Source organism: Ascidiaceihabitans donghaensis (assembly GCF_900302465.1).
GTDB classification, from domain to species: Bacteria; Pseudomonadota; Alphaproteobacteria; order Rhodobacterales; family Rhodobacteraceae; genus Ascidiaceihabitans; species Ascidiaceihabitans donghaensis.
Genome location: NZ_OMOR01000001.1, coordinates 3,246,152 through 3,470,380, shown reverse-complemented (window position 1 = coordinate 3,470,380; position 224,229 = coordinate 3,246,152). Strand labels below are relative to the sequence as shown.

Sequence of the window (224,229 nt, the reverse complement as noted above, 5' to 3'; positions counted from 1 at the left end):
GCATCAGGGAAGATGTCGGAAATTGGCATCATGGCAGAGCCGATGATCCCGAATGCGTTGTCGATGCCGTGCATTTGCAACGTTTTTACAAATGCTTCTTCTGTGGTCATTTTCATGAGAAAGACTCCGGTCGGTGGTTTGCAGGTGATTCACGAATTTTGGCGACAATACGGATTCGCATTGTGCAGGGTTAGGGCCAGTTTTCAAATCGGGTAAGTCCAAAGTGTCAACTGGACTTAATCTCTGATGCGACCAGCTTGATCCCTTCAGCGATACGTCCCGCGGGGATGGAAGAATATGCCAGTCGGTAGAAATGTTGTGGTTTGCCGTCCCCGCCGAAAAATGATTCTCCGGGTTCAATCAAAACGCCTTTGGCTTGCAGTGATTGTGCAAGGTGGCGGGTGTTGACGTGTTCGGGTGCGCGCATCCAATAAGACGATCCGCCATACGCGCCCTGACCGGCAATTTGCAGGCCGTTTTCTTCAATGGCAGCTTGCATGATCTCACGCCGTTCGTGCAGGGCAGTCCCCATGCGTCTGATTAGTGCATCGTAATGTCCAAGGGAGAGAAAATAGGCGGCTGTGCGTTGAATATGCCCGGGCGGGTGACGCAAAACGGATGCTCGCAAGGCGCGTGCTTCGCGAATAAACGGCTCTGATCCGACAAGGTAACCAAGGCGCAAACCGGGGAATAGCGACTTGGAAAAGCTGCCCACGTAAATGACACGCCCATCTGTATCGAGCGATTTTAGCGCAGGTGATGGGGGCTTCAGGAACGACATTTCGAACTCGTAGTCGTCTTCGACAATCAACGTATCCATTTCGCGGCATCGTTCCAAAAGGGCGCGGCGCCGGTCCATGGGCATTGTCCCGTTCGTGGGGCATTGGTGGCTGGGGGTTGTGAACACGACATCGGTGTCTGGTGGAATTGCTTCGGGGGGTAAGCCCGCCTGATCGACCCGCACAGGGGCCAAATGACATCTTGATTGAGACAAAATGTCTCGCAATGCGTGATAGCAGGGGTCTTCAAACGCAGCCTTGCGGCGCTGAGTCAGCAAGACCTGGGCGGTCAACCACAACGCGTTTTGTGCGCCAAGCGTGATCAGGATTTGTTCCGGCCGCGCCGAGATGCCGCGCCGGGGCAGTGTATGGCGGGCGATAAATTCGATCAGTTGTGGGTCATCCTGATCGTAGTAGTCCGTGGTCAGCGGTGTGAAATCGCGTTGGCCCAAGGCCTGCAAAGCGCAAAGACGCCAGTTGGCGTGATCAAACAAGGTTGGGTCAGCTTGACCGTAGATAAAGGGATAGCGGTATTTGGCCCAATCCTGTGGTTTGCTTGGGGTCTGGCCCCCAGAGAAACGCTGGCCGATGGCTTTGTTCCAATCCACGGCGTCAGGGCCGTTCGGGGTCGGTGTGAAAGATGGCGGGGCAGGCGCGTTGCGCGACACGTAGTAGCCGGATCGCCCGCGCGATGTCAGATAGTCGTTCGACAGCAATTCGGTATAGGCCAACGTGACTGTGATCCGGCTGACGCTAAGGTGCGTGGCGAGTTTGCGGGTGGATGGCAGCTTTTCCCCCGGCTGAAACCGACCCGACAGAATGCCTTGTGCGATCATCTGTTGGATCTGCGATTGCAGGGTGCCCTGATGGTCAGGGTTCAGGAAGAATGTTTCGACAGGTAAGGTCATATGAGGTGCATATACTGGATATAAGTGCAGATCAATCTGGACTTAAAATCTAATGAAAAGACTATTTGGGTTATCTTTATCAACACTGCATAACACACATTAATTGAGACTGCACGTCTCAATTTTGTAAAAATGGTATAATTACCTCCCGATTCAGAGCTTGAATGTTGTTCCGCTTTGGAAAGGTGTGCTCAAGGAATCGCACTTGGCGGGTAAAATGCGCATCTAGCCGTGAGATTGTTGGCGCCCTTGCAGTCACGTATCTGTTTATTGTTTTGCACTGCGCGCGCTCTATTTTGTCTGATGTCGCAACAGAAAGAGGATCTGAACCATGGATATTTCACGTCGCCAAGCTTTGCTGGCAGGGGCCGCGTTGCCTTTGGCCGCCGCTCCGACCCTTACTTTGGCGGATGGGCATTCTGCCACCTCCATGCCCACGCACCGCGATTTTTCGCTAGGCGACTTCAAGGTCACGACACTGCTGGTCGGAAGCCGCAGCGTCGAGAACCCGCAGAATATCTTTGGTATGAACGTCGACGCAGACACCTTTAACGAAGTCAGCGCGGCCAACTTCCTAGGTACTGACGCAGCACAATTCTTCTTCACACCGACGGTTGTGAACACCGGGTCTGAAGTGATCCTGTTCGACACGGGTTTGAATGCCGCTGGCACAACAAAAGCTTTAAACGCTGCAGGATACGATGCATCGGACATCAGCCATGTTGTGCTGACCCACATGCACGGCGATCACATCGGCGGTTTGACGGATGCGGACGGCGGTGAAACTTTCGCAGGTGCGGCCTATGTGACCGGTCAGGTGGAATACGATGCTTGGGCCAAGGCGGAAAACGAAGGTTTTGATGCCAAGGTAAAGCCGCTTGCAGAAAAGATGAGCTTTATCAAAGGAGGTGACGCAGTACGATCTGGCATCACGGCGGTCGAAGCCTTTGGTCACACGCCTGGTCACATGACGTATATGCTGGAAAGTGGCGGCAAGCAGTTGTTGTTGATGGCGGATGCGGCGAACCACTATGTCTGGTCGCTGGCCTATCCCGATTGGGAGGTCAAGTTTGACATGGACAAATCTGCAGCGGCGCAAACACGCAAAACGCTGATGGATATGGCATCAGCGGATCGCTTCCCATTGATTGGTTATCACATGCCATTCCCGGGTCTCGGATACGTGGAAACGCGTGGCGAGGGTGGCTATCGCTATGTGCCGCATAGCTATCAGTTGATCTGATCCAGTGTTTCAGGATGTGAAAAAGGCGGGCCATTTCGGACCCGCCTTTTTTGTTACGTCTATTGTGGTGTGCGCTTATCCGAACACGCGGCCCAATGCGCCGTCCACCGCGCCGACGATCTGGTCGATGTCATCTTTGGTGGCGATCAACGCAGGCGAGAAGCACAGCGTGTTGTTTTTGCCCGGAAGCGAACGGTTTGTCGCGCCGATGATTACGGCTTGTGACATGCAGTCTTTCACAACCGCTTGCACCATGGCCTCGGCTGCGGGTTCACGTGTGCCGCGATCCGCTACCAATTCCGCACCAACAAACAACCCTTTGCCACGCACGTCACCGATGATTTCGTGCTTGTCTTGCAGGGCCTTAAGTTGATCGACCATGTAGTGGCCCATATCAACCGTGTTCTGCAGCAGGTTCTCGTCTTCGATGATCCGCATGTTCTCGATCGCCGCCGCTGGACCGGCTGTGCAGCCGCCGAAGGTGGAAATGTCGCGGAAATAGCTGAGGTGATCCGACGTGTCTTCTTTGAACAGGTCGAACACTTCTTCTGTGGTCACAAGGCAAGAGATCGCCGCGTAGCCAGACGCCACGCCTTTGGCCATCGATACCATGTCGGGTTGGATGCCGTAGTGCTGGTAGCCGAACCATTCGCCTGTCCGGCCTACGCCACAAACCACTTCGTCGATGTGCAGCAAGATATCGTATTTCTTGCAGATCTCAGCAACGCGCGGCCAGTAGCCTTCGGGGGCTTCAATGACGCCGCCGCCGGCTGTGACGGGTTCAAGGCAAAGCGCACCAACGGTGTCGGGACCTTCGCGCAGGATGATTTCTTCGATCTGGTTGGCAGCCCATTCGCCGTAGTTTTCCTCGGGGGCGCCGTCTTGTTCGTGCTTGCGGTACTCAAGGCAGTGCGGCACGCGGATGAAACCGGGTGTGAACGGGCCGTATTGTGCGTTGCGTTCGTCCTGGCCACCGGCGGACAGGCAGGCGATGGTTGTGCCGTGATAGTCGCGGTCACGGTAAAGGATCTTGTGCTTTTTGCCACCGTAGCGGGCGTGTGCGATCTGGCGCACCATTTTGAAGGCCTTTTCGTTCGCCTCGGAACCGGAGTTCGCATAATACACGCGGCTCATGCCGGGCATTTTGCTGATCAGCTTTTCGGCAAACAATGCGCCGGGGATGGAACCAACCGTGCCGCCAAAGAAGTTCATTTTCACAATCGCGTCACGCACGGCATCGCCCATTGTTTCGCGGCCATAGCCCACGTTGACGGTCCAAACACCGCCGGACACCGCATCAATGTGTTCAATACCCTTTTGGTCCCAAACACGCAGGCCTTTGCCTTCGACGATAATTTTAGGATCAGCACCTGTGAAGAACGGTTGGTGTTGGGTCAAATGATGCCAAACATTTGCGCGATCGGCTTCGACAACGCGGCTGATATCGTTTTCGTTAAATGTACCGTCCATGATGGCGTGCTCCAAATTGTAGGGTGGTAGGCGAATTGAGCGCACACTGCGCCCGTCTACGCACTTAAAAACAGCGATTCCAGTATGATCAGTAGGGCCAGAATTGCAATCCATGTATATCCAGACTGTGGGCAAAAACTGGACAGGCCCGGGTCAAAACGTCCAAAAATCAAGCGATTCCAAGGCAATTCAAGGATTACCCACCGGATGGAAAGATGAATGTAGTGCGTTCGTTTTGTGAAATGTGACACGAAAAGCGTTGAAACCAAGCGGATAATCGGTTGGGATCACTCCAGCGCTGGGATGGCTGCACAAAGCTTTTTTAGCTCGACGTGTCAAAAGATCGGCACGTAATGACAAGAGTGTCGCAAAACGCGTCACCAAACGGGAGACTACTATGACTTTTAAAACAACTCTGAAAAGCGCAGTCGCGGGTCTGGCACTTGTTGCTGGCGCACAGGCAGCGTTCGCAGACGGCCACGGCGAAATTACCGTTGGCTATTTCCTCGAGTGGCCAATGCCATTCCAGTTTGCCAAAGAAACCGGCATGTATGACGAAGCGCTTGGCGTTAAAGTGAACTGGGTCAGCTTTGACACAGGGACAGCAATGTCCGCTGCAATGGCGTCCGGCGACGTGCAGATGTCCGTCAGCCAAGGCATCCCACCTTTCGTTGTGGCAACATCCGCGGGTCAAGATCTTCAGGTTCTGGACGTTGCTGTTTCCTATGCTGACAACGACAACTGCGTTGTTGCTGCCGCTTTGGAAATCGACAAGGATTCTGCTGGCGAACTGGCTGGCAAAAAAGTTGCCGTTCCTTTGGGCACAGCCGCACACTACGGCTTCCTGAAGCAAATGGAGCACTTCGGTGTATCCCTGGACAGCCTGGAAGTTGTCGACATGGCGCCAGCCGAAGGCGAAGCCGCTCTAAGCCAAGGTGCTGTTGACATGGCTTGCGGTTGGGGTGGTGCATTGCGCCGCATGACCAACTCAGGCAACGTTTTGCTGACAGGTGCGGAAAAAACAGAGCTGGGCATCCTGGTATTTGACGCGACAACCGCACCAACATCCTATGTTGCTGAAAACTCTGACCAGGTTGCAGCGTTCTTGAGCGTCACAGCATCCGCCAACGCGATGTGGGCTGACGAAGCCAACCAAGCAAAAATGTTGCCAGTGATCGCTAAAGACGCCGGTATGTCCGAAGATGATGCGGCCTCTACGCTGTCAACATTCGTCTTTCCAACAGTTGAAGAACAGCTGTCTGAGGCATGGTTGGGCGGCAACGCAGCAACATTCATGAAAGGCGTTGCAGACGTCTTTGTTGAAGCCAAGTCCATCGACGCGGCAAAAGCGTCGTATGAAGACAACGTAAACGCAGGCCCATTGGGTCAGTAAGCTTACGTCTTTTGGGGCGGGCACCTGTCACGGGTGCCCGCCCTTCTACGCCCGAGGTTGCGGGCAATCATCCTGGCAAGAGGGGGACACCTGTGACCGGGCTTCTCATGGAAAATATTTCAATGCGTTTTGACCTGCCCAATGGCGGGCATGTGCAAGCGCTTCAAGATGTCTCATTGGACATCAAATCCGGCGAATTGATGAGCGTGCTTGGCCCATCGGGCTGCGGCAAAACCACACTTTTGAACATCGTTGCGGGCTTTTTGGCCCCTACCGAAGGCAAAATCATTTTGAATGGCAACACCGTGACAGGCCCAAGCCCGGAACGTGGCATGGTCTTTCAACAAGGCGCTTTGTTCGAATGGATGACGGTACGTGAAAACGTGTCATTCGGCCCCGACATGAAGGGCATCAGCCGCGCCGAAAGCAAAGAGAATGTAGAACACCTTCTTGAAGTGGTCGGTTTGCAAGACTTCAAGGAAAAGGCGATTTACGAACTGTCCGGCGGGATGCAACAACGTGTGGCTTTGGCCCGTTGCCTTGCCAACGACCCTGACGTGATTTTGATGGACGAACCCTTGGGGGCTTTGGATGCTTTGACTCGCGAAAAGATGCAAAGCCTTGTGTTGGACCTGTGGAAAGACACCGGCAAGACCATCATCTTGATCACGCACTCCGTTGAAGAGGCATTGCTGCTGGGTGAACGCCTGTTGGTAATGGCCCCGCGCCCCGGTCGTGTGCACAAAGAATATCGCTTGCCGTTTGCCGGACTTGGTGTCGGAAACGATCTGCGTGAAGTCAAAAAACACAAGGATTACGCCAGCACGCGTGAGGAAATCCTGGAAATGATCTGGAGCATGGAAGAAGAAATCATGGGCCGGACGGAGGAAAGCGCATGACCGGTTTACTTGTACTTGCCCTATATGTTGCGGCGTTCTTTGGCTCTTTCTTGCTGGCTAAGAAAATTTTCGCCAGCGCCTTCGAAAAGAAGGGCTTCAATCGCCTAAAAACCGTGACTTTTGGCGATGAAAGCGCGATCACTGCAAACCGTGTTGCATCTATCGTGTCCGTGATCACTGTGTTTTGGCTTTGGGTGGCGTTTACCAACTCTGTCATTCCATTGCCAAAGTTTCCGGGTCCGTATTCCGGTGATATGACATTCACCTACACCGCGCAGCTTGAGGACGGATCGACCGACGATGCAACCGTGACCATGCGCGTCTATCGTGAAGACATTCAGCAAACGGTGGATGCCGAAGGCAACCCGGGGCGCGAACCATCCGCCGCAGAAGTCGAACCGGGCGACGGATTTGCCAAGAACGACACTTTGACCGTGGCACGTTACGGGTTCAAGGTGGTCAATGTCTGGGGCAACGACGAGGTTTCAAAGAAAGAGGGGTCCAAGATTGTCGCCCTGAATGGTGAACCCATCGCGCCGGGTGAAAAAGTATCGGTGCCCGAAGGCACCATTGGTCTGACAGACAAAGGCACTCCAACCTTTGCCCCTGCCACCGGTTTGCGTATGGCGCGCCTTTACCTGCCTGCGCCGGAACTGGTGTTCGCCCGCTTTATCGAGCTGAATGTGGAAGGCTATCAGGGCTACAAGCTGTGGGAACACACCGGCTATTCGCTGTTCCGCGTTTTGGTCGGCTTTTTGCTGGGTGCTTTGGTCGGTGTTCCTATTGGCTACGCTATGGGTCTGACGGGTTGGGCGCGTGGGTGGTTTGACCCTATCGTCGAATTCATGCGGCCTATCCCGCCATTGGCTTTGATTCCGCTGATCATCATCTGGTTCGGCATCGGAGAAAACGGTAAGATCGTTCTGCTGTTCCTGGCGTCTTTGTGGATCATGATCATTGCTGCGCGTTCTGGCGTGTCGGGGGTGGCCATTGCCAAGGTCCACGCCGCCTATTCGCTGGGCGCTTCCAAGTCGCAAATCCTGACTAAGGTCATTGTCCCCAATTCCCTGCCTGACATCTTTACAGGTGCCCGTGTTGCGATGGGGGTTTGTTGGGGTACGGTGGTTGCTGCTGAACTTGTTGCTGCGAACGTAGGTCTGGGTAAAATGATTGTCACAGCGTCCAAGTTCCAGCTGACTGACATCATCATTGTCGGGATCGTTGTGATCGGTCTTATCGGCTTTGCGATTGAGGTCGGCATGCGTAAACTGGAAAGCTGGCTGATCCCATGGAGAGGCAAAGTCTAACCTACTCCGCATTTCCAAAGAATAAAGCCGCGCCTTAGGGTGCGGCTTTTTTATGTCTGACAGTTGGGCATAAAAAAGGTGGGGTGAACCCCACCTTACTGACCTTTGGCGGTAAGGTGCACCTTGGTGCACCCGCCCCCGTTTAGGAATGGTCTTTGTAGTTGATTTCTGGGGTGTCCTTGCCTGATTTTTCGCGGCGCACCAGAAGACGGTTCAGCGCATGAACGTAGGCTTTGGCTGACGCCACAACGGTATCAGTGTCCGCAGATTCGCCAGTCACGATCCGCCCGTCTTCTTCCATGCGCACCGACACTGTGGCCTGAGCATCCGTGCCTTCGGTCACGGCATGCACCTGATACAGCTGCAACCGCGCGTCATGGGGGAACAGGGCTTTGACCGCGTTGAATGTTGCATCTACAGGGCCGTCGCCGGTCTGGGTGGATGTGGATTCAACGCCATCTATTTCCATGACCAGATCGGCCTGCTGTGGCCCTTCTGTGCCACATTGCACACGCAAAGATTTGACCTTGATCCGCTCAATCTCCGGATCATCAGAGGCCCGCATCAACGCCACGACATCATCGTCGTAAACTTCTTTTTTGCGGTCAGCCAGTTCCTTGAAGCGCACAAACACATCGCGCAATTGGTTGTCGCCGACCTCAAAACCAAGGTCTTCCAACTTGGCCCGCAAGGCCGCGCGGCCCGAGTGTTTGCCCAACGGCAAAGACGTGCCAGACAGGCCCACGTCCTCGGGGCGCATGATTTCGAAGGTTTCGGCATTTTTCAACATGCCGTCCTGGTGGATACCGCTTTCATGGGCAAAGGCGTTCTTGCCCACGATGGCTTTGTTGAACTGGACGGGAAAACCCGAAACCGTGGCTACGCGCCGCGAGATGTTCATCAGCTTGCGCGTATCAATGCCCGTCTGGAAGGGCATCAGATCGTTGCGGACCCTCAAAGCCATCACCACCTCTTCCAAGGCGGTGTTGCCCGCGCGTTCGCCCAAGCCATTGATCGTACATTCGATCTGGCGGGCACCGGCTTCTACGGCTGCCAAGCTGTTGGCCGTCGCCATGCCAAGGTCGTTGTGACAGTGGGTGGCAAAGATCACATCCTGTGCGCCGGGCACCTCTGCGATCAGCTTGCGGATCAGCTCGGCGCTTTCGCGCGGCGCGGTGTAGCCCACGGTGTCGGGGATGTTGATCGTCGTGGCCCCTGCCTTGATTGCGATTTCGATAACACGGCACAAATAGTCAAATTCTGTGCGGGTCGCGTCCATGGGCGACCATTGCACATTGTCACACAGGTTGCGGGCGTGGCTGACGGTTTCGTCGATGCGCACGGCCATTTCGTCCTTGGTCAGATTTGGAATGGCGCGGTGCAGGGGCGATGTGCCGATGAACGTATGAATGCGCGGTTTGGCTGCGTGTTTCACCGCCTCCCAGCAGCGGTCGATGTCACCGGTCTGGGCGCGGGCCAAGCCGCATATCACCGAATTGACGCTGCGCTCGGCAATTTCCGAGACCGCGTTGAAATCCCCTTCGGAGGCGATGGGGAAGCCCGCCTCGATGATATCGACGCCCATTTCGTCCAAAAGCCCGGCGATTTCGATTTTTTCTGCGTGGGTCATCGTGGCGCCCGGGGATTGTTCCCCGTCGCGCAAAGTTGTGTCGAAGATAACGACTTTATCTTGCGCATCGGTTTGCGCAGCTTGGTCTTGCGTGTTTGTCATTTGAATTCTCTTTTTTGTCCTGATCCGTGGCGCGCTATTCTGCCTTGTTATGGGCTACTCCTCTGAGCGGGCGCGCCGAAGGACACGCTCAGAGGCGGAATAGGATCAGTAGGCCGCATAGGGACGCTGCGCTGGATGCGCGGGCGTTCAGGGTATGTGCGGTCTGTGTCATGGCCTCCGTTATACCGAGGCTTTGGTAAATGAAAAGTATGTTTTTGCAGAGCACCTCGCCCCGTCTTGTTTTGAGGTCACTTCAGAAGGTACAATTTTTGCCACAAACTTCGTTGAATACCTGCATCTTTCGGCTAGTTCTCTGGGCATGAACAAGGTTTTAATTTTGGGCGCGTCTGGCGGCATTGGGGCTTCATTGGCGCATGCTTACACGGAACAGGGTGCGGATGTCGTCGGGCTTTCGCGGTCTGTTGACGGCTTTGATGTGACGGACCCGCACAGCGTCGCACTGCATCTGGGCGGTTTGCAGCATAGCTTTGATCGCGTTGTTGTGGCGACGGGTGCATTGGAAATTGCAGGAGCGGTACCAGAAAAAACCATAAAGGGATTGTCTGCCAAAGCCATGGCCGACCAATTTGCACTAAATACCATTGGTCCCGCCCTTGTTTTGTCGCACGCTCATCTTCTTTTGCCGCGTGATCGTCGCGCCGTATTCACGGTGCTGACCGCCCGCGTCGGATCAATTGGTGACAACCGTATAGGCGGATGGATCAGCTACCGCGCGGCTAAGGCAGCCGCCAATCAGGTCGTGCGCACAGCAGCCATTGAACTGGGCCGCAGCCACCCCCAAAGCTGCATTGCGGCGCTACATCCGGGCACGGTAGAAACACCCTTCACGCGTAAATACCTGGCCCGCCACCCGTCGGTTCCAGCAGATGAGGCCGCGCAGAATCTCATCACTGTGATGGATGGGCTAACACCGGATCAAAGCGGTGGATTTTATGACTATTCCGGCAAGCAGGTGGCATGGTGACACGATTGGTTTTGGTGCTGGGCGACCAGCTAAGCACGACCCTAAGCGCATTGACGCAAGCGGACCGCGACACGGATGTGGTCGTCATGGCCGAGGTCAAAGCCGAAGGCACCTATGTGCGGCACCACCCCAAGAAGATCGCGTTGATCCTGGCGGCGATGCGCAAATTTGCGGCCCAATTGCGGGCGGATGGCTGGCAGGTGGCCTATTCGGAACTGGACGACACCGACAACACCCAAAGCATCGTGGGCGAACTGCTGCGCCGTGCCGACCAATATGGTGCGTCCCAAGTGCTGGCGACCGAACCCGGCGAATGGCGTCTGATCGAGGCGCTGCGTGATGCGCCGTTGCAAGTCGGTGTTCTGCAAGACGATCGTTTTTTGGCGTCTCATGCGACATTCGAGGCATGGGCCGAGGGGCGCAAACAGTTGCGGATGGAGTATTTCTACCGCGACATGCGCCGGACCACAGGGCTGATGATGGAGGGCGACAAACCCGCCGGAGACAAGTGGAACTTTGACCACGACAACCGCAAACCCGCACCCAAAGATGTGACCATCGGCGGACCTTTGGTCTTTGAACCGGACGCAGAGGTCAACGCGGTGCTGGATCTGGTTGAAGCGGAATTTGGCGATCACTTTGGCCAGTTGCGCCCGTTTTCCTATGGCACCACGCGGGCAGAGGCGCTGCGGGCTTTGGATCATTTTGTGACCCATGCTTTGCCGCGTTTTGGTGACTTTCAGGATGCGATGCTAAGCGATCACCGCTTTTTGTATCACGCTGTTCTGTCGCCTTATCTGAACATTGGCCTGCTTGGCCCGCTTGAGATCTGCCAAGCTGTCGAACAGGCTTGGAAAGACGGTCACGCCCCGATCAATGCCGCCGAGGGGTTTATCCGCCAGATCATCGGCTGGCGCGAATATGTGCGGGGCATCTATTTTCTGGAAGGCCCCGACTACACGAAGCGTAACGTGCTTGAGCAAACAGCAGACCTGCCGGCCTTGTATTGGGGCAGCAAGACGAAGATGCGCTGCCTGTCCAAGGCTGTTAAGCAGACTGACGTGGAAGCCTACGCCCACCATATCCAGCGCCTCATGGTAACGGGTAATTTTGCGCTGCTGGCGGGGGTGGATCCGCGCCATGTGCATGAATGGTATCTGGCTGTTTATGTCGATGCGTTTGAATGGGTCGAAGCGCCGAACACCGTGGGCATGTCCCAGTTTGCTGATGGCGGGATCATCGCCTCCAAGCCCTATGTGTCGTCGGGGGCCTACATCAATCGCATGTCGGACTACTGCAAGGGGTGCCACTATAAGGTGGCCCAAAAGACCGGCGAAGGGGCGTGCCCGTTCAATCTGCTGTACTGGCACTTTCTGGACACCCACCGCCCGCGCTTTTCCAACAACGCGCGGATGGGGAATATGTACCGCACGTGGGACCGTATGGACGAAGACAAACGGGATGTGATCTTGCGTGAAGGGCAGGATTTTCTGGATCGTATGCGGGCCGGAGAGGTGGTCTAGGCGATCTAACCGTCTTGCTTTAGAGCGCCGTTTTCCCATGTGCCTTCGGCTTCTTCGCCGGTGGAGTAGCGCATGGTGCCTGTGCCTTGGCGCTTGCCCTGTTTGAAGGTGCCTTCATAGATGTCGCCATTGTCATAGGTTGCGGTGCCTTGGCCGTCGATTTCGCCAGCGTTCCATTCACCTTCATATTGAAAGCCGTTGGACATGATGATTTTGCCCGTGCCGTGGCGTTGCCCGTCTTTGAAGGCGCCCTCGTAAACTGTTCCATCGGGGTAGGACGCTTTGCCCGTGCCGTGGCGTTGGCCGTTCAACCAATCGCCTTCATAGCGGTAACCATCTGCGTAGGTCATCACGCCTTTGCCATGGTTGCGCGCGTTCTGGAAACCGCCTTCGTAAACGACCCCGTTGGTATAAGTGGCTTTGCCTTGGCCCTCGATCACACCCGCGACCCAGTCGCCTTCGTAGGTGTTGCCGCCCTTGTAGATAATTTTGCCCGTGCCTTCGGCCAGATCATCGCGGAATGTGCCCTCGTAGATAGAGCCATCGGGGTAGGTCACGCGGCCCTGACCTTCGATCTGACCTGCCACCCAATCACCTGAGTAGACATAGCCATCGTTGCCGGTGAAGGTGCCTGTTCCGTGGCGCTGATCATCTGCAAAATCGCCGACATACACATCACCGTTGGCGTAGGTGACTTTGCCATTGCCCTGACGGCGGCCTGCCACAAGATCGCCTTCATAAACGTCGCCATTGGGTTGGGTCAGTTTGCCTTGACCGTCGATTTGCCCGTCTTTCCAAAGGCCCACATAGACCAAGCCGTCAGGCATGGTCAGTGTGCCGGTGCCTGCGCGTTTGCCGGCAACGATCTGGCCGTCATACACAGCGCCATCAGGATAAGTGATTGTGCCAATGCCTTGTTTGACGCCGTCGATCCAGTCGCCTTTGTATTCGTAGCCGCCGGGGCTTTGCATGACGCCTTTGCCGTGGTGCTTGGCGTTGCGAAACGTGCCTTCGTAGCGCACGCCGTTGGCGTAAAGCGCCACACCTTGACCCATAATCGCACCGGACACCCAATCGCCTTCATAGGTGCCGCCATCAGCAAAGGTGATCTTGCCAAAGCCCTCTGGCTTGCCTTTGGAGAATTCTCCTTCATAGACAGAGCCATTGGGGAAACGCGCGACGCCTGCGCCTTTGATCTCGCCCTCTTCCCAAGTTCCGGAATACTCATAGCCGTTGGGCAAGCGGTAGGTGCCTTGCCCGTGCTGCAGGCCACCCTGAAAGGTGCCTTCATAGATGCCGCCATCGTCGTATTGTTTGGTCAAGACCTGACCGTCCTGCGCCAATGCAGGCGCAGACAGAAGGGCAAAAGCAAGAATCGCGTGTTTAAAGGTCATATGGCACCTGTCGTTTGAAGCTGAACCCTAAAAGATGGGCCGTGCTGCGGCAACGCCTTTTGCGCAATTGCGCCCTTGCCCTTCCACTTTGTGATGCATCTGCTAGATCAGGCATAAGTTTTGACGCAAGAGAGACCGGATATGGCAGATACGTTTCGCATCACGTTGGCGCAGTTGAACCCGACAGTTGGCGACATTGCAGGCAACGCGGCACTGGCACGGGACGCGTGGGATCAGGGCAAAGCGGCGGGGGCTGATCTGGTGGCGCTGCCTGAAATGTTCATCACGGGCTACAACGCTCAGGATCTGGTGATGAAGCCTGTGTTTCGGGATGCCGCTTTGGCGGCGATCGAGGCTTTGGCGGCAGACTGTGCCGACGGGCCAGCCTTGGCGATTGGCGGACCCTTGTTTGAAGACGGCAAGCTATACAACGCCTACTTCATTTGCCGCGGCGGCAAGATTGCTTCCAAATCCCTGAAACACCACTTGCCCAACGAAACCGTCTTTGACGAGGTGCGCGTGTTTGATGCGGGACCTTTGGGGGGGCCGTATTCCGTAGGCAACACACGGATCGGATCGCCCATTTGCGAAGACGCATGGCACGAAGATGTGGCGGAGACGCTGGCAGAAACGGGGGCCGAATTTTTGTTGGTGCCCAACGGTTCACCCTATTATCGCGGTAAGTTCGATACACGTATGAACCATATGGTGGCCCGTGTGATTGAGACGGAATTGCCGTTGATTTACCTGAATATGGTCGGTGGTCAGGACGATCAGGTCTTTGATGGGGCGTCTTTTGCATTGAACCCCGGCGGTGCGCTTGCGGTGCAACTTCCTGCTTTTGATAGCGTTGTGGCGCACATTGATTTGGAACGCGGGGCCGACGGGTGGCGCGTGGTCGAAGGCGACAAGGCCACCCATGCAGATGAATGGGAACAAGATTACCGCGTTATGGTGCAATCCTTGCGGGATTATATGCGCAAGACAGGTTTCAAAAAGGTTCTTTTGGGCATGTCGGGTGGCATTGATTCCGCGATTGTGGCCACAATTGCCGTAGATGCGCTGGGCGCTGAAAATGTGCGTTGTGTGATGCTGCCGTCGGAATACACATCGGAAGAGTCGCTGGAAGATGCTAAAGCCTGTGCCAACGCCATAGGGGCGCATTATGATTTTGTGCCGATCAGCGAAGGGCGGCAGGCCATCACAAACACGCTTGCGCCGTTGTTTGAGGATACCGAAACGGATGTCACCGAAGAAAACATCCAGTCCCGTTTGCGTGGACTTTTGTTGATGGCACTAAGCAACAAATTTGGTGAAATGCTACTGACCACAGGCAATAAATCCGAGGTCGCAGTGGGCTATGCCACGATTTATGGCGACATGTCTGGTGGCTATAATCCGATCAAGGACCTTTATAAAACGCGCGTGTTTGAAACCTGCCGTTGGCGGAATGAACACCACCGCGACTGGATGATGGGTCCCGCAGGCGAAGTGATCCCCGACCGGATCATCACCAAACCACCGACGGCGGAATTGCGGGAAGACCAAAAAGACAGCGACAGCTTGCCGGATTATCCCGAGCTGGACGCGTTGTTGGAACTGTTGGTGGACCGCGAAGCGTCCATTGCTGATTGTGTGGATGCAGGATTTGAAAAGGCCACGGCGGAACGGATCGAGCATCTGATTTATATTAGCGAATACAAACGCTTTCAGTCCGCGCCGGGTGCGCGTCTGACGCCACGCGCCTTTTGGCTGGACCGCCGCTATCCAATCGCAAACCGGTGGCGCGACCGCTGATGCCGGGTGGTGCGCCACAGGCACACCTTACGGATGACGCGTTGATCGTTCGCGTCAATCCAAAGCGATTTCGTACCATCATATGGACAAGCCTGATTCTGGGTATGTTCTTTGCAGGGGGCGGTTTTGTGCTTCTGGTGTGGGGGCAAGAAGGGCGTGGGTTTGGGTTGGCTGTGTTCTTGCTTGGCGCGCTGTTTTTGTATCTGGGTGCGATGAATTTCGGTATTTCCCGCGCACGCCCTGTTGCCTTGCGTTTGGATGCCAACGGGGCGTCCGGCTACTATGTTCCCTCTGTCACTTGGGACGAGGTTGCGATGATTGGTGTTGATGGTACGGACAGCGGTGCCAGTCTGGTGTTTCGGTTGCATGATGTTCAAGAACTGCGTGCCCGCCAGAAAACAGCGTGGGCACGGCTTGGAACAGTTGCCGCAGGCCCGCAAGGATGGCACCTGCGGGTGCCCCAGCTTGTCATGGATGTCCCGGTTTCAGACCTTTGCGCACATGCGCAGAAACTCCACGCAGCAGCAAAGTAAGGCGTGGCTTGCCGCGCCAAGGCGCAGCTTACGGTGTTGTGATTTGCTTTCGCCCCTCGGCTGTCAGACCGTATTCTCATGAAACGTATATTTTTTGCTATGACAGTGGCTTTTGTTGCAACATCTGCTGACGCATGCGGCCCTGACACAGATTGCGGGCTTGGGGACCGCCACTACCGTATCGCCATGCCCGAAGGTCATGACGGTGCCACACCTGTTGGGGCGATTGTGTTCGCGCATGGGTATCGTGGGTCGGCACATGGCGTGATGCGCAACATGTTTATGCGCCGTTTGGTGTCGGACATGGGACTTGCTTTGATTGCGGGCAAATCACTTGACGAAGACTGGGTGTTGCCCAACAGCCCGTCGCATTTTGACAGCGATGGCCAACAAGAGATCGCGTATTTTGAGGAAGTGTTGACGGATGCCACCAAGCGCTTTGCCATTGATCGGGACCGGGTGATGGTGTCGGGGTTTTCGGCAGGGGGAATGATGGTTTGGAACCTGGCCTGCGCAAAGCCTGATCTGTTTGCGGGCTTTGCTCCGATTTCCGGAACGTTTTGGTTGGAACCACCCGCCACCTGCGTAACCCCCGTGACCAGTGTGATCCATATCCACGGCGACGCGGATAAAACAGTGCCATTGGAGGGGCGCGCTATTCGGCACACCAGACAAGGCGCAGTGGATCAATCGTTAAGTATGTATGCGCAGCAGGGTGATTTCGCGGTGGCGGAACATGCGAATTTTGGCGATCTGCGGTGTAAGAATAGAACGAATGCGGCAGGGGAAGTGTTGGAGTTTTGCCTCTTTGAGGGCGGTCATTCCTTTCGGGTCGCGTTTTTGCAGCATGCTTGGGATCGACTGAAGGCTGCAGGGCAACTGTGACGGGGTAAGGTGCGCCTTGGCGCACCACGCGGCCCCTTCGGAACTGGACAATGCAGCGCCCGTATGACAAGCCTCGCGCCGATAGGAGACCTTGTCCATGACCACCACCCGTTTCGCCCCATCGCCCACAGGCTACCTGCACATCGGCAACCTGCGCACGGCTTTGATGAATTATCTGATTGCCCGCAAAGCAGGCGGCACATTCATTCTGCGCATTGATGATACGGATCCGGAGCGGTCTGAGGAAAAATATGTGGACGGCATCAAGCAGGACCTCGAATGGCTTGGGCTGCACTGGGACCGGGTAGAACGCCAGGGCGAACGGATGGACCGTTATGCCGAAGCTGCGGCCAAGCTGCGCGAAATGGATCGCTTCTACGAGGCGTTTGAGACGCCAACCGAGCTGGATCTGAAGCGCAAAAAACAACTGAACATGGGCAAACCGCCAGTCTATGACCGTGCGGCTTTGGCGCTTGGTGCAGCGGACCGTGACGCACTGCGGGCAGAACGCGGCGACGGGGTGTGGCGTTTCAAGCTGGACCATACACGGATCGAATGGGCCGATGGTGTCTTGGGCGATATTTCAATTGATGCGGCATCCGTGTCAGATCCTGTCCTGATCCGTGGTGACGGGCAGGTGCTATACACCATCGCCTCTGTTGTGGATGACATGGAGATGGGTGTCACAGATGTTGTGCGTGGTTCTGACCACGTCACGAACACAGCCACTCAAATCCAGATCATCGAAGCGTTGGGTGGCACGCCCCCGCGTTTTGCACACCATTCACTGTTGACCGGACCGCAGGGTGAGGCGTTGTCGAAACGCTTGGGAACACTGGCGTTGCGTGACTTGCGCGAGGCCGGTGTACAACCCATGGCGCTGTTGAGCCTTATGGCGCGTTTGGGGTCTTCTGATCCGGTTGAGTTGCGTATGGATATGGCTGAATTGGTGGATGGTTTCGATATCAGCCGTTTTGGCTCTGCCCCCACAAAATTCGATGTTGCAGATGTTTACCCTTTGACGGGGCGCTATTTGCAGGCGTTGCCGCTGGATGCTGTGGCCGACGACATTGCGGCGCTTGGTGTGCCTGATGATATGGCGGATCTGTTCTGGACCGTCACACGCGACAATATCTCGACTTTGAAAGATCTGTCGGGTTGGTGGACGCTGTTTTCCAAAGGTGCAGACCCTGTTATCGACGATGAGGATGCCGATTTTGTAGCGCAAGCCTTGGGGTTATTGCCCGAAGGTCCGTTTGATGCGAACACTTGGGGCACATGGACTGCCGCGGTCAAGGAAGCCACCGGCCGCAAGGGCCGTGGTTTGTTCATGCCACTACGTAAGGCACTGACTGGTCAGGCTCATGGCCCGGATATGTCCGCTGTCATGCCGCTTTTGCAGGTGGTGAAGGCACGTTCCTGATCCGGCTTGATCAGGTCCGACCTTATCTGGCGTTGTACGCGTGGCCCCTGTCGGATGCCTCCGGCGGAGGTTTATTTGGCGAGATGAAGTTGGATCGGATGGTGCATGGCGGGTGAACAGGCGAAGTTCTTAAGCGGAAATCTGTTTTCCCACGTGACTGTCATGTCATTGACGGCCTCCGTTGGTTTGATGGCTGTCTTTTTAGTCGATTTTGTCGACATGATTTTCATTTCGATGCTTGGCAAAGCGGAGCTTGCAGCGGCCGTTGGCTATGCTGGTGCAATTTTATTTTTTACCACGTCTTTTGGCATTGGAATGGCGATTGCTGTGGGTGCTTTGGTGGCCCGTGCACTTGGCGAAGGAAATGTGGAACTTGCCCGTGGGCGCACTGCCACCGGATTACTGTACGGCGTTGTTTTCGGGGTGTTTTTTGGTATCGTGGTGTGGCTCAATCTGCGCGGCCTTGTTACGCTCCTGGGCGCGACCGGAGACACTGTTGATCTTGCTGTAAGTTACCTGCGCATCATTGTGCCATCTATGCCTTTGCTGGTGATCGGTATGATGGGGGGCGCGGTGTTGCGCGCCTATGGCGATGCGCGGCGCGCCATGATGGCCACCATCTATGGCGGCCTTGTGAATGCCATTTTGGATCCCATCCTGATCTTTGGCCTGGACCTTGAATTGACGGGTGCTGCCGTTGCCTCTGTCATTGCGCGGGTTGCTATTGCAGGCACATCATTGTTGCCAATTATACGCCACCACGGCGGCATCACCTTGCCCCGTGCTGCAGACCTGTCACGGGATTTCAGCCCGATTTTGGCGATTGCGGCGCCTTCCATCATGACCCAGCTGGCCACCCCCATCGGTCAGGCCATCGTCACCCGCAACATGGCGCAGTTCGGCGAAGACGCGGTTGCAGGCATGGCCATTGTTTCGCGTATCGTGCCCGTGGCCTTTGGCGTGTTGTTTGCCTTGTCTGGTGCTGTGGGGCCAATCATTGGCCAGAACTTCGGCGCAAAAGACTATGGGCGTGTGCGTGGCGGCTACAATGCGGCTTTGCTGTTTGCGGCCATCTTTACGGTTTTGGTTTCAGCCCTTTTGTTCCTGCTGCGCGGGCCAATACTGGCTTTGTTCAATATGGACGGTGTCGGCGCTGACCTTGTTTTGGTGTTCTGTGGTCCCATCGCGCTGCTGTTTTACTTTAACGGGGTTCTCTTTGTCAGCAATGCAGCCTTCAACAATTTAGGGCACCCGTTTTATTCCACATGGATGAATTGGGGGCGCAATACCTTTGCGATGTTGCCCTTTGTTTGGTTGGGGGGATTATGGCTTGGACCCGAAGGCGTGTTGTGGGGCCAAGCAGCTGCAGGCGTGGTATTTGGGATCGTGTCGTGGCGCCTTGCGGTGAGTGTCATTGCCAAGGACAGCGGAGAACTGCCACCGCGCGGACCGTTCGCACGGCAACGCAGCCTGTTAGAGATTTTGCACTTGCGCCGATAAACCATGCAGATGGTGATCCACCAGCGCGGTTTCAGATGCGCTGAGCAACTGTGCGCGAGGGTACAGCGGCGACGCGCGATCGTTCAGGATCGGGGTGGACCAACCGTCTGTTGTGTCAAAGAAATCGGCGACGCCTTGCGTGCCGAACACACGTAGGTATCCTTGCACCACAACGTCCAGATAGCTCAGTAAAATGCGATGATCGCCGCTTGACCGCATGTCTTCCGGTGGAACGGCGTAGACGGCAATGTCATGCGGGGCCTGGTCGACAGTGACGGCGTCTGTTGCCGGTACGCGGGCGTATCCGCTTTCACGCAGGTCAAGCGCTGCCCAGTCGTTGTTGGGTACGGCCGCAATCAAACCGGCGATGCTGTGTCCCGGGGCCGGAACCCCCGTTAGAAACACGATGTCGCGCAGATCCGTCCGCACCCATGCCCGACGCCATCCATGTAGCGTCGCGGGGCGTGCGTGTGGGTAAGAGTGGGTGTCGGTGTTCACAAGGCTGCCATAGCCGAAAAAATGTGGATCGTTCATTCTTTGGCACGTAGCACTTGTGCAGGCCGCGCAGCAAGAGGCGCCCACGCAAAGGCCAAACCCGCCAAAAGCGTGGCGATAACGCCGCCCGCGATGATCGCAATGGCGTTGGGCCAGATCACGTTGAAATCGGTTTCCATCACAAAGCGGCTGACGGCCCATCCCCCTGCGATGCCCGCCGCCAACGCCACAGCCCCCGCTGCAAAACCCAAAAGGGCTGCACGCAACGCAAAGCTGCGCAAAATGCGCCCCCGTGAAGCACCAAGCGTCTTAAGCACGGCTGCCTCGTAAGTGCGGGCTTTGGTGCCAGCCGCCGCCGCGCCGATCAAAACCAGAAAGCCTGTGATCAATGTGGCTGCTGCCCCGTATGATGTGGCCGCTGCAAGTCCCGCCAAGACATCCGCCACGCGGTTGATGGCATCGCGTACCCGAATTGCAGTGATGTTGGGGTAAGCCGTCGCCAGATCGCGCAGAATTTGCGCTTCGGCCTCTTCCTCTGCGTAGACGGTTGAAATGAACGTATGCGGCGCACCTTGCAATGCGGCCGGGTTCATCGTCAGGACAAAGCCCATTTCAGCCGTTGAAAAATCAACATCGCGGAAGGAGGTGATGGTGCCCGTGATGTCACGGCCCAACACATTGATCGTCAGCGTATCGTTGAGCTTAAGGCCCATTTCTTCGGCCTCTTCAGCGGCGAAGCTGATTTGTGGTGGCCCAACATAGCCTTCATCCCACCATGCGCCTTCCGTAATCTTGGTGTTTTCCGAAGGGCGTTCGGCATAGGTCACGGCACGGTCACCCTGAATGACCCAATGTTCGCCGGAATATTCCCGTGCCGGTGTATCGTTGATTTCGGTGATAACCCCCCGCAGCATCGGTGCGCTGTCGACGCGACTGACGGCAGGGTCGCTTTCCAGTCTTTTGGTGTAGCCGGGCATTTGATCGCGTTGAATATCCACAAAGAAATACGATGGGGCCACGTCAGGCAGGTTGGTTGTGATGGCTCCGCGCAAGTTGCCGTCGATTTGCCCGACAGCAGCCAGCACAGACAGCCCAAGACCTAACGACAAGACCACGGATGCAGCCCCTTCGCGGGGACCCGATATAGAGGCAAGCGCCCACCGCAAAGCGGGCCGCCCCTTAGAGACCGCGGCGCCACGTCGGGATGTCCAGCGAATGATCACAGCCGTAACACTTAGCAGCAAAAGCGCCCCGGCGATTCCGCCAGCGGTCCAAAGCGTCAACCGCCATGTCCCGGAAAAGAATCCGGCCAATCCGATGAGGGCCGCAAGGCCAAGGCCCGTGAAAAAGATGTACTTGAGCGCTGGCAAAGCGCTTGAGGTGTCTACGCCGTCCCGAAACAAGGTCGCGGCCCGCACGTTTTCGGCGCGGGCCAATGGCCAAAGGGTAAAGACAAAGGCCGTTAGCAAGCCGTACAGCGCAGCTTCGGCCAAGGGGGCGGGATAAATGCCGATTTGGGACGGTATTGGCAAACGCGCTTCAATCAAAGGGGCAAGGGCGGCAGGCACCAACGCGCCCAGCGCCACACCGATGGCGATGCCCAGCAACGACAAGACCCCGATTTGGATGAAATACGTCTGGAATATTGTGCTGCGCTCTGCGCCAAGCGTGCGCAAAGTTGCGATGACACCGGTTTTATCACTCAGATAACTGCGCACTGCGGCAGAGACCCCGACGCCCCCGACGGCAAGGCCCGATAGCCCCACAAGCACCAGAAACGCGCCCAGACGGTTCACGAATTGCGCCACACCCGGCGCCCCGTTGCGTGCATCGGTCCAGCGCATGCCGGTGTTTTCAAACTGCGCTTTTGCTGCGGCTTCAAGCGCTTTAAGATCCGCCCCTTCTTCCAGCTTCAGGCGGTACTTTGTTTCGAACAAAGACCCCGACGTCAGAAGTTGTGCATCTTTCAAAGCCTCGGTGTAGACGATGGTGCGGGGTCCAAGTGAAAACCCGCTGGCGGCACCGTCAGGTTCGCGTGTCAGAACCGCACGTAGGGTGAAGTCTTGGGTACCTAACGCAAATGTATCGCCGACGCTTAGGCCAAGGCGATCGCTGAGCACACGTTCCATAACCGCGCCATAGTCTGCCAACGCCACATCCAGCGGCATCTCGGGCATCAATCCTACAGTTCCAACCAACGGGTAAGCATCATCGATGGCCTTGATCTGGGTCAGGGCGCGTTCATCGCCAACGACGGCCATAGACCGAAAGTCGGCTATTTCCGAAACGCGCGTCGCGGTGGTGTCCATCCATGCGCGTTCGTCTGCGGTGGCGAACCGGTATGTGAAGTCCAGTTCAGCATCGCCGCCCAAGATCGCGGCCCCTTCGCGGGCCAAACCGGCCTCGATCCCGGAACGAACCGATCCCACGGCTGCGATGGCAGCCACACCCAAAGCCAGACAGGCCAGAAAAATGCGAAATCCTTTTATGCCGCCACGCAGTTCGCGTTTGGCAAATTTGGCGGCCGTTGCAAGGCTCATTCTGCGGCCTGTGCCAGATCAGCAATGCGTCCGTCTTCCAGACGAATGACCCGATCGCAGCGTGTCGCCAAGGCATCGGCGTGTGTCACCAGAACCAGCGTCGCGCCATGTTTGTCGCGCAACCCGAATAGCAAATCCATAATGGCAGCCCCGTTGGAGCCGTCCAGATTGCCCGTAGGCTCATCTGCCAGCAGTATTTTGGGACGGGGTGCGGCTGCGCGTGCCAATGCAACGCGTTGTTGTTCGCCCCCTGACATTTGCGAAGGATAGTGGCCGGACCGGTGTGCCAGCCCGACGGCGTCAAGCTCTGCCTCGGCGCGCTCAAATGCATCGCGAACACCTGCCAGTTCCAACGGCGTTGCCACATTTTCCAATGCGGTCATCGTGGGTATCAAATGGAACGATTGAAAAACGACGCCCATATTGTCGCGGCGGAACCGTGCAAGGGCATCTTCGTTCATCGCCGTTAAGTCGTGACCCAAAGCGTGGATTGACCCGCCCGTTGCCATTTCCAAACCACCCATCAACATCAACAGCGATGATTTGCCAGACCCTGATGGTCCAATCAGCCCTACCGTTTCTCCAGATTGCACATCCATAGAGATCCCATGCAAAATATCCACCCGCCCGGCATTGCCATCCAGTGACAGGGCCGCATTATTTAACGATAGGACTGGATTGGACATGCATGTGCGCCTTTATAGAGGTGTACGATTGGATATGGAGGCTGGATCACGATGCGCAAGGCAATTGGTGGAATTGTAATGAGTTTTTGGGCGTTTCCTGCATTTGCAGAGGGCGTGGTGATTGCCGCTTTGGGCGACAGCCTGACGCAAGGCTACGGTTTGCAGCAGGCGGATGGCTTTGTGCCCCAGCTGGAAACGTGGCTGCAAGATCAAGGCGCCGAGGTCACGTTGATCAATGCGGGGGTGTCCGGCGACACGACTGCAGGGGGGGCAAGTCGCGTTGCCTGGACGCTTACCCCTGAAGTGGATGCGATGATTGTGGCCCTTGGTGGTAATGATTTGTTGCGCGGCATTGATCCTGCTGTTGGCCGCGCAAATCTGGAAGCAATTTTGCAAGCCGCTAAAGCCGCTGATGTCGCGGTGTTGCTGGTCGGGATGCAAGCACCGGGTAACTATGGGCCTGCATATAAGGACGCATTTGACGCAATGTATCCTGAGCTTGCGGCCCAATACGGGACTTTGTTTCAAGAGAGCTTTTTTGACGGTCTGGGTGGCGCAGGCTTGGACCCTGCACAGGCCCGTCCGTTCTTGCAAGCCGATGGTATCCACCCCAATGCAGAAGGGGTGAAGAAGATTGTTGAGGGCTTTGGCCCGAATGTTCTGGCACTGATCAATGCGGCGCAGCTGGCGGGTGGGTCCTAGGCTCAGGACCCATTAATCCCGTGGCGCCAGCGCCGCAGGATTGATGAGACCTGAGCCTAGTCCGGGCGTACACGCGCTGCGGTTTTGTTGGCGAAGGCTTCAAGGCGCTCACGGGACGCGGGTTGTGTGTTCACAATGCCCGCCAACACGCTCTCCGAATAGGCTGCGTCCAGTGCCGACATGTTTTGCATATGGCTGATGCCAGAACAGATGGCAAAGTTGGACAGGGCCGGGTTTTGGGCTGCCAGATGGGCCAGTTCCATCGCTTTGTCGTCGGTGTTTCCGTCGATCAGGTACTGGCATAGCCCCACGTCCATCGCTTCTTTTTGCTTGTAGACACGGCCTGTCAGCATCATGTCGATCATGCGCGCTTTACCCACAAGATCAGCAACGCGGATGGTCGCCCCACCGCCTGTGAACAACCCGCGCTGGCCTTCCGGCAGGGCGAAATAGGTGGATTGATCCGCGACGCGCACATGCGCGGAAGATGCCAATTCCAGCCCCCCGCCCACTACGGCGCCTTTCAGGGCTGCGATGATCGGCACGCCACCGTATTCCATCTTGTTGAACGCCTCGTGCCAGCGCAGGCACAGGTGCATGAAATCTTCGGGGCGGCGGTCCTCGACGTGGTGTTCTACCAGATCAAGACCGGCACAGAAATGATCGCCTTCGGCGCGCAACACCACGGCTCGCGCACCCATGCGCGGCAGTTTTGAAAAAACTTCGATCAGCTCTTCGATGGTATCGGCGTTCAAGGCGTTGCGTTTTGCAGGGCGTGACAGCACGACCTGGACAACGCCACTATCGTCTCCTGATACGGTTAGGTTTTCCAAAGTGAAGGCGTTGAAATCTTGCATCAGAGGTCTCCGGGGTCAGTGTGATCTATAGGGTGATTAATTGTCTGACATTTGGCGCGTGTCCATCGCTATTTGCACCTTTCGTGAATGTCGCGGCTGTGCCGTGGCGGCATTTTTGGTCAAACATCCATATGCAGGCATAAAATTGCCGCTTTTTAGTGGCAAAGGGACAAAGACCAGCTGGTGACACGCGACCAAAATGATCACCGCGGCATTGAGATGAAGGAGCTTGAGGCATGGACATTCTAACCTGGTTGGCACGCCCCACATGGCATTCGGAGCTTATCTTATGCGCCTTTGCGGTTCTTGTTTTGTACGTTGTGTTCCGGAAAAAAGGTGAGTTGTCGCGTCACGCTTTGGAAAACACAGTGGCGACCTTGCTGATCGGTGGCATCAATATTCTTGTGGCGATCGTGTTTTTGAAAGACGTGAACGCTTTCATGCAGTCGGCCTATGCCGCTTTGCATATTCCAACCCTTGATCCCTCTGTCTGGGATGCTTTGCCGCTTTGGGTCGTGTGTATCATGGGCATTATCGCCAAAGACTTTGTGGACTACTGGAACCACCGTTTGATGCATACCAAATGGGGGTGGCCCACACATGCGGCGCATCATTCAGACACACATGTGAATGCGTTTACCGCCAACCGTATCCACTTTTTGGAAGCGATGCTGATGACCGCCAGCTACATCATATTGTTGACGTGGTTGCAGATGCCAAAGGCGCTACCATTTGTGATCGCCTTTTACATCCTGCACACAAAATATGTGCATATGGATCTGCCGTTTGAACACGGGATCTTCAAATATCTGATTGCTTCGCCGGTCTATCACCGCTGGCATCATGCAGATGTGCCTGCGGCCTATGGCAAGAACCTTGCCAATGTCATGCCGATCTATGACGTGATTTTTGGCACCTACTACGAGGCTGGCAAATGCAACGCACCCATGGGGGCGTTGGGCACTGGGGTGCCGGACAAGAACGTCTGGCGCATTTTCACTTATCCATTTGAAGAATGGGGGCGTTTGATCCGTGCCAGTTTGGCGGAACGCCGCGCCAAGGCCAATGCAAGCGCGTCTGAAACGGTAACCCGCTAAGCCCGGGGCTTTAAGCCCCTGTGCGCCAAATAGACGTGCGCCAAACACAAAAACGGACGCCGCGGCGCCCGTTTCAAATCTTTTATCGTCGATCCGCTTACGCGAGGGCGATGTTTGTCGCACTTTCGCGGTTGTCGCGGCCAGCTTCGATATCGAAGGTGACTTTCTGGTTGTCGGCAAGTCCTGTCAGGCCTGCGCGCTCAACGGCAGAAATGTGACAGAACACGTCTTTGCCGCCGCCATCAGGTGCGATAAAGCCGTAGCCTTTTGTTGTATTGAACCATTTCACGGTGCCAGTAGCCATCGTGTTTCTCCTTAGTGTGTCTGCCCGCAACATGCGGCAGGTCGGCAAAGTCGTAGCTGATCGAGGGGGACTGAGCCGGATCGGAGCAGTGGTCGATAGGTTTAACGTCGCAACCCCAAGATGTGGACCCATGCGGCCTAAATCAAGAAAAAACCTTAAAAATAGGCGTTTTTGCGGAGTCTTGCCGATTAGTGATCGTTTTTGTCTCATTGTTTTTGATTTTTCACGGAATGCGGGCTTCAATAAATTTACCAGTTGATAAAATTTTTAGACCGTGCTTTGATTTTCTCTAAGTTCACTGCACACAGCCAAGACAGGGAGAGCCATGTCGCAGAATTCTTTCACGCCAGGTGTCGTCGCGGGACGATTGGCGCCAGATCAGTATCAAGAACAATTTTCAGACCTGCACCCGCCGTTGCAAGACCATGAAGCCCTTGTTGCAGCGGATCGGTGCTACTTTTGCCACGACGCACCGTGTATTACGGCCTGTCCCACAGACATCGACATACCGCTGTTCATTCGCCAGATTGCAACAGGCACGCCTGATGCGGCGGCAAAAACGATTTTGAGCCAAAATATTATGGGCGGGATGTGCGCCCGTGTGTGTCCCACGGAAGATTTGTGTGAACAGGCCTGCGTCCGTGAAGCCGCAGAAGGCAAACCGGTGCTTATCGGTCAATTGCAACGCTACGCCACGGATCATCTGCAAACCAAAGGTGTGCACCCGTTTGAGCGGGCAACAGAAACCGGCAAAACCATAGCAGTTGTCGGGGCCGGTCCGGCGGGATTGTCCTGCGCACACCGTTTGGCGATGATGGGGCACACCGTCACCGTCTATGATGCAAAATCCAAGGCGGGTGGGCTGAACGAATATGGCATCGCCAGTTACAAGACGCCCGGTGGATACGCGCAAGACGAAGTCGATTGGCTTTTGCAGATTGGCGGCATCACGGTTGAAACGGGCAAGGCGCTGGGCGATGGCCTTAGCCTTGAGGCGTTGCAGGGTGATCATGACGCTGTGTTTCTGGCCATCGGTTTGGGCGGCGTAAATGCGCTGGGGCTGGAGGGTGACGACAAAACGGGCGTTTTGGATGCTGTTGATTTCATCTCTGAACTGCGGCAGGCCAGCGATGTGGCACAGCTGCCTGTTGGTCGCGATGTGGTCGTGATTGGCGGGGGCATGACGGCGGTGGACGCCGCTGTGCAGGCCAAGTTGCTCGGTGCGTTGAACGTCACACTGGCCTATCGCCGCGGGCGCGACCGGATGAATGCAAGCGTCTATGAACAGGATCTTGCGGCCTCCAAAGGCGTTCGCATCATGACGCATGCGGTGCCGACAGCAGTGCATGGCAACGGCGCTGTGCGCGAGATCGAATTCGAATATGTAGACGACGCTATGGCGGGCACCGGTCAAACCATAAGACTGCAGGCCGACCAAGTGCTAACAGCCATCGGGCAGACGCTGAATGGAAGCGGGCTGCCGGATTTAGATGGCCGCAAAATTGCCGTGGACGGCACGGGGCGCACATCGCTTGATGGCGTTTGGGCTGGCGGTGACTGCGCAGCTGGAGGTGACGATCTGACCGTCACAGCGGTGGCCGAAGGGCGCAACGCTGCGATGGATATACACGCAACTCTGATGGGAGGCGCATAAGAATGGCAAACCTGCAAAGCAACTTTTTAGGTATTTCATCCCCCAATCCGTTCTGGCTGGCCTCTGCCCCGCCCACGGACAAAGAATACAATGTCCGCCGCGCCTTTGAAGCAGGCTGGGGTGGCGTGGTCTGGAAAACTCTGGGCTCAGAAGGCCCGCCTGTCGTTAACGTCAACGGGCCACGATATGGCGCGATTTATGGCGCGGATCGTCGGTTGTTGGGTCTGAACAACATCGAACTGATCACCGACCGCGACCTTTTCACCAACCTTGATGAAATCAAGCGCGTCAAAGCGGATTACCCGGACCGTGCGATCATCGTGTCGATCATGGTGCCGTGCGAGGAAGAGGCGTGGAAAGCGATCCTGCCGTTGGTCGAGGACACGGGCGCTGATGGGATTGAGCTTAACTTTGGCTGCCCGCATGGGATGTCGGAACGCGGCATGGGCGCGGCTGTGGGGCAGGTGCCCGAGTACATCGAAATGGTGACGCGCTGGTGCAAGCAGTATTATTCCAAGCCTGTCATCGTGAAGTTGACGCCGAACATCACAGACGTGCGCAAACCTGCGGCGGCGGCGAAACGCGGTGGCGCGGATGCGGTGTCGCTGATCAACACGATCAATTCGATCACCTCTGTGAACCTCGACACGATGGCACCGGAACCCAGCATCGACGGCAAAGGCACTCATGGGGGCTATTGCGGCCCTGCGGTGAAGCCTATCGCCATGTCGATGGTGTCAGAGATTGCGCGCAACCCTGAAACCCATGGTTTGCCTATTTCAGGCATCGGCGGGATCACCACATGGCGGGATGCGGCGGAATTCATGGCGCTGGGCTGCGGCAACGTGCAGGTCTGCACGGCGGCGATGACGTACGGGTTCAAGATCGTGCAGGAAATGATCAGTGGCCTGTCGCAATGGATGGACGAAAAAGGCCATGCGTCTTTGGACGATTTTGTCGGGATGGCGGTACCGAATACGACGGATTGGCAGTACCTGAACCTGAACTATGTGGCCAAGGCCGTGATTTCCCAGGATGACTGCATCAAATGCGGCCGTTGTTACGCGGCCTGCGAAGATACTTCGCACCAAGCAATCAGCATGTCAGAGGATCGCGTATTCGAAGTCATTGACGCAGAGTGCGTGGCATGCAACCTTTGCGTGAATGTTTGTCCGGTGGACGGGTGCATCACGATGGAGGCCATGGCCCCCGGTGCCACCGACCCACGGACAGACAAAGTGGTTGAGCCGGACTACGCAAACTGGACAACGCACCCGAACAATCCGGGAGCAGTTGCGGCTGAGTAATCTCCCGTCCGCGCGGGGTAAGTCATGTCACCCCGCGCGGATACCTTTCAGAAAGGGCGTTGCTCTAGGACCATTGTGAGAGGTCTTAGACTGGCATCTCTTCTGGTTCGGCGCTTGTTGCGGGTGGGCTGACGTCATTGCCTTCCGCGACAGGCGCTATTTTTTCAGCTTCTGCTGACAGGCTTGTCATACCTTCAAGAATTGACTGCAATTTGTAGGCCGCTTGTGCATCTTGTGCCGCTTTGCGCGCCGCAGCTTCGGCGTCCTCCGCGCTTAATTTTGCAGGGGCTTCAATCTGGGCTTGCACCGTGCTTTTTGCTTCGACCTCAACAGGCGCAGTGCCGAGATCCTTTGCGGTGGAATAGCTTTGTGCGGAGGCACTGGCCGCACCGTTTGATCCGGTGTTTGCCCCGCCATCGTCCGATGTCGTGGCCGTATCGGTTTGTGTTTCTTTGGCCTCTGTTGTGCCTGTGGTTGTTTCGTTTGCCTGCGCGGCATCCCCTTCATTCGAAGTTGTGTTTTCGGTTGTCGTCGTTCCAGACGGTTGTGCAAATGGACTGGCCACTGCCGAAATAATACTCATGCGGTTCTCCTGAAAAGGTCAGTTGAAACGCCCCATCACCCGCCTTCAGGTGTCGTTCACAAGTATGAACAACTCCTAAACGTGCGGATTAAGATTGGGTGAATGGTTAAGTCAGGTTAACAAACTGATTTAAGGGGCAAGCAACTTGGTAAACATGGTTTGCAGATACTGCGTCGCGCTGCCGCGATCTTCGCCATCCGGCAACAAAACGTCAATTTGCGCTTCAAAATCTGCATAGTGCTGCGTACTGGACCAAATCGAAAAAATCAGGTGCCGCACATCCACTTTCGCCAGCCGCCCTTCGGCCATCCAGCCTTCGATCACGGCGCATTTTTCATCAAAAAGTGGTTTTAGGCTGGCGTGCAAATGGGGCTTCATCCGCGGTGCGCCTTGTAGAATCTCGTTCGCAAATAAACGGCTTTCGCGGGGCAGGTCGCGCGCCATGTCCAGTTTCCGCTGCACGTAATCAAGCAGTTCTTGCAATGGCTCGCCATTTGCATCCATTTCGATCAAAGGGTCCAGCCATGTTTCCATCAACTGGTTCAGCAAGGTGACGTGAATTTCCTCCTTGCCGGCGAAGTAATACAGAATGTTGGGTTTGCTAAGCCCGGCTTCACGCGCGATTTGATCCAATGTGGCCCCGCGGTAGCCATGCTGCGAAAAAACTTCAAGCGCCGCTTCGATAATCCGGCTTCGATTGCGCAATTGAATCCGGCTTGGCTTTTTCGGGGCGCTTTCATTCATACGGCTGTCCTTGGTGCTTGAATTTACAGCATATGTTGCCTGTCTTGGTTGAATTTGGCAAACCAGTTCTTGACAGCTTCGGCCCCAGTCGCAATCGTGTATTTACCAATTGGTAAAAAACAAGCCAGCACAGAGTCCAGTACGGAGGTCGTTATGCCAGCGCCGGGAGAAAATCTAAGGATCAATGCCGATCGGCTGTGGGACAGCCTGATGGAAATGGCAAAAATTGGACCGGGGGTTGCGGGTGGAAACAACCGTCAGACCCTGACGGACGAAGACGGTGAAGGCCGCGCATTGTTTCAGTCGTGGTGCGAGGCGGCAGGATGTTCTATGGGGCTGGACCAGATGGGCAACATGTTTGCCCGCCGTGAAGGCGCTGATCCTGATGCTTTGCCGGTATATGTTGGTTCGCATTTGGACACGCAACCCACAGGCGGCAAGTATGATGGGGTTTTAGGCGTCCTTGCAGGGCTTGAAGTGATCCGCACCCTGAATGATTTGGATGTGCAGACAAAACACCCCATTGTAGTCACCAATTTCACCAATGAAGAAGGCACGCGTTACGCGCCCGCCATGCTTTCGTCTGGCGTTTTTGCGGGTATTCACACGCAGGATTGGGCGTACGATCGTGTTGACGCGGAAGGTAAAAAGTTCGGAGATGAGTTGTCGCGTATCGGCTGGCGCGGCGAAGAAGAGGTTGGCGCCCGCAAGATGCACGCTTTCTTTGAGCTGCACATCGAGCAGGGCCCAATTCTGGAAGCCGAAGGGCGCGACATCGGCGTTGTGACCCACGGGCAAGGTTTGTCGTGGACGCAAGTCACCGTGACGGGCAAGGATGCACACACAGGTTCCACCCCGATGCCGATGCGCAAAAATGCCGGGCTTGGTATGGCGCGTATTCTGGAAAAAGTGGATGAAATTGCGTGGTCCCACGCGCCCCATGCAGTGGGCGCGGCAGGGCATATCGACGTTTATCCGAACTCGCGCAACGTTATTCCGGGGCAGGTGGTGTTCACGGTGGATTTCAGGTCACCTGATCTGGCGGTGATCGAGGACATGGAAGCCCGTCTGCGCATCGAGGCGCAGGCAATCGCTGATGACATGGGTCTTGAGGTCGCGTTTGAAAAGGTTGGCGGATTTGATCCTGTGGCTTTTGATGAAGGCTGTGTTGGGGCCGTGCGGTCTGCGGCGGAGCGCCTTGGCTATACTCACATGGATTTGATTTCGGGGGCGGGGCATGATGCGTGCTGGATCAACCGTGTGGCCCCTACGGCGATGGTGATGTGTCCGTGCGTTGATGGGCTGTCACACAACGAGGCTGAAGAGATTTCCCGAGAGTGGGCGATGGCTGGCACAGATGTGTTGATGCATGCGGTTGTGGAGACTGCGGAGATAGTTGGGTGAAACTGCTGGACCCTGATCTAAGCGTTGCGGAACGGATTTCAGGTCTCGTGCAGGCGGAAATCGACACTGCACGCGTCGAAACGGATCGCGACCTGCGACATCTGGATGCATTTCGTGCGGCGTTGGTGAAACCCTTTGAAACCACTGTGAACTTCAGTGGTGGTGTGACGCAAACCTGTTGGACCGTGACGCGGACCGATGGCACGTATCGCGTGGTTTATATGCCGGTTGCGGGGTATTTTTCGCTGTGTGTGGAAAGCGATTTTGGTCCTTTGGATATTGGGGTGCATGGGCCGGCAATGGGCTGTTATGGATCAGTCTAAAGTGGGGCTTTGCCCCGAAGTTTTTGTTCTGTTGGGGCTCTGCCCCAAACCCCGAGGTTTTTCGGGCGAGATGAAATTGGATCGAAGGGAAGTCTGAGATGAGCAAGGTAATCAAAGGTGGTTTGGTCTGTACCGCGGATCGCACGTACAAGGCTGATGTTTTGATTGAGGGTGAGGTCATCAAGCAAATCGGGGAAGATTTGGTTGGAGATGAATACATTGATGCCGAGGGTGCTTATGTCATTCCAGGCGGTATTGATCCGCATACTCATCTGGAAATGCCTTTTATGGGCACGACTGCTGCCGAGACGTTTGAGACGGGCACTTGGGCGGCTGCTGTTGGTGGCACGACCATGGTTGTGGATTTCTGCCTGCCCGGTGCCGATGGCGATTTGAAGAACGCCATCAACGAATGGCACCGCAAGTCCGCCCCGCAGATTTGTTCGGATGTCGGCTATCACATGGCCATTACTGGCTGGGATGAGGGTGTCTTCAACGGCATGAAAGATGCGGTTGAGATGGGTGTGAATTCGTTCAAGCACTTCATGGCCTATAAGGGTGCCTTGATGATCGAGGATGATGAAATGTTCGCCTCTTTCAAGCGTTGCGCTGAATTGGGTGCTTTGCCCATGGTCCATGCCGAGAACGGTGATCTGGTCGCTGAATTGCAGGAGAAGTATTTCAACGAGGGCATTACCGGCCCAGAGGGTCATGCCTATTCCCGCCCGCCTGAGTTGGAGGGTGAGGCCGCAAACCGTGCCATTACGATTGCGGATACAGCGGGTGTGCCTTTGTACATTGTGCATGTTTCTTGTGAGCAGACCCATGAGGCAATCCGCCGTGCCCGTCAGAAGGGGATGCGCGTTTATGGTGAACCGCTTATCCAGTTTTTGACCCTGGACGAGAGCGAGTATTTCAACAAGGATTGGGACCATGCGGCGCGGCGTGTGATGTCGCCGCCTTTCCGTTCCACGGATCATCAGGACAGTTTGTGGGCGGGTTTGCAGGCGGGGTCTTTGCAGGTTGTGGCCACGGACCATGCTGCGTTCAACACGGAACAAAAACGCGCAGGCCGCGATGATTTCCGGATCATTCCGAATGGCTCGAATGGCTTGGAGGAACGCTTGGCCGTCTTGTGGACCGAAGGCGTTGAGACAGGCCGTTTGACGCCGAATGAGTTTGTCGCTGCGACCTCGACCAATGCGGCGAAGATATTGAACATTTACCCCAAGAAGGGTGCGATTGTGGAAGGGGCGGATGCGGATATCGTCGTTTGGGATCCGAAGATTACCAAGACCATTTCGCCTGCGAACCATCATTCGATCTTGGATTACAACGTGTTTGAAGGCTTTGAGGTCACGGCGCAGTCACGATTTACGCTGTCACGCGGTGAGGTGATCTGGGCGTGGGGGCAGAATTCGCAGCCCTCGCCCGGTCGTGGGAAATTCGTGCCGCGTCCGGCATTTCCGTCTGGGAATGTGGCACTGTCCAAGTGGAAAGAACTGACGAAACCAAAGATGATCAAACGTGATCCGTTGAATATTCCGGCGGGAATTTGAATGTTTGCGTTTTTACAGAGCTTGTTTTCAAACGATCACGGCGCCGATTGTGTGGCTCTTTTTTACGGTGAACTCGGAGGGCGCAATGCGGTGCCGCCGACGGCCGCAGCATTTGTGGATGTTGTACTAGAAGAAGAATTGCTTTGGAATTTCGATTGGCGTGAAACATCAGATGATGTCGTTGAAGCATTGGCGTTTTTCTTTGAGCAGAATGGATTGCGGGATCTGTCCAAGGCTGAAATAGGCCAAATCACACAAGATGCTGGTAGCAAAAAAGGTGTTGAACTACCTTTAGCTTTGAACAACGCCGATTTGGTTTCTCAGACGCGTCAATGGCGCCTGCTGTCGGTTGATACCACCTCGGATCAGTATTGTGTCGCGTTGGTGACGCCTAAGTTTTACGCGCGTTGGGTCAACGTCAAAATCTGTTCAGGTGTTTGCACACAAGATCACTACCGAGGTGGCGGAAAGCCTCCTAAGAACACAGGACCTAGAGCAATTCAATGAACGCTTCTGCAAGTTGTGTAATCTCTGCGCAAAATCTGGACCTGACCTTCCAGACCAATGATGGCCCTGTGCATGCCCTCAAAGGCGTGTCCTTAGACATCAATAAGGGTGATTTCGTATCCTTCATTGGCCCCTCTGGCTGTGGCAAAACCACATTTTTGCGCTGTATGGCTGACCTCGAACAACCCACCGGAGGCTCTATCACCGTCAATGGTGTGTCTGCCGCTGAGGCCCGCAAAGCCCGTGCTTATGGCTATGTGTTTCAGGCGGCGGGGCTTTATCCTTGGCGCACGATTGGGGGCAATATTCGTCTGCCTTTGGAGATTATGGGGTATTCCAAGGCGGATCAGAAAGAACGCGTCGAGCGTGTTTTGGAGCTGGTCGAATTAGCTGGGTTTGAGCGTAAGTTCCCTTGGCAATTGTCGGGGGGGATGCAGCAGCGTGCCTCCATTGCGCGGGCGTTGGCCTTTGACGCGGATATTTTGCTGATGGATGAGCCGTTTGGGGCGCTGGACGAGATTGTGCGTGACCATCTGAACGAGCAGCTTCTAAAACTGTGGGCGCGGACGGAAAAGACCATTGGTTTTGTGACGCACTCGATCCCTGAAGCGGTGTATCTGAGCACCAAGATCGTGGTGATGTCGCCGCGTCCCGGGCGGATTACAGACGTTATCGAAAGCCCTTTGCCCAAAGACCGGCCTTTGGATATCCGGGACAGTCCCGAGTTTTTGGAAATCGCTTACCGCGTGCGTGAAGGTTTGCGGGCAGGGCATGCTGATGACTGACGCTGCCCCCCGTTTGGCGACCAAGGGTGATGCACCGGCTTGTGCGCAGATTGTGCGCGATTGGCTGGATGCGACGCCGTGGATGACGGGCGGCCCAAGCCTTGAGGAATTGACAGAAATGTTGACCCAAGGCATTGGCATGCGCGAATTTTGGGTGATTGGTGAACCGGTCACAGGATACCTGGCTTTCGAGCGGGAAATATCCCAAATCAACGGCCTGTATACCGCAAACCCAGGCTCTGGTGATGGCAAAGCACTGTTGGAGGCTGTTAAGCACGACCGCGATTTTGTCCAGCTTTGGACGCATGCCCCCAATGAGGCTGCACAGCGATTTTACGCCCGTGAAGGGTTTGTCGAAGTCGAACGTAAAGAAGAGGGGCGCGGTGACGGGGTTCCTGAATTGCGGATGGAGTGGCATCCATGAGGTCTGTCTTGCCGGTTCTTACGGTAGTCGCTGCAATTCTTGGGTTTTGGTTGCTGTGTGTTGTCCCGATGAACATGCATCTGGTTGCGGATCAGGCGCAGCGCGATGGCCTTGTTGTGACACCCGATACGCCCGCCGCGCGTCAGGATGTAGGCGGTGTTGCACTGGCGTTGAAGAACACGCATTTGATTGCGCTGACCTATGAGTTCAAACGCCCCCGCTTGCCCAGCCCTCAGCAGGTTGGCCGCGAGATGTATGCGACGATCATCGACAAGAAGATCACCTCGAAACGGTCATTGGTCTATCATGGCTGGGTCACGTTGGCGCCGACGCTGTTGGGGTTTTTGATCGGCACCAGTCTGGGCATCTTGTTGGCGGTTGGTATCGTTTACAGTCGTGTGATGGATCGGTCCGTGATGCCGTGGGCCATCGTCAGTCAAACCATTCCGATCCTCGCACTTGCCCCGATGATCATTGTCGTTTTGGGGTCGATGGGCATCCAAGGCCTATTCCCCAAGTCAATTATCGCGGCCTATCTGTCGTTTTTCCCTGTTGTTGTCGGCATGGTCAAAGGGCTGCGCAGCCCGGATGCGATGCAGCTGGATTTGCTGCGCACCTACAATGCCAGCAAATCGCAAGGCTTCTGGTCGCTGCGGTTGCCTGCGTCTGCCCCTTACCTTTTTGCGTCTCTCAAGATCGGGATTTCCGCATCGTTGGTGGGCACCATCGTCGCAGAATTGCCAACCGGTGCGCGTGCGGGGTTCGGGGCCCGGATGCTGGTGGGTGATCAATATGGGCAACCTTTGGTGTCTTGGGCCGCACTTTTTGCAGCGGCATTGACGGCAGCGGCTTTGGTCGGGATCTTCAGCTTGATTGAGCGCGTGACCTTGAAGCGTATGGGGATGGCTGCGGCATGATTTGGGTATTGGTGGCCATAGTGATCTGGGCCTTGGGCTGGTGGATCAACATTCGTCTCAGCAACAGCGCACGGTCCGATGAGACTTTGGTGCGCGTGGCAATTCCAGTGATTTTTGGACTTACGGTTGTAATTGTATGGGAGATGCTGGTGCATGGGTTTGATGTGAATCCCGTAATCCTGCCCGCACCGTCGTCGATCATTGAACGCCTTGGCACTGAGGGCCCCCGTTTATGGGCGGACTTTAAGCAGACCATTTTGAAGGGTGCTGTGTCAGGCTACGTCATCGGCGGTGGGGCTGCGCTGGCGGTGGCTGTTCTGGCGGACCGTTCGGATTTTCTGACGCGAGGCATTTTGCCTGTTGGCAGCTTTATGGCAGCTTTGCCAATTGTCGGCACCGCGCCGATTTTTGTGAAATGGCTGGGCAGTGATTGGGAATCCAAGGCGGCGGTTGTTGCTGTTATGGTGTTCTTTCCGATCCTTGTGAACACAGTAGCCGGACTGCGTGATACCTCGTCGATGCAGCGTGATCTGATGCGGACCTATGGGGCGGGATATTGGCCTACTTTGTTTAAGCTGCGCTTGCCTGCCGCGATGCCTTTCATGTTCAATGGCTTGAAAATTGCGACGACATTGGCTTTGATTGGCGCGATTGTTGCTGAATTTTTCGGCTCTCCGACGGTTGGCATGGGGTTTCGTATCTCGACCAGCTTCGGGCAGCTTGCATTGGATATGGTCTGGGCCGAGATTGTGGTCGCGGCCATCGCAGGCAGCGCGTTTTACGGCGCCATGACATTGATCGAAAAACGGGTGACCTTTTGGCACCCGTCACAAAGATAACAAACGCACCCGCACAAGCGGGGCACATATAACAACCAACGACTTGGAGGTCACAACGATGAAACACTTTATGATGGCAGCAGCCCTTGCGGCAGGTATGGGCGGGACAACCGCCTTCGCGGACGGACACGCAAACACAGTTACTTTGCAGTTGCAGTGGGTCACGCAAGCGCAGTTTGCGGGCTACTATGTGGCCGCAGACAAAGGGTTTTACGAAGAAGAAGGTCTGGACGTCACGATCCTTGCCGGCGGTCCAGACATCGCGCCCCCACAGGTGCTTGCAGGTGGCGGCGCGGATGCAATGTTGAACTGGATGCCGTCTGCTTTGGCAGCACGTGAAAAAGGCCTGCCGGTTGTAAACATCGCGCAACCCTTCAAATCATCCGGTCTGATGTTGACCTGCTGGAAAGACACCGGGATCAGCTCAGTCGAAGACTTCAAAGGCAAAACCATCGGCGTGTGGTTCTTCGGCAATGAATACCCCTTCCTGTCATGGATGTCTCAAGCAGGCATTTCTACGGATGGCGGTGATGATGGCGTCACGGTTTTGAAGCAGGGCTTTAACGTAGATCCGCTATTGCAGCGCGAGGCAGATTGCATTTCGACCATGACCTATAACGAATACGGTCAGGTTTTGGATGCAGGGGTTAATCCGGATGAACTGGTGACGTTCAAGTACGAAGACCAGGGCGTGGCAACTTTGGAAGACGGTATTTATGTGCTGGAAGACAATCTGAAAGACCCTGTGTTCGAAGACAAAATGGTCCGCTTTGTGCGCGCTTCCATGAAGGGTTGGAAATACGCGGAAGCCAACGCAGAAGAAGCCGCTGGTATCGTTCTGGACAACGATGAAACAGGTGCGCAAACCGAAGCGGCTCAAGTGCGTATGATGGGCGAGATTGCCAAGCTGACGGCAGGGTCTGATGGCACGCTGGTTGAAGCGGACTTTGACCGCACAGTTGCGTCTTTGCTGGCGGGTGGTTCTGATCCGGTCATTACCAAAAAGCCTGAAGGGGCTTGGACGCATCAAATCACAGACAAAGCGCTGAAATAAGCAGCGTCTTGCGCGGATGATCAGGGGCTGGCTGAAAGGTCGGCCCTTTTTTCGTTGCAGGACTGGACTTCTGGCCGTGTGGCTCCATCTTTTGCCATGATCAATAGGAGCAAAAAGATGTCGAATATGGAAAACCTAGACAACAAACTGTCCGAGGCGGAACGCCAAAGCGTTGTTTATGAAACTGCCATGGCGTCTATCGCGGCAAAAAACCGTGCAGCACCCGCCGGCGGACATGCGATTATGGCAGCTGCCATGGGCTACGGTGAAAGTGCATCGGACGGCCCCGTCATGTCGAAGGTGGCACATGGGGCGAAACTGTTTTGCATTCTGTTCGCGATGCTCGCCCCAAGCTTGTTGATTTGGCAGGTTATGCTGTAACGCACCCTTTACAAAACGGTGACGACCGTCCCTTTGGGCACACGATTGTACAGATCTGTCACATGTTCATTTGTAAGACGAATACACCCGTTTGAGATAGACGACCCAATGGTCTGTGGCTGTGTCGTGCCGTGTATGCGGAAATACGTATCCACACCGTTTTGGAACAGGTAAAGCGCCCGCGCACCCAATGGATTGTCGGGACCGCCAGGCATAATGTATTTGTTTCCTTTGAAGCGCGAATAGGTCTTCGGGCTACGCTCGATCATGTCTTCGGTGGGCCGCCATGTGGGCCATTCTTTCTTAACGTCGATGGTGGCTTGGCCGGTGAATTCCAGCCCCGCACGCCCGACACCCACGCCGTAGCGGATCGCTTTGCGTTCTTCGGTCACCCAATACAAGTAATAGCTGCGTGGCAGCACAAGGATTTGCCCCGGCGCAAAGTCCTTCTTGATGCGCACCTCTTGCGGGGTGGGATCAAAGACGGTGGTTTGGGCTTCCAACGTGAAAGGTGTGAGTGCTGCGGCGGTGGAAAGGGCAAGGAATTGGCGACGGTCCATTTGGGGCTGCTCCGGTTACTGAAACTATGTGCGGAATCTTGCCAGACTTGCGCGAAAAAGCAATGTTGAGGAGACTTCTGACGCATTTGTGATGCGTTTTATGCACTAATTGGCCGCGTCGACTTGTTCGGGTGGGGTGCCATCGTTTGTCTCAGCCTCAATTTCGTCCCACTTGCGTTTCGCAAAGCGCTGAAGGCGGTTCTTCAGATCAAAAGAGCTTTCGAGCAACCTGCGTGCGGCTGTCGCTTCGTTCGTGACGCAATGGCTATTGAGCGGATTGGTCGCGCGGGCGATGCCATCAAGGCCCGAGGTGACGATGTTCTGGTTTTGCAGCGCTTGGTAAATATTCGTCGCGGTCTCGGTGTCGAGCTGCATGAGACGTTTGAACATCTCGGGGCTGGCACGATCATGGCATCGCGCGAGCATCTTTGCGGTGGCGAGGTGCTTGGCCGAGACGGAAGAGGCCGCTGCTGTGGGGAGGGCAGGGGATGCCAGGAGGGCTGTCGCGGTGGTGAGGAAGGTTCTGCGTTTCATAGTTTTGAGATGGTAACGCAGTTGGTGGGATTTGAGGGGAAATAACTGTATGGTTTTGCACATTCGCTGAAACGCCAAGAGCGATCGCTTGCAATCTCGGAACCGGCAGCATGTTGTGAAGCAACGTGCGAGAGGCCTACGACCCGCGGTCGGGGGCTTTGGGTTAGTCTGAAACGATTTCGCTTTCCATAATTGTAAAATTATTCAGCGCATTCTTGAGCCGTTCACGAACTTCATCCTGAATGCTCTCGTCAATGAAATCAATTCCTTGAGAGGAAATGAAAGCGTGTGCCGCCCGCGGATCCTTCTCTTCCCATAGTATTGAGTATAGACACCATACTTGTGCCAAGTCTGCATCCAAGAGCGCATGCAAAGATGAGCCATAATTTAGCGTTTCGTGCTTGGTTAAGAAATTTGACTGGGAAATCATGTAAAAAGCGGTAGTAAACAGTCGGCAAACTGAACAGCAATTGGCTATGTGATTTGAAACAGAAAGTCTCGACTGTGTTTTGTCATTTTCTACTAAACTCTTAATAGCAGTTTGCGCATTATTTCCCGCCTTGAATTTTATAGTTTGGTTTGTCCCATCTGTAATTGTTCTATCCAAAGCCTTTTTCTCTTCAGATATCAAGCGCAGTACAGCAAAAAAACTCTGTTCAAAACTCTGCTTTCGAAGCGCAATCCCTTGCTGCGTGTTTATTTTTTCTTGTCCCCGTAAGAGTGTTTTCGTGTCGTTGCGCTCTTCTTTTACGACTTCGAGTTCTTCTCTTTGGAGAATGATTGCATAGACCAGCATCAGCAGGGCCGTACCAGAGAACAGAGCGTTGGCTGCTCCGAAAGTGTCACCGAATGTGCCACCGGTTTGGTTGGAAAAAATAGCGTATACAAAGTTGACAAAGTAGGCGATTGGCACGAACCACAAGGCGCGTTGCAACCACTTTTTTAGGTTGTCTGTCCCAGACTTGTTCATCGTGACCTCACAACAACCGAGTGCGAACGGGCATGCTGCGCATACCCTGCCTCGCAACCGATGAATTTACTTCGTAAAGTTCATCTAGAGAACTTCTTATGCTTCAACCGCTTGGGCTCCATCGCATCCGCCCCTAAGCGGCGCTTTTTGTCTTCCTCATAGTCCTCGAAGTTGCCCTCGAACCACTCAACGTGTGAATCCCCTTCGAACGCCAGCATGTGTGTGCAGATGCGGTCGAGGAAGAAGCGGTCGTGTGAAATGACGACGGCGCAGCCTGCGAAATCGACCAAAGCGTCTTCCAAAGCGCGCAAAGTTTCGACGTCCAAATCGTTGGTCGGCTCATCGAGAAGCAGCACGTTGCCGCCATCTTTGAGCAGACGCGCCATGTGCACGCGGTTGCGTTCACCACCCGACAGCAGGCCGACTTTTTTCTGCTGGTCCGCGCCCTTGAAGTTGAAGGATGAACAATAGGCCCGTGAATTGACCTCTGCGTCGCCAAGCGCGATCAATTCGGCCCCGCCGGAAATCGCCTGCCAGACGTTGTCGTCGGGGTTCAGGTCGTCGCGGGACTGGTCGACATAGGACAGTTCAACCGTGTTGCCGATCTCGACGGTGCCTTCGTCGGGCTGTTCGTGGCCTGTCAGCATCTTGAACAGCGTGGATTTGCCAGCGCCGTTTGGTCCGATCACACCGACGATGCCGCCGGGGGGGATGGACAGGGACAGACCGTCAATCAACAGCTTGTCGCCCATGGCCTTCTTCAGGTTTGTGACCTCGATCACCTTGTTGCCAAGACGTTGGCCATTGGGGATGACGATCTGGGCATAGGTGAGCTTTTCGCGCTCTGATTTGTCGGCCAGTTCGTTATAGGCGCTGATCCGCGCCTTGGATTTCGCCTGCCTTGCCTTGGCCCCTTGGCGCATCCAGTCGAGTTCGCGTTGCAGGGTTTTCTGGCGCGATTTGTCTTCGCGGGCTTCTTGCAGAAGGCGTTTGGCCTTTTGGTCGACCCATGAGGAATAGTTGCCTTCCCATGGGATGCCGCGCCCACGTTCCAGTTCCAAAATCCATGTGGTGATGGAATCAAGGAAGTAACGGTCGTGGGTGACGATCAGGATTGTGCCTTTGTAATCGATGAGGTGCTGTTGCAGCCATGCGATTGTTTCAGCGTCGAGGTGGTTGGTTGGTTCGTCAAGCAACAGCATGTCGGGCGCGGACAATAGCAATTGGCACAGGGCGACGCGGCGCGCTTCACCCCCCGACAAGGTTGTGACGTCGGCGTCGTCGGCCGGGCAGCGCAAGGCCTCCATCGACACGTCGATTTGTGAATCGAGATCCCAGAGGTTTTCCGCGTCGATCTTGTCTTGCAGTTGGCCCATTTCCTCGGCGGTCTCATCCGAATAGTTCATCGCCAGTTCGTTGTAGCGGTCCAGAACGGCCTTCTTTTCAGCCACACCCAGCATCACGTTCTCACGAACATTAAGCGCCGGATCAAGCTGGGGTTCCTGCGGCAGATAGCCTACTTTGGCTCCTTCGGCGTGCCATGCTTCGCCGGTGAAATCCTTGTCCAGCCCCGCCATGATCTTCATCAGCGTGGACTTACCCGAGCCGTTCACGCCCACAACGCCGATTTTCACACCGGGCAGGAAGTTCAGGTGGATGTTTTCAAAGCATTTTTTGCCGCCGGGGTAGGCCTTGGATACACCGGACATGTGATAGACGTATTGATAGGCTGCCATTGGGACGACTCCGATTGGGGAATTTGGTTTGGGGTGTCATAATGCAGCGGGGCCAAGGGGGCAATGAAATGTATGCGTTGAAGGAATTGATTGCAGGGTATGCGCAATCGGGATCAATAACATGGATCGGTGTGCGCCCCACACGTCGCGCAGGCATGATTTCCGTCGGTGATGTGTTTATTGATGAAAGCGGCCTGACGGGTGATCACGGGCGGGCGGGAAAGCGCGCAGTTACCTTGATACAGGCAGAGCATTTGCCGGTAATTGGTGCGATGCTAGGGAAAGACGAAATCTTGCCTGCCGTGCTGCGGCGCAACTTGGTTGTGTCGGGGATCAACTTAAGTGCGCTGAAAGGGCGTCAAATCGCAATCGGGGACTCTGTTTTGCAGATCACCTCCATTTGCGCCCCATGTTCACGAATGGAAGAGGTTTTGGGGCGGGGTGGTTACTCTGCCGTGCGTGGGCACGGAGGGTGGTGCGCTTCGGTCTTGGGGTCAGGGTGTGTTCGGTTGGGTGATGCCGTTCGGCCAATTGATTGACAGGCCCGATATTTTGGGGCCAACAGTCGGCATGAATGGCGTTTTCCCATATGCTCGCCCCGGCCAAACCATCGGTCTTTTGGGTGGTTCTTTTGACCCCGCGCACGCGGGGCATGCGCATATCACGCGCGAGGCGTTAAAGCGCTTTGGGTTGGATCGCGTGTGGTGGATGGTAAGCCCCGGCAATCCGTTGAAAGTGCAAGGGCCTGCGCCGCTGGATCAACGGATGCAACGGGCGCGTGAGGTCATGCAGCACCCGCGTGTCGAGATCACGGATATCGAGGCGCATCTGGGCACGCGTTACACGGCCGAGACGCTGCAAGCTTTGCAAATGCAGTGCCGTGGTGTGCGGTTTGTGTGGTTGATGGGCGCGGACAATCTGGCGCAGATGCATTTGTGGAAGGATTGGCGCTGGATCATGGACAACGTTCCTGTTGGTGTCTTGGCCCGTCCCGGTGACCGGATTTCGGCGCGGATGAGCAGAGCTGCCAAGGTTTATGCACCGTACCGGATTGCGGGGCGCATGTCCCATGTGCTGGCGCAAGCGCAATCGCCCGCGTGGTGCTTTGTGAATGTTCCAATGGTGGCGCATTCGTCGACGGCCATTCGGAAAAGTGGTAAATGGTCAGGCTTTCAAACGTGCTGATGTAATGCCCGCGGTCATAACAATCAGCAACCCGATCCATGTCCACATTTGGGGCCATGTGTCGAAAACAAACCAACCGAATAGTACTGCTGCGAACAGTTGAAAATAGACCAACGGTGCCAGTCGTGTGGCAGGGGCAGCACTGTAGGCATATAGCAAAAGCAGGTTGCCCAACATGGAACCAAGCCCTGACAGGAAGGTGACTGTTGTGACATAAGGCGTGAACTGCGGCAAAGTGGCCAGACCGAAAGGCGTTAGGATCAAGCCTGCGATAAACAGCTGTGTAAAAGACAATGCAATGGGGCTTCCAAGGTGGGCAAGCCAGCGCGAAGACGTCAGAAACGCACCATAACACGTGCCAGCCGCAACAGCCCAAAAGAGCGCGGGCGATGTGTCAGATCCCGGCTGAACCACAACCAATACACCGGTAAATCCGATGAAAATCAATGCTGTACGTTGCCATGTAATGGGTTCGCGCAAAAAGACTGCCGCCATGCCGTAGCTGATCAACGGCCCGATGAAAAAGGCGGCGAAGACGTCTGCAATGGGTGCGCGGCTTAAAGCGATCTGGATGCAACTAATGCCGCAAGCGATCAGTATGCCACGTAACCATATCCGCCAGTCGCGCAACAATCTCCATGCGCTGCGGGGCGTAAAGGGCAAAATCAGAACCACCCCCACGATAAAGCGCGACCATGCCACAAAGGCGGGTGTGGCCAACCCTGACTGGGTTAGCAGTTTACCTGCAGTGTCCCCGGCAGGGATCAACGACATGGCGACAAACATGATCAGGACAGCGCGTTGCATACAGGCGCAGTATCACGGGGCACGGGCCGCGGAAAGGATACAAAAGTGATCGCTTGTTGCCTTGTTACTGTCACACCGCTTTGGTTAACTGCGCCGCATGACACATGGTATTTCTAAACGGTATTTTCTGGCAGGCGGTATTTCGGCGCTGGCTGCGGGTGTGGCTTTTGCGGATGCGCCTGGAAAGTCGTTGCGACCTCGTGCGCGGGGTGGTGATTTTCACAAACGTGCTGTGCGGGGTCCCAAGGATCTGATCCGTGAAGCCAAGCTAAATGGACATGTTGCCTACGCTGTGGCGGACGCCAAAACGGGTGCCCGCCTAGAAGCAAACACGCCCACGGCCCAAGTTGCGCCTGCGTCTGTCACCAAAGCAGTTACGGCGCTATATGCGTTGGACCGGTTGGGGGCAGGACATCGCTTTCAAACCCGTTTGATGGCGACAGGGTCTGTATCGAATGGTGTTGTTTCGGGTGATCTGGTTCTTGTGGGCGGTGGTGATCCGACGCTTGATACCAATGATTTGGCCGATATGGCCCGCCAATTGAAAGCGGCAGGCATACGCGAAGTCCGCGGTGCGTTCAAAGTCTATGAGGGCGCGTTGCCTTTTGTGAAGACCATCGACACGGACCAACCGGACCATGTGGGCTACAGTCCGGCGGTGTCCGGGATTGCCTTGAATTTCAACCGGGTACATTTCGAATGGCGGCGGGCTTCAGGAAAATATTCCGTGACTATGGATGCACGCTCTGATCGCTATCGCCCAGATGTGACGATGGCGCGGATGCGCATCGCGGAACGATCTATTCCGGTCTATTCTTACGCCGATCAAAAGGGTGTGGACACTTGGTCCGTTGCCCGTTCGGCTTTGGGCGGCGGCGGGTCGCGCTGGTTGCCCGTTCGCAAGCCAGGCGCTTACGCTGCCGATGTTTTTCGTACGATGGCAGGGGCGCAGGGCATACGCCTGAAACCAGCACAGAACATGAAACGTGCCCCGCAGGGCACTGTTCTGGTCACACATCAAAGTGAGGTTTTGCGCGAAATCCTGCGTGATATGTTGCGATTCTCGAACAATCTGATTGCCGAAATGGTCGGCATGGCGGCCACGGCACGCAGTGGGCGAAACCCATCCGGTTTGCGGGCTTCGGCATCTGCGATGAACGCTTGGGTCAAATCCAAACTGGGTGTGTCAGGGATGAAACTGCAGGACCATTCGGGCCTTGGCGCAGGCAACCGGATGACGGCAGATGCAATGGTTGATACTTTGGTAAAGGTCTATGCGTCCAACACCTTGCGTCCCTTGCTAAAACCCGTGGCGATGCGCGATGCCAAGGGCAAGGTCCTGAAAAATCATCCCATCGCAGTGAATGCCAAAACGGGGACGTTGAATTTTGTTTCTGGTTTGGGTGGGTACATGGAGGCCAAGGATGGATCTGTTCTGGCTTTTGCGATTTTCTCTGGCGACGAGGCCGTGCGCAAACGTATCAAAAAGGCGAACCGAGAGGCGCCGCAGGGCGCCCGCGGGTACAACAAACGGGCGAAGCGTTTACAGCAGCAATTGATTGAGCGCTGGGGCACGTTATACGGATCGTAACGGTACGCCTACCTTAGGTAGTTGTATGTGTGTTTTCGCCCTTTTTCGCTGTGTTTATGCAGGCTTATCCTTGCTAAAGCCGAATAGAAACATCACCCTGATGCGGACGACGATCCTCGGAGGCGATCATGATGCTTGGGCTTGAGCCTTTTGAACAAATGATCAGCGAGATCAACGCACGTTTTCAGAACACCGCAAGCGGCGAAAGCAATTTACAAACGGCCCACACCATCGTTCGAGACATCGGCGGGCTGGCCGTGAATGTCGGTGGCACCACACCGGCCGGAGATGCGGCCGCATGGGGTATGTCTTCGATGTCGGAGGCTTGGCTGGCACGGTATGAAAGTGAGAAATACCACCTTATTGACCCATTTATAGCGGCTCTCGTAGCAGGACATGCACAGGTTGCGGTTGATTGTGGCACTTTGCCCAAGATCGACCCAGCCTATCATTTGAACCATGATCTTAAAGCCTATGGGTACGGGTCATTGTACGGCAGCAGCGCCGGTGGTTTGGGGTCTGGATATCGTACTTTGGTGGTTTTCTGTTCTGGTGAAACTTTGGCAGAGGTTGATGCCCGTTTGGGGTTTGACCGATTGAAAATCATCCACGCCATCATTGCCGCAAACATCCCTAACCCGTCTTTGTCTGGCCCAGAAGATAAAGACATTTTACGGCGTTTCATTGTGCGCGAAAGATCTTTGTCGCCAAGAGAACACGATGTTTTAAGCTTCTTGGCATGTGGACTGCGCAACGACCAGATCGCGTTCAAAACGAAAATCGCCGAAGTGACGGTGCGCAAGCACTTGTTGTCTATTCGTCAAAAGCTTGGCGCCAGCACGCGTGAACAAGCCATTGCGATTGCTGTGCGCGATGGTTGGATCACCCTTTAAGGGGCTGATGTAGGGGCGCGATGCAGGACAAATATCGGAAACGATAACTTGTTCCGCGTGCGTTTTTCACCAAGGATATAGTTGGATTTTATCGATCCCCCGCCCGTTAAGGTCGGGCATTTTGACCTGTAAGTTTCTGATATTAAAGAGTGAAAATAATTTATGTTTAAGGCAATTCCAGTTATGAGTATCGCGGCGGCCATTGTTGTTGTTGCATCCTTTGCACAAGCGGATCCGAAGCCGCAAAATGCAAAGCGTGCAGACAATCAGGCCGTCGCAAATTTCTATGGTGGCACAGCCCGCGAATGGAGTTCTTGCAACGGTGGCGGTGTCTACTTCGGCGCAGGCTGGGAAGCGATTGCGTTTTGCGGCAAAGATCCAAAATCAGTTGGTATCGGTAAGTGGTCGGTGAAGAAGGGTGTGATCTGTCACGAGCTTGTTTGGTATTGGAAAGACAACGGCGAAATTAAGTCCAAGAAGAACGACGCCGATTGCATTGCGCATATTGTTGATACTGAAGGCACGATGTGGCGCCGTTGGAATGACGATGCGGACTGGTGGCGTGTTCAGGACGTCAAGTCGGACAAAAATGCGTCTAAGCGGTTCAAGCATCAATCAAAATTTAATCGTGCGAAAAAGAAAATCGGCCTTTAGCGCCTGCAATTATCGCAACCAACAAGGAACACTACATGCGTAAATCCACTATAGCTTTTTCTGTTTTTGCCCTTGTGGCAACGGCTGCAATCCCGGCACTTGCGGACAATTTCAAGCGGATCAAAACCTCTGAGGAGTTTAGTGCATTGGTGGTCGGCAAAAAGATCACTTGGGATGGCGGCTTTGCTGTGATCCGTGCCAATGGCAAAACCGACGGGCGACTTAAGAAACAGGGTAAATATGTTGGCAATTGGACATTCACCAAGGGGTTTTATTGTCGTAATTTGGTGATCAAAAAAGAAGAAACCGGAACCAATTGTCAGATTGTCGAAATTGATGGCAACAAGCTACGCATCACACGTGATCAAGGCAAAGGCGCCACGAATATTTTCAATCTGAAATAGGCCACATTTTGGGTTTCGTCAGCAGCCAATGCGCTGTTATCGCGAACTCTTATGCGTTTTGAGGTGCACAATTCAATTTGGCGGCCCGCAAGCATGTGGGCCGCCAATTGTCTGTTGCTGTGTAGGGTCATGACCCTAAGCGGCCCGTTCATTGCGCACCCGTGCGGCCTCAACACAATCGGCCACGGCTTCTGCTGTTGCCGCCGATAGTGTCCATCCCAGATGCCCGTGCCCTGTGTTGTAGAACACGCCAGTTTTTTTGCCGGGTCCAACTTTTGGCAGCATTGAAGGCATCATAGGGCGCAAGCCCGCCCATGGGACGCAGTGTTCGGTGGACACGTCCGGGAAGAAGTCTTCTACCCATTTGGTCAACGGTTTTACACGATTGTCCCGGATGTCCAGGTTGTAGCCGTTGAACTCTGCTGTTCCTGCGACACGGAAACGGTTTTTGCCCAGACGTGACGTGACCACTTTCGCTTCGTCATCCAGTAAAGACACCCAAGGGGCGGCGTTCTGGCTGGCCTCATCGTCCAGATTTACGGTGATGGAATACCCTTTGACGGGGTAGATGTTCACACGGTCGCCAAGGTCTGCAGCAATATCGCGGGACCCGACGCCAGCGCAGACGACGATGCCGTCAAAGTGTTGTGTGTCGCCTGTGTTTCCGCTTTGCCAAGATACATCGACGCCTTGGCCTGTGTGTTTGATCTCGTTTACGGCAGCGCGGTAGCAAAAAGTAACGCCATTGGCTTCGCAAGCTTTGGACAATTGGCGGGCATACAGGTGAATGTCGCCAGTGAAATCACTTTCGGTATAGAAGCCACCGATGACGTCCGTGCGCAGGGCCGGTTCAATGCTTTGCACTTCGCTGCTTGAGACTTCGTGACGCTCAAGGCCGGCTTTTTTCAGCAAGGTGTTGACGTGGCGGGCATGATCCAGTTCGGATTGCTTTTTGTAGACGTGCAAGATGCCGCGCTTTTCCATGTCGAATTTGAAACCTGCCTCGTCCGCGAAACCCAACAAGTGTTTGCGGGCTTCAATCGCCATCTTGGCCGTGGCGATGGTGTTCTTTTCATAGTCGGGAATGTTGCCCATGAATTCGGCCATCCACGACAGTTTGTGCCAGCTTGGCTTGGGGTTCACCAGCAAAGGCGCATCGGAGCGCAGCATCCACTTCAACCCCTTGAAGATAGTGCCCCAACGGGTCCAGACCTCTGCGTTGGATGCAGACAACTGTCCGCCATTGGCAAAAGACGTTTCCATCGCAGCGTAGCGGTTGCGGTCGAATACGGTAACCTGAAAGCCGCGCCGCGACAGGGCATAAGCGGTGGTGATGCCAGTGATTCCGGCGCCGATGATTGCGATTTGTGCCATGTGTTTGGCCTTTTTGGTCATGCGCAGATTGTAGGACACAGCCCAGCGGATTTGCTGGTGCGGCGTCCCCATCTGTCACGAGACCTGAGAGCTTCACCCTTCTTACGAACGGCTTCCTCCTTCGGTGGGCCTGCGGCGCTTGGCGCAAGCCACTCTCCAGATCGTTGATATCGTTTGCGCATTTGCGCAGCGGGCGGCCCACACGGTCCTTGGTGCCTGAGAGTTTCCGGGGCGTTGCTCCTTCGGCGGCAGGGTGTCCTGCGCTCTCCCATGGGGTCTTATCAACTTGGGTTTCGTATAGGAAACTTCACGATGTGGTGCAAAGGAAATTTACACATAATGTTATCAAATTTCGCTCACGGGTTTGGGATCACCTGAGGCCGCGTTTAGGCGGCCACAGGTTTTGTCTTAAAGCGCCTTGCGATAAATCACCTTGTCATCGCCTGCAGCCCAAAAATCCCGAATGCGGGCTTCTTCGCCATAGCCCTGTTTGGCGTAGAATGCGCGGGTTTGGGCAAAGTCGTCTGTACCTGAAGTATCCGCGATAAGGATGCGATTGCCATTTGCACGCAGCTGGTCCTCCAGCGCTTTGGTCAATTGTCCGCCAACGCCTGACCCTTGGGTGTCGGGGTGCACAGCGATGGCCAGCATGTTCCATGTCCCTTCAGTCAGCTGTTCTGGCATCGCGTAGCAAAAACCGACGGGTTGCTCGTTTTGCAGAAACGTCAGCCAGATTTCTTCACTGGTTTCATCTGATAAAAAGCCTGAAATCATGTCCGGTAGCATATCGCCAGGGAACAATTCAGTGGCATTTAGAACAGACTGAAGCTGTGGAATGTCTGTTGATGTCGTTTGTTTGATCGTCATTTGTGTGAAGTCTTTCACTTTGGCACGCTTGTGGTTGGTGCCGCACTTAGAGAAGCCGCTGAAATGACAGCGGCTGGATTATGTGTGAACTCTGTGCGCCAGAGTTTAGCGGTTGCCCGCAATCGTAGACATAAATTCTCCATCGCAGGCGCAAATGCCTGCAATTTTTAGGGGTAGAGGCTCCCCATTGCTGTGACAAGCTTTATGTTAAATGCCGCGCCCTTGCGCCGCGTTCGATGGCAGCCGCGTGCAGCCGGTCGATGTTCAGCTCATACCGCATTTCTTCAAGCAGGCGCAGCTCGGCTTCTTCTAGCGATCCGTCAGCGGCGGCAACATCGCAGGCCAAAGCATAGGCCGTTTCATACAAGCGCTCCGGTAGCGCTTCGCGGACCAGTCCGAACAGGGCATCAAGCCCGTCTTCCTGATCAAACAAGTCAAACACAGTTTGGCTGATTGTTGTCAGGCGGTCCAGATCGTAGTCCGCGAACACCGGCAGCATATTGATGGCAGATTGGATTTTTACCAGTTCGGCCGTCCCGATATCGGAATCAGATGCGGAAACGGCGATCATCAGTGCAACCAGTGCATCTTGGGCCGTCAAGGAATGTGGGGCATCGGTCACTGCAAGGCGTCCTTATAGGGTTATGTTGCGGTGCAGAATATTGACCTATGCCCCCCCGCGCAATAGGGAGTGGCAGGTTGGCGCCTATCGGGCGCGCTGTTTGACAAAGGATACTGACATGAGCGATCTGCGAGAGGCCGGACTGGCCAGCAAAGCGTGGCCTTTTGAAGAAGCGCGCCGGTTGTTGAAACGGTATTCCAAAAAACCGCCTGAAAAGGGGTATGTCCTGTTTGAAACAGGGTACGGCCCGTCAGGTCTGCCGCATATTGGCACATTTGGCGAAGTGTCACGGACCACGATGGTGCGCCGCGCTTTTGAGGTGATTTCTGACATTCCCACGCGGCTTGTGTGCTTTTCCGACGATCTGGACGGGATGCGCAAAGTGCCGGGGAATGTCCCCAATTCCGAAAGCCTTGTGGAACACTTGCAGCGCCCATTGACAGATGTTCCTGACCCCTTTGGCACCCATGACAGTTTTGGCGCCCACAACAATGCCAAGCTGAACAGCTTTCTGGACACATTTGGCTTTGAGTATGAATTTATAAGCTCGACCGAGTTCTACCGCTCTGGAAAATTTGACGATATCCTGCTGCGTGCTGTTGAAAAATATGACGAGGTCATGGCCGTCATGCTGAAATCGCTGCGTGAAGAACGCCGCGAAACCTATTCCATTTTCCTGCCCATCCATCCCGAAACCGGTCGCGTTTTGTACGTGCCGATGAAAAGTGTGAACAAGGCTGACGGCACCATCACCTTTGACGATGAAGAGGGCCGCGAATGGACATTGCCTGTCACAGGCGGAAACGTAAAATTGCAGTGGAAGCCAGACTTTGGCGCACGCTGGGCGGCTTTGGATGTCGATTTCGAGATGTACGGCAAGGACCATTCCACCAACACGCCGATTTATGACCGTATTTGCGAAATTCTTGGTGGCAAAAAGCCCGAACACTTCACATATGAGTTGTTTCTGGATGCTGACGGACACAAGATTTCCAAGACCTCTGGCAATGGTATTTCAATCGACGAATGGCTGACCTATGCGTCGACTGAATCCTTGTCGTATTTCATGTATCTCAAGCCAAAGACGGCCAAGCGCATGCATTTTGACGTGATCCCCAAAGCTGTGGACGAATATCACCAGCAATTGCGGGCCTATGCGGGACAGGATGCGAAGGGTCGATTGAACAACCCTGTCTTCCACATCCACGGCCACAACGTGCCAGCCAGCGATATGGTTGTGCCGTTCTCGATGTTGTTGAATCTGGCGTCTGTGTCCTCGGCTGAGGAAAAATCGCAGCTGTGGGGGTTCATGCAACGCTATGCGCCGGACGCGTCGCCAGAAACGCATCCGCAATTGGATCAGGCGGCAGGATTTGCGGTGCGCTACTACAACGACTTTGTGAAGCCGAAAAAGGTGTTCCGTGCGCCAACAGACCTTGAACGCGAAGCGTTGGAAGACCTGCGTGAACGGTTGAAGGTTTGGGACGGTGGATTGGATGCAGAAGCGTTGCAATCCGAGGTCTTTGCCTGCGGACGCGAACGGTTTGATCCGCTACGCGATTGGTTCACGGCGCTTTACGAGGTGCTGTTGGGCGCGTCCCAAGGTCCGCGTTTCGGCGGGTTTATAGCGCTATATGGCGTGGACGAAACCATTGCATTGATCGACAGCGCTTTGGCAGGTGAATTGGTCTAAACCCTGTCGCTGCCTTGTTTTGCATTTCTCTTGCACTACGATTCTTGGTGTAGCGCAGGAGAACACCGCATGTTGAAGACTTTGAAAATGACCGTGATCGCCGCCGTGATGGCGGGTGGTGCCTGGGCGCAGGACCTTGGCATCCAAAACACCATTCGTGGGCAAATCGAAGCTTTCAAGGTCGATGATTTTGATGCAGCGTTTGCATTTGCCAGCCCGAACATTCAACGTATTTTTGGGTCCGTTGCGCGATTTCAAAAGATGGTGACCACGGGGTATCCGATGGTTTGGCGACCATCCGATGTGCGCTATCTGGAGCAAGAAGAAATCGCCGGCGACATCTGGCAGAAGGTTTTGATCAAGGATCAGGACGGGGTAACCCACGTCTTGGGGTACCGGATGTTAGAAACCGAAGATGGCTGGAAAATCAATGGCGTACAGCTGTTGCCGCAGCCGGATGTCAACGCCTGAAACCTTGCCGGTCTTTCGCCTTTGCAAGGACCACCGTAACGGTGGTGTGAGGGCACCTTAACCATTCATTGATACTTCCTTTTCCCGCATGCGCTGCACCGAACCCGGTTGCAGTGCGCTGGTTCAATATGCGCTGCGTGCCCAACACGGCTTGCACCGCCCGCGAAAGGGATTTTGATGAACAAGGCAATTACCGACGGCGTGGTGCTGATGCCACCATCATTTGCGAATGGTTTGAATGTATGGTCCAGCGGCGATGGAACGCCGGGATCTGATACCTATGCCAATGCGGCCAACGCGGCGTTTGTGCCAGCGGATCAGGATTTTGGCAGCTGCCTGGAAGTGCAAAAAATCGCAAACACAACGCGTTTGCGTTACATGGGCGAAACCCCATTGTTGCCGGGGTGTTACTTGCAGATAACGGCACGGATCAAAGTGATCTCTGGCAGTTTGCCTAACGTACGTGTCGCAGCCTTTGCAGGCCGTTCGGGGGGCAATGCGGTAACAGGTATTCCTTTGAATGCCGCAAGTACGACGCTGACAGATTACGGAGAGGTCTATGAGATCAAGGCAATTGTCGGGGCAGGGGACCGTACCGGCGTCGACATGATCTGGGGAAGTGAGCCTATTTATGGCCACTTCGGCATTGATCTGACGGGGCCGAATGGTGGCATCGTGCGTATTGATGACATCGAAATCGAAGACGTCACATCGTTCTTTTTGCGTGATCTCATTTCTGTGGTGGATGTGCGCGATTACGGTGCGATCGGTGACGGTACCACCGACAACAGTGCCGCCTTTGACCGTGCTAATGCGGCTGCCAACGGACGTTTGATTTTGGTTCCTCCGGGGGTTTACCGTCTGAACAGCGATGTCACTTTGGAAGGCCCTGTGCGTTTTGAGGGAACCGTGACCATGCCGACCGACAAGGTGCTGTTGCTTACGACCGAATTTCATCTGCCTGCCTACATCGATGCTTTTGGTGACGAAGAGCTGGCCTTTAAAAAGGGGTTTCAGGCACTGCTGAACAATTCTGACCACGAAGCCCTGGACTTGCGGGGGCGCAAGGTCTTTATCACCGAACCCATCGACATGCAGGCCGCCGTGCCGGACCGCACCAGCTATGCTACCCGCCGCGTGATCCGCAACGGTCAGCTTGAAGCTGCCAGTGGCGGTGATTGGGCCACAACGGTTGTGAACTCTCAAGCCACTTACGACCCTGCGGATTCGCGTACACTGACATCAGTCAGCAACATTGCGTCGGTTGAAGTGGGGTCCTTGGTCGAGGGGGCCGGTGTTGGCCGTGAGATTTATGTGCGTTCCAAAAATATCAGCACCGGTGAAATCACGTTGAACAAACCGCTGTATGATGCGGAGGGTCGACAGAATTTCAAATTCAGCCGCTTCAAATATCTGGTGGATTTTTCCGGGTTCAGCTCGCTGAGCAAATTTGTTTTTGACGACATCGAATTCCAATGCAACGGCGTGTGCAGTGGCATCCTGCTGTCACCGGGTGGATCAATTTTCCACATTCGCGATTGCTTTGTCACCCGCCCATTGAACCGCGGTGTCACATCCCATGGCAGCGGGTGTCAGGGGATCTTTATTGACCGATGCCAGTTCCTGTCCAATGAAGATGCGGAAGATGTCAGTGACCGTCAGAGCATCGGGTTCAACATCAACGCCAACGACCCTAAAATCCGTGACAACCGCGCCACGCGCTTTCGCCACTTTGGACTGTTTGGCGGATCCAATAACGTCATCAGCGGCAATCACTTCTTCCAAGGGGACAGCGTTGCAAATGGTGTCCGGTCTGCTGGTTTTGTATTTGCCAGCGGATACACAAGCAGCGTTGTGTCGGCCAACTACATCGACAATTGCTTTATTGAATGGACCAACGAACATGATTCCACCCCGGATTTCACGGCTGGCTTTTCATTCAGTTCAATGACCATTTCCAGCAATGTGTTTCTGTCCGGTGATGTCGCCCCGTGGTTCAGTTACATTGTGGTCAAACCCTTTGGAACAGGCCATTTTCTGAATGGTTTGGCGGTCACGGGCAATAAGTTCCGGTCAATTCAAGGCAACATCGACCGTGTCGATCGTGTGGACACCAGTTTTGCCGATCTGGATCGCAGCCGTTTTAAATTGGTGGATTTCACGGGCAATTCTTACAATGGCGTAGAATATCAGGTGTCCAATCCGCTGCGTATCAAACACCAGCAGAACACCGCAGCCTCGACCTGGGTCATTGAAACGGAAGGGCGTTTGCCTTTTGAAGGGTATGCCGTGGGTGTGGACAGTGTCACTTTCCTTGAGCGTACACGTAACGCCAACAACGTTGCCAAGTATCAAATGCCGCATGTGGAGCTGCGTGAAGGTCCCAATCAGGACCGTGCCCATGTTGTGTGGGGAGAGGACCAAAAAGGTGAGGTCCAGATCGCTTTGCGCATTGATGACTAAGCGTCATAGCCTGACTGACGTCTAGGATGAGGCCCATGTGATGCGTCGCGTGGGCCTTTTGCCATTTTTCTGTTTCAAAACTTTTGCCAGACCCCAAGCTTAATTCCGAAGTCGTTTCTGTTGCTTGTCGGGGCCTCCAGTCCAATCACGTAGCTTATTTTCTTGGCCTTCGGGGTGAAGATATATGATGGGGCCAAGGTTATCCGTGCCTCATACTGAGTGACATTGGTGTAGACCTGAAGCATCGCCTTGCTGCGCGGAGAAATATTCAACCCGACTGTCAAATCGACCTTCATCACATGGTTGGCGGATCCCAGTGCCCACTCAATCCCCGCATCGACACTGACCCAACCACCTTTCTCGCGCCATGTGATACCTTTGCCAAAATGCAGTGATGTCTTGGTAAAGGGGTGTTTTCCAAGGGCGTCGATCCGGGTGCCCAAGCCCAGCTGATACGCCCAAATCCCCTTGCCACGTTTCCATTTCAGGGGTTTGCGCATAAACACGTGGCCCATGCCACTGGTTGCGTATCCGCCTTCAAGGTTCACATCGATAGACGCACCAAATGTAAGGCGATCGGTTATGCCATATTCAAAGTATCCCGACTGTGTGGTTGTTAACCCGTAGGTCATCTTGGTTGCTGTGGAAAAGAACCCTTTCCCTTTTTCACGCATCCACGGTCCTGCCTGCGCGGGCAAGCCGAGGGACACGCAGATGCCAAACGCCATGACAGCGTAAAAAAGGGAACGAAGCCGATGCATAGTGCTTCATTTGCGTTCATTATGGTTAACAAGGGGTTACGCCGCACATGGGACGTTTACTTTGTCTTTGATTTTACGCGGATGCAGGGGATGCAAAACGCGTAAAGACGCACCATATTAAAATCGTAACAAATAGGAGCCTACCCCATGATCTGCCCAATCGACGGAACCCCGCTTGTAATTTCGGACCGCAGCGGCGTTGAAATCGACTATTGCCCAAGTTGCCGTGGGGTGTGGCTGGATCGCGGTGAATTGGACAAGATCATTGACCGCTCTGTCGGGCAAGCCACGCCGGCCCCGTCACGCGATGACGGATACCGCGGTGAAAAGCGCAAGAAACGCGGTGGGTTTCTGGAAGAGCTGTTCGACTTTTAAGCAGAGGGTACGTCTGCCGCACAATCGCGAAAGGCCTGAACCGGGCCTGCCGCGCCGCGCAGTTGTATGTCGAACTTTTCCTCAGCCACGATGATCGTGGTCGAAAGGTTATACTGCAACCCGTCCAGCACATTGCCAAAGCCCGTGTCCGTCACAGTAACAGAGCGACCATCGTTGCTGACGGTATGGCGTGTGCTGGCGATGGTATTGGGGCGTGGTCCGTTGAACGTCATTGCGAAAAATGGACTGTCCGGGAACGGTGTGTCCTGAGAAACGGTGACAGAATACAGCGGCTGCGTGGGGTCATAGGTCAGTTCGATCTGACGGTTGCCTTCGGTGTGTGAAAGAAGACAGGGCAGGCCCGGGGTGAAATCCCACGCTAAGGCTGGGCAGGGCAGTATCGCAAGGAAAACCAAATAACAGATAGTGTGTTGAAAAGGCGACCTGAAGTCTTTGCGACAGGCTTTTTTCCAGTTCCGCATCGTGAACAGTCCTATTGGCCCGATTGAATCAAAGCTTTGATCTTTTGCGCTTTCTCGAAATGGTTCAGTTGATGTGTTTTGATCCACCATTCGGCAGCTTCCATCAACAATTCCGGATCGTCATTCTTGTTGGCGAAAAATGCGTAGAACGACAAGCCGACGCTTTCACCCTTCGAGGCCAGTTTGGCATCACAAATTCCAATCGCCTTTCGCCTTAAACTTGTCCTCATTGCATCTTGTCACTTTGTTTTTAGGGAATTGATGAACGGTGAAGGGGCATATTCAGCGCTGGGCGCCCCCCTATTTCTTCCCGCCATAGCGGCTTTTGCCACCCCGCATGCCACCGCGCCCGCCCGTGCTTCGGCCGGACGCTTTCTTTGCGTCGCCTACGGCTTTCTCCACCGCATATTGTCGTGCCATAGGATCGTCTGCGACAGCAAGGTCCACGGTTTCCAGGCGCTTGACCTCGTCCCGTAGGCGTGCGGCTTCCTCGAATTCCAGATTCTCGGCCGCTTTGCGCATGTCGGTTCGAAGCCCATCCAGAACAGTTTGCAAATTGCCACCTGCCAGTGGGTTGTCGATCTTTGCAGTCACGCGGGATTGGTCGGTGTCACCTTTGTAGAGACCCGCCAGAATGTCTTCGACGTTTTTCTTCACGGTTGTGGGGGTGATGCCATGTTCTAGGTTGTAGGCCATCTGCTTGGCGCGGCGGCGTTCTGTTTCGCCCATTGCGCGTTCCATGGAGCCAGTGATTTTGTCGGCATACATGATCACGCGGCCTTCGGCGTTTCGCGCGGCGCGCCCGATGGTTTGCACAAGCGAGGTTTCAGAACGCAAAAACCCTTCTTTGTCCGCATCCAGAATGGCCACCAACCCACATTCGGGGATGTCCAAACCTTCGCGCAACAGGTTGATCCCGATCAACACATCAAATGCCCCAAGGCGCAGATCACGCAGGATTTCGATACGTTCAATCGTGTCGATGTCGCTGTGCATATAACGCACGCGAATGCCCTGTTCGTGCATGTATTCCGTCAGGTCTTCGGCCATGCGTTTGGTCAGGGTGGTGCATAGCGTCCGCATGCCGTCGGCAGCCACTTTGCGCACCTCGTCAAGCAGATCATCAACTTGCATCTCGACAGGGCGGATTTCGATTTCGGGATCGATCAAGCCGGTGGGGCGAATGATTTGTTCGGTGAACACACCGCCCGTTTGCTCGATTTCCCATGCTGCAGGAGTCGCGGACACAAAGATAGATTGCGGGCGCATAGCGTCCCATTCTTCAAACTTCAAAGGCCGGTTGTCCATGCAGGACGGCAGGCGGAACCCGTGTTCAGCCAAAGTGAATTTGCGTCGGTAGTCACCTTTGTACATGCCGCCGATCTGGGGCACGGACACGTGTGATTCATCGGCAAATACAATCGCGTTGTCAGGAATGAATTCAAACAACGTGGGGGGTGGCTCACCCGGGGCACGGCCCGTCAGGTAGCGCGAATAGTTTTCAATACCGTTGCACACGCCGGTGGCTTCCAGCATCTCAAGATCAAAGTTACAGCGTTGTTCCAGCCGTTGGGCTTCCAGCAGCTTGCCGTCGCCGACAAGTTGATCCAGACGCATTTTCAGCTCTTTTTTGATGCCTATGATGGCCTGCGACATGGTTGGCTTGGGTGTCACATAGTGTGAATTCGCATAGACCCGCACCTGATCCATGTTGGCGGTCTTTTCACCGGTCAGCGGGTCGAATTCCGTAATGCTTTCCAATTCCTCGCCAAAGAAAGACAAACGCCATGCCCGGTCATCAAGGTGGGCAGGGAAGATTTCCAGCGAATCGCCCCGTACCCGAAATGCGCCACGAAAGAATGCCTGATCGTTGCGCTTGTATTGCTGGGCCACCAAATCGGCAATGACCTGACGTTGGTCGTAGCTGTTTCCGACAGTCAGATCTTGCGTCATGGCACCATAGGTTTCAACAGAGCCGATGCCGTAGATACATGACACCGATGCCACAATAATCACATCGTCGCGTTCCAGAAGTGCGCGGGTGGCAGAGTGGCGCATGCGGTCAATCTGTTCGTTGATCTGGCTTTCTTTTTCGATGAACGTGTCAGAGCGCGCCACATAGGCTTCGGGTTGATAATAGTCATAGTAGCTGACGAAATATTCAACGGCGTTGTCGGGAAAGAACCCTTTGAATTCACCGTACAATTGCGCCGCCAAAGTTTTGTTCGGCGCCAAAATGATCGCAGGGCGCTGGGTTTCTTCGATCACCTTCGCCATGGTGAAGGTCTTGCCGGTGCCCGTTGCCCCCAACAGCACCTGATCGCGGTCGCCATCGTTGATCCCGCTTGTCAGTTCCTTGATGGCTGTCGGTTGATCCCCGGCCGGGTCGAATTCCGTGACAAGTTTGAAAGCTTTGCCGCCTTCCAGCTTGGGACGGCTGCGCACATCAGGGGCAGGATTGGACAGGATCGGTTCCATCGTTGCATCAGAGCTGTCGGAATGGGCGTAAGGCATAGGGTCACTCGCTTTCAGCCTTCAATGTGACGTTGTGAGCGCAGGGTTCAAGAGCCAGTTGCCCATTCGAAGGTTCTGATGCCAGTTATTGTCAGTAGCTTGTGTGTTTATTCCTTTTTCATTGTCGTGATGTAGGGGGTGGTCGGCACGTAGCCCCCTTGCAGTGGGCTGCGCTGTCATGCCATAGAAAATGCAAGCCAGTCAGCGGAGTGACCCCCATGCGCGCACGTATCTATCAACCTGCCAAAACTGCGATGTCATCCGGCACCGCCAAAACCAAGGGCTGGACGTTGGAATTTGCTCCGGCTTCGGCGCGCTCTGTCGATCCTTTGATGGGGTGGACGTCTTCGGCGGACACGCAAGCCCAAGTGAAGCTGCAATTCGACACCAAGGAAGACGCCATCGCCTATGCCAAAGACAACGGCATTGACGCGCAGGTGCAAGAACCCAACAAACGCAAACCCAACATCCGTGCCGGCGGATATGGCGAAAACTTTGCCACAGGACGACGTGGGGCATGGACGCACTAAGCATTACGGTTGAACGCGCGGATACACCCGCCGTTGCAACGCTTTTGACGCGGCATCATGCGTTGATGCGGGCGGGTTCGCCCGAGGAAAGTTGCCACGTGATGGATGTGTCCGAATTGGTCGCAGCAGACGTAACCCTTTTGGCCGCGCGGCAGGGTGATCAGGTTTTAGGCGTCGGTGCGTTGAAAGTGATCGGGGCGGATCACGGTGAACTCAAATCCATGCACACGGCCCAAGAAGCCCGCGGCAAAGGTCTCGCGCGGGCGATCCTGAACGCATTGCAAGATATAGCCCGGGAAAAGGGGCTGTCCCGTCTCAGCCTTGAAACTGGAACAGCCGACATGTTCGCGCCAGCACGTGCCCTGTATCAAGCAGAAGGGTTTCAGGTCTGCCCGCCTTTTGGCGACTATGTCGTCGACCCGTTAAGCGTCTTTATGACTCGCACCCTTTGAGGGCCCTCATGGTTGTATGGGTCTTGCCAAACCTAAGGCAATCACAGACAACAGGGCCGTTGCGGTCCCTTAGCTCAACTGGATAGAGCAGCTGACTTCTAATCAGCAGGTTGAGGGTTCGAGTCCTTCAGGGATCGCCAAATATTTATCTTTTGCCCCGCGCTGAACGATGCGTCGGTAACGCCTGTTTGACGCTCGGGGGTAAATCGGTTGGACAATGTGCGACTGTACGGGTCACAGCTTTTCCCAACCCGCCTGCGGGTGCGAAATGCGCTATTATAGCCAATATCAAAGGGACTTAGCCAATTTGTGGATCGATGCAGAGTACACATAAATGTGTCAATTCGGCTTTGGCCTTTAAAACTCCGTTAAATCTGACTATTATAATAAGGTATGTGTTCGCATCCCGTAAGTGGGTGTCGCTAAATTTGGATCGAAAAAATGACCGCAGTGCTTTTGCATCATTCTGATTGGGATGTACCGGCCCCATCCGCCGACACGTCGGACGAGATGCGCACGCTTTTGAACACTGTCCGTTTGGCTGCCTTGAAGTGCAGGTCCGCTGCGCGGTCAGAATTGTTCGAAGCTTGCGCGGTATTGTCGATGGAACGCAAAGCGGCGCAAAATGTCTATGTGACCGCTTTGATTAAGGGGCTGGCAACAGCCCTGCCAAAGCGGCCGATATTTTTTCGACCCGGCGTCAGTGACTTGTCCTTTGACGAAACCTGGCTGACATCTGCACTGAGGTGTTGCAATGAAGGCGATTGGCAGAGTGTGAATTTCTTGCTGCGATCGCGGATTGCCCCGCAGCACCGTCGCAACATTCTGTTTCTGTTGCACGGCGTTGTCGGACACCGAAAATAAGGCAGAAGCAGTGCATTTCACGCATCAGCCGATGCATTAAAAGCCTTCGATCACGATCTTTCCCTTGGCTTGTCCGGTCTCAACCAACCTATGTGCCTCGCGCATGTTGGCGGCGTTGATCGGGGACAGCACCTTGCTCATAGTCGTTTTGATCTGACCTGCATCAATCTTGTCGGCCACATAGGACAGCAGGTTATGCTGCTCTACCATATCCGGCGTTTGGTGCATGGAACGGGCAAACATAAACGCCCAATGGAAACTGGCGGCTTTCGTCTTCATACCACCCATCGGCATTGGCAGATCGGTGTCATCAATCGATACGATCCCGCCTTGTGGCCGTATCAGCTCAACCGCGGTCTCCCAATGGCGCATGTCGTTGAGGATCGCGATGTGATCGACGTGTTGCAGGCCCAATGCGCGCACCTGCGCAACCATGTCTTTTCGGTGGTTGACGACGTGGGTTGCGCCAAGATCTTTTACCCATTGCGTTGTTTCTGGCCGTGAGGCCGTTGCGATAACAGTCAACCCTGCCAGCTTAGCCAGCTGGATGCCGATAGAACCGACCCCGCCGCCTGCGCCAATGATAAGGATCGTTTCGCCTGCATTGGCGCCATCACGATCAATACCAAGTCGATCAAAGAAGGCTTCGTAAGCCGTGATTGTCGTCAGGGGCAACGCCGCGGCTTGCGCGTAGTTCAGCGATGTCGGCTTGTGACCCGCGATCCTTTCATCCACCAGATGAAATTCCGCATTGGTGCCTGATCGTGTAATATCGCCAGCATAGTAGACCGCATCCCCGGGCTTAAAGAGCGTCACGTCCGGCCCGACGGCTTCGACAACGCCGGACGCGTCATAGCCGATGATCCGCGGCTGGTCTTCTACCTTGTCCTTTGGCGCCCGCACTTTCGTATCCACGGGGTTCACCGCGACAGCTTTGACAGCAACAAGGATATCATGTCCCTCGGGGGACGGTTTGTCCAAGACCACGTCCAAAAACGCATCGGTGTTTTCGACGGGCAGATAATGTGTAAGTCCTACAGCTTTCATAGAGATTTCCTAGTGTTTGAATTCGGTTGTGACGAAGACCAATTCAGCGTCGCCGACATTGGTAAGATCATGAACAAACCCGTTTGAGGGGGTCAGATCGGGAAAATAGCGCGTGTCGCCCGCCGCGTATGTGACTGGAACTCGGCGCCCGTCTTCGAAGCAAGACAACCCTTTGCCATCTGTCAGAACAGTCCAAAAGTAAGGCCGGTCATGCCGATGCGGTGGAAGTGTCTGTCCAGGTGCAAGGCGCAGGTGCCAGACGCGCATTTTGTTCGTTTCGAGAACCAGATCAGTGCCAATGTCTGAAGCGTTCCAGTTGACCGTGCTGGCTATATCGTCGCGCATCATGATGCGGCCACCGTCGCTGCAGGGTAGGTACTGTAGCCTGTTTTGGTACCACCAAAAAGCGTCGCGGCGTCAAAGGCAGACAGTGGCAGGTCTTTGGCAAACCGGCGTGGCAGATCGGGGTTCGCGATGAACGGGCGGCCAAACGCCACCACATCAGCAAGCCCGTCAGCCAATATCTTGTTCCCACGTGCCTTTGTGTATTTGCCAGCAACGATGATGGTCCCTGAGTAGACGGACCGTAAATCGTGACGGAACTGTTCCGGTATCTGTGGTGCATCATCCCAATCGGCCTCGGACAGGTGGATGTAGATCAGGCCAATCCGGTCCAGTTCCTTTGCGGCTTTCAGCATCACTTCAATTATTTCATCGTCGGCCATGTTGCGCTGCGTGATGTAAGGAGACATCCGAATGCCTGTCCGCTCGGGGCCGATTTCCCCTGCGACGGCTTCTGCGACCTCTACCAAGAACCGGATGCGGTTTTCCTGACTTCCGCCATACTGATCCGTGCGGTGGTTCGAAGACCTGCGGAGGAATTCATCGATCAAGTACCCATTGGCGCCGTGGATTTCCACGCCGTCGAACCCTGCCTTGATTGCGTTGGCGGCGGCTTGGCGAAAGTCATTCACGACGGATGCGATTTCGCTCGTTTCAAGCGCACGGGGCACGGGGCTGTTTGCCATGCCGCCAATACCGGTTTCGGCATTCACAACCCAAACCTGCGCATCCGGTGATAGGGCTGACGGTGCGACAGGTTTTCCATCTTCATGGAAGCTTTCGTGGCTCATCCTGCCGACATGCCAAAGCTGCAAAAATATCCGCCCATCTGCTTTGTGAACCGCATTGGTGACGATTTTCCAGCCAGCGATATGCGCGTCAGTGTAAATCCCCGGCGTGAACGAATAGCCCTGACCTTGCTGCGAAATCTGCGTGGCCTCGGTGATAATCAACCCTGCAGTGGCGCGCTGTGCATAGTATTCCGCCATCATCGCATTCGGGATGTTGCCGGGTTGCGTTGTGCGGGATCTGGTCATTGGTGCCATTGCAATGCGATTTGGAAGTGTGATGTGGCCAAGTTCAAGTTGTGATGTCAGTGTTTCAGTCATTTGGGGTGTCCTTGGTTCAAGAAAGGTCAGGTGCTTAACGCATCTGCATCGATGCCGATGCGATCGAAAGCGTCCGCCGCGCAGGTGTTTTCCAGCACTTTAAAAACAGGTGGACAGAAGGCTTTTGTGCCCTGATGGTCGCCTTTGCGGATGTGATATGGTCGGGATGCATCATGATCTCCTTATCTTGGACGTGATTTAGCAGTTGCGCCCTGTTCGGATAATTGGCCAAATATCGAAGTGATAATTCGAAATTTCCGATGAATAAGGGTCTGCTATGCTGCTGGATAATTTGAGCTTGTTCCTACAGATCGTTGAAAAGGGTGGACTTGCCGTAGCGGGTCGGGAATTGGGTCTTGCCCCTGCGACCGTCTCTGAAAGGCTGGCTTCGTTAGAGGCCCACTATGGTGCGCGGCTTTTGACACGGACAACACGGTCCATCAGTCTGACAGATGAAGGCCGGGAACTGGTTACAGGTGCGCGGCGCATTCTTGCGGAAGCGGAAGAAACCGAAGCACGGATCAGACTTGGCGTCGAAAAGATCTCTGGATTGATCCGCTTGAGTGCTCCGATTGATCTGGGCCGCAATCAAATCGTGCCGCTGCTGGATGCTTTCATGAAACAACATCACGGGGTCACTGTTGATCTGACGCTAAGTGACGGAAACATTGATCTTGTCGGGCAGGGCATTGATCTTGCATTGCGTTATGGCGATCAGGCTGACAGTTCGATGAAATCGAAAAAGCTGCATGACAACCGACGTTTGGTTTGTGCGTCCCCTGCGTATCTCAAAGCTAACGGCGTGCCGCAGCACCCGGATGATCTTGCGCACCACAATTGCATCGTCATGCGATTTGGAATGCGGACGGACCAGGACTGGCCTTTCATTGTGAATAAACGCCTCCGAACTTGCCGTGTGACCGGTGATCGTATCGCCAACGACGGCGATCTGGTGCGGCGTTGGTGTTTGAATGGTTACGGGATCACCCTAAAGTCCGAGTGGGACGTGCAAGCAGACCTGCAAGAGGGGCGGTTGCTTTCGATCCTGGATGAGTTTGCACCACCGCCCAATGCATTGCAGATCGTCTACCCCGCGGGTGCAGAGCAACCCAGACGCGTCCGCGCGTTGCTGGACCACTTGGAAAAGGGGCTCAAAAATACTTGCTGAAACACTGGTCTGTGCCCGACGCCAGCGGTCCAGATGCGCATCCGTTTTGTGAAAAGGACAAAGCACTGGGAAAGATACGGCACGAGGGGTCGGTTTCGGGCTGCAATGCATCGCTGTTCAAAGTCACCGTAGGCTACTTGGTCGCGGGGACAAAGACCAATTCTGGCAGGATCGTTTCCCATTCATCCCGCTTGATATGCCGCTGAAACTCTTCCTTGCTGTCGACTTTTCGCCACGTCACGATTGCGCCGGCGTGACCTGACTGAAATTGCCGTCCCTCAGGTGGTTGCCAACGCTTTGCCATACGCCCCAGTATGTGGCCGTGTTGGTCCAAAACGATCCAATAGGGCGCATTGTATTCAAGCGTAGCACGATCGCCTGTTTGCACCTTTTGAACTGCTGTGTGAACCGGATCACCGTGCCTTTGCCGTCCAGCAAAGGATAGGTCGACAGCCTTCAAGGATGGCAGCTGAAACGTCTTTGCTGGCACCACCACCGCGTCTGTGGCGGGCATAACCGATCTGCGCAAGACCGCTTCCGCGTTTGTGTCAGCCCTTGCATCCATCAAAGGGTGCTTGCCGCTGGTCAGCACCGTCAGGCTGTGTCGTGCGCGGGTCATCGCAACATAAAACAGGCGGCGCGGCGCAGCGGGGTCTTCGTTTTTTGAAACATGATCCCAACCGCTGTTCAGAATGACCACATGATCGAATTCAAGACCCTTGGCACGGTGCGCTGTGATCAAAAGAATACCGCGTTGTACGCCGCGTGTATCACGCGCCCATTCAGCCAACCATTCAGCACCGTCAGGATGTCAGTAAGACCCAGCAGCGCGGTTTTCTTGGCGCGCAGACCGGATACAAAGGCTTGCGTTTCTCTTAGACGCCGGATTGTGGGTAGATCTTCATTGGCCATGTCGACCTGCAAATCTTTCGCTTCGGCATAGCTGCGCACCGCATCAAGGTTTTTCCAATTGCGCGAAACAATCGCGGTTTTGCGCCAATCCCAAGCCGGATCAAGTGCTGAAAGGCGGACCAATTCGTCAATTGCGGCAAAGGCCTGCGCCACATCACCGGGGGGCGTATCAAGAAAGACGGTTTTGCACGATAGTCCTGTTCAAATTTCCGGATGAAATCGACAGATGCGCCATTGAACATAAGTGTTCTGGTCGTCGTCACCTACGGCAAAAAGGCTCGGTTTCAGATCGGAATCTTCCAGCGATCGCCCCGCAACGGCGCAGATCAACGCGTACTCCTCGGGTCCGACATCCTGATATTCATCGACAAGTATCCAGCGATACCCATCCAACAGACTGTCACGCTGCGCCTCGGCGTCGGATTTCGGGTGGTGTCCCAGTTTGAATTATCTTTTTTCTTATACGGTCCGCGCTTCTTAGGCGCTGGTGCGTTTGCGTCGATCAGACCAACAACCCAAGCTGTATTTCATCGCAGTCAACGCGCGCGGTTTTGACATTGCGCACTGGTTTGTTGTGGTACTTGGAGCAGGCTTCACCCGCTTCGATCAACACAGTTTGGTCACTGTGTTGATCGACACGCCAACCACGCGGCTGATTGAGCGCATGGAATTGCCCTCTACCATCATTTAGCAAGCAAAAAGTTCGCTTTATTCTATTTGGACCCACGCCCGAAAACCTAACCCAACGCAGTGAGTGTGAATGCCAAAGCACGATTGCCTTGTGTCGCCCGAAAGTCAGAGTTGCCAAGCAAGTTACCGATACGGCCTCTTTCGCCTTTCGCCATCGCTTCGCGGTGACGATTGGCTTCTTTCTCAAGGGCAACCCTGAGGTTTCCACCCTGTTCCTGTGCAAACTTAAATTGAGGATCAGTATTCTAAGCATTCGTAGCGCCCGCTTTGGCGTCAGCGCGATTAACCGCCATATTCGAATGATATCCGGTTGCGAATTGTTGGCACGGATACAGCAAGCAAAGTTGCAAGGCTGTCTTCGCTCAGGTGGCGATACGGATCCAGTAAGTCACGAGGCACCGGTAGATGGGCCGCAAAGGCACTGGCCTCTTTTTCGTGCGGCTCTCCTTGATCTGTTACCTCATCCCTCATGAGAACTCGATAGTCTTCTGACTTGGCCCAATTTGTCCCGAACGGCACGAACCTGCGATTTCACCCTGTGGTAGTTCGGTCTGTCCATCAGCCCGACCGAGCCGCAGTTGCCTTTTGGGCAATCGCCTTGCGGTCCTTCTGGCAGTGTTCAAATCCCTTTCACCACCGTCTGGCGCTGTTTTCGCGCCTTAAGTCGATCTTTCCATAGGCATACACGATATGTGGATGGAAGTTCCACAACGCAAAATGACGCGGTGCAAAAACCCGCTACACATCTTCGCGTAACGCGTCTTAATGTCGGGTTAAGTCCGGGCTATTTCTCATGGCGCCAATACCGCCCATTTTCAAACTGAAACACTACAGCCTGAATGCCTTTGGGCAAAACAAGGGGCGCACGCCCATCGTACCAAACAGCCGCCCGGGCAAAAACGTCGGCGGCCTTGGGATTTACTTCGATGTCGATAGACAAGCATCTCTCTGAGAATGCCGTGTGCCGCCCGTCTTTCATGCCCCGCTCAAACCCCGTTGGTGCAACCAGTAGAAGGTTTTTTGTGACCGGAGGCAAGGCACAGGACGCCGACAGCCAGACATATGCGTTTCTGCAAACAACAAATTTGGCGGGCGATGGAATCCGGTTTCGAAATCGTTTCAAGACAATATTTTCAAAGGTGTAGGTGTAGCTAAATGTAAGACTTGTCTGTAGGGTTTTGATACACAATGTTTGGGCTGCAACAACTGATAAGGGCTTTTGCGATGACGAGACACTTTATGCTGAGCGTGTTGATCGGCTTCGGGGGCTTGATGGTTGGCCCGTCAATGGCGCAAGATGCCGAACCGCGGCCAGCGAAAGTGGCTATTGTGACATCGACATCTGCCACGATCAGCCGCAAGTACCCGGCGATTGTGTTGCCCTCGCGCGAGATCGAGATGTCTTTCAAAGTGTCCGGCCAAGTTATCGAATTGCCGATCCGTGCTTCGACTGACGTGACAGCGGGTGATGTGATCGCGCAGATCGACACGCGTGACTTCAAAAACCAGATTGCTCAGTTGGAAAGCTCGCGGGATCAGGCAATCGCGCAATTGGAAGCGTTGCGTGCGGGCGCGCGGGCTGAAGAAATCGCGGCCCTTGAAGCGGCGGTAGACAGTGCGCAGGCGCAGGTTGAACAAACCAGCGAGGCGCTGGAACGTGCAAATTCCCTGTTAGAGCGTGGCGTGTCGACCCGTGCCCAAGTGGAAGGGGCCCAAGCTGAAGCGCGTGTTGCTCAGGCAAACCTGCGCGCCCAGCAAGAACAGTTGCGGATCGGCGAAGCCGGTGGCCGACCCGAAGAAATAGCAGCTGCCGAAGCTGCACTGCGCGGAATTGATGTCCAGATAAAAGTTGCGCAAGACAACCTTGCGGACGCCACACTGACCGCCCCCTTTGATGGCATCATTGCCCGCCGCGACATCGAAAACTTCTCGAATGTGTCTGCAGGCCAAAGCATTGCGTTGTTGCAAGGCCTTGATGTGGTGCACCTTGCCTTTGATATTCCAAGCCCCGATGTCACGGAACTAACGCGCAACGGTCCCGGCCGGATCACCTCGACAGCGACTTTCGATGCGATACCGGGCGTGGTGTTTGACACCGAGGTGGTTGAGTTTTCGGTGCAAGCTGACAGTGCAACCCAAACCTACCGTGGCCGTGTTGCTGTGACCATTCCCGAGAACGCTGTGATCTTGCCCGGTATGGTTGCTAATGTCATTTCCTCGACCCCGGGTCAGGCCGCACAGGTGCGCGCACCCTTATCGGCCATCGCCGCAGAGCCGGACGGGGCACCCTTTGTCTGGCTGGTCGATGGCAAAGGCGTCGTTTCAAAAAGCCCGGTCACTTTGGGCGAGGCCAGCGGTGCAATGGTCGTTGTCAGTGACGGCTTGTCTGATGGTGATACAATCGTGTCCGCAGGCGTCAGTCGCATCGTGGATGGCATGACCGTCCGCCCCATCACGCAAGTGGGGAACTAAGCCGATGGATTTGGCCCGTTTTGCGCTTGAAAAGCGATTGATCTCAGCCGTTGCGACGGTGTTGATCCTGTTCGCAGGGTATTTCGCCTACACGGCCTTGCCCCGCTTTGAAGACCCGGAATTTGTCATCCGTCAGGCGCAGATCATCACGCCTTATCCCGGGGCTTCCGCCGGAGAGGTCGCCGAAGAAGTGACCGAAGTCGTCGAAAACGCTTTGCAACAATTGCAAGGCATCGACGAGGTCCGCTCGGTGTCATCGCCTGGTCTAAGCACGGTCACAGTTGAATTTACCATCGCGTCAACCCGCGGCTACCCTGAGCTGGATGCAAAATTTGCCAAGATGCGGGCCAAGATATCGGATGCGCAGTCCCAACTGCCGCCAAATGCCCTGCGCAGTCAGGTCTATGACGACTTTGGCGACGTTTATGCGCAGTATTATGCGATCACGGGTGAAGGCTTCACGCTATCTGATCTCAATGAATACGCCAAAGACTTACAACGTGAACTGGTGACAGTTGATGGTGTGTCAAAAGTCATTCTGAATGGGGTGCAAGAAGAGGTCATTTATGTTGAATATGCCCCTGCACGATTGACAGAACTGGGGCTGGCCCCTGCTCAAATTCAGCAATTGTTGGAAGGGCAAAACCTTGTCACGCCCGCAGGCTCTATTATTGCGGGATCAACACGTTTGGCCATTCGTCCCGAAAGTGCTGTAGGCTCGATTGACGCTATTGAAAACCTGTTGATCACGAACCCGCAAACGCAAACATCGTTCCGTCTTGGTGATATTGCGCAAATCAGTCGTGGCTTGAAAGAACCAGCAAGTTCCTTGCTTTATCGTGATGGGCAGCCTGCGGTCGGGCTTGGGATTTCAAACCAGCGTGGCGGCAACGTGGTGAACATGAGCAATGCGGTCAAGGAGCGCATCGCCGAACTGGAATCCGAGCGCCCCATAGGCATCGACATCCTGCCAATTTCCGACCAAGGGGCGAGTGTGAAAACATCCGTCGATGACTTTGTGGTCAATGTGATGATGGCGCTGGCGATCGTTGTGGGCACCTTGCTGATCTTTATGGGGTTACGGTCCGGCATCCTGATGGGGGGCATCTTGATGGTCACCATCGCAGGGACGCTGTTTGGCATGTATCTTTATGGGCTGAACATGCAGCGGATTTCACTGGGGGCCTTGATCATTGCGCTTGGCATGTTGGTCGACAACGCGATTGTGGTCGTAGAAGGCACGCTTGTGCGCGTTCAAAAGGGCGAAGACGCAGCATCGGCTTCCCGCGCGGTGGTCAAACAAACCATGTGGCCACTTTTGGGTGGAACGCTTGTTGGTATTCTTGCCTTTTCACCCATCGGTTTTTCGCCTGACAATACAGGCGAATATGCTGGCAGCCTGTTCTGGACCATCGGCATTGCTTTGCTGTTCTCGTGGTTGGTGGCGATTTGGTTGACGCCATATTATTGCGCACTTTTGTTGAAAAAGGGCGCATCGGACGCAGAACCCAAAGAAAACTTTATCCTCACAGGATATCGCAAAGTTCTGGCCGTGGCGATCCGTGTGCGGTGGATCACGGTCGGTATCACAGTGGCCCTGTTTGTGTCTGCTGTGGCGATGTTCAGCGCGGTGCCTGCGGGCTTTTTCCCGTCCTCAACGCGTGACCAATTCGTGATCGATTACTTCTTGCCACAAGGCACGGATATTGAACGTACCAAAAGCGACTTGCTGGAAATCGCCGAATATGCGCGCGGGCTTGAAGGTGTGACAGGGACGAATTCTGTTGCTGGTGGCGGGCACTTGCGCTTCATGCTGATCTATGAGGCCGAGGGTGGCAATCCAGCCTATGGGCAAGTTTTGGTTGATGTGGACGATTTCACAATCATCGAAGAATTGCGCCCGAAACTGCAGACGCACATCAACGAAACTTACCCGGATTCAAACTCGAAAGTTTGGAAATTCGTGCTGGGGCCAGGTGGCGGTTCTAAGGTTGAGGCTGAGTTTTATGGCTCGGACCCTGCCGTATTGCGCGACCTTGCAGGGCAGGCCAAAACGATCATGTCTGATGCTGGTGCCATTGCTGTTAAAGACGATTGGCGCGAGCAGGTTCAAACCGTGCGGCCGGTGATCGACATCGAAAATTCACGGCGATTGGGGCTGACACAAGGCGAGATTTCCAACGCGATCTATTCCCATCTGACGGGCACAACGCTGGGTGTCTACAGAGAACGCGACGAACTGCGCAACATCGTGATGCGCCCCGTTGAATCTGCGCGCAATGACATCGGCGCACTGCGCGATATTCAAATCTTTAGCCAGACAGCTGGCGGTTATATCCCGATCAGTCAGGTTGTGGATCGCTTTGATATCGTCTTTGAAGCGGGCAATTTGAAACGCATCGACCGGGCTTTGGTTATCACGGCACAAAGCGACAACGCGCCGGGGGTTTTGTCGGGGGAATTGTTTGCTCAGGTGAAAGAACCCATCGAAGCGATCAAGTTGCCGCCGGGTTACACCATGAAATGGCAAGGTGAATACGGCAGCAGCCAAGAGGCAAACGCCGGTTTGGCCTCGACCATGCCCATTGGGTTCGGGGCGATGTTTATTGTGGTGCTGTTTTTGTTCAATGCATGGCGTCAGACGATCATCATCTGGTTGGCGGTGCCTTTGGCGCTGATTGGTGTGATCTACGGCCTTGCAGGCACGCAAACACCGATGGAATTTATGGCGATCCTTGGCATTTTGTCGCTGACGGGGATGTTGATCAAAAACGCCATCGTTCTGATTGATGAAACCGATACTCAAATTGCCGACGGCAAGGCCCGGATGCTGGCTGTCGTGGATTCGGCTGTCAGCCGTGTTCGGCCTGTGTCGTTGGGCGTGCTGACGACTGTTTTGGGCGTCGTTCCACTGTTGTGGGACCCGTTCTTCAAATCGCTGGCTGTGGTCATCATTTGTGGCCTCAGCTTTGCAACAATCCTGACCCTTATCGTCGTTCCGGCGCTGTATGCGATCTTCTTTCGCGTGCAGGGCGACGAGACAAAATCCACCACCTAACTGGCGTTTTTTATCTGTGATGTACTTATCCAAACAGGGATGAGCAAAGTGTTCAACCCTTCACGAAAAGGTCTGATATGACTTTGAATTTGCGTAAATATTTGGCGGCTTTCAGCTTTCTTGTGGTGGCTGGTTGCTCTGTTGTTGGCCCCGGTTACGTGCCACCCAAAGCCGAAGCGTCTGCGCAATTCGTAGGGGGTGGATCGTCTGCTTTGATGGATGCCGCGCAAGTTGCTTGGTGGAAAAGCTTGAAAGAGCCATTGCTGAATGAGCTAATCGCGAAAGGTCTGGCCCAAAACCTTGACATTGCTGCCAGTCTAGAGCGGATCGAAGCGGCCCGAGCACAGCTTGGTCAAACCGGCGAAAACTCGCAGGTGACGGGCGGCATCGGTGTGCAGTCGACACGGCGTGACGCAGGGGTAGGGCGCGTGCGCACAAATGCCGTGTCCGGGGACGCCAATTTTGTTTTTGATTTGTTTGGCGGGTTCCGCCGTGGCGTGGAACAGGCCGAGGCCGGACTTGAGCAAGCGCAATTCAATGCGTCGACGGTCCGGTTGGGTTACTTGGCCGAACTCACCAGCAGTTACGTAAATGCGCGTTACTTCCAGAATGCCGCTGAAATCTCGCGCCGGACAGTTGCAAGCCAAAACCGGACTTTGGAATTGGTTCGCATTCGTTTGGATGCAGGCGATGCGTCCCAGCTTGAGGTGCAACAAGCCCGTCAGGTACTGGACCGCTCAAAAGCGGATCTTCCTATTTTGCGGGCCAATTTTGAAGCCAATGTGTTTCGGATGGCCACCCTTTTGGCACAGCCTGCTGGTCCATTGCTGGTTCAAATGCAACGCGGTGCGCGATTGCCATCGCCAAACCGTATTGGCAAAACGGGGGTGCCGGCGGATTTGGTGCGCAACCGTCCTGACATACGGGCCGCTGAACGTGCGCTTGCGGCGGCAACCGCAGGTATTGGTGTTGCGGAAGCCCAGCTTTATCCAAGTTTGAACTTGCGGGGCGACATTGCGATTTCTTCGCAAGGCACCTGGAGCTTTGGACCCGCGATTGCCTTGCCCGTTCTCAACCGTGGCGTGCTGGCTGCCCGTCGAAACGCAGCAATTTCGCAAGCCAAGCAAGCAGAAATTGAATGGCGCAGTGCAGTGCTATCCGCGACGGAAGACGTGCAAACGTCGCTTAGCCTTTTGCAGGGCCTCAACGGTCAGGTTGCAGCGTTCCGCCGTGTGACCGATGCGTCCACAAACCTGGTAGCATTGTCACGCGCAAGTTATGAAAATGGCGCGTCGCCGATTACAGATGTTCTTGATGCGGAAACCGCGTTGTCGAGTTCACGGTTTTCCCTTCTTGGGGCGCGTCGGGATCTTGTTTTGGCTTGGGTCGAACTGCAGGTGGCAACAGGCAAAGGCTGGCTGGCGCCCTAAGTGGTCAAGGCATGCTTGGACGCAACTTGTGCAGAAGACCCTATTGAAACGGTTGCGATAAATTTCTGCCGTCAAGCAGTTCTACAATGATAGGGTATTGTTCAATCCAATGGCCTTAAAACGATCGCGCGGCGGCTTCATGCAGTGGGATGTATTCCTCCCATAGCCCGCATGGTTTGTTTGGACAGGTCAGTCAGTAGGTAGTGCAGTTCTGGCCGCTGCGCTGCTTTGTCCGGACTTTACGTTGCTTTGAAGTCACCACCCGCACAGCACTTTGGCGTGGTCGCTTTTATCGCGCCGTATAGTTTATTTCTTGATCACCTGGCCGATGCGTTGACCGATGGCGCGGCTGCCCTTCAGGGATGGGTGGATCATATCCAAAGCGTGGTAGGAACGATCACCATTGGGCACTAAATTCGCCAATGATACGAAATGGACACCTTTGTCTGAAGCAGCCAATTTGCTGATGCGGCTTTCCAGCTCGTTGCCTTCGTCCCGACATTGTTCAATGGGTGATCCGGTGCCCGGACTGCGTAAATATCCGACATAAATTACCTGCGCCCCGGTGCTGCGTAACTTCCGGACCATGTTGGGAATTTCCCCGCGGGCACCGGTTTTTGTAATCATGCGGTTCATCTTCCGATCGCACTTTCGACACCCGCAACCCAGCCATAGGTCATTGCCGCCACCATTCACGACGATCCAATCCCATTGTCCGGGCCGGAACTGTTTTGCGATGTTCAGTCCCATACTGCCTGTGATGGGCAGATTGTAGATAATCCGTGCGCCCGATACGGATCTGTCCACCACACGCGCGTTGACAGCCTTGCCAATCACATTCGGGATGGCGCGTTTCGAAAGGCTATGGGACGCCATCATGGAATCGCCCATCGTCAGGATTTGCAACGGCCCGTCCGCAGTTGCAGCGCCTGAAAAACCGACGCTTAGACACATGAAAACAATGGCATTTCGTAATCGTAATAACATGTGCAGCGTTCCTAAACTGGTCTTGTGATGTTTTGTACTGGGTAAGGTTAGTCGGGACAGTTTTACAAACACTGAACGCCGCCAGTATTTCATCTACACTACTTCGTATTTCTGGCAAAAATTTGGCAACACGACGAAAAAGACAATGGTGGCCAAAGCGCCCTTAAAGACAAATCAGTCTGTTCATACAGTTGAAAAATTACTTTGACGGATCACGATTTCGTGTCATGGTTGTCAGGTATTTTAGACATAATGGATTTTACCATGAAACGCATTTTGGCTGCTGCGATTTTTATCGCGGTTCTGGTGGGACTGTATTTTACGCTCATGCCCGCCACAAAAGAAACGGTTTTGGCATCTGGTGGCGCAGCAACGCCAACAGCACAAACGACTGCACAGGTGGAATGTGCCGCGACCACGCAAACACTCATTAACGGCACAACCATCCCTGCAATTCCGGATTTTGGGTCCATCACGGACGGCGATTTTTCCTTGGACAACCTGCAATGCGCATTTGATTCCTACTCGTGGAACTCATTTCTTGCGCTCAATCACTCTCCGGACGGGGCGTTTGGGGACAAAAGCGGCGACAACGAAACTGTGTGGGAAACATGGGCAGAAAGCAGTGACATCTTCCTGACAGGTGGCGCAGACCCCGGGGCTGCTGGGGCAACACCACCACGTGAAATTCCGGATGAATGCAAAGCGTTGGGCGACACGAAGGGTCTGCGTGTTATCAGTCAGATCGGCAAACATCCTGATCTTCTGGAAGAGGCAACCCAGCCCTTCAATTCTGGTCCTTTGATTGACACCAACGGGTGGTACAGCCGTTTTGCAATTTCTGTGAACCAGCCGATGTACGATTATATCACTGAAAACCAATTGTATAATAAGGCGGGGCAAGCCGCATTTTCGCAAGCTGGCAATGCCGTGAACTTCACATGCAGCTGTGATCCGGACGCAACTGGATCCAAATGCAGCCCGCAGGGCCAACAAGGTGCGATGATGGTCAAAGCGGCGTGGAAGGTGATTGCAGGAACCGATGTGGCCGCTGATTTTCATGCAACCGAAGCATTGGTCTATACGCCTGCACTTAACGACAAACCCGCATCCTGCGAAATTCAGCAGATGGGGTTGGTTGGCTTTCACATCGGTCACAAGACCATCAACGATCCACAATGGCTGTGGTCCACCTTTGAACATGTGGCAAACGTGCCCGAAGCCGGCCGGCCACAAAGTCGTGCCTCCTACAATTACTTCCAGCCGGACTGTGAAGACTGCAACGACGTGAACACGCCGCCGGCCCAACCTTGGAACCCGCATGTGCAACCGGTTGCGCAGAACATGGGCAAAAGCCAGATCGAGCGGTCGATCCCAGTCACCGACCACACTGTCGCCATGAACACGGTTGTGCAAAATGAACTGACCAAAGGAACGGTCTGGGAAAACTATCACTTGATTTCAACGCAGTGGCCAACCCAAGCCACATTGGGAACGCCCACAACACCAAGTGCGGAAAACGGCTGGTGCACATCGTTGAATCCTGTGGACCCGACAGGCGCCCCTGCGCCAACCTTTTTGGCCAACACAACCCTTGAAAGCTACATTCAAGGCACCGTGCCCCAAGCCTCGTCCAACTGCATTTCGTGCCACAAGGACGCGACGATGACGGATGGGACGTTCTCCGATTTCACCTATTTGCTTGAGCGCGCGAAAGGACCGACACAATGAGCAGTCAAATGGACAATTTTGTCAGCCTGTCCGCCGCCCTTACGGGGTTCGACCCCAGCATGTTTGCGCCGTCGGTGGACCCCGTGAACCTGAAGCAGGTGTATTTCGACTACATCATGGCCAAGGACCCTACCAATTTCACAGCGCTTTTGGATACATTTGCCGTTGTAACAAGTACCGGTGCCACGGGCGGTGACGCTTGGGCCGAAACCATGAAAGGGGGTTCCGAAACTGTCGCCATTTCGGCTGAAATGGTGCGTTTGGCCATGTCGATCAACAAGCTTTGGTATCTCGGATCGTGGTACAACCCCGAGGACACCACCCAACAAGAAGTGGTATCTGAACAGTCCTACATTCGCGGATTGTCATGGCAGGTCATGCAAAGTCACGCGATGGGCAACAGCCCTTTCACCTTCGGCTATTGGGCAAAAGACCCCGCCGCCAGCCTTGCGCTGACCACAGGCAATCCAGATGCGACAGGGGGGACAAGCTGATGTCCGACACAGATTTCGATATCATCATCGTGGGCGCTGGCGTGTCCGGCTCTATCGTTGCCAAGGAATTGGCGCAGTTGAAGAACACCAAAATTCTTGTGCTGGAATCGGGACCGGAAACGCCCCCGACAGAGCGTCAGGAGTATATGAGCACCTTCTTCAAGAATTCCGTCAAAACGCCGGAATCGCCCTATCCGCCTGCCTTATTTTCTGACCCAAACGCAGAGCCGACGCCCCGCGCCACGGTTTCTGATACGTTTTCGTCGAATGTCTCGGCAGGCTGGCAGCAAACCTTGGGCAATGACGACGGGTTCATCTTTGATCCCAATGTCTCCTACCTGCTGCAAAAAGGGCCGCAACCGTTCCTCAGCACCTATGAAAGGGTCGCGGGTGGCACCACGTGGCACTGGCTTGGCACCAGCTTGCGGTTTTTGAAAAACGACTTTCGCATGAAGGATGCTTATGGCGCCGGAAATCCTGACTACCCCTTGAAGAACTGGCCCATTCAAGACACTGAAATGCTGCCCCTCTATGCGCGTGCCGAGGCCGAGATCGGGGTTTCTGCCACCACCAGCGTGCAAGAAACCGATCTGGCCAGCATCGGATTGGAATACCCGGACGGCTACGAATACCCCATGCCCGAGTTGCCCCTGTCGGTGGTGGATCAAACCGTGGGCGAATTTGTAAATGGAACCGATGGTTACTTTGGGTTTGGCGATCAGTCGATCGTTGTGACGCCGACCCCCGCAGGACGCAATTCGCAACCCTATGCACAGCGCCGCGTGTGTGCAGGCAACACCAACTGCATCCCCATCTGCCCCATTCAGGCGAAATACGACGCGACCGTCACCATGAGTAACGCGCAAAGCACCGGCAACGTGACTGTGCTGGCGCAATCCGTGGTCAAACGCGTCATCGCGCAAAGCTACGGCGCGCCGGTGACGGGGGTGGAATACACCACGTGGAAGACCGAAAACGGCGTGTTGACGCAAAGCGATCCGGTGACGGTGACGGCCAAGATTTACGTCATCGCGGCCCATGCGATTGAAACGCCCAAGCTGCTTTTGCTGTCTGATCTGGGCGATGGCAGCGGCACCGTTGCGAATTCCTCCGATCAGGTGGGGCGCAATCTGATGGACCATCCGCTGTACCTGTCATGGTCCTTGATGAACCAGCAAATCTACGGGTTCCGGGGGCCACTGACGACAGCAGGCATCGAATCCTTGCGGGATGGGCCTTACCGCGCCGACCGTGCTGCGTGGCGGGTCGAGATTGGCAACGAGGGGTGGAACTTTTCGAACGGTGATCCGTGGACAACCACGAATGACTTTATCAGCGGAACCAATATGTCTGGCCTGAACAACCAAGGACCGGGGGGGGCGGCGCAAACGCTGTTTGGCACGGATCTGGTGAACCGGCTGAACGATGCCTTCACGCGCCAATGGCGGATGGGGTTTCTGGTGGAACAATCGCCCGATCCTGACAGCCGTGTGCGCATCGACCGCAGTCTTGGGATCACGGACGGGCTGGGTGTGCCGCGCCCGATCATCGATTATCAATTGTCTGAATACACGCGGCGTGGCTTTGCCTATGCCGAGATATTCAGCCGGCAGGTCTATGCCAAAATGGGGGTTACGAACTATACGCGCAACTCACAGCAAGTGGCGGGCAAAGGGGGCGCGATGGTCGACAACCCCAACTGGTTTGAAAACCCTGACCCGGATGTGTTTGGCACGCTGCCGCCTGAGCTGATGGATCCAAATGTTTGCGCACGAGACGCAAACAGTGTGCCGCAACCTGTACCTCTGGGGTTCCAGTATTACGGGGCGGGGCATCTTGTTGGCACCTATTGCATGGGGGACGTTGCCGCGACTTCCGTCGTCGATAAAACCAGCCGGTCGTGGGACCACTCTAACCTGTTTTTGGTGGGCGACGGCGTATTCCCGACGATCACCACAGCGAACCCCACACTGACCTTGTCTGCGCTGGCCTTCGCGGCTGCTGACGCGATTAAGGCGCAGTTGCAAGGCGCGTAAAACATCAAACCTGCATCAAGGCCGCTTTGACAAACACGTTGAAGCGGCCTTTGCTTTGCCGCTATGCCTTAAGGCGATTTGGGACTGAGGCAAGGAACGGCATCATGGACGTTATCGTGGCAGGGGCAGGTATTGTCGGGGTGTCGACGGCCATTTGGTTGCAACGCGCCGGACATTCGGTGACGCTTGTGGACCGCGAGGGGCCGGGAAAAGGCACCAGCCACGGGAATGCAGGCGTTCTGGCTGCTGGCTCTGTTATTCCGGTTACAACTCCGGGTTTGTTGCGGCGTGCTCCGGGGATGCTGTTTAACCCCAACGCGCCTTTGTTCCTGAAGTGGTCTTACTTGCCGCGTCTTTTGCCATTTTTGCAGCGGTACCTGCAGCATGCCAACGACGCACACGTTACGCTATACGCCAAATCCATGGCGGGGCTGTTGCACGATACTGTGGCGCAACATGAAGCTCTGGCCAAAGATACACCTGCCGCAAAATTTATCACGTGCGAAAATTATTGCTTCGGGTATGCCACTCCGGCGGCTTTCGCGGCAGATGCCTATGGATGGCTGAAACGACGCGAGGTCGGACTGTCATATGATGTTGTGTCTGGCGAAGATTATTTGGCGGATGATCCGGCATATGGAAATGTCTTTGCCAAAGTCGTGCGGTGCCACGATCATGGACGCATCAGTGATCCGGGCGCCTACGTAAAAGCGTTGGCGGATCACTTTGTGGATCAGGGCGGGCAGCTGGCGATTACGGCCATCAGCGATATAGATGTGGCAGACGGGAGCGTCACGGCTTTGCACACCGACAGCGGCACACTGCAGGCTGACCGTATCGTGTTTGCGATGGGGCCTTGGTCAAAGGCCATCGCGCACAAGCTTGGGGTGAAGGTGCCCTTTGAAAGCGAGCGTGGGTATCATATTGAACTGGTGAACCCGTCGTCGATGCCAAAGAACCCGATGATGGTGGCATCCGGGAAATTTGTCGTAACGCCGATGGACGGGCGCATCCGTGCCGCGGGTGTGATCGAATTCGGAGGACTGGATGCCGCCCCAAGCCGTGCGCCGTTTGAATTGCTGCGTCGTCAGGTTGAAGCGGTTTTGCCAAATATCACCTACGACCGCGTGGTGGAATGGATGGGGCACCGCCCCGCACCCGCCGACAGCCTGCCTTTGATCGGGGCCAATGACGCGCAGGGCAAAAGCTATTCGGCTTTCGGGCACCAGCACGTTGGGTTGACAGGTGGCCCGAAAACGGGTCGGATCATCGCAGACATGATCAACGGGCGCAGTCCCAACATGGACATGTCGCCTTTCGATCCAAAAAAATATGTGGGGCGCTAGACCCTGCTTCAGGGAGAGACCAATGACTTCATTCACAAAAATCGCCAGCACAGCTATTGCTGGTGCGGTTGCAGCCACCACGGCATTCGCAGATGGTCATGCCCAGAAATGGGACATGCCGATGGCGTATTCGGCCACGAATTTCCATTCTGAACAAGGCGTGATGTTTGCGGATCGCGTGCGCGAATACACAAATGGTGCCATCGACATCACCGTGCATCCGGGCGGATCGCTGTTTGGCGGCGGCGATATCAAACGCGCCGTGCAAACCGGCCAAGTGCCAATCGGCGAACGTTTTATGTCAGCGCATGCCAATGAGGCCCCGCTTTTGGGGTGGGACAACCTGCCGTTTGTGGCGACTACATATGCCGACAACTCCAAACTGTGGGCGGCTGCCAAGGACACTGTGAACGCGCAGCTGGCGGACCTTAATCTGGTCGCGCTGTACACATGCCCATGGCCGGGGCAGGGGTTCTATTTCAACAAGGAAGTCGCATCTTCGGCTGACACACAAGGCATCAAATTCCGCTCCTATAACTCAGCGACAGCGACATTTGCGGAAGAGCTGGGCATGATCCCTGTGCAGATCGAAGCGGCAGAACTGTCGCAAGCCTTGGCAACAGGCGTGGCATCGGCGTTCATCTCGTCAGGGTCCACAGGCTATGACCGCAAGGTTTGGGAACACCTGAGCCACTATTACAAGGTCAACGCATGGCTGCCGCGCAACTACGTGATGGTCAACGCCCAAGCCTGGGACGCGCTGGGCGACGACACCAAGGCAGGCATCCAGAAAGCGGCGGACGAAACAGGCGCATCCTGTGCTGCAAAGTCCGAGGAACTGGCGAACTTCTACTTTGAAGAGCTGGCCAAGAACGGCATGTCCGTGGAAGATGCAGGGCCTGATTTCCTGGCTGAATTGAAAGCCATCGGTGAGAAAATGACGGCTGAGTGGCTGGAAACGGCTGGCGCGGACGGTCAGAAAATCCTCGACGCTTACAACAACTAAGCATCTTCAGGGCCAGCCTTTCGGGGCTGGCCTTTCTCTTTTCCCAAAAGGATATGCGTGATGCGCGATTGGTCGCCCGTGATGGGCTTGCCGCTTTGGGCGTGGCTGTTTGTTTTGCCCAGCGTCTTGGGTTTGGTCTGCTTTGTGCTGGGGGCACGTTTGGAACGCCCGTTGCGGCCGCTGTGGAAAGTGCTGGACCGCGTTTACCTTGCCTCTGGCATCATTTCGGCTTGTTTCATGTGTACCATTCTGGGGCTGATCGTGGCGCAGATGATTTCGCGTTGGGTGGGGTTCGCGTTGCCGGGCACGACTGAGTTTGCAGGCTACGCCATGGCCGCCACGTCTTTCTTTGCGCTGTGTCACGCCATGACGCGGGGGGCACATATTCGTGTGTCGATCCTTTTGAATGCCACGAATTTCACGAAGAAATGGCTTGATATCTTTGCAGTGTTTGCCGCTGCTGTAATCGCCACCTATTTTTCGCGCTACGCGATCAAGGCCAACGGATTTTCCGAGATGCTGAACGACCGCACCCAAGGGCAGGACCAAATCCCCGAATGGGTTGTGGCGCTGTTCCGGCTTGATTTCGCGGGCATCGCAGAGGCGGGCGACAAACTGGTCTACACCCCCGTCTGGATCCCGCAACTGGCCATGTCCATCGGTACAGTTTTGTTGGCGATTGCCCTTTGGGACACGCTTTATCGTTTGCTGGTCACCGGCACCAACCCGATCAAATCGGAGGCCGTCGAATGACCGAAGCCTACGCCACCATCGTTTTCCTTTTCGTTCTGTTCACCCTGCTTGGGTCGTCCATCTGGATCGGCCTTGCCCTGATGGGGGTCGCTTGGGTTGGGATGGAACTGTTCACTGTGCGCCCCGCAGGCGATGCGATGATCACCACCATCTGGACCAGCTCCAGCAGTTGGACGTTAACGGCTTTGCCATTGTTTATCTGGATGGGTGAAATCTTGTATCGCACCCGATTGTCACAAGACATGTTCCGCGGGCTTGCCCCGTGGATGCGCTGGCTGCCGGGTGGATTGCTACACACCAATATCGCGGGGTGCACCATATTCGCGGCTGTTTCGGGATCATCCGCGGCGACCCTGACCACGGTCGGCAAAATGTCGATCCCCGAGCTGCGCAAACGCGGTTATCCCGAATACATGATCGTCGGTACTTTGGCGGGGGCAGCGACGCTTGGCCTGATGATCCCCCCGTCGCTTACCTTGATCGTCTACGGTGTGTCGATCAACGAAAGCATCATTAAGTTGTTTATGGCAGGCATCATTCCGGGCCTCGTGCTGGCGGCGTTGTTCATGAGCTACATTGTGTTTTGGCACTTCATCAAACCCGATCAACGACCCGCACCAGAACCGCCGATGAGTTTCGGCACAATGCTTGCAGAAAGCCGGTTCCTGATCCCGGTGCTGTGTCTTGTTTTTGCCGTCATCGGGTCAATGTATTTCGGTTGGGCCACCGCAACGGAAGCAGCGGCAGTGGGTGTCATCGGGGCTTTGACATTGGCGGCGTTCCAACGATCGCTGACCGCATCGGCCTTCTTTGAAAGCCTGATGGGGGCCACGCGCACCTCGGCCATGATCGCTTTGATCCTGATGGGGGCGGCGTTCTTGTCGTTGTCGATGGGGTTCACCGGATTGCCGCGTGCGTTGGCCGCATGGATCGACCAGATGCAGCTTTCGCCCATCACGCTGATCGCGGCCTTGACTGTGTTCTACATCATCTTGGGGATGTTTCTGGACGGGATTTCATCGGTTGTTCTGACCATGGCGATCGTCGAGCCGATGATCCGTCAGGCGGGCATCGACGTGATCTGGTTTGGGATTTTCATCGTGGTCGTGGTTGAGATGGCGCAAGTCACACCGCCCATCGGGTTCAACCTGTTTGTGCTGCAAGGCATGACAAAACACGAGATTGGCTATATTTCGAAGGTCGCTTTGCCCATGGTCGCGTTGATGCTGCTGATGGTGGTTATTCTGGTGATTTGGCCGGGGCTTGCGACATGGCTGCCCAACAACATCCAGTAGACATGCGGCCTGCGATCACCGTCTTGCAACTGGACACACATTTCCCGCGTATTGCGGGGGATGTCGGGTGCGCCCAAAGCTATGCGTTGCCGATGGAAGTGATCCGGGTGCCCTCTGCGACAGTGCAGAACGTGGTCAGCGATCGTCCTGATTTGGTGGATATCGCCCCTTTTGAAGATGCGCTGCGTCAGGCGCGGGGTGCGGTCGTCGTCACATCGTGCGGATTTTTGTCATATTGGCAGTCTCATCTGCAATCACTGACATCGCAGGTTTTGATATGTTCGGCATTGGGGGCTTTGGATCGGTTGGCCGTGGGCTTTACGCCGGACCAACTTATGATCGTGACCTTTGATGCGGCAAAATTGACGCCAGTGCATTTGGGGGAGCAGTCCGCATTCCAGACATCCATTGTGGGGTTGCGGCCTGAACACCATTTGCGTGCCGTCATTGAAGGCAATACGTCAGGATTAGATGCGGGGCAGGCGCAGGCCGAACTGGTTGACTTGGTGCAAAAACATCAAACCCCGGCACATCGCCACATCTTGTTTGAATGTACAAATTTACCACCTTACCGCGCGGCGGTCATGGCAGCCACGGGATTGCCAGTGACGGACATCATGTCAGAAATTGCCGGCGTTCATCCAAACGCTGTGGCGCCAAGCTGGCGTTGACGCTGACCGCAAGATTGGTCCCGAACGGTGATTTCCAGCGGGCGCAATTTTTGATGGTTCCCGAAGCCACTTGGTTTTGCGGCTTCGGGATGGGTGTTAAAGCCCTTTGGCTTTGTAGCTGCTGGCGACCTTGTCGATGGACACCAGATAGGCCGCTGTACGCAGATCCTGCACATCATCGCGCGAGTGCCAGACATTCATCATGGACTGGTAGGCAATGCGCATCGTGTCATCGAGACCGGATCGTACCAGTTCCAATTCATCCGCACCGCGCAGATAGCGATCTTTGAAGTCGGGTGACAATTGCCAACCAATCCCGCTGTCCGAGCTTAGACGCTCCAGTTCATCGACAACCAACTGGTGCCGTCCTTCTTCCTGACGACGCTGCATACGGCCAAAACGAATGTGGCTCAGGTTCTTGACCCATTCGAAATAAGATACGGTCACACCGCCGGCATTGGCATACATATCAGGGATGATGACCGTGCCTTTGTCACGCAAGATTGCATCCGCACCGGCTGTCACAGGTCCGTTTGCCGCCTCGATGATTAGCGGTGCTTTGATATTTGCCGCATTGCTTAGGTTGATCACACCTTCCAAGGCCGCCGGGATCAGAATTTCGCATTCTTCTTCCAGAACTTTGGCGCCATTTTCCACAAAGGTTGCATCGGGATAACCCGCAATACCGCCATGCGTGCTGATCCAGTGTTGGATTGCATCGACATCCAACCCTTTTGTATCAACCAAAGCACCATCACGTTCGATGATGCCCACAACCTTGCAGCCATCTTCAGCCGCCAGAAACTTGGCCGCGTGGTAGCCCACATTGCCGAGGCCCTGAACGACAACACGTTTGCCGTCAAGCGTGCCTGTCAGGCCAGCTTTTTTCACACCTTCCGTGTCTCGGAAAAACTCGCGCAAGGCATATTGCACCCCGCGGCCGGTGGCTTCGACACGGCCGGCAATGCCGCCCGCATTCAGCGGTTTGCCTGTGACACAGGCCTTTGCATTGATGTCAGTGGTGTTCATTCGTGCGTATTGATCCACCATCCACGCCATTTCGCGTTCGCCGGTTCCCATATCGGGGGCGGGCACGTTTTGGGACGGGTTGATAAGATCGCGTTTGATCAGCTCATATGCGAACCGTCGTGTGATCTGTTCCAATTCGTGTTCGTCGTATTGGCGCGGATCGATGCATAAACCGCCTTTTGATCCGCCAAACGGCGCTTCGACCAACGCACATTTGTACGTCATCAAGGCCGCGAGAGCTTCCACTTCGTCCTGATTGACACCCAAAGAAAAGCGAATGCCGCCTTTGACCGGTTCCATATGTTCGGAATGCACAGAACGATACCCTGTGAAGGTCTGGATTTGGCCGCGCAACCGCACACCGAAGCGTACGGTATAGGTGGCGTTACACACCCTGATTTTTTCTTCCAAGCCTGGCGGCAAGTCCATCAACGCCACTGCGCGGTTGAACATCATATCCACACTTTCACGAAAGCTAGGCTCATTGGGTGCACTCATTCGAGGTCTCCTTTTCCCGACAGAACGACTCATGGTTGGGTTGATCTGTGCATGCAGCCTATGACGACTAGGTTAACATGTGCGACTTTTTTGTGCTTTTTGTAAAAACAACTGCGGCGTAAAACCGGAATTTGGCAGAACAATTGCCTGTCGTAGACTTGGGCAGTTGGGTTTTACCGCTGAAAATCGGGTGTTGGCGCAGCTTGGCGTCGCAATCCGGAAAAGGTTATTATTTGGTTAACAATGCCGCCGAAGGGCTGCGATTGTCCTTGAATCAGCGAATTCTTCACACACTCTTCCCCGTGTTGCCTGATTTCAAACACATTTGCGATGCACATACGCTGTTGCCGCAAAGGGTATTTCGCCCTTGTGGAGCAAAAGTTTTAGGAAGGTCGACCATGTCTGATCTAGGTGCGCATACGAATACATTGGGCCGCGTTGAAAAGCCCAAACTAAGCCTGGTGGAAGCCATGCAGTTCGCGCGGCATTTCTCGCGTAACGAGGACGGCGTCATGACGATGTTCGGCCTCATGATCCTGATGATGATGCTGTTGGTGGGTGGCATTGGCGTTGACATCATGCGCAACGAAATGGAACGCGCCAAGCTACAAGCAACAATTGATCGCGCTGTTCTGGCGGCGGCTGACATTGATCAGACGCTGGATCCCGAAGCTGTTGTGAATGATTACTTCGACAAAGCCGGCATGGCGGATTACCTCAGCAGCGTTACCGTTGACGAAGGTCTGAACTATCGCACGGTTCTGGCCACGGCAAACAGCCCGACGCCGACACAGTTCATGCGTTTGATGGGGGTTCCCGAACTCAACGCGCCTGCACGCAGCAAAGCCGAAGAACGGATATCCAACGTCGAGATTTCCATGGTTCTCGATATCTCGGGGTCCATGCGTTACAATAACAAAATGTCTAACCTGCGCACAGCGTCGAAGACATTTGTGGACGAAGTTCTACGGGAAGAGACCGAAGATCTGATCTCTGTGTCCTTGGTCCCGTACACGGCGCAAGTGAACGCAGGTGAGGCGATCTTTGAAGAATTGAACGCGACCGAACGGCATCCCTATTCGTTCTGCGTTGACTTCGAGCCTGTCGATTTCAACAGCACAACCATCAGCATGTCTAAGCAGTACGAACAGATGCAGCACTTTGAGATGAGCAGCAACTGGTATGGTTGGAACACAAAGATCAAGAACCCCGGGTGTCCGAAACAGGAATACGAAAAAATCGTGCCCATGTCGCAAGATGCGAATGCATTGAAGTCGAACATCAATAGCCTGACGTATCGTGCGAATACAGCCATTCACCTTGGCATGAAATGGGGGGTCACATTGCTTGATCCGTCCTTCCGCCCAGTGACGCAAGCTTTGTCTCTGAGCAATCAGGTCGATGGCATCTTTGCAGGACGCCCTGCGAACTACGATGATCCTGACACTCTGAAAACTGTCATTCTGATGACGGATGGCCAGAACGTGGATACGTGGCGCATCCAGCCGTGGTATTATGCAAACGATAACCACTACAGCCACTGGAACTATTGGCCAATTGAAAGATATCTGTCTTACGCAGGTGTACGCAGCTGGAACTACGACGACTGGCGCTATGTCAAATACACGTCTAGCCAAGCTGACACCATGTTGGACAGCATTTGCGACGCGGCAAAAGCGCAAGGTATCGTGATCTGGTCTATCGGTTTTGAAGTCAGCGACTACAGCGCCGGTGTCATGCAGAACTGTGCCTCTTCGCCTTCGCACTTCTTCCGGGTGGAGGGTGTGGAAATCTCAGAGGCGTTCAAATCAATTGCAAGCCAGATCAACCAGTTGAGGTTGACCCAATGATACGCAAAACAAAACAATTCCTGCGCCGTTTCGGGCGTGATGAAGACGGACAGCTGGTGATTGAATTTGCCCTCGCGGTGCCTTTGATCTTCACCTTGTTCCTGACGTCCATCGAACTTGGCATCTATTCCATGCGCCAAGTGTTTCTGGACCGGGGCGTCGACATGACCGTGCGCAATGTACGCTTGGGAACCGGGGTGCAGTTTACGCACAACGATCTCAAGAATTCCATTTGCGATATGGCGGGGAATTTGCCCGATTGTGAATCGGCGTTGCGCCTGTCGCTGACGCCAGTGAACATCCGCAATTTTGGTGGCATTGGTATGCCGTCTGATTGCGTGGATGTTTCCCAGCCGATTGAACCGCCTACGGTGTTCAGTCTGGGTCTGGACAACGAAATGATGTTGGTACGTGCATGTTATATGTTCAAACCGGTATTCCCAAGCACGGGTCTGGGTTACGCCTTCACCAAAGACGGATCGGGCCGCTCTAAAATGGTCTCTATCTCCGCCTTTGTGCAGGAGCCAAGATAATGCGCAAAATGAACTTGAAACAAAAGATGCGGTTCTATGCCGCCCGCTTCGGGCGCGACGAAGAAGCCAGTATCGCAGTGGAAACGGTGATTATTCTGCCCGCCCTGTTCTGGGCTTATCTGACGATGTTCTCCATTTTTCACGCCTACCGCCAGCACACGGTCAATCTGCGGGCCGCGTTTACCATCGGTGACATGATCTCGAGGGAAACAGCCTATCTGGACTCTGCCTATATGAACGGGGCGCAGGATCTGCTGACCTATCTGACGGCGGCTGAGGAATCGGATACTGCCATTCGTATCACCAGCGTGAAATACGACGCCAATAACAACGTCTACAAACGCGACTGGTCGAAAAAACGCGGCTGGGTATCAGCATTGGGCAACAACGCGGTCAAGAAGCTGAAAGATCGCTTGCCGATCATGAAGCACAATGAACGGGTCATGCTGGTTGAGACATGGGTCAAGTATAACCCGCCCTTCGACACGGGCTTGTCTGACCATGAGATTGTGAATTTCGTGTTCACCCGCCCCCGATACGCACCGCAGGTGTTGTGGGATCCCAGCAGCGGCAGTTAACCGTCGCGTTGGGCCACATGGGTCGCAATGTAATCGGCAATGAACTTTGTTTCACCCGCCGGTGTCATGCCACCCACACCCACGCGTTTGCCAAAGCGCCACCACAAGCCGGGCCGCCATACACGGGTGGCCGGCGTTTTGGTGCTTAGCAAAAAGCCGTTGGACGGTTTGAAGGCAAAGACGCCACGGTCAATACCGGCGATATCATCCAGCCGCGCCAGCACTTCACCAGAGCTGTCGCGCAACCCTTCTTCCGTAAGCTCGATCGTCAACGTCGTTGCGCGCCGCATATTTTCAGCAGCCCACAGGGATGCGGCGCCGACAGCCAGAAGAAATACGATAAGTCCTGGCGCCGGTGGGGCCAAAAAGCAAATCGTGATGACCAGAACCCCCAAAGTGCCCATAGACAATATGCCCAGCAAACGGCGGCCTGCTGAGGCTGTGATCGTGGCAATGACTGTATCGTCCATGTGTTAACATCCCTGTTGGCTATGCGCCGCGCAGGCCCATGCGGTGTGCACCTAACCCGTGGCACGGGCCAAGGGCAAGGGCGGTGCGCCTTGCATCCCTTCTGCACAGTTGCCATCGTAGGGCCATCACACTGCAAAAAAGGGGGCGTCATGCGCAATCTGGAACTTCCTGGCCGTTCACCCGTTCACGCCCCTCACGGTATGGCCGCTACATCCCATCCGTTGGCCAGTCAGGCTGCGCTGGATATGCTGAAGGCTGGCGGAAATGCGATGGACGGGGCTATTGCTGCGGTTGCTGTGCAATGTGTGACGGAACCCGGATCAACAGGCATCGGCGGGGATTGCTTTTGCCTTTATGCCCCGGAAGGCCGTGACAAAGTCATCGGGTTCAACGGATCGGGACGCGCCCCTGCAGCCGCAGACATCGCCTATTACCGTGATCAAGGCGTCACCGAATTTTCACGCATGTCGCCGCATGCCGTGACCGTTCCGGGGGCCATCGACGGCTGGACGCGGTTGCACGCGGATCACGGGCGCATGCCGTTGGCCGATGTGTTGGCCCCTGCCATCAACTATGCACGCCATGGATACCCTTTATCGTCGCGCGTCGCATCCGATTTCGAGGCCTGTGCGCCGTTGTTGCGGACAGATGAAAACGCAGCGCGTATTTTCTTGCCGGGTGGCAAACCGCCCAAGGTGGGCGAGATGCATTTTCAAAAGGAACTGGCCGACACGCTTGAGGCCATATCCACCCATGGCCGCGATGCGTTCTACGAAGGCGAGATTGCGCAAGACATGGTGGACTACCTGCGCTCAAAAGGCGGGTTGCACAGTATGCAGGACTTCGCAGCCACCAAAGGCGAATATGTCACGCCGATCACAACAGACTTTCGCGGCTATACCGTGCATGAATGTCCCCCCAATGGGCAAGGGATCATCGTCTTGTTGTTGCTGAACATGATGTCGAAGCTGGATGTGATTGACGGGCCAGTGACCACAGACCGGTTGCATCTTGAACTGGAAGCGTGCCGTTTGGCGTACCGCGCCCGAAATCTTTATGTTGCGGATCCTGCGTTTGCGGATGTGCCTGTGGAAGACATCTTGTCGGATGACTACGCACAGCGCTTGGTGGATGCAATCGACATGACGCGCGCCCAGGAACCCCCTGCCGATATTCCCCTGACCCGCCACCGCGATACGGTTTATCTGAGCGTGGTAGACAAGGATCGCAACGCCTGTTCCTTTATCAACACCCTGTACATGGGCTGGGGGTCAGGCTTTGTTGCGCCTAAATCCGGCGTTGTTCTGCAAAACCGCGGCCATGGGTTTTCGCTGGAACCGGGCCACCCCAATTGTATCGCAGGTGGCAAGCGTCCTTTGCACACCATCATACCGGGTATGCTGACACAGAAAGGCCGCGCCGTGATGCCCTTCGGGGTGATGGGCGGGCACTATCAAGCCTTTGGGCATATGCAGTTTCTGACGCGCATGCTGGACTATGGCATGGACATCCAAGAGGCGATGGATGCACCGCGCACTATGGTGGATCCCGACGACGACGCCGTTGAAATTGAAGGCACGGTGCCACAAGATATTCAGGATGCGCTGACAGCGCGTGGTCACCGGCTGAAAGCACCAGAGCGCCCGATTGGCGGGTCGCAAGCCATTTGGATCGATTGGGAACAGGGCGTTTTGACGGGGGGATCGGACCCGCGCAAAGACGGCGCAGCGATGGGGTATTGACGCGATGTTTGAACGCTATGCCGTCTTTTATACCTGTCCGACTGACAGTGATCTGGCGCGTTTTGCGGCCCAATGGCTTGGATGGGACAGTGCGTCGGGGGCAAAGACGCCGCGTTTCACGACGGCTGGCCTTGATGTCGCGGAAATCACACAAAACCCGCACAAATACGGGTTTCATGGCACCATAAAAGCACCGTTTAGGCTGGCCGAAGGCATGCGGCAACAAGACTTGGAGGCGGGGTTTGACGCGGTGTGCAGCACCGTCCAAATCGCCCCTTTGCCGCAATTGCATCTGGCCAGTTTGGGGCGGTTTCTGGCGCTTGTGCCAAAGGGCGATACCAATCTGTTGCAAGGGCTTGCGGCGCAGGTTGTGCAAGACCTAGACGTCTTTCGCGCGCCCCTAAGCGCTGCAGAAATTGAACGTCGCGCCCCGCATCGTTTGACGCCACAGCAACGCGGCTATCTGGACAAATGGGGGTATCCGCATGTGCTGGATGCGTTCCGCTTTCACATGACGTTAACGGACCGGTTGGACAAACCGACAGCAGCACAAGCCTCGGCCATTTTGGAGCAGGCACTGACTGGCATAGCGATGCCAGCGCAGATCGACGCCCTTACGTTGATGGGACAAGCTGCAGATGGACAGTTCCACCAAATCAGGCGCCACAGGATTAATGGGTCCTGAGCCTAGTCCGTGCGGTGGTCTTCACGGTTCCATTCGGGATGCCCGAGTTCGTCAAGGGCCGCGCGGATTTCGGGGTGATACTCCGCATCATAACGCCCGATGATGTCGCCCGATCCAACCTTTTCGGTGCGTTGGCGCAGGCGGTAGGGGTGCAATTTCAAAAACGGGCGCATCGCGTCGATGCCGTCTGTCATCAAGTTGATGTAGGGGATTTCAATAACATCCCCTTTGGACATGGTTCTGTAGTCTTCAAACCACTTCATTCTGCGATTGGCAAACCGCAAAAATGCAGTTTTGTCGAAATTCAATTTGGGTTTTGTCTCCGGATCTTCAAACAGCTCCGGCTGTTGACGGCGCATTTGCATGACCACGCCTGAAGAATGGGCGGCCAATAGGTTTTCGCGGTTCAGAATAACCTTTTTGATGGTTTCGTCAGCGGCCAAGGCTTCGATCGCGGCTGTGGGGCCTTTGTCTGCGTTGTGCCACAGCTTGCACCCCACATTGGGCGGGCCGGGGGTGAAGTTCAAAATATCGTAAACCAGTCCAACGGGATCTGTTTCGCGTTTACCCAAATCAACGACATCTTCTGCTTCTTTGTGCAGTGCTGATTTCCATCGGGGTGAGCTGAAAAAAGGGGAGCCGTGGCAATAGACCTTGGGATGTGCGCCCAATGTCGTTGTAAAAGCTGTGCTGCCAGACCGTGCTGCGGACAGGATAACAAAGCGGTTTTGGACCTCGGCCATGGGCACATTCCTTAACAAGATGGAAAAACTGCTACGCCAGTGTCCGAACAAGAGCAAGTGGGCAGGCACTTGTCACAGTGCGGCCAACCCTTTACCCCAAGACGCAATGCATCTGCGAAAGGCCGCGACTTGAAACCCATCCGATTGATGTCTGGCTTTTTAACGGTTGGGTTCTGGACGCTGATGTCGCGTATTTTGGGTTTCGTCCGCGAGATTTTGATCCTGTCGCTGATCGGACCCGGGCCAATGATGGATGCCTTTGTGGCGGCCTTTCGGTTGCCCAACATGTTCCGGCGCTTCTTTGCAGAAGGGGCGTTCAACGCGGCGTTTGTGCCGATGTTCTCCAAAAAGCTGGAAGCGGATACCGAGGCCGCAAAGTTTGCCCGCGATGCTTTGAACGGGTTGGCGTTTGTGGTGTTGATCCTGACGGCTTTGGCGATGGTCTTCATGCCAGCTTTGGTGTGGGCGACGGCCGGAGGCTTTGCGGAAGACGCGCGGTTCGATCTGACGGTGGGCTTTGGCAAGATCGTGTTTCCCTACATCTTCTTTATGTCCCTATCGGCTTTGTTTTCAGGCATTTTGAACGCCACCGGGCGTTTCGCGGTCGCTGCTGCGGCCCCTGTGTTGCTGAACATTTTTGTGATTATAGCCATGATTGCGGGCCACTATTCTGGTGGTGAGGTCATCAATTGGTTGATCTGGACCATTCCGCTTGCGGGCGTGGCCCAGCTTGGGTTGACGTGGTTTGCCGCCGCGCAGGCGGGATTTGCTTTGCGTCCGGGACGTCCACGCTGGACGCCTGATATGAAAAAGATGGTCTTGGTGGCCATTCCTGCGGCTTTGGCGTCGGGTGTTATGCAGATCAATCTGGTTGTGGGTCAATTGGCTGCCAGCCAGTTTGAAGGGGCCGTCAGCTGGTTGTTTGCAGCCGACCGCCTGTATCAGTTACCTTTGGGGGTCGTGGGGATTGCTGTCGGGATTGTGCTTTTGCCAGACTTGTCGCGCCGCTTGATGGCGGGTGACGAAACGGGTGCGCGTCACGCCTTTTCACGCGCTGCCGAAATATCGTTGGCACTGACAATCCCGTCTGCTGTCGCACTTATGATCATCCCTTTACCCTTGGTCACGGTGCTGTTTGCACGTGGAGCGACGGGGGCCGACGACGCGGCGGCGATCGCCGTGGCCGTGTCGATTTACGGGTTGGGTCTGCCAGCGTTTGTGGTGCAGAAGTTTTTGCAACCGCTGTATTTTGCCCGCGAAGACACCAAAACGCCGTTCCGCTTTGCTTTGGTGGCGATGGTGGTCAACGCGGCGATTGCGCTGGGCCTTACGTCAACCATCGGCTGGATTGCCCCCGCAATTGCAACAACGGTGGCGGGATGGGTCATGGTTGCTTTGTTGGCCATTGGTGCGCGGCGTATGGGCGATGTGGCGCGGTTCGACGCTCAGTTCCACAAACGCATCTGGCGCATTTTGGCGGCCTCAACGATCATGGGGGGCTGTCTGTGGATGGCCAATGTCGCACTGACCCCGGCTTTGGGGATGGCGGGTATCCGTTATGGGGCGCTTCTTGGGTTGGTCGCCGTTGGTATCCTAAGCTTTTTTGGTGCGGGTCAGCTTTTGGGGGCGTTCAAGCTGTCCGAGATCAAAGGCGCAGTGCGACGTTGAACGGTCTTAGCGTCGTTGTAACAACGCCCGAATGCGCGCCAACCCGCCCGGCATAACGACGGCGGAAATCGCAAAGCCGCAAACAAAGCCCGCCAGTTCAGCGATCCAATCCAGTCCGGTCACGAAGAAAATACCGAAAAACAGCTGGATGCCCATCAAAAATGCAATCAGTCGAAAGGCCTGCAATTGCTGCATGCCTGTGCCCGCAAGCCTTTGCCACAACAAAAAGCTATACCCGCCGATCAGGCCATAGACACATGGAAAGGCACCGATCAGCCAAGCTTGATCCGTAATCAGCCCAAAGACAATGGCGCCGAAGACTCCCGAAAGAACAAAGATCAAAATGACCGCAAGCTGTCCCATGGCTTCGCCCACCAACTTGCCCATCGCCAGCAACATGACACCCGAAAAAATCGCAGACGTGAAGGCTTGGTGCAAAAAGGGATAGGTGAAAACGCGCATGGCGTATTCGAAAGGTGCCTGATTGTTGCGGATCATCCAGTCAAAGGCGATGCCGGAAAACCCGTAGTTCCCAAACGCATTCGTGCGCCATCCAATGGCTTCTGCCCCACCGATCATGCGATTTTCAGCCATCAAAAAGATCAGCTCTGGAACAGCGATGCCCGCAAACAACAACCACACAACGGGCGGCAACGGATTGACAGGAGGGGCATTGTGATCTTGGTGCATGCATGCGTCCTTTGATTAAGCGCAGTTTGCCAAACGCCCTTCGGTTGACGGGCAATCCATGCATGGGTAAGCCAGCGCAAACGGTTTGCCCAGAACATTAGGCCAGAATCTAGGATAGTTTTCATGACTGAAACGACATTCACCCCGCGCGTCTTTTCCGGCATCCAGCCATCGGGCGGTTTGACCCTTGGCAATTACCTTGGTGCGATCAAACGGTTTGTCACCATGCAAGACGAGGTGGCGCAGTCGATTTATTGTATGGTTGACCTGCACGCGATCACGGTCTGGCAAGACCCAAAGGATCTGTTGCACAACACCCGCGAATTGGCGGCAGGTTTCATCGCATCCGGCATCAGCCCCGAAAAATCGATTTTGATCAACCAGTCCCAAGTGCCTGAACATGCGCAATTGGGGTGGATCTTCAACTGCGTCGCACGCATGGGATGGATGCAGCGTATGACACAATTCAAAGACAAGGCTGGCAAAAACGCGCAAAACGTATCGCTGGGTTTGTTTGGGTACCCCGCTTTGATGGCGGCGGATATTCTTGTGTATCACGCCACACATGTTCCTGTTGGTGAAGATCAAAAGCAGCATCTGGAACTGACACGCGATATCGCTGCGAAGTTTAACCATGATTATGGTGTGGATTTCTTCCCAATGACGGAGCCTGTGATTGAAGGCGCGGCCACACGCGTTATGTCGCTGCGTGACGGTTGTAAAAAGATGTCCAAATCCGATCCATCTGATGCGTCACGGATCAACATGACCGATGACGCGGATGTCATTTCAAAGAAAATTCGTAAGGCCAAGACGGATCCTGACGGACTGCCCTCTGATATCGACGGGCTGGAAGGCCGTCCCGAGGCACGTAATCTGGTTAATATCTTTGCCGCCCTGTCCGAACGCTCTGTTGAGGATGTTCTGTCCGAGGTCGGGGGCCAACAGTTTGGTACGTTCAAACCTCTTTTGGCGGATTTGGCTGTGGCCAAGCTTTCGCCTATTTCGGGCGAGATGGCGCGTTTGATGGATGATCCCGCAGAGATCGATCGGATACTGGCACGCGGCGCAAGCCAAGCGCGTGAGATCACGGCCCCGATTTTGAAAAAGACCTATGAGATTGTGGGGATGGTCGGCCCCGCAGTGTAACGCGCGTAAGGTGGGCCTTGGCCCACCTTCTCTGTCTTGCGGCGTGGTGCACCAAGGTGCACCTTACATCCTCCTTGGGCTAGATTGTTTATGCGCCTATCCGCTGCCGGGGCTTTGCCCCCGCGCGTTTCACGCTCCCCCATGATTTTTAGAGGAAAAGACCAGTAGTGCCGGGGTAAGGTGCGGGTTCCCGCACCTCTTACCTGCTTTGGGCTAAGCTGGACATTTTTTGTGTGTTTTGTCACGGTTGCCAGGGAAGCGGAGGATCACATGGCAACTGGCTTTTTCTGGGATGAAAAGACATTTTGGCACACAGGTGGCAACTATGCGATGACGCAACCGGTTGGCGGGTTGGTTCAACCACTGTCGGCGGGTGGATTGCCGGAAAGTCCCGAAACCAAACGTCGTTTAAAGAACCTAATGGAAGTCACCGGTTTGACTGCAGATCTGGACGTGCGAACAGCACCTATGGCGACATCTGACGATTTGCTGCGAGTGCACCCGGCTTCTTATCTTGACGCATTCAAAGCCCTCTCCGATGCAGGTGGCGGCGAATTGGGTCAACGCACACCATTCGCAACAGGTGGCTATGAAATTGCCGCCTTGTCTGCGGGTCTTTCCGTCGCTGCCGTAGACGCCGTTTTGACAGGGTCTTTGGACAACGCCTACTCATTGTCCCGCCCGCCCGGTCACCATTGTCTGCCTGATTTTCCAAACGGGTTTTGTTTGCTGAACAACATCGCCATCGCAATCGAGGCTGCACAGTCCAAGGGCATGGCTGCCAAAGTCGCCGTGTTGGACTGGGACGTACACCACGGCAATGGCACTGAGGCCATCTACTACAATCGTGACGATGTTCTGGCCATCAGCATCCATCAGGAAAACAACTACCCCATCGACAGCGGCGCCGTGACGGATCGTGGTGCGGGCGCAGGCGAGGGTTTCAACATGAACATCCCCATCCCTGCAGGTACCGGTCACGAAGGCTATTTGCGCGCCTTTGACGGTATCGTGCGCCCTGCGATCACGGATTTCGCACCTGACATTATCATTGTCGCCTGCGGGTTCGATGCCTCAGTCCTTGACCCTTTGTCCCAGACCCTTGCCACCGCAGAGACGTTCCGTGAACTGACTCTACGCACCAAAATTCTGGCTGAAAACATCTGCGGTGGAAAACTGGTTCTGGTTCATGAAGGCGGATATTCCGAGGTCTATGTTCCATTTTGCGGGCATGCGACCCTAGAGGCTTTGTCCGGTAGCACCGTTTCCGCCCCGGACCCCTACGAGGCTTCTTTCCGCAAGCGCCAACCCAACCCAAGGTTTGAAGCTTTCATTGCATCTGAAATAGACCAAATGGCCAGAGACTTTGGGTTCTGATCTTGAAAGTCGCACCGTTGCACCAAACATACCCGACGACACCATTTGAAAGCCCCACATATGCCTGTTCCAAACCCCGCCGCCCTTGATTTCCTTTTGACGCGGCGGTCGCGTCCGGCCAAGACCTTACAAGCCCCTGTGCCTGACCCTGCCACCGTAAACCAGCTTTTGACCGCGGCTTCGCGGTCTCCGGATCACGGAAAGCTGGAACCATGGCGTTTTATTGTGCTGGAGGCGGGTGCGATGCCCCGTTTGGCACAAGCAGCGCAAGCGTGTGGGGAAGCATTGGGGCTAGACCCGGAGCAAATTCAAAAGGGGCGTGCGCAATTTGACCAAGGGCATTTGGCTGTCGCGGTAATCGAAGTCCAAAAACCCTCTGCAAAAATTCCGGCGCTGGAACAAACCTATGCTGTCGGTGGTGTGTGTCTGGCGCTGCTGAATGCGGCACTGGCAGCTGGATGGGGTGCAAATTGGTTAAGTGGGTGGCCCAGCCATGACCGTGTGTTCATGACAGACGCTTTGGGGCTGGACGATCACGAACGTATCGCGGGCTTTATTCACATCGCCACCGAAACCACGACCCCACCAGAGCGCCCGCGCCCTGATCTGGATGCGATCACAACTTGGGTCAATTCATGATTTTCAATGCCTTTTTCGCGGCTGTTGGCCAAATCAGCGACCCACGCTTTCGCCGTGTTCTTTTGCTTGGTGTGGGGCTGGCACTGGCGTTGCTTGTGGGCACGACGGCGCTGTTTGTCACCTGGATCGACTGGGCAACGGGGGATTCGTTTTTGCTTCCGATCATTGGAGAAGTGAAATGGATCGGGGACGTCCTAAGCTGGGGTGGCCTGTTTGTGATGTTTTTTTTGTCGATCTTTTTGATGATTCCGGTCGCTTCTGCGATAACGTCGATGTTTCTGGAGGACGTCGCGCAAGCTGTCGAAGACGTGCATTATCCGCATCTGCCGGCCGCAACCCGTGTCCCGTTTTGGGATGCTGTGCGCGATACGGTGAACTTTCTAGGTATCTTGATCGGAGCCAACGTTTTGGCGCTTATCTTGTATGCCTTGCTGTTTTGGGTGCCGTTTCTGCCACTTGCTATCTTTTGGGGGCTAAACGGCTTTTTGCTGGGCCGTGAATATTTCACATTGGCTGCGATGCGCCGTGTGGGGCGGGCTCGCGCAAAAGAATTGCGCAAGCTTCACAGGGGCAAAATTTGGATGGCGGGCGTGTTGATGGCGATGCCGTTGTCCTTGCCGTTGGTCAATCTTGTGATCCCGATCCTTGGGGCTGCGACCTTCACGCATTTGTATCACAATTTGACGGGCAATGTCCTTAACCGCGATTGAACCAATCGAAATCGCGCACGCTAATGACACCTGACAAAATGATGCCAGAGATCACAACCCAAAGCACAAGGGCGACGGCTGTGGTGATCAATGCTTTTTTCTTCAGATTGTGTTCTTCAGGGGCGCCTGCATGTGTTCCTGGTTCGATTTCACCCAGGTCGCCTTGGGTTTTGACACGCAACGGCAGCACGATCAGGAAGGTCATCCACCAGATCACGGCCAACAATACAAGGGCTGAGGTCACACCCATAATTTACACCTGTTCCAGTTCAACAAGGCAGCCGTTGAAGTCCTTGGGATGCAAGAACAAGACGGGTTTGCCGTGGGCGCCGATCTTCGGCTCGCCTGTGCCCAGCACGCGTGCGCCAGTCTCTTTCAGATGGTCACGGGCCGCGATGATGTCGTCAACCTCGTAGCAGACGTGGTGCATCCCGCCTGAGGGGTTCTTTTCCAAAAACGCCGTGATGGGGCTGTTGTCACCAAGGGGGTATAGCAATTCGATTTTCGTGTTGGGCAATTCGATGAAGATAACCGTGACGCCGTGGTCCGGTTCGTCTTGTGGTGCGCCAACAGTGGCACCCAAAGCATTGCGGTATTGGTCTGCGGCAGCGTCCAGATCCGGGACGGCGATGGCGACATGGTTCAAACGACCGATCATTGGGGTTCTCCGGTAAAGGTAGTGTTGGGTGGGTGTATGCAGGGCAAGACCGACAAGAGCAAGGGACGCAGCGCCGCACCCCGCAGCGTCACCCCTTAAGGTTCTTGGGGGCTGTTAACGCGCTGTTAGGCAAGGTTGCGTACCGTCTGAGTCGTAGAATATGGCAAAAGGCATATCATCATGGACACGACAGACCCCTTCGCACCAAACTATCCGACACCAACCGCAAACCGTCCCCTGTTGGGGCTTACGGTCCTTGTGATTGAAGACAGTCGCTTTGCCTGCGAGGCGATGCGCCTGTTGTGTTTGCGCAGTGGTGCACGCATCCGGCGCGCCGATAGCCTGCGGGCAGCACGGCGGCATTTACAAGTGTACCGGCCCACGATTGCGATCATTGATCTTGGGCTGCCGGATGGAAACGGGGTGGACTTGATAAAGGATCTCGCAGAGGCATCTCCACGCCCTGAAGTTGTTTTAGGGACATCCGGTGATGATTTTGGCGAAGCCGCAGCATTGGGGGCGGGTGCCGACGGATTTTTGGCCAAACCGATTACGTCATTGGCAGGCTTTCAGGAAACGATACTGGCGTGTTTGCCGGCAGAACGGCAACCTTCCGGTCCACGCGCCGTGTCCAAAGAAGAAATCACGCCTGACCCTATCGCGTTCCACGATGATATGGCCCATGTCGCGGATGTTTTGGAAGAACATAATGATGAACGTACGTTAGATTATGTGGCCCAATTCCTAAGCGGTGTGGCGCGCAGTGCCCAAGACCCGCGTTTGGAACAAGCGGCTGTCGCACTGGCCAAAAAGCGCGCTCAGGGCCAATCCGCATCATCAGAGACCGCAGTTCTTGCGGGGCTTGTTCAAGAACGTCTGATGCACCGGATGGCTATTTAAGACGCACGGTCTAGGATGTCAGGGCGGGATCGCTTGCGACCCGCACCAGCCGCGTCAGATCGCTAAGGCTTTCGATCTGCCGGCCTGAGGCATCAAAATTGGACGGGGCCAACCACGCGGCAAAGGCTTCTTTCAGCGCGGGCCATTCGGCGTCAATCACGGCAAACCACGCGGTGTCGCGGTTGCGCCCCTTGGTGATTGTGGCTTGGCGAAACACGCCCTCATAGCTGAAACCCAAACGTTGACCAGCCCGGCGTGAGGGCAGGTTCAAAGCGTTGCATTTCCATTCCACACGGCGGTATCCCGCGTCAAAAGCCCAATCCATCATCAGATACAAAGCCTGCGTGGCCGCGGGGGTTTGCTGTAACGCAGGGCTAAGGTTTATGTGACCGATTTCAATAGAACCCGCGGCCGGATCAACGCGCAGAAAGCTGGCGACGCCTTCCCATGTGCCGCTGGCTTCATTTCGGATGGCGTAGAAAAACGGATCGTTTTGCCCTGCATGTTCCCGTGCCCAACGATGGTATTGGGCAGCAGAAGAAAACGGACCGTAGGGTAGGTAATCCCACACCGAATCATGACCTGCAAAAGCGCGAAACAGCAAAGCCGCATGCGCTTCAGCGTTCAAAGGTTCAAGATATGCAAACGCCCCCTGCAACGGCACACCTGTCGGGGCCGGTGGCGGGGTCCAGTTTTCAACGATCGGGCCAAGGGGGCGCTGTTGTGTCATAGGCGCGACCCTAGGTGGAGTATCTCCTAAGGCCAAGGGGTTTCAGACAGTTACAAAAGCAAACCCGGATCATCACCCAAATCCAGACCCGGAAACACCGAGTTTTCCAACACGGATTTGTCCAAACCGATAAGGCCGCGCATCACCCAAGCCGCATGGGCGCGGACGTCACGGGTCGGCATCAAATCGCGGTTTTCATAAAGGGCGCCGCTGTCCAGTCCGGGCCAATGGCCCAGCACACGCCCGCCGCGCACGGCACCGCCTGCTGTGATCATCAAACCACCCGTGCCATGGTCCGTGCCGCCTGTGCCATTCTCGCGGGCTGTGCGCCCGAATTCGGTCATGACGACCACGGCAGTCTTTTTCCACACAGGGCCTTTCAGCGTGTCTTTCAGGGTCAAAATTGTCTCGGACAGACGTTCCAGTGCGCGGGTCAGATTGCGGCCCTGCGCCTGATGCGTGTCCCAACCGTTCAACGAAAATGCCGCAACGCGGGCGTCTTTGCGCAGGCGTTGCCCCGCAAAACGTGCGATTTTGCGATGTGACGCACCTTTGCTGGCTTGCTGCATCTGGGCCATCATCATCTCACCGCCATCGTCGGCCATGGCCATGCCGCCACCGCCGCCTTCGGACAGCATTTGCGCTTCGGCCAAAGCTGCGTGCATCTCGGGGTCGTCTTGCATCAGCAGATCCATCAGACGCTCGGCTTGCGGGCTCAACGTAAGGTCCGCTTCGGGGGACCAGTTTGCCACGGGGGCAGGGCCCTTCAACAGCTGCATGTCGCCACGCCCGATGGCATAGGCGGTGTCCGCTTGCACGCCCGGCACGGCTTGCAACATGCGGTTTAGCCAGCCGTCACGTGCCCCTTCGGCCAGCGTATCTGTGCCGGCTTCCAGCAAATCCTGCCCGTCAAAGTGGCTGCGTTTGTCGCGGTAGGGCGTCGATACCGCGTGCACAAATCCCAATTCGCCTGCGGTCCACAGTGGCATCAGGCCGGCCATGCCGGGATGCAATGCGAAATAGCCGTCCAAGTCTATGCCGCCGTTTTGTGGCCCCCCTGCCAAAGCTTTGGGACGCAAGGCCGCGTAGGCAGGATCGCCGTAGGGTTGCACGGCATCCAACCCATCCAGACCGCCACGCAAGATAATCACCACCAGACGCGTGTCCCAGGGGGCTGCGGCAAAGCTGATCGGCGTCATCAAAGGGCTGGCTGCCAACGAACAACCAATAAGACCGGTTCGGGACAAGAATGTGCGGCGGGATACAGCGTCAGTCATCATATCAATCCTAAATCAACGGCGTTGAAACGCGGGAGAGGCCAGCACAAGGCCGATTGCTTCGGTTTTGCTTTCGGCGGCAGAGGCGGCAAAGCGCACGGCATCCGGTGCGAAACTGCCCAAGGCCGCATCCACAAATTCGCGGGGGTCGGGCAAGGCAGGCTGCAAGACTTGCGGCACGGCCATCGCCCAACGCACGCGGCCCGACAGCCCTTGGGGTGTGATCCATTCACTGTCTTCTTCGGGCCACCCGTCCGGGCCAATCGGCAGTTGCCAGTTTTGCCCCATCATCGCCATCGGCGTGGAAATGGCGTTTTGCATGCCTTTTTCATCAAAGGCCTGAATCGGGGCGGGGGGTATCGCCAACGCACGGCAGGCAGAGCCCACAAAATCGACGGGAAATTTGAAATTCATCTTGTCGGTCTGCCACGCGGCCGGATGGTCCAGAAGTGCCGTGTAAACCGCCATCAAATTCCCATCCGTCGCCTGAAACGCCGCAGCAACATGATCGATCAGCGCAGGTTCGGGTGTGTCAGACACAAAGTGCATCGCCAGCTTCCATGCCACGTGGCGGGCCGTGGCAGGATGCACTGCCAAATCATCCAGCACTGCCAGAACGGGTGCGCGGTTCATCTGGTCACCGTAGGTTTTGCCCAAGACGGTTTCAGCCCCGGGCTCCACCATGTCTTTGCGAAATTTGAAGCCTACGTTGACCTGAAACGTCAGCCCGGTGAACAGCTCGGCCAGTTGGGTGACATCCGTTTGGGTATAGGGGCCGTTCACACCCAAAGTGTGCAATTCCAGCACCTCACGCGCGAGGTTTTCGTTCAGGCCCGCCGCCTTGCCTTGCGCCGTTTTGCGCACGGCAAACGCACTGTTCGGCCCAACGGAACGGTGCTGATCCAGATAGGTCAGCATCAAAGGGTGTAAAACGGCGGCTTTCAGAAGATCCGCAAACTGCCCTGTCATATTGGGGCGAATGGCGTCCTCGATATAGGGGCTTGTCGCGCGGCGGATCAGGCCCTGCTTGCCTTGCGCCGAAAAATGGTCGCCCCAGAAAAACGCCAAACGTTCGAAAAAGCCCTGTTCGGTGTAGCTGCGTCGCAACAGGGTTTGCCCGAGCCACCGGCCTTTGTCGGTGCGCGCAATCCGGTTTAACACATTGCGTTGCTTGCGGGCCGCTTTGCCGATGTCGCTGCCACGGTTTTCTTTTAAAATCTTACGTTGGGCGGCCACAGCTTTCATGCGGGTTTCGCGGAACGTGTCGAAGCTTTCGATAGGGAAGGTCTGCGCCATTGCATCAGCGCTTTGCAAACCTTGCAACATCGTGTCGATGCTGCGCGGCGCATCCACCACCGGTGACAGACCACACCCAAAGCGGATCGCTGCCAATTCCGAATTAAACCCTGCCACGTTATCGTGCCCCTGCTTTGACGCTTTGGTCCTATATAGCAAAAGGCGACGCGGTTTTCACCTGCGCCGCCTTTCTAATTTTACCCGTCGGCATGTCATCGCCCAAAAGGGGCATCAATCCTGTGGAATAACCCGCAGCCCCAGTTCCATCAGCTGATCCGACATCGGCGTGCTTGGCGCGGACATCATTAGGTCTTCAGCCTTTTGGTTCATCGGGAACAAGATCACGTCGCGCAGGTTGTCGGCGTCTGCAAGCAACATCACGATGCGGTCCACCCCTGCGGCACAACCCCCGTGGGGCGGGGCGCCGTATTGGAAGGCATTGACCATGCCGCCAAAGCGTTTTTCGACTTCTTCCTTGCCGTATCCTGCGATTTCAAACGCTTTGAACATGATCTCTGGCTTGTGGTTCCGGATGGCGCCCGACACCAGTTCGTAGCCGTTGCAGGCCAAATCGTACTGATAGCCCAGCACCTCCAAAGGATCGCCGTTCAGCGCGTCCATCCCACCCTGCGGCATGGAAAACGGGTTGTGTTCAAAGTCGATTTTGCCGGTTTCTTCATCCTGTTCGTAGATCGGGAAATCGACGATCCATGCAAAGGCAAAGCGGTTCAAATCGGTCAGGCCCAATTCATTGCCGATGACGTTGCGCGCCTTGCCAGCGACCCCTTCAAAGGCTTTGGGTTTGCCGCCCAAGAAGAATGCCGCATCGCCAAGGCCAAGGTCCAACTGCTGGCGGATGGCTTCTGTACGCTCTGGTCCGATGTTCTTGGCGAGTGGGCCAGCCGCTTCCATGCCGCCCTCAACTTCGCCGGATTTCAGCTTGGCTTGGGCTTCTTTCACGGTGATGCCCATTTCCTGCGCGACTGAATCGGCAGTCTTTTCGCGCCAGAAAATATAGCCCATGCCGGGCAGCCCTTCTTGTTGGGCGAATTTGTTCATACGATCACAGAACTTGCGCGATCCGCCTTTGGGCGCGGGGATGGCGCGCACTTCGGTGCCGTCTTGTTCCAGCAGTTTCGCAAAAATCGCAAAGCCGGAGCCTGCGAAATGCTCGGACACAACCTGCATTTTGATAGGGTTGCGCAAGTCGGGCTTGTCGCTGCCGTACCAAAGGGCCGCATCGCGGTAGCTGATTTGCTCCCATGTCTGATCGACATTGCGACCGCCACCGAACTCTTCAAAGATGCCCGTGATCACTGGCTGGATCGTGTCAAAAACGTCCTGCTGCTCCACAAAGCTCATCTCAAGGTCAAGCTGGTAAAAATCGGTAGGGGACCGATCCGCACGCGGGTCTTCATCGCGAAAGCACGGCGCGATTTGGAAATATTTGTCAAAGCCGGACACCATCAACAGCTGTTTGAACTGCTGGGGGGCTTGGGGCAGGGCGTAGAATTTGCCGGGGTGCAGACGCGAGGGCACCAAGAAGTCGCGCGCACCTTCGGGGGAAGAAGCCGTGATGATCGGCGTCTGGTATTCGCGGAACTTCTGATCCCACATGCGACGACGCATGGATGCCACAACGTCTGATCGCAACGCCATGTTGCGCTGCATCTTCTCGCGGCGCAAGTCGAGATAGCGGTATTTCAGGCGCGTTTCTTCGGGGTATTCTTGATCACCAAACACCATCAGTGGCAATTCGGCGGCAGCGCCCAAAACCTCAAGGCCGCGCACGAACACTTCGATCTCTCCGGTTGGGATTTTGTCGTTCACCAGTTCGGGGTCGCGGGCCTTTACGGTACCATCAATGCAAATACACCATTCGGACCGCACCTTTTCCATGTCCTTGAACACTGGGCTGTCGGGGTCACACAGCACTTGTGTCATGCCGTAATGGTCGCGCAAATCGATGAACAGGATGCCACCATGATCGCGAACACGGTGAACCCAGCCTGACAGGCGCACAGTATCGCCCACATTGGCAGCAGTCAGATCGGCGCAGGAGTGGCTTCGGTAGGCGTGCATGGGATGGCCCCTTTCATGGGTCGAAAACTTGGGCGCAGATACACCGCTCACACGGGGCAAAGTCAAGGTGTCGGGGCGGTTCAGGCCACAAATAGAGGGATGAAATGACCTTAGGTCGTGGTTCCCTTTCGTTTTGCTTTGGATAGCATGTCCAAAACGGAGGACTTCAGCATGGAAATCGCAGGTAAAACGGCCTTTGTCACGGGCGGTGCCTCAGGCATCGGGTTGGAAATCGGGCGCATGCTGATGGAACAAGGGGCCAATGTGATGCTGGCTGACCTTGTGCCGGAACGACTGAAAGCGGCGAAAGCGGAATTGGGGCAGGTGGAAACGGTGCTGTGCGATGTGGCAGACCCCGGTTCGGTGAAGGCTGCCGCAGAAAAGACGATCGAGACCTTCGGCAAAGTCCATATCGTTGTGAACAACGCAGGGGTGTCGTTGGGGCATACGCCGGGCGATACGCCGCTTGAAGACTGGCAATGGCTTGTCGACATCAACTTCATGGGGGTCATTCACGGCATTGAAGCCTTTACGCCATTGATCAAAGCCCATGGAGAAGGGGGCTACTTTATCAACACAGCATCGATGTCGGGGCATTTGGCAACGCAGCAGTTGAGCGCCTACACCGCGACCAAATTCGCAGTTGTGGGCCTGTCTGAAAGCCTGCGCATGGATTTGGCGGCTGACAATATCGGTGTGTCCGTGCTGTGTCCGGGCTGGGTGAAAACCGACATCAACAAAGCCCACGAAGGCCGGCCTTCGGGTGTGGACGACGAAGACGCGCCCTCGGAGGCGATGCAAATGGTAACAGAAGCCGTGGACAATGGCCTGTCCCCAAGATCCGTGGCGGAATGGACGGTCGAATGTATGCAAGCAGGACGCTTTTACATTTTCACACACCCTTCCATGCGGCGTTGGGTGCAAAAGCGGCACGATCTGATTGATGCCGATTATGGCGCGATTGAAAACGACCCGCGTTTTAAAGATCGTTAGGACTTCTTTTCGCTAAAAATATCCCGGGGGAGGCCCGAAAGGGGCGGGGGCAGCGCCCCCACTGCCCTCAGGCGCGAACACGCGCTAAAGCCGGATCATAAGGGCCGGCTGGGATAACCCGCGCAGGTACCATCTGCCCAAGGCAATCTACTTCAAACGTGGTCCCTTCAGCTGCAAATGCGGGATCAACATAGGCATACGCCAAGTTCATTGCGACGCGGTGGCCCCAGTCACCTGATGAAACCGTGCCGATGACCTGACCGTCACACATCACAGAGGCACCGGGATGGGCGGGCATCTTGTCTGTGTCCAAAACCATAGACACAAGTTCCATCTGATCCCCAAGGTCTTGCCGCGCAAGCAATGCGGATTTGCCAACAAAATCTTTGTCCATTTTTACAAAACGGTGAAGACCTGTCTGGAAAGGATCGAATTCCGTCAGCAGATCCGCTTTCCAATGCAGATACCCCTTCTCCATACGCATGCTTTCGATGGCGCGTGCACCAAACAGGTGCAAATCGTGGGGCTGACCGGCTGCACGTAGCGCCAGATACGCGGCATAAAGCTGCGCGTTTGGTACGTGGATTTCATAGGCCAGTTCGCCGGAAAAACTGACGGACATGACCGTGGCAGGGGCGATGCCGACATAGCATTCACGCACGGACAGCCATGGGAAGGCGGTCGCGGACCAATCGCCGCGACTGACGGCTGTTAGCACATCGCGGGCCTTTGGACCTGCCAGAACAAGGATGGTTTGGTCATTGGTTAGGGACCGGATCTGGACGTCTTCGTCTTTGCGCACATGTTGCGTCAACCAATCCATATCGTGGAATTCGGCGGCGGCGGCCGACCCGTACCATGTGCGATCTGCATCCAGATGGGCAATGGTGGCTTCGGCCTTCACCATGCCGTGGTCATTCAGTAGATAGCCCAAGCCGACTTTGCCAACCTTTGAGGTAACGCGACCACAGATCATACGGTCCAAAAAGGTCTGACGGTCCGCGCCTGTAAGTTCAAACCGGTTGAAACCGTTGACCTCTGCCAAGCCCACGCCGTTTTGCACCGCTTTGACATCGCGGGCGACCACGCCGAAGGCTTCGTTGAACCAAAAGCCGTGGGTTTCGTGGAAATCGGCAGAGGGGCGAATGTAATCCACACGCTCCCAACCGTTCACAACCGTAAATTCCGCGCCTTCCGCAGCCATAACCGGCGTCAAAGGCGTGGTCTTGGCGGGACGTCCGGCGGGGCGGTGTTCATGTGGAAAATGGAACCGGAATTCGTTTTGATAGTCCTCAATGGCCTTCAATGCGGTCAGTTCTACATTGGCGTGGCCGGTAAAGCGGCGCGGATCGATGCACCATGTGTCATAGCAGGCCTCGCCATGTACAATCTGTTGCGCCAACAACCAGCCATGGCCGCCACCTTCACCCAGCCCCGCCCGCAGACCGATGATGCAGAACGCGTTGCGCTTGCCCGGGATCGGCCCAACCAAAGGTGCCCCGTCAATGGTATAGGTGATCGGGCCATTCACGATGTTCTTGATGCCAACTTCCATCAATGCGGGCATCCGTTCAAACGCGCCTTCAAGCACGTCTGTGACACGGTCCAGATCATCGGGGCAGAGGTCATTGGAAAAATCGGGCGAAATGCCGTCCATGCCCCATGTTTTGCAATCTTGTTCGTAGAACCCCAGCAACAGGCCGTTCTTTTCCTGACGGCAGTAATAGTCGCTGATCGGGCAACGCAACAGCGGCATGCGGTGACCCGCCTCTACAATGCCGGGGATTTCGTCGGTGACAAAATACTGGTGCTCCATGGACGCCACCGGATGATGCACACCCATCATCGCGCCGACTTCGTTCACGCGGTAGCCACAAGCGTTCACAACCACATCGCAATCTATGTCGCCTTTGTTGGTGTGCACGGTCCATGTGTCGTCTTTGTGTTGGGTCAGGCCGGTGACGTCGGTTTGGCGGTACACTTCGGCCCCGGCCTTGCGGGCACGACGGGCCAGCGCCTGACACAAGGATGCGGGATCAATGTCGCCGTCATTGCCATCCCACAAACCGCCCAGCAGGTTGTCCGTGGAAATCAGCGGGTGGCGGCGAGCGCATTCTTCGGCGTCGATGACTTCGAATTCGACATCCATGCCCCGCGCCATAGACGCAAAGTGGCGGTAGCCATCCATTTGTGCCTCACTGTTGGCAAGGCGGATACCGCCGTCGCCGTGATTGTACTGCACCGGATAATCCGGATCATCGCGCAATTCTTGGTACAGGTTGATGGAATGGGTTTTGAGGCCGACCATCGTCTGGTTCATACCAAAGTTGGTGACTTGGGCCGCAGAATGCCACGTGGTGCCGCTGGTCAATTCATCACGTTCGACCAAAACCACATCGGTCCAGCCTTCCTGCGTGAGGTGGTACAGAGTGGAACATCCGGCGATGCCGCCCCCTATGACAACTGCTTTGGTCCGTGATTTCATCTGATCCTCCTGCGCTTTGCATGCAGTTGCGCCATGAAAGCGGGCTGCGTCAAACAAGAAGGGCACAGTTTCAAAACTGCAAATTGATCTTTGGTTTTGGTAAAGTGCCATGCTCGTGTGCGGTAGGTTCGAATAAATTTTCAACCCAAGGTGTTAACTGCGTAGAACGTCAAACCCGTATGGGGGACGCGTTTTGCAGGTTTGTGATGCATTCATTTTGGGAGAACGGATTATGGTAGAAATTTTGATCGGAGCGGCGGCTTTTGGACGCCGCGTGGACGAAGCGTATCAAAAACTGAAACTCTCCGTGGGATCAAATCAGGACCGGCAGCAAAGGGCGCTGGAAAATGCGTTTTCCACCAGCACGTTCATTTATGGAACCGTCGGGCCAGTCGCGCTGCATGCCGCGGCTGGCAACAGGGGAAACGCAGCTGCACGGGGGGCGACACAGTGGATCAAGCACACCAAAGAAAACCTGTTGGCCAAAGGCGTCAATCCAGAGGCCGGGGTGCGGTTTTTAAACCGTGAATTCAAACTGTACGATCCAGGCCCGCGGACGGCGCAGCTTGTGGCTGGAAATTACCAGATGATGGACATGTATTACGGCATGGACAACACATTGTTTCGCAACCGTATTCCGGCAATTGCGGAATTCGTACACTATGCCATGCAGTTTGACAAAATGGGGGTGCCGTTCGATCCGAATGTATCGGGACGCGATGCGTTCAAGCAGGCGTTCAATACGTCCAATGAAGGCTGGAACATGGATTTCACCCAGCGCCGGGTCTACGGGCAATCCGCGACACAAGAGATGTCAAAGATCATCCGCGAAGGTATTTCGCGATATGGCGGCCGGCTTATCTTTGAAGGAAAATCGGTTTATGGGGCAGGGATTTTTGACTTGGCCGCGCGACAAGGGGACACAGATCGCGAAGCTCAGGCGCTGTTTCAAAACTTCAATGTGCGCGGCACACCTATGGCGCCTTTGGGGCAGGGCATTCTGGAATTCCAATGGGGCGGGCAAGCGACAACGCCGACACGTGCGCATTTTTTGACCAATTGGAGTTACGCTGGGCCGAGCATCCATGGCGTGGCGAACCGGATTCACATGACAGACAAAAACCAAACCCAAACTGGCCACCTGAACAGGTTAATGGGCCCAACCCACGGGTTGCGACCAATCTGGAACAATTTTGTTAATTTTCCACTTAGTGTTTATCGTGAAATCAACAGATTACGTGGATTGACCGTTCACACAAGCAACCAAACGGCAGCCGAAAACATGCGTGATGCGATTAACTTGTTAACGCTGGCCATTCATTCGTAGTGCAATGTCTCGGCGCGGGTTAACGGAACGGATTTTACTAAACTTCTTCGTGCTTGGTGTTTTGAGAATGCCTAGTTTGTCGGTAAGATTTGGACCGAAAGCTGAGGGAAAATATGTTGGGCCAATTCGCATTGCCAGTCTACGCAGGTTTGGGTGCTGCTGCTGTGCTAACCACCATTTTTTCGTTCGCCCCCTTAACGGGTGGCGATGCAGTGTCTTCGCAATCCAAAGCGGTCCTGTCCCAGATACGCGCTGAAGCGTCTTTTTGCGCCTCCAATCTGAAGGATGTAAATTGTGGGTGTTTTGGGCGTATTTCGGGGCTTGTCCAAAGCGAAACACAACCCAAGGTGCCTCGGGCGTTTTATGCAGACCAACAGCAATTGGCGCGCGGCCAAGCCCTGCGGTCATGTTGATGGTGGTGTGGTTTCGGGCAAGCTCAATGCGCATCAGAACAAAGCCAACGCAAAGTTGATCGAAGGACCGTACCGCAACATAACGGTAGAGTTATGCGGTCAAGTTTTGCCGCGTGGCACAAGCTACTCGGTGCCTTGCCCGGCTAGAAAAAACCGAAGCCCGTTTTCATCGCGTTGCGGATGCGCGTCAGTCAGCCCATCGGTCTGCGCATTTTTCTGAGCTAGATGTAGTGAGGGGGTTTGGTGGAGCATAGCGGAGTCGAACCGCTGACCTCCTGCATGCCATGCAGGCGCTCTACCAACTGAGCTAATGCCCCTTTAACCAAGGGTCGGCCTATATGGCCTTATGCGCCGCTGAATAGGCGCTGGCGCGGGCGGGATCAAGTGAAAAATCCCCGCCCTGCACCGAATTTCCGATCAGCTGTCGTCGTCGCCTTCTGACGCAACATCTGCGATCTCTTCCAACGGGACAGTGTCCGCGTCTTCATCGTCGTCATCCAGGATATCATCCCCCAGATCGACATCGACGTCATCATCGTCATCCAGCACCACATCCTCGTCATCCGATTCTGTCGCTTTGGCTTTGGCTGTCACAGCATCCTCTTCGTCCGCTGCAATCATGCGCGTCTTGGAGGCATCCACCACAACAGTCTCACCCGTGTAGGGGCTGACAATCGGGTTTTTGTTCAGGTCGTAGAAGCGTTTGCCGGTCGTTGGGCACAAACGCTTCGTGCCCCATTCTTCTTTGGGCATATCAATCCCCTTATAAATCTCATGCATGGGCCGACAAATTTACGCAAGCGTGTGTGTCGACGATTCCGCGCAATTGCCATATGGTGGGGGGACTGTCAAAGGCTTTAGGGCGTTTGAGACACAATGACGCCAATAGGGCGCGGCCGTCGAGTGGGTGAAATGGGCACACATTTTCTACATGGGGCACCGGATGTGCCTGTGATATTGCGTCATTCTGCGCGGGCGCGGCGGATTTCACTGCGCATTTCCCAGTTGGATGGCCGCGTGACGCTTACGGTGCCCAAAGGGGTCTCAGAGGCCGAAGCGCTGGGGTTCGCACACCAAAAGGAAGGCTGGATTCGGGACCATCTGTCCAAACGCGGGGCGGATGCTATTGTGGCGTTGGGGTCTGAAATCCCGCTTGGGGGGCAGATGTTTCAGGTTGTGGCAGGACAAGGGCGTCGTGTGCAAATCAGCGATGGCCAGATTGCGGTGCCGGGGGCGGCAGAGCGGGTCGGTGCCCGTCTGGTTGGGCATCTCAAGCAGATTGCACGGGCGCGACTGGCCGAGGCCTGCGATGACTATGCAACGCGGTTGGGCAAGCCCTACAACAAGATCAGCATACGCGATACGCGGTCGCGGTGGGGGTCATGCACCTCAGCAGGCACACTGATGTTTTCGTGGCGTCTGATTATGGCCCCGCCGGACGTTCTGGACTACGTGGCGGCGCATGAAGTGGCGCATTTGGCAGAAATGAATCATTCCGCGGCTTTTTGGGCGCAGGTCGAACGCATTTATGGGGACCACAAAGGGCCAAGGCGTTGGCTGCGGACCACAGGCAATGATTTGCATAGGTACCGCTTTACCGATTGACGTGATCACAAAGTGTGATCACAAAAAGAGCATGGAAAAACCCGCCCATCCCTTGATCAAGCCGACTGAACCCGTAACACCCGCCATCGGCGCCGCCCATGATCGTGTGTATCGGCAGCTCAGGGGGCGCATCATGCACGGTGAAATCATGCCGGGTCAGCCGCTGACATTGCGTGGGATCGGTAAGGAATTTGGGGTCTCCATGACACCTGCCCGCGAATCCGTGCGCCGATTGGTGGCCGAAGGGGCGCTTACCATGTCCACGTCGGGCCGCATTTCCACACCGCGCCTGACAAATGAGCGGATCGAAGAACTGGCGGCTTTACGTGCCCTGATCGAAACAGAGCTGGCCAGCCGTGCCTTGCCCCGTGCCCACATGGCGCTGATTGAACGGCTGCAGACGATCAACAGCACCGTGGCAGAGGCCGTGGCGCACCGCGATGCCGTCAGCTATATCCGCACCAACCTTGAATTTCACCGCACCCTTTACCTTCGCGCCCAAGCGCCTGCGATGCTGGCCATGTCGGAAACGGTCTGGTTGCAAATGGGGCCAACGATGCGTGCGCTTTATGGGCGGCTTAGACGGACAGAACCGCCACAGTATCACCGTCTGATCATTGCGGCATTGCGGGCAGGCGATGAACCTGGGCTGCGTCTTGCCGTGCGGTCCGATGTGACACAAGGATTAAGGATGTTGGCCAGTTGACCCCGACCACCACTCGCAAAGCCAAGGCCAGTGACCTGCCACAGGTGTTAGAGATGATCCACGCTTTGGCAGCGTTCCACGGCGACACAGCGACGCTGGACCTCGAAACGTTGCAAAAAGAGGCGCAGCAATGGGTTCATATCATCGTAGCGGAACAGGGCGACACGCTGGTGGGATACGCCACCATGCTACCCTTGGCGCAGTTACAATTCGGCGCGCGTGGCTATGACATTCACCACATGTTTGTGCGTGAAGGTTTGCGTGGCATGGGGGTTGGCAAAGCGCTTATTGCGCGGTGTGTTGAACACGCCCAAGCCCAAGGCTGCAAATATGTTATGGTGGGCACGACGCCAGACAATGTCGCGGCCCAAGCGGCCTATTCCGCTTGCGGATTTGAGCGGCGCGATGGCGCCGCGCCGCGTTTTCTGTACCGCATCTAGCGCCTAGTTCTTAACAGGCACAGACACGCGCAGGGGAGCGCCGTCTACCGCAAGTTCCTGATGAGAGTTGGCATTCAGGGTAACGTCCAACGTGACGTCGCCTTCTGGCAAATGATCCAGATGGAACCATGGGCCATAAAGGCGCGCCAGCTTTTCACCATTGGCATAGACATGGGCGTGACCCTCGCCGGGCACGTGGTCAAGGCTGGCATTTTGTGGCGAAAAGGCAAAGTTGGTGACGGTCAGCTTCAGGTTCCAACCCGCCACGGGGTCTTTGAACACCTCAGCGGCCAACGTCGGCGCGTCTTGCGCCGGGATTGCCAAAGGGGCCATCGCGGCATGATCGTGGTTGCCGCCATGACCAGTTGCATGGTCATGACCGTCCAGGGTGATGCCCTGCGACGCGGCCATCAAAAACCCGAATCCCGTGCCAAACACCAAACCGATCACCAGCATCATTATGCGACGATCCATAGGTCACTCAGCCTCCGCTTCGGAAGACCAGAAATAGGCGCAAAGTGCCCCTAGAATGACCCAAGCAGCCAGTCCAACACCCAATGCACGGGCGGCAAACAATGCGCCCAATTCGGTGGGGACCGGTCCTGCAAATGTGTCCGGTTCCGGTGCGCCAATCAGATGCGGAGCAGCCAAAAGAACGACCGCGGCGGCGATGCCCATGGCGTTGCGGTGAAACGCCAACAGCCACATGGCTGCGACGGCTGCAGCGACCGTCGGGAAAAACCACATTTGACGTGCCGCAACATCTGCAGCGGCCACGCCGGGAACTTCAGGGGCCAAGGAAAAGCCCGGTGCCAGATGTGCTGCCACAAACCCTGCCACGCCCCAGATCATACCGTTTGTCGGAGTGATCACAGCGCCACGTTCTTGTGCGATGCTCATCAATGCAACGAGACCCAAGGCGTAACCGCAATAGACCAGCATCGTGAACATAACACTGAGCAGGTCACGCATAGGGTCAAATCCGGGCAGGTCCTGAATGGCAGACACCGGGGCGGCACCGAAGTGAACCAGATCGCCGCCCTCATACAGTTCTGCATGCAGCAAAACGGGTTGAACAAAAATATATTGCATCAAAGCGATAAGAAGTCCGGCAGCGGCACCTGCAAACAGGGCGCTGGTCAGGATACGTGTGAACATATCGGATAGTCCATTGATTTAGATAACAAGAAAATCGCCTTCGCCCGAAGCGGCGAAAGCGTTTAGCACATCAACTGTTAAGCATCTGCCTTAGTGGCAGGGGAAGCCTGTCGCGTGGCGCACGTCATGGGCGGCGTCATGCAAAGCGGCGGCTTGAACGTGACCGGCCAGAACCAGAATGCCTGCACCCAGAACCAGCGCAAAAAGCGCAGGGATCACGGCAGAGCGGGATTGTGTGGCGGAAACAAGTGTTGCTGTTGTTGTCATCTTCGTCTTCTCCTTGCTGTCACACCCGACAGCGTTTGTTTCATTTGTGCCCGGCAGGTCTCCTGGCTCACGTGTCGTTGCGGATCCCGACCTTCCCCAAGCCATCTCGGCCCGAGTGGTATCGTTGAGATCCGCTCTGCGCTTACAGTCGCGGGGGCGGCTTGAGCTTTGGATTTGCATCCTTACCCAATTCCCTCTTCGTTTGGACGTGCAGCGATAGACTGCACGCACAAAAACCAAGCCCTTTAGCTGTAACGCTTGGGGCCACGCTGGCGCAAGTGACATCTGCGACGGCGTGACGTCGTTCAGCGGCGTTTGCGCAACAAATATGCGTCCATACACCACCCATGTGCCGCACGGGCTGCTGCACGGGTGGCAAGAATGTCGGCGCAAACCTCCTGCAAGGGGCCTGACCGGATCACCTGATTCTCCATGCCCAGATAGGCACCCCACCAGATGTCGAAATCCTCCAAAGGCAGGGTTTGAAACGCGCAATGCCCGTCCAGCATGAAAATCGCGCTGTCAGCGCCTTTTGGCCAGCCATGATCGCGTAACTGACGGCCTGTGGTGACAACAAAAGGGGCACCGATGTCATTGACAGGAATGGCATGGGCCGCGGTTAGGGCTTGCAGCGTTGTGATGCCTGCCACGACCTTGATGTCGGGCATCGGGTCAAGGCGCGTGGCGATGCGCAGGGTGCTGTCGTAGAGCGATGGGTCACCCCACACCAGCAAGGCGACGCAGGGCGCATCTTGTGCGGCTGCTTTCCACCCCTGTGCAATAGCGTCGTGCCACAAATCCACCGCTTCCAAGTAATCGCCGTTCGCGCGGCGGGCGGGAATGTCGAATTCGATGATTTTCGGTGCTGAATCCGGTGCGACCTTGGCGATGATCTGATGGCGCAAATCGGCCAAGTCGGATTTCTTGTCACCTTTGCGCGGTATCAGGATGGTGTCAGCGGCGGCGATGGCTTTTGCGGCCTCGAACGTCACATGGTCGGGGTTGCCCGTGCCGATGCCGATCAGGGTCAATTCACGCATCGTAATCTTCCGCCAATGGTCCATAGAGGATCAAGGCAGGTGAGGTCGCCAATTCACCTTTCAACGTCTCGACCAAAGCGGAGATTGTTGTGCGGGTCAGCGTCTGGTCGGGGGTCGAGACCCCTTCGGCAAACAGAACATCGGTGTCGCCGGGCAGGCCGTGTTCGACAAGCATTGCGGCCAAGCGTCCAAAAGTGCGCTTGCCCATGAAGACGACTGTGGTCGCTTCGGGGTCGGCCAATGCGGCCAAGTTCATGTCTTCCGGCAATTGTCCGGCTACATCATGGCCCGTGATAAATTGCACGCGCCGCGCGGTCAGGCGACGGGTCAGCGGAATACCGGCTGCAGCCGCCGCGGCACAGGCTGATGGCACCCCGGGGATGATCTCGTATGGGATGCCAGCGGCGCGACAAGCGACCAATTCTTCTTCGAGCCGTCCGAAAATACCACCATCACCAGACTTTAAACGCACAACGTGTGCCCCGTCTTGGGCGTAATCCACCAGCAACTGGCTAACGTGGTCCTGTTTCGGGCTAGGGCGACCAGCGCGTTTGCCGACACCCACCAAATCCGCGCCGGCCCCTGCATGGGACAGGATCGGACCGGATGACAGATCGTCAAACAAGACTGCATCCGCGCGCTTCAAACGATCGACAGCCTTTAAGGTCAGCAATTCAGGATCACCGGGACCGGAGCCAACAAAAGACACAAAACCCGTCATGCTTTGGCTTCCGCGATCAGGTGAAAGAACGTGCCTGTGACATTGCCTTTCACGCTGCCTGTTTCGGGAACCGGAGTGCCCTCAGCGTCCAGAACCTTTGCCAAAGGGGCGTCCGGTTCTTCCAGAATTGTAGAATAATGGAATTCGTGCCCGCGCAGCACATCGCCTGCGGAAAAGCCAGGCATTGGCGCACCAAGGTGCGCCTTACGGTACCCAAGGTGGAACTTTCGTTTCTCGTAGCTTGTCACCAAACCCAATAGGCCAAGCATCTGATGTTTATGACCTTCTTTGTCGATCAAGACCTCGCCCAGTGCCATATACCCACCGCATTCACCATGAACGGGGCGGGTTTCGGCGTGCTGAAGCATCGCCTTACGAAACTTGGTGGCCGCAGCCAATTTCCCCGCGTGCAACTCAGGATAGCCCCCCGGCAACCACACCAGATCAGCGTCCGGTGCAGGTGCTTCGTCCTGCAACGGCGAGAAGGGTAAAATCTCGGCCCCTGCGGCCCGCCAGCCTGCCAAAAGATGTGGATATGTGAAGGAAAACGCTGCGTCTTGCGCCAAGGCAATGCGTTGTGCAGGCGGCGCAGGCAAGGCCCCCGCGACTGGGGCCGGACCGCTGGTTGCGGCCGCTTTGATTGCCTCCAGATCGACGTTTTCGCGCAAGAACGCCGCATAGCCTGTAATCGCGGCTTCCAGATCGGGATGTTCAACCGCCTGGATCAGCCCAAGATGGCGTTCAGGCAGCGCCAGATCACCACGGCGCGGCAATGACCCCAGCACTTTGATGCCATGCGCTTCCATGCCCAATCGGGTCAGTCGTTCATGGCGGGGGGACGCGACGCGGTTCAAAATGACGCCTGCAAAGTTCAAGTCCTTGCGGTATTCCCGAAAGCCCAAAGCGGTTGCCGCCGCTGATTGCGCCTGGCCTGAAACATCCACAACCAACACCACGCCCCAGCCCATTTTCGCGGCGGTTTCGGCACTGGTGCCATGACCCGTTGCCCCCGGAAATGCGACCCCGTCATACAAGCCCATGGACCCTTCCGAAATCACAATGTCAGCGCCTTCGGATTGCGCCGAAATCGCACCCAGTAGACCTTCGTCCATGGCCCATGTGTCAAAGTTGAATGATGCCCGCCCTGCTGCGGCACGGTGGAACGCGGGATCAATGTAATCGGGACCGGATTTGAACGGCTGAACCTTCAAACCGTCCTCGGACAGCGCCCGCAAAAGCCCCAACATCACCGTCGTTTTGCCTGTGCCGGAAGACGGCGCAGAGATCATCAAGCCTTTAGGGTTGTTCATCTTTTTCACTCCATGAGGCCCAAGGGCTGTCAGCGGTTTGCGGGCGGTAGCGGCGGTCATAGTCTGTCGAATAAAGACAGCTTTCGTCAAACCCTTCACCCGCCAAGGCAGGCCCCACAAGGATCAGCGCGGTGCGTGCAATTTCGGGCGTGACCACATCGGCGATTGTCGCAAGCGTCGCGCGAATGATCTGTTCGTCGGGCCAGCTGGCGCGGTAGACCACGGCGACGGGGCAATCGGCACCGTAAGAGGGCACCAAATCGCCGACAACCGTGTCCAAATTCTGGATTGACAGGTGAATGGCCAAAGTGGCCCCGGTGGCTGCAAAATTTGTCAGGCTTTCGCCTTCGGGCATGCTGGAGGCCCGTCCCGGCGTGCGTGTCAAAACCACAGATTGGGCCAAGCCCGGCAAGGTAAGTTCCGTGCCCAAGGCCGCTGCGGCTGCTGCAAAAGAAGGCACGCCGGGGGTCACGGACACTGGCACGTCTGCCGCGCGCAAGCGGCGCATTTGTTCGCCCATGGCAGACCACACAGACAAGTCACCGGAATGCAGGCGCGCCACGTCTTTGCCCGCCTTGGTGGCTGTCACGCAGGCCTCGATGATGGTGTTCAGATCCATGGCGGCGGTGTTGATAATCTCTGCATCCTTTGGACAATGCTGCAAGATTTCCTGCGGCACCAAAGACCCCGCATAAAGGCAAACAGGACAGGCCGCGATGATATCACGACCGCGCAAAGTCAAAAGGTCGGGTGCGCCGGGTCCTGCGCCGATGAAGTGAACAGTCATAGGTTGGGTCCTTTTGCGATGGCACAAGTGGCCATGCGGTCGTTTGAAATTTGGCGGGATACGATCAGTGTGGCACCGGGGCCTGCCGCGGACAAGGCGGCGGCTTCGGCGACAGAGCCTGTGCCGCGTTCGCGTGTGCTGATTGGTGATTGGGTCTGGGTTTGGGCCGCTTCGATCTCGGTGGTGGCGACTTTGAAAACAGCGCAGTCTTGGGTCTTGGCAAAGTCCACGAAAGCAGGTGTTTGCGTTTTGTCTGCCGCAGTTGCGACCCCGTCTATCTGCATCGCGTAGCCCGTTGCATCCAAGGCCTGTTTAAGGCTGTCCAATGTGGCGGAGGTGGTAAATCCAAACCCTGCAACGATCATCGGGTCACACCCCATTGCACAATCGGATAGCTGCTGGACCAGCCGCGTTTTGACCCCAATGGTTTGCTTTGCGCCAGTTCGATACGCAGCAAATCGCCACCTTCGGTTCGATGCCACTGTGCCAAAAGTGCTTCGGCTTCAAGGGTCACGGCATTGGCCACAATGCGGCAGCCTTTGGGAACGATCGCCCAAAGGGCTTCCAGCAAATCTTGGCTTAATCCGCCCCCGATGAACACCGCATCTGGCGCAGGCAAGGCATCAAGTGCGTCTATGGAAGACGCTGTGTGAACGCGCAGCCTGTCCACGCCAAGGCGCTGTGCATTCTGCGCGGCCCGTGTCGCGCGTTGCGGGTTTGCTTCAACTGCAACGGCGTGGGTTGTGGGGTGAGACAACAGCCACTCAATCGAGATTGAACCAGACCCTGCGCCCAAATCCCAAAGGGTTTCAAAAGGGCGCGGCGCCAGTGCAGACATGGTTAACGCGCGCACGGGGCGTTTGGTCATCTGGCCATCGTGATCGAACATCTCATCCGAACGTCCCGAGGCGCAGGTCAGCACCGCACCATCGCCTGTGACCTCAAGTGCTGCGCAGACAGGATGCTGAAAGGGTTGCGCCGGGTCAGACGCCGTCAACTGTGTCACACGCTGTCGCGGCCCACCCAAGGCTTCCATCACGGTCAACGCTGTTTTGGCAAAGCCTTCACCAGCCAAATAATCCTGCAATTCCGCCACAGCATCGCCGTCACGAAGCAACACAATCAGACGCTGCCCCGTTGCAAGATGCGGCTTCAGCCGGGGCATTGGGGCGGCATGCAGCCCGACGCAATGTGTTGTTTCCAAAGGCCAACCCATTTGTGCCGCAGCCCGCGAAAATGTCGAGGGCACTGGAAAAGCGCACCATTCGGAAGACGCAAAGTGACGGGCGAAGACGGATCCCGCACCGTACCAAAACGGATCACCAGACGCCAAAGCAACAACGCGTTGGCCTGAAAACCCTTTCAGGATTTCGATGCCATCCGCAAACGGTACAGGCCATTCTTCAAGGCGGGCAGACACGTCTGGAAGCAGCGACAGATGGCGTGGTGATCCCATGATGACCTCGGCTTCTTGCAGTGCTTTCAGGCTTGCGGGCGGTAGGCCATTCGGGCCATCTTCGCCAATGCCTATTATAGTTAACCAATGCGCAGACGCAGGACTAGACATGACACACCTTCTGATCCTTGGCGGCACGACCGAAGCCACGGCTTTGGCCCATGCCGTGCATGAGGCTGGCGTGACAGCCACGTTCAGTTACGCAGGCCGCGTAGCGCAACCCAAGCGGCAACCATTGCCCACGCGGGTGGGTGGATTTGGCGGCGTTCAGGGGCTGAAACGCTATATTGCGGAGCACGGCATCACCCATGTGGTAGACGCCACGCACCCGTTTGCCGCGCAACTGAGCACCAATGCGGTGGGGGCTTGCGACACAACGCCTTTGCTTGCGCTTTCCCGTCCCCAGTGGACCGCGCAAACCGGCGACACCTGGACCCGTGTGCCCAGTATCGCGGCGGCAGTTGCGGCCCTGAAAGGTCCGCCGCGCAATGTTATGTTGGCAATTGGCCGGATGCATCTGGACGCCTTCGCGCCGATGTCGCAACACAGCTATCTTTTGCGTTTGGTCGATGCGCCGGACGGTGATGTGCCTTTGCCCAAGACCCACATCATCGTTGATCAGGGGCCGTTTACCGTCGACAATGACATCGCCTTGATGCGCGATCACAATATTGACGTGATCGTGTCCAAGAACGCAGGCGGCAGCGGCGCGCAGGCCAAAATCATCGCGGCGCGCAGCCTTGGTTTGCCGATCATCATGATCGACCGCCCACACATCCCCAACCGCGCCGAGGTCGGCAGCGTGGCGGCTGTAATGGACTGGCTGGCTCATGACACCGACCGTGGTGTATAGATGATATCCCCTTGATCACGCTTGATAATGCGGGTCGTCGAAGACCCGACCAAGACCATTGTGCGCATGTCCGCCATGTCTGCGGTTGTTTGGGATAGCGGCACAACCTTCAGCGTTTCATCATCGCGTGACACGTTGCGCGCAAAGATCACAGGGCGGTCATCGCCGCATGCGTCTTTCAAAATTTCAAGCGTTTTTTCAAAACCTTCGGGCCGCGATTTGGATCGTGGATTATAGAACGCCATTGCGAAGTCGGCTTCAGCCGCCAACCGCAACCGCTTTTCGATCAAATCCCATGGTTTGAGGTTGTCGCTGAGGTTGATCGCGCAAAAATCATGTCCCAAAGGTGCGCCTGCACGGGCTGACGCTGCCAGCATCGCGGTGATCCCCGGCAACACGTCAATCCGCAGGTTCAACCAAGCGGCTGGTCCAGCTTCCAACGCCTCGAACACGGCGGCGGCCATCGCAAAAACACCCGGATCACCGGATGACACAACAACCACATTTTTACCTTCGGCCGCCATCTGCAACGCATGTTGCGAGCGGTCAATTTCAACCCGATTGTCAGAGCCGTGCAGCGTCAGACCATCGCGTTCTGCCACCCGTGCCACGTAAGGAAAATATCCAACGACATCGGTGGCTTCTGCTAAAACGGCGCGGACCTGCGGCGTCACAAGATCCTCGTCCCCGGGTCCAAGCCCTACGATGGACACGCGCCCGCTCACGGTCTGCGACCCTGTCCATGCACCACGATAATCGAGAAATAAGGCGTCACCTTATCCCCCGCATCGGACAGCTTTTGCACTGTCTGATTGGGCATTGTCGCGTATTCGATCAGCCACGCCGCGTCGAATTTCCCGGCGGCGCGCAAAGCATTGCGTACCTTATCGATGTTGCGCCCGATCTTCATCACCACGATGGCGTCCGAGCTGGCCATTTGTTCTGTCAGGGTTGCTTCTGGCAGCGTACCCATCAGCACCGTCAAAATATCGTCACCCCATGTGATCGGCGCACCCGTCGCGGTCCACGCCCCGGACATGCCGGTGATGGCGGGCACCACTTCGACAGGCACCACATCTTTCAGGCGCGTGTACATGTGCATGAAGGATCCGTAGAAAAACGGATCGCCTTCACACAGCACCACAACGTCTTCGCCGCCTTGCGCCAAGGCCTGTAAATGGGCGGCGCAGTCGGCGTAGAAGGCGGACAGGATTTCATTGTAGCGCGGATCGCTTAGGGGAATTTCCGTTGTGACAGGGTATTCCATCGCAAATTCAATGACACCATCGCCCAACAAAGGGGCTGCAATGCGGCGCGATTGCCCTTCGCGGCCAGCTTTGCGGAAAAACGCCACATGTTTCGCGCCGCGCACCAGACGGTCTGCCTTGACGCTCAAAAGCTCCAGATCGCCCGGCCCAAGGCCCACGCCGTAAATCGTGCCGGTTTCGGGTGCGGCGCTCATTCTGCGCGGCTCGCGATGGCATTGATGGCGGCCACGGTGATGGCCGAACCGCCCAAGCGTCCTTCAACGATGACCCATGGCACGGGGTTGGCGTCGCGCAGTGCGTCTTTGCTTTCCATGGCGCCGATGAAGCCCACAGGGCAGCCGATGATAGCCGCAGGGCGCGGGCAATCGGGGTCCTCAAGCATATTGAGCAAATGGAACAAGGCCGTGGGCGCATTGCCGATTGCGACCAAAGCCCCGTCTAGGTGGGGGCGCCACAGCTCCAGTGCGGCAGCAGAGCGTGTGTTGGACATGTCTTTGGCCATGTCGGGTACAGCGTCATCGCGCAGTGTGCAAATGACCTGATTATCAGCTGGCAGGCGTTTGCGTGTGACGCCTTCGGACACCATATAGGCGTCACACAGAATTGGCGCACCGGCTTGCAACGCCGCCCGCGCCGCCGTACCAAATCCGTCTGAAAAATGGATGTACTGCGCCAAGTCCACCATGCCGGCTGCGTGGATCATGCGCACCGCAATCTGTTCCACATCGGCGTCAAACCGGGCCAGATCAGCTTCTGCGCGGATCGTCGCAAAACTGCCTTTGTAGATGGTCGCGCCATCGGTCTCATATTCATATGGCATTACGTCAAAAGCTCCAATTCATCGGCCAGCCGGTCTAGGGCAAGTCCGCGCTGCAGCGGCTCATCCCATGGATGACCGTTTCGGACAAGATCAAACGCGCCGTCCCGGCCCACAGCGACGACATCGGTGGATGCGCGGTGGGCGCAGCCTTTGGCGCAACCGGAAATATGCAGGCTGCGTCCTTTAAGGTGCGGCGCAAGGATGTCGGCCGCGTCGCGTGTGGTTACGCTGGCAGAGGCACAGGCAGGTGCACCGGGGCAGGCATGGATGTTCAATCGCGGGTCATCTGCAGATGTGGCGAAAGCCTGCATGTCGGTTATCGCCGCACCGTCGAGTATAAAAATGCGATTGGGGGCAAAGCGCATGTGACCCGCTTTGGAACGGGTCAAAAGCGTTTTCAACGCCAGCGCGTCGATGCTGCCAAATGGAACGCCATATGCAAACGCATTGGTTAACGGCCCGGGTGTCAGTGCGGGCGCTGAAGGCGCAAATGTTTCGCGTGCGAAACAATGGGGCAGAGGCGTTGTCTCAAGATGCGGGGCCATACGCCGGATGTCGGGGTTTACGGTTTCGTTAAACCAACGGGCCAATGCGACAGCTGCATTAACCACTTCGCTTTCGGTCACCGCTTGGCCAAGGTCTGATCCATCGGCGCGCACGATCAATCCGCCGCTGACCGAGGTCTCAATGCGGATGTCGCCCGAGGCTGCACTGAGTTGCCGTGGGCCGTCAGCATCGACAACGAAGCCGAACTTGGCAGGCAGGTCTGGCAAAGCGTTCAGTTTGGTAATCAAGCGGTCTGCAATGGCTATGGACACGTGATGCGGACCGCAAACAGGGGCCACGATGATGTTGCGGCGCTGTTCCAGTTCCGGCGTCGGGTCCAGAAGTCCCAAGTCCCACAACCCATCCAAAACCGCTTGGTGGTCACGCACGCCGCGCATTTGTAGATTGGCCCGGTTGGTCAGATCAAGAATGCCGTTGCCATGGGTTAACGATAGGTCGCAAAGCCCTTGTACCTTGTCAGCGGGAATGGACCCCAAGCGGGGACGCACGCGCACGATCAACCCGTCGCCGGACATCATCGGACGGTAGGCGCCAGGGCACCAACCTTTGACTTGCGGATCACTCACTCTGCCACCTTCAGGCGGGCGGCAATCGAATTGCGGCGCGTCTGCCAAAGGCCTGCGTCATGCAGTGCATTAAAGCGGTCTTGCATCGCGCGGTGGGCTTCTGGGTTGGCATCGCTCAAGAACGCATCAACTGCGGTGTCGCCAAGGGTGGCGTCATAGTAAAGGTCGAACAGATGCGCGGGAACGGCCTGCGCCAGATGTGCAAAAGCGCCCATGTGTTCCAAAGTCGCTGCAATCTCGGCGGCCCCGCGAAAACCGTGGCGTTGCATGCCTGCGATCCAGTCGGGGTTGGCGGCGCGGGCGCGGACCACGCGGGCGATTTCCTCGGGTAGGGTGCGGGCACGCGGATGCGCAGGGTCGGTGTTGTCAAGGTGATACAATCGCGCGACGCTTCCGCCCCTTGCGGCCTTCGCGGCAGCGAAGCCCGCTTCATGGGTGGCGTAGTCACCAGCCAACAAAAGATCGGTTTCGGGCAAATCTTGCGGATGCACAAAGCTGTCGGACGCCGCAACACGGTCTGCGATACCTTGTGCGTTTTGGGTGATCTTGTCGCCGTCCAAGGCGTAGCTGGACGCCTTTAACCACGCCTCGCCTGCCTTGCGGCGGCTGTCGTCGTCGTAGGTGTCCACCAGATCGCCCATACCAAGGCCATAGCTGCCCGGCGCAGGGCCAAACACGCGAGCGTCCGTCGTGCCCACAAAGGGGTTCCAGTCAGGCGCCTCGTCGCGCTGGGCCAATACCCGCACCGCTTGGGCATAAAGCGCCGAAAGCGTTGGAAACACATCGCGGAACAGGCCAGAGACGCGCAAGGTCACGTCCAGACGCGGGCGGTCCAGATCCGTGATGGGCAGCACTTCGATGCCGCTGACCCGTTCGGATCCCTTGTCCCAGACAGGCTTCACGCCCAAAAGCGCCAGCGCCATGGCGAATTCCTCGCCCGCCGTGCGCATGGTGGCGGAGCCCCAAAGGTCCACGATCAGCCCTTTGGGGTAATCGCCCTCTTCCTGCAAATGGCGGCGTACCAGTTCTTCGGCCAACCGTACCCCTTGGGCATAGGCTGACCGTGTAGGGACCGACCGTGGATCAGTGGTGAACAGGTTACGGCCCGTGGGCAAAACATCCGTGCGGCCGCGGTACGGCGAACCAGAGGGCCCCGGCGCAATGCGTTTGCCGGCCAACGCGTCCAGAAGGGCCGTTTTTTCGCCTTGGGCGGCGGCGACACTGTCAAACTGCGTTGGTACCTCGGGAACGCGGCCATAGATGTGCAGCCCGTCGCCAAACTGGCTTTCCTTGATGTCGCAGACAAAGCGGTCGATGCGGGTGATCGCCTCGGCAGAACAGCTGGCCATATCCAAGCCCAAGTCCTGTTCCACACCAATCGCCCGTGCTTCTGTGCGGATGTCGTCTTGCAAACGGTCGCGGCGTTTTGGGTCTAGGCCATCGGCGTTGGAAAACTCGTCCAAAAGCGCCTCAAGCCGGACGAACTGGTCCGGTGTTTGGCTTTGCTTCATGGCAGGGGGGATGTGGCCCAAAGTCACGGCCCCGATGCGCCGCTTGGCTTGCGCTGCTTCGCCCGGATCGTTGACGATGAACGGGTAAATCACAGGCGTGTCGCCGATCAAAACGCTGGGCCAGCAGTCGTTTGAAAGCGCCACGGACTTGCCCGGCAGCCATTCCAGCGTGCCATGGGCGCCCACATGGATCAGCGCATTGATGTTCTGTGCGCGCAGCCACAGATAGAAGGCCACATAGCTGTGGCGCGGGGTGCGAGCCAGATCGTGATAGTCGTCTTCGCGGGTCGTCACATCGCCGCGCTCTGGCTGCAAAGCAACCAGCACCGCACCCCTTCGGGTGGCGGGAAATCTGAGCGCGCCGTCATGGCACATGGGATCGTCAGCAGCGTTGCCCCATGCCTTTCCCAGATCGCTTTGCAGGTCTTCGGGCAGGGATTTCAGCGCCCTTTGGTAGTGCTCCAGCGGCCATGCAACCGTGTCTTTCAACGCATCCTGCAAAGGCGGGCCTTTTGGTGCGCCCACATCCTCCAGAATGGCGTCCGCCGAGGCCAGCGCATCCAGCCCCACCGCATGCGCCATGTTCCAATCCTTGCCCGGATAGGTCGACAGCACGATGGCGGGTGCTGTATCTGCCTGTTTTTGCAGGGCAACCCATCCCATGACCTGATCGGTGATCGCCGTGATCCGCGCCGCCAAGGGGCGGTGGGTGAAGCGGGAGTATTCCAGCTGCGGGTCTTTCTTGCCGGGCTCCTTAAAGCTTGCCACCCCTGCAAAGATGCGCCCGTCCACTTCGGGCAGCACCACATGCATGGCAAGGTCCGTGGGGGACAATCCGCGTTCGGCGTCTGCCCATGCCTTTTGGCGCGATGTGCCAAGGGCGACCTGAAACACAGGCACGTTGCCTGCGTCCAAGGGCGATGTGCCATCGGCCCCTTTGCCGGAAAAGGAAGTGGCGTTGACGATGGCGTCGGGCTGCAGCGCGACCACCTGACGGCGTAACCAACCTGCTGCATCAGGGGCCTTCAAAGAGGGCGCAAAGATCGCCACAACGTCACAGCCACTGGCGCGGAAGCTTTCAAAAAGTGCTTCAATTGGGGCCATGTCCGCAGAGGTGAGATAAGCGCGGTAAAAGCTGATCAGGATGCGCTGCTTGTCGCCAAGCGGCAAGCAGGCAACGGGGCACGTCACGCCATGTTCGGGAGTCCATGCGCCGACGCTTGGTACCACTTTGGACCCGCGGACGGGACCAGCATAAAGCCCGGCGGCGAGGGCCAGTTGGGCCAATGCAGCTTGCGCCGCGACTTCGCCTCCTTGGTCACATAGATGGGATAAGCGGCGCAGAGTGGACTTGGGCAAGGTAGACACATCATCAAGCCGCGTGTCCTCGCGACCGTCTGCGGGCAACACGGCCAGCGCGATGCCTTTGGCGCGACACAGCGCCTCGACTTGTTGCAAACCGTAGGACCAATAGGCGTAGCCGCCGATCAGCCGAATCAAGATGCCCTTGGCCCCGTCCAGCGTTTGTTCGACGTAAGTGTCCACAGACAAAGGATGTTTCAGCGCCGTTAGGTTGGCAAGCCGCGTTGTGGGCAGCTTGCCTTTGGCACGGGCAAAGCCTGCCGCGAAGGCCCCAAGGTCAGAATCGGAAAACGACAACACCACAAGGTCCGCCGGGCTTTGCCCGAGGTACATGGGGGTTTCAGATTCTTCTAATCCGTGGCTTTCGCGAAAGACGACGTGCACAGCATTCTACCCGATCAAAGCCGCGCGAATGGCGTCGGGGTTCACATCGTCATGTTCGGCGATGACAACCAAACGGCCACGACGCTCTGATGCGCCCCAGGGTTGGTCGTATTGCTGACGCACACGTGCGCCCACGGCTTGAACGAGCAGTCGCATGGGTTTGCCTGTGACGGCCGCATAACCTTTGACACGCAAGATGTTTTGGTCATTGGCCATGGCCTCGATTCGGTTCACCAAATCGGCGGGATCGCTGATTTCGGGGATGTCGACAACGATGGATTCAAAGTCGTCATGTTCATGGTCATCGTGCCCGTCGTGATGTGAGGGGCGGGCGTCCATGTCGTCTTCAGCAGCGGCCCCAAGGCCAAGAATGACGCGGGGGTCCACGACGCCTTCGGCAATTTCCACTATGGGCAGGGGACGGGGCGCCTCGGCCTCAATCACGGCGCGGGCTTTTGCGATGCCGTCGGGGCCTGCCAGATCGGTTTTGGTCAGAAGGATGATGTCGGCACAGGAAATCTGATCCTCGAACACTTCGGACAGGGGTGTTTCATGGTCCAGTGAATCATCCGCTGCGCGCTGGGCGTCCACGGCATGCACATCGGGGGCAAAGCGGCCATCGGCCACGGCCTCTGCGTCGGCCAGTGCAATCACGCCGTCCACGGTGATTTTGGAACGGATATCGGGCCAGTCAAAGGCCTTCAGCAGCGGCTTGGGCAGCGCCAGACCAGAGGTTTCGATCAGGATGTGATCGGGGCGGGGCTCAAGCGCCATCAGGGCCTCGATCGTAGGGATGAAATCATCGGCGACTGTGCAGCAAATGCAGCCGTTTGACAGCTCCATGATGTTTTCGGCGGGGCAATCGGGGATCGCGCAGGATTTCAGGATGTCGCCATCGACACCCACATCGCCAAATTCGTTCACGACCACGGCCAGACGCTTGCCTTGCGGGTTCTGCATCAGGTGGCGGATCAGTGTGGTTTTGCCAGCGCCGAGAAAGCCGGTGATGACGGTGACGGGAAGTTTTGAAAGATCGCTCATTGGGCGGCGTCCTCTGGCAGGTTCAGGGGTGGGATTCGGGCAACGCAGTTCTTGCGGAAATGTTCGGGGCGTTCGCGCCATGGCACAAACCCGTCAGCGGCATTGTAGTAGCGGGTCACGCCATCTGTGATGATTTCGACCTGGGTTTCGGGGTCAAGATTGCCATAAACATAGGCGTAGCGGTTGCCGCCGCGCATCATGATGTTGCACCCACCTTGGCAGTTGGTGAAGCACTGCGTGGGGCGCACGGTGACATGCGCGGGCAGGTCTTCTTTCAACATGGCCTCATATAACAAGTTGCCGGGGCGCAGCGCATCGTCTTCGATGGCGCGGCCCATTTTGCAGGTCGTACAGACCAACAGTTCCACTGGTTCTAAAGTCGTTTCAGTCATTCCATAGCCTTTGTGTTCTGGCTGGAAAGAGCAGGGTCATCCGAAACCTCGAAAGAGGCTCGCATGCCCGGAACACCCCGTCCGGTTCGCGTTTCAGTTCTGCTGGCAGGTCTCCCGGCTTGCGGATCTGCGCATTCTGCGCTCGGTGCGCCCTACCTTCCCAGCAAATGCCAGTGGTGTGGGGCGACCTCTCCGGTCACGGTCGCGGGGGCGGCTGCGCTTTGCGAAACTTCGCGTATCGCATTCCCTTTTCACCTGTCCTAGAACAGGAACCAACGGGTTAGGCTTTGCGCCTGCGTGCCCTTATTGTCAAGCACAACAGGAGTCTTCCATGACCGACGAAAACACCCGCCACACCGAGAAGATGAAAAAGATCAAAGCAGCGCGCGATCGGATGATGGAAACCAAGACCGAGGAAAAGGGTTTGATCGTGGTGCATACGGGGCCGGGGAAAGGGAAGTCTTCCAGCGGCTTTGGGATGATCATGCGCTGTATTGCCCACGAAATGCCGTGCGCTGTGGTGCAGTTTATCAAAGGCAACTGGATGACGGGGGAACGGCAATTCCTGACGGAACGCTTCGCGGATGAGTGCAAGTTTATTGTTTCAGGTGAGGGGTTTACATGGGAAACTCAGGACCGCGAGCGCGATATCAAAGCGGCACAGGCCGGCTGGGAGCAAGCCAAAGAGGTGATCCTTGATCCAACCATCCAATTCGTGCTGCTGGACGAGATCAACATCGCCCTGCGCAACGACTATCTGGACATCGACGAGGTGGTCGGGTTCTTGCAGGAACACAAACCCTTCATGACCCATGTGGTGTTGACCGGTCGCAATGCGAAAGAAGAGCTGATTGAGGCGGCTGACTTGGTGACCGAGATGGGGAATGTGAAACATCCGTTCCGTGACGGGATCAAGGCACAGAAGGGTGTTGAGTTTTGAGCAATGTTTGGGATGCTGCCCCTGACAGAAGGTCGGACGGTTAAAAAAAGGGGGCGCTGCCCCCGACCAAAGGTCGGTTTTTTCAATATGGGGCTCCGCCCCCGGGCCGCTTACGCGGCCTCCCCCGAGGTATTTTCGCCAAGATGAATGATAAGAGATTCTTAACCATATTTGAGCAAGTTGACGACGCGGTACAGGGAGAGGTCCCGATGGCCGTCCAAGGTGAAAACCTGCGCGCTCTCGTCTTCATGATCGGGGGCGCGTTTTTGCTTTGCGTGTTTCATCTTGGCAAAAATACCTCCGCCGGAGGCATCCTGACATTGCCCGACACACAAGAGTGGCTTTGAGAATGACAGCTATCATGATCCAGGGCACGGGCTCAAATGTCGGCAAATCCATGTTAGTGGCAGGGCTGTGCCGCGCAGCCCAGCAACGTGGGCTGTCGGTTGCACCTTTCAAACCACAGAACATGTCGAACAACGCGGCGGTGACCTCGGACGGCGGCGAGATCGGGCGGGCGCAGGCGTTACAGGCCTTGGCGTCGGGCCTTACTCCGCACACGGATATGAACCCAGTTTTGTTGAAGCCTGAGACGGATGTGGGCAGTCAAGTGGTTGTGCAGGGCAGGCGTATCGCGACGGTGAAGGCGCGGGAATATGCGACGTTAAAACCGACATTGATGGCGTCGGTTCTGGAAAGCTTTGACCGGCTTAAGGCGCAGTACGATTTGGTGATTGTAGAGGGGGCAGGAAGCCCGGCAGAGGTAAATTTGCGTCACGGTGATATTGCGAACATGGGGTTTGCAGAGGCGGCGAACGTGCCTGTGATCTTGTGTGGAGACATTGATCGGGGTGGCGTGATCGCACAAGTGGTCGGCACGCAATCAGTCATGTCCGAGGCTGACAATGCGCTGGTTTCCGGCTTTATGATCAACAAGTTTCGCGGCGATCCGAGCTTGTTCGACGATGGGTATCAAATGATTGTGGACCACACCGGCTGGGTTGGTTTCGGTGTGTGCCCATGGTTCAGGGATGCATGGCGTTTGCCAGCGGAGGATGCTTTGGACATTCGTTCCGGCCCACAAAATGGCGGGTTGAAAATTGTTTGCCTGACCTTGTCGCGCATCGCCAATTTTGACGACATGGACCCGCTTGCGCAGGAGCCGGGGGTGTCGATGGTGATGCTGAAAGCGGGCGAGGTCATTCCAGCGGATGCTGATTTAGTTATTGTGCCGGGGTCCAAATCCACGCGTGGCGATCTGGCCTTTTTGCGCGATCAAGGGTGGGATGTGGATCTGATGGCCCATTATCGCCGTGGTGGGCATGTGTTGGGGATTTGCGGCGGGTATCAGATGCTTGGCACTGTAATTCGCGACCCTGACGGTATTGAAGGAACTGCTGGCGAAAGCACCGGATTGGGGCTTTTGGACGTTACAACAGATATGATTTCGGACAAGCGCCTGACGGAAGTGCGCGCTGTGCATGCGGCCTCGGAATTGCCGTTTGAAGGGTATGAAATTCACATCGGACGCACGGAAGGGCGCGATTGCCAGCGTCCATTTGCTTTTGTGGATGGGAATGCTGAGGGTGCGCAATCGGCTGACGGGCGTGTGACAGGCAGCTACTTGCACGGTATGTTTGCCGATGACGCGTGGCGGGCTGCGTTTCTTGCAGGGTTTGGCGTTACGGGTTCTGGTGTGGGGTATGCTGATGGGGTGCAGCGTGCGTTGGATGATTTGGCCGATCACGTGGAAACACATCTGGATGTGACCGGGATTTTTGCGGCGGCGCGGTAGAGGGTCTCTGTCCCTTCGGCTGGCGTTCACCCCGAGACTTTTTTAAAAAGTTGTAATAGAAAAACTGTGGGAGATCGTGTTGTGAAAAAGCCGAAAATGTCGTCCGCCCAGATGGTGGCGGATTCAAGGGCGCGGATCGAGGAAATCGAGACGTCTGATTTGATCGGAATGGTTGACGATCCGAATGTGGTCATCGTGGATATTCGCGACATTCGTGAGCGCCAGCGCGGTCATATTCCTGGCAGCGTGCATGCGCCGCGTGGCATGATCGAGTTTTGGGTTGATCCGGACAGCCCGTATTTCAAGCCTGTGTTTGGCGAAGACAAACGGTATGTGTTCCACTGCGCGTCTGGTTGGCGGTCGGCCATCACCGTCGCCACTTTGCAAGACATGGGGTTTGATGCGGCGCATCTGCGCGAGGGTTTTTCCACTTGGGCGGATCAAGGTGGGCCTGTCGAAGTTCCTGAAAAGAAGACCTAGATTCAACGTCATGTGTTTTGTGCGGGGGCCACGCCCCTGCCCAAATCGCCCGAGGGTTTTGTTGTTTGACGCAGTCTGAAGTTTCCCGTTTCCCAAATCGGGCTTGCCAACAGGCACACACCTGTCATGCTATCGAAAATACCAACAACATCGGGAGAAACATCATGTTGCATACTATGAAGAAAGCCGCGCTTGGGGCGTTGCTGGTCGTGGGCATGGGCACTGCGTCCTTTGCACAAGACATCAAGTTTTTCACAATCGGTACGGGCGGCACAGCCTTCACCTACTACCCAGTGGGCGGCGTGATCGCGAATGCGATTTCCAAGCCTCCCGGGTCGCGCGAATGTGGTCAGGGTGGATCTTGTGGCGTCGAAGGTTTGATCGCATCTGCGGTGTCTTCACGTGGATCTGTGGACAACGTAAACGCCATCATCTCCGGTTTGCGCAACTCTGGGTTTGCCCAGTCTGACGTCGCGTTCTGGGCTTACACGGGCACCGGCACCATGGAAGGCAAAGAGCCTGCCACGGATCTGCGCACCATCGCAGCCCTGTTCGAAGAGCACATCCACCTTGTTGCACTGAAAGACAGCGGCATCAATTCCGTCGCTGACCTGAAAGGCAAACGCGTGTCTTTGGACGAACCGGGTTCAGGCACATATGTCGACGCCAACCTGATCATGGAATCCAACGGCATCACCGTTGACGACATTTCAGCCGAAGCGCTGAAAGGCAACGCAGCGGCAGAAGCATTGCGCAACGGCAAGATCGATGCGTTCTTTGTGGTTGCGGGCTACCCCACAGGTGCCTTGGTTGAGCTGGCCTCGGCTGCTGACATCAAACTGGTCCCAATCGACGGTGCAGGCGCGGATGCTTTGACCGAAAAGTATGGCTTCTTTGCGTCGTCCGACATTCCAGCAGGCACCTATGAAGGCGTCGATGCGGTGACAACTGTCGCCGTGGGCGCACAGTGGTTCACATCTGCCAAAGAAGACGAAGAGCTGGTGTACAACATCACAAAAGCACTGTGGAACGACGAATCCCGCAAGCTGCTGGACGTGGGCCATGCCAAAGGCAAAACCATCACGCCTGACACGGCGCTAAACGGTATCGGTGTGCCATTGCACGCAGGCGCCGAGCGTTTCTACAAAGAAGCTGGCCTTCTGAAGTAAGCGTTTGAGTTTATGGAAAAGCCCGGGCGCATTTATGGCGTTCGGGCTTTTTTGTTAAGCTCAAACAGCGTGTTAAGCGCAACTGACGACATCGGGGGACACAATGGTCACGAACGCTCAGGCTGAACTTTCAGCCGAAGAACTGGCGCAGATCGAACGGAAATACGATACGGAATCTGCGTTTCGGCCGATGGGATCCAAAATGGCGTTTGTCATTTCGATCCTTTTGGCCGCCATGTCGATCTATCATTTTTACGTTTCAGGCTTCGCGCTGATCCGCGAGCTTTTGCATTACGGCATCCACCTTGCCTTTGTCCTTGGTCTGACGTTTTTGCTGTTTTCTTGGCGGCGCGACATCACGGTGACGGGGCCGCCCAAGGGGTGGTATTACATTGATGGCGTGAATGTCGTTGATATTGCGCTGGCAATTCTGGCGGTCAGTGCTGCACTTTACCTGCCGCTGATCCCTCCGGCCGAGGCTGCGGCCCGCGCAGGCAACCCCAACGCGATGGACACGTTCATGGGGTCTGTTGTGCTGTTGTTCACATTGGAAGCGGCGCGACGATCTATCGGGTACACCCTGCCGTTGATTGCGGGTTTCTTCATCCTTTACGCTATTTTCGGCCAATCTGCGCCCGGCATTCTGAAACACGGTGGCGTGCATTGGCAGGGCTTTGTCGATGGGATTTACGGCACACAAGGCATCTATGGCATCGCTATCGGGGCCATGGCGAAATATGTGTTTTTATTCATTTTGTTCGGGGTTCTGGCCGCGCGTATCGGGCTTGGGCAGCTGTTCATTGACCTCGCGACTGTTGCGGCTGGTCGCTATTCTGGCGGGCCTGCAAAGGTCGCGATCTGCTCGTCGGCCTTTATGGGGTCAATTTCGGGGTCGTCGATTGCCAACACTGTGACGACAGGCGCACTGACCATTCCGGCGATGAAAAAAGTCGGTTATCCACCCCACTTTGCCGGCGCGGTTGAGGCCACGGCCTCTACAGGCGGGCAGATCACGCCGCCGGTCATGGGGGCTGCGGCCTTCATCATGGTCGACTTTTTGAACATTCCGCTGCGGGACGTTCTGGCGGCGGCTCTGTTTCCGGCTTTGCTGCATTACTTTGGCATTTTCGTCATGGTGCATTTAGAGGCGAAAAAGCTGGGCCTGCGCGGCCTAAGCCCGGAAGAAATGCCGGTCTTTCTCAAGGTTCTGAAAGCCAACTGGCTGTCAGCGGCCCCTTTGATCGTGTTGGTTTATATGATCCTGACGGGCTGGACGCCGGATTATGCCGCTGTTTACGCCATCATTTCCTGCGTTGTCGTTGGGTTCTTGAAACCCAACGATCGCATGACGTTGCCTGGACTGTTTGACGCGCTGGCATCAGGCGCACGCGGCACAATTGCGATTGGCGCTGCTGCGGCCTGTGTGGGCATCATTGTGGGGGTCATCACCCTGACAGGTACTGGTTTTCGGGTGGGCCACATCGTGATCACCACGGCCAACGATATGGCTGGTTTCTTTGCGGCGCTGCCTTTGTTCAACTACTTCGATCTGTCACAATGGGCGCTGTTTTTCTCGCTGTTGCTGGTGGCTGTCGCGTGCATTGTGATGGGGGCAGGTGTGCCGACAACGGCGACCTACATCATCCTTGTGTCGGTGACGGGCGGTGCGTTTGCAGCCCTTGGGGTTGAGCCGCTGGTGGCGCACTTCTTTGTCTTTTATTACGGCGTTCTGGCCGACATCACCCCGCCTGTGGCCTTGGCGGCCTACGCCGCGGCTGGCATTTCGGGGTCGAACCCGTTCAAGACAGGCAATACGGCGTTCCGTCTTGGAATTGCCAAAGCGCTTGTGCCGTTTGTTTTTGTTTATTCGCCTGCTTTGTTGCTGGTGGCAGAGGGCTTTACGTGGGGCGCGTTTACCGTGACCTTGGCGGGGGCGATGATGGGCATCGGCGGGCTGGGGATCGCGTTTTCGGGGTACATGCTGACGCATCTGAAAACCTGGGAACGCTGGTACGTGGCGATTGTGTCCTTTCTGTTCATTGCGCCGGGTTTGCTTTCGATGGCGATCGGTCTGGGGCTCTTGGCGCCGATTTTGTTGATGCAATTGGCGCGGCGCAAAACTGCGGCTTGATTAGGCTGAACATGAATGAAAGGCCGCCCTGTTCGGGGTGGCCTTTTGCGTTCTTCTGGGTGCCAGTGAAGTTTGGCAAACAACTTGCGGAAATTATTTGCTGGACCGTTAGCGCTAACAAATATATGTGACGTGCAACAACACGGAGGATTCCCATGACCCTGAATGCCACGATCAATGATGTCACACAGCGGATCATCGAGCGGTCCAAACCTGCGCGTGATGCCTATTTGATGCGGATGCGCAAAGCCGCAGAAGAGGGGCCGCGCCGCGCACATCTAAGCTGCGGCAACCAAGCCCACGCCTACGCCGCGATGGGCGCGGAAAAGGCACCGCTGGTTGCAGAAAATGCGCCAAATATTGGCATTGTCACCGCCTACAACGACATGCTGTCCGCGCATCAACCTTTCCAGCGCTTTCCCGACATGATCAAACAAACTGCGTTGGCCAACGGCGGCACCGCGCAGGTCGCGGGCGGCGTGCCGGCCATGTGCGACGGAGTGACCCAAGGTCAGGTCGGCATGGAATTGTCACTGTTTTCGCGGGACGTCATCGCACTAAGCGCCGGTGTCGCCCTAAGCCATAACGTCTTTGACAGCTCCGTCTATCTTGGTGTGTGTGACAAGATTGTGCCGGGTCTCATTATCGCCGCGGCCACCTTTGGTTACATCCCCGCGCTGTTTTTGCCTGCGGGTCCGATGCCATCCGGTCTGCCAAACGACGAAAAGGCCAAAGTGCGCCAACAACACGCCACAGGTGAAGTGGGGCGTGACAAGCTGATGGAGGCCGAAATGGCCAGCTACCATGGCCCCGGCACCTGCACATTTTACGGCACGGCGAACAGCAACCAGATGTTGATGGAGTTCATGGGATTGCACTTGCCCGGCGCGTCCTTTGTGAACCCCGACACCGATCTGCGCGACGCGCTGACCCACGCAGGGGCAAAACGGGCGCTGGAAATCACCAATCTTGGCAATGATTACCGCCCTGTTTGTGACATTCTGGATGAGCGGACCTTTGTGAACGGTCTGGTCGGGCTGATGGCGACGGGTGGGTCCACAAACCTTGTGATCCACATTTTGGCGATGGCGCGCGCCGCTGGCGTGATCCTTGATTTGCAGGACCTGTCAGATATTTCTGATGCGACACCGCTGATGGCGCGGGTGTATCCGAACGGGCTGGCTGATGTGAATCATTTCCATGCGGCAGGCGGGCTTGGCTATGTGATCGGTGACCTTCTGGATGAGGGTCTGTTGCACCCCGATACTGTGACGGTGATGGGGAACGGCTTGCAGGATTACTCCAAAGCGCCCGTGTTGAAAGACGGCGCAGTGACATGGGCGGACGAGCCGCGCGTGTCCCAAAACGACCGCATTTTGCGCCCTGCGTCTGATCCGTTTGCGCCGCAAGGCGGACTGAAAAAGCTGGAAGGCAATATGGGGCGTGGCATGATCAAAATCTCTGCTGTGAAACCCGAACATCACGTGATCGAAGCCCCCGCACGGGTTTTTCACGATCAGCTTGAGGTCAAAGCCGCGTTTCAGGCAGGTGAGTTGACCCAAGACACAGTGATCGTTGTGCGTTTCCAAGGGCCGAAAGCCAACGGAATGCCCGAACTGCACGCGCTGAACCCGTTGATGGCCGTGATGCAGGATCGCGGCTTGAAAGTGGCCCTGGTCACGGACGGGCGCATGTCCGGTGCTTCTGGCAAAGTGCCTGCCGCTTTGCACCTGTGCCCCGAGGCACTAGACGGTGGTTTGATCGCCAAAATTCAGGACGGTGACATGATCCGGTTGGACGCTCAGGCGGGAACGCTTGCCGTGTTGACCGAAGGCGTGGAAAATCGCGCGCCAGCCACACCAAATCTGGATGACAATGGCCATGGTGTGGGCCGCGAATTGTTTGCTATGTTCCGCCAAACGGTTGGTGGATGTGACACCGGCGCTGCTGTTGTTGTTTAAGGAGAACTTGAAATGACCCCTCAAGATGCAAGCGCCGCCGCGCTGAAAATATGCCAGATGGCCCCGATTGTGCCCGTCTTGGTGGTGGACGATGCCAAGGATGCCGCACCGTTGGCGCAAGCGTTGGTGGCAGGTGGCTTGCCTGCCTTAGAGGTAACATTGCGGACCCCTGCCGCGCTTGAGGTGATCCGTGAAATGGCGTCTGTCGCGGGCGGGTTTGTCGGGGCTGGTACGCTTTTGACACCTGCTGATGTGCTTGCAGCAAAAGATGCGGGGGCGACGTTTGGCGTGTCCCCCGGTGCTACGGACCGGCTGTTGGATGCATGTGAGGACGCAGATTTGCCGCTTCTTCCCGGTGCCGCAACCGCGTCCGAAGCGATGCGATTGCTGGAACGCGGGTACAAGATGCTGAAATTCTTCCCTGCCGAGGCGTCTGGCGGTGCACCTGCCCTCAAAGCGATTGGCGCACCAATTCCGCAGGTGAGTTTCTGCCCGACAGGGGGCGTCAGCCCCAGCAATGCAAAAGAGTATCTAAGCTTGCCGAATGTGGTTTGTGCCGGCGGGTCGTGGGTGGCCCCCAAGGATCTTGTCAAAGCAGGCGATTGGGCGGGCATTACCGCATTGGCAAAAGCGGCTGCAGCCCTTTAGCCAAAAATCCTGTCCTGAAACCAGATCAAAGACGGGTAGGCCGCGATCCATATCCACAAAAAGCGGTTCAAACCGAACAGATATGCATTTGCCATGTGAAACAGGCTTGCAACGATCAAGGCAAAATACAGGCTGGGGGCGCTGAGCAAGGTCAGGGGAAACAAGACCTCAAAGCCGATGACCAACCACGACATGGCGCACAATATGCCGGTGCGGTTTGCCAATCCGCGCAGGTTTTCCGCCACAGGATATGCAGAGAACGCAAAAACATCTGACAATGCCTGACCGCTGCGCCATTCAGGGTTCATCAATTTGACCCGACCGGAAATGAAATAGGACAAGGTCAATTGCACCGCGAGATAGGCAAAGGCCATGTCCTGCCAAAACGGTGAAGGTGCTGCATGGCTTAGGCCCAGACAAAACAGGATCAATATGCCCATCTTGTCGCTGCCGCCGTTGTAGGGCCCTTGAAAGCGGTGCAGCAGAAATACAGCTGTCAGAAACAGGCCAAGCAACGCCCAAGGGGTCATAAGGTCGCCCAACAGCAGCCCGCAACAGATGATGCGCATTGCAAAAACGGTGCGGTTTTGGCGGCTGTGGACAAGATGTTCCAACGCGCTTTGCAACAGGGCAAGGGCCAGCAGGATTTCAGTCAGGCGTTGGGCGCACTCAAAGCTCATGCTGCGACTGCTGCGAAGGGCGCAGAGACATAGGTGGTTTCGGTCACGATTGCAGAAGCGTCCCCTCTGCTGATGAAGACAAGACGGAATTGCAGCTGTGATGTGGGGCTAAGCGACGGGGCACCCCGCCGGGCCTGTTGGGTGATGCGGGCGCGGATTTCATCAATGCTGTGGGTGGAAGGGGCCAGCGTCAGACGTTCGGACAAGCTGACCATGAACAGGTCGTCGTTCCACGCAGGGTTCCAGAATAGCCTGCGCAGCATGGTGAACACCGACGTGGTCTGAGGACGCGGATTGTAGGGAACCCAAGAGGAAGTTGGTGCGGGCAGATCGCGAACTATACGCCATTCAACGCGTGGACTTGGTTCTATGGCTTGGAAAAACCGCCATGACGGAATGAGGCAGGGCAACAGCAATGAGAATACGCGCAGCATCGCCTGACATTGGTACAATTTGTTTAGGATCACGTTAAAAATGGGCGTGCCACCGCCCAGCTTTGCACAGACACCAAGCGCACAGAAAAATGTGTGGCCCATCAACCAAGCCTGACCTGCGTGCTGACGAGGCACGCAGGCTTCTAAAATTGAACTGCACCGCTTTTCTGTTTCCAGATCACGCCACAGCAGGCTGGATTGATGTATGGCTTAATACGCCGCCACACTAAGTTCTAAAAAAACAGTTGCCGTGATCGGGAACGAAACTTCAAACGCACCCCCCCATTTAGAACCCTCGGAATAAAAGGCCCATTCATTGCAACTGATGTCGGAAACTTTCGCCACGGTGCGTCGACTTAGGTCAAAATAAACCCAGCCATTGTGACGCACCGCGCAGACTACACTTTGATGTTACGAACGGATCGCACTATCGAAACTTACTCGTACCAAAACACCCCTTCGTACCCTTTACCTTCTGCGCGCCCGGTTGAGCGGTCAAAAATATGACCTGTCGGGTTTGCAGCCTGAAACAGTAATGTTCAGGCATATTACAACTCGGTCTTTCCTTGCGTTGCTTTCCTTGTGCGGCAGTAATTTGCTTTGGTGCGCAAGGATCGTTTCAGCGTGGCTCGACGTCGTGGGTTCACATTACGCAAGGTGCTGTGTGGAATCCTGAAGTCTCAGGCTAAAAAAAACGAAAATTTACGAAATGTGTTTTGTTTCAAGAAGTTGCTTCTGCCCTAAATGCAGAAATTTTGTGCCTAAATGCAAGAAATCGGCCCGAGTGGGGGCCGATTTCACACTTTTTCGCCGGTTGTGTCGTTCTACGAAAGCGTATGCGAAAACAACATCAGATGGCGTTAAGGCTGTGGTGGCTGCGGTCCAAAAGGATTTGCCAGCCGAAGCCGTCCGCCCCCGGTGCGTGTAACGAAGGGTTGCGCGGGTTGCAGGGGGGGATAACTGCTGTCGTCGCGTTCCCCTTGTGCAGCCACCCAAGCGCGGTCTGCGTCTTCGCCTTCAGCCAAAGCATCAATCACCATACGGGCTGCAAGTGGTGCCGCCACGCTTGTTCCGTTCTGATGCACCATGGACCCGCTGCGGGTGCCTGCGCCCAACACGCCGTAGACCACAAGACTGTCGTCGCTACGCGCTGAGGCGTCCGGCCCCATGCGTGTGGGAACAGCAGCCCCCCGCGCCTTGGAACTTGGCCCCGCAGAGGAATAGACAGCCAGCTGTCCGTTGCTTTGCGTCAACCCGCCGATCATGATCGGTTCGTCTCCACAGGCAAAGCCGTTCAAGGTGCCGGCACGCCGGATGGGGCAATCGGACCCTTCGGGATCAACAGGCAACGGTTCTCCTATCTTGTTGAAGCGCACATAGCAGGCGTTGTTGAAATAGGCTTGCCGTGCGCCGGTTTTGTAGCCGGGCAAAGTTTCATCACGCTGGATGCGCACCTGAACGGTTTCATCGTCAGGCAAGCAATTGTTTTGAAAGGCCATGGTCCAACGCCCCGACGGGGCCACATGCACGCTGTCTTCGTTTGTGAAGGTCGGGTTAATCGACAAGGTGATCACCCCACGCGCTGTTGGGGCAGGTTCCAAGGCATAGGCCAGTTCGGCAATTTGTTCACCGGCCGCGTTGTGCAACACCTGACTTGATCCCGCCTGCGCATGCACCAACAAGCTGGTGGACCCGAATGGCGGCGTCACACGCACCGCAACAACATTGGGCGGTGGTGTGTTGGCGCTGTAGGGCATCCATGCTTCGACGAAGGTGCCGGTAAAATCATCCGGCATCACGTTCAGATCAAGCGTGATATCGTGACCCGCCGGTGCCTGTGCAAAGTTGATCGCGGCATGCACACGCGCCAGATTTGAATTGCCCGCAGGCATGACCATGCGCCGCTGTTCTTCAGGTGTCGATTGCATTTCACGGTCAATGATCCGCGCAATCGTGCTGGTGCCATCGCTTGGGCCATTGAAGTTGCCATAGCTGAAGTTCACCACCAAAGGCGCAATCGGTCCGTTTGCCGATCCGACGCGAATACGTTTTGCACGCCGTTTGATGAACCGCAGGGCCGACCGCAGGCTTGGGGCCAAACTTGTGCCGGTGGTGTCTTCGCTGACGGCACTTGGAAGCTGGGCCGCGATGATCGGACGGTCGTCACGCGCATCTTCCATCGGATATCCCGCAGCCAGTGACATCACATGTGACCCGTGCGATCTGCGGTACATGGTGGTTGAGAAATACGGGCTTGCGTAGTCGATGCTGCCTGCTGCTGTGTAAAACGCCTCTTCGTCGAGAATTCCCGAAAAGGTGTTCTGGACCATCAAGGCATTGATCTGCTTCGTAAACAGCTTGCGCCCCACGGCCTTGTTCGGCCCGTTGTCGGCATCCATGATATACATGGCCGCCAGCCGTGTTTCGGTCAGCCCTTTTCGAAACAGATTGTGGGCAAAGCCGATGCCGTCATCAATGATGCCGACAGTCACAGTGCCGTCTTCCACCACGGTGATGTTGTTTGCCGCACCTTCAACAAGGTCGGGTTGGCTTGCTGTGGCGGCCGCGTCATCACTAACTTCGTGGCCCAGACTGATATCGCGCACCCCCAAGCTGTTTCCGGTGGCGTTCAGCGCATTTAGCGCGTTTGGTTTGGCGAAGATTTTGACAAAGAAATCTGGGTCGCTTTCATCTTCGCCTTCAATAAGATCCTCGACAGGGATCACGGCGTCGCCGTCAAAATTGGACTGCAACACATCTGCAAATCCAACCAATGACATATTGTCGAGCTGCACCAGCGCAGACCACCACTGGTCTTGTGCTGGCGCACCTTGTTGCATGGCCGACTGCCGCAAACGGTAGTCGGTGCTATAGTCCAGCACATCAGGTGCCGAAACATCTTTCCATTGAAGCTGCATGGCGCTTCCTTTCCGTTTTCAATTCATAAGAAATCATAGGTCCCCTCGGGTGGGTGTCTTACGAAGTGATGTCGGTCCATTCCTTTACAGCTTTGCCCCAAAGCCATTGCAACGGCGCGGAATCGGTCAGGTCTGTTGCAGTATCTTCGGTTTGGGATGTCATCCATTTGCCGTCGGTGCCAATCTGGTCAGCCACTTGGGCATCATCGGGTGCCGTATACAGTTGATGCCAGTTGAAATCGTCTGCCCCGGCAAAGTTTTCGCCGTTGAAGCTGGCAGAGGTGCGTTGTCCGGTGTCCCCGGTGCAATAGGTGCAACGTTCCGACACGAAGTCTGCCAGCGTCAAACCAAGGAGTGCGCCGGACACACTGTCCACAGGGAAATGTACGCCTGCAACAGTGCGGTTGATTGCGACCCGCGCAGCCTGACGCATCAGCATGTCCCCAAAGACACCATCATTGGCGTTGTATTGCGGCGCATTGGAGGCCCGCATCAGCTTCCAGACGGTCCGTGCCAGAATGAAGGCTTCGGTGGCGTGGCCGCTGGGCAATGTGCCATGTGTCGGTGTCGGGATCATTGGCTGCACTTGTGGCGAAAACTCAAGGGGGCGTTTGCACGCCAGTGAATATTTCACGCGCATTTCGACAAAGCGGGCAAGGCGCAGAACTGTGGCCAGCAGTTCAAGGGTATGGGGCGTGCGGCCTGCATCCATGAATCCGATTGAGGCCATGAAGGCCACGGGCGACCCGATTTGCGCCAGGATTTCCGCGCCGCGGTCGGGGCGTAGATCAGCATAGGAAAACAGATAGCTCAGCTGGGTTTGGAACGTGTCCATTGTCGGTTCGGACATGGTGATCAGGGGTTGATACGCGCAAGTTGGCGCGTCGCCTGCGTTCGCCGTTGTTTCCATTTGGAACACGCGTGCAACAGCCGGATCGTTGCTGGTGCGCGGGGATGCTGCAAAACCGATGCGTGATGCCAATTCGAAATCGAAGATGCTGGCACGAACGTCCGCAGACAGGCGCGACAGGTTCTTGGCGTTTTCGGGGCTTGGGGCCGCGACAGGGAAAGGCGTTGGCAGCGGAGTTCCTGAAATGCCGTCGCGGTTGGTGATCAAAGCATCCGACGTCAGCGGGTTTTGCTGGCCGATGCCCGCAATGCCTGCGATCCCTGCGATGCCAGCAATTCCGGCGATGCCCGCAATTCCTGCGATACCCGCGATCCCTGCAATGCCCGCAATACCAGCTTCTGGTCCGCCACCTTCAAAATTTCTCATACTAACGCTCCTTGGTTTGAAATGTGTTGTGTTTGGTTATTCGGGAATACCGATTTCTTTCATGGTGTTTCCCAGCTCCTGACCCCATGCATAATCGCGTGTGGGGGAAAGTCTTAGCCAGTCGCTGACCCGTAAATTGGGTTGCAACTTCATCAGCTTTACGCCCGTTTCGCGGGCTTCTTTGACCCGGTTCAGACGCATTTGCGCCACGCCTTTGACGCGCAAGGTCGAGGTGTGGGTGCTGTTGGCACGCAGGGACAGCTCTGCAAGTTCCAGTGCCTTTTCATTTTGGCCTGCCGTTAAATATGCGGTGGCTGTCAGCGATAAAAAGAAGAACTTCAAGGGGTCCAAAGGGGTCAGTCGCAAGGAATGTTCGGTGTCGCGTATGGCGTCCTGACCTTCGCCGCGAAACGCAAACATGGTACCGCGTAAAAGGCGCCCCACAGCGTCGTTGGGGCTGATGTCGAGGGCGCGGTTATAGCGTTCCTCGGCGTCATGCAGCTGGCGCTTCAAATTGGTCAGCACCATGCCTTCAGACACAAGGGCCAACACGTTGTCGGGGTCCAGATCCAGGGCGCGTTTTGTCAGATCCAGGGCGGGTTCCGCTTCGGTTCCGGGATCGGGGGATTGTCCCTGCTGCACACGCAGCACATGCCACCGCGCCATCCATGCGATGGGGGCTGCTTGATTTGGGGCGCGTTCCATCAACGCCTCAAGAAGCACTTTGGCTTTGAAAAAGTCGTCCGGTGACAAGCGGTGCATCAACGCCACGGCGCTCATCAACAGGGTGTAGCTTTCCAATGTGGGCAAGGGCTGCTGACGCACTTGCATCACCGCGCGGGTGTAAATCGCCTTTTGCACGCGCGCCACGATCCATTCGATGATGTCGGGGGCGGAATAGCTTTGATCGACGTCGCAGGTTTCGGCGTCGGCCCACAGGATACGCCCTGTGCTGACCTCTGCCAGCTCTGCGTGGACTTCCAGTTTGCCACCGCGTGCCATGTGGCGGCCTGACAACACATAGTTGGTGCCCAACAGCTTGCCGATTTCCGCCAAAGACGCATCCCGCTGTGCAAACTTGGTGCTGGACAGGCGGGAGATGACATTGATTTCAAGGGATCGCGATAACAGGGAAATGACGTCTTCGGCCAGAACTTCACCCAAAACCGCCGCTTGGGGGTCGGGGTTGCGGGCTTTGAACGGGATAATGGCAATCGTAGGCAGCAAATCTTCGCGATTGACGACAGAGGCTGCGCCGGGCGTTTGGGTGCGGTCGAAAATCTTGTAGCATCGCGTGCGTTCTTCGATGTCGGGCAGCACGCAATCGCCAATGTCCAGAATATCGCAATCCAGACCCGCAGTCAGAAACTGTGTCACTTCGCCCGATATCATGATGTCACCGGCATGGGCCAATGCGGCAAGATGGCGGGCACGGTGGGGGGGCATATCCTGTGGAGACCCCATATCAATACCGATGCGCAAAGGACGTGATGCAACGGCAAGCAAAGCAAATGCCGAAGCCGCCATTGCACTTTCGCACGCGATTTCGATCCAATCAGGGCCTTTGGTGGCGATGGTCAGGCCCTGGCCTGCTGCGAACTGCGCCATGTCGGCATGAAAAACCGCAGCGTTGTCCGCTGTTCCACAGGCGATATGAAGGGTGGCCCCGACACGACGGGCAAAGGCCAACACAGAAACCACGGTATCATGTTGTGCGTGTGGCGCTGACGCAAGGGGGGCAACCGCGACTTCTTTTTCAAGCGCGCTCAGGCAGTATCCCTTTTTGGGCACCGTGCGCAGGATTTGCCGTGTTTTATCCCCGATGTTGCGTCGAATATCTGCAATACATTGCACAATGCTATCGTCTGTTACGCTTAGACCGGACCAGACTTCGTCGATCAGCGCGTCTTTTGTGACGGTTTCACCGACACGCGACGCAAGCAGTTTTAGCATCGCAGCTGATTGTGGGCGCAGCGTAATTTCGGCTCCGTTCACATCGCGCAATTGACCTGATTGACGCTCATAGGTGGCGTCGCCCAAAGACAGCACAATGTGTGACGGGTCCTTGTCCATCATTTTGCCTCAGCTCTCCCGACGAAAAGGGATGCTGGCCTGAAAGCCGATATACCGCGTCATACAATTCCTTTTTGGCGCATTTTACGCCTTTGTTGTAGACCAAACGGCCTCACCACCCTGCCGTGTAACGTAATCGGTGTGTATCCTATCGATCAAGGCATTTCTACATGCGGTACCTGTGGTTGCATGTACGTGCAGGACTTGATCCGTTCGTGTGCCCGAAAGAGGTTTGGGCATTGATCCGAAACCAACTTTGCCGCTAGGTTTGAAGCGCTTGGGGGCAGGGTCCTCTGGCCCAGAAATCACATCCAAAGGGACGCGCAATGAGCCAACCAATGATCGCAGCCGCACAATACCGTGGCGACAAAACATTTACATTGGAAAACGTGCCCTTGCCCGCGCCAAAGCCCGGCGAAGTGCCGGTGCGGATCGCGTTTTGCGGGATCTGCGGCACCGACATGCATGTCTATCACGGGAATATGGATGCACGTGTCGGGTTCACGCGCGTTTTGGGACATGAAATGTCGGGTGTCGTTGATGCCGACGGTGAAGGGTTTACCAAAGGACAAAAAGTCGTTGTGCGTCCTTTGGATCATTGTGGCGACTGCCCCGCCTGTCGCGCAGGACATCAGCATATTTGCCATTCTTTGAAGTTTTTGGGCCTTGATACAGACGGTGCCATGCAAGAAGTCTGGAATGTCCCTGCGCACACGTTGCATATTTTGCCCGACGATATTCGTATGGATCATGCCGCCTTGATCGAACCTGTGGCCGTTGCGTGCCATGACGTGCGCTTGTCCAACTTGCAGGCTGGAGAAGACGTTTTGGTGATTGGCGGCGGTCCCATCGGCGTTCTGGTGGCCATGGTCGCCCGTGACGCAGGCGGGAAGGTTGTGATTTCCGAAGTCAATGCGCACCGCTTGGCCATTTTGCAGAAACTGGGTTTTGACACGGTCAATCCGGCTGAAACGGATCTGCAGGCGGACATCATGACCCGCACCGGCGATAAAGGCGCGGATGTGGTGTTTGAAGTGTCCGGAACCCAACCCGGTGTCGATGCGATGACGGCCTGTGCTGCGACACGCGCCCGGATTGTGATGGTGGCCATTCATGCCGCCAAACCCGCCGTGGACATGTTCCAGTTTTTCTGGCGCGAATTGCAGCTGATCGGGGTGCGCGTGTATGAACCCGTGGACTATGAAAAGGCCATCACCATGATCACGTCGGGCGGCGTGGATGCGGATACAGTCATCACCGATGTGGCGCCTTTGGCGGACATCCAGCAGGCGTTCGAAAATCTTGATGCCAGCCCCACAGCCATGAAAAGCCTGATCAAGGTAGGAGCATAACCCATGAGCATTTTGTCTACATTCGACCTGTCTGGAAAAACGGCTCTTGTTACGGGGGCAAAGCGCGGTATCGGGCGTGGCATCGCAGAGGCTTTGGCCTCGGCCGGTGCTGACATCGTTGGCGTTTCCGCATCGCTGGAATTGTCAGGCAGCGATGTTGAAAAATCCGTTACCTCTATGGGGCGGTCTTTCAAAGCCTACCAATGCGACTTTTCGGACCGCAGCGCGGTGCGTGGCTTTGCTGCCCAAATCGAAGCCGATGGCATAGAGCCGGACATCCTGATCAACAATGCCGGCACGATTCTGCGCAAACCTGCCGCAGACCATGATGACGCGCTTTGGGACGAAGTGATCGAGGTGAACCTGAACGCCCAGTTTGTGCTGTCACGCGAAATTGGCCGTGGCATGCTGGCGCGAGGCTCCGGCAAGATCATTTTCACAGCCTCGTTGTTGACGTTTCAAGGTGGGATCACCGTGCCGGGGTATGCCGCATCCAAAGGTGGTATCGGGCAGTTGACCAAGGCACTTGCCAATGAATGGGCGGGGCAGGGCGTGAACGTCAATGCCATCGCCCCGGGTTACATCGCCACCGACAATACCCAAGCGCTGCAAGATGATCCTGTGCGTTCAAAATCTATTCTGGAACGTATTCCAGCGGGCCGTTGGGGCACGCCTGCTGATTTTGGTGGGGCCGCGGTGTTTTTGGCATCAGAGGCCGCATCTTATGTGCATGGCACAGTTTTGACCGTCGATGGCGGCTGGATGGGCCGTTAGTGTGATTGGGGGCTCTGCCCCCGCGCTCCCCCGGGATTTTTTAGGAAAAAGACGGGATTGGCCTAAAGAATTCGGCTGCCGTCTTTGAAAATCGCAAGGTCGCATCCTTTGATTTTGTGGCCCTCGTAGCTTTGGTCTTCGTTTGTGTAATTGATCACAAATATGTGGTCTTGTGTGGTGCGCACCCGCAAATCGCCTGTGGGTTTTGCGGCTATGAGCTGCCCCAAAATAGTGTCCCAAAGCGTTTCGTCTGGCCACGCCGCCAGTCTGAATTGCCCGTCGCTTTCAAACAGGACGGCTTTGCCTGCATCATCTGAAATGATGGTTTGATCGCTGTCCGCTACATCCCATGTTTCTTGCCAGTGCACCACATGCCCTGCGTCCTGCACACTGCGTTTATGATCTGGTGGCAGGCTTTCGGAGAACTGTGGCAGGGGTGATGTGTCGCTGGTGGGTATGCGCAATTCTTCCGTGACGGTGCCTGTGCGGGGGCCCAATACCACCTTGCTGTCGGTTTGCGTCAGGCTGTCGGGGATTTGTGCCAATCCCGGCGCCAGAACCACATCATATCCGTCGAAAGATCTGGCTGTTACGGGCAAGATGTCGACTGTTAGCCCCGCACGACGCATCGCTTTATACGCCTCAAGCACCAACCTGAAATAGGTGAAATCCGCACCTTGCGGAAGCGTTGTCCAGGACCAGTCCGAGGCGTAGTCAAAGACCAGCGCCGCATCGGCTTTCTTTTGCGTGATCGCGCCAATTTGTGCGATTTCGCGGGCCACCTGCGCGGCTTCTGTCATGCCGGGTGCAGGTATGTTTTGCGGGGTCAGCAACCCTGCGTGCATCTGTTCTTGCGCAAACGGGGCTTGGCGCCATCTGAAATAGCTGACCACTTCGGCGCCATGTGCAATCGCTTCCCACGTCCACAGCCGCACCATGCCTTCAAGCGGCGCGGGGTTGTAGGGCGCCCAGTTCACCGGACCGGGCTGTTGTTCCATCACCCACCAGCGCCCTTTGCCGACACTGCGGTAAAGATCGTGGTGAAAGGCCTGCATGTCGGGGTCGCCCTGTTGCAGGTATTTGGCTTTGTGTGCCTCCGAGGCGTCCAATCTGTCCGATAGAAACCCGATCGGGTAGCTGTCCCATGACGCGATATCGAGGTCGGCCCCCACATCGAAATGATCAAATTCAAGGATGCGCCCCATGTAGTTGTGGATCAGCGGTGCGTCGGTGGCGTGCCGCAAAGCCTGTGCTTGGGCGCGGTTGTAGGCCGTGACCTGATCTGATGAAAACCGCCGGAATGCCAGCTCATGCGCAGGGTTGGGTTGTGTCACGGTCAGATGTGGCAGGGCGATCTGGTCGAAATCCGTGTATTCGATCGACCAAAACACGTTCCCCCATGCCGTGTTGAGTGTTTTGATGTCGCCGTACCGCTGGGCGCACCACCCTTGGAAGGCGGTTTTTGCATGGTCGGAATAGCTGATCACCGTATCGTGGCAGCCGTATTCGTTGTCGATCTGCCACGCGTGAATGCGCGGATCACGCCCGTATCGTTCCCCTAGCGCTTGCGCGATGCGCACGCTTTCGGCGCGGTATCCCAAATGCGAAAAGCAATAGTGCCGCCGTGATCCGAATGTGCGCGGTTGCCCTGCACCATCGACGGCCAGCATATCGGGATAGCGATCGATCATCCAACGCGGCGGCGTGGCGGTTGGCGTGCACATCACCACCTTCAATCCGTGCCCTGCCAAGATGCCGATGGCCTTGTCCAGCCATTCAAACGTGAAGTGTCCCGGCACAGGTTCCAGCCGCGACCACGCGAATTCCGCGATGCGCACCCATGTGATCCCTGTCTCTACCATGCGGGCGGCGTCTTCGGCCCACATCGCTTCGTCCCAGTGCTCGGGGTAGTAGCACACGCCAAGTTCCGGGATCATAGCAGCACCCGTGGTTCAGGCAGACCTTGGCCCGCGTTTGTTTGCACAAAGGTCATGCCATCGCGTGCCCCTGTCAGCCCTGTGGCCGCACTTGTGATGTAAAGATCGCTTAGGTCATCGCCGCCAAACGCAGGGCATGAGGCCTGCGTGCCGCCCACATCCACCGCTTTCACAAAGCTGCCGTCCGGGGCATATACCCCGACCCGCGCGGCCCCCCATTGCGCCAGCCACATATTGCCCGCAGCATCTATGACAGCCCCGTCTGGGTTTAAGCCGTCTTCTCGCAAATCCAGAAACACCGATGCGTCGCCTTCGGGCCAGCCATAGCGGTCAAGGTTTTGCCGCATAACGCGCTTGTTAAACGTGTCTGTGTAGTAGGCATGGCTGCGGTTGGGTGCAAAACATATGGCGTTGGACACGGTAATGCCGCTGCAAAGCTTGCGCAGCTCGCCGTTGAAATAGCGGTAGATCGCCCCAGCATAGCGTTCGGTGTTCTTGCCCATGGTGCCGATCCAAAACCCACCCCACGGGTCTGCGCGCCCGTCGTTTGAGCGTGTCACGGGGTTGTCGGCCTCAAGGGTTGTGATGCGGCTTAACGCTCCGGTGGTGATGTCAAAGCGCCAAAGGCCGGTTTCGGATGCCATGAATAGCGTGGTGTCATCTACCCAGCCTGCAGCCGAGAAATGTTCGTCAAACTGCCACTCTTGAGGGTCTTCGCCCGCTTGGGTCAGCAGCCTCTTGCCCAAAATATCAAACCAGAACAACTGCTTGCGGGTTGGGTGCCACAATGGCCCTTCGCCCAAGGCGCAGATGCGGGTGTCGAAGATGGTGCTCATGTCAAAGCAGCGTCATAGGCCGCAACGATGGCTTGGGCCTGTGTGCTGACATCTTGTGCCGACATGCCCGGCTTGTAGATGGCAGAGCCAATGCCAAACCCGTCCGCGCTGGCCTTCATCCAAGTGCCAAAGTTGTCGGGGCCCGCGCCGCCGACGGCATAGACTTGGGTGGATGGCGGCAGCACCGCGCGCAGCGCTTGCAGCCCCGAAGGGCCTGCCATGTTGCCGGGGAATAGTTTCAGACCATCTGCACCGGCTTTCAATGCTGCAAAGGCTTCTGTCGGTGTGAAAACACCTGGCCAGCTTTGCATGTTCAGCGTTTTGGTTTTGGCGATGACGTCAGTGTCGCAATTGGGGGATACGATCAGGGTGCCACCAGCATCATGGACGGCTTGCACCTGCGCACAGTCCAGAACGGTGCCCGCGCCGATGGTCACATCCCCAAATGCTTGGACCATTTCCGATATGCTTTGCAAAGCGTTTGGTGAATTCATGGGCACTTCGATAGTGGTGATGCCAGCGTCCAGGATGGCTTGGGTCACAGCGACGGCGTCTGGTGGGGTGATCCCACGCAGAATGGCGATCAGATTGCGGGTCATGTCAGCTGTCCTTTGTTGTGCGGTAGGCGGCCTGAAGTCCGGCCAATGTCATGCGGGCGGCATCCGCAACAAGGGCCGGTACACCTTGTGCGTCTAGCGCCATTGCATAGGCCCGCGCCAGCGTGTCGTCGCCGATGATGGCCACATTCTGACCCAACCAAAAAGGCCGTGCCGCCGACAGTTCCGCCCCAAGCAACAAGCCCGAAAGACGGGCGCGGGCGCTGTCTGCATCAAAGCCCTCAAGCAGATCACGGGCGCGCAAATTGAACAGATACGCTGCCAGCCGTTCAGGCCGCGACATCGTATCGTTCAGCGCATCCTTAAAGGCAGCGTCGTCCCAACCGGTTCCGATCGAATGCTTCAAGACCGAGTTTTCTGTCAGCAAAGCAAATTGTTCGCCCGTCATGAAGGTCTGGAAAGACACGACTTCACCTGCACTGACATGCGCCCATTTGGTGTGCGTGCCGGGCAAACAGATCACGCCATCCCAGCCATCGTTCAAAGCCAAAAATCCGGCGATTTGGGTTTCTTCACCGCGCATCACATCGGCGGGCGCGGTTTGCTTTAGCCCCGGAATGACCCAGACGTTCAGGCGCGGATCAATTGCGGGGGCCTGCACCAAACCGTCGGCCACAGGCGTTGTGGGGATCGCGCCGTAGGGGGCCTCTACCCAGCCTTGCCGTGCGCCAACCATGCCGCAGGCGATGACTGTTAATGCGCTGTCGCCCAGCCATGGTTCGATCAGGTCCAGCAAAGCCCCTTCAAATTGGGTCGCGCCCAGCTTTGCCATGCCCGCGTCTGACTGTGCTTTGTCCAAAACCGTGCCGCCCTGCATGGCCCAAACGCGCAGGTGCGAGGTGCCCCAATCGGCAGCTATCCAATCAGGTCGGCTCACCCTGTCACCACCACGCCGCCATCCACAACCATACACTGACCTGTCATCATACGGCTGGTGTTTGAGGCCAGAAACAGAACTGCGTCCACGATGTCTTGCGGGGCAAGATGATCCTTCAGGCATTGGCGGTCCAGATGCGCGGCCAGTGCGTCGGGGTCGGCCCATTTGTCCAACTGCTTTTGCGTCAGCACCCAGCCGGGGGCCAAAGCGTTCACGCGGATTTTGTCAGGTCCCAGTTCACGGGCCAGACTGCGCGACATGCCAGTGATCCCGGCGTTTGCCGTGGTGTAAGCGGTGTAGCCCGCGCCCCCCATGATATAACTGATCGAGCTGAAATTGATGATCGACCCATGCCCTGCCTTTTGCATCTGCCGCGCGGCTTCCTGGCAGGCAAAGAAGTAGGATTTGAGGTTGATGGCCTGCATCCAGTCCCAATAGTCCTCGGTCACCTTGTCCAGCGCGTGCCGGTCATCATTGGCCGCGTTGTTGACCTGAACGGTGATAGGCCCATGTGCCTTTTCCGCCTGCTGCATCGTCTTTTTCAAATGCGCGGTGTCGGTAATGTCGCCTTGCAAGAACAGGGGCGCATGCCCGTGCTTCATCTCCATCTCGGCCACGAATTTGGACGCATCGGAACGGCCAATAAACGCCACCTTAGCCCCTTGGGCCAAGAACCCTTCCGTGATCGCGGCCCCAATGCCGGACCCGCCGCCTGTCACATAGACAGACGCCCCTTTGAGGTCGTGAAACGTAGCAGATTTGTCCATTATGCGGCCTTTGCTTTGCGTGCGAAGGCGGGCAGCCAATCGCCGTGGGCTTTCAAAAGATCATCCATCATCGCCCTGATTTGGCGCAAGTCCAATTCGGCAGCAGTGTGCGGGTCCATCATGGCGGCGTGGTAGATGTGTTCGGGGTTTTCGTCTACCAGCGCGCGCACCGCCAATTCCTGCACGTTGATCTGTGTGCGCATCAGCGCCACCAGTTGGGGCGGGATGTCTGTGACGACGGTGGGCTGTATGCCGTTGGACGTGGCCATGCAGGGTGTTTCCACCGCGGCCCCCATCGGCAATTGCGGGATTTGCCCTGTGTTGGGCAGGTTGCCATACAGCTCATAAGGTTGGTTGGTGACGATGGCGTTCATCAGTTCTGACGCGAATTCATGGCTTTTGGCGACTTCGATGCCGCCGTCTGTGCCGCTGTCGGTTTGTAACGCTTTGGCCTGTTCCTTCCAGTGGGCCACCTGTTCGATACAGCGCGTGGGGTATTCGTCCAGAGGGATCGAGAAGTCGGCGATCAGGTCTTCGCGCCCCTCTTTGATGAACCAAGGCACATATTCGGCCAGATGTTCGGAGCTTTCGGTGCAAAAGTAGCCCAGCTGATCCATCACCTCGTAGCGCACCTTATTGGCGCACCGCGGCATCAGCAGGGGCGGTTTGGGCAGCGCACCCGACGCATAGCCTTGGCGCAGCAAAGGATACAGGTCGCGGGTATGATCGCCCATGTCTTGTTCCAGCCGTGTGAAGAACGCAACGTGGTTCACACCTGCCACTTTATAGCGGATGTCGGCTTGCGGTATTTCCAGATCATGCGCCATTTCCTGCACTGTGTTTTGCACGGAATGACACAGGCCGACGTGTTTCAAACGCGGGAAGCGTTCGGCCAGCGCCCATGTGTTGATCGCCATCGGGTTCACATATTGCAGCAGCGTAGCATCGGGGCACAGTTGCATCATGTCCTCGGCCACGCCCCACAGCACAGGCACCGTGCGCAGGCCGCGCATGATGCCACCGACGCCCAAAGTGTCGGCGATGGTCTGGCGCAACCCGTAGGCTTTTGGGATTTCAAAGTCGGTGATGGTGCAGGGATCGTAGCCGCCGATTTGAAAGGCCGTGACGACGAAATCTGCGCCTGCCAGCGCTTCGCGACGGTCAGTGTGGGTGGTGACTTTCGCCCCGGTGCCCACGGTTGTGATCATGGACCGTGCCACCATTTCGCTTTCGGCCAAACGGTCAGCATCGATGTCCATAAGCGCGAAATGGCTGTCTGCCAGCGCAGGTGTTAGCAGCGCGTCGCCCACGATATTCTTCATGAAAATCGTGGAACCAGCCCCGATAAAGGTGATTTTCGTCATCAGCGTTACTCAAGCTAAGGGGTTATTTCACCGCGCCCAATGTCAGGCCCGCGATGAAGTGTTTTTGCATCAAAAAGAACATGGCGACAGGGGGCAGGGCGGCGACGATGCTGCCTGCGCTCATCAAGTGGTATTGCGCTACGAACTGTGAATTGAAGCTGGTGATGCCAGCCGTCACAGGTTGTGCGTCTGGTCCTTGGGTCAGCACCACCGCCCAAAAATAATCGTTCCAGATAAAGGTGAAGATCAGCACCGACAGGGCCGCCAGCGCGGGCTTCATCAAGGGCAAGACGATGTACCAGAAGATGCGCCATTCTGCGATGCCTTCAACGCGCGCGGCCTCGATCAGCTCGAACGGCAAAGCGCGGATGAAGTTGCGCATAAACAATGTGCAGAACCCCGTTTGGAACGCGATATGGAACAACACAAGGCCCAGTTTCGTATCATAAAGCCCGATGCCCACAGTCAGGTCGCGCACGGGCACCATCAGGATTTGAAATGGTACGAAGTTGCCTGCGATGAACATAAAAAAGATCCACAGGTTTGAGCGGAACTTGTAAATGCCCAGTGCAAAGCCCGTCATTGAAGACAGCGCCACCGCCCCGATTACGGTGGGGATGGTAATGAGCAGCGAATTGACCATGTAACGTGGCATATCTGACTGGAAAAAGACCTTGCCGTAGTTGTTGAACAGCTCAAACGATCCGGGCATCCCCCAATAGTTGCCAGCCGCGAAATCCGCCGAGGATTTGATGCTGAACATCGCCACCGCGATCAACGGCAGAAGCCACATGATCAGGGCAAGGGGCAGAAGGCTTTGATAGGTCAGTTGTGCTGCCCGCGATCGCTTTTCGATGGGTGTCGGAAACATCAGCGCGCCCCTTTTTCGTCTTGGTACATGGACCACAGGAAGTAGCCGATGAAGCACAGCATAATCAGGAACAAGACCACCGCGATAGACGCGCCGTATCCCATACGAAAGCCGAATTCGGACAGGGATTCTTCGAACATGAAAAAGGACAGGACGCGGGTGGACCCGAATGGCCCGCCGTTGGTCATGATGGAAATCAGGTCAAAGGACCGCAGCGCACCGATGATCGTCACCACAAAGGCGATGAAAGTGGCAGGTTTTAGTTGGGGCAGGATCACATACCACAGCATTTTCCAGCCCTTCGCGCCGTCTAAACGGGCCGCTTCGACCTGTTCGGGGTCCACCGCGTTCAAGCCCGTGAGGTACAGGATCATGCAATAGGCGGTTTGGGGCCAAAGGCCGGCGGCGATGATGCCGTAGGTCGCTGTGTTGGGATTGCCCAGAACGCCGCCACGAATGTCGAGGCCGAAAAAGCCGATGATGACATCGAACAACCCGTTGTTGGGCAAGTAGAACCACGAAAACACCAAACCCACCACGACCTGAGAGATCACGAAGGGAAAGAAGAACATCGACTTGTATAGGCGAATGCCCCAGACTTTCTGGTTCAGGAACAATGCGATGAACAGGCCAGCGGGGATGGCGAGCAAATACAGGAACAGCCATTTCAGGTTGTTCCAGAACGAAATCTCGAATTTGCGGTCGGTGGCAAGGCGTTCATAGTTGCCAAGGCCGATCCATTCCTTTTCCCCCAGCCCGTCCCATGCGTGAAAGGAAATCCAGACGGATTGAAAGATGGGGACAATGACGTAAACCGCGAAAAACAGGATGCCGGGCAGCAAAAACAGCCAGGGCGTCACGCGAATTTCGTTCTGCTTGTACCAACCCTTTGTGGGCGCATGGTCGGTGGTATGGGTCATGCGACGGCTCCCTTATCTGGCGGTTTGACTGTGGCGGTTTGTTGCCTTGGCGCTGCGGCCCAGCAGGGCGACAGGGCAAAAGCCTGTGCGGGGTGACCCCGCCCGAAAAGGGGCGAGGTCAAAGTGTGAGCCCAAAGGCTTACTTTTTGTAGATGCGCTCGGCGGCTTGCTCAAGACGGGCCAGGATGTCATCCAGATTGTCCGGGAACACCATGAACTCTTGCAGGCCTTCCATGCCGACCGATGCCATTTCCGCAGGGAAATCGCGGTCAAAGAACTGCGCCACGCCGCCTTTGGCGTTGGTAGACAGCATCGCGAACCCTTGCTCAAGGAACTCGTCTGCATCAACAGAGGATGCGGAGTTCACAGGAAGCTGACCTAATGCGTCGCCTGCGTTGATCTTGGTTTGCACGTCAGCGGATGTGACAAACTGCAAGAACGCGCGGGCGTTGTCTTTGTTTTTCGCGTTGGACGGGATGTGGAACGTGTCTGTCGGGGCGTCTTCCCCCTGTGGCACATCTGCGATGGTCGGGAACTGGTAGAAGTCGATCTGATCATCGCTCAGGCCGGCTTCGCGCATGTGTGGCACTGCAAAGTTGCCGATCAGGTAAGACGCGGCGTCGCCGTCGGTCATGAACTTAAGCGCTTCTTGCCAGCTGTACGACTGGTGGTCTTCGATGTAGCCGCCCATGTCGATGATCTTGCGCCAGTTGGCGAAGGTTTCGCGCACGCGGTCATCTGTCCAAGCGACTTCGCCGCGGGCCAGTTGCATGTGGAAATCAAAGCCGTTTGTGCGCATGTTCAGGTAGTCAAACCAGCCGCCTGCGGTCCACAGGAACTTGGTGCCGATAGCATAGCACTTCTTGCCGCTGTCGACGATTTTCTGGCAATTGGCCAGCTCTTCTTCAAAGGTGACGGGTTCGGACAGGCCCAGCTCTTTGAACATGTCTTCGCGGTAGTACACGCCCCACTGATAGTAGGTGTATGGCACGCCCCACTGTTTGCCATCCAGCGTCATGGCGCCTTTGACAGACTCCAGCCCCGGCAGGTCGCCGTTTTCATACATGTCGGAGATGTCTTCAAAGAGACCCGCCTTGACGTAAGGCCCCATGCGGTTGGCGGCGTACCAGTTCACAACGTCAGGGGCGTTGGCGGTCAACGCGTTGCGGATCTGGGTTTTCCAGGCTTCGCGGTCCACCACTTCCAGCTCTACATTCAAATCGGGGTGCATTTCGCCGAATTCCGCAGCCAGACCTTCGATCACAGCGCGTGGCGCAGGATTGGACATGTCTGCAATGATGCGCAGATCGCCAGACAATGGTTTGGAATGCCCGTCAGCAAGCGCAGCGCCGGTCAGCATCGTGCTGGCCGCGAGGGCTGCAATGGTTGCTTTAAGTGTAAATGACATGGAGTTCTCCCTATTTCCACAGTCTTGAGGTGTATTTGGTTCCATATAATGAAACCGTGTTTTATTAATTGGAATTACGCATCGAATCGCCTAGCTTTGTCAACAGTCGTCTTGGCGACGCCTTTTTTACAGGGGCGGGTTGGACGCCAAGGTGATTGCAAGGATCGGGGAGGGTCATTGCCGTGTCAGGGGACGGAACAGTCGGAAAAGCATTGGACGTGCTGGATCAGGTTGCGTCGTTTGATCGGCCTGTGCGTTTTGGCCAACTTCTGGAAACCAGCTGCTATCCCAAAGCAACGCTGTACCGGTTTGTGCAAACCCTGACCAACCAAGGCATGTTGATGTATGACGCCGACCGCCAAACCTATGCGCTGGGCATGCGGTTGGTGCGGCTGGCGCATAAGGCGTGGACGCATAGTTCACTGGCCCCCATCGCGCGGCATCACCTGGACCTGCTGAGTGCATCCTTGGGGGAAACTGTGCATCTGGCGCAGATGGACAGCAGTCAGGTTCTATATGTCGACAAACGCAACGCGGCCCAACCCGTTGAAATGTATTCACAAGCGGGCCGTGTCGGACCCGCCTATTGTACGGGTGTTGGCAAGGCGATGCTGGCCCATCTGACCGAAAGCGCTTTGGCCCGTGCCATCGAACAGCAGTCGTTTCACAGGTTCACCGACAGCACATTGACGTCAGAGACTGCATTGCGCGAAGAATTGGATGCCATACGCGCCCGTGGTTATGCCTTTGACCGCGAAGAACACGAACCGGGCATCATTTGCATTGCGATGCCCATTTTGACGAATGCCGGTCGCGTTCTGGGCGCGTTGTCTGTGACGGGCCCGACCATGCGCCGCACTTTGGCTGAAATGGAAAACTGGGTGCCGCAATTGCGTGCGGCGTCTGAAAATATCGCAAGGGAGGCCGCCGCGTGGCGTTTTCCCGACATGGACCAACAAAAGGCGGGATGACATGACAGGCGTAACTTTGAACAATGTGATCAAGCGCTACGGCGACACTCAGGTGATCCATGGCATTGATCTGGATATTGAGGATGGCGAGTTTTGTGTGTTTGTCGGCCCGTCGGGCTGCGGCAAATCCACGTTGTTGCGTATGATTGCGGGCCTTGAGGAAACCACCGAAGGGTCGATGTCCATCGGAACGCGGGATGTCACCCACGAAGATCCGTCGCAACGCGGTGTGGCCATGGTGTTTCAGACCTATGCTTTGTACCCGCATATGACGGTTGAAGAAAACATGGGGTTCGGCCTGAAAATGAACGGCGTCCCCAAGGCGCAAGTGCGTGAGAAGGTCGGGAAAGCTTCTGACATTCTGAAACTGGGTGATTACCTGAAACGCAAACCCAAGGCGCTTTCGGGTGGTCAACGTCAGCGCGTTGCCATCGGCCGTGCCATCGTGCGTGGCCCCGAGGTGTTTTTGTTCGACGAACCGTTGTCCAACCTTGACGCGGAACTGCGTGTTGAAATGCGCGTTGAAATTGCCCGTTTGCATCAAGAAATCGGCGCCACCATGATCTACGTGACCCACGATCAGGTCGAAGCCATGACCATGGCTGACAAGATCGTTGTGTTGCGTGCCGGGCGCATTGAACAAGTCGGGGCGCCGTTGGAACTGTACCGCAATCCCGACAACAAATTTGTGGCCGGATTTATCGGGTCTCCGTCAATGAATTTTCTGGACTGCGATGTCGAAAACGGAATGCTGGCGCATCCTGCGTTTGCGGCGCCCGTTCAGTCCCCTGTTGCTATATCGGGTGCGCAGGTTTGTGCGGGCATACGCCCCGAGCACATCACCATTGATCCTACCGGCGACACCATGAAGGTAGAATTGACCGAAGCGCTGGGCGGCGTGTCTTATGCCTATTTGCGCGCCCCCAATGGCGATCGGCTGATTGTAGAGGAACGCGGCGACGAGAGATCGCGCGAAGGCGACAGCGTTGGTATCACGTTTGAGCCGCACCGCGTGATGCTGTTTGACGCGCAGACTGAAGCCCGACTGCGGTAAAGGCGTGGGGGGGTAAAGATGTAAGGGCAAGGATGAAGGGGGCGCTGCCCTCGTCGCTTCGCGCCTCCTCCCCCCCGGGGATTTTTCGGGAAAAGACGCAGATTGGTCAGGGCTTTTGCGTCCACCATGTGTTCGGTTTGATGCGGCCGCCTCTTTTCCGGTCAAGCCAAAGCGCGATGCGTCGCGCCGGTGACAATGCGATTTTCAGCCATATTTTGTGCTGCCATTTGCCAAAATCGCGGTTGAACGGGCAGACCCGCATGCAGATTGCACAATCGGTTTTCATTTTGGCCCAGAACCCGAAACATTTTTCCGCGTCCGACGTCCATTTTTTGACGCCTTTGATCGCGGAGACATTTGCTCCGCCTTCTTTTGGTGCCCCGAAGGGCAGGGCTTTGACCGGGCAGGCGTCAGCGCATTTTGTGCAAATGTCGCAAAAGGCTTTAACCCCTTTGGGCTTTGGTTTGTCGTGGTCCAAAGGAAGATTTGTAAAGATTTTAGAGAACCTGAGCCTTGGTCCGAATTCGGGTGTGATCACCAGTTGGTTCCGCGCGTATTCCCCCAATCCTGCCTTTACCGCATAGGGGATCACCAACCCTGTGTCGTTCATGGATGCCACGGCCTCATAGCCCAGATTGCGGATGTAGGCGGCCACTTGCATGACCACCGCGGCCTCGTGGCTGTATTCGCGCCCCGTTGCCGCCCCTGCCAAGGCCGACGGATAGGTTGCCACCAGATCCGCGTCCATTTCATGTCCCAATACAATCACCGACGTCATGCCTTCCGGCAGGTCGTTTGGTGCTTCAGACAGATCGCGGGTGTCGACGCGAGACGCATACAGCCAGCGGTCATCCATATCAGTGACACCGCACAGGTCTGCCCCGAAAAACCGCGCCACGCGCTTTATCTCATGGCTCATCGCTTTGGGATCGTCGATGTCCATGGCGTCGTCCGCGACGGGGGTGTCGTAGCTTATCGGGGCCTGAAACCCTTCGCGGCGCCCTTCATCGGCATGCCGGTCGGTCATCACATCCGAAATCAGCCATGAGGCGTTGCGCAGCGCAAAGTCGCGTTGCGTGAACCCGTCGCCTTTGCGGGGGGCTGCCTCCATCCTGTAGCTGGCAAAGAATGCATCGGTGTGTTTGGACCGCACGGTGTCGTCGTAAAAGGCCCGTGTGAAAACATCGTCACGCTGCGTGAAGCGCGTGAACCCGTCGGTCACTTCGATCCCTGCGGCGGCGTCACCGTCCCGCGCACCCATTTGGTTTTTTGGATAGCTCATGATTATGACGCTACCCCGTCGCAATCGGAATGGACAAGTCGCAAATGTTTCGCCCTTCATGGCGTAAACAGGGAGAGACAATATGAAGATTGGATTTATCGGGCTGGGCAATGTTGGCGGCAAACTGGCGGGCAGTCTTATTCGCAATGGGTTGGATGTGACGGTCTACGACCTGAACCCGGATTTTGTCGCAGGCAAGGTCGCGGATGGTGCCAAGGCGGGTAACAGTGCCGCTGACGTGATGCAGCACTGTGATGCCGTCATAACATGCCTGCCATCGCCTGCCGCTTGTGATGCCGTCGTGCGCGAAATGTTGCCGCATGTGGGGCCGGGCAAAATCTGGATGGAAATGTCCACCACAGACGCGGAAGAGGTCAAACTCCTGAGCGCATTGGTCATCGCCGCAGGCGGCGAAGCAGTGGATTGTCCGGTGTCGGGGGGCTGCCACCGTGCGGACACTGGCAACATCTCGATCTATGCAGGGTGCACGCGCGACACATTTGACAAGGTTTTGCCCATTTTGACCCACATGGGGCGGCGCATTTTGCATGTTGGCGACATCGGTGTGTCATCCACCCTGAAGGTCATGACCAACTATCTGGCCACCATGAACCTGTTGTCTGTTTGTGAGGCGCTGACCGTGATGAAAGCTGCGGGCATGGATATGGGTATGACATATGAGGCGATTGCCATGTCGTCGGGCACGTCCTTTGTACATGAAACAGAAAGCCAGTTGATTTTGTCCGGCTCGCGCGATGTGAATTTCACCATGGACCTTATCCAAAAGGACATCGGTCTGTTTCAGGACATTGCCGACCGCCATAGCGTGCCGTTGGAGCTGTCGCCATTGATGATTGAAATGATGACTGACGGCCAGAAACGCTACGGTGTCCGTGCACAATCCGACCGCATGATCGAACGGCTGGAAGAGGCAACGGGCCTTAGCGTAACAGCGCCTGGATTTCCGCAAGAGCTTGTGGACGATGAACCCGAAGAACGCGGTTATGAGGTTGTTGTCCGCAGGTAAGGGCACAAAACCTTTGCGCTTTTGCTGACATTTTACGGTGCACTGTTGCGTGCGCCGCAAAAGTTATTTTATAAAGTAACAAAGCGACCATTTTCAAAGGACCACTTTCATGCGCAAGCAAGCGGCCACGCGCCAAACGGATGTACTGGATGTGCTGCAGCAGCATGACAGGCCGCTGACGGCGTATGCGATTTTGAACCAGATGAAGCAAAGCGAACCCGGACTTGCCGCCCCCACAATCTACCGCACACTCGAGGCCCTGACCCAGCAAGGGCGCGCCCACAAGCTGGAATCGATCAAAGCGTTCGTGCCGTGCCGGTGCGATCACAACGCCTCTGTTCCCGTGCTTGCCGTCTGCGAAGACTGCGGGATCGTTGAAGAACACGATGGTGCGCCCATCTTGCCCAACCTGAAAGCGCTTGCGGAAAAATCCGCCTTTCAAGCCAAGCGGCACATTGTTGAAATCCACGGCCGCTGCAAAATATGCGCGGCATAACCCCCCCCGTTTAACAGGGAACTTCTGCTATGATTAAATCCTCTTCTGCTACTCTTATCCTTTTTGTTGTGGCATCGGCAGCGGCCGCCGAAGACGCCCGCCAGTTGGATGCCCATGAACATGGTGTGGGCCAGCTGGACATGGCCTTTGACGGAAACCAGATCGCTTTGGAACTGCATGCGCCGGGTGCGGATATTGTCGGGTTCGAATATGCCGCGCAAAGCGCCGAGGACCGCGCAAAGGTAGATGCTGCAGTTGCCAGCCTTGCCCGTCCTCTTGATCTGTTCGCAATGCCCGCCGCCGCGGGATGTAGCGTTGTGCAGGCCAGCGCATCCTTGGAAAGCGAAGAAGATCATGAGGATCATGCAGATCACGACGATCACGAAGAGCACGCGCATGACGAAGGACATGATCATGAAGGACATGATCATGAAGGCCACGACGATCATGCAGATAGCGAAAAGCATGAAGGCCACGACGACCATGAAGAACATGCCGAAGACGCAGGCCACACAGAGTTTCACGCAGAATATATGTTGGAGTGCGCGGCCCCTGACCAAGCGACCCTCATTCAATTTGCGTATTTCGACACGTTCCCCAATGCGTTGGAACTGGAGGTTCAGGTGATCACGGACAAAGGCGCGACTGCTTTTGAAGTGTTGCGTGATGCGCCAACGCTTGATCTGCGCGACATGTTCTGAACTTGAACCGCACAATGGGGTCGGGGCCTGCCATACTGTCGTTAAAGGATGTCCGCTACGCGTGGCCGGGGCGGGCATCTTTTGCTTTGGATATTCCCGACTTTACGCTGGCGGCCTCTGAAAGCGTGTTGTTATTGGGGGAAAGCGGGTCTGGCAAATCAACGCTTTTGTCTTTGATTTGCGGAACGATCACGGCGGACGCAGGAACGGTCACAGTCGCAGGAACAGACATTGCATCCATGTCTGCAGGCCAACGCGACCAGTTTCGGGCCGAACATATCGGGCTGATTTTTCAACAGTTTAATTTGCTGCCCTATGCCCGTGTACTTGATAATGTCCTGCTGCCTTTGCGGTTTGCGCCTTTGCGGCGCGCCCGCGCGGGGGTGCCTCTCGAAACCGCGTCGCTGCTGTGTTCAAGCCTTGGGTTGCCCGCAGATGCCATCGCGGCGCATGCAGGAATGCTCAGTGTCGGTCAGCAACAGCGGGTCGCCGCGGCGCGGGCCTTGATCGGCGCCCCCCCTTTGATTGTTGCAGATGAACCGACGTCTGCACTGGACGCCGCAACGCAGGCCACGTTTCTCGATTTGCTGTTTGCACAGGTCCGGACTTCGGGCGGGACTCTTTTGATGGTCAGCCATGATGCACGCCTTGCACCGCATTTCGACCGCGTTGTGTATATGTCGGACATTATCCGAACACGGCAGGGCGCATTATGATGCTACGACTTGCCTTTGGGTCGCTGATGGCCCGTGCCTTGACTGTGGGTATGACGATCCTTGCGATCGCCTTGTCTGTTGCTTTGTTTTTGGGTGTTGAGAAAGTACGCACCGGCGCCAAGGCCAGCTTTGCAGATACAATTTCGGGGACAGACCTGATTGTAGGCGCACGGTCGGGGTCTGTTCAGTTGTTGCTGTATTCGGTTTTCCGCATCGGCAACGCCACGAACAATGTGACGTGGGACAGCTATCAAGATATCGCATCTCGCCCCGAGGTTGATTGGATCGTGCCCATTTCGCTGGGCGACAGTCACCGTCAATTTCGGGTGATGGGCACCACAGGTGCGTTTTTCGAGCGCTACAAATACCGGTCTGGACAATCGCTGGCCGTGGCGGATGGCGCTTTGATGGATGATGTGTTTGATACGGTCATCGGGGCGGATGTGGCGGCCACGCTGGGATACCGTGTCGGATCCCCGATTGTTGTGGCCCATGGGCTTGCGTCGTTTGTGGAACACGACAATCAGCCCTTCCGCGTCTCTGGCATTCTGGCAAAGACCGGCACGCCTGTGGACCGCACTGTCATTGTCAGTCTGGAAGCGATCGAAGCGATCCATGTGGATTGGCAAAGCGGGGCTGCCATCCCCGGGCAATCAACATCGCCCGACACAATCCGTCAGATGAAGCTGGAACCCAAAGCCGTAACCGCAGCCCTTGTGGGGGTCAAAAGCCGCCTCAAGGTCTTTGCCTTGCAACGCGCCATCAACGAATACCCGCGAGAACCATTGCTGGCGATCCTGCCCGGCGTGGCCCTGCAAGAGCTGTGGCAAATCGTAGGAATTGCAGAAACAGCATTGATTGCTGTGTCGGGGATGGTGGTTGTGACGGCTCTGATCGGGATGATGGCCACGATCTTTTCAAGCCTGAACGAACGTCGCCGCGAAATGGCGATATTTCGCGCAATGGGGGCGCGCCCCCGCGTGGTGCTGGGATTGTTGATTGTCGAGGCCGCAATGATGGCTGCGTTCGGGGCCGCACTGGGGCTGGGGGTGCTTTATATTGCGCTGTTTGTGGCACAACCCTTAATGGACGCCGCCTTTGGCTTGTGGCTGCCCATTGACCCGCCATCCCTGCGCGAGCTTTGGGTGTTGGCCTGCGTTGTCGGTGCTGGCGTAATTGTGAGCATCGTGCCAGCCCTGCGGGCCTATCGTATGTCGCTGGCTGATGGTATGATGGTCAGGATTTAGCAAAAGAGGGTTGATATGGCACATTTATCGCGCCGCACTCTGATCTCGGTGGCCGCGGCTTTCGGTGCTTTGCCGCAACATGCGCTTGCAGCATCGCCAAAGACCATCGGTTGGGAAGATTTGATTCCCGCTGGTGTCCCATATGGTGAAATCATCGGTCAGGGTGAAATTGACGCCCTGAATGATACCTGGTTGCCCGAATTCGACGAAAATGCATCCAAGCTGAACAAGGATTTGCACGGGGCCTACATAAAGATGCCCGGCTATATCCTGCCCATTGACGTGTCGACCAAAGGGGTCACCAGCTTTATCTTGGTGCCTTATGTCGGGGCTTGTATCCACACACCGCCGCCGCCGGCCAATCAGCTGGTTTTTGTCGACAGCAAAAAACCATGGCCCAGCGACAAGCTGTGGGACCCTGTGTGGGTGACAGGCCAAATGCGTCATGAAATGCAATCTACATCGGTGGCTGACATCGGATACGCGCTGACGGCTGATGCGATGGAAGTCTACGTCTGGTGATGACGATGCCTGATCGCCGCGCCGTTCTGGCCGCCCTTGGGGCGCTGTCCATCACGCCATCCGTGGCGTTTGGCAGTGAATACATTGACTTGGAATGGACAGATCTGGTGCCGGAAGGGCAGCCTGCATTACCCCCCGTTATTCAGGACCTGATCCAGCACGACGGCCCCGACATGTCCCGCCAACAGCCAGTGTCGCATGGGGTTCGCACCGATTGGAACGGTGAAATTGTGCGGCTGCCGGGGTTCGTGGTGCCAATCGACTATTCCGGCACAGGCGTGACCGCTTTCATTCTGGTCCCGTTTGTCGGGGCATGCGTGCATGTGCCACCGCCCCCCGCAAACCAGTTGGTTTTTGTCACGACCCAAACGCCCTACGAAGGGTCCGGCCTGTTCGAGGCTGTGAATGTGATCGGCATGTTTGGAACTGCCTCCACATCCACGCAGTTGGCGGACATCGCCTATGCCTTGTCAGCAGACCACATCGAACCCTTCTGACGCTGTCTGATTATCCACGCCTTATCCACCGCGCCCGTGCGGGGCCATGAAGTCCAGAACAGGGTTCGTTGGAATGATCCGGTTCGGGTTAATGGTGTCATGGCTGTAGTGATAATGGCGCACGATATGGTCCATGTTCACGGTGCCTGCCACGCCGGGGTGTTGGTACAACTCGCGTGTGTAGGCCCAAAGGTTGGGGTAATCCACGATGCGTTTGCGGTTACATTTGAAGTGCAAGTGATACACCGGATCAAAACGCACAAGCGTCGTGAAAAGCCGCCAATCGGCTTCCGTTAGGGCATCGCCCATCAGATACCGGTTCCGGGCCAAACGGTCTTCCAGCCAATCAAGCGTGTCGAACAAAGGGGCGATGGCTTCGTCGTAGGCGTCTTGGGTTGTCGCGAACCCGCAGCGGTAGACGCCGTTGTTGAAGGTGTCGTAAATCCGGTTGTTAACGGTTTCAATCGCGTCGCGCTGGGCTTCGGGCCAAAAGTCGTCTGTGTTGCCGGTGATGGCGTCAAAGGCGCTGTTGAACATGCGGATGATTTCAGAGGATTCGTTGGACACAATCGTGTTTTGTTGTGTGTCCCATAGAACTGGCACTGTCACACGGCCTGAAAAGGCAGGATCCGCCTTGGTGTAGATGTCGCGGGCAAACGGCAGGCCAAACAAAGTATCGCCTGTCGCGCCATGGTCATCAGTTTGGAACGTCCAGCCGTCGCCCAGCATGTCAGGATGTACGGCAGAGACGGAAATGTGGTCAGACAGGCCTTTGATCTGGCGAAAGATCAACGCGCGGTGGGCCCACGGGCAGGCGTAGCTAACGTATAGGTGGTAGCGCCCCGATTCGGCGGCGAATCCCGAAACGCCGGTTGGGCCCTTTGACCCGTCAGGGGTCACCCAATTGCGAAACTTTGCAGCCGCGCGTTCGAATTTTCCGCCAGAGGATTTTGTGTCGTACCACTGGTCGTGCCAGACGCCGTCAACCAAAAGGCCCATGTGTTTTCTCCTTGTTTGTAAGGGAAAGTTAGGCATGAAAGAAGATGTGCACCAGTGCAGAACCCGCGCAGCCGACCTGCGCAAATGCACAAATCTGCAACATGCTGCGATGCGTCGTAAAAAATTAATTTGAAGCTGCTATAGATTGTTCCATGTTCAGTTTCGGGTGGGATGACCTTGAGGAGAGGTTCGCGATGTCGACGTATGTTCCAAAAGAAGTTCAAGCGGGTTTGGACCGTGCACGCCTGGCGCGCTTGGCCAAAGGATCACGGTTGCGGATTGACGTAGACGGGCAGGTTTACCGTGTTTTGCGCATGTGGAAGACGGGCTTTTCTATGGATGCGGCGTCGGCACCATCGCAGGTGCGCGGCCATGTCGATTTATACGACGGCGCACGTCACTTGTTCCAGTGTCTGGTGATCGCCAGCGAAGAAGATGCAGGCGAAGTGTCCTTTGAATTCAAACGCTTGACCGCAGTCTCGGATGCTCCGGCCCTTGATTTTGTAAAGGCGAAAGACGCACCTGTGGCTTTGTTGGCAAACGGCAGCTAGCGCAATTTGGCGCAGGTGTGGAAGTAGCTCTCGCAATTTGTGCGGCCTCTTAATAAACCTGTGCCGAAATGACTGTGCACATACAACATAAGTTTGCCTTCCAACCGGCAATGTGCGGCGCGGCCCGGTACGTCCGTGTTTATGCGGTATGGGTTTTTTGCGCGTGTTTTCTGGCGGCAGCCAGCCTTGCGCCCGGAACAATGCCACAATCGCAATACGGTGGATTTACAGTCGTTTTATGTACCGGGGATGGTCCGGTCACCATGACTTTGGATGAAAATGGCGACCCCATAGAAGCACAACACGCCCCCTGTGATTGGTCGGCTCAGGTGATCGCTGTCGATGTACCTTTGCATGCCCCGCTGGCAACACCTGCACGGCTCACTGCGTTTGTTCCAAATCTGGAAGCCCCGCACGTGCCAGTGCGTTTTGCGCTTGTGCAAACCAACCCTGCGCGCGGGCCCCCACACACCCTCTGATCCACTCCAATCTATTAATTCTGTCAGAGGATATATCCCATGGTCTCAATCGACCTTTCGATGACGCCTGCGTCCAGTGATGCCGCGTCAAAATCCAACCCGTTTTACCGTGCCGCATGGCGGTGGCATTTTTATGCGGGCCTTTACGTTATACCGTTTTTCATGATGTTGGCTGTCACCGGCATGGCAATGTTGTGGATCGCCTTTCTGGACGGAAGGGACGGTGAACGCATGCCTGTCGTACCTCAGGACGCGGCTTTGGCGGTGTCGGTGCAAGCGGATGCTGCCGTGGCTGTCATCCCGAATGGTGTGCTGAAGCAATATTTGGCGCCCCGCGCCGAAGACCGCGCTGCCGTGTTTCGCGTCGATGCGGATGGCACGGCCACAATGGTTGCAGTGGATCCTTACACAGCCGCAGTTATCGCCGAATACCCCCGTCGCTCTGGCTGGTATGATTTTGCAGACAATTTGCACAGCAACATCATGCTGGGTGTCACAGGCGACCGCATGCTGGAGATCGCGGCATCCTTGGGCATGGTCCTGATTGCCACGGGTCTTTACATGTGGTGGCCCCGCAAAGGCGGCATGCGTGCAGCCCTTGTGCCAAGCTTCAAACGTGGCCGTTCGCTGTGGAAGTCATTGCACGGGGTTCTGGGGATCTGGTTGTCGTTTTTCTTGGTGTTCTTTCTGATTTCCGGTCTGGCTTGGGCTGGCATCTGGGGGGGCAAAATGATGCAGGCGTGGTCGCAGTTCCCGGCCGAAAAATGGGACAACGTGCCCTTGTCCGATGACACCCACGCCAGCATGAACCATGGCCCCAAAGAGGTGCCATGGGCGTTGGAACAAACGCCAATGCCCGCATCGGGAAGTGATGCAGGCGTCGCAGGTTTGAAGGCGGGCGTGACGGCTGACATCGACAGCATCGACGCACTTGCCCGCACAATAGGGTTCGAGGGGCGATACCAGCTGAACCTTCCATCGGGCGATGCAGGTGTGTGGACCCTAAGCCGCGACAGCATGAGCAACGATACAACCAACCCGATGGCGGACCGCACAACCCACATCGACCAGTATTCAGGCAAGATTTTGGCCGATGTCCATTTTGCTGATTATTCATGGGCGGGCAAAGCCATGGCCGTGGGCATCGCGTTGCACATGGGGACATTGGGGCTGTGGAGTGTTTTGGCCAACACGGTGATTTGCCTTTCAGTTTTGTTCCTTTGCGTCAGCGGCATCATCATGTGGTGGATGCGAAGACCGTCCGGAGCAGGGCGTTTGGCGGCACCCTCCATGCCCGCCCATATGCCGTTTTGGCAGGGCGCGGTTCTGGTGGGCCTTGTGGTTTCATTGGCCTTCCCCTTGGCGGGTCTGACCCTGATCACTGTGTTGGTTCTGGACCTGTTGGTGCTTTCAAAGATACCCGCGCTGAAACGCGCCTTTAGTTGAAAAATGTGGGTTGACCGTTCTTCGGTCAGCCCATACCACCATGCCAAGGGTCTGGACCCCTGCTGCTCGCTGGTGATTTGCCATGGTGAAGTTCAGATAGATAAACCCGCTTTCAGCCATTTGCGGTCTGTCGGCAATGCGAGCCCCTGCATAATTTCCGCATCAAACAGCTGAAAGAAGGCTTTAGATGTCTCACACTGATCCAAAGGGCGTGGTTGCGCCCCAAACCCGAACCGACAACATTTATCTGCAAGGCAGCCTTGGCGCTTTGTTTCTAAAAACGGCGGCGCCCATCATGCTTGTGATGGTTGTCAACGGACTGTTCACCATCGTGGATGCCTATTTTCTGGGGGTTTATGTGGGGGCTGATGCGGTGATCGCTGTCACGTTGATGTTTCCGCTTTATATGATGATCGTCGCGCTTTCTACGCTTGTCGGCAACGGATTTTCATCCGTTTATGCGCGGTATCTGGGCGCGAATAAACAGCAAGCCGCAACAGATGTGTTTGCGTCGGCTTTGCAGCTTTCGGTGCTGATTTCGGGCATCCTGATTGTAGGGTTCGTGGTGTTTGGCTGGTCTTTGGCGTTGCAGGTTGCAGCGGGCGATGCCGGTTTGGCCGCCTTGGGGCATCTCTACATTGCCATCATGATTTTTGGCGCTCCGTTGACGTTTGTCTATGCCGTCAACCTTGATGCGGTGCGCGCCGAAGGGTTGTTGCCGTTCATGGCCGCGGTGACGATGGCGTCAGCTTTGATGAACATTTTCTTTGATTGGCTGTTCATCGTGCCCTTTGACATGGGGGTTGCCGGATCGGCCTATGGCACGTTGCTGTCGCAGCTATTGGCCGCTTGCGTCATTTTGCTGTACCGGCGTCGCAATCCCCGCGCCGTGCCGTTGCGACTGCTGCGTACGCAGGCACGTCATTGGATTGAAATGCTGGCTTTGGGCGCACCGTCCAGCCTTGGATATGTGGGGCTGTCCTTGTCTGCAGGGGTGACGTTGTTTTCGTTGCAAATCTGGGCTGCGGATATGTTCGAGACGACCAGCGGAGCCTTTGGGATTTTGACGCGTTTGATGACGTTCACGTTCTTGCCGTTGCTTGGCTTGTCCTTGGCCTTTCAGACCATTGTGGGCAACAATTACGGGGCCGGGGCGATGGACCGCGTGGGCCAAGCTGTTCGGATCGCCCTTGTGGCGGCCTTCATTTACTGCGCCACGATGCAGGGCCTGTTCTTGCTGCTGGCCCCGTCTTTGGGGGGCATATTTGTCGACGACATCGGCATTCAGCTGGAATTGGCGCGTATCATTCCTGTTGCAACTCTGACGCTGATCCTGTTCGGACCGTTGATGATGATTGCCACCTATTTCCAAGCCATTGGTGATGCGGCCCGCGCCGCTATTCTGGGGCTGTCGCGCACTTATGTGTTTGCAATCCCGCTGACCTTTGCCTTGCCCTTTGTAATGGGGGAATGGGGCATTTGGTATGCGGGGGCGGTCGCCGAAGGGTTGGTTCTGGCGACCTGTATACTGGTGCTTTGGCAGCTCAGGCGCAGTTCCGCGCGCCCTGCTGTCAAAGCGTAGATTTACTGCAAATCCCCAAACGCGCGTGCAATGCGGTCAACGGCCTCTTGGACGCGTGCGCGGGGGGTGGCGATGTTGAAGCGCAAGAAGGTGTCGCCGCCTGTGCCAAACGTCGGCCCATGGTTGACTGCAATTTCAGCGTCTTTTTGCACACGGTTGGTGAAATCTTCGCGCGACATGCCTGTGCCGTCGAAATCAACCCAGGACAAATACGTGGCCTCCAAGTTCATCGACGCCAGCCCCGGAATCGCATTGACGCCCGCATCAAACAGCTTGCGGTTGCCATCAAGGTATTCGATCAACTCGTCCACCCATGCGGCGCCGGCAGGGGAATAGGCCGCGGTCGCCATGAACAGACCGAAAGAGTTCGCAGACAAACCCAAAGCAGCCATGCGGCCTGCAAACCGCGCCCGCAAGTCAGGATCTTCGATAATCACATTTCCCGAATGGGAGCCTGCAATGTTGAAGGTCTTGGTGGTGGCTGTCATCATCACCAACCGATCGGTGATGCCCTCAATTTTTGCCATCGGAACGTGTGTGTTTCCCGGAAACACCAGATCGTGGTGGATTTCGTCCGATACAAGCACCAGATCATGGCGTTTGGCGAAATCGGCAACCTCTTGCAGCTCTGCTTTGGTCCAGACACGCCCGCCGGGATTATGTGGTGAACACAGGATCACCATCTTTTCAGCGCCCGTCATTTGCGCATCATAGGCGTTGAAATCCATCGTGTAGACACCATCTGTGTTGGCCAGTTCGCATTCAACCACGTGGCGCCCCGCCGCTTTGATAACTTTGGCAAAGGCATGGTAAACAGGCGTGAACAGCACAACCCCGTCGCCGGGGGCTGTGAAGGCATCAACGCACATGGCGGTGCCGTTCACCAACCCGTGTGTGGTGAAGATCCATGCGGGGTCCACGGACCAACCGTGGCGTGTTTCCATCCACCAGTTGATGGCCGCCTTGTATTTACTGTCGTCGCCGAAATAACCCATCACGCCATGATCGACTTGGGCAGTTACACTATCAAGCACGCATTGCGGCGGTTTAAAGTCCATGTCCGCGACCCACATGGCCAACCCGGTGTCGGTGGGCACGCCATACAGCTCTTCCATTTTGTCCCATTTGACACAGTGGCTGCCGCGTCGTTCTATAATGTCGTCAAAGCTCATGGGGGTCTCCGGATTTTACAGGTTTGGCCCAAGCTACTCTGATCTGATCTGCGTGCAAGGGGGCGTTGCGGCGGCTTTCGCTTTGTCCTACATCTGAGCCTATGAAACGTCCTATTCTTTTGCACCCCGATCCGCGTTTGAAAAAAGCCTGTGCCGCCGTTCCTGATCTGACGGACGATCTGCGGGCCTTGGCTGATGATATGCTGGAAACCATGTACGATGCCCCGGGCGTTGGTCTTGCGGCGCCGCAGGTCGGTGTTTTGCAGCGTCTCGTCGTGCTGGACTGCGTGAAAGCCGAAGGCGAAACACCGCGCCCGCTGATTATGTTTAACCCTGAGGTCGTGGCGTCTTCGGATGATCTGAGCGTTTATGAAGAGGGTTGTTTGTCCATGCCTGAACAGTTCGCGGATGTGACACGGCCTGCCGAAGTCACCGTCAAATGGATCGACCGTCACGGCCATGAGCAGACCGAAGATATGAACGGTTTGTGGGCCACATGTGTGCAACACGAAATTGACCATCTGAACGGCAAACTGTTCATCGACCATCTCAAACCTTTGAAACGGCAAATGATCACCCGCAAAATGGTGAAGATGAAGCGCGAATTGGCGCGCGGATGAGTGTCCTGCCCATTTTGAAGTGGCCTGACCCGCGCCTGACCGAAACATGTGTGCCTATAGATGAGGTGACTGACGACATCCGCACGTTGGCCGCAGACATGCTTGAGACAATGTACGCAGCCCCCGGCCGTGGTCTGGCTGCCCCTCAGGTCGGGGCGATGGTGCGTATGTTTGTAATGGATGTCGGCTGGAAAGAGGGCAAATCCGATCCCCTGATTTGTATCAACCCGATGCTTCAAGAAGTCGGGGAAGATCGTGTTTCAAATGACGAAGGCTGTTTGTCTATTCCCGGCGTCCGCGCGTCCGTGAACCGCCCCGCGCAAGTGCAAATGGTGTGGTCTTCGCTGGAAGGTGCGCGTTACGTGCAGTCCTTTGACGGGTTTGCTGCGGCCTGTGCCCAACACGAACTGGATCATCTGGACGGCATCGTGACTTTTGACCATCTGGATGCCGCGACCCGTGCCGCACTTGAGGCGGATTATGAGGCGCAGCAATGACTGTTCGTCTTTGCCTGCCTTGGCCTGACAAGCGCCTGCGCACAGCTGCCGCCGAAGTCAGTGAGATTACCGATGACATTCGTGCCATTTGGCAAGATATGGTCGATACGATGGATGCCATGCCCGGTGTCGGATTGGCTGCGCCGCAAATCGGTGTGATGTTGCAATTGGCCGTAGTGGATGCATCGGACCGGCGTGACCGCCGCATTTTGATGGCCAACCCCAGCGTTCTGGATGCATCCGACGAGATGAACACACACGATGAAGCCAGTCCCAATTTGCCCGGTGTCTCTGCAAAGGTGAAGCGCCCGAAAACCGTGGTCGTGCGCTATATGAATGAGGCTGGCATCATCACCCGCCGTGACTTTGACGGTTTGGAAGCCACGTCCGTCCAACATCAAATCGATCATTTGCAGGGTCGCATGTATTTTGACAATCTGGGTCGTGTGAAACGCGATATGCTGTTGCGCAAGGCACGCAAAAGCTAGGGTTTTGGTGTCCGGAGGGCTTAGTCGGGGCGCTGCCCCCGCCCCTTACGGGTCTCCCCCGGGATATTTTTAGCGAAAAGAAAGAAGGGTCGTCATGCGTGTGGTTTTTATGGGAACGCCTGAATTTTCCGTTCCGGTGCTGGACGCTGTTCTGGCGGCGGGGCACGAGGTTGTGTGCGTTTATTGTCAGCCCCCCCGTCCTGCCGGTCGTGGCAAGAAGGACCGTTTGACGCCGGTACACGCCCGCGCAGACGCGCTAGGATTGCCTGTGCGCCATCCGGTTTCGGTACGCACCTCCGACGCATTGGCCGAGTTTTCAGCGTTGCAAGCGGATGTCGCTGTTGTCGTGGCATACGGTTTGATTTTGCCGCAAACGATACTGGATGCGCCAGTGCATGGATGTTTGAATATTCACGCAAGCCTTTTGCCGCGATGGCGGGGCGCTGCCCCCATTCACCGCGCCATCATGTCGGGTGATATGCAAACGGGTGTTTGCATCATGCAGATGGAGGCTGGATTGGACACTGGTCCGGTGTTGCTGCGCCGTTCAACGCCGATCTCGGAGGCCGAGACCACAGCTGACCTGCATGACCGCCTTAGCGCAATGGGGGCGTCTGCGATTGTGGATGTGTTGGCTGATTTGCCGGGACTGCCGCCCGAAGTCCAACCCGAAGATGGCGTCACCTATGCTGCTAAAATCGACAAAAGCGAAGCGGCGATTGATTGGGCACAGCCTGCGCGAGATGTGGATCGTTTGATCCGCGGCTTATCCCCGTTTCCAGGGGCCTGGTTTGACTTTGAAGGCACACGCGTGAAGGTTCTGGGGTCGGTCTGCGTGGAGGGCACGGGCGTGGCAGGTCAGGTGATCGACGATGCGCTGACGGTGGCCTGTGCTGACGGAGCCGTGCGATTGACCCGCTTGCAACGGGCAGGCAAAGCGGCGCAGGATGTGCAGGTGTTCCTGCGCGGTGTATCGATGCCCAAAGGCACGCAATTGTAAGGAGAGGCCTTTATGTTTCCGACGATGATTGGCACAGTCGTGATTGCGGGGATCATGGGCTATCTGTCCGAAAAGTATGATTTTACCCACAACGGTATCGTTCAAAGCATCATCATCTGCATCGGTGGTGCGTTCTTGTTTTATTTTGTGCGGCTGATGTTCGGCTTTGGGTTCGCCAGCCCCGGATTGAACGCGATCGTGTCGTCGGTTGGTGCGCTTATCATTGTCCCGACGCATTGGCGTAAATAGCGGCGCAAATTGTTAGGCGCAGTGTTTAAGATTTTTTAAACGGTGCCATTCCTGCACGCGCCAGTTCATCGGCACGTTCGTTTTCGGGGTGGCCGGCGTGACCTTTGACCCATTCCCATGTCACATCATGCTGCGCGTTTGCCGCATCAAGCCGCTGCCAAAGTTCGGCATTTGCGACGGGCTTTTTGGCCGCGTTTTTCCAACCGTTTTTCTTCCACCCAAAGATCCACGATGTGATCCCGTTTTTGACATAGTTGCTGTCGGTGACGATGGTGATCTTGGTCTTTCGGGTCAGCGATTCAAGCGCATTGATTGCGGCCAGCAGCTCCATCCGATTGTTGGTGGTTTGCTTTTCGCCACCCTTCAGGGTGCGTTCCTTGACAACTGTGTTGCCGTCTTTGGCCTGCAGCAAAGCCCCCCAGCCGCCGGGGCCGGGATTGCCTGAACAGGCGCCGTCCGTGTATGCAAATAAATCAGCCATATGCGCGCAGACATATCCAGTCTGCCATGACGCCGTCCAGCCCTTTATCGCTTCCATAACTCCGGTCAGTGATTGTGAGGTTCACGTCCCCCAAAAGCGTTTCCAGTTCTGGTTCTGTGAAGTAGGTGTAGAGCCTGCCGATCGGGTCCCTTTTCTCGCCAGAGCCCAGCTTTACGCCGATATGAAACACGCCGCCGGGTTTGAGGGCTGTGGCGATGGCGCGAAGGTGGCGCGGGACATCTGCGCGGGGCACATGCAGCATGGAAAAGTTGGCCCAGATTCCGTCGTAACAGTCGGTGCTTGTGACATCATCAAACGTGCCTTGCGTGGCACTTACACCGTTTTGCTGTTCTGCAAGGTCTACCATTTCGCGCACGGGGTCCATTGCAATGACGCGAAAGCCTGCTTGCGCGATCTGGCCCGACGCGTGGCCCGGACCGCATCCTATATCAAGCACCGTGCCTCCGGGTGGCAGTGCGGCAAGAAAGCCCAGCAATTGCTTGTCTTTGCGAGTGCCTTCAACCGTTAAGTCGGCGTAGTCCTGTGCTTTTTGGGCGTAGACATTCAGGGTTTCTGTGTCCGTCAAAAGAGTACTCCGATGCTAAGGCTTCCAACCACGATTGTGGTCAATAACACACGTAAACGCATCCACCACACTGGGGTAAGCCCCCATGCGGTAAAGGCGAAATCAAGGATAAGGACGCCGATGAAGCCAAAAATCAGGTTCATCAGCCCGCTTGTCGGGCCAGTCGCAGGGGCCAGAAATATCCACAAAGCAGGCAGCGTGGCCAAGGCATAGCCAACAGCGGCCTGCGCCCCGCGTGTTTTGGTGGCGAAGCCCCAAAGGACACCCGACATGAAGCTTAAGATAACCGTGCCGTAGCTGAGTTGCACAAACAAGCTGACGTTGCGTGGCCCGAACAGTCCTGCGCCCCATGTGGCAAGGCTGGGCACAAGATAGCTGATAGCACCCCATACAAACGGGATCAGCCCGGCCAACCCAAGCAGCAGAGGAGCGCGCGGAATACCAAACATCAGGCGCGTTCCAAAGCCAATCGTCCGGCCAAGGCCGTGAAGATAACTGCAAAGCTGCGGTTCAGCCACGCCATGGCCCGTTCCGATCCCAAAATCCAGCGTCGTGCGGCTGCGGCGAAACTGCCGTACAGCACAAACACAGCAAAGGTCATCGCCATGAACACAAGCCCCATCACGGACATCTCAAGCGTTGCGGAACTGGCGGTGCCAGACAGAAACGGCGGCAGAAGGGCCAAAAAGAAGATCGACAGTTTGGGATTCAGAATGTTGATCAACGCCCCCCGTCGCGCGATGTGCCAGCCGCTTTCTGTTGTTTTGGTTTCGGACACGGCCAGCGCCCCGCCTGATTTCAACGCCTGCCACGCAAGATACAACAGATAAGCGACGCCCGCGAACTTCACGACATTGAACAGCAGGGCTGAGGTGTGCAGGATCGCGGCCAGCCCCAAGGTGGCGGCGGCAAGGTGGGGCACGATCCCGAAGGTGCACCCCAAAGCGGCCCAGATGGCGGCCCGTCGGCCTTGACCCAGCCCAAGGGCGAGGGTGTAGATGACGCCGGTGCCGGGGGCGATGACAACAACAAAAGCAGTGAGCAGAAATTGAAGAGTGATCAAGGCGGGTCTCCGATCTTGGAAGCTATGAAGGGGCGCGTGCAATTACGCGAATTTCGACCAAGGCGCCGGGGCGGCGCAGTCCTGCGACTTCGACGGCGGTCCAAGCAGGGTAGGGGGCTTTGACATAAGCGGCGTGGACGGTTGAAAACGTATCAAAGTTTTCGGCAATCTTGATGTGGTAGCTGGTCATTTCGACAACATGGCCGAAATCCAGATCAGCGCCTGCCAAACAGGCTGCGATTTTGTCGAAGGCGCTGCGGAATTGTGTGGCGGGGTCTTGAGGCATCGTGCCGTCCGTTGCACTGCCTGTCATGCCTGTCACAAACAGATGACCATTGGACATGACGGCCGGCGACAGCTTTAACGGCACATCATCAGCGGTGACGCCTTTGGGAAAGACGGCCCTTTGGCTCATGCTGGTTCGCGCAACACGCGGGGCACTTTGAATTCTACGTTTTCCACGGCGGTTTCCACCAGTTCCTCGGTCACGTCATATCTGCCTTTGAAAGCGTCGATGACTTCGTTGATCAACACTTCGGGGGCAGAAGCGCCAGCCGTGATCCCGATGGATGTGATTCCGTCCAAAGCCCGCCAATCAATGTCTGTGGCCCGCTGCACCAGCTGCGCGTATTGGCAGCCCGCGCGTGCGCCGACTTCGACCAGCCGTTTGGAATTCGATGAATTCGGTGCACCCACAACAAGCATCGCGTCGCATTTGGGGGCCATGGCTTTTACGGCTTCCTGACGGTTGGTTGTGGCGTAACAAATGTCTTCTTTGTGCGGGCCTACGATGTTGGGAAACCGCGACTGCAAAGCGGCAACAATGTCGGCTGTGTCGTCCACCGAAAGGGTGGTCTGTGTCACGTAGGCCAGCGCGTCGGGGTCGCGCACTGCCACGGATGCAACATCTTGCGGGGTTTCGACCAGCAGCACTTCGCCGTCGGGCAGTTGCCCCATGGTGCCTACGGTTTCGGGATGCCCTTCGTGGCCGATCATGATCATTTGCAGGCCATTGTCAGAATGGCGTTGCGCTTCGATGTGGACTTTGCTGACAAGCGGGCATGTTGCATCGACATAGACCATCTGGCGGGCGGCCGCGGCATTGGGCACAGATTTCGGCACACCATGGGCCGAAAAGATAACGGGGCGGTCGTCGGGGCACTCGGACAGTTCTTCGACAAAAACGGCCCCTTTGTCGCGCAAGCCGTCGACGACGAATTTGTTGTGCACAATTTCGTGGCGCACAAAGACGGGCGCCCCCCATTTTTCCAACGCCATTTCCACAATCTTGATGGCGCGGTCGACGCCTGCGCAAAAGCCGCGCGGTGCCGCAAGGTACAGTGTCAAAGGGGCTTTGGTCATGGGGGCCTCCGCAGGCATGTGCATCTGGCTTATGGATAAGCGCAAGGGGCGCTGTGGTCCAGAGCTGTTGGAGGCCGCTTGCTTTTCATCTGGTTATGCAGCGCCTTAGTGTGTGTGGGCCAGAAGGTCTTGGCTTAGGGCCCAAAGCCGTTCGGCGCTGTCGTCGTCGCAAGCGTGTGCGTTGACCCCTGAAAATCGTGCTGTTGGGCTATCAGGGTCGGTCACAGCAGCAACATCGCAGTCTTCACAATATACCCCAGCCTTTCCGTCCAACACGGCGGCAGTTGCGGCCCAAACGGTGGTGGATGCGCCTTGTTCAGGCGTTTTGAAGCCTTGCTTGGCCAATTCCGAAGGTTCCCCGTCTGCGCCCAGCCACCCCAAAGCGATCATTTCTTCTTTTGGCAGGTGACGCTGCAAGGGCGTAAAAATGCCACCGGGATGGACGGAAAAGGCGTGGCCACCGCTGTCCTTCAGGCGGCGGGCCAAAGCATTTGCAAACAGCGCATTGGCGGTTTTGGCTTGGCCGTACGCCTGCCATTTGTCGTAGGGTTCATCGGTGTAATGAACGTCATCCCAGCGGATGTCCGACAGCTTGTGACCCGTAGAGGACAAGGCCACGACGCGTGCGCCGGATGCTTTTTGCAGTGCTGGCATCAAGTCTTGGGTCAATGCGAAGTGGCCCATGTGGCACACGCCGAACTGTGCCTCCCAGCCGGGCCCCACGCGGGTTTCAGGGCAGGCCATAATGCCTGCGTTGTTTATCAGCAGATCAAGCGTGTCTGTTTGGGTCAAAACATCTGCGGCAAAGCGACGAACAGAGGTGATGTCGGCCAAATCCATGGCGGCACTTGTCACATCACCGTTGACTTGGGCCAGTGCATCCTGTGCCTTTTGCGGACTGCGCACCGGCACAATGACTTTGGCCCCTTTTGCGGCAAGGGCTTTGACCGTTTCCAATCCAATGCCGCTGTAGCCGCCCGTCACCACGGCCGTTTTGCCGCTTAGGTCGATGCCGTCCAACACGTCCAAAGCGGATGTTTTGGCGGGAAAGCCTGCATTGGTGGGCTGTTGGTCAGAAGCTGCCATAATACGTTCCTTTGGGATGCGAGGTCCGAGTGTCGGGCCTTTTGACAAAGTTTGCTGTTCGCATATCCAAATTCAAGCAGGTGGCGCGATCTGTTAGAGAGAAACGAAAAGCGCCGACAGGTTTCCCCATCGGCGCTTCAACACAAATGCTATGTGGTCATCATTGCGCTTGTGCGGCAACCTCGTCGCGTTCAGGTGTGAATTCACGAGGGGGACGCCCAATGACGTCTTTCAATTCGTCCAGTTCGATGAAGTTGTCGGCCTGCCGCCGCAGTTCGTCCGAAATCATCGGTGGCTGGCTGCGGATGGTGGACACCACAGACACGCGCACGCCCTGGCGTTGCAGGCTTTCGATCAACGGGCGGAAATCGCCGTCGCCCGAAAACAAGACGATGTGATCGACGCGGGGTGCCAGTTCCATGGCATCCACGGCCAGTTCGATGTCCATGTTGCCTTTGACTTTACGCCGGCCCATGCTGTCGGTGTATTCCTTGGCCGGTTTTGTGACCATGGTGAAGCCATTGTAGTTCAGCCAGTCTACCAGCGGGCGAATGGGGGAGTATTCGTCATTCTCCAGCAATGCCGTGTAGTAGAACGCCCGCAGCAATTTGCCACGACGCATGAATTCCTGACGCAAGAGCTTGTAGTCGATGTCGAAGCCCAAAGATTTGGCTGCGGCATACAAATTGGACCCGTCAATGAACAGCGCCAGCCGTTCGTCCTTGTAAAACATTTAAATGTCCTTCCGAAGAATTTCGTAGCCGCAGAGAGAGATATAGAGTTTCGAAGTGTGCGTTTGAATAAAATCGGCTACGCAATGTTGTGAAGATAGTATTTCCACCCACGGATCAAGTCTGCGTTTGGGTGAAAAGGGGGGGAAAGTGGCGCAAATCTGCTCACAATTGGTAGTTGCCCTAGGGGCAAATCAGCCATCATCCGCTGGTGCGCCAGAGCTGACCTTGGGTAAAGCGGTGGATGCGTTGATGCAATCACAGGTCGTGATTCGGGCTGTCAGCCCTTTTTATCGCACCCCGTGTTTTCCTGCGGGTGCCGGTCCGGACTATGTGAATGCAGCCGTCGCGCTGGAAGCGCCATGGTCGCCCGCGCAGGCTTTGGCCGAATTGCACAAGATTGAAAACAGCTTTGGGCGGGTGCGAGACCAACGTTGGGGGCAACGCACGCTTGATATGGATTTGATTGCTTACGACGATCAGGTGGCCCCCGATCTGGCCACTTACACGCAGTGGCGTGATCTGAACCCCGAAGCGCAGTCTCTCAAGGCCCCTGACACGTTGATCTTGCCGCATCCCCGTTTGCAGGACCGCGCCTTTGTCCTTGTGCCGATGGCCGATATTGCGCCGGACTGGCGTCATCCGGTGTCAGGCCTGACTGTGTTGCAGATGTTGGCGGCGCTGCCAAAGTCGCTGCGCGATGAGGTCAAAGCGTTATAATATCTGCTTGTAAATTAGGGGAATCCCGCCTAAACACCCGCTTCTATTCCTATCCTTTGCTTTTGGAGCACCACAATGGCCCGCGTTACTGTTGAAGACTGCGTCGATAAAGTCCCAAACCGTTTTGAGTTGGTGATGCTTGCATCGCACCGTGCGCGTGAAATCTCGGCTGGTGCTGCGATCACTGTGGATCGGGACAATGACAAAAACCCTGTTGTGTCCTTGCGCGAGATTGCTGACGAAACGCAAAGCGCTGATGAACTGCGTGAACGTTTGATCGAATCGAACCAAAGCCAGATTGAAGTTGATGAAGCCGAAGAAGACGCAATGGCGCTTTTGATGGGTGCCGAGCAAGACAAACCCGAAGAAGACAGCATGAACGAAGAAATGCTGTTGCGTCAGTTGATGGCGGCCCAAGGCCAAAGCTAAGGCCACGACTTAGGATGCGGACCGGATGACCACAGCCGATGACCTGATCGCACTGGTCCGCACATATAACCCCAAGACAAACGAAGCCCTTATTCGCGCCGCCTATGACTATGGCGGCGAAATGCACGAAGGGCAGTTTCGCCATTCTGGTGAACCCTATTTCACCCATCCCGTCGCGGTTGCTGCCATTCTAACTGAGCAGCGTCTGGATGATGCCACCATCATCACCGCTTTGCTGCACGACACCATTGAAGACACCAAAGCATCCTACGCTGAGGTCTCGGAACTTTTCGGGGAAGAGACCGCAAAGCTGGTGGACGGCGTCACCAAACTGACAAACCTGCAACTGACCAGCTCTGAGACCAAACAGGCGGAAAATTTCCGTAAGCTGTTTATGGCGATGTCCAAAGACTTGCGCGTTATTCTGGTCAAACTGGCTGACCGGTTGCACAACATGCGCACCATCAAATCCATGCGCCCCGAAAAGCAGGTCCAGAAGGCCCGCGAAACCATGGACATTTTTGCGCCATTGGCAGGCCGCATGGGCATGCAGTGGATGCGTGAAGAACTGGAAGACCTTGCGTTTCGCGTTCTCAATTCAGAAGGCCGCGCCAGCATCATTCGCCGCTTTATCACACTGCAACGCGAAACCGGTGACGTGATCCAACGCATTACCGGTGATATGCGTTTGGAACTTGAGAAAGTCGATATTGAAGCTGATGTGTTTGGCCGCGCCAAAAAGCCCTATTCGATTTGGCGCAAAATGCAGGAAAAAGAACAGTCCTTTAGCCGTCTCAGCGATATTTACGGATTTCGGATCGTGACGGGCACCGAAGAAGACTGCTACCGGATTTTGGGGGCCATCCACCAACGGTGGCGGGCTGTGCCGGGCCGTTTCAAAGACTATATCAGCCAGCCAAAATCCAATGGATACCGTTCTATTCATACCACAGTGTCGGGCCGCGACGGCAAACGGGTAGAGGTGCAAATTCGGACCCGCCAAATGCATGATGTGGCAGAATCCGGTGTTGCCGCGCATTGGTCTTACCGCGATGGCGTGCGCACCCAGAACCCCTTTGCTGTAGATCCGGCCAAATGGATTGCGCAACTGACCGAACAGTTTGATGGCGAAGATAATCACGAGGACTTTCTTGAGGCCGTAAAGCTCGAAATGTATTCGGATCAGGTTTTTTGCTTCACTCCGAAAGGCGAGGTGGTGAAATTGCCGCGTGGGGCGACACCTATCGATTTTGCCTATGCCATCCACACGCGCATCGGCAACGCCTGTGTGGGGGCCAAAGTGGACGGGATGCGTGTGCCGCTGTGGACCCGTGTGAAAAACGGGCAATCGGTGGAAGTTGTAACCGCCGAAGGGCAAACGCCCCAAGCAACATGGTTGGACATTGCCCAAACCGGCAAAGCGAAATCTGCCATTCGGCGGTCTTTGCGCGAAGCGGACCGTGAACGGTTTATCAAACTGGGCCGCGAACTGGCGCGATCTGCCTTCGGCAACGTCAAAAAGAAGGCCACGGACAAAGCGCTGGCCTCTGCTGCCAAACAGTTGCGATTGAAAGATGGCGATGAGGTTCTGGCGCGTTTGGGGTCAGCCGAATTGACGGGCCGCGAGGTGGTGCAGGCCATCTACCCCGATCTGCAACAAAAATCCGGTGCGTCCGTGGATGCGCATAGGGCGGTTATCGGTTTGGCGCCGGGCCAGTCGTTTGAACGCGCCAGCTGTTGCCAGCCTTTGCCCGGAGAACGGATCATCGGGATCACGCAGCGCGGCACAGGCGTTGTTGTGCACACCATTGATTGCGAACGACTGGAAGCCTTTGAACAGCAACCCGATCGTTGGTTGGACCTGCATTGGCACGATGGCAGCCACGCTGCGCAATATGGGGCGACGTTGAAGTTGACCATCGGGAACGATGCAGGTGTCTTGGGTCGCACCTGCACCTTGATTGGTGAGACTGGCGCAAATATCTCAGACTTACATTTTGTGGATCGGAAACCTGACTTTTACAGTTTGCTGATCTATGTGGAATTAAGAGACGTGGCACACCTGCATTCCCTTGTGGGCGCGTTGGAAGCCGAAAGCGATGTCGCCAGCGTTGAGCGGCAAAGAGATATGGCGCGTACCGGCCCTGAAAAGGCCCGTACCGTCTGAAACGACAAAGGACACCACGGTGATTTTTAAACGCCGCGACCCAAAACCGGTTTTGCGTGCGGTGGCCGAATTTCTTTGGCCACGCGGCGGTTGGGCGCGTGCGTTTCACTATGTCAAACATCGGGTCCGCCGTTTGCCGGACAGTCCCGAACGCATTGCGCGCGGCATTTGGGCCGGTGTCTTTACCACGTTCACCCCCTTTTATGGCATGCACTTCATTGTGGCCGCTTTGATCGCGCGGCTTATGCGCGGCAACATGCTGGCCTCTTTGATGGCGACCTTTTTCGGAAACCCACTGACGTATGTTCCCATTGGCCTTGCCGCCTTGAAAACGGGGCACTGGTTGCTGGGCACCGAAATGGAAGAAGGCGCGCAACGGTCTTTTGGCGGCAAATTCTGGGACGCTGCGGCTGACCTTTGGCTGAACATGAAAAACGTGGCAACGGGGCAAGCCACCGACTGGCACGGAATCATGGTGTTCTATCATGAGGTTTTCTACCCCTATCTGGTCGGGGGCATCTTGCCGGGCATCCTATGTGCGACCGTTTGCTACTATATTTCGGTGCCTTTGATCCGCGCCTATCAGCACCGTCGCAAAGGCGTGATCAAGGCCAAATTCGAAGCTTTGAAGGCCAAAGCAGCGGCCAAAGCCGAAGCCAAACGCAAAATTGAAGAATAGTGCGCAGCCGCGTTTGCGCTGTGTCGGTACAATAAACCTGTGTACTTTGCCGGTGCCGCGCGCTTCTTTTGCCCTAAATATCTTCTTGGCCAGATCAAAACCGACGAAAAGGCCAAAACGAAAGCCAATACGAAGAAAGGTGCGTTATGACATCGGATGAAAAACTGCGTTTGGGCATCAACATCGACCACGTGGCCACCGTGCGCAACGCACGTGGTGGCGACACGCCTGACCCACTACGCGCCGCGCAGATCGCGCAGGAGGCCGGGTGTGACGGCATCACAGCCCATCTGCGCGAAGACAGGCGCCACATCTCGGATGCAGATATTGACGGGTTAATGGACATGCTTACGGTGCCGCTGAACTTCGAGATGGCGGCCACTGAAGAAATGCAGGCAATTGCTTTGCGTCACAAACCCCATGCTGTGTGCATCGTGCCGGAAAAGCGCGAAGAACGCACAACTGAAGGCGGTTTGGAAGTCGCCCGTGAAGAAAACAGGCTGGCCCATTTCATAGCGCCCCTGCGCGAAGCAGGCAGCCGGGTGTCAATCTTTATCGCTGCAGACAAACGCCAGATCGAGGCCGCGCACCGCATTGGTGCCGAAGTGGTTGAATTGCACTCAGGTGCCTATTGCGACGCGCATCATGAAGGCCGCATCAACGACCGCGACCGTGAACTGGAAGCCATGCGCGAGATGAGCAGCTTTGCCCATGATCTTGGCCTAGAAGTCCATGTCGGTCATGGTTTGACCTATGAGACGGTGCAACCCGTGGCGGCCTTTCCAGAGGTTAAAGAACTGAATATCGGGCATTTTCTGATTGGTGAAGCGATTTTTCGTGGGTTGAATCCCGCCATTGCCGAAATGCGCCGTTTGATGGACGAGGCGCGTGCGTGATCCGTCATTGTGTCATGCTGGATGTGCCATCTGCCGCAATAAAGGATCTTGAAGTTGCCTTGCGCGACCTTGAAACGCTGACGCGGACCTTGCCGGGTATTTCGGGGTTTGTGGCTGGCCCGAACCGCGATTTCGAAGACAAAACGCCGGGGTACAGCTATGGCTTTACGCTGGACGCCAAAGACGCGGCAGCGTTGCAATCCTATGCGGATGATCCGGCACACCAAGCTATCGGACGCAGGCTTGTTGCGCTGTGTCCCAAAGGCGGGGATGGCATTTTGGTCTATGATCTGGAGACTGCGAATTGATTTTGGGGATTGGCACAGATTTGGCGAACATCGACCGTATTCAAGGCGTCTTGGACCGTCACGGCGACCGTTTTCGCAATCGTGTGTTCACCGATACGGAACAGGCCAAGGCCGGGCGCAGGCGTGATGTGGCGGGTACATACGCCAAACGCTGGGCTGCGAAAGAAGCCTGTTCAAAAGCGCTTGGAACAGGTTTGCGCATGGGCATCGCGTGGAAGGACATGGCCGTGAGCAATCTGGACACAGGCCAGCCTGTCATGGCGGTGTCAGGGTGGGCGGCCGAGCGCTTGAAAGAGATGACGCCTGCGGGTCATGAGGCCATCATTCACGTCACTTTGACCGACGATCACCCCTGGGCGCAGGCCTTTGTTGTCATTGAGGCACGTCCAGTCGCTTGACTTGGCCTGTTCGGACCCGCAAGAAGCAGTCCAGACATGAGCAGGAAGACAGACATGGCCAGCGAAGAAAAATCAGGCAATTCCATCGTCGAAACGATCAAAACAGTGGTCTACGCGCTGCTGATCGCAGGTGTGTTTCGGACGCTGTTTTTTCAACCTTTCTGGATTCCGTCAGGGTCGATGAAAGAAACGCTGTTGATTGGTGATTTTCTTTTCGTGAACAAAATGGCTTACGGCTATTCATATGCCTCTTGCCCAAGCCTGCCTTTCGCTGGTGTTGACGCCGAAGACCTTTGCGGCTTTTTGAAAAACGACAACAACCGCATTTGGGGCGGTGAGCCTGAACGCGGCGACGTCGTGGTATTCCGTCACCCCGTCTCGGGCGTGGATTACATCAAACGTCTGGTCGGCCTGCCGGGGGATACGTTGCAGGTGAAAAACGGTGTTATCATTTTGAATGGCAAGCCTGTGCCGCAAGAACCAGATGGCATTTTCACGGAAACAAACGCGCCACAGGGTCCGCAAGGTCGCAGACCGGGGTGCGAAAACGGCCCTGTTGCGTTGGGCGCCGTTTGTGAAAAGCCGCGTTTCGTCGAAACGTTCCCGAATGGCACATCACATAAAATTCTCAACATTGCTGACCTGCCCGCTGACAACACCGCTGTGTTCCGCGTGCCTGAAGGGCAGTTCTTTTTCATGGGCGACAACCGTGACAATTCCGCTGACAGCCGCTTGGCGCAGGTGCGTGGTGGGGTGGGCTTTGTGCCCTATGAAAACCTGATCGGCCGCGCGGACCGCATCGTATTCTCGTCGGCGGGGGCATCTATGTTGTATTTCTGGACGTGGCGCGGCGATCGCTTTCTTAAAGGGGTCCATTGATCTCTGACAGCAGGCGGACAAGCGGACCGGCCCCGCACTTGGGCCCAGTCCGTGCCGTGATCGACTGTGTGCGGCTTATGTTTACGTTCAGCGGTCGCGCCAGCAGATCTGCGTTTATCTGGCCTGTGATCTTTGCCTTGATTGTCATTGTCGTTGCATCCTTGGTCTATCATGCGCTTGTTCCGGCAACTGTCAGTTTCGGGTACATCCGTTTTGTGACCGTGACCGTGGCCCTGCCTTTGCTGCCACTTGGTGTGCGCAGGTTGCATGACATGGGTATGTCGGGGTGGTGGGCGCTGTTGTGGTTGGTGCCGTATGTGGGGTTTATCCTGACGTTGTTTGCAGCTTTCAAACGCGCTGAACTGGGCACAAACCAATATGATCACAGTGACCCGTCTGTGTTCGGGCAGATCGCTGTTGTGGGTGGGTTTGTGGCTTTGGTGGGGGTCACCTTTGCGGTGCAGCCATTCTGGATTCCCGGAGGCAGTATGAAGCCCACAGTTGTTGTCGGGGATTACATAACGGTATCCACCACAGCATACGGGTTGCCCTGTTTCGGGCTGTGTGGCGATGCGGACCGTATGTTGCAACGCAATCCGGATCGTGGCGATGTCGTCGTGTTCAAACACCCCGTCACGGGTCGTGATTTCATAAAACGTGTGATCGCAGTGTCGGGCGATACTGTTGCGTTGGAAGACGGGCAGGTGGTGGTGAATGGCGCGGGACTGACGCAAACAGCGCAAGGCGATTATGTTGAACCCATGGAAATGCAAGGTCTGGGCCACGCGTTGCCGCGGTGCCGGACTGTGACGCCTTTGGGGGGACGTTGTGCGAAATCGCTGCTGCAGGAAACCACGTCTGACGGGCGGCGCTACGGGATTTTGGACATCAGCCGGACGCAGGCCGATTCTATGGCGCAGATTACGGTGCCGGATGGCATGATATTTGTGTTGGGGGACAATCGTGATAACTCTGCTGACAGTCGCATGGCGCAGGCCGCTGGCGGTGTGGGGTTTGTGCCGGTGGAAAACCTTGTTGGGCGGGCCACACGTGTTGTGGTTTCGAATGCAGGCTTTGCGCTTTGGGATCCTACCGGATTTAGAGGTGCGCGTTTTTGGACGAAGATACGATGAAATTAAGTGCTGAGCTAAAAGAATTCGAAACGCGCATCGGGCATGTTTTTGCAAATCCCGCATTGCTGACCCGTGCTGTGACGCATGCCTCGATGTCATCGCCCACGCGCGAAGACAACCAGCGTCTGGAGTTTTTAGGGGATCGGGTCTTGGGGCTGGTGATGGCTGAGGCGCTTTTCGCTGGGGATGCATCTGCCACCGAAGGACAGATGGCGCCGCGTTTCAACGCCCTTGTGCGCAAAGAGGCATGCGCTGATGTGGCCCGCGACATTGGGTTGGGCGAGGTTCTGCGGCTTGGCAGATCAGAAATGGTGTCGGGGGGGCGGCGCAAGAATGCCTTGCTTGGCGATGCGGTTGAGGCCGTCATTGCAGCCGTTTATCTGGATGCGGGGTTTGCAGCAGCCCGCGATATGATTTTGCGTCTTTGGGGCGCACGCATCGGACAAGTCGAAGAAGACGCGCGTGATGCCAAGACCGCGTTGCAGGAATGGGCCCAAGCCCGCAAAATGGCCCCGCCACGCTACGTAGAAACACAGCGCAGTGGCCCCGACCATGCCCCGGTCTTTACCATTGCGGCCCGCCTTGATACGGGCGCTCAAGCCTTGGCCACCGCCGGGTCAAAACGGCAAGCTGAACAAGCCGCTGCCAAAGCCCTTTTGGCTGATTTGGAGAATTCAAAATGACCACCCGCGCAGGATTTGTCGCCCTTATCGGAGAGCCGAACGCCGGAAAATCCACCCTTTTGAACCGCATGGTCGGCGCCAAAGTTTCCATCGTCACCCACAAGGTACAAACAACGCGCGCCCGCATTCGCGGGGTTGCAATGGAGGGTGACGCACAGTTGGTGTTTGTGGACACGCCGGGCTTGTTCCAGCCAAGGCGCCGTCTGGACCGCGCTATGGTGGCTGCCGCGTGGGGCGGGGCCGCGGATGCAGACGTTGTGGTTCTAATGGTTGAAGCCCATCGCGGCGTCACCGAAGGGGTCGAACGCATATTGGAGGGGCTGGGCGACGTCGGCAAAGGCCGCAAAGTTGCGTTGGCCGTCAACAAGATCGACCGCGTCGAGGCCCCCGTTTTGTTGGGACTGACCAAAGACCTGAATGAACGCTATCCTTTCGTTGAGACCTTCCTGATTTCCGCTGAAAAAGGCCACGGTGTAGACGCGTTGCGCACTTGGTTGGCGGGTGAAGTCCCCGAAGGTCCATGGTTGTACCCCGAAGACCAGATCGCCGATTTGCCTTTGCGCATGATCGCGGCTGAAATGACCCGCGAAAAGCTGACGTTGCGACTGCATCAGGAATTGCCCTACCAGCTGACCGTTGAGACGGAAAACTGGGAAGAACGCAAAGACGGTTCCGCCAAAATCGACCAGATCATATACGTCGTTCGCGATGGTCACAAAGGCATTCTGCTGGGTCACAAGGGTGAAACCATCAAGCAGGTTTCCAAAGCGTCCCGCGAGGAATTGACGGAATTTTTGGGCCGCAAGGTGCATTTATTTTTGCAAGTCAAAGTGCGTTCCGGCTGGCTGGACGAAGCCGAACGCTATTCGGAGATGGGCCTGGATTTCAAAGATGGCAATGCGTGACTTGGCAGCCTTGGAAATCTCCGGCGGGGATTTTTTTAGGAAAAAGACACAATGACCCGCCTGACGTCGCGGTTTTGGGTTGATGCCTATCTCGCGCGTTTGCGGGTGTTTGATATTCCCGCGTTTGTGGTGGCTCATGGTGACGATACTGGCGGTGCAGTCTTGGTGAAGCTGAGTACATTGGATGACAAAGCCGTTTTGTTTCAGCGGTCTTTTGATTTGATGTCAGACAGCCGCGTTTGGGCCGAACTGGCAGCGGGGGCAGAGCGCGATGTGGATGCCGCCATTGAGCGCCAACGTGGATTTGATCCCGATCTTTGGGTGATTGAGGTGGAAGACCGGGCGGGACGTCATCTTCTGGATCAAGAAGGTCTGTCCTAAATGGAATGGCGCGGCACCGGAATTCTACTGGCGGTGCGCCGCCACGGTGAAAGCTCTGCAATCATTGAAGTTTTCACGCCGGATCAGGGCCGTCATGCCGGTGTTGTGCGGGGTGGCACCAGCCGCAAGATTGCACCGATCTTACAACCCGGTGCCCAATTGGACGTCGCATGGCGGGCGCGTCTTGAGGACCACATTGGCAGTTTCACCGTTGAGCCAATTCGCAGCCGGGCCGACGTGGCTATGGCAGACCGTTTGTCACTGGCTGGATTGAATACGGTCACGGCCTTGCTCAGTTTTTGCCTGCCTGAACGCGAACCCCATGCACCGTTGTACACGCGCACCGAACAGCTTTTGGATCTTTTGGGGCAACCAGATATTTGGCCGTTGGCCTATCTGCGTTGGGAAGTCGCGCTGCTAGAGGAAATGGGGCACGGCCTTGATTTGTCGGCCTGTGCGGTGACGGGATCACTAGACGATTTGGTGTATGTCTCGCCCAAAACCGGCCGCGCCGTGTCGCGGAACGGTGCCGGGGACTGGGCAGACCGCTTGCTGCCTTTGCCAGATGTGTTGCGCGGTGTGGGGCCGGCCCCGGACGCCGAAATTATTCAGGGATTTGCAACCACTGGCCATTTCTTGCGCAATCATTTGGCGGCCAATTTGGGAAATCGCCCCCTACCCGAAGCACGAGACCGGTTTGTCGAGGCCTTCAATCGTCAGGTTTGAATTGCAGCGTCCTGCCGTTTGTCGATGTCAAAATAAGTGTGGTTTTAGTAATGTCCGCATGGGTCACTTCGCCAAGCGCTTTCAAGTAGCGCTGCTCAAGGGGCAAGTTGGGGCATGCCGCTTTTGTCGACAGGATCGGACCTGCTGCGAATGCAGGATATGGTGCGGTCTGTTCGGCCCGGTAGGCGTTGCAAGGCGCACGCCCCGCCAATTGTCCCGAGGTCGGGAAAGTAAGCGTTGCTTTGGCAGGGAAGGGTGTTCCATCCAAGGTCACCAAGGTCCAGACGGTGTCTGCCGTACTGTCATATTGCGACACGTCGTCCGACGTGCATGCAGTGGCGTAGAAGGCCAAGACGAATGCCAAGTATTTCATATCAAAATCCCTTATTGCAGCGCCAGAACCACATCGACCAAAGCATCAAAGCCTTCGCTTTCGCCATTAAGAAACCCACCGCCGATCAGGCTGCTGTAGGCTGCTTCGGTGAAGGCCGGGTTTGATAGCCCCAGCTGCCCCATAAGAGAGCCGATGTAGACCAGCCGTTCGCTGTCTACTGCATCAAGGGCAGCTTGGGCGTTGGCGTCATGTGTGGCCCAAGCCCGCAGGGCACGTTCCGTTTTGTCGTTGTAAAGCAGTCGACCATAGCGCCGCAGCCGTTCATCGGCGGGACCAGCTGTTTCGAGTTCTTGCACAATGGCCTTCAAAGCGTCGGCTTGCCAGTGGTCCAAAAGGGCGCTTTGAAAGGCAACCACATCGGCAAAATGCCAATAGAAAGACCCTTTAGTTGTGTTCAATTCACGCGCCAGTGGCTCTGCGCGCAGACCGTCAGGGCCATCGCGATGAAGGGCTACAAACCCGGCTGCGATCCATTTGTCTTTGTTCAAACGCTGTTTGGTCATGGATACACGATATGCTGCAATGCAGCACATCGCAAGTCCGCTGCTGTTCTGCCCCGTTTTGCAGTGTTGCAGAGCGTTACGATCCTTGTAGGTTGCTTGCCATGCACAAGTTTCAAAAGACCCCTGTTTTTCTTGATCTGGCAACGGCTGTTGCCGTTGTTTTGTTGCTTGCCCTGTTTTTGTACATTGGGCGAATTCTGGACAGCAATTCCCAAGATGCAGAGACGCAGACCGTTGGGCATGAACCGTCAGCCGCTGAAAAGGCACTCAAGAACTGGCACAAGAAAAAGACAGGGGCATCCGCTTTTGCACGTGGCCCAGAGGGACATTTCGGCTGGACGGTCGGGTATAATGACGTGCTTGCCGCCAAAGAGGACGCCTTGGCATATTGTGCGCAACATGGCCCGGCATGCGAGGTGACGGAGTTTAAAGTGGGGTTTGAACACCGTGCGTTCAAAGGCACAATCGCTCCGCGCACCTTGGAGCTGTATAACTCTTACACACGTGGTGCAGGCGCTAAGGCTTTTGCACTGTCGCCTGGCGGGGCCATCGGGATGGCCACCGGACAACCGGATGCGACACAAGCGCAAAACCGTGCCAAAGCGCTTTGCGAAACCAACAAAAAAGACCGACCCGCTTATCTTGCGGATCGGCCATGTCTGGTCGTGCTTTCAACGCGGTATTAGGGGTTAGCCCAACAAACGCCGCGCGATAACCTGTGCTTGGATTTCTGCCGCACCTTCAAAGATGTTCAGAATACGTGCATCGCACAGCACACGGCTGATTTTGTATTCCAGTGCAAAGCCATTGCCGCCGTGGATTTGCAAACCGTTGTCGGCTGCCGCCCATGCGACACGAGCGCCCAACAGTTTGGCCATGCCCGCTTCAACGTCACAACGGCGTCCTTCGTCTTTTTCAAAGGCAGAGAAATACGTCAGCTGACGCGCCACCATGATTTCCACTGCCATCATGGCCAGCTTGTTGGCCACACGGGGGAAATTGATCAGGGATTTGCCGAATTGTTTGCGGTCGATGGCGTATTGCATGGACAGATCCAAAGCGGACTGCGCCACACCAATCGCGCGGGCGGCTGTTTGGATACGGGCCGATTCAAACGTCTCCATCAGCTGTTTGAACCCTTTGCCTTCTTCACCGCCCAAAAGGTTTTCGCCCTTGACGTGGAAGTTATCAAACCCCAGCTCGTATTCCTTCATGCCGCGGTAGCCCAGCACTTCGATTTCGCCGCCTGTCATGCCTTCGGTGGGGAAGGGGTTCTCTTCGGTGCCCGGCGTTTTCTCTGCCAGGAACATGGAAAGACCTTTGTAGTTGTCGGTTTCCGGATCGGTGCGTGCCATCAGCGTCATGATCTGGGTCCGCGTGGCATGCGTGATCCACGTTTTGTTACCCGTCACTTTATAGTCGCCGTTTTCGTCTTTGACGGCGCGGGTGCGCAGGCTGCCAAGGTCAGACCCCGTGTTTGGTTCGGTAAAGACGGCGGTGGGCAGCGTTTCTGCTGATGCAAGACGCGGCAGCCATTTCTCTTTTTGGGCGTCAGTCCCGCCTGCAATGATCAACTCTGCTGCGATTTCGGATCGTGTTCCGAGGGAGCCGACACCAATATATCCGCGTGACAGTTCCTCTGACACAACACACATAGAGGCTTTGGACAGACCGAGGCCACCGTATTCCTCTGGAATAGTAAGGCCGAAGACACCCATTTCCGCCAGCTCTTCGATAACTTCCATCGGGATCAACTCATCCTTCAGGTGCCAGTCGTGGGCGAAGGGTTCGACCTTTTCAACGGCGTACCGACGGAACTGTTCGCGGATCATTTCCAGTTCGTCATCAAGGCCGGTGGCCCCGACAGTCACTTCGGCGCTGCGTTCTTGCATCAATTCAACCAAACGCACGCGGGCGGCCTGAGTGTTGCCATGCTGTGTCAGGGTCTGGATTTCAGGCTGCATCATGGTGCGCATGTCATCTTGGGACAGGCCCATATCCTGCAAACGCAAGACTTCGCCCTGGTTCATTTGGATGCCGCCATAGACCTGCCAGAGGTATTCACCAAAGGTGATCTGAAGGATCAATTGTTCGATTTCACCAAATTTGCCGTCGGCCTTAATCGCTTCTGCCCACTTGTGCATCTCGCGCAGCGATTGGGCATACGTGGCAAGCCATGCCAGCCCGTGGGTGGCGGTTTGATGTTCTTCGACCAGTCGTGCCGACACGCGCCCGTCCGCGCTGACCAGTCCGCGCAAACGGTCTTTCGCGGTTTCAAGTAAAGCGTCCACAGGGGCCACTGCCGCGCCTGTCAGTGCCAACAAATCGTCAAGGATCACAGCCTGTGTCATCCCAAGGTCTTGTCCGTCATGTGCCATGAAGTTTTTCCCTCTTTTAGCTTAAGCGCGTGTCTATTCACTTCGCAGGTGCAGCGCAACTTAAATACCCATATGCGACGATTGTTGTCAGAATATTGCGCGTTGATATTTTTTAACAGAGCCCTATTGGGCATGCTATAGCATCGCAATGGATGCACTATTTGACATTATGACGGTACCGCAGCTGTGTCTGGCAGTAAGTATCGCGGTTTTTGCAGGCTTGGTCAAAGGCGTGGTTGGTTTTGCGCTGCCGACCATTATCATTTCCGGCTTAAGCACGTTTTTAAGCCCTGAATTGGCACTTGCGGGGCTTATTCTGCCAACTGTTGTGACCAATTTTATGCAGATGTTGCGGCAGGGTGCGCGGGCGGCATGGGAATCGGTCAAGCGATTTCGTGTGTTTTTAAGCTTTGGGTTGGTGACCCTTTTGGTCGGGGCGCAATTGGTCCGTGTTTTGCCGATGGACGTCATGTTGCTGGTGATTGGTGTTCCGGTGGTCAGTTACGCAATGCTGCAATTGCTCGGTATTGAAATCACGCTTGCAAGACACTCTGGCAAGGTTGCGGCAACAGCGGGGTCAATCGCCGGATTGATGGGGGGCATGTCGGGTATTTGGGGGCCGCCGACTGTCGCCTATTTGACTGCTTTGAAAACCGACAAAGCAGATCATTTGCGGGTGCAGGGTGTCGTGTACGGATTAGGGGCCGTTGCGCTGCTGTTTGCGCATTTGGGGTCAGGTGTGCTGCGGGCGCAAACCTTGCCGCTTAGCTTCGCTATGGTGCCGCCAGCGGTGTTGGGGCTGTGGATCGGGGGACGGTTGCTGGACCGTATCGATCATGTTGTATTTCGCCGCGCGACGTTGGTTGTTCTGCTGATCGCAGGTTTGAACCTGATCCGCCGCGCGGTGTTTGTTTGACGCTTGATGCGTTTAGGAAGCGCGGCGTGTTACTGTAGCGCCCGCCACATCCTCGATGAAGGTAATGATACGTGATTTCGTCTTTTCATCTTTGATGGAAGCAACGGCCTGCACGATATCCATGGCGCTGTCTGCCGCCCCTTCGCTGTCGGCATCGAGGCCTTCAAAGAAGTACGACGTTGAGACGTCCAGAATGTTCGCCAGCTCGAACAAGCGACTGGCTGCAATCCGGTTTGAACCGATTTCGTATTTTTGGATTTGTTGGAACGACAGGCCGAGACGACGTGCGACGTCCGTTTGTGACAGACGGCGCAAAGTACGGATCTGTTTGAGCTGACGACCAACGTGAACATCTACTGAGTGTGGCATTGTTATAATTATCCCCGGTTGAACTGTCCTTTTGATCCTAAAATTCTCAATTCGGCGCAATTGAGTAACTTTGTACATTTTTCAACCATAGATGTTGCATCGATGTATGATTTGTGTACCATTAACCACTATGTTACGGATGCTCTGTAACAAGGCGAAGTTGCGTGTACCGGTTATAGGATTCGAATTATTGTCTGACCTGACGAACCCCCTGTTGTTCGAAATGGTGCGCTCGTTTTCGATGCTTGCCCAAGAATTAAATCTTAGCCACGCCGTCGCAAAACTGGGCAGCACACGGCAAACCGTGCGACGCCACATTGCGACCCTGGAAGAGTTGAAAGGCGAACAGCTGTTTCGTGTGGTCGACCGCCAGTACACCCTTACCGAAGCGGGCATACGCGCCTTACCTCAAGCCGAAGAAATCATTGCGTTAGGGCATGCTTGGCTGCGCGGACAATCGAGCCATGTCAATGGGTTACAGTATCTTCGCCATCAAGAAGACAACGGTTGGTACTTTTATCAGCAACAACATGCATTGCGCAGCATGTGGGACACGGACAGTGCCCTGCTGCGTGAAACGGTACGCAGTTGGATCATGTGTGGCGGGCGTATCGAAGCCCCCGAGATGCAGCACATTCGCCCCTATTTGATCATCTATCGCTTTACTCCAGTGGGTTGGATTTGTGTCGAATTCGGTGACGAATCCTTTTTCGTACGCTGGTTCGGCAAGCAAAAAGCACTTAGCAGTGTTGGCCAGACATTGGGCAAAATGCCGGGCGGAAATGACTTTGCCCGCATGCTGAATGTGGCATTTCAGGAAACAGACATCACGCACAACCCCAGATTGGATCATGTGCGCACGATGGTGCCGCGATCCGATGGCGGCCAACCCATGCCCGTTAACTATCGTAGATTGATGTTAAGCGGCGCATTTCCAGACGGAAGCTCAGCTCTTTTGTCGTTGGTTGAGCCCTCGGCTGACCTTGATATCTTTGGGTTTGGCCCAGAAGACTTCCGCGAACCGGATGAAGATTTTGCGCTACGTTTTGACCCAGACAATTTTAAATACGGGTCATAGCAAGAAATTTTTGTTAACCTTGTTCTCAAGCATTGGGTAAGGGAACAGAAATGACACTTCAACCACGCAACGATTCGGCACAATTTATCGCAACCAGCCGCGATATATTGTGGGAAAATGATATCGACGTCACAATTGGTACGAATTTTGACGAATACCAAGAGATTCTGGACCGTGACCGGCCGGCGCAGGCCATGGGTGCGCCCTTCAATCCAGAGTTGCAGAATCTAAACCCCGGAAACGCCTTTTGGTTGACTGGTCGGGACATCGACGGACGTTTGATGCATACTCAGGCCGCGCGTTTGATCGACCTGCGGCAAGAAACGCTTGCGGATTATATGCAACACAAGTTCCGTGAATTTCCCCCTGCGATCCCTGATCTTGATCTGGACCGGTCGCGGTTTCGGGCCAGCCCCGGCGCAAAACACATCACGGGTCGCGTGATTTATCATGGTGAAGTCTGGATGAGCCCGAATGAGGGGCGCTTCCGTGGCAACGGCCTGTCTTCGGTTCTGGCGCGCTACGGTCTTCTGACCGCAATGCAGCGTTGGAATCCTGATTATCTGTTTGGGTTCATGGCCCGTACTGTGGCGTTTAAGGGTTTCGCGGAACGTATGGGGTATATGCACAACGAACCGGGTGCTTTGCGCTGGTACCGACATGGCAGTGACATGCCGCTTGAGGGCTTTCTGAGCTATCTGACCAACGAAGAAGCGCGGTATCTGCTGGAAATGCCGGTGTCTGATCTGGTGACTTTACCAGCGACGCAAAAAGCCGCTTAACGGCACCACACCGTTCCCCTCAAAATACAAAAGGCCGGCTGCAATCGATGCACCCGGCCTTTTCGTTTTTAAAACCAATCTCAACCGATGGCGGCAGATTTCACGTCATCGTCGATGTGCGCCATGTATTGTTCGAAATTGCCCGAGAACATTTCTACCAATTTGGCAGCTTGTGCGTCGTAAGCATTTGCGTCGTCCCATGTGCGGCGTGGATCAAGAAGGATATCGGCAACACCGCTGACAGACACAGGGACCTCAAATCCAAAGTTATCGTCTTTGCGATACTCGGCGTCGTTCAGGGACCCTTCCAGCGCGGCTGTCAACAAGGCACGTGTGGCGCGGATTGGCATCCGGGACCCTGTACCATAGGCACCGCCTGTCCAGCCCGTGTTGACCAACCAGCATGTCGCACCATGCTGTGCGATTTTCTCGCGCAACAAGTTGCCATAAACTTCCGGACGGCGCGGCATGAAAGGCGCACCAAAGCATGTTGAAAACGTAGGCTCGGGTTCTGTCACACCGCGTTCCGTGCCCGCTACCTTGGAGGTAAAGCCGGACAAGAAGTGATACATGGCTTGGGCAGGCGTCAGTCGCGCGATGGGGGGCAGCACACCGAATGCATCACAGGTCAGCATGATGATGTTCTTGGGGTGACCGCCAACCGCATCCTTGGAGGCATTCGAAATGTAATGCAGCGGGTAAGCGCAACGCATGTTTGCCGTCAGGCTGTCATCTTCAAAGTCCAGATCCAGTGTTTCTTCGTCAAAAACCATGTTTTCGATGACAGTGCCGAATTTTTCGGTGGTCGCATAAATCTCTGGCTCTGCTTCAGCGCTTAGGCTGATCGTCTTGGCGTAGCAGCCGCCTTCGAAGTTGAACGTACCGCGATCGGACCAGCCATGTTCATCGTCGCCGATCAAAGTGCGGGCCGGGTCCGCAGACAGTGTTGTTTTGCCTGTGCCTGACAGGCCAAAGAACACAGCTGTGTCGACGGGATTGCCTGTGGCATGGTTGGCCGAGCAGTGCATCGGCATGACGCCCTTTTCGGGCAGCAGATAGTTCAAAAGCGAGAAGACGGATTTCTTGTTTTCGCCCGCATACTCAGTGCCGCCAATCAAGATCAGTTTGCGATCGAAATTCATCGCGATCACTGTTTCAGACCGACAGTTGTGCTTGGTTGGGTCCGCTTGAAAGCTGGGGCAGTTGATGACGGTGAAGTCTGCAAGGAAACCGTCAAGGTCTTCGCGTTCCGGACGGCGCAACATGTGGCGGATGAACAACCCGTGCCATGCAAGTTCCGTCACCATGCGTACATTGATGCAATAGGCGGGATCGGCACCGCCAACGAGGTCTTGCACGTAATAGTCGCGGCCTTTCATGTGGGTCAGCATGTCTTCGTACAACGCATCAAAGCCTTCTGGCGTCATCTGCGCGTTGTTTTCCCACCAGATGGTGTCTTTGACACTGTCCGTCATGACGACATGTTTGTCTTTGGGCGAACGGCCGGTAAACTTGCCGGTCGTGACAAGAAAGGCGCCGCCTTTTCCCAGTTTGCCTTCACCACGTTTGAGTGCGGCTTCTATCAGCACAGGCTCAATTTGGTTGTAATAGACATTGCCCAACCCTTCGATCCCTTGATCTTCGAGGCGGAATTGCGGGTTTACCCGTCCAAATGTCATATGATGTCTCCTGTGTCCGGCTGATGCTGGAAGTCTGTAGATGCGGGTTTTCACGCCCCAGCCTGCTCTGGCTTGGGGGCGTCTTAACATGACGTTTTACAGCATGAACAGGACGCTTTGGCACAGTTAGCGCCATCAATGTGAAGAATGGTTAAGGACAAGGCGGATATGCATACGCGCATGACGCGAATGTGCGACAATTTAGTCATTCATTAGGATTTTCAGGCCTAATTGGGGCAGGGCGCTCGAGTGATTCGCAGATTTGGATTGATTCGCCCGTCCAAAAACAGAACAATGAGCAAAAAAATAATAAGTGGCAGCAGCAGTACAAGGATTCAGGCAATGAACAAAATTGCATTGGTAGACGACGACAGGAATATCCTGACGTCGGTTTCAATGACTCTCGAAGCCGAAGGTTTCGAGGTTGAGACATATAACGACGGCCAAGCGGCCCTCGACGCATTTAATAAGAAACTTCCCGATATGGCGGTCCTTGATATCAAGATGCCCCGCATGGATGGCATGGATCTGTTGCAGCGCTTGCGCCAGAAAACCACAATGCCGGTGATCTTCCTGACGTCCAAAGACGACGAGATCGACGAAGTTCTTGGACTGCGCATGGGCGCGGACGATTACGTGAAAAAGCCGTTTTCTCAACGTCTTCTGGTCGAGCGCATTCGCGCATTGCTGCGCCGCCAAGATGCGCAAGCCGGTGAAATTGTCGCCGACAGCGAAGAAACCAAGGTGATGGAACGTGGCGAACTGCGCATGGATCCGTTGCGTCATGCTGTGTCCTGGAAGGGCAACGACGTGTCTTTGACTGTGACAGAATTTCTGTTGTTGCAGGCTTTGGCGCAACGCCCCGGATTTGTGAAATCACGAGACCAGTTGATGGACGTCGCCTATGATGATCAGGTCTATGTGGACGACCGCACCATTGACAGCCACATCAAGCGCTTGCGCAAGAAAATGCGCACTGCTGATGATGATTTCTCTGCGATTGAGACCCTTTATGGTATCGGGTATCGTTACAACGAAGACTAAATCGTTGGTCGTTTAGGCCGAAAGGACGCTTGTGCGCGATATGGCCCCTCAACCCTCACGGGACGGTGATGTTGTTTTGGGTGACGATTGGGTCACCCCGGACAGCGCGGCACCCTCAGAAATGCGTGCGCGCCGTGAACGGCGCGGACTTTTTTCGCTGCGCGCGTCACCGCTGACACGCAAAATCATCACGTTTAATCTGATCGCGCTGAACATACTGGTTGCGGGTATTTTGTACCTCAATTCATCCCGCGACAGTTTGGCTGTACAACGTGCTGTGGCCTTGGTCAGTCAAGCCGAGCTGATCGCGGACGTGATTGAGGCTCAATTGCCCAGCGACGCCCCGGTTAATCTTGCGACGGCCGATGGCGTGGATGTCTCCGTGACGCTGGACGGTTTGGATTTACGCGACGGCATCGAGGTCTTTGTGTTTGACCCGACGGACCAGGTTATCGCAAACACAGAAGGCCAGGCCGCGTTGAACGTGGGCCTCGGGGCAAAGGAAACCAACCCGACAATCTTGACCGATGGTCTAAACTGGCTGTGGTCTGCAGTGTCTGCGCCTTTTGCCAGCAGTGACACAGAGCAAGCACAGCCCGTCGAAGAACAATTGCGCACCCTTGTGCAAAAAAGCTTTAGCGAAGGCACCCAGATCAACGACGGGACGGATGCCGATGGCGGTGCGTTATTCAGTGTGGTAACGCCAATTTTGCAAGGCACCGAAGCCGTTGGGGCAGTTGCCGTAACCAGTGCCGCTGGCGAAATCGACAATCTGGTGCGCAGCGAACGCGAGCGTGTATTGCAGATGTTTATTATCGCCACTTTGGTGTCTATCGGACTTAGTTTGGTCTTGGCATCAACCATCGCGAACCCGTTGTCCGATCTGGCCGCAGCAGCCGAATTGGGCCGTGACAAAAACGCCCGCAAGGTAAACCCCGGACGCATCCGCATCCCTGACCTGACGGCACGCCCTGACGAAATCGGACGGCTTAGCGGCGCATTGCGTGGCATGATTGCAGCGCTTTACAACCGCATCGACGGCAATGAACAATTCGCAGCCGACGTCGCCCATGAAATCAAAAACCCGCTCGCGTCCCTGCGGTCTGCTGTTGGCACGTTGCGGATGATCAAACGTGAAGATCAACGCGAAAAGCTGCTGGACGTGATCGACCATGACGTGCGCCGTCTGGACCGTTTGGTCAGTGATATTTCCAACGCGTCACGTCTGGATTCGGAGCTTGTTAAAGAAGAAGAAGAACCCTTCAACCTTCTGACAATGCTTGGTAATCTGGGGCAATACTTGGGTGAGGATGCCAAAAGCAAAGGCATCGATTTCATAACCGATCTACCGCCTGATCCCGTTGAAGTGCACGGGCTTGAAGCCCGCTTGGCGCAGGTTTTTGTAAATTTGATCACCAACGCGATTTCGTTTTGCGAAGATGGGGACGCTATCCGCGTGTGGGCGCGAAAGCGTGAAAATCGCGTGTTGATTGTGGTCGAAGATACCGGACCGGGTATTCCTGATCAGGCCTTGGCAAAAATCTTCAAACGGTTTTATTCCCAGCGTCCCGAAGAGCATTTCGGAAACAACTCTGGCCTTGGTCTGGCGATCTCAAAGCAGATCGTTGAAGCCCACGGCGGAGTGATTTGGGCGGAAAACATCCGTCCCACAGAAGCCGACATCACGTCCGAGCCATTGGGTGCACGGTTTGTTGTGGGCCTTCCCGTTTAACACATGCCCGATACAATTTTTCAGACGATACATGCGTCTTGTGTTTCGTTTGAGGGCAAAGCCGTCTTGATCAAAGGGGCATCTGGCAGCGGTAAATCATCGCTTGCTTTGCAGATCATGGCCTTTGGTGCGCAGCTTGTATCCGATGACCGAACGGAATTGCGCAGGATCGACAATAACATTTGGGCCGCGCCCCCAAAGACAATCGCAGGTTTGATAGAGGCAAGGGGGTTGGGCATTCTACACGCAGAACATGCCCCGTCTGCTCAGGTTGTTTGTGTGGTGGATATGGATGTGGTTGCCATTGAAAGGCTGCCTGACCCAATGGTTACACCCTGTCTTGGTTTGTCTCTGCCCTGTCTTCACAAAATTGATACGCAGGCTTTTCCCGCCATCGTTTTGCAATATTTAAAGGGTGGGGTACAAAGAGACGTATGATGGACATCGAAACCGACGCACGCCGCCTTGTTCTTGTGACAGGCCCATCCGGGGCCGGCAGATCCAGCGCCTTGCGCGTGCTGGAAGACTTGGGCTTTGAAGCCATCGACAATATGCCACTGCGCCTCATTCGTGCACTTCTTGAAGACCCCGGACCGCGCAAACCAATGGCTTTGGGGATCGACCCGCGCAATCGGGATTTTTCTGCAACGGCTGTTACTGATGCTTTGGGACAAATCGCAGCCATCGGCCACGCCGTTCCTGAACTGCTGTATTTGGATTGCACGACAGATCAGTTGTTGCGCCGTTTTTCGGAAACCCGTCGCAAACACCCTTTGGCGGCAGGAGAACGCCCCGAAGCGGGCATCGCACGAGAGCTGGAAATTCTGAACCCGTTGCGCACCCGTGCCGATGTCTTGATCGATACCACGGACCTGAATGTGCATCAGTTGCGCACTGAGGTCGAACACTGGTTCTCTGGCGGTGATACGGGGCGCTTGTCGGTTTCGGTTGAATCCTTTTCCTACAAACGCGGCTTGCCGCGCAGCGTCGACATGGTTTTTGATTGCCGTTTTTTGCGCAACCCCTATTGGCAGCCCTCATTGCGCAGCGGGAATGGGCAAGATAAAGCTGTTGCGGATTACATCGCGCAGGACCCGCGATGCGGCCCGTTTCAGAACAAAGTTCATGATCTCGCCTTATGGTTGTTGCCAGCCTATTTAGATGAGGGCAAATCACATCTGTCCATTGCATTTGGCTGTACAGGAGGGCAACACAGGTCTGTTGCTATGGCAGAGGCTTTGGCAGCACGTTTGCGTACAGCAGACTGGCAGGTGTCTGTACGGCACCGCGAATTGGACCGGCGCAAAAAGGGTGAGATAAAAGCGTGATAGGGGCAGTATCGTGATAGGGATTGTGATTGTCGCACATGGGCAATTGGCCAAAGAATATCTTGCGGCCATAGAACATGTTGTGGGCCCGCAGCCCGGGATGTGCGCCATTTCCATAGAAGCCGATCACGACCGCACCGCCAAACAGCAAGAGATATGCAAAGCGGCTGACGCTGTAGACCAAGGGCAAGGCGTTGTTCTGGTGACAGACCTTTTTGGAGGATCACCGTCCAACCTAAGCCTGATGGCGTGCCAGCCGCAGGGACGGCGCATCTTATACGGTGCCAATTTGCCGATGCTGTTGAAGCTGGCCAAATCGCGTCATTTGGCGGTGCCAGATGCCGTACGCACAGCCCTTGATGCGGGACGCAAGTATATCGACAGCCAAAACATTAGCGCTGAAAGCAAATCATGACCAAAGACACGTTAACGATCATAAATGAAAAAGGCCTGCACGCACGGGCTTCTGCAAAGTTGGTGGAAGTGGTCGAAGCGTTCGACGCTCAGGCCGAAGTCAGCAAGGATGGCATGTCTGCATCAGGCGACAGTATTATGGGGCTTTTGATGTTGGCAGCGTCCAAGGGAAGTATTATTGACATCGAAACGTCCGGACCAGACGCGGATGCGTTGGCGCAAGCCTTGTCTGTGCTGGTCGCGGACAAGTTCGGAGAAGGAGCCTAAGGGGCTCTGACAAATTCACGGGGGACCAGCAGTGGTCGACAGCGTACGCGATATCTCTGAGGACGCAGAGCCTGAGAATGTGAACTTCATGAAATACGACAGGCGCAGCTTGTCGTATGCCTCTACGTTTGAAGACCCTTGGAAGTCGACCGTCATCCGCATCATCGAAGCTTTGACAGGCAAGCTTACTATTCTGCGACTGATCAAAAAATTCGAAAAAAATGGTACTCCGTCGGGTCAAGGCTTTTGGCGTGCCTGTTTGGATGTCATGGGCATCGATTTGACAACGCCCGAAGAACAACTGCAGCGCCTGCCCAAAGAGGGTCCGGTAATTGTTGTTGCCAACCACCCGCATGGAATGGTGGACGGCATGATCTTTGCCGATTTGATCGGGCGCGTGCGTCCGGATTACCGCATTTTGACCCGTTCATTGCTAACTGCAATTGATGAGGTTGCGGGCAGCTACATGATCCCTGTGCCTTTCACGCATGACCCTGATGCACAGCGTAAGGGCGTAGAGATGCGCAAGGCTGCCATGGACCACCTGAAGGCCGGGGGCGTTGTGGCGCTGTTTCCGTCCGGGGTTGTCGCGTCGTCCGAGACCTATTTTGGACCTGCCGTTGAAGGCGAATGGAACGTGTTCACCGCGGCGCTGATCCGCCGATCCGGGGCGACTGTTGTACCGATGAAATTCCCCGGACAGAACAGCCGTTGGTATCAAATTGCCAACAAGCTGTCGCCGATGTTGCGCCAGGGGCTGCTGCTGCACGAGATCGTACATTCATGCAACAAGCCGCAAGGGCCGATTGTAGGGCATCCACTGGCCAAAGAAGACGTCGACAAATGGTCTGACGATCCGCGTGGGTTCATGGCGTGGTTGCGCAAGCACACGCTTGACCTGAAAAACTAGTCATTGTCTATGGCGCATCTGGCGCGGGACTGTTTGACGGAATCCTGCCTGCTTTCATTTGATGAATTTCACCGCGTAGGGACAGGTGTGTCGCCGCGGTAATCATAAAACCCACGCTGGGTTTTACGGCCCAACCACCCTGCTTCCACATACTTTGTCAGCAAAGGGCAGGGCCGGTATTTGGTATCGGCCAACCCGTCGTGCAACACGTTCATGATCGCCAAACACGTGTCCAAACCGATAAAGTCGGCCAGTTCTAATGGCCCCATGGGGTGGTTCGCCCCCAATTTCATAGAACTGTCGATGGATTTCACATTCCCGACCCCTTCGTACAGCGTGTATACGGCTTCGTTGATCATCGGCATCAGAATGCGATTGACGATAAAGGCTGGAAAATCTTCGGCTGATGCCGAGGTCTTGCCCAATCTGTCCACCACAGCTTTACAAGCTGAAAATGTGGGCTCGTCCGTGGCGATGCCCCGGATCAGCTCAACCAACTGCATGACGGGTACGGGGTTCATAAAATGAAACCCCATGAATTTTTCCGGACGGTCTGTTCCGCTGGCCAAGCGTGTTATCGAAATGGATGAGGTATTGGATGTCAGAATGGTGTGGGGTTGCACATGCGGGATCAGGGCTTCGAAAATCTTATGCTTTACCGGTTCGTTTTCCGTCGCAGCCTCAATAATCAGATCGCTGGTCCCGAGATGGGGAAGGTCTTGTGTGGACGTGATCCGTGCCACGGCGGCGGCTTTGTCTTCAGCGCTGATCTTGTCGCGGCTGACCTGACGTTCCAAGTTTTTATCGATCAAGGCAACGGCTGCGTCCAAAGCGTCCTTGTTCACATCGTTCAAAAGCACATCGTATCCGGCCAGCGCCATCACATGTGCAATGCCGTTACCCATCTGACCCGCGCCGATGATCCCAACTTTTTGGATGTCCATGTGCCGCCCTTTCGCTGCCTTGGTGCATCATAGGGGGCAGCCTATCCCAAGGGCAAGGCGCGAAGTCATTGTGTGGAAAGACAAGGTTTCGTCACATTGTGTTAGGAATTTCTAAGGATATCGCTGTCATACCTGATTGCGGGTGAAAAAAGGTGAGTAAGCATGTCTTTTGATGCGTTGGGGCCGGGTGCCCTTGATTATCTGCCGTGTCGATACGGTACGTCGAAGTTGTTGTTTCGTGGGCCTAGACGGTCCTTGAAGGACCCCTATGTCGCGTTTTTAGGCGGAACCGACACATACGGGAAATTCATTGCAAATCCGTTTCCGGACCTGACAGAGCAAGAGTTAAAAATGACGTGCCTGAACTTGGGCTGCGTCAACGCGGGTATCGACGTTTTTGTGACTGACCCACATGTAGGCGAATTGACCAGCGATGCTGAAGTGACGGTGATCCAGTTGATGGGGGCACACAATATGTCCAATCGCTTCTATTCAGTGCACCCGAGGCGCAACGACCGGTTTTTGAAGCCGTCCAGTTTGCTGCAAGCGATCTACCGCGAAGTCGATTTTGCTGAATTCAATTTCAACAAACATCTGCTTTTGCGGCTTTATACGCTTTCTCCCGGGCGGTTCGAAACGGTGGTAGAGGAATTAAAGCAGGCTTGGTTGGCGCGTATGCGCACAATGATCAAATCTATAAAAGGGAAGGTTGTTTTGCTTTGGTTTGCGGATCACACACCCGATGAACAAATGACACCGGACGACGAACGCGACCCTTGGTTTGTCACGCGTGATATGATCGAGGAATTGCGCGAAATGGTGGACGACATAGTCGAAGTTGTAGCCTCAGAGGAAGCTCAGGCAGTTGGTACGGAAGGTATGATTTTTAGTGATCTTGAAGCGCCTGTTGCAGGTCACGTGTTGGGACTGGCTGCTCACCAAGAGGCGGCAGAACAGGTCTCTCGGGTTCTAAAACAATACATCTAGACATCGAGTGGTAATTCAACCTGACAAGATGCTTGCGCAATCAAAAAGGCCCGCTGAAACCAAGCGGGCCTTTTAACGTTTCTCGTAAGGTGGGCTTAAGCCCACCACTGCTTTACAGCTTTTCGATCATCTCTGGGACGGCGTCGAACAGATCAGCGACCAATCCGAAGTCCGCGACTTGGAAGATGGGTGCTTCTTCGTCTTTGTTGATGGCCACGATGACTTTCGAATCTTTCATGCCGGCCAAGTGCTGGATCGCGCCTGAAATACCAACAGCGACATACAGTTCTGGCGCAACAACCTTGCCAGTTTGGCCCACTTGCCAATCGTTTGGTGCATAACCGGAATCGACGGCCGCACGGGACGCACCAACGGCAGCACCCAGCTTGTCAGCCAGCTTTTCGATCAGGGCAAAGTCTTCTTCGGACCCGACGCCGCGACCACCGGAAACAACAACACCCGCAGATGTCAGTTCAGGACGATCAGAGGCCGCCACTTTGTCTTCAACCCAAGAGGACAGGCCGGGATCACCAGCTGCACCAATGGATTCCACAGAAGCAGACCCGCCTGTTGGGGCCGCGTCAAAGGTCGCACCACGGAAGGTCACGACCTTCTTCGCGTCGGATGATTTGACGGTTTGCATGGCGTTGCCAGCATAGATTGGACGCTCAAACGTGTCGCCATCTACAACGGCTGTTGCGTCTGAGATTACCATGACGTCCAACAATGCCGCCACGCGTGGCATGATGTTCTTGGCATCCGTCGTGGCCGGGGCCACGATATGCTCATAATCGCCGGACAAAGACACCAAAAGATCTGCAACCGGCTCAGCCAAACGCTTGCCATAAATCGCGTCCTCTGCGCACAGCACCTTTGCGACGCCTGTGATCGTTGCCGCCTCTGCTGCTGCATCGGAACATGTAGCCCCCGTGCACAACACAGTGACGTCGCCCAACGCGCCAGCCGCTGTCACAGCTTTCGCCGTGGCATCCATCGCCAACGCGCCGTCGTTTACTTCTGCTAGAAGAAGTACAGCCATTACACAGTCCCCGCTTCTTTAAGTTTTGCCACCAGTTCTTCGACCGATGCCACTTTGATGCCTGCCGCGCGTGCAGCTGGCTCTGATGTACCAACGACGGCCAGACGTGGTGTCACGTCGACCCCGTAATCTGCGGCAGTCTTTTCATCCAAAGGCTTTTTCTTGGCCTTCATGATGTTTGGCAGCGACGCATAACGTGGTTCGTTCAGGCGCAGATCAACAGTGATAACCGTTGGCATGCTCACTTCGATGGTTTGCAAACCGCCATCAACTTCGCGCGTGACTTTGGCTTTGTCGCCAGCCACTTCGACTTCGGACGCGAATGTCGCTTGCGACCAGCCCATCAACGCAGACAGCATCTGGCCCGTGGCGTTCATATCGTTGTCGATGGCTTGTTTGCCGCACAGCACAAGGCCGGGCTGCTCTTCGTCCACAATAGCTTTGAGGATTTTTGCAACGGCTAAAGGCTCAATGTCGTTGTGCACGTCGTCTGTCGCAACAACCAAAATCGCGCGGTCCGCACCCATCGCCAGCGCCGTGCGCAGCGTCTCTTGGGATTGCTTGACGCCAACAGACACAACAACAACTTCGTCGGCTTGGCCTGCTTCTTTGAGGCGAATAGCCTGTTCAACGGAAATCTCGTCAAACGGGTTCATCGACATTTTAACGTTGGCAAGATCGACACCTGAACCGTCCGCTTTGACGCGCACTTTCACGTTATAGTCGATCACGCGTTTGACAGGTACGAGGACCTTCATGGGCGTTTCTCCTTAATTACGACTCACCCCACCGGGCTGTTCGTCACACAATTGGCCATTGCATACCCAAGCCAGCGGGTTGGATACAGCGCAAAATCGTCATATTAGCGTTAACGGACGCCGCGTTAGGCACATTCCTTCAGTTTATCGGTTGGCGCCGGGGACCCAAAGCACATCATCGACGCCACCATTGTTGGCGATGCGCGCGGCGACAAAGAACCAATCGCTTAATCGGTTCAAGTATTTCACAGCAGCAGGGTTCACCGATTCCATTGTTGCCAGTTCCACAGCCAACCGTTCCGCGCGGCGCGCAACTGTACGGCAAACATGCAGTTGGGCTGACAATTTCGAACCACCAGGCAAGATAAAGCTGCGCAACGGTTCAAGCGCATCATTCATCGCGTCGATTTCTTGTTCCAAACGCGATACCTGCGCGTCTGCGATACGCAAGGGCGGGTACTCCGCCTCTGCGTCTTTTTCCATGTCCGGACGACACATGTCCGCACCCAAGTCGAACAGGTCATTCTGAATTCGGCTCAGGGCCTCATCGACGGTATCCGTCGCTTCAAGGCGGGCAACGCCCACAAAGCAATTCAATTCATCGGACGTGCCGTAGGCTGTGACGCGCATGGCGTGTTTCGCGACGCGGGCCCCATTGCCCAATGCGGTTTCCCCGGCGTCTCCGGTTTTGGTGTAGATTTTGTTCAGAACAACCATGTGCTTATCCCCCGTTCCGTTTCACGACCACGTACAGCACGATCAGCCCCACAGCGATGGCCTGTGTCAAAATGCGGTAGCGCATCAAATTGTTGGAATTGTTTTTGGCCCATCCGGATCCCTTCCCGAACCCGCCAAGGCCCAGGCCCAAGACCCCGACAACGGCCAAACAGGCAATGACGATCAAAACAAAAAGTACATCGGTGAGCATGGGTTTGCCCCTTTATTCAACTGCGTTGGTGTGGATGTAGGGGGCAGGTGCGCAAAAGCGAAGGCTTTTTCGCTTATCCGCGTGATAAGACCCAATCCAAGGCCCGTGTTGGCAGAATACGGCGCAGGGTGGCCATGATGTATGTGGGTGTCGTGACAAAATAACGCGGGCGCGGTCGTTTGGATTCTACTGCATGGATCAGTTTTTTCAGAACAGCGTCTGCGGGCAGTTCAAACTGGTCAGGGCCACTGCTGTGATACAGTCTTTGCAGCAGCTTTTGTTCGTACTCTTCCTTGCGGGGCGCGTTTTCCCAGTCGATCCATTTTTCGAAATGCGGGATCGAATTTTCGCGAATTTTTGACGTCACCGGACCAGGCTCGATCAAAACCACTTTTACGCCTGTGTCCCGCATTTCGATGCGCAATGTGTCTGTAAGACCTTCAAGCGCAAATTTGGTTGCGTTGTACGCGCCACGCCACGGCATCGTCACGAATCCCAAGACAGAGGAACATTGTACAATGCGACCATGCCCTTGGGTGCGCATCACAGGGATCAGGCATCGCGTCAGCTCGTGCCAGCCAAAGAAGTTGCTTTCAAAAATGGATCGCAGTGCGTCGGTGGGCAGATCCTCAACCGCGCCGGGAAGTCCGTGTGCGCCATTGTTGAACAGCACGTCCAAAGTGCCACCTGTTGCCTCAAGCACTTCGTTCAACCCGCTATGGATCGTTTCCGTCCGCGTGTAGTCGATCAAAGGGGCATCAAAGCCCATGGCGCGCAAACGGTCGCAATCGACTTGCTGGCGGCATGCTGCAAAAACCTTCCAGCCCCGATCACGTAAGCCGATTGCACAAGCAAGACCAATGCCCGACGAGCATCCCGTGATAAGAATTGTCTGTGCCGTCATGCTGCACGTCTTCTTGTGTTAGCAGACTTTTGGAAAAGGCATAGGTCCATCAGCTTTCCGTCAACAAGAAGTCAGCCATCCAGCCAACCGAACCACCATCCATGGGGCGCAGCTTGACCCAGCCCGTGCCGGGATCAGACAGGATTTCCACCTCTTGGCCGCGCGTCAATTTGCCGACAACGTCAAAGTTCGTCCCCGGCCCGCCCCGCATGTTGACGCGGTTTCCGGTGACGGCACGAATATCTGCAGCGATCACAGGTGCCGTGTTGTCGACGACAACGGCTTCAGTTTCGACTTTGGCCTGTGTGACGAGACTTGGTAAAATCAGGGTCTGCTCTTCTTGGACCGGCTGCACGGCGGTCGTGCGTCCCTCGGATTGAACGGCTGCCAGTTTTTCTGCGGTGTCCAAAGTGTTCAGATCAAAAGATGCCCGTGTCACGACTGCCGAGCTTGCTGTGTCAACGGGTTGTTGTGGCGCAGGGGCAGTGTCTTGCGTTGCTTCGGCCACACGCACTTTCGGCAATGCCTGTTCTGTTACAGGGTCCATACGGCTGATGCGTAATGCTTCAGGATCAAAGTCTTTGCCGCCGCTGAGTTCGTAAAAAACAACGCCCATAAACGCAAAGCTCAACAAGATAAATTTGGTCATACCAGTGATCCCCCACAAATCACAAAACTAACGCGCACTGGCAGCGTGCGGTTCCGAATCTTCTACCACAATTTGAAAAAATCTTCATCGGGGAAGCGGTTAGAAAGTTTCCCCGACGCACAGCGCGTGTCTTTGTTGCAACGCCAAATCGACCAGAGCCGCAAAAGCCTGCGCAAAGGGGGCAAAGTCCGCTTGTCCGCTTCGCAGCGCCCGCGTAAACATCGTGGCATGAATGATGTAACCGACAGCCCAAGCAAAGATTTAAGCGAACCATTGCGCCGTGCGCTTGGGGATCGCTACCTGACATATGCGTTGTCGACGATTATGCACCGCGCTTTGCCGGACGCGCGCGACGGATTGAAACCTGTGCATCGCCGTATCCTGTACGCGATGCGGGAATTGCGCCTTTCGTCCACGGGCGGCTTTCGGAAGTCTGCCAAAATTTCCGGCGACGTTATGGGCAACTATCACCCGCATGGTGACGCTGCGATTTATGACGCGATGGCGCGTTTGGCGCAGGACTTCAACGTGCGCTATCCTTTGGTCGACGGCCAAGGCAACTTTGGCAATATCGACGGCGATAACCCGGCCGCATCCCGTTATACCGAAGCACGCATGACGGCTGTGGCCGAAATGATGTTGGACGGTTTGAACGAAAACGCCGTGGATTTCCGCGAAAACTATGACGGCACGTTAACAGAACCTACTGTTTTACCAGCACAGTTCCCGAACCTGTTGGCCAACGGGTCATCCGGTATCGCTGTGGGCATGGCCACCAATATTCCGCCGCACAACATTTCAGAACTATGCGACGCCTGCTTGCATTTGATCAAAACGCCAGACGCGCGCGACGATACACTGCTGAACTTTGTACCGGGCCCCGATTTTCCAACTGGCGGCATCATCGTCGAGCCGCCCGAGAACATCGCGACGGCTTACCGAACGGGCAAAGGCGGCTTCCGCTTGCGGTGCCGCTACGAAGTCGAGGATCTGGGGCGGGGCCAGTGGCAGATTGTCGTCACGGAAATCCCCTATCAGGTTCAAAAATCGAAGCTGATAGAAAAAATCGCAGAGCTGATCCAGACCAAAAAGGTCCCGATTTTGGGCGATGTGCGCGACGAATCTGCGGATGATATTCGCCTTGTGCTTGAGCCGCGGTCCAAAAATGTCGATCCCGATGTTTTGATGGGGATGATGTACCGCAGTTCCGATCTTGAGGTGCGCTTTTCGCTCAACATGAACGTGTTGATTGACGGGCTGACCCCAAAGGTCTGTTCCATGAAGGAAGTGCTGCGCGCCTTTCTGGACCATCGCCGCGAAGTATTGCAGCGTCGGTCGACACATCGGATGGAAAAAATCGACCACCGTTTGGAGGTTTTGGAAGGCTTTATCGTTGCCTTTTTGAATCTTGACCGTGTGATCGATATCATTCGCTATGACAATGAACCCAAAGCGGCTTTGATGCGCGAGGACTGGGGCAAAACGCATGTGCGCGCGATGGACGAGGCAGACTATGTGTCGCCCGGCCCAAGCGACGGCGAATTAAGCGACGTGCAAGCCGACGCGATTTTGAACATGCGCTTGCGCAGCTTGCGTCGCCTTGAAGAGCTTGAATTGCTGCGTGAACAGGCCGCTTTGATGGAAGAACGCGCCGGCCTTGAGGATTTGCTTGGCGATGAAGGCTTGCAATGGTCGTCGATCGCCGACCAGTTGAAAGAAACCAAAAAGCAATTTGGCAAGGGTTTCGAAATTGACGGCAAGAACATCGGCTTGCGTCGCACCAGCTTTGCCGAAGCGGGCGAAGTGGCCGAAGTTCCGTTGGAAGCCATGATAGACCGCGAGCCGATTACGGTTGTCTGTTCACAAATGGGATGGGTGCGGGCCATGACGGGCCACATTGATCTGGAACGCGAACTAAAGTTCAAAGACGGCGACGGTCCGCGCTTTATCTTCCATGCCGAAACGACTGACCGTTTGCTGGTGTTTGGGGCGAACGGGCGGTTCTACACCTTGTCTGCAGCCAACTTACCGGGCGGGCGGGGCATGGGCGAGCCGTTGCGCCTGATGGTGGATTTACCCAACGAGGCGGAAATTCTCGACATCATGATCCACAAACCGGGGCGCAAGCTTTTGGTGGCGTCCAGCGCGGGCGACGGTTTTGTGGTGCCGGAAGACGACGTGGTGGCGCAAACCCGCTCTGGCAAACAGGTACTGAATGTGCGCAGCCCGTCTCGGGCACTGATTTGCAAACCCATATCGGGCGATAGCGTGGCTGTGGTTGGCGAAAACCGCAAAGTGTTGGTGTTCGGTTTGGACGAGCTTCCCGAAATGGGGCGCGGCAAAGGTGTACGCTTGCAAAAATACAAAGACGGGGGGCTGTCGGATGCAACGACGTTCAACCGTGCAGAAGGGTTAAGCTGGCTGGATCCGGCCGGGCGCACGCGGACCGAAACCGATCTTGGCGAATGGACTGGCAAACGGGCATCGGCAGGCCGTATGGCGCCACGCGGTTTCCCGCGCGACAACCGCTTCAACTGACACGAACCCTGGAAAGCACGCTTGCGAAATCGTGAAATCCAGTCTTGCAAGTCAGGTAAACCGGACCCCGCGTTCCTTGATCTTTTGGCATCATGTATTTGAATTCTATCAAAACGCGTGGCAGTTTAGAAATACTAACGACCCGTGCATAAGCATCGGGCAGATCGAGGGAAAACGTATGAGTGCGCAAATTCATGGCCGGTATCACGGCCAAGGTCAGCCATTGTTCTGGCTGTATATCAAAACGGCATTGCTGACGATGGTCACGCTGGGCATTTACCGGTTCTGGGCCAAAACCCGCATCCGCAAATACATCTGGTCCGCGACCAGTGCCAATGAAGACAGCTTTGAATACACCGGCACGGGCCTTGAAAAATTCTTGGGCTTTTTGGTCGCGATCGTCATTTTGGCGATCTATTTGGGCATCGTGCAGATGGTTCTGTTTTTTGCAGGATTGAACATCTTTGTAGACCCTGAACGGGCGTCCTCAACCGAGGTTTTGCGCCAGATTGCGGCTGTTTACATCACCTTGTTCGCTGTTTTCCCTCTGTTGCTGTTCGCGCAATACCGTGCACGACGCTACAAGATGGCACGTACACGGTGGCGTGGAATCCGCTTTGGCATGGAAAGTGCGGCTTGGGGCTATGTGTGGCGGGCCATCGGTCATTATCTTCTGACCATTATCACCCTTGGCATTATGTTGCCGCGCCAGACGTTCTACCTTGAGAAATTCATGGCGGACCGGTCTTGGTACGGGGACGCGCGTCTGGAACAAGATGGCAAATGGACTGACCTTTACGCCGGTATGAAGCACGTCTTCATCGGACTTGCCATTCTGATTTTGGGCGGCGTGATTGGTGTTGTTTTGCAGTCCATTGCATTGGCTATGATCTGTGGAATCGTGGGGTATGTCTGGCTGATTATTGGTGCCGTCTACTACCGTGTTTACGCTTTCAACTACCTGACAGGTCACAAGGTTCTGGACGACAAGATCGGTTTCTTTTCCGAGGCGAAAACAGGCACCGTTGTAACCACTGTCGTTGTGGGATCGCTGATCATCGGGGCGTTGTCCGCCATCGTTTTGTTCGTGGTTGGTGCGGTCGGTGCAGGTGCATTCGCCGTTGCGACATCAGGCGCAGGCTTTGGAGGCGAGCCGGATATGATTGGTATCGTCGTGACCAGCATTTTGGTCGCGGTGGCATATATCGGCTTTTTGTTAGGGATTGGCGGTCTGTCTTTGGTGCTGATCACACAGCCCATCATTGCGCACCTTGTAGACGGTATTCAGGTGCATGGCGCCGAACATCTGGATGCAATTCAACAGCGCAGTGCAGATCTTGGTGCAGACGCCGAGGGCTTTGCGGATGCGCTTGATATTGGTGGTGCAATCTAATGGCAGAAGTTGGCCGGTACTACGATGGTGAAACTGGCCAACGCCTGACCGTTGAGGTGACATTGGTTGAGACAGGCGTTTTGCGTCTGTCTCATCCTGAATTGCAAAACGGGCCAGTGCCGGGGCAACTGGACTGGCCGTTTGATCAGCTGCGGGCCTTGCCGGACCAAGCCCGAGATGACCAGCTTATTGTGACGCTCGTCGCGGATCACTCAGATGACAGTAGTCTGATAGACAACGTGCGCCTCACCTTGGTGGGGGCTGCCTTGATCCATGACGTCCGGGCTGTTTGCCCGCTTTTGGACAAACGTGATGTCGCCCGAGGCACCGGTTTTAAGGTTGTGACGCGCCTTGGCATGGCGGTCGCGGCCTTTGTTTTGATGATATTTGTAATTTTGCCGGCCATGGCGAACACTTTTGCCAATTTGATCCCGATTGAACGTGAAGTGGCCTATGGCAAGACGATCGTGCGCAACATGGAACGTGTGTTCGGCGGGCGCGAGGCCGGGCAGCTTATGTGTAGCTCACCCAAAGGGGATGCAGCTTTGGCGCAAATGGTGGCGCGGCTGACCGAAAATACACCCACAGATTACGATCTGAACATAGCTGTTATGAACAATGACATGGTCAACGCTTTTGCTGCCCCCGGCGGACAAATCGTCATCATGAAAGGGTTGATCGACAAAGCCAAAAGCGCGGATGAGGTGGCAGCGGTGCTGGGCCACGAAATCGCGCATGTCGAAAGCCGGGACCCCACACGCGGTGCGTTGCGTGCGGCAGGATCAGCCGGGCTTTTGTCGATGGTTGTTGGTGATTTCACCGGGGGTGGCATTGCCTTGGCGATGACGCAATGGGTGCTGGACGCGTCCTATACCCGCGAAGCCGAAACACAGGCCGATGTCTATGCGCGTGAAATGCTGGGACGCGCGGGTGTCAGCACCGCCGGCATGGCCACATTCTTCCGGACACTGGAAGAATCGACCAAGGGTGGCCCGGATTTGCCTACCTATTTGTCCAGCCATCCCAGTTCGGGGTCGCGCAGCGATCTGGCGGCGTCTTTTGCGGAAATGCAGAGCAATACCACCTCTGTGATCAACGAAGACGATTGGAAAGCATTGCGCAGCATTTGCGACGGCCATTCCAAGACAGGCAAGGCCACAAAAGGGTCCAAAACCTGAAATTAACGCACGACGATGACGCAAAAGGGCAAATGTGCCGCAGGTCAGCGGCCATCTGCGACGGTTTGATTGCACCACCGACGGGGGTCGGATAACCCTATCCAAGACACATTAGGAGAAGTGACATGCGTTGGATGCTCATGGTCGTGATGGCCGTATCTTTGGCGGCTTGCAACGGGGCCTCTGACTTGAAAGATGCGCCTGTGCCTTTGGGCAATTTCAACCTTGTGCACAACATTGTTGTCGCGCCGAAAGCCTACAAAGGGCCTCTGAGCCGCAAAGCATCGGAAGAGCAGCTGACCACGACACTACAAGCTGCAATTGCCGAACGCTTTGACCGCTATGAAGGCTCCAAGCGCTACCACTTCGGCGTCAGCGTCGAAGGGTATGTGTTGGCCCAACCCGGTGTGCCATTGGTATTGTCGCCCAAATCGATTCTGATCATCAATGTCACGGTTTGGGATGATGCCGCCGGCAAAAAACTGAACGATGAACCAAAACAGATTACGGTTCTGGAAAGCTTTGGCAGTGGCACACTTGTTGGGTCAGGATACACATTATCCGCGCAAGAGCAGCTGAAAAACCTAAGCCAAAACGCCGCAAAGTCGATTGAACGGTATCTGGTGCAACAACGCGACGAACAAGGCTGGTTCAAAGACGACGTTTGATCAAATCGCTTCTTTGTGAGGCGTCAAGCGAACTGGTGCTTGATTTTTCTAACCAAAGCCAATAAATCGCGCCCGAGATGAACACCGGGTCGATCTGCGGCCCCATGAAAGAAAAGGGCGCCTCCCATGGCTAAGGAAAAGTTTGAACGCAATAAGCCGCACGTCAACATCGGCACAATCGGCCACGTTGACCACGGCAAAACGACGCTGACAGCGGCGATCACCAAGTACTTTGGTGACTTCCAGGCGTATGACCAGATTGACGGCGCGCCCGAAGAAAAAGCGCGTGGGATCACGATCTCGACCGCGCACGTTGAATACGAGACAGAGACACGCCACTACGCGCACGTCGACTGCCCCGGCCACGCCGACTACGTCAAAAACATGATCACCGGTGCCGCGCAAATGGACGGCGCGATCTTGGTTGTGAACGCGGCTGACGGCCCGATGCCACAAACACGTGAGCACATCTTGTTGGGCCGCCAGGTTGGCATCCCGCACATGGTTGTTTTCATGAACAAAGTGGATCAGGTCGACGATGACGAGCTGCTTGAGCTGGTTGAAATGGAAATCCGTGAGCTGTTGTCCTCTTACGAGTACCCAGGCGACGACATTCCAGTGATCCCTGGTTCCGCTCTGGCAGCCATGGAAGGCCGTGACGAAGCAATCGGCGAAAACGCGATCAAAGCCCTGATGGCTGCGGTTGACGAATACATCCCAACGCCTGAGCGTGCGGTTGACCAGCCGTTCCTGATGCCTGTTGAAGACGTGTTCTCGATCTCCGGTCGTGGTACAGTTGTGACAGGTCGTGTTGAGCGCGGCGTGATCAACGTGGGCGAAGAGATTGAAATCGTTGGCATTCGTGACACAACGAAGACAACCTGCACAGGCGTTGAAATGTTCCGCAAGCTGCTTGATCGTGGTGAAGCGGGCGACAACATCGGCGCATTGTTGCGCGGCGTTGACCGTGAAGGTGTTGAGCGCGGCCAGGTTCTTTGCAAGCCGGGTTCCGTGAAGCCACACACCAAGTTCGAGGCCGAAGCCTACATCCTGACCAAAGAAGAAGGTGGCCGTCACACGCCATTCTTCGCCAACTACCGCCCACAGTTCTACTTCCGTACAACGGATGTGACGGGCACAGTTGCGCTGCCAGAAGGCACGGAAATGGTTATGCCGGGCGACAACCTGAAGTTCGACGTTGAGCTGATCGCGCCAATCGCGATGGAGCAAGGCCTGCGCTTCGCGATCCGCGAAGGCGGCCGCACAGTCGGCGCCGGCGTTGTGTCCAAAATCACTGAGTAAATTGTGCGGGCGTCAGCCCGGACAATTGGTGGGTGGCAGCGTATCATCAGATGCGCGAGAACCCACTCCCTCTCACTGAGGCACCAAACACAAAAGGCCGCCCCATACACCGGGGCGGCCTTTTTCAGTCCATGCCTTTGGTTCTGTTGCGCCGCAGAACATGTCCGACGCGCAGAGATGCCACATGCCCGATGCGGGTGCGGGTCTTGGACACAGGCGTCGTGCTGGACACATCGCTGGTGGCTTCGCGGCGCAGGATGTAAAAGCCCGAAAGCGCAATCACTACTGTCCCCAGATAGGTCGACCACGTGGGATATTCCTGAAACAGAAAGATCCCGAACAAGGTTGCCCAAATCATTTGCGAATATTGCATAGGGGCCACGACCATCGCATCTGCACGGGTGTAAGCCGCCACCAGCAGCGCCATTGCGATCAGCACCAGAAACGAATCCAAAGCCAGTAACCCCATGTCGTGCAACGGCACTTGTACATAGACAAAAGGCAGAACCATTGCCGTCAGTATCAAGTTGGTCATCATAGGGTACAAGATCATGACGACACCGCGTTCGTCCTTGCCAATCTTGCGGGTGATGATGGACACCATGGCCCCTGCAAAGGCTGCAACCAGCGCTGCGATGTGTCCGGCCTCAAGCGGGCTGGCACCGGGCTGCAATACGATCAAAACGCCAATCATGCCGACGCCAATCGCCAACCCCCGCCGCAGTCTTACAACTTCACCCAATATCGGGATCGCCAGCAAGGTGATAATCAGGGGTGCCGCAAAGATGAACGCATAGACCTGTGACAAGGGCAATTGCGTGATGGCGTAAAACGCACATAACCCAGATGCCGCCCCGCTGATGCACCGCAGCCCCATCCAGTAGGGGTGCCGCGGTTGCAAGGTGCTGGCCTTATGATCCCGCATCAATACCAGTGTGATGATGGGAAAGCTGAACAGGGCGGTGAAAAAGACGATCTGAAAGACCGAATAGACTCCACCCAATTGTTTGATGATCAGGTCATGTGTGGAAAAGACTGCAAAGGCCAGCAAACCAAGAATAGCACCAAAGGTGTTGGGCGACAATTCGGGCCGTGGCATGGGTTTATCCAATACAAGCGTTGACGTGGTTTAAAGGTAGCATAGGCATTGCGTCCGGCACCACGTGAAGTTTGGCAACATTTTTCAACGACGGAACACGCCATTGCTTGCGTATCACATGTAAGGCTTCAAAAAGGTTCACAATATGCTTCTTCGGTTTTCCGCACTTCTTTCCCTTTTGTCCTTTGGCGCAGTTTTCGGGTTCTTCTACGCTTGGGTGTGTTCAACCATGTGGGGGCTGGATCAAATTGACCCAAACGTCGCCATCACTGCAATGCAGGGTATGAATGCGTCTGTGCGCAACGAAGTTTTTGCTGTGACCTTCTTTGGAACACCTTTCTATGCTGCGCTCACAGCGTTTTTGGCATGGCGGGCAGGGTACCGCGACGTGGCGTGGATATTTGCGGGGGCAGGGGGGCTCTACGTCGCAGGGGGAATGATTTTGACCATGAGCCAGAATGTGCCGATGAACGAAGCGCTGGCTTTGGTGCCTCATACCGTCGATATTGAGGCCGCAGCGCAGATATGGACCGATTATTCGCTAAGATGGCAGGTCTTTAACCAAATTCGTACCGTTATTTGTGCGGGTTGTTTGGTCTTGGCGGGATGGGGGCTGTTGCGTCTGGGGGCGGATGCTAAACAGGCATGACCTAACACCGGAGCCAACATGCTACCTGATTCAGACACGCTTTATCCTGTCACGCTACCTGATGGCACACCTTGGCCGGGCACGGTATTTTTGCGCAATGCATTGACCCATTCCAACATCGACGTTGGTGACTATACGTATTTCAGCACCTTCGATCCACTGCCGGACCCAAGTGGATATGCGGCACGATTGGCCCCCTATCTGTTCGAAGGCGCCAAAGACCGTTTGCGCATCGGCAAGTTTTGTCAGATCGCCCATGGCACGCGTTTCATCACACATGGAGCGAACCATGCGATGGATGGTGCGTCCACTTTTCCATTTCCGATTTTCAACGCCGACACCATCGGTCGCTACCGCGACGGTTTTGTGCAGAAACGCGATACTGTCGTGGGCCATGATTGCTGGTTGGGGGACGGATGCACCCTGTTGCCAGGGGCACACTTGGGCAACGGTGTCATTGTGGGAGCTGGGGCTGTGGTTGGCGGTGATGTTCCCGACTATGCCGTTGTGGTTGGAAACCCCGGCCAAGTGATAAAGCTGCGCTTCGAAGCGGATGTTGTGGAACGCCTGCTGACGCTGGCGTGGTGGGACTGGCCACTGGACAAAATCAACGCGCATCACGAGGCCATTGCAGGGGCTGACATTCCGGCGTTATTGGCGCTTTAGGGGTCTTTTCAGCTCAAATTATCGTCGTATGCGGTTGTATGCCCAGATTCTTTCGCCATTTGCGGGAATGCTGCATGTGCAAAAACAAGACGAAATATCCTTTTTGTATCAGTCTGTCGCGCGATTGCTGCACATGCATAAATGCAGTCCGGTATACTGTGGTATTCAGTTAAGTCATTAATATTGCTTGATTAATTTGCACAACTTGGTCCATCAGAAGGGGTACCCAGAAGGAGGCAAAGTATGGATCAGGTGAATTTGACCGCATGGGAAGGCCGCACAGATACCCAAAGAGGGGGTGTTTCGGAACAGCTTGCCGCACAACTTCATGCCACCCTCGGCAATCCACGCGATGCAGCCCCCGTACAAGGCGATGTTTTGCCAGCGTTGTGGCACTGGTGCGCCTTTCCGCCCGCAACCCCGATGTCCGAATTGGGGGCCGACGGGCATCCGTACTTAGGTGGGTTTTTACCGCCTGTGCGTCTGGATCGCCGGATGTGGGCTGGTGGTGCTTTGCAATTTGGCGCACCGCTGCGGGTGGGTGAGCGCTTGGAAAAGCGATCCTCAATCCGGTCGGTTTTGGAAAAAGCCGGCGCGGCCGGACCGATGGTTTTTGTCACTGTTGATCACGCCATTTACGGTGAAAGCGGTTTGGCGATCAGTGAACGACAAGACATTGTCTATCTGGCTATTCCGGACAGCTACACACCGCCAAAGAAGCGGGCCATGCCGTCCAGTTCCGATGTGCACACCACGCGCAGCACATCCGAGACGTTGTTGATGCGATATTCCGCCGTGACCTTCAACGCGCACCGCATCCATTACGATCTGCCTTATACGCTGAACGTCGAACATTACCCCGGGCTGGTTGTGCATGGGCCGTTGCAAGCGACGTTGCTCATGCAAACGGCCACCGCGCACAAAGGACGTATGCCGCACCACTTCGACTTTCGCGGCGTGCATCCGATGTTCGCAGGAGAAACGCTAGAGATCATGGCAACCCAAGATGATCCCGAAACGCTGTCCATGGTGACAGGCACTGGCGGGCATCAGTGCATGCAAGCAACAGCAATCTGGGAGGGCACGGTATGAGCGGCATTTTGAACGGTATGCGCGTTGTCGAAGGGTCCGCCTTTGTGGCTGTGCCTTTGGCGGGAATGACACTGGCGCAAATGGGGGCTGAAGTGATCCGGTTCGATCGTATTGGCGGTGGGTTGGATGCGGGACGGTTGCCTGTCGCCCCTTCGGGCCAAAGCCTGTTCTGGGCGGGAATGAACAAGGGCAAAAAATCCATTGCTGTCGATATGAGGTCAGAACGCGGACGCGAGTTGATTACCCAGATCATCACCGCCCCCGGCGAAGACGCGGGGTTGTTTCTGACCAATCTTCGTGTGCGCGGTTGGATGGATCATGAAACGCTAAGTCAGTATCGCAAAGACCTGATCATGGTGACGCTGACCGGCGATCGCCATGGCCGACCGCAAGTGGACTACACTGTGAACCCTGCGTTGGGCATCCCGCACATCACAGGGCCACAAGGCAGCGCCGATCCGGTGGCCAATGCTTTGCCTGCGTGGGATTTGATCGCTGGCAACTTGTGTGTGTCTTCATTGTTGGCGGCTGAACGGCACCGCCTGCGGCATGGTGTTGGCCAAGACGTGGAACTGGCATTGAAAGACGTTGCAGCGGCGACGCTTGGGCATCTCGGTATGATCGGTGACGCTGTGGTGAACGCCGATGAACGGGGCAAAGCAGGCAATGCGCTTTACGGGGCGTATGGACAGGATTTTGTCTGCGCGGATGGCAAGCGGGTGATGATTATCGGACTGACTGACCGTCAGTGGCGCGGGATCGTGAAGGCCACGGGAACGCAAGCCCAGATGCAAGATCTGTCAACACGGCACGGGGCCAATCTGATGGATGAAGGAACACGCTGGTCGCTGCGCGATGACATCACAGCGATCTTGAAGCCTTGGTTCGCCGCCCGCAGGGTTGCGGAGTTCGCCGAAGATTTCAACGCAGCAGGGTTGACGTGGTCAGAGTTCCGCACAACGCGGCAGGCTTTGGCATATGATCCCGATCTTAGCACCGAAAACCCGATGTTCGACATGCTTCAACAACCCGGACTTGGCACGTTTCCTGTCCCGCAAAGTCCGGTGCAGTATTCACAAATGCGGCGTCAAGCTGCGCAACCTGCTCCGGCGTTGGGGATGCACACCGAAGAAATTCTTGGCGATATTGTGGGGTTGCCGGATCGTGAAATATCCAAGTTGTTTGACTTGGGGGTTGTTGAAAGCCCTGCATTTTCTGCGGTGCGTCCCGCCGCCTGATAACAAGGTCGGGCAGTTTCGCCACACCGTTGTTGCGTTGTTGCGTGAACAATCTGGTAAGTCTTGCGTGGATTGCTCCGCTGCCGTTAACTTCGTCTTAAGGTGACGCCAAAAGTCGCCAAAGATTGAGCAAAGGCAGGCGATACGTGACAAATCCCTATGAGAATTTGGGCAGCGAAGCCTATTGGAAAACCGCAGTTGCAGAACCGGGCGCCCATGGGTTGACCGGTTTGTGGACGCCAAAGTTTGCGATCAAGCCCAAGCACAAAATCGTGACGGCTGGCTCGTGCTTTGCGCAGCACATCGGGCGTGCCTTGGCAGATCGGGGATACAGCTGGCACGACTGTGAACCGGCGCCGCCCTATATGCATGGTCAAAAAGGGCGCGATGCCGGCTACGGTGTGTTCAGTTTTCGCACCGGCAACATCTACACCCCCGCAATGCTGTTGCAGTGGTTGCAACTGGCGTATGGGATGCGCGAAAATCCGACGGAAATATGGGAACGCAACGGGCGGTTTTTTGACCCTTTGCGTCCTGCCATCGAACCAGAGGGCTTTGAAAGCATTGACGAAGCCCTTGCATCGCGCAGCATTACTTTTGCGGCTTTGCGCCGCGCCGTCGAAGAGGCCGACGTATTTGTGTTCACTCTTGGCCTGACCGAAAAATGGCAAAACATCGAAACCGGCATCGAATATGCCATTTGCCCCGGCACCGTGGCAGGCACCTTTGATGACACCCGCCATAAGTTCGTAAACACCAATACGCGTATGGCGTTTTCGGCCTTATCGGATGCCATGAAACTGCTGCGGCGCAAGAACAAGCGTTTAAAGGTGTTGTTGACGGTCTCGCCCGTGCCTTTGACGGCCACGGCGTCTGGTAAACACGTTCTGACAGCCACCCAATATTCCAAATCTGTATTGCGCGGCGTGGCAGGAATGGTGGCGGATGACATGCAGCACGTGGACTATTTCCCGTCTTATGAAATTATCACGCATCCTATTTTCCGCGGTATGTTCTTTGCGCCCAACATGCGGTCGGTGGAACCCGAAGGCGTGGCGACGGTGATGAAACACTTTTTTGCAGATCAGGCGCGTGTGTTTGGTGCTGCCCATGCCACCCCTATGGCCCGCGCGGTGCCTGTTGCGGCATCCACGGATGACATCAAATGCGAAGAGGAGCTTTTGAATGCCTTTGCAGCCTGACGTCACACGCCTTTGTTTTATTGGCGACAGCCAGTTGGGGTGTCTGCAAAGCGCATTGAAGGAAGGTCTGACAAACGTCCCGAACGGTATGGATGTAGAATTTTGGGGCGCCACTGGGCCTGCGTTTCGTGACATCTATTTGTCAGATGGCGCTATGTGTGCGACGGGCACTGCCAAAGACATGGCGACAACCATCAATGCCAAAGGCCGCGACCGTATTGCGCCGGGTGATTTTGATACGTTGGTGTTTTATGGCGCACGTTTGCGCATGACCGACTTCTTTGGTCCGCTTTTGGATTGGGCCCACACCCACGGAGATCTGCCAAGCCGCCGCGTGTTGCAGACGTCTGCCGAGGAATTCGTGGTGGAGACACGGGCGTTCCGCATGGCGCAAGCCTTTGCGCGGGAAGGGGACCGCGTTCTTTTTGTGCCGGGCCCCCTGACAACGGAAGGCGTGGTTGATTTGCGCAAAAAGCAGCGTGTGTTGCATCACTATCCCGGCGCAATTCACGGAACAGTTCAATGGCGTGACCGATTATGGTCGGCTTTGGAAGACGTCAGCGCATCGGCTGGAATAGAATTGATCCGCCAACCCGAAGACACGATCACCAAAGGGATGTTGACGAAAAACGAATATGCCTGCGCAAACGCTCAGGAAACAGAAGATACAGGGCACAAGTCACCCGCCTTTGCCGCACGCTGGAT

The 224,229-nt window shown here is 55.9% G+C and carries 225 protein-coding genes, 2 tRNA genes, 2 pseudogenes and 4 riboswitches (2 of these 233 only partly in view); of the genes and pseudogenes, 132 read left to right on the top strand and 97 right to left on the bottom strand.

What is annotated here, in order from left to right:
• Both xsc and pdxR read right to left on the bottom strand, forming a co-directional pair.
• Positions 1-116, bottom strand: the start of a protein-coding gene (gene xsc, locus ASD8599_RS17280) for a sulfoacetaldehyde acetyltransferase (protein WP_108829690.1). Its footprint begins 1,663 nt before the window's first position; only the first 116 of its 1,779 coding nucleotides appear in the window; it begins with the start codon at positions 114-116; its stop codon lies beyond the left edge, outside the window.
• Between the two features lie 110 nt (positions 117-226).
• Positions 227-1,687, bottom strand: coding sequence for a MocR-like pyridoxine biosynthesis transcription factor PdxR (pdxR, locus tag ASD8599_RS17275; protein ID WP_108829689.1), 1,461 nt, complete (start codon positions 1,685-1,687; stop codon positions 227-229).
• Positions 1,688-2,018: 331 nt separating this feature from the next.
• Here pdxR and ASD8599_RS17270 point away from each other — a divergent pair, with 331 nt between their 5' ends.
• On the top strand, positions 2,019-2,930 hold the full coding sequence (locus ASD8599_RS17270; protein ID WP_108829688.1) for an MBL fold metallo-hydrolase: 912 nt from the start codon (positions 2,019-2,021) through the stop codon (positions 2,928-2,930).
• 75 nt (positions 2,931-3,005) lie between these two features.
• On the opposite strand, the gene ASD8599_RS17265 is transcribed toward ASD8599_RS17270, so the two are convergent.
• Complete coding sequence (locus ASD8599_RS17265) at positions 3,006-4,400, bottom strand: aminotransferase family protein (protein WP_108829687.1); 1,395 nt, start codon at positions 4,398-4,400, stop codon at positions 3,006-3,008.
• A gap of 397 nt (positions 4,401-4,797) precedes the next feature.
• Between ASD8599_RS17265 and ASD8599_RS17260 the strand changes: the two genes are divergently transcribed.
• From ASD8599_RS17260 to ASD8599_RS17250, 3 genes are all read left to right on the top strand, one after another.
• A complete protein-coding gene (locus ASD8599_RS17260; RefSeq protein WP_108829686.1) occupies positions 4,798-5,793 on the top strand; it encodes a taurine ABC transporter substrate-binding protein in 996 nt (331 codons plus the stop codon).
• 92 nt (positions 5,794-5,885) lie between these two features.
• The gene (locus ASD8599_RS17255) at positions 5,886-6,692 is read left to right on the top strand and encodes a taurine ABC transporter ATP-binding protein (protein WP_108829685.1); all 807 of its coding nucleotides are present in this window, start codon (positions 5,886-5,888) and stop codon (positions 6,690-6,692) included.
• A complete protein-coding gene (locus tag ASD8599_RS17250) occupies positions 6,689-7,999 on the top strand; it encodes an ABC transporter permease (protein WP_108829684.1) in 1,311 nt (436 codons plus the stop codon). Before ASD8599_RS17255 ends, ASD8599_RS17250 begins: the two co-directional genes overlap by 4 nt.
• 142 nt (positions 8,000-8,141) lie before the next feature.
• Here the strand turns inward: ASD8599_RS17250 and ASD8599_RS17245 are convergent, their stop codons facing one another.
• Positions 8,142-9,731 carry a 2-isopropylmalate synthase gene (locus ASD8599_RS17245; protein WP_108829683.1) on the bottom strand — a complete coding sequence of 530 codons (1,590 nt, stop codon included), beginning with the start codon at positions 9,729-9,731 and terminating at the stop codon, positions 8,142-8,144.
• Between the two features lie 319 nt (positions 9,732-10,050).
• Between ASD8599_RS17245 and ASD8599_RS17240 the strand changes: the two genes are divergently transcribed.
• On the top strand, positions 10,051-10,716 hold the full coding sequence (locus ASD8599_RS17240; RefSeq protein ID WP_108830250.1) for an SDR family oxidoreductase: 666 nt from the start codon (positions 10,051-10,053) through the stop codon (positions 10,714-10,716).
• The gene (locus ASD8599_RS17235; RefSeq protein WP_108829682.1) at positions 10,710-12,239 is read left to right on the top strand and encodes a cryptochrome/photolyase family protein; all 1,530 of its coding nucleotides are present in this window, start codon (positions 10,710-10,712) and stop codon (positions 12,237-12,239) included. The genes ASD8599_RS17240 and ASD8599_RS17235 overlap by 7 nt, the downstream gene beginning before the upstream one ends.
• A gap of 5 nt (positions 12,240-12,244) precedes the next feature.
• Here ASD8599_RS17235 and ASD8599_RS17230 read toward each other — a convergent pair whose 3' ends face one another.
• Complete coding sequence (locus ASD8599_RS17230; protein ID WP_108829681.1) at positions 12,245-13,633, bottom strand: MORN repeat-containing protein; 1,389 nt, start codon at positions 13,631-13,633, stop codon at positions 12,245-12,247.
• 141 nt (positions 13,634-13,774) lie between these two features.
• Between ASD8599_RS17230 and ASD8599_RS17225 the strand changes: the two genes are divergently transcribed.
• The 5 genes from ASD8599_RS17225 to ASD8599_RS17205 all read left to right on the top strand — a co-directional run bounded on the left by ASD8599_RS17225 (position 13,775) and on the right by ASD8599_RS17205 (position 19,771).
• Positions 13,775-15,430 (top strand): NAD+ synthase, encoded by a 1,656-nt coding sequence (locus ASD8599_RS17225; protein WP_108829680.1) that lies wholly within the window; start codon positions 13,775-13,777, stop codon positions 15,428-15,430.
• Positions 15,415-15,963 (top strand): hypothetical protein, encoded by a 549-nt coding sequence (locus ASD8599_RS17220; protein ID WP_146188234.1) that lies wholly within the window; start codon positions 15,415-15,417, stop codon positions 15,961-15,963. The genes ASD8599_RS17225 and ASD8599_RS17220 overlap by 16 nt, the downstream gene beginning before the upstream one ends.
• 78 nt (positions 15,964-16,041) lie before the next feature.
• On the top strand, positions 16,042-16,848 hold the full coding sequence (locus ASD8599_RS17215; protein WP_108829678.1) for a CE1 family esterase: 807 nt from the start codon (positions 16,042-16,044) through the stop codon (positions 16,846-16,848).
• Between the two features lie 97 nt (positions 16,849-16,945).
• Positions 16,946-18,271, top strand: a complete 1,326-nt coding sequence (gltX, locus tag ASD8599_RS17210) for a glutamate--tRNA ligase (RefSeq protein WP_108829677.1) — start codon at positions 16,946-16,948, stop codon at positions 18,269-18,271.
• Positions 18,272-18,376: 105 nt separating this feature from the next.
• On the top strand, positions 18,377-19,771 hold the full coding sequence (locus ASD8599_RS17205; protein ID WP_108829676.1) for an MATE family efflux transporter: 1,395 nt from the start codon (positions 18,377-18,379) through the stop codon (positions 19,769-19,771).
• Here the strand turns inward: ASD8599_RS17205 and ASD8599_RS17200 are convergent.
• The 3 genes from ASD8599_RS17200 to ASD8599_RS17190 are packed head-to-tail and all read right to left on the bottom strand — an operon-like array spanning position 19,745 to position 23,492.
• Positions 19,745-20,305 carry a gamma-glutamylcyclotransferase family protein gene (locus ASD8599_RS17200; protein WP_108829675.1) on the bottom strand — a complete coding sequence of 187 codons (561 nt, stop codon included), beginning with the start codon at positions 20,303-20,305 and terminating at the stop codon, positions 19,745-19,747. The two genes, ASD8599_RS17205 and ASD8599_RS17200, sit on opposite strands and share 27 nt — an antisense overlap.
• Positions 20,302-22,806 (bottom strand): ABC transporter permease, encoded by a 2,505-nt coding sequence (locus ASD8599_RS17195; protein ID WP_108829674.1) that lies wholly within the window; start codon positions 22,804-22,806, stop codon positions 20,302-20,304. Before ASD8599_RS17195 ends, ASD8599_RS17200 begins: the two co-directional genes overlap by 4 nt.
• On the bottom strand, positions 22,803-23,492 hold the full coding sequence (locus tag ASD8599_RS17190) for an ABC transporter ATP-binding protein (protein WP_108829673.1): 690 nt from the start codon (positions 23,490-23,492) through the stop codon (positions 22,803-22,805). Before ASD8599_RS17190 ends, ASD8599_RS17195 begins: the two co-directional genes overlap by 4 nt.
• Before the next feature lie 51 nt (positions 23,493-23,543).
• On the opposite strand from ASD8599_RS17190, the gene ASD8599_RS17185 reads away from it, so the two are divergent.
• The gene (locus ASD8599_RS17185) at positions 23,544-24,194 is read left to right on the top strand and encodes an arylesterase (RefSeq protein WP_108829672.1); all 651 of its coding nucleotides are present in this window, start codon (positions 23,544-23,546) and stop codon (positions 24,192-24,194) included.
• Between the two features lie 56 nt (positions 24,195-24,250).
• Here the strand turns inward: ASD8599_RS17185 and ASD8599_RS17180 are convergent, their stop codons facing one another.
• A complete protein-coding gene (locus ASD8599_RS17180; RefSeq protein WP_108829671.1) occupies positions 24,251-25,051 on the bottom strand; it encodes a crotonase/enoyl-CoA hydratase family protein in 801 nt (266 codons plus the stop codon).
• Between the two features lie 236 nt (positions 25,052-25,287).
• On the opposite strand from ASD8599_RS17180, the gene ASD8599_RS17175 reads away from it, so the two are divergent.
• Complete coding sequence (locus ASD8599_RS17175; RefSeq protein ID WP_108829670.1) at positions 25,288-26,148, top strand: sterol desaturase family protein; 861 nt, start codon at positions 25,288-25,290, stop codon at positions 26,146-26,148.
• A 97-nt stretch (positions 26,149-26,245) separates the two neighbouring features.
• Here the strand turns inward: ASD8599_RS17175 and ASD8599_RS17170 are convergent, their stop codons facing one another.
• Positions 26,246-26,452 (bottom strand): cold-shock protein, encoded by a 207-nt coding sequence (locus ASD8599_RS17170; protein WP_108829669.1) that lies wholly within the window; start codon positions 26,450-26,452, stop codon positions 26,246-26,248.
• 325 nt (positions 26,453-26,777) lie between these two features.
• Between ASD8599_RS17170 and ASD8599_RS17165 the strand changes: the two genes are divergently transcribed.
• Entirely contained in the window at positions 26,778-28,106 is a 1,329-nt protein-coding gene (locus ASD8599_RS17165) for an NAD(P)-dependent oxidoreductase (RefSeq protein ID WP_108829668.1), read from the top strand.
• A 2-nt stretch (positions 28,107-28,108) separates the two neighbouring features.
• On the top strand, positions 28,109-29,413 hold the full coding sequence (preA, locus tag ASD8599_RS17160) for an NAD-dependent dihydropyrimidine dehydrogenase subunit PreA (RefSeq protein ID WP_108829667.1): 1,305 nt from the start codon (positions 28,109-28,111) through the stop codon (positions 29,411-29,413).
• A gap of 85 nt (positions 29,414-29,498) precedes the next feature.
• Here preA and ASD8599_RS17155 read toward each other — a convergent pair whose 3' ends face one another.
• A complete protein-coding gene (locus tag ASD8599_RS17155; RefSeq protein ID WP_108829666.1) occupies positions 29,499-29,996 on the bottom strand; it encodes a hypothetical protein in 498 nt (165 codons plus the stop codon).
• A 129-nt stretch (positions 29,997-30,125) separates the two neighbouring features.
• The gene (locus ASD8599_RS17150; RefSeq protein WP_108829665.1) at positions 30,126-30,740 is read right to left on the bottom strand and encodes a TetR family transcriptional regulator C-terminal domain-containing protein; all 615 of its coding nucleotides are present in this window, start codon (positions 30,738-30,740) and stop codon (positions 30,126-30,128) included.
• A 153-nt stretch (positions 30,741-30,893) separates the two neighbouring features.
• Between ASD8599_RS17150 and ASD8599_RS17145 the strand changes: the two genes are divergently transcribed.
• The 10 genes from ASD8599_RS17145 to ASD8599_RS17100 all read left to right on the top strand — a co-directional run bounded on the left by ASD8599_RS17145 (position 30,894) and on the right by ASD8599_RS17100 (position 38,933).
• Complete coding sequence (locus tag ASD8599_RS17145) at positions 30,894-32,144, top strand: Zn-dependent hydrolase (RefSeq protein WP_108829664.1); 1,251 nt, start codon at positions 30,894-30,896, stop codon at positions 32,142-32,144.
• On the top strand, positions 32,141-32,467 hold the full coding sequence (locus tag ASD8599_RS17140) for a hypothetical protein (protein ID WP_108829663.1): 327 nt from the start codon (positions 32,141-32,143) through the stop codon (positions 32,465-32,467). Before ASD8599_RS17145 ends, ASD8599_RS17140 begins: the two co-directional genes overlap by 4 nt.
• Before the next feature lie 98 nt (positions 32,468-32,565).
• The gene (gene hydA, locus ASD8599_RS17135; protein ID WP_108829662.1) at positions 32,566-34,026 is read left to right on the top strand and encodes a dihydropyrimidinase; all 1,461 of its coding nucleotides are present in this window, start codon (positions 32,566-32,568) and stop codon (positions 34,024-34,026) included.
• Positions 34,027-34,533 carry a DUF6630 family protein gene (locus tag ASD8599_RS17130; RefSeq protein WP_108829661.1) on the top strand — a complete coding sequence of 169 codons (507 nt, stop codon included), beginning with the start codon at positions 34,027-34,029 and terminating at the stop codon, positions 34,531-34,533.
• Complete coding sequence (locus ASD8599_RS17125) at positions 34,530-35,318, top strand: ABC transporter ATP-binding protein (RefSeq protein WP_108829660.1); 789 nt, start codon at positions 34,530-34,532, stop codon at positions 35,316-35,318. The genes ASD8599_RS17130 and ASD8599_RS17125 overlap by 4 nt, the downstream gene beginning before the upstream one ends.
• Positions 35,311-35,742, top strand: a complete 432-nt coding sequence (locus ASD8599_RS17120) for a GNAT family N-acetyltransferase (RefSeq protein WP_181364528.1) — start codon at positions 35,311-35,313, stop codon at positions 35,740-35,742. Before ASD8599_RS17125 ends, ASD8599_RS17120 begins: the two co-directional genes overlap by 8 nt.
• Complete coding sequence (locus ASD8599_RS17115; RefSeq protein ID WP_108829658.1) at positions 35,739-36,659, top strand: ABC transporter permease; 921 nt, start codon at positions 35,739-35,741, stop codon at positions 36,657-36,659. The genes ASD8599_RS17120 and ASD8599_RS17115 overlap by 4 nt, the downstream gene beginning before the upstream one ends.
• Positions 36,656-37,498, top strand: coding sequence for an ABC transporter permease (locus ASD8599_RS17110; RefSeq protein ID WP_108829657.1), 843 nt, complete (start codon positions 36,656-36,658; stop codon positions 37,496-37,498). The genes ASD8599_RS17115 and ASD8599_RS17110 overlap by 4 nt, the downstream gene beginning before the upstream one ends.
• Before the next feature lie 58 nt (positions 37,499-37,556).
• Entirely contained in the window at positions 37,557-38,552 is a 996-nt protein-coding gene (locus ASD8599_RS17105) for an ABC transporter substrate-binding protein (protein WP_108829656.1), read from the top strand.
• Between the two features lie 117 nt (positions 38,553-38,669).
• Positions 38,670-38,933 carry a hypothetical protein gene (locus ASD8599_RS17100; protein WP_181364527.1) on the top strand — a complete coding sequence of 88 codons (264 nt, stop codon included), beginning with the start codon at positions 38,670-38,672 and terminating at the stop codon, positions 38,931-38,933.
• Positions 38,934-38,941: 8 nt separating this feature from the next.
• Here the strand turns inward: ASD8599_RS17100 and ASD8599_RS17095 are convergent, their stop codons facing one another.
• The 4 genes from ASD8599_RS17095 to ettA form a co-directional block, all read right to left on the bottom strand.
• The gene (locus ASD8599_RS17095; protein WP_108829654.1) at positions 38,942-39,493 is read right to left on the bottom strand and encodes a L,D-transpeptidase; all 552 of its coding nucleotides are present in this window, start codon (positions 39,491-39,493) and stop codon (positions 38,942-38,944) included.
• Positions 39,494-39,598: 105 nt separating this feature from the next.
• Positions 39,599-40,027, bottom strand: coding sequence for a hypothetical protein (locus tag ASD8599_RS17090; protein WP_146188233.1), 429 nt, complete (start codon positions 40,025-40,027; stop codon positions 39,599-39,601).
• 163 nt (positions 40,028-40,190) lie between these two features.
• Positions 40,191-40,997: a hypothetical protein gene (locus ASD8599_RS17085; RefSeq protein WP_108829652.1), complete on the bottom strand. Its 807-nt coding sequence runs from the start codon at positions 40,995-40,997 to the stop codon at positions 40,191-40,193.
• Between the two features lie 80 nt (positions 40,998-41,077).
• On the bottom strand, positions 41,078-42,733 hold the full coding sequence (ettA, locus tag ASD8599_RS17080; RefSeq protein ID WP_108829651.1) for an energy-dependent translational throttle protein EttA: 1,656 nt from the start codon (positions 42,731-42,733) through the stop codon (positions 41,078-41,080).
• A gap of 41 nt (positions 42,734-42,774) precedes the next feature.
• Between ettA and ASD8599_RS17075 the strand changes: the two genes are divergently transcribed.
• Positions 42,775-43,272, top strand: coding sequence for an MOSC domain-containing protein (locus ASD8599_RS17075; RefSeq protein ID WP_245926087.1), 498 nt, complete (start codon positions 42,775-42,777; stop codon positions 43,270-43,272).
• A 31-nt stretch (positions 43,273-43,303) separates the two neighbouring features.
• Positions 43,304-43,918, top strand: coding sequence for a nicotinate-nucleotide adenylyltransferase (locus ASD8599_RS17070; RefSeq protein WP_108830249.1), 615 nt, complete (start codon positions 43,304-43,306; stop codon positions 43,916-43,918).
• Here the strand turns inward: ASD8599_RS17070 and ASD8599_RS17065 are convergent.
• Entirely contained in the window at positions 43,898-44,725 is an 828-nt protein-coding gene (locus tag ASD8599_RS17065; protein WP_108829649.1) for a DMT family transporter, read from the bottom strand. The genes ASD8599_RS17070 and ASD8599_RS17065 overlap by 21 nt on opposite strands.
• A gap of 97 nt (positions 44,726-44,822) precedes the next feature.
• Here ASD8599_RS17065 and dacB point away from each other — a divergent pair, with 97 nt between their 5' ends.
• The 4 genes from dacB to ASD8599_RS17045 all read left to right on the top strand — a co-directional run bounded on the left by dacB (position 44,823) and on the right by ASD8599_RS17045 (position 48,267).
• Positions 44,823-46,316, top strand: a complete 1,494-nt coding sequence (dacB, locus tag ASD8599_RS17060) for a D-alanyl-D-alanine carboxypeptidase/D-alanyl-D-alanine endopeptidase (protein ID WP_108829648.1) — start codon at positions 44,823-44,825, stop codon at positions 46,314-46,316.
• A gap of 128 nt (positions 46,317-46,444) precedes the next feature.
• Positions 46,445-47,209: a helix-turn-helix transcriptional regulator gene (locus tag ASD8599_RS17055; protein WP_108829647.1), complete on the top strand. Its 765-nt coding sequence runs from the start codon at positions 46,445-46,447 to the stop codon at positions 47,207-47,209.
• Positions 47,210-47,392: 183 nt separating this feature from the next.
• Positions 47,393-47,863, top strand: coding sequence for a DUF995 domain-containing protein (locus ASD8599_RS17050; RefSeq protein WP_181364526.1), 471 nt, complete (start codon positions 47,393-47,395; stop codon positions 47,861-47,863).
• 35 nt (positions 47,864-47,898) lie between these two features.
• On the top strand, positions 47,899-48,267 hold the full coding sequence (locus tag ASD8599_RS17045; RefSeq protein WP_108829645.1) for a hypothetical protein: 369 nt from the start codon (positions 47,899-47,901) through the stop codon (positions 48,265-48,267).
• A 135-nt stretch (positions 48,268-48,402) separates the two neighbouring features.
• Here the strand turns inward: ASD8599_RS17045 and ASD8599_RS17040 are convergent, their stop codons facing one another.
• The 3 genes from ASD8599_RS17040 to ASD8599_RS17030 form a co-directional block, all read right to left on the bottom strand.
• The gene (locus ASD8599_RS17040) at positions 48,403-49,641 is read right to left on the bottom strand and encodes a D-amino acid dehydrogenase (RefSeq protein WP_108830248.1); all 1,239 of its coding nucleotides are present in this window, start codon (positions 49,639-49,641) and stop codon (positions 48,403-48,405) included.
• A gap of 62 nt (positions 49,642-49,703) precedes the next feature.
• Positions 49,704-49,811: riboswitch (glycine riboswitch) on the bottom strand.
• Between the two features lie 23 nt (positions 49,812-49,834).
• Positions 49,835-49,922, bottom strand: a riboswitch (glycine riboswitch).
• 127 nt (positions 49,923-50,049) lie between these two features.
• Positions 50,050-50,508: a GNAT family N-acetyltransferase gene (locus ASD8599_RS17035; protein ID WP_108829644.1), complete on the bottom strand. Its 459-nt coding sequence runs from the start codon at positions 50,506-50,508 to the stop codon at positions 50,050-50,052.
• A 202-nt stretch (positions 50,509-50,710) separates the two neighbouring features.
• Complete coding sequence (locus ASD8599_RS17030) at positions 50,711-51,130, bottom strand: tellurite resistance TerB family protein (protein ID WP_108829643.1); 420 nt, start codon at positions 51,128-51,130, stop codon at positions 50,711-50,713.
• A gap of 118 nt (positions 51,131-51,248) precedes the next feature.
• On the opposite strand from ASD8599_RS17030, the gene ASD8599_RS17025 reads away from it, so the two are divergent.
• The 3 genes from ASD8599_RS17025 (at position 51,249) to ASD8599_RS17015 (ending at position 55,757) form a co-directional block, all read left to right on the top strand.
• Entirely contained in the window at positions 51,249-52,823 is a 1,575-nt protein-coding gene (locus ASD8599_RS17025; protein WP_108829642.1) for a lysine--tRNA ligase, read from the top strand.
• Positions 52,824-52,892: 69 nt separating this feature from the next.
• Positions 52,893-53,294 carry a DUF4864 domain-containing protein gene (locus tag ASD8599_RS17020; protein WP_245926085.1) on the top strand — a complete coding sequence of 134 codons (402 nt, stop codon included), beginning with the start codon at positions 52,893-52,895 and terminating at the stop codon, positions 53,292-53,294.
• A 177-nt stretch (positions 53,295-53,471) separates the two neighbouring features.
• Positions 53,472-55,757, top strand: coding sequence for a glycosyl hydrolase family 28-related protein (locus ASD8599_RS17015; protein WP_108829641.1), 2,286 nt, complete (start codon positions 53,472-53,474; stop codon positions 55,755-55,757).
• Positions 55,758-55,831: 74 nt separating this feature from the next.
• Here ASD8599_RS17015 and ASD8599_RS17010 read toward each other — a convergent pair whose 3' ends face one another.
• The gene (locus ASD8599_RS17010) at positions 55,832-56,431 is read right to left on the bottom strand and encodes a hypothetical protein (RefSeq protein ID WP_146188232.1); all 600 of its coding nucleotides are present in this window, start codon (positions 56,429-56,431) and stop codon (positions 55,832-55,834) included.
• A gap of 234 nt (positions 56,432-56,665) precedes the next feature.
• Between ASD8599_RS17010 and ASD8599_RS17005 the strand changes: the two genes are divergently transcribed.
• The gene (locus ASD8599_RS17005) at positions 56,666-56,893 is read left to right on the top strand and encodes a TFIIB-type zinc ribbon-containing protein (RefSeq protein ID WP_108829639.1); all 228 of its coding nucleotides are present in this window, start codon (positions 56,666-56,668) and stop codon (positions 56,891-56,893) included.
• Here ASD8599_RS17005 and ASD8599_RS17000 read toward each other — a convergent pair.
• From ASD8599_RS17000 to uvrB, 3 genes are all read right to left on the bottom strand, one after another.
• A complete protein-coding gene (locus tag ASD8599_RS17000) occupies positions 56,890-57,375 on the bottom strand; it encodes a hypothetical protein (RefSeq protein ID WP_108829638.1) in 486 nt (161 codons plus the stop codon). The genes ASD8599_RS17005 and ASD8599_RS17000 overlap by 4 nt on opposite strands.
• Positions 57,376-57,386: 11 nt before the next feature.
• Positions 57,387-57,605 (bottom strand): DUF6500 family protein, encoded by a 219-nt coding sequence (locus ASD8599_RS16995; protein WP_108829637.1) that lies wholly within the window; start codon positions 57,603-57,605, stop codon positions 57,387-57,389.
• 70 nt (positions 57,606-57,675) lie between these two features.
• Positions 57,676-59,889 (bottom strand): excinuclease ABC subunit UvrB, encoded by a 2,214-nt coding sequence (gene uvrB / locus ASD8599_RS16990; RefSeq protein WP_108829636.1) that lies wholly within the window; start codon positions 59,887-59,889, stop codon positions 57,676-57,678.
• A 218-nt stretch (positions 59,890-60,107) separates the two neighbouring features.
• Here uvrB and ASD8599_RS16985 point away from each other — a divergent pair, with 218 nt between their 5' ends.
• From ASD8599_RS16985 to ASD8599_RS16970, 4 genes are all read left to right on the top strand, one after another.
• Entirely contained in the window at positions 60,108-60,419 is a 312-nt protein-coding gene (locus ASD8599_RS16985) for an ETC complex I subunit (protein WP_108829635.1), read from the top strand.
• Entirely contained in the window at positions 60,407-60,871 is a 465-nt protein-coding gene (locus ASD8599_RS16980) for a GNAT family N-acetyltransferase (protein WP_108829634.1), read from the top strand. The genes ASD8599_RS16985 and ASD8599_RS16980 overlap by 13 nt, the downstream gene beginning before the upstream one ends.
• Positions 60,872-60,934: 63 nt before the next feature.
• A tRNA-Arg gene (locus ASD8599_RS16975) sits at positions 60,935-61,011 on the top strand.
• A 301-nt stretch (positions 61,012-61,312) separates the two neighbouring features.
• Positions 61,313-61,735, top strand: coding sequence for a hypothetical protein (locus tag ASD8599_RS16970; protein ID WP_108829633.1), 423 nt, complete (start codon positions 61,313-61,315; stop codon positions 61,733-61,735).
• 36 nt (positions 61,736-61,771) lie between these two features.
• Here the strand turns inward: ASD8599_RS16970 and ASD8599_RS16965 are convergent, their stop codons facing one another.
• From ASD8599_RS16965 to ASD8599_RS16955, 3 genes are read right to left on the bottom strand one after another with little or no spacing between them, the layout of a single operon-like run.
• Positions 61,772-62,782, bottom strand: coding sequence for a zinc-binding alcohol dehydrogenase family protein (locus tag ASD8599_RS16965; RefSeq protein ID WP_108829632.1), 1,011 nt, complete (start codon positions 62,780-62,782; stop codon positions 61,772-61,774).
• Between the two features lie 9 nt (positions 62,783-62,791).
• Entirely contained in the window at positions 62,792-63,130 is a 339-nt protein-coding gene (locus ASD8599_RS16960) for a cupin domain-containing protein (protein ID WP_108829631.1), read from the bottom strand.
• The gene (locus ASD8599_RS16955) at positions 63,127-64,233 is read right to left on the bottom strand and encodes an alkene reductase (RefSeq protein ID WP_108829630.1); all 1,107 of its coding nucleotides are present in this window, start codon (positions 64,231-64,233) and stop codon (positions 63,127-63,129) included. The genes ASD8599_RS16960 and ASD8599_RS16955 overlap by 4 nt, the downstream gene beginning before the upstream one ends.
• 277 nt (positions 64,234-64,510) lie before the next feature.
• Here ASD8599_RS16955 and ASD8599_RS16950 point away from each other — a divergent pair, with 277 nt between their 5' ends.
• Positions 64,511-65,401, top strand: a complete 891-nt coding sequence (locus ASD8599_RS16950; RefSeq protein WP_108829629.1) for a LysR family transcriptional regulator — start codon at positions 64,511-64,513, stop codon at positions 65,399-65,401.
• Between the two features lie 133 nt (positions 65,402-65,534).
• Here ASD8599_RS16950 and ASD8599_RS20575 read toward each other — a convergent pair.
• Together ASD8599_RS20575 and ASD8599_RS20570 are read right to left on the bottom strand one after the other, a co-directional pair.
• Positions 65,535-66,739, bottom strand: a pseudogene (locus ASD8599_RS20575) (UvrD-helicase domain-containing protein); the annotation flags it as partial.
• 97 nt (positions 66,740-66,836) lie between these two features.
• Positions 66,837-67,000: pseudogene (locus ASD8599_RS20570) on the bottom strand (IS1 family transposase); the annotation flags it as partial.
• A 1,227-nt stretch (positions 67,001-68,227) separates the two neighbouring features.
• Here ASD8599_RS20570 and ASD8599_RS16930 point away from each other — a divergent pair.
• The 3 genes from ASD8599_RS16930 (at position 68,228) to ASD8599_RS16920 (ending at position 73,963) form a co-directional block, all read left to right on the top strand.
• A complete protein-coding gene (locus ASD8599_RS16930; protein ID WP_181364525.1) occupies positions 68,228-69,475 on the top strand; it encodes an efflux RND transporter periplasmic adaptor subunit in 1,248 nt (415 codons plus the stop codon).
• A 4-nt stretch (positions 69,476-69,479) separates the two neighbouring features.
• Positions 69,480-72,533, top strand: a complete 3,054-nt coding sequence (locus ASD8599_RS16925) for an efflux RND transporter permease subunit (RefSeq protein WP_108829625.1) — start codon at positions 69,480-69,482, stop codon at positions 72,531-72,533.
• Between the two features lie 77 nt (positions 72,534-72,610).
• Positions 72,611-73,963, top strand: a complete 1,353-nt coding sequence (locus ASD8599_RS16920) for an efflux transporter outer membrane subunit (protein WP_108829624.1) — start codon at positions 72,611-72,613, stop codon at positions 73,961-73,963.
• Positions 73,964-74,269: 306 nt separating this feature from the next.
• Here the strand turns inward: ASD8599_RS16920 and ASD8599_RS16915 are convergent, their stop codons facing one another.
• Positions 74,270-74,950, bottom strand: coding sequence for an SGNH/GDSL hydrolase family protein (locus tag ASD8599_RS16915; RefSeq protein ID WP_245926077.1), 681 nt, complete (start codon positions 74,948-74,950; stop codon positions 74,270-74,272).
• A 264-nt stretch (positions 74,951-75,214) separates the two neighbouring features.
• Between ASD8599_RS16915 and ASD8599_RS16910 the strand changes: the two genes are divergently transcribed.
• The 8 genes from ASD8599_RS16910 (at position 75,215) to ASD8599_RS16875 (ending at position 84,282) form a co-directional block, all read left to right on the top strand.
• Positions 75,215-76,681, top strand: coding sequence for a cytochrome C (locus tag ASD8599_RS16910; protein WP_108829623.1), 1,467 nt, complete (start codon positions 75,215-75,217; stop codon positions 76,679-76,681).
• Positions 76,678-77,175, top strand: coding sequence for a hypothetical protein (locus tag ASD8599_RS16905; RefSeq protein ID WP_108829622.1), 498 nt, complete (start codon positions 76,678-76,680; stop codon positions 77,173-77,175). The genes ASD8599_RS16910 and ASD8599_RS16905 overlap by 4 nt, the downstream gene beginning before the upstream one ends.
• On the top strand, positions 77,175-79,211 hold the full coding sequence (locus ASD8599_RS16900; protein ID WP_219928860.1) for a GMC oxidoreductase: 2,037 nt from the start codon (positions 77,175-77,177) through the stop codon (positions 79,209-79,211). Before ASD8599_RS16905 ends, ASD8599_RS16900 begins: the two co-directional genes overlap by 1 nt.
• Positions 79,212-79,315: 104 nt before the next feature.
• Positions 79,316-80,557, top strand: a complete 1,242-nt coding sequence (locus tag ASD8599_RS16895; RefSeq protein WP_108829621.1) for an NAD(P)/FAD-dependent oxidoreductase — start codon at positions 79,316-79,318, stop codon at positions 80,555-80,557.
• A gap of 22 nt (positions 80,558-80,579) precedes the next feature.
• Positions 80,580-81,563, top strand: a complete 984-nt coding sequence (locus ASD8599_RS16890; protein ID WP_108829620.1) for a TRAP transporter substrate-binding protein — start codon at positions 80,580-80,582, stop codon at positions 81,561-81,563.
• 60 nt (positions 81,564-81,623) lie between these two features.
• Positions 81,624-82,316 (top strand): TRAP transporter small permease, encoded by a 693-nt coding sequence (locus ASD8599_RS16885; RefSeq protein WP_108829619.1) that lies wholly within the window; start codon positions 81,624-81,626, stop codon positions 82,314-82,316.
• Positions 82,313-83,611: a TRAP transporter large permease gene (locus ASD8599_RS16880; RefSeq protein ID WP_108829618.1), complete on the top strand. Its 1,299-nt coding sequence runs from the start codon at positions 82,313-82,315 to the stop codon at positions 83,609-83,611. Before ASD8599_RS16885 ends, ASD8599_RS16880 begins: the two co-directional genes overlap by 4 nt.
• A complete protein-coding gene (locus tag ASD8599_RS16875; RefSeq protein WP_245926075.1) occupies positions 83,587-84,282 on the top strand; it encodes an aspartate/glutamate racemase family protein in 696 nt (231 codons plus the stop codon). Before ASD8599_RS16880 ends, ASD8599_RS16875 begins: the two co-directional genes overlap by 25 nt.
• Before the next feature lie 96 nt (positions 84,283-84,378).
• Here ASD8599_RS16875 and ASD8599_RS16870 read toward each other — a convergent pair whose 3' ends face one another.
• Positions 84,379-85,809 carry a Glu/Leu/Phe/Val family dehydrogenase gene (locus ASD8599_RS16870; RefSeq protein ID WP_108829616.1) on the bottom strand — a complete coding sequence of 477 codons (1,431 nt, stop codon included), beginning with the start codon at positions 85,807-85,809 and terminating at the stop codon, positions 84,379-84,381.
• A gap of 398 nt (positions 85,810-86,207) precedes the next feature.
• Between ASD8599_RS16870 and ASD8599_RS16865 the strand changes: the two genes are divergently transcribed.
• Genes ASD8599_RS16865 through ASD8599_RS16855 form a run of 3 tightly spaced genes read left to right on the top strand, consistent with a single transcriptional unit; the run spans position 86,208 to position 88,770 of the window.
• A complete protein-coding gene (locus ASD8599_RS16865) occupies positions 86,208-87,659 on the top strand; it encodes a TadE/TadG family type IV pilus assembly protein (protein WP_108829615.1) in 1,452 nt (483 codons plus the stop codon).
• Positions 87,656-88,192, top strand: coding sequence for a TadE/TadG family type IV pilus assembly protein (locus ASD8599_RS16860; RefSeq protein ID WP_108829614.1), 537 nt, complete (start codon positions 87,656-87,658; stop codon positions 88,190-88,192). Before ASD8599_RS16865 ends, ASD8599_RS16860 begins: the two co-directional genes overlap by 4 nt.
• Complete coding sequence (locus ASD8599_RS16855; protein ID WP_108829613.1) at positions 88,192-88,770, top strand: TadE/TadG family type IV pilus assembly protein; 579 nt, start codon at positions 88,192-88,194, stop codon at positions 88,768-88,770. Before ASD8599_RS16860 ends, ASD8599_RS16855 begins: the two co-directional genes overlap by 1 nt.
• Here ASD8599_RS16855 and ASD8599_RS16850 read toward each other — a convergent pair.
• Complete coding sequence (locus ASD8599_RS16850) at positions 88,767-89,240, bottom strand: hypothetical protein (RefSeq protein WP_108829612.1); 474 nt, start codon at positions 89,238-89,240, stop codon at positions 88,767-88,769. The two genes, ASD8599_RS16855 and ASD8599_RS16850, sit on opposite strands and share 4 nt — an antisense overlap.
• Positions 89,241-89,390: 150 nt before the next feature.
• On the opposite strand from ASD8599_RS16850, the gene ggt reads away from it, so the two are divergent.
• Positions 89,391-90,983, top strand: a complete 1,593-nt coding sequence (ggt, locus tag ASD8599_RS16845; protein ID WP_108829611.1) for a gamma-glutamyltransferase — start codon at positions 89,391-89,393, stop codon at positions 90,981-90,983.
• 4 nt (positions 90,984-90,987) lie between these two features.
• Entirely contained in the window at positions 90,988-91,668 is a 681-nt protein-coding gene (locus ASD8599_RS16840; RefSeq protein ID WP_108829610.1) for a DUF1045 domain-containing protein, read from the top strand.
• Positions 91,669-91,670: 2 nt separating this feature from the next.
• On the opposite strand, the gene ASD8599_RS16835 is transcribed toward ASD8599_RS16840, so the two are convergent.
• Positions 91,671-92,411: a sulfotransferase family protein gene (locus tag ASD8599_RS16835; RefSeq protein ID WP_108829609.1), complete on the bottom strand. Its 741-nt coding sequence runs from the start codon at positions 92,409-92,411 to the stop codon at positions 91,671-91,673.
• A gap of 129 nt (positions 92,412-92,540) precedes the next feature.
• Here ASD8599_RS16835 and murJ point away from each other — a divergent pair, with 129 nt between their 5' ends.
• Positions 92,541-94,079 carry a murein biosynthesis integral membrane protein MurJ gene (murJ, locus tag ASD8599_RS16830; RefSeq protein WP_108829608.1) on the top strand — a complete coding sequence of 513 codons (1,539 nt, stop codon included), beginning with the start codon at positions 92,541-92,543 and terminating at the stop codon, positions 94,077-94,079.
• A 6-nt stretch (positions 94,080-94,085) separates the two neighbouring features.
• Here murJ and ASD8599_RS16825 read toward each other — a convergent pair whose 3' ends face one another.
• Complete coding sequence (locus ASD8599_RS16825) at positions 94,086-94,769, bottom strand: rhomboid family intramembrane serine protease (protein ID WP_108829607.1); 684 nt, start codon at positions 94,767-94,769, stop codon at positions 94,086-94,088.
• A gap of 123 nt (positions 94,770-94,892) precedes the next feature.
• Between ASD8599_RS16825 and trpS the strand changes: the two genes are divergently transcribed.
• From trpS to ASD8599_RS16805, 4 genes are all read left to right on the top strand, one after another.
• Entirely contained in the window at positions 94,893-95,918 is a 1,026-nt protein-coding gene (gene trpS, locus ASD8599_RS16820) for a tryptophan--tRNA ligase (protein WP_108829606.1), read from the top strand.
• 270 nt (positions 95,919-96,188) lie between these two features.
• Entirely contained in the window at positions 96,189-97,295 is a 1,107-nt protein-coding gene (locus tag ASD8599_RS16815) for a class II histone deacetylase (RefSeq protein WP_108829605.1), read from the top strand.
• A 60-nt stretch (positions 97,296-97,355) separates the two neighbouring features.
• Positions 97,356-97,934 carry a nitroreductase family protein gene (locus tag ASD8599_RS16810; protein ID WP_108829604.1) on the top strand — a complete coding sequence of 193 codons (579 nt, stop codon included), beginning with the start codon at positions 97,356-97,358 and terminating at the stop codon, positions 97,932-97,934.
• Positions 97,931-98,644 carry an EI24 domain-containing protein gene (locus tag ASD8599_RS16805; RefSeq protein WP_108829603.1) on the top strand — a complete coding sequence of 238 codons (714 nt, stop codon included), beginning with the start codon at positions 97,931-97,933 and terminating at the stop codon, positions 98,642-98,644. Before ASD8599_RS16810 ends, ASD8599_RS16805 begins: the two co-directional genes overlap by 4 nt.
• On the opposite strand, the gene ASD8599_RS16800 is transcribed toward ASD8599_RS16805, so the two are convergent.
• Both ASD8599_RS16800 and mce read right to left on the bottom strand, forming a co-directional pair.
• A complete protein-coding gene (locus ASD8599_RS16800) occupies positions 98,631-98,894 on the bottom strand; it encodes a DUF1467 family protein (RefSeq protein WP_108829602.1) in 264 nt (87 codons plus the stop codon). The genes ASD8599_RS16805 and ASD8599_RS16800 overlap by 14 nt on opposite strands.
• 3 nt (positions 98,895-98,897) lie before the next feature.
• Positions 98,898-99,302: a methylmalonyl-CoA epimerase gene (mce, locus tag ASD8599_RS16795; protein ID WP_108829601.1), complete on the bottom strand. Its 405-nt coding sequence runs from the start codon at positions 99,300-99,302 to the stop codon at positions 98,898-98,900.
• 180 nt (positions 99,303-99,482) lie between these two features.
• Between mce and ASD8599_RS16790 the strand changes: the two genes are divergently transcribed.
• Positions 99,483-100,202, top strand: coding sequence for a response regulator (locus tag ASD8599_RS16790; RefSeq protein ID WP_108829600.1), 720 nt, complete (start codon positions 99,483-99,485; stop codon positions 100,200-100,202).
• A 10-nt stretch (positions 100,203-100,212) separates the two neighbouring features.
• Here ASD8599_RS16790 and ASD8599_RS16785 read toward each other — a convergent pair whose 3' ends face one another.
• The 4 genes from ASD8599_RS16785 to aspS all read right to left on the bottom strand — a co-directional run bounded on the left by ASD8599_RS16785 (position 100,213) and on the right by aspS (position 105,587).
• Positions 100,213-100,932, bottom strand: coding sequence for a GNAT family N-acetyltransferase (locus ASD8599_RS16785; RefSeq protein ID WP_108829599.1), 720 nt, complete (start codon positions 100,930-100,932; stop codon positions 100,213-100,215).
• A 50-nt stretch (positions 100,933-100,982) separates the two neighbouring features.
• Positions 100,983-102,212, bottom strand: coding sequence for a DUF1501 domain-containing protein (locus tag ASD8599_RS16780; RefSeq protein WP_422664755.1), 1,230 nt, complete (start codon positions 102,210-102,212; stop codon positions 100,983-100,985).
• A 12-nt stretch (positions 102,213-102,224) separates the two neighbouring features.
• Positions 102,225-103,622: a DUF1800 domain-containing protein gene (locus ASD8599_RS16775; RefSeq protein ID WP_108829597.1), complete on the bottom strand. Its 1,398-nt coding sequence runs from the start codon at positions 103,620-103,622 to the stop codon at positions 102,225-102,227.
• A 114-nt stretch (positions 103,623-103,736) separates the two neighbouring features.
• Entirely contained in the window at positions 103,737-105,587 is a 1,851-nt protein-coding gene (gene aspS / locus ASD8599_RS16770; protein WP_108829596.1) for an aspartate--tRNA ligase, read from the bottom strand.
• A 171-nt stretch (positions 105,588-105,758) separates the two neighbouring features.
• Between aspS and ASD8599_RS16765 the strand changes: the two genes are divergently transcribed.
• Positions 105,759-106,580, top strand: a complete 822-nt coding sequence (locus ASD8599_RS16765) for an SDR family NAD(P)-dependent oxidoreductase (RefSeq protein WP_108830244.1) — start codon at positions 105,759-105,761, stop codon at positions 106,578-106,580.
• A gap of 67 nt (positions 106,581-106,647) precedes the next feature.
• On the opposite strand, the gene ASD8599_RS16760 is transcribed toward ASD8599_RS16765, so the two are convergent.
• Complete coding sequence (locus ASD8599_RS16760) at positions 106,648-109,065, bottom strand: GcvT family protein (protein WP_108830243.1); 2,418 nt, start codon at positions 109,063-109,065, stop codon at positions 106,648-106,650.
• 232 nt (positions 109,066-109,297) lie between these two features.
• On the opposite strand from ASD8599_RS16760, the gene ASD8599_RS16755 reads away from it, so the two are divergent.
• Entirely contained in the window at positions 109,298-110,392 is a 1,095-nt protein-coding gene (locus ASD8599_RS16755; RefSeq protein ID WP_108829595.1) for a hypothetical protein, read from the top strand.
• A gap of 654 nt (positions 110,393-111,046) precedes the next feature.
• On the opposite strand, the gene ASD8599_RS16745 is transcribed toward ASD8599_RS16755, so the two are convergent.
• Both ASD8599_RS16745 and ASD8599_RS16740 read right to left on the bottom strand, forming a co-directional pair.
• Positions 111,047-111,122: transfer RNA gene (locus tag ASD8599_RS16745), tRNA-Ala, on the bottom strand.
• Between the two features lie 100 nt (positions 111,123-111,222).
• Positions 111,223-111,558, bottom strand: a complete 336-nt coding sequence (locus ASD8599_RS16740) for a TIGR02300 family protein (RefSeq protein WP_108829593.1) — start codon at positions 111,556-111,558, stop codon at positions 111,223-111,225.
• Between the two features lie 159 nt (positions 111,559-111,717).
• Here ASD8599_RS16740 and ASD8599_RS16735 point away from each other — a divergent pair, with 159 nt between their 5' ends.
• The 3 genes from ASD8599_RS16735 to ASD8599_RS16725 are packed head-to-tail and all read left to right on the top strand — an operon-like array spanning position 111,718 to position 113,556.
• The gene (locus ASD8599_RS16735) at positions 111,718-112,410 is read left to right on the top strand and encodes a M48 family metallopeptidase (protein ID WP_108829592.1); all 693 of its coding nucleotides are present in this window, start codon (positions 111,718-111,720) and stop codon (positions 112,408-112,410) included.
• A gap of 31 nt (positions 112,411-112,441) precedes the next feature.
• Entirely contained in the window at positions 112,442-113,116 is a 675-nt protein-coding gene (locus ASD8599_RS16730) for a GntR family transcriptional regulator (protein WP_219928859.1), read from the top strand.
• Positions 113,113-113,556 (top strand): GNAT family N-acetyltransferase, encoded by a 444-nt coding sequence (locus ASD8599_RS16725; protein WP_108829591.1) that lies wholly within the window; start codon positions 113,113-113,115, stop codon positions 113,554-113,556. Before ASD8599_RS16730 ends, ASD8599_RS16725 begins: the two co-directional genes overlap by 4 nt.
• Before the next feature lie 3 nt (positions 113,557-113,559).
• On the opposite strand, the gene ASD8599_RS16720 is transcribed toward ASD8599_RS16725, so the two are convergent.
• From ASD8599_RS16720 to cbiE, 9 genes are all read right to left on the bottom strand, one after another.
• On the bottom strand, positions 113,560-114,030 hold the full coding sequence (locus tag ASD8599_RS16720) for a hypothetical protein (RefSeq protein ID WP_108829590.1): 471 nt from the start codon (positions 114,028-114,030) through the stop codon (positions 113,560-113,562).
• A 3-nt stretch (positions 114,031-114,033) separates the two neighbouring features.
• A complete protein-coding gene (locus tag ASD8599_RS16715; protein WP_108829589.1) occupies positions 114,034-114,714 on the bottom strand; it encodes a CbtA family protein in 681 nt (226 codons plus the stop codon).
• A gap of 90 nt (positions 114,715-114,804) precedes the next feature.
• Positions 114,805-114,981: a CbtB domain-containing protein gene (locus ASD8599_RS16710; RefSeq protein ID WP_108829588.1), complete on the bottom strand. Its 177-nt coding sequence runs from the start codon at positions 114,979-114,981 to the stop codon at positions 114,805-114,807.
• Between the two features lie 35 nt (positions 114,982-115,016).
• Positions 115,017-115,237: riboswitch (cobalamin riboswitch) on the bottom strand.
• Between the two features lie 49 nt (positions 115,238-115,286).
• Positions 115,287-116,021 carry a precorrin-6A synthase (deacetylating) gene (gene cobF, locus ASD8599_RS16705; protein ID WP_108829587.1) on the bottom strand — a complete coding sequence of 245 codons (735 nt, stop codon included), beginning with the start codon at positions 116,019-116,021 and terminating at the stop codon, positions 115,287-115,289.
• A complete protein-coding gene (gene cobA / locus ASD8599_RS16700) occupies positions 116,014-116,742 on the bottom strand; it encodes a uroporphyrinogen-III C-methyltransferase (protein ID WP_108829586.1) in 729 nt (242 codons plus the stop codon). Before cobA ends, cobF begins: the two co-directional genes overlap by 8 nt.
• Positions 116,739-118,052: a cobyrinic acid a,c-diamide synthase CobB gene (locus ASD8599_RS16695; protein WP_108829585.1), complete on the bottom strand. Its 1,314-nt coding sequence runs from the start codon at positions 118,050-118,052 to the stop codon at positions 116,739-116,741. The genes cobA and ASD8599_RS16695 overlap by 4 nt, the downstream gene beginning before the upstream one ends.
• A complete protein-coding gene (gene cobM, locus ASD8599_RS16690) occupies positions 118,039-118,839 on the bottom strand; it encodes a precorrin-4 C(11)-methyltransferase (protein ID WP_108829584.1) in 801 nt (266 codons plus the stop codon). Before cobM ends, ASD8599_RS16695 begins: the two co-directional genes overlap by 14 nt.
• The gene (locus tag ASD8599_RS16685; protein ID WP_108829583.1) at positions 118,836-119,204 is read right to left on the bottom strand and encodes a cobalamin biosynthesis protein; all 369 of its coding nucleotides are present in this window, start codon (positions 119,202-119,204) and stop codon (positions 118,836-118,838) included. Before ASD8599_RS16685 ends, cobM begins: the two co-directional genes overlap by 4 nt.
• A complete protein-coding gene (cbiE, locus tag ASD8599_RS16680; RefSeq protein WP_108829582.1) occupies positions 119,201-120,406 on the bottom strand; it encodes a precorrin-6y C5,15-methyltransferase (decarboxylating) subunit CbiE in 1,206 nt (401 codons plus the stop codon). Before cbiE ends, ASD8599_RS16685 begins: the two co-directional genes overlap by 4 nt.
• On the opposite strand from cbiE, the gene ASD8599_RS16675 reads away from it, so the two are divergent.
• Positions 120,405-121,148: a cobalt-precorrin-6A reductase gene (locus ASD8599_RS16675; protein WP_108829581.1), complete on the top strand. Its 744-nt coding sequence runs from the start codon at positions 120,405-120,407 to the stop codon at positions 121,146-121,148. The genes cbiE and ASD8599_RS16675 overlap by 2 nt on opposite strands.
• On the opposite strand, the gene cobJ is transcribed toward ASD8599_RS16675, so the two are convergent.
• From cobJ to ASD8599_RS16640, 7 genes are read right to left on the bottom strand one after another with little or no spacing between them, the layout of a single operon-like run.
• The gene (gene cobJ / locus ASD8599_RS16670) at positions 121,124-121,873 is read right to left on the bottom strand and encodes a precorrin-3B C(17)-methyltransferase (RefSeq protein ID WP_108829580.1); all 750 of its coding nucleotides are present in this window, start codon (positions 121,871-121,873) and stop codon (positions 121,124-121,126) included. The genes ASD8599_RS16675 and cobJ overlap by 25 nt on opposite strands.
• Complete coding sequence (gene cobI, locus ASD8599_RS16665) at positions 121,870-122,610, bottom strand: precorrin-2 C(20)-methyltransferase (protein ID WP_108829579.1); 741 nt, start codon at positions 122,608-122,610, stop codon at positions 121,870-121,872. The genes cobJ and cobI overlap by 4 nt, the downstream gene beginning before the upstream one ends.
• On the bottom strand, positions 122,607-123,236 hold the full coding sequence (locus tag ASD8599_RS16660) for a precorrin-8X methylmutase (RefSeq protein WP_108829578.1): 630 nt from the start codon (positions 123,234-123,236) through the stop codon (positions 122,607-122,609). Before ASD8599_RS16660 ends, cobI begins: the two co-directional genes overlap by 4 nt.
• On the bottom strand, positions 123,236-124,369 hold the full coding sequence (locus ASD8599_RS16655) for a cobalamin biosynthesis protein CobG (protein WP_108829577.1): 1,134 nt from the start codon (positions 124,367-124,369) through the stop codon (positions 123,236-123,238). The genes ASD8599_RS16660 and ASD8599_RS16655 overlap by 1 nt, the downstream gene beginning before the upstream one ends.
• Positions 124,366-127,626: a cobaltochelatase subunit CobN gene (gene cobN / locus ASD8599_RS16650; protein ID WP_108829576.1), complete on the bottom strand. Its 3,261-nt coding sequence runs from the start codon at positions 127,624-127,626 to the stop codon at positions 124,366-124,368. Before cobN ends, ASD8599_RS16655 begins: the two co-directional genes overlap by 4 nt.
• A gap of 6 nt (positions 127,627-127,632) precedes the next feature.
• Entirely contained in the window at positions 127,633-128,667 is a 1,035-nt protein-coding gene (cobW, locus tag ASD8599_RS16645; RefSeq protein WP_108829575.1) for a cobalamin biosynthesis protein CobW, read from the bottom strand.
• Positions 128,664-129,059 (bottom strand): DUF1636 family protein, encoded by a 396-nt coding sequence (locus ASD8599_RS16640; RefSeq protein WP_108829574.1) that lies wholly within the window; start codon positions 129,057-129,059, stop codon positions 128,664-128,666. The genes cobW and ASD8599_RS16640 overlap by 4 nt, the downstream gene beginning before the upstream one ends.
• An 87-nt stretch (positions 129,060-129,146) precedes the next feature.
• Positions 129,147-129,351, bottom strand: a riboswitch (cobalamin riboswitch).
• Between the two features lie 39 nt (positions 129,352-129,390).
• Between ASD8599_RS16640 and cobO the strand changes: the two genes are divergently transcribed.
• The 8 genes from cobO (at position 129,391) to eda (ending at position 138,183) form a co-directional block, all read left to right on the top strand.
• A complete protein-coding gene (gene cobO / locus ASD8599_RS16635) occupies positions 129,391-129,999 on the top strand; it encodes a cob(I)yrinic acid a,c-diamide adenosyltransferase (protein WP_108829573.1) in 609 nt (202 codons plus the stop codon).
• A gap of 209 nt (positions 130,000-130,208) precedes the next feature.
• Positions 130,209-130,346: a hypothetical protein gene (locus tag ASD8599_RS20325; RefSeq protein WP_181364524.1), complete on the top strand. Its 138-nt coding sequence runs from the start codon at positions 130,209-130,211 to the stop codon at positions 130,344-130,346.
• A 2-nt stretch (positions 130,347-130,348) separates the two neighbouring features.
• Positions 130,349-131,794, top strand: a complete 1,446-nt coding sequence (locus ASD8599_RS16630; protein ID WP_108829572.1) for a cobyric acid synthase — start codon at positions 130,349-130,351, stop codon at positions 131,792-131,794.
• 96 nt (positions 131,795-131,890) lie between these two features.
• Entirely contained in the window at positions 131,891-132,274 is a 384-nt protein-coding gene (locus ASD8599_RS16625; protein ID WP_108830241.1) for a rhodanese-like domain-containing protein, read from the top strand.
• Between the two features lie 164 nt (positions 132,275-132,438).
• The gene (locus ASD8599_RS16620; RefSeq protein WP_108829571.1) at positions 132,439-133,443 is read left to right on the top strand and encodes a TAXI family TRAP transporter solute-binding subunit; all 1,005 of its coding nucleotides are present in this window, start codon (positions 132,439-132,441) and stop codon (positions 133,441-133,443) included.
• Between the two features lie 103 nt (positions 133,444-133,546).
• Complete coding sequence (locus tag ASD8599_RS16615) at positions 133,547-135,574, top strand: TRAP transporter permease (protein ID WP_108829570.1); 2,028 nt, start codon at positions 133,547-133,549, stop codon at positions 135,572-135,574.
• 155 nt (positions 135,575-135,729) lie between these two features.
• The gene (gene edd / locus ASD8599_RS16610) at positions 135,730-137,535 is read left to right on the top strand and encodes a phosphogluconate dehydratase (RefSeq protein ID WP_108829569.1); all 1,806 of its coding nucleotides are present in this window, start codon (positions 135,730-135,732) and stop codon (positions 137,533-137,535) included.
• 12 nt (positions 137,536-137,547) lie between these two features.
• Positions 137,548-138,183: a bifunctional 4-hydroxy-2-oxoglutarate aldolase/2-dehydro-3-deoxy-phosphogluconate aldolase gene (eda, locus tag ASD8599_RS16605; protein ID WP_108829568.1), complete on the top strand. Its 636-nt coding sequence runs from the start codon at positions 137,548-137,550 to the stop codon at positions 138,181-138,183.
• Here the strand turns inward: eda and ASD8599_RS16600 are convergent.
• The 5 genes from ASD8599_RS16600 to ASD8599_RS16575 all read right to left on the bottom strand — a co-directional run bounded on the left by ASD8599_RS16600 (position 138,180) and on the right by ASD8599_RS16575 (position 145,567).
• Positions 138,180-138,863 (bottom strand): HTTM domain-containing protein, encoded by a 684-nt coding sequence (locus ASD8599_RS16600; RefSeq protein ID WP_108829567.1) that lies wholly within the window; start codon positions 138,861-138,863, stop codon positions 138,180-138,182. The genes eda and ASD8599_RS16600 overlap by 4 nt on opposite strands.
• Positions 138,860-139,399, bottom strand: a complete 540-nt coding sequence (locus ASD8599_RS16595; RefSeq protein ID WP_108829566.1) for a hypothetical protein — start codon at positions 139,397-139,399, stop codon at positions 138,860-138,862. The genes ASD8599_RS16600 and ASD8599_RS16595 overlap by 4 nt, the downstream gene beginning before the upstream one ends.
• A 758-nt stretch (positions 139,400-140,157) precedes the next feature.
• A complete protein-coding gene (locus ASD8599_RS16590; RefSeq protein WP_108829565.1) occupies positions 140,158-142,215 on the bottom strand; it encodes a S8 family serine peptidase in 2,058 nt (685 codons plus the stop codon).
• Between the two features lie 58 nt (positions 142,216-142,273).
• Positions 142,274-143,491 (bottom strand): phosphatase PAP2 family protein, encoded by a 1,218-nt coding sequence (locus tag ASD8599_RS16585; protein WP_181364522.1) that lies wholly within the window; start codon positions 143,489-143,491, stop codon positions 142,274-142,276.
• 36 nt (positions 143,492-143,527) lie between these two features.
• On the bottom strand, positions 143,528-145,567 hold the full coding sequence (locus ASD8599_RS16575) for a winged helix-turn-helix domain-containing tetratricopeptide repeat protein (protein WP_108829562.1): 2,040 nt from the start codon (positions 145,565-145,567) through the stop codon (positions 143,528-143,530).
• Positions 145,568-145,890: 323 nt separating this feature from the next.
• Here ASD8599_RS16575 and ASD8599_RS16570 point away from each other — a divergent pair, with 323 nt between their 5' ends.
• Positions 145,891-146,916, top strand: coding sequence for a zinc-dependent alcohol dehydrogenase (locus ASD8599_RS16570; RefSeq protein WP_108829561.1), 1,026 nt, complete (start codon positions 145,891-145,893; stop codon positions 146,914-146,916).
• 9 nt (positions 146,917-146,925) lie between these two features.
• A complete protein-coding gene (locus ASD8599_RS16565; protein WP_146188237.1) occupies positions 146,926-147,690 on the top strand; it encodes an SDR family oxidoreductase in 765 nt (254 codons plus the stop codon).
• A gap of 62 nt (positions 147,691-147,752) precedes the next feature.
• Here ASD8599_RS16565 and ASD8599_RS16560 read toward each other — a convergent pair whose 3' ends face one another.
• The 9 genes from ASD8599_RS16560 to ASD8599_RS16520 all read right to left on the bottom strand — a co-directional run bounded on the left by ASD8599_RS16560 (position 147,753) and on the right by ASD8599_RS16520 (position 157,287).
• Positions 147,753-149,627 carry a beta-galactosidase gene (locus ASD8599_RS16560; RefSeq protein WP_108829559.1) on the bottom strand — a complete coding sequence of 625 codons (1,875 nt, stop codon included), beginning with the start codon at positions 149,625-149,627 and terminating at the stop codon, positions 147,753-147,755.
• Positions 149,624-150,463 (bottom strand): SMP-30/gluconolactonase/LRE family protein, encoded by an 840-nt coding sequence (locus ASD8599_RS16555; protein ID WP_108829558.1) that lies wholly within the window; start codon positions 150,461-150,463, stop codon positions 149,624-149,626. The genes ASD8599_RS16560 and ASD8599_RS16555 overlap by 4 nt, the downstream gene beginning before the upstream one ends.
• Complete coding sequence (locus ASD8599_RS16550; RefSeq protein WP_108829557.1) at positions 150,460-151,062, bottom strand: 2-dehydro-3-deoxy-6-phosphogalactonate aldolase; 603 nt, start codon at positions 151,060-151,062, stop codon at positions 150,460-150,462. The genes ASD8599_RS16555 and ASD8599_RS16550 overlap by 4 nt, the downstream gene beginning before the upstream one ends.
• Position 151,063: 1 nt before the next feature.
• Positions 151,064-151,957: a 2-dehydro-3-deoxygalactonokinase gene (locus ASD8599_RS16545; RefSeq protein WP_108829556.1), complete on the bottom strand. Its 894-nt coding sequence runs from the start codon at positions 151,955-151,957 to the stop codon at positions 151,064-151,066.
• Entirely contained in the window at positions 151,954-152,724 is a 771-nt protein-coding gene (locus ASD8599_RS16540) for an SDR family NAD(P)-dependent oxidoreductase (RefSeq protein ID WP_108829555.1), read from the bottom strand. Before ASD8599_RS16540 ends, ASD8599_RS16545 begins: the two co-directional genes overlap by 4 nt.
• A complete protein-coding gene (gene melA, locus ASD8599_RS16535; protein WP_108829554.1) occupies positions 152,724-154,088 on the bottom strand; it encodes an alpha-glucosidase/alpha-galactosidase in 1,365 nt (454 codons plus the stop codon). Before melA ends, ASD8599_RS16540 begins: the two co-directional genes overlap by 1 nt.
• Positions 154,089-154,110: 22 nt before the next feature.
• Complete coding sequence (locus ASD8599_RS16530) at positions 154,111-154,959, bottom strand: carbohydrate ABC transporter permease (RefSeq protein ID WP_108829553.1); 849 nt, start codon at positions 154,957-154,959, stop codon at positions 154,111-154,113.
• Positions 154,959-155,879 (bottom strand): carbohydrate ABC transporter permease, encoded by a 921-nt coding sequence (locus ASD8599_RS16525; protein ID WP_108829552.1) that lies wholly within the window; start codon positions 155,877-155,879, stop codon positions 154,959-154,961. Before ASD8599_RS16525 ends, ASD8599_RS16530 begins: the two co-directional genes overlap by 1 nt.
• Before the next feature lie 139 nt (positions 155,880-156,018).
• Positions 156,019-157,287 (bottom strand): ABC transporter substrate-binding protein, encoded by a 1,269-nt coding sequence (locus ASD8599_RS16520; RefSeq protein WP_181364521.1) that lies wholly within the window; start codon positions 157,285-157,287, stop codon positions 156,019-156,021.
• 182 nt (positions 157,288-157,469) lie between these two features.
• Here ASD8599_RS16520 and ASD8599_RS16515 point away from each other — a divergent pair, with 182 nt between their 5' ends.
• Both ASD8599_RS16515 and ASD8599_RS16510 read left to right on the top strand, forming a co-directional pair.
• Positions 157,470-158,258, top strand: a complete 789-nt coding sequence (locus ASD8599_RS16515; RefSeq protein ID WP_108829551.1) for an IclR family transcriptional regulator — start codon at positions 157,470-157,472, stop codon at positions 158,256-158,258.
• Between the two features lies 1 nt (position 158,259).
• Complete coding sequence (locus ASD8599_RS16510; protein ID WP_108829550.1) at positions 158,260-159,312, top strand: ABC transporter ATP-binding protein; 1,053 nt, start codon at positions 158,260-158,262, stop codon at positions 159,310-159,312.
• 106 nt (positions 159,313-159,418) lie between these two features.
• Here ASD8599_RS16510 and ASD8599_RS16505 read toward each other — a convergent pair whose 3' ends face one another.
• Positions 159,419-160,594 carry a reductive dehalogenase gene (locus tag ASD8599_RS16505; protein WP_108829549.1) on the bottom strand — a complete coding sequence of 392 codons (1,176 nt, stop codon included), beginning with the start codon at positions 160,592-160,594 and terminating at the stop codon, positions 159,419-159,421.
• Between the two features lie 82 nt (positions 160,595-160,676).
• Between ASD8599_RS16505 and ASD8599_RS16500 the strand changes: the two genes are divergently transcribed.
• From ASD8599_RS16500 to ASD8599_RS16470, 7 genes are all read left to right on the top strand, one after another.
• Complete coding sequence (locus ASD8599_RS16500; protein ID WP_108829548.1) at positions 160,677-161,621, top strand: NAD(P)-dependent oxidoreductase; 945 nt, start codon at positions 160,677-160,679, stop codon at positions 161,619-161,621.
• A gap of 109 nt (positions 161,622-161,730) precedes the next feature.
• On the top strand, positions 161,731-162,117 hold the full coding sequence (locus tag ASD8599_RS16495; RefSeq protein WP_108829547.1) for a Fur family transcriptional regulator: 387 nt from the start codon (positions 161,731-161,733) through the stop codon (positions 162,115-162,117).
• Between the two features lie 29 nt (positions 162,118-162,146).
• Positions 162,147-162,818, top strand: coding sequence for a zinc uptake protein ZrgA (gene zrgA / locus ASD8599_RS16490; protein WP_108829546.1), 672 nt, complete (start codon positions 162,147-162,149; stop codon positions 162,816-162,818).
• A gap of 14 nt (positions 162,819-162,832) precedes the next feature.
• A complete protein-coding gene (locus ASD8599_RS16485; RefSeq protein ID WP_108829545.1) occupies positions 162,833-163,534 on the top strand; it encodes an ABC transporter ATP-binding protein in 702 nt (233 codons plus the stop codon).
• On the top strand, positions 163,531-164,781 hold the full coding sequence (locus tag ASD8599_RS16480; protein ID WP_108829544.1) for an ABC transporter permease: 1,251 nt from the start codon (positions 163,531-163,533) through the stop codon (positions 164,779-164,781). The genes ASD8599_RS16485 and ASD8599_RS16480 overlap by 4 nt, the downstream gene beginning before the upstream one ends.
• Before the next feature lie 15 nt (positions 164,782-164,796).
• Positions 164,797-165,303, top strand: coding sequence for a DUF3299 domain-containing protein (locus tag ASD8599_RS16475; RefSeq protein WP_108829543.1), 507 nt, complete (start codon positions 164,797-164,799; stop codon positions 165,301-165,303).
• A gap of 5 nt (positions 165,304-165,308) precedes the next feature.
• A complete protein-coding gene (locus ASD8599_RS16470; protein WP_108830239.1) occupies positions 165,309-165,800 on the top strand; it encodes a DUF3299 domain-containing protein in 492 nt (163 codons plus the stop codon).
• Positions 165,801-165,821: 21 nt separating this feature from the next.
• On the opposite strand, the gene ASD8599_RS16465 is transcribed toward ASD8599_RS16470, so the two are convergent.
• Positions 165,822-166,799 (bottom strand): glutathione S-transferase family protein, encoded by a 978-nt coding sequence (locus tag ASD8599_RS16465; protein ID WP_108829542.1) that lies wholly within the window; start codon positions 166,797-166,799, stop codon positions 165,822-165,824.
• Between the two features lie 194 nt (positions 166,800-166,993).
• Between ASD8599_RS16465 and ASD8599_RS16460 the strand changes: the two genes are divergently transcribed.
• The 4 genes from ASD8599_RS16460 (at position 166,994) to ASD8599_RS16445 (ending at position 170,857) form a co-directional block, all read left to right on the top strand.
• On the top strand, positions 166,994-167,350 hold the full coding sequence (locus tag ASD8599_RS16460; protein WP_108829541.1) for a hypothetical protein: 357 nt from the start codon (positions 166,994-166,996) through the stop codon (positions 167,348-167,350).
• A 200-nt stretch (positions 167,351-167,550) separates the two neighbouring features.
• Entirely contained in the window at positions 167,551-167,829 is a 279-nt protein-coding gene (locus tag ASD8599_RS20165; RefSeq protein WP_146188228.1) for a hypothetical protein, read from the top strand.
• A 60-nt stretch (positions 167,830-167,889) separates the two neighbouring features.
• Complete coding sequence (locus ASD8599_RS16450; RefSeq protein WP_219928872.1) at positions 167,890-169,275, top strand: PepSY-associated TM helix domain-containing protein; 1,386 nt, start codon at positions 167,890-167,892, stop codon at positions 169,273-169,275.
• A 187-nt stretch (positions 169,276-169,462) separates the two neighbouring features.
• On the top strand, positions 169,463-170,857 hold the full coding sequence (locus tag ASD8599_RS16445; protein ID WP_108829538.1) for an MATE family efflux transporter: 1,395 nt from the start codon (positions 169,463-169,465) through the stop codon (positions 170,855-170,857).
• A 2-nt stretch (positions 170,858-170,859) separates the two neighbouring features.
• Here the strand turns inward: ASD8599_RS16445 and ASD8599_RS16440 are convergent, their stop codons facing one another.
• Positions 170,860-172,029, bottom strand: a complete 1,170-nt coding sequence (locus ASD8599_RS16440) for a MalY/PatB family protein (protein WP_108829537.1) — start codon at positions 172,027-172,029, stop codon at positions 170,860-170,862.
• A gap of 101 nt (positions 172,030-172,130) precedes the next feature.
• On the opposite strand from ASD8599_RS16440, the gene def (ASD8599_RS16435) reads away from it, so the two are divergent.
• The 5 genes from def (ASD8599_RS16435) (at position 172,131) to ASD8599_RS16415 (ending at position 174,883) form a co-directional block, all read left to right on the top strand.
• Positions 172,131-172,649, top strand: a complete 519-nt coding sequence (def, locus tag ASD8599_RS16435; protein ID WP_108829536.1) for a peptide deformylase — start codon at positions 172,131-172,133, stop codon at positions 172,647-172,649.
• A complete protein-coding gene (gene def / locus ASD8599_RS16430; RefSeq protein WP_108829535.1) occupies positions 172,646-173,146 on the top strand; it encodes a peptide deformylase in 501 nt (166 codons plus the stop codon). The genes def (ASD8599_RS16435) and def (ASD8599_RS16430) overlap by 4 nt, the downstream gene beginning before the upstream one ends.
• A complete protein-coding gene (def, locus tag ASD8599_RS16425) occupies positions 173,143-173,634 on the top strand; it encodes a peptide deformylase (protein ID WP_108829534.1) in 492 nt (163 codons plus the stop codon). Before def (ASD8599_RS16430) ends, def (ASD8599_RS16425) begins: the two co-directional genes overlap by 4 nt.
• A gap of 94 nt (positions 173,635-173,728) precedes the next feature.
• Entirely contained in the window at positions 173,729-174,634 is a 906-nt protein-coding gene (gene fmt / locus ASD8599_RS16420) for a methionyl-tRNA formyltransferase (protein WP_108829533.1), read from the top strand.
• A gap of 12 nt (positions 174,635-174,646) precedes the next feature.
• A complete protein-coding gene (locus ASD8599_RS16415) occupies positions 174,647-174,883 on the top strand; it encodes a hypothetical protein (RefSeq protein WP_108829532.1) in 237 nt (78 codons plus the stop codon).
• Between the two features lie 25 nt (positions 174,884-174,908).
• Here ASD8599_RS16415 and rnhA read toward each other — a convergent pair whose 3' ends face one another.
• The 8 genes from rnhA to ASD8599_RS16375 all read right to left on the bottom strand — a co-directional run bounded on the left by rnhA (position 174,909) and on the right by ASD8599_RS16375 (position 180,194).
• The gene (rnhA, locus tag ASD8599_RS16410; protein ID WP_108829531.1) at positions 174,909-175,364 is read right to left on the bottom strand and encodes a ribonuclease HI; all 456 of its coding nucleotides are present in this window, start codon (positions 175,362-175,364) and stop codon (positions 174,909-174,911) included.
• A complete protein-coding gene (locus tag ASD8599_RS16405; RefSeq protein ID WP_108829530.1) occupies positions 175,357-175,950 on the bottom strand; it encodes a class I SAM-dependent methyltransferase in 594 nt (197 codons plus the stop codon). Before ASD8599_RS16405 ends, rnhA begins: the two co-directional genes overlap by 8 nt.
• The gene (locus ASD8599_RS16400) at positions 175,947-176,399 is read right to left on the bottom strand and encodes a DUF3429 domain-containing protein (protein ID WP_108829529.1); all 453 of its coding nucleotides are present in this window, start codon (positions 176,397-176,399) and stop codon (positions 175,947-175,949) included. The genes ASD8599_RS16405 and ASD8599_RS16400 overlap by 4 nt, the downstream gene beginning before the upstream one ends.
• Entirely contained in the window at positions 176,399-177,013 is a 615-nt protein-coding gene (locus ASD8599_RS16395) for a LysE family translocator (protein ID WP_108829528.1), read from the bottom strand. Before ASD8599_RS16395 ends, ASD8599_RS16400 begins: the two co-directional genes overlap by 1 nt.
• Positions 177,014-177,035: 22 nt before the next feature.
• On the bottom strand, positions 177,036-177,428 hold the full coding sequence (locus ASD8599_RS16390) for a RidA family protein (protein WP_108829527.1): 393 nt from the start codon (positions 177,426-177,428) through the stop codon (positions 177,036-177,038).
• Positions 177,425-178,375, bottom strand: a complete 951-nt coding sequence (gene ispH, locus ASD8599_RS16385) for a 4-hydroxy-3-methylbut-2-enyl diphosphate reductase (RefSeq protein ID WP_108830238.1) — start codon at positions 178,373-178,375, stop codon at positions 177,425-177,427. The genes ASD8599_RS16390 and ispH overlap by 4 nt, the downstream gene beginning before the upstream one ends.
• A 105-nt stretch (positions 178,376-178,480) precedes the next feature.
• Positions 178,481-179,461, bottom strand: a complete 981-nt coding sequence (locus ASD8599_RS16380; RefSeq protein ID WP_108829526.1) for an oxidoreductase — start codon at positions 179,459-179,461, stop codon at positions 178,481-178,483.
• A 160-nt stretch (positions 179,462-179,621) separates the two neighbouring features.
• Positions 179,622-180,194 (bottom strand): LabA-like NYN domain-containing protein, encoded by a 573-nt coding sequence (locus ASD8599_RS16375; protein ID WP_108829525.1) that lies wholly within the window; start codon positions 180,192-180,194, stop codon positions 179,622-179,624.
• Between the two features lie 148 nt (positions 180,195-180,342).
• On the opposite strand from ASD8599_RS16375, the gene folK reads away from it, so the two are divergent.
• The 13 genes from folK to recO all read left to right on the top strand — a co-directional run bounded on the left by folK (position 180,343) and on the right by recO (position 190,496).
• The gene (gene folK / locus ASD8599_RS16370) at positions 180,343-180,912 is read left to right on the top strand and encodes a 2-amino-4-hydroxy-6-hydroxymethyldihydropteridine diphosphokinase (protein ID WP_108829524.1); all 570 of its coding nucleotides are present in this window, start codon (positions 180,343-180,345) and stop codon (positions 180,910-180,912) included.
• A 75-nt stretch (positions 180,913-180,987) separates the two neighbouring features.
• Positions 180,988-181,341, top strand: a complete 354-nt coding sequence (gene rpoZ, locus ASD8599_RS16365; protein ID WP_108829523.1) for a DNA-directed RNA polymerase subunit omega — start codon at positions 180,988-180,990, stop codon at positions 181,339-181,341.
• Between the two features lie 25 nt (positions 181,342-181,366).
• On the top strand, positions 181,367-183,508 hold the full coding sequence (locus tag ASD8599_RS16360) for a RelA/SpoT family protein (protein ID WP_108829522.1): 2,142 nt from the start codon (positions 181,367-181,369) through the stop codon (positions 183,506-183,508).
• Between the two features lie 19 nt (positions 183,509-183,527).
• On the top strand, positions 183,528-184,187 hold the full coding sequence (locus tag ASD8599_RS16355; RefSeq protein ID WP_108829521.1) for a DUF2062 domain-containing protein: 660 nt from the start codon (positions 183,528-183,530) through the stop codon (positions 184,185-184,187).
• A gap of 146 nt (positions 184,188-184,333) precedes the next feature.
• Complete coding sequence (locus tag ASD8599_RS16350) at positions 184,334-185,083, top strand: pyridoxine 5'-phosphate synthase (protein WP_108829520.1); 750 nt, start codon at positions 184,334-184,336, stop codon at positions 185,081-185,083.
• Positions 185,080-185,391 carry a Dabb family protein gene (locus ASD8599_RS16345; RefSeq protein ID WP_245926073.1) on the top strand — a complete coding sequence of 104 codons (312 nt, stop codon included), beginning with the start codon at positions 185,080-185,082 and terminating at the stop codon, positions 185,389-185,391. Before ASD8599_RS16350 ends, ASD8599_RS16345 begins: the two co-directional genes overlap by 4 nt.
• Entirely contained in the window at positions 185,388-185,789 is a 402-nt protein-coding gene (gene acpS, locus ASD8599_RS16340; RefSeq protein WP_108829518.1) for a holo-ACP synthase, read from the top strand. Before ASD8599_RS16345 ends, acpS begins: the two co-directional genes overlap by 4 nt.
• Before the next feature lie 54 nt (positions 185,790-185,843).
• Positions 185,844-186,668 carry a signal peptidase I gene (lepB, locus tag ASD8599_RS16335; RefSeq protein WP_108829517.1) on the top strand — a complete coding sequence of 275 codons (825 nt, stop codon included), beginning with the start codon at positions 185,844-185,846 and terminating at the stop codon, positions 186,666-186,668.
• Positions 186,669-186,745: 77 nt separating this feature from the next.
• On the top strand, positions 186,746-187,801 hold the full coding sequence (gene lepB / locus ASD8599_RS16330) for a signal peptidase I (protein WP_146188227.1): 1,056 nt from the start codon (positions 186,746-186,748) through the stop codon (positions 187,799-187,801).
• Positions 187,798-188,484 carry a ribonuclease III gene (gene rnc, locus ASD8599_RS16325; RefSeq protein ID WP_108829515.1) on the top strand — a complete coding sequence of 229 codons (687 nt, stop codon included), beginning with the start codon at positions 187,798-187,800 and terminating at the stop codon, positions 188,482-188,484. Before lepB (ASD8599_RS16330) ends, rnc begins: the two co-directional genes overlap by 4 nt.
• Positions 188,481-189,389, top strand: a complete 909-nt coding sequence (gene era / locus ASD8599_RS16320; protein ID WP_108829514.1) for a GTPase Era — start codon at positions 188,481-188,483, stop codon at positions 189,387-189,389. The genes rnc and era overlap by 4 nt, the downstream gene beginning before the upstream one ends.
• Positions 189,390-189,440: 51 nt before the next feature.
• Complete coding sequence (locus tag ASD8599_RS16315; protein ID WP_108829513.1) at positions 189,441-189,770, top strand: DUF1491 family protein; 330 nt, start codon at positions 189,441-189,443, stop codon at positions 189,768-189,770.
• Entirely contained in the window at positions 189,771-190,496 is a 726-nt protein-coding gene (gene recO, locus ASD8599_RS16310) for a DNA repair protein RecO (RefSeq protein ID WP_108829512.1), read from the top strand.
• On the opposite strand, the gene ASD8599_RS16305 is transcribed toward recO, so the two are convergent.
• A complete protein-coding gene (locus ASD8599_RS16305) occupies positions 190,480-190,869 on the bottom strand; it encodes an META domain-containing protein (protein WP_108829511.1) in 390 nt (129 codons plus the stop codon). The genes recO and ASD8599_RS16305 overlap by 17 nt on opposite strands.
• An 11-nt stretch (positions 190,870-190,880) precedes the next feature.
• Entirely contained in the window at positions 190,881-191,393 is a 513-nt protein-coding gene (locus ASD8599_RS16300) for a TetR/AcrR family transcriptional regulator (RefSeq protein ID WP_146188226.1), read from the bottom strand.
• 101 nt (positions 191,394-191,494) lie between these two features.
• On the opposite strand from ASD8599_RS16300, the gene ASD8599_RS16295 reads away from it, so the two are divergent.
• Entirely contained in the window at positions 191,495-192,079 is a 585-nt protein-coding gene (locus ASD8599_RS16295) for a hypothetical protein (protein ID WP_108829509.1), read from the top strand.
• 3 nt (positions 192,080-192,082) lie between these two features.
• On the opposite strand, the gene ASD8599_RS16290 is transcribed toward ASD8599_RS16295, so the two are convergent.
• Positions 192,083-193,771, bottom strand: a complete 1,689-nt coding sequence (locus tag ASD8599_RS16290; RefSeq protein ID WP_108829508.1) for an acyl-CoA dehydrogenase family protein — start codon at positions 193,769-193,771, stop codon at positions 192,083-192,085.
• Between the two features lie 148 nt (positions 193,772-193,919).
• On the opposite strand from ASD8599_RS16290, the gene ASD8599_RS16285 reads away from it, so the two are divergent.
• The gene (locus ASD8599_RS16285) at positions 193,920-194,687 is read left to right on the top strand and encodes a sulfite exporter TauE/SafE family protein (protein WP_108829507.1); all 768 of its coding nucleotides are present in this window, start codon (positions 193,920-193,922) and stop codon (positions 194,685-194,687) included.
• A gap of 12 nt (positions 194,688-194,699) precedes the next feature.
• Here the strand turns inward: ASD8599_RS16285 and ASD8599_RS16280 are convergent, their stop codons facing one another.
• On the bottom strand, positions 194,700-195,056 hold the full coding sequence (locus tag ASD8599_RS16280) for a helix-turn-helix domain-containing protein (RefSeq protein ID WP_108829506.1): 357 nt from the start codon (positions 195,054-195,056) through the stop codon (positions 194,700-194,702).
• Between the two features lie 190 nt (positions 195,057-195,246).
• Between ASD8599_RS16280 and ASD8599_RS16275 the strand changes: the two genes are divergently transcribed.
• The gene (locus ASD8599_RS16275) at positions 195,247-196,134 is read left to right on the top strand and encodes a helix-turn-helix domain-containing protein (RefSeq protein ID WP_181364520.1); all 888 of its coding nucleotides are present in this window, start codon (positions 195,247-195,249) and stop codon (positions 196,132-196,134) included.
• Between the two features lie 50 nt (positions 196,135-196,184).
• Positions 196,185-196,916 carry a hypothetical protein gene (locus ASD8599_RS16270; protein WP_108829504.1) on the top strand — a complete coding sequence of 244 codons (732 nt, stop codon included), beginning with the start codon at positions 196,185-196,187 and terminating at the stop codon, positions 196,914-196,916.
• Between the two features lie 80 nt (positions 196,917-196,996).
• On the opposite strand, the gene ASD8599_RS16265 is transcribed toward ASD8599_RS16270, so the two are convergent.
• Positions 196,997-198,595, bottom strand: coding sequence for a phosphoenolpyruvate carboxykinase (locus tag ASD8599_RS16265; protein ID WP_108829503.1), 1,599 nt, complete (start codon positions 198,593-198,595; stop codon positions 196,997-196,999).
• Between the two features lie 342 nt (positions 198,596-198,937).
• On the opposite strand from ASD8599_RS16265, the gene ASD8599_RS16260 reads away from it, so the two are divergent.
• The 7 genes from ASD8599_RS16260 (at position 198,938) to ASD8599_RS16230 (ending at position 204,290) form a co-directional block, all read left to right on the top strand.
• The gene (locus ASD8599_RS16260) at positions 198,938-199,639 is read left to right on the top strand and encodes a response regulator transcription factor (RefSeq protein ID WP_108829502.1); all 702 of its coding nucleotides are present in this window, start codon (positions 198,938-198,940) and stop codon (positions 199,637-199,639) included.
• Between the two features lie 40 nt (positions 199,640-199,679).
• A complete protein-coding gene (locus ASD8599_RS16255; RefSeq protein WP_108829501.1) occupies positions 199,680-201,371 on the top strand; it encodes a sensor histidine kinase in 1,692 nt (563 codons plus the stop codon).
• 3 nt (positions 201,372-201,374) lie between these two features.
• A complete protein-coding gene (locus ASD8599_RS16250) occupies positions 201,375-201,809 on the top strand; it encodes an HPr kinase/phosphorylase (RefSeq protein ID WP_108829500.1) in 435 nt (144 codons plus the stop codon).
• The gene (gene rapZ / locus ASD8599_RS16245; protein WP_108829499.1) at positions 201,806-202,699 is read left to right on the top strand and encodes an RNase adapter RapZ; all 894 of its coding nucleotides are present in this window, start codon (positions 201,806-201,808) and stop codon (positions 202,697-202,699) included. The genes ASD8599_RS16250 and rapZ overlap by 4 nt, the downstream gene beginning before the upstream one ends.
• A gap of 13 nt (positions 202,700-202,712) precedes the next feature.
• Positions 202,713-203,114: a PTS sugar transporter subunit IIA gene (locus ASD8599_RS16240; protein WP_108829498.1), complete on the top strand. Its 402-nt coding sequence runs from the start codon at positions 202,713-202,715 to the stop codon at positions 203,112-203,114.
• Entirely contained in the window at positions 203,111-203,380 is a 270-nt protein-coding gene (locus tag ASD8599_RS16235; RefSeq protein ID WP_108829497.1) for an HPr family phosphocarrier protein, read from the top strand. The genes ASD8599_RS16240 and ASD8599_RS16235 overlap by 4 nt, the downstream gene beginning before the upstream one ends.
• Before the next feature lie 88 nt (positions 203,381-203,468).
• On the top strand, positions 203,469-204,290 hold the full coding sequence (locus ASD8599_RS16230) for a lysophospholipid acyltransferase family protein (protein WP_181364558.1): 822 nt from the start codon (positions 203,469-203,471) through the stop codon (positions 204,288-204,290).
• A 68-nt stretch (positions 204,291-204,358) separates the two neighbouring features.
• Here ASD8599_RS16230 and ASD8599_RS16225 read toward each other — a convergent pair whose 3' ends face one another.
• Positions 204,359-205,234 carry a 3-hydroxybutyryl-CoA dehydrogenase gene (locus ASD8599_RS16225; RefSeq protein WP_108829495.1) on the bottom strand — a complete coding sequence of 292 codons (876 nt, stop codon included), beginning with the start codon at positions 205,232-205,234 and terminating at the stop codon, positions 204,359-204,361.
• A gap of 162 nt (positions 205,235-205,396) precedes the next feature.
• On the opposite strand from ASD8599_RS16225, the gene ASD8599_RS16220 reads away from it, so the two are divergent.
• Entirely contained in the window at positions 205,397-206,221 is an 825-nt protein-coding gene (locus ASD8599_RS16220; RefSeq protein WP_108829494.1) for a DUF6473 family protein, read from the top strand.
• A 112-nt stretch (positions 206,222-206,333) separates the two neighbouring features.
• Here the strand turns inward: ASD8599_RS16220 and ASD8599_RS16215 are convergent, their stop codons facing one another.
• The 6 genes from ASD8599_RS16215 to ASD8599_RS16190 all read right to left on the bottom strand — a co-directional run bounded on the left by ASD8599_RS16215 (position 206,334) and on the right by ASD8599_RS16190 (position 210,499).
• Entirely contained in the window at positions 206,334-207,260 is a 927-nt protein-coding gene (locus ASD8599_RS16215) for an electron transfer flavoprotein subunit alpha/FixB family protein (RefSeq protein ID WP_108829493.1), read from the bottom strand.
• On the bottom strand, positions 207,260-208,018 hold the full coding sequence (locus ASD8599_RS16210) for an electron transfer flavoprotein subunit beta/FixA family protein (RefSeq protein WP_108829492.1): 759 nt from the start codon (positions 208,016-208,018) through the stop codon (positions 207,260-207,262). The genes ASD8599_RS16215 and ASD8599_RS16210 overlap by 1 nt, the downstream gene beginning before the upstream one ends.
• Before the next feature lie 144 nt (positions 208,019-208,162).
• On the bottom strand, positions 208,163-208,735 hold the full coding sequence (locus tag ASD8599_RS16205) for a cob(I)yrinic acid a,c-diamide adenosyltransferase (protein WP_108829491.1): 573 nt from the start codon (positions 208,733-208,735) through the stop codon (positions 208,163-208,165).
• 4 nt (positions 208,736-208,739) lie between these two features.
• Complete coding sequence (locus tag ASD8599_RS16200) at positions 208,740-208,946, bottom strand: twin transmembrane helix small protein (RefSeq protein ID WP_108829490.1); 207 nt, start codon at positions 208,944-208,946, stop codon at positions 208,740-208,742.
• A gap of 73 nt (positions 208,947-209,019) precedes the next feature.
• Positions 209,020-209,850, bottom strand: a complete 831-nt coding sequence (locus ASD8599_RS16195; RefSeq protein ID WP_108829489.1) for an SDR family NAD(P)-dependent oxidoreductase — start codon at positions 209,848-209,850, stop codon at positions 209,020-209,022.
• Positions 209,851-209,899: 49 nt separating this feature from the next.
• Positions 209,900-210,499 (bottom strand): SH3 domain-containing protein, encoded by a 600-nt coding sequence (locus ASD8599_RS16190; RefSeq protein WP_108829488.1) that lies wholly within the window; start codon positions 210,497-210,499, stop codon positions 209,900-209,902.
• Between the two features lie 228 nt (positions 210,500-210,727).
• On the opposite strand from ASD8599_RS16190, the gene ASD8599_RS16185 reads away from it, so the two are divergent.
• The 5 genes from ASD8599_RS16185 to tuf all read left to right on the top strand — a co-directional run bounded on the left by ASD8599_RS16185 (position 210,728) and on the right by tuf (position 217,578).
• The gene (locus tag ASD8599_RS16185; protein WP_108830237.1) at positions 210,728-213,037 is read left to right on the top strand and encodes a DNA topoisomerase IV subunit A; all 2,310 of its coding nucleotides are present in this window, start codon (positions 210,728-210,730) and stop codon (positions 213,035-213,037) included.
• 178 nt (positions 213,038-213,215) lie between these two features.
• The gene (locus ASD8599_RS16180; RefSeq protein WP_108829487.1) at positions 213,216-214,430 is read left to right on the top strand and encodes a YjgN family protein; all 1,215 of its coding nucleotides are present in this window, start codon (positions 213,216-213,218) and stop codon (positions 214,428-214,430) included.
• The gene (locus ASD8599_RS16175; protein ID WP_108829486.1) at positions 214,430-215,608 is read left to right on the top strand and encodes a M48 family metallopeptidase; all 1,179 of its coding nucleotides are present in this window, start codon (positions 214,430-214,432) and stop codon (positions 215,606-215,608) included. Before ASD8599_RS16180 ends, ASD8599_RS16175 begins: the two co-directional genes overlap by 1 nt.
• A gap of 125 nt (positions 215,609-215,733) precedes the next feature.
• Positions 215,734-216,276 (top strand): hypothetical protein, encoded by a 543-nt coding sequence (locus tag ASD8599_RS16170; protein WP_181364519.1) that lies wholly within the window; start codon positions 215,734-215,736, stop codon positions 216,274-216,276.
• Between the two features lie 126 nt (positions 216,277-216,402).
• The gene (tuf, locus tag ASD8599_RS16165) at positions 216,403-217,578 is read left to right on the top strand and encodes an elongation factor Tu (RefSeq protein ID WP_108829459.1); all 1,176 of its coding nucleotides are present in this window, start codon (positions 216,403-216,405) and stop codon (positions 217,576-217,578) included.
• Positions 217,579-217,702: 124 nt separating this feature from the next.
• Here tuf and ASD8599_RS16160 read toward each other — a convergent pair whose 3' ends face one another.
• Entirely contained in the window at positions 217,703-218,677 is a 975-nt protein-coding gene (locus ASD8599_RS16160; protein WP_245926071.1) for a DMT family transporter, read from the bottom strand.
• A 145-nt stretch (positions 218,678-218,822) separates the two neighbouring features.
• On the opposite strand from ASD8599_RS16160, the gene ASD8599_RS16155 reads away from it, so the two are divergent.
• The 6 genes from ASD8599_RS16155 to ASD8599_RS16130 all read left to right on the top strand — a co-directional run.
• Complete coding sequence (locus ASD8599_RS16155) at positions 218,823-219,326, top strand: anthrone oxygenase family protein (RefSeq protein ID WP_108829485.1); 504 nt, start codon at positions 218,823-218,825, stop codon at positions 219,324-219,326.
• An 18-nt stretch (positions 219,327-219,344) separates the two neighbouring features.
• Entirely contained in the window at positions 219,345-219,992 is a 648-nt protein-coding gene (locus ASD8599_RS16150; RefSeq protein ID WP_108829484.1) for a CatB-related O-acetyltransferase, read from the top strand.
• 243 nt (positions 219,993-220,235) lie between these two features.
• Complete coding sequence (locus ASD8599_RS16145) at positions 220,236-221,084, top strand: HTD2 family dehydratase (protein WP_108829483.1); 849 nt, start codon at positions 220,236-220,238, stop codon at positions 221,082-221,084.
• Positions 221,081-222,322: a CoA transferase gene (locus tag ASD8599_RS16140; protein ID WP_108829482.1), complete on the top strand. Its 1,242-nt coding sequence runs from the start codon at positions 221,081-221,083 to the stop codon at positions 222,320-222,322. The genes ASD8599_RS16145 and ASD8599_RS16140 overlap by 4 nt, the downstream gene beginning before the upstream one ends.
• A 146-nt stretch (positions 222,323-222,468) precedes the next feature.
• On the top strand, positions 222,469-223,524 hold the full coding sequence (locus ASD8599_RS16135; RefSeq protein ID WP_108829481.1) for a GSCFA domain-containing protein: 1,056 nt from the start codon (positions 222,469-222,471) through the stop codon (positions 223,522-223,524).
• Positions 223,508-224,229 carry the 5' portion of a hypothetical protein gene (locus ASD8599_RS16130; protein ID WP_108829480.1) on the top strand. It continues 46 nt past the right edge of the window, so the window shows 722 of its 768 coding nt (coding positions 1-722); the start codon lies at positions 223,508-223,510; its stop codon lies beyond the right edge, outside the window. The genes ASD8599_RS16135 and ASD8599_RS16130 overlap by 17 nt, the downstream gene beginning before the upstream one ends.

Bases quoted from the DNA above. Each gene is read 5' to 3' on its own strand.
- pdxR (WP_108829689.1), bottom strand. From the start codon at position 1,687: ATGACCTTACCTGTCGAAACATTCTTCCTGAACCCTGACCATCAGGGC.
- ASD8599_RS17270 (WP_108829688.1), top strand. From the start codon at position 2,019: ATGGATATTTCACGTCGCCAAGCTTTGCTGGCAGGGGCCGCGTTGCCT.
- ASD8599_RS17265 (WP_108829687.1), bottom strand. From the start codon at position 4,400: ATGGACGGTACATTTAACGAAAACGATATCAGCCGCGTTGTCGAAGCC.
- ASD8599_RS17260 (WP_108829686.1), top strand. From the start codon at position 4,798: ATGACTTTTAAAACAACTCTGAAAAGCGCAGTCGCGGGTCTGGCACTT.
- ASD8599_RS17250 (WP_108829684.1), top strand. From the start codon at position 6,689: ATGACCGGTTTACTTGTACTTGCCCTATATGTTGCGGCGTTCTTTGGC.
- ASD8599_RS17245 (WP_108829683.1), bottom strand. From the start codon at position 9,731: ATGACAAACACGCAAGACCAAGCTGCGCAAACCGATGCGCAAGATAAA.
- ASD8599_RS17240 (WP_108830250.1), top strand. From the start codon at position 10,051: ATGAACAAGGTTTTAATTTTGGGCGCGTCTGGCGGCATTGGGGCTTCA.
- ASD8599_RS17235 (WP_108829682.1), top strand. From the start codon at position 10,710: ATGGTGACACGATTGGTTTTGGTGCTGGGCGACCAGCTAAGCACGACC.
- ASD8599_RS17230 (WP_108829681.1), bottom strand. From the start codon at position 13,633: ATGACCTTTAAACACGCGATTCTTGCTTTTGCCCTTCTGTCTGCGCCT.
- ASD8599_RS17225 (WP_108829680.1), top strand. From the start codon at position 13,775: ATGGCAGATACGTTTCGCATCACGTTGGCGCAGTTGAACCCGACAGTT.
- ASD8599_RS17215 (WP_108829678.1), top strand. From the start codon at position 16,042: ATGAAACGTATATTTTTTGCTATGACAGTGGCTTTTGTTGCAACATCT.
- gltX (WP_108829677.1), top strand. From the start codon at position 16,946: ATGACCACCACCCGTTTCGCCCCATCGCCCACAGGCTACCTGCACATC.
- ASD8599_RS17205 (WP_108829676.1), top strand. From the start codon at position 18,377: ATGGCGGGTGAACAGGCGAAGTTCTTAAGCGGAAATCTGTTTTCCCAC.
- ASD8599_RS17200 (WP_108829675.1), bottom strand. From the start codon at position 20,305: ATGAACGATCCACATTTTTTCGGCTATGGCAGCCTTGTGAACACCGAC.
- ASD8599_RS17195 (WP_108829674.1), bottom strand. From the start codon at position 22,806: ATGAGCCTTGCAACGGCCGCCAAATTTGCCAAACGCGAACTGCGTGGC.
- ASD8599_RS17190 (WP_108829673.1), bottom strand. From the start codon at position 23,492: ATGTCCAATCCAGTCCTATCGTTAAATAATGCGGCCCTGTCACTGGAT.
- ASD8599_RS17185 (WP_108829672.1), top strand. From the start codon at position 23,544: ATGCGCAAGGCAATTGGTGGAATTGTAATGAGTTTTTGGGCGTTTCCT.
- ASD8599_RS17180 (WP_108829671.1), bottom strand. From the start codon at position 25,051: ATGCAAGATTTCAACGCCTTCACTTTGGAAAACCTAACCGTATCAGGA.
- ASD8599_RS17175 (WP_108829670.1), top strand. From the start codon at position 25,288: ATGGACATTCTAACCTGGTTGGCACGCCCCACATGGCATTCGGAGCTT.
- ASD8599_RS17170 (WP_108829669.1), bottom strand. From the start codon at position 26,452: ATGGCTACTGGCACCGTGAAATGGTTCAATACAACAAAAGGCTACGGC.
- ASD8599_RS17165 (WP_108829668.1), top strand. From the start codon at position 26,778: ATGTCGCAGAATTCTTTCACGCCAGGTGTCGTCGCGGGACGATTGGCG.
- preA (WP_108829667.1), top strand. From the start codon at position 28,109: ATGGCAAACCTGCAAAGCAACTTTTTAGGTATTTCATCCCCCAATCCG.
- ASD8599_RS17155 (WP_108829666.1), bottom strand. From the start codon at position 29,996: ATGAGTATTATTTCGGCAGTGGCCAGTCCATTTGCACAACCGTCTGGA.
- ASD8599_RS17150 (WP_108829665.1), bottom strand. From the start codon at position 30,740: ATGAATGAAAGCGCCCCGAAAAAGCCAAGCCGGATTCAATTGCGCAAT.
- ASD8599_RS17145 (WP_108829664.1), top strand. From the start codon at position 30,894: ATGCCAGCGCCGGGAGAAAATCTAAGGATCAATGCCGATCGGCTGTGG.
- hydA (WP_108829662.1), top strand. From the start codon at position 32,566: ATGAGCAAGGTAATCAAAGGTGGTTTGGTCTGTACCGCGGATCGCACG.
- ASD8599_RS17130 (WP_108829661.1), top strand. From the start codon at position 34,027: ATGTTTGCGTTTTTACAGAGCTTGTTTTCAAACGATCACGGCGCCGAT.
- ASD8599_RS17125 (WP_108829660.1), top strand. From the start codon at position 34,530: ATGAACGCTTCTGCAAGTTGTGTAATCTCTGCGCAAAATCTGGACCTG.
- ASD8599_RS17120 (WP_181364528.1), top strand. From the start codon at position 35,311: ATGACTGACGCTGCCCCCCGTTTGGCGACCAAGGGTGATGCACCGGCT.
- ASD8599_RS17115 (WP_108829658.1), top strand. From the start codon at position 35,739: ATGAGGTCTGTCTTGCCGGTTCTTACGGTAGTCGCTGCAATTCTTGGG.
- ASD8599_RS17110 (WP_108829657.1), top strand. From the start codon at position 36,656: ATGATTTGGGTATTGGTGGCCATAGTGATCTGGGCCTTGGGCTGGTGG.
- ASD8599_RS17105 (WP_108829656.1), top strand. From the start codon at position 37,557: ATGAAACACTTTATGATGGCAGCAGCCCTTGCGGCAGGTATGGGCGGG.
- ASD8599_RS17100 (WP_181364527.1), top strand. From the start codon at position 38,670: ATGTCGAATATGGAAAACCTAGACAACAAACTGTCCGAGGCGGAACGC.
- ASD8599_RS17095 (WP_108829654.1), bottom strand. From the start codon at position 39,493: ATGGACCGTCGCCAATTCCTTGCCCTTTCCACCGCCGCAGCACTCACA.
- ASD8599_RS17090 (WP_146188233.1), bottom strand. From the start codon at position 40,027: ATGAAACGCAGAACCTTCCTCACCACCGCGACAGCCCTCCTGGCATCC.
- ASD8599_RS17085 (WP_108829652.1), bottom strand. From the start codon at position 40,997: ATGAACAAGTCTGGGACAGACAACCTAAAAAAGTGGTTGCAACGCGCC.
- ettA (WP_108829651.1), bottom strand. From the start codon at position 42,733: ATGGCAGCCTATCAATACGTCTATCACATGTCCGGTGTATCCAAGGCC.
- ASD8599_RS17075 (WP_245926087.1), top strand. From the start codon at position 42,775: ATGCAGCGGGGCCAAGGGGGCAATGAAATGTATGCGTTGAAGGAATTG.
- ASD8599_RS17070 (WP_108830249.1), top strand. From the start codon at position 43,304: ATGAATGGCGTTTTCCCATATGCTCGCCCCGGCCAAACCATCGGTCTT.
- ASD8599_RS17065 (WP_108829649.1), bottom strand. From the start codon at position 44,725: ATGCAACGCGCTGTCCTGATCATGTTTGTCGCCATGTCGTTGATCCCT.
- dacB (WP_108829648.1), top strand. From the start codon at position 44,823: ATGACACATGGTATTTCTAAACGGTATTTTCTGGCAGGCGGTATTTCG.
- ASD8599_RS17055 (WP_108829647.1), top strand. From the start codon at position 46,445: ATGATGCTTGGGCTTGAGCCTTTTGAACAAATGATCAGCGAGATCAAC.
- ASD8599_RS17050 (WP_181364526.1), top strand. From the start codon at position 47,393: ATGAGTATCGCGGCGGCCATTGTTGTTGTTGCATCCTTTGCACAAGCG.
- ASD8599_RS17045 (WP_108829645.1), top strand. From the start codon at position 47,899: ATGCGTAAATCCACTATAGCTTTTTCTGTTTTTGCCCTTGTGGCAACG.
- ASD8599_RS17040 (WP_108830248.1), bottom strand. From the start codon at position 49,641: ATGGCACAAATCGCAATCATCGGCGCCGGAATCACTGGCATCACCACC.
- ASD8599_RS17035 (WP_108829644.1), bottom strand. From the start codon at position 50,508: ATGACGATCAAACAAACGACATCAACAGACATTCCACAGCTTCAGTCT.
- ASD8599_RS17025 (WP_108829642.1), top strand. From the start codon at position 51,249: ATGAGCGATCTGCGAGAGGCCGGACTGGCCAGCAAAGCGTGGCCTTTT.
- ASD8599_RS17020 (WP_245926085.1), top strand. From the start codon at position 52,893: ATGTTGAAGACTTTGAAAATGACCGTGATCGCCGCCGTGATGGCGGGT.
- ASD8599_RS17015 (WP_108829641.1), top strand. From the start codon at position 53,472: ATGAACAAGGCAATTACCGACGGCGTGGTGCTGATGCCACCATCATTT.
- ASD8599_RS17010 (WP_146188232.1), bottom strand. From the start codon at position 56,431: ATGCGTGAAAAAGGGAAAGGGTTCTTTTCCACAGCAACCAAGATGACC.
- ASD8599_RS17005 (WP_108829639.1), top strand. From the start codon at position 56,666: ATGATCTGCCCAATCGACGGAACCCCGCTTGTAATTTCGGACCGCAGC.
- ASD8599_RS17000 (WP_108829638.1), bottom strand. From the start codon at position 57,375: ATGCGGAACTGGAAAAAAGCCTGTCGCAAAGACTTCAGGTCGCCTTTT.
- ASD8599_RS16995 (WP_108829637.1), bottom strand. From the start codon at position 57,605: ATGAGGACAAGTTTAAGGCGAAAGGCGATTGGAATTTGTGATGCCAAA.
- uvrB (WP_108829636.1), bottom strand. From the start codon at position 59,889: ATGCCTTACGCCCATTCCGACAGCTCTGATGCAACGATGGAACCGATC.
- ASD8599_RS16985 (WP_108829635.1), top strand. From the start codon at position 60,108: ATGCGCGCACGTATCTATCAACCTGCCAAAACTGCGATGTCATCCGGC.
- ASD8599_RS16980 (WP_108829634.1), top strand. From the start codon at position 60,407: ATGGACGCACTAAGCATTACGGTTGAACGCGCGGATACACCCGCCGTT.
- ASD8599_RS16970 (WP_108829633.1), top strand. From the start codon at position 61,313: ATGACCGCAGTGCTTTTGCATCATTCTGATTGGGATGTACCGGCCCCA.
- ASD8599_RS16965 (WP_108829632.1), bottom strand. From the start codon at position 62,782: ATGAAAGCTGTAGGACTTACACATTATCTGCCCGTCGAAAACACCGAT.
- ASD8599_RS16960 (WP_108829631.1), bottom strand. From the start codon at position 63,130: ATGATGCGCGACGATATAGCCAGCACGGTCAACTGGAACGCTTCAGAC.
- ASD8599_RS16955 (WP_108829630.1), bottom strand. From the start codon at position 64,233: ATGACTGAAACACTGACATCACAACTTGAACTTGGCCACATCACACTT.
- ASD8599_RS16950 (WP_108829629.1), top strand. From the start codon at position 64,511: ATGCTGCTGGATAATTTGAGCTTGTTCCTACAGATCGTTGAAAAGGGT.
- ASD8599_RS16930 (WP_181364525.1), top strand. From the start codon at position 68,228: ATGACGAGACACTTTATGCTGAGCGTGTTGATCGGCTTCGGGGGCTTG.
- ASD8599_RS16925 (WP_108829625.1), top strand. From the start codon at position 69,480: ATGGATTTGGCCCGTTTTGCGCTTGAAAAGCGATTGATCTCAGCCGTT.
- ASD8599_RS16920 (WP_108829624.1), top strand. From the start codon at position 72,611: ATGACTTTGAATTTGCGTAAATATTTGGCGGCTTTCAGCTTTCTTGTG.
- ASD8599_RS16915 (WP_245926077.1), bottom strand. From the start codon at position 74,950: ATGTTATTACGATTACGAAATGCCATTGTTTTCATGTGTCTAAGCGTC.
- ASD8599_RS16910 (WP_108829623.1), top strand. From the start codon at position 75,215: ATGAAACGCATTTTGGCTGCTGCGATTTTTATCGCGGTTCTGGTGGGA.
- ASD8599_RS16905 (WP_108829622.1), top strand. From the start codon at position 76,678: ATGAGCAGTCAAATGGACAATTTTGTCAGCCTGTCCGCCGCCCTTACG.
- ASD8599_RS16900 (WP_219928860.1), top strand. From the start codon at position 77,175: ATGTCCGACACAGATTTCGATATCATCATCGTGGGCGCTGGCGTGTCC.
- ASD8599_RS16895 (WP_108829621.1), top strand. From the start codon at position 79,316: ATGGACGTTATCGTGGCAGGGGCAGGTATTGTCGGGGTGTCGACGGCC.
- ASD8599_RS16890 (WP_108829620.1), top strand. From the start codon at position 80,580: ATGACTTCATTCACAAAAATCGCCAGCACAGCTATTGCTGGTGCGGTT.
- ASD8599_RS16885 (WP_108829619.1), top strand. From the start codon at position 81,624: ATGCGCGATTGGTCGCCCGTGATGGGCTTGCCGCTTTGGGCGTGGCTG.
- ASD8599_RS16880 (WP_108829618.1), top strand. From the start codon at position 82,313: ATGACCGAAGCCTACGCCACCATCGTTTTCCTTTTCGTTCTGTTCACC.
- ASD8599_RS16875 (WP_245926075.1), top strand. From the start codon at position 83,587: ATGGCTGCCCAACAACATCCAGTAGACATGCGGCCTGCGATCACCGTC.
- ASD8599_RS16870 (WP_108829616.1), bottom strand. From the start codon at position 85,809: ATGAGTGCACCCAATGAGCCTAGCTTTCGTGAAAGTGTGGATATGATG.
- ASD8599_RS16865 (WP_108829615.1), top strand. From the start codon at position 86,208: ATGTCTGATCTAGGTGCGCATACGAATACATTGGGCCGCGTTGAAAAG.
- ASD8599_RS16860 (WP_108829614.1), top strand. From the start codon at position 87,656: ATGATACGCAAAACAAAACAATTCCTGCGCCGTTTCGGGCGTGATGAA.
- ASD8599_RS16855 (WP_108829613.1), top strand. From the start codon at position 88,192: ATGCGCAAAATGAACTTGAAACAAAAGATGCGGTTCTATGCCGCCCGC.
- ASD8599_RS16850 (WP_108829612.1), bottom strand. From the start codon at position 89,240: ATGGACGATACAGTCATTGCCACGATCACAGCCTCAGCAGGCCGCCGT.
- ggt (WP_108829611.1), top strand. From the start codon at position 89,391: ATGCGCAATCTGGAACTTCCTGGCCGTTCACCCGTTCACGCCCCTCAC.
- ASD8599_RS16840 (WP_108829610.1), top strand. From the start codon at position 90,988: ATGTTTGAACGCTATGCCGTCTTTTATACCTGTCCGACTGACAGTGAT.
- ASD8599_RS16835 (WP_108829609.1), bottom strand. From the start codon at position 92,411: ATGGCCGAGGTCCAAAACCGCTTTGTTATCCTGTCCGCAGCACGGTCT.
- ASD8599_RS16825 (WP_108829607.1), bottom strand. From the start codon at position 94,769: ATGCACCAAGATCACAATGCCCCTCCTGTCAATCCGTTGCCGCCCGTT.
- trpS (WP_108829606.1), top strand. From the start codon at position 94,893: ATGACTGAAACGACATTCACCCCGCGCGTCTTTTCCGGCATCCAGCCA.
- ASD8599_RS16815 (WP_108829605.1), top strand. From the start codon at position 96,189: ATGGCAACTGGCTTTTTCTGGGATGAAAAGACATTTTGGCACACAGGT.
- ASD8599_RS16810 (WP_108829604.1), top strand. From the start codon at position 97,356: ATGCCTGTTCCAAACCCCGCCGCCCTTGATTTCCTTTTGACGCGGCGG.
- ASD8599_RS16805 (WP_108829603.1), top strand. From the start codon at position 97,931: ATGATTTTCAATGCCTTTTTCGCGGCTGTTGGCCAAATCAGCGACCCA.
- ASD8599_RS16800 (WP_108829602.1), bottom strand. From the start codon at position 98,894: ATGGGTGTGACCTCAGCCCTTGTATTGTTGGCCGTGATCTGGTGGATG.
- mce (WP_108829601.1), bottom strand. From the start codon at position 99,302: ATGATCGGTCGTTTGAACCATGTCGCCATCGCCGTCCCGGATCTGGAC.
- ASD8599_RS16790 (WP_108829600.1), top strand. From the start codon at position 99,483: ATGGACACGACAGACCCCTTCGCACCAAACTATCCGACACCAACCGCA.
- ASD8599_RS16785 (WP_108829599.1), bottom strand. From the start codon at position 100,932: ATGACACAACAGCGCCCCCTTGGCCCGATCGTTGAAAACTGGACCCCG.
- ASD8599_RS16780 (WP_422664755.1), bottom strand. From the start codon at position 102,212: ATGATGACTGACGCTGTATCCCGCCGCACATTCTTGTCCCGAACCGGT.
- aspS (WP_108829596.1), bottom strand. From the start codon at position 105,587: ATGCACGCCTACCGAAGCCACTCCTGCGCCGATCTGACTGCTGCCAAT.
- ASD8599_RS16765 (WP_108830244.1), top strand. From the start codon at position 105,759: ATGGAAATCGCAGGTAAAACGGCCTTTGTCACGGGCGGTGCCTCAGGC.
- ASD8599_RS16760 (WP_108830243.1), bottom strand. From the start codon at position 109,065: ATGAAATCACGGACCAAAGCAGTTGTCATAGGGGGCGGCATCGCCGGA.
- ASD8599_RS16755 (WP_108829595.1), top strand. From the start codon at position 109,298: ATGGTAGAAATTTTGATCGGAGCGGCGGCTTTTGGACGCCGCGTGGAC.
- ASD8599_RS16740 (WP_108829593.1), bottom strand. From the start codon at position 111,558: ATGCCCAAAGAAGAATGGGGCACGAAGCGTTTGTGCCCAACGACCGGC.
- ASD8599_RS16735 (WP_108829592.1), top strand. From the start codon at position 111,718: ATGGGCACACATTTTCTACATGGGGCACCGGATGTGCCTGTGATATTG.
- ASD8599_RS16730 (WP_219928859.1), top strand. From the start codon at position 112,442: ATGGAAAAACCCGCCCATCCCTTGATCAAGCCGACTGAACCCGTAACA.
- ASD8599_RS16720 (WP_108829590.1), bottom strand. From the start codon at position 114,030: ATGGATCGTCGCATAATGATGCTGGTGATCGGTTTGGTGTTTGGCACG.
- ASD8599_RS16715 (WP_108829589.1), bottom strand. From the start codon at position 114,714: ATGTTCACACGTATCCTGACCAGCGCCCTGTTTGCAGGTGCCGCTGCC.
- ASD8599_RS16710 (WP_108829588.1), bottom strand. From the start codon at position 114,981: ATGACAACAACAGCAACACTTGTTTCCGCCACACAATCCCGCTCTGCC.
- cobF (WP_108829587.1), bottom strand. From the start codon at position 116,021: ATGCGTGAATTGACCCTGATCGGCATCGGCACGGGCAACCCCGACCAT.
- cobA (WP_108829586.1), bottom strand. From the start codon at position 116,742: ATGACGGGTTTTGTGTCTTTTGTTGGCTCCGGTCCCGGTGATCCTGAA.
- ASD8599_RS16695 (WP_108829585.1), bottom strand. From the start codon at position 118,052: ATGAACAACCCTAAAGGCTTGATGATCTCTGCGCCGTCTTCCGGCACA.
- cobM (WP_108829584.1), bottom strand. From the start codon at position 118,839: ATGACTGTTCACTTCATCGGCGCAGGACCCGGCGCACCCGACCTTTTG.
- ASD8599_RS16685 (WP_108829583.1), bottom strand. From the start codon at position 119,204: ATGATCGTTGCAGGGTTTGGATTTACCACCTCCGCCACATTGGACAGC.
- ASD8599_RS16675 (WP_108829581.1), top strand. From the start codon at position 120,405: ATGACACACCTTCTGATCCTTGGCGGCACGACCGAAGCCACGGCTTTG.
- cbiE (WP_108829582.1), bottom strand. From the start codon at position 120,406: ATGTCTAGTCCTGCGTCTGCGCATTGGTTAACTATAATAGGCATTGGC.
- cobI (WP_108829579.1), bottom strand. From the start codon at position 122,610: ATGAGCGCCGCACCCGAAACCGGCACGATTTACGGCGTGGGCCTTGGG.
- ASD8599_RS16660 (WP_108829578.1), bottom strand. From the start codon at position 123,236: ATGCCATATGAATATGAGACCGATGGCGCGACCATCTACAAAGGCAGT.
- cobW (WP_108829575.1), bottom strand. From the start codon at position 128,667: ATGAGCGATCTTTCAAAACTTCCCGTCACCGTCATCACCGGCTTTCTC.
- ASD8599_RS16640 (WP_108829574.1), bottom strand. From the start codon at position 129,059: ATGACTGAAACGACTTTAGAACCAGTGGAACTGTTGGTCTGTACGACC.
- cobO (WP_108829573.1), top strand. From the start codon at position 129,391: ATGACCGACGAAAACACCCGCCACACCGAGAAGATGAAAAAGATCAAA.
- ASD8599_RS20325 (WP_181364524.1), top strand. From the start codon at position 130,209: ATGGCCGTCCAAGGTGAAAACCTGCGCGCTCTCGTCTTCATGATCGGG.
- ASD8599_RS16630 (WP_108829572.1), top strand. From the start codon at position 130,349: ATGACAGCTATCATGATCCAGGGCACGGGCTCAAATGTCGGCAAATCC.
- ASD8599_RS16625 (WP_108830241.1), top strand. From the start codon at position 131,891: ATGTCGTCCGCCCAGATGGTGGCGGATTCAAGGGCGCGGATCGAGGAA.
- ASD8599_RS16620 (WP_108829571.1), top strand. From the start codon at position 132,439: ATGTTGCATACTATGAAGAAAGCCGCGCTTGGGGCGTTGCTGGTCGTG.
- ASD8599_RS16615 (WP_108829570.1), top strand. From the start codon at position 133,547: ATGGTCACGAACGCTCAGGCTGAACTTTCAGCCGAAGAACTGGCGCAG.
- edd (WP_108829569.1), top strand. From the start codon at position 135,730: ATGACCCTGAATGCCACGATCAATGATGTCACACAGCGGATCATCGAG.
- eda (WP_108829568.1), top strand. From the start codon at position 137,548: ATGACCCCTCAAGATGCAAGCGCCGCCGCGCTGAAAATATGCCAGATG.
- ASD8599_RS16600 (WP_108829567.1), bottom strand. From the start codon at position 138,863: ATGAGCTTTGAGTGCGCCCAACGCCTGACTGAAATCCTGCTGGCCCTT.
- ASD8599_RS16595 (WP_108829566.1), bottom strand. From the start codon at position 139,399: ATGGGCCACACATTTTTCTGTGCGCTTGGTGTCTGTGCAAAGCTGGGC.
- ASD8599_RS16590 (WP_108829565.1), bottom strand. From the start codon at position 142,215: ATGCAGCTTCAATGGAAAGATGTTTCGGCACCTGATGTGCTGGACTAT.
- ASD8599_RS16585 (WP_181364522.1), bottom strand. From the start codon at position 143,491: ATGAGAAATTTTGAAGGTGGCGGACCAGAAGCTGGTATTGCGGGCATT.
- ASD8599_RS16575 (WP_108829562.1), bottom strand. From the start codon at position 145,567: ATGATGGACAAGGACCCGTCACACATTGTGCTGTCTTTGGGCGACGCC.
- ASD8599_RS16570 (WP_108829561.1), top strand. From the start codon at position 145,891: ATGAGCCAACCAATGATCGCAGCCGCACAATACCGTGGCGACAAAACA.
- ASD8599_RS16560 (WP_108829559.1), bottom strand. From the start codon at position 149,627: ATGATCCCGGAACTTGGCGTGTGCTACTACCCCGAGCACTGGGACGAA.
- ASD8599_RS16555 (WP_108829558.1), bottom strand. From the start codon at position 150,463: ATGAGCACCATCTTCGACACCCGCATCTGCGCCTTGGGCGAAGGGCCA.
- ASD8599_RS16550 (WP_108829557.1), bottom strand. From the start codon at position 151,062: ATGACCCGCAATCTGATCGCCATTCTGCGTGGGATCACCCCACCAGAC.
- ASD8599_RS16540 (WP_108829555.1), bottom strand. From the start codon at position 152,724: ATGGACAAATCTGCTACGTTTCACGACCTCAAAGGGGCGTCTGTCTAT.
- melA (WP_108829554.1), bottom strand. From the start codon at position 154,088: ATGACGAAAATCACCTTTATCGGGGCTGGTTCCACGATTTTCATGAAG.
- ASD8599_RS16530 (WP_108829553.1), bottom strand. From the start codon at position 154,959: ATGTTTCCGACACCCATCGAAAAGCGATCGCGGGCAGCACAACTGACC.
- ASD8599_RS16525 (WP_108829552.1), bottom strand. From the start codon at position 155,879: ATGACCCATACCACCGACCATGCGCCCACAAAGGGTTGGTACAAGCAG.
- ASD8599_RS16520 (WP_181364521.1), bottom strand. From the start codon at position 157,287: ATGTCATTTACACTTAAAGCAACCATTGCAGCCCTCGCGGCCAGCACG.
- ASD8599_RS16510 (WP_108829550.1), top strand. From the start codon at position 158,260: ATGACAGGCGTAACTTTGAACAATGTGATCAAGCGCTACGGCGACACT.
- ASD8599_RS16505 (WP_108829549.1), bottom strand. From the start codon at position 160,594: ATGAGCTATCCAAAAAACCAAATGGGTGCGCGGGACGGTGACGCCGCC.
- ASD8599_RS16500 (WP_108829548.1), top strand. From the start codon at position 160,677: ATGAAGATTGGATTTATCGGGCTGGGCAATGTTGGCGGCAAACTGGCG.
- ASD8599_RS16495 (WP_108829547.1), top strand. From the start codon at position 161,731: ATGCGCAAGCAAGCGGCCACGCGCCAAACGGATGTACTGGATGTGCTG.
- zrgA (WP_108829546.1), top strand. From the start codon at position 162,147: ATGATTAAATCCTCTTCTGCTACTCTTATCCTTTTTGTTGTGGCATCG.
- ASD8599_RS16485 (WP_108829545.1), top strand. From the start codon at position 162,833: ATGGGGTCGGGGCCTGCCATACTGTCGTTAAAGGATGTCCGCTACGCG.
- ASD8599_RS16480 (WP_108829544.1), top strand. From the start codon at position 163,531: ATGATGCTACGACTTGCCTTTGGGTCGCTGATGGCCCGTGCCTTGACT.
- ASD8599_RS16475 (WP_108829543.1), top strand. From the start codon at position 164,797: ATGGCACATTTATCGCGCCGCACTCTGATCTCGGTGGCCGCGGCTTTC.
- ASD8599_RS16470 (WP_108830239.1), top strand. From the start codon at position 165,309: ATGCCTGATCGCCGCGCCGTTCTGGCCGCCCTTGGGGCGCTGTCCATC.
- ASD8599_RS16465 (WP_108829542.1), bottom strand. From the start codon at position 166,799: ATGGGCCTTTTGGTTGACGGCGTCTGGCACGACCAGTGGTACGACACA.
- ASD8599_RS16460 (WP_108829541.1), top strand. From the start codon at position 166,994: ATGTCGACGTATGTTCCAAAAGAAGTTCAAGCGGGTTTGGACCGTGCA.
- ASD8599_RS20165 (WP_146188228.1), top strand. From the start codon at position 167,551: ATGCCACAATCGCAATACGGTGGATTTACAGTCGTTTTATGTACCGGG.
- ASD8599_RS16450 (WP_219928872.1), top strand. From the start codon at position 167,890: ATGACGCCTGCGTCCAGTGATGCCGCGTCAAAATCCAACCCGTTTTAC.
- ASD8599_RS16445 (WP_108829538.1), top strand. From the start codon at position 169,463: ATGTCTCACACTGATCCAAAGGGCGTGGTTGCGCCCCAAACCCGAACC.
- ASD8599_RS16440 (WP_108829537.1), bottom strand. From the start codon at position 172,029: ATGAGCTTTGACGACATTATAGAACGACGCGGCAGCCACTGTGTCAAA.
- def (WP_108829536.1), top strand. From the start codon at position 172,131: ATGAAACGTCCTATTCTTTTGCACCCCGATCCGCGTTTGAAAAAAGCC.
- def (WP_108829535.1), top strand. From the start codon at position 172,646: ATGAGTGTCCTGCCCATTTTGAAGTGGCCTGACCCGCGCCTGACCGAA.
- def (WP_108829534.1), top strand. From the start codon at position 173,143: ATGACTGTTCGTCTTTGCCTGCCTTGGCCTGACAAGCGCCTGCGCACA.
- fmt (WP_108829533.1), top strand. From the start codon at position 173,729: ATGCGTGTGGTTTTTATGGGAACGCCTGAATTTTCCGTTCCGGTGCTG.
- ASD8599_RS16415 (WP_108829532.1), top strand. From the start codon at position 174,647: ATGTTTCCGACGATGATTGGCACAGTCGTGATTGCGGGGATCATGGGC.
- rnhA (WP_108829531.1), bottom strand. From the start codon at position 175,364: ATGGCTGATTTATTTGCATACACGGACGGCGCCTGTTCAGGCAATCCC.
- ASD8599_RS16400 (WP_108829529.1), bottom strand. From the start codon at position 176,399: ATGTTTGGTATTCCGCGCGCTCCTCTGCTGCTTGGGTTGGCCGGGCTG.
- ASD8599_RS16390 (WP_108829527.1), bottom strand. From the start codon at position 177,428: ATGAGCCAAAGGGCCGTCTTTCCCAAAGGCGTCACCGCTGATGATGTG.
- ispH (WP_108830238.1), bottom strand. From the start codon at position 178,375: ATGACCAAAGCCCCTTTGACACTGTACCTTGCGGCACCGCGCGGCTTT.
- ASD8599_RS16380 (WP_108829526.1), bottom strand. From the start codon at position 179,461: ATGGCAGCTTCTGACCAACAGCCCACCAATGCAGGCTTTCCCGCCAAA.
- ASD8599_RS16375 (WP_108829525.1), bottom strand. From the start codon at position 180,194: ATGTTTTACAAGGACGAACGGCTGGCGCTGTTCATTGACGGGTCCAAT.
- rpoZ (WP_108829523.1), top strand. From the start codon at position 180,988: ATGGCCCGCGTTACTGTTGAAGACTGCGTCGATAAAGTCCCAAACCGT.
- ASD8599_RS16360 (WP_108829522.1), top strand. From the start codon at position 181,367: ATGACCACAGCCGATGACCTGATCGCACTGGTCCGCACATATAACCCC.
- ASD8599_RS16350 (WP_108829520.1), top strand. From the start codon at position 184,334: ATGACATCGGATGAAAAACTGCGTTTGGGCATCAACATCGACCACGTG.
- lepB (WP_108829517.1), top strand. From the start codon at position 185,844: ATGGCCAGCGAAGAAAAATCAGGCAATTCCATCGTCGAAACGATCAAA.
- lepB (WP_146188227.1), top strand. From the start codon at position 186,746: ATGTTTACGTTCAGCGGTCGCGCCAGCAGATCTGCGTTTATCTGGCCT.
- rnc (WP_108829515.1), top strand. From the start codon at position 187,798: ATGAAATTAAGTGCTGAGCTAAAAGAATTCGAAACGCGCATCGGGCAT.
- era (WP_108829514.1), top strand. From the start codon at position 188,481: ATGACCACCCGCGCAGGATTTGTCGCCCTTATCGGAGAGCCGAACGCC.
- ASD8599_RS16315 (WP_108829513.1), top strand. From the start codon at position 189,441: ATGACCCGCCTGACGTCGCGGTTTTGGGTTGATGCCTATCTCGCGCGT.
- recO (WP_108829512.1), top strand. From the start codon at position 189,771: ATGGAATGGCGCGGCACCGGAATTCTACTGGCGGTGCGCCGCCACGGT.
- ASD8599_RS16305 (WP_108829511.1), bottom strand. From the start codon at position 190,869: ATGAAATACTTGGCATTCGTCTTGGCCTTCTACGCCACTGCATGCACG.
- ASD8599_RS16300 (WP_146188226.1), bottom strand. From the start codon at position 191,393: ATGACCAAACAGCGTTTGAACAAAGACAAATGGATCGCAGCCGGGTTT.
- ASD8599_RS16295 (WP_108829509.1), top strand. From the start codon at position 191,495: ATGCACAAGTTTCAAAAGACCCCTGTTTTTCTTGATCTGGCAACGGCT.
- ASD8599_RS16290 (WP_108829508.1), bottom strand. From the start codon at position 193,771: ATGGCACATGACGGACAAGACCTTGGGATGACACAGGCTGTGATCCTT.
- ASD8599_RS16285 (WP_108829507.1), top strand. From the start codon at position 193,920: ATGGATGCACTATTTGACATTATGACGGTACCGCAGCTGTGTCTGGCA.
- ASD8599_RS16280 (WP_108829506.1), bottom strand. From the start codon at position 195,056: ATGCCACACTCAGTAGATGTTCACGTTGGTCGTCAGCTCAAACAGATC.
- ASD8599_RS16270 (WP_108829504.1), top strand. From the start codon at position 196,185: ATGACACTTCAACCACGCAACGATTCGGCACAATTTATCGCAACCAGC.
- ASD8599_RS16265 (WP_108829503.1), bottom strand. From the start codon at position 198,595: ATGACATTTGGACGGGTAAACCCGCAATTCCGCCTCGAAGATCAAGGG.
- ASD8599_RS16260 (WP_108829502.1), top strand. From the start codon at position 198,938: ATGAACAAAATTGCATTGGTAGACGACGACAGGAATATCCTGACGTCG.
- ASD8599_RS16255 (WP_108829501.1), top strand. From the start codon at position 199,680: ATGGCCCCTCAACCCTCACGGGACGGTGATGTTGTTTTGGGTGACGAT.
- ASD8599_RS16250 (WP_108829500.1), top strand. From the start codon at position 201,375: ATGCCCGATACAATTTTTCAGACGATACATGCGTCTTGTGTTTCGTTT.
- rapZ (WP_108829499.1), top strand. From the start codon at position 201,806: ATGATGGACATCGAAACCGACGCACGCCGCCTTGTTCTTGTGACAGGC.
- ASD8599_RS16235 (WP_108829497.1), top strand. From the start codon at position 203,111: ATGACCAAAGACACGTTAACGATCATAAATGAAAAAGGCCTGCACGCA.
- ASD8599_RS16230 (WP_181364558.1), top strand. From the start codon at position 203,469: ATGAAATACGACAGGCGCAGCTTGTCGTATGCCTCTACGTTTGAAGAC.
- ASD8599_RS16225 (WP_108829495.1), bottom strand. From the start codon at position 205,234: ATGGACATCCAAAAAGTTGGGATCATCGGCGCGGGTCAGATGGGTAAC.
- ASD8599_RS16220 (WP_108829494.1), top strand. From the start codon at position 205,397: ATGTCTTTTGATGCGTTGGGGCCGGGTGCCCTTGATTATCTGCCGTGT.
- ASD8599_RS16215 (WP_108829493.1), bottom strand. From the start codon at position 207,260: ATGGCTGTACTTCTTCTAGCAGAAGTAAACGACGGCGCGTTGGCGATG.
- ASD8599_RS16210 (WP_108829492.1), bottom strand. From the start codon at position 208,018: ATGAAGGTCCTCGTACCTGTCAAACGCGTGATCGACTATAACGTGAAA.
- ASD8599_RS16205 (WP_108829491.1), bottom strand. From the start codon at position 208,735: ATGGTTGTTCTGAACAAAATCTACACCAAAACCGGAGACGCCGGGGAA.
- ASD8599_RS16200 (WP_108829490.1), bottom strand. From the start codon at position 208,946: ATGCTCACCGATGTACTTTTTGTTTTGATCGTCATTGCCTGTTTGGCC.
- ASD8599_RS16195 (WP_108829489.1), bottom strand. From the start codon at position 209,850: ATGACGGCACAGACAATTCTTATCACGGGATGCTCGTCGGGCATTGGT.
- ASD8599_RS16190 (WP_108829488.1), bottom strand. From the start codon at position 210,499: ATGACCAAATTTATCTTGTTGAGCTTTGCGTTTATGGGCGTTGTTTTT.
- ASD8599_RS16185 (WP_108830237.1), top strand. From the start codon at position 210,728: ATGAATGATGTAACCGACAGCCCAAGCAAAGATTTAAGCGAACCATTG.
- ASD8599_RS16180 (WP_108829487.1), top strand. From the start codon at position 213,216: ATGAGTGCGCAAATTCATGGCCGGTATCACGGCCAAGGTCAGCCATTG.
- ASD8599_RS16175 (WP_108829486.1), top strand. From the start codon at position 214,430: ATGGCAGAAGTTGGCCGGTACTACGATGGTGAAACTGGCCAACGCCTG.
- ASD8599_RS16170 (WP_181364519.1), top strand. From the start codon at position 215,734: ATGCGTTGGATGCTCATGGTCGTGATGGCCGTATCTTTGGCGGCTTGC.
- tuf (WP_108829459.1), top strand. From the start codon at position 216,403: ATGGCTAAGGAAAAGTTTGAACGCAATAAGCCGCACGTCAACATCGGC.
- ASD8599_RS16160 (WP_245926071.1), bottom strand. From the start codon at position 218,677: ATGCCACGGCCCGAATTGTCGCCCAACACCTTTGGTGCTATTCTTGGT.
- ASD8599_RS16155 (WP_108829485.1), top strand. From the start codon at position 218,823: ATGCTTCTTCGGTTTTCCGCACTTCTTTCCCTTTTGTCCTTTGGCGCA.
- ASD8599_RS16150 (WP_108829484.1), top strand. From the start codon at position 219,345: ATGCTACCTGATTCAGACACGCTTTATCCTGTCACGCTACCTGATGGC.
- ASD8599_RS16145 (WP_108829483.1), top strand. From the start codon at position 220,236: ATGGATCAGGTGAATTTGACCGCATGGGAAGGCCGCACAGATACCCAA.
- ASD8599_RS16140 (WP_108829482.1), top strand. From the start codon at position 221,081: ATGAGCGGCATTTTGAACGGTATGCGCGTTGTCGAAGGGTCCGCCTTT.